This is a genomic window from Arenimonas alkanexedens, from assembly GCF_054781355.1.
In genome coordinates this window covers 366,629-592,133 of the sequence record NZ_BAAGUO010000001.1, presented here as the reverse complement: position 1 = coordinate 592,133, position 225,505 = coordinate 366,629, and the positions used below count along the sequence as shown (strand labels likewise).

Here is a 225,505-nt window from a genome sequence, read left to right as displayed (position 1 = left end):
CCGCGTCTTACCGACTACCTTCGCCCGGGCGCCTTGTCCGGCCCGGTGCGGCTGCAGCTGGTTGGCGCCCCGGACTTGGTGCTCGACCCCGGCACACAGACCTATCTGTCCGGGGCCGCCCTCAAGCCACTGCTGCCCTACTGCGCCGCCGTTATCCGCGACAGCGACCTGGTGCCGGTATCGGCCGCCGAACTGACGGCCCTGGCCGCTGGCCTCGGCGGCAGCCAGCCGTGGTCGCGCCTGGCCTGGCTGTCCGCCCTGAGCGGCGGCAACGGCGCCCTGGCCAACGGCTTTGGCTTGAACGACCGCTACAAGCTGCTGCGCTGGCCGCAGACCGAACGCGAGTTCCCGAAACATTTCCGCATCGCCACCGTGATGATGAAGGCGCCCGCCCTGCTGACCGACATCGCCGAGCAAAGCGGCGTATCGCTCACCGAGGTGATCGACTACGTCAACGCCTGCCTGGCCACCGGCGTGGCCGAGGCTGAAAATGCCCCGGCGCCTGCTCCCGACGCCGGCAAGGGCGGTCTGCTCGGGCGTTTCCGTCGCTAAGCCGGAACCGGTCGGGCGACCGGTTCCGCAGGCACCATACCCTCGGCGGCCGCCAGCCTGAACGCGCGCCCTGCGTTCACCTTGCTCCTCCGGGTCGGGTGCCGGACAATTTAGGCCTGTCTCCTCCCACGCCCGAGCCTTCATGGACTCCCAGCGCTATCCGCGCCTCTCGCAAATCACGCATCCGGCCGACCTGCGCCAGTTCCCCGAAGCCGAACTGAGCCAGATCGCCGACGAGCTGCGTGCTTTCCTGATCGAAACGGTGTCGCAGTCGGGCGGCCATTTCGGCGCCGGCCTCGGCGTGATCGAACTGACCGTCGCGCTGCACTACCTGTTCGAGACGCCGGTGGATCGCCTGGTCTGGGACGTGGGCCACCAGTGCTATCCGCACAAGATCCTGACCGGTCGCAGCGAAAGCATCCACACCGTCAAGCTCAAGGACGGCGTGGCGCCGTTCCCGCGCCGCGAGGAAAGTGAGTACGACACGTTCGGCGTCGGCCACAGCTCGACCTCGATCTCCGCGGCGCTGGGTATGGCGATCGCGCTGCAGGCCAAGGGTGACGAGCGAAAGGTCGTGGCCGTGATCGGCGACGGCGCGATGACCGCCGGCATGGCGTTCGAAGCGCTCAACCACGGCGGCGGCATGGATCCCGAGCCGAACCTGCTGGTCGTCCTGAACGACAACCGCATGTCGATCTCGGAGAACGTCGGCGGGCTCACCCGCATGCTCGGCCGTCTATCGGGAAGCCGCACGCTCAATGCCCTGCGCGAAAGCGGCAAGAAGCTGCTGGGCGACAAGCGTCGTCCCGCCGCGCGCTTCATGCGCCGCTGGGAAGAACACTGGAAGGGCATGTTCGTGCCGTCCACCCTGTTTGAGGAAATGGGCTTCCACTACACCGGCCCTATCGACGGCCACGACGTGCCGGCGCTGCTGGCGACCCTCAAGACGCTGAAGGGACTCAAGGGCCCGCAGCTTCTGCATATCATCACCACCAAGGGCAAAGGCTACGAGCGCGCCGAAGGCGACCAGATCGAGTACCACGCCGTCGGTCCCTTCGATCCCACGATCGGCATCGTCAAGAAGCCGGCACCCAGCAAGCCCACCTACACCCAGGTGTTCAGCGACTGGCTTTGCGACATGGCCGCCGCCGACACGTCCCTGATGGGCATCACCCCGGCCATGCGTGAAGGCTCGGGCCTGGTGCGTTTCAGCAAGGAATACCCGGAGCGCTACTTCGACGTCGCCATCGCCGAGCAGCACGCGGTCACCCTGGCCGCCGGCATGGCCTGCGAAGGTGCCAAGCCGGTGGTCGCGATCTATTCCACCTTCCTGCAGCGCGGTTATGACCAGCTGGTGCACGACGTGGCGCTACAGGGCCTGGACGTTTTGTTCGCGATCGATCGCGGCGGCGTGGTTGGCCCCGATGGCGCCACCCATTCCGGGAGCTTCGACCTCAGCTTCCTGCGCTGCATCCCGAACATGGTGGTGATGGCGCCGGCCGATGAAAACGAGTGCCGGCAGATGCTCAGCACCGGCTTCCGCCATGCCGGTCCGGCGGCGGTGCGCTATCCGCGCGGCAGTGGTCCGGGCGTTGCGGTGCAGCCCTCGCTGGACGTACTGCCGATCGGCAAGGCCGAGCTGCGCCAGCGCGGCAGCCGCATCGCCCTGCTCGCCTTCGGCACCTTGGTGGCGCCGGCCGAGACGCTTGGCAAGGAGCTGGGTTTGAGCGTGGCCAATATGCGCTTCGTCAAACCGCTCGACCGCAGCCTGGTGCTGGAGCTGGCGCGCAGCCACGACGCCATCGTGACGCTCGAGGACAACGCCGTGATGGGTGGCGCCGGAAGCGGCGTCGCCGAGCTGCTGTCCGCCGAAGGCATCACCCTGCCGATGCTGCACCTGGGGCTTCCCGACCGCTACCAGGAACATGCCAGCCGGGAACAACTGCTGTCCGAGGCCGGCCTGGATGTGGACGGCATTCGCAGCTCGCTGCTTGCACGCTGGCCAGACCTTGCTGCGGCTGCGCCGCGGGTCCAGACCGGCTGATCAGCCGACGCTGCGGGGGTTGCGGCCCAAGGTAACGCGATCACGCTGCTCGAGGTCACGCTCGGTCGCAACCTGCTCCAATCCCGCCGCCACGAACAGCGCGCGCACCGCCTCGCCCTGCTCGAAGCCGTGTTCGACCAGCAGCCAGCCGCCGGGCGCCAGATGCGCCGGTGCCCCCGCGCTGAGGATGCGGATCGCATCGAGGCCATCGGGGCCGGAAGCCAGGGCCGAGCGCGGCTCGAAGCGCAAGTCGCCCTGCGCCAGGTGCGGGTCGGTGTCGGCGATATAGGGCGGATTGCTCAGCACCAGGTCGAAGTTTTCGCGCGGCACCGCGTGGTACCAGTCGCCCGGCATCAGTCGCAGCGGCAGCCCGGCGTCAATGGCGTTGCCGGAGGCGACGGCGAGTGCGGCGGCGCTGGCGTCAGTGGCGGTCACGTCGGCCAGCGGGCGCTCGCTGGCGATCGCGAGCGCGATCGCACCGCTGCCGGTGCCCAGGTCCAGTACCCGCAGCGGCTCAGTGCGCGGGATGCGGTCCAGGGCCAGCTCAACCAGCAGCTCGGTTTCGGGGCGGGGAATCAGGGTGTCGGCCGTGACCGCCAGGTCCAGGGACCAGAAGCCGCGGCGCCCGGTGATCTGTGCGACCGGCTCGCCGTGCAGGCGGCGTCGCAGCAGCGCCTCGAAGGCGTCGGCATCGGGCGTCGTCAGCACGTCGCTGGCGTGGGCATAGAACCAGCTGCGCGGGTGATCCATGGCGTGGGCAAGCAACAGCTCAGCCTCGAGCCGGGAAGCGTCTCCGGACAGGCGTGAGGCGGCGTCACGGATCGCGTTGGCGAGCGTGGTCACTTCAAGCCGCCAGCAGGCTGCCGACCTGGACCACGCAGGCCAGCAAGAAACCGGCAAGGAAGAAAATGTAGGACAGGCGCAGGTAGCGATACTTGTGGTGGGCCAGATACCAGCCAAGCGCGTAAGTGTCGCGCGCCATGGTCTCGTAAACCGATCCGTCCGACTTGAGTGCACCGGCGATCTCGACCAGGAAGCGCTCGCGCGGCAGCTCGGCGAAATGTCCAAAGAAGAGCAGGTTGAACTGCGCCGGCAGCTTGTCGTCCACAAGCTTCAAGGGGCGATACTTCGGCAGCACCGCCAACACGGCCAGCAGCAGGGCCAGCAGGGTGAAGACTGCGAGCGTTAGCGAGGCCGTGCGCAGCATCGGGTCGCTCAGGCGACCGAGCACCAGCGTCAGCACGATGGACGACATGGTGATGATGATGTTGGCCTTGGTGTCGGCCATCGCCGATAGCTGCACGTGGTGCATCTGCATCGTGCGCAGCATGGTGTCGCCGGTGTTGCGTTCCGGAATGGCGGCGAAAAGCTTCTCTAGCTCGGTCGTGCTGGGGATGTCAGCGGGGGGCATGGGGCGCGATCCTTTCGGGACCGCGCCATCATAGCCCGCTCGCTCGCCCCAGCGCGTCCCAGGTTCAGGCCACGGCCGAAAGCTTCTGGGTCTTGGCCACCAGCGGCGCGCGTATCAGGTGGTCGAACGCGCTGAGCGCGGCGGTCGAACCGGCACCCATGGCGACCACGATCTGCTTGAAAGGCTCCGTGGTGGCGTCACCTGCCGCGAACACGCCGGGCATCGAGGTTTGGCCACGCTCGTCGATGACAATCTCGCCGCGCGCGGAAAGCTCGATCGTTCCCTTGAGCCACTCCGTGTTCGGCAACAGACCGATCTGCACGAAGATACCCTCGAGCTCGATCCGGTGTTCGCTGTCCAGCACACGATCGCGATAGACCAGGCCGTTGACCCGCCCGCCGTCACCCAACACCTCGGTGCTCTGCGCGTTCACCAGCACGGTGACGTTGGCAAGGCTGCGCAGCTTGCGCTGAAGCACTTCGTCGGCGCGCAGTTTCGCGTCGAACTCGACCAGGGTGACGTGCGCGACGATGCCGGCAAGGTCGATCGCAGCTTCGACACCGGAATTGCCGCCGCCGATCACCGCCACCCGCTTGCCCTTGAACAGGGGACCATCGCAGTGCGGGCAGTAGGCCACGCCCTTGTTCCGATACTTTTCCTCGCCGGGGACACCCATCTGGCGCCAGCGCGCGCCGGTGCCCAGCACCACCGTGCGCGACTTGAGCACCGCGCCGCTGGCCATCTCGACCCGCAGCAGCCCGTCCGCGTCCGCCGGCAGCAGCTTCGCGGCGCGTTGGCCGTTCATCAGGTCCACCTCGTAGTGGCGAACGTTTTGTTCCAGCGCGGCGGCCAGCTTCGGGCCTTCGGTCTCGGCCACGGAAATCAGGTTTTCGATGCCCATCGTGTCGAGCACCTGGCCGCCGAAGCGTTCGGCCGCCACACCGGTGCGGATGCCCTTGCGCGCGGCGTAGATAGCCGCCGCGGCGCCGGCCGGGCCGCCGCCAACCACCAGCACTTCGAATGGGTCCTTGGCATCAAGCTGGCGCGCTTCGCGAACCGCGGCGCCGGTGTCGAGCTTGGACACGATCTCGGCAAGCGTCATCCGACCGGCCCCGAACATTTCGCCGTTGAGGTAGATCGCCGGGACTGCCATCACCTGCCGCGACTCGACTTCGGCCTGGAACAGCGCGCCGTCGATAGCGACGTGCCGGACGCCCGGGTTGAGCACGGCCATCAGGTTCAAGGCCTGGACCACGTCCGGGCAGTTCTGGCACGACAGCGAGAAATAGCTTTCGAAATTGAATTCGCCCTCGAGTGCCGCGATCTGCGCCAGCAGCTCCTGCGATTCGCGCGAAGGATGCCCGCCCACCTGCAGCAGGGCCAGCACCAGCGAGGTGAACTCATGGCCCATGGGGATGCCGGCGAAGCGGACCGCGGTGTCGGTGCCGACGCGCACGATCTCGAACGAAGGCCGGCGAGCGTCGTCGTCGGTGCGGGCGTAGCTGATCTTGTCCGACAGCGTGGCGATTTCTTCCAGCAGGGAGCTCAGCTCGCCCGAGGCCTCGCTGTCGTCTAGCGACGCGCGCAGCTGGATCGGCAGTTGCAGCTTCTCGAGATAGGTCGCGAGCTGTGCTTTCAGGTTTGCGTCGAGCATGGCGGTACTCCGGGAAGTGGGGGCTTTCGGATGCCGCCTGGCGGGGCCTGGCGACGCGCGAAAACAACCTCTGGGGGTAGCGACCCCCGGGATTTCCCGGGGGCCGCCGAACGGTGCGTGGTGCTTAGATCTTGCCGACCAGGTCCAGCGACGGCGCGAGCGTCTTCTGGCCTTCCTTCCACTTCGCCGGGCAGACCTGGCCCGGATTGGCGGCGATGAACTGGGCAGCCTTGAGCTTGCGCAGGGTCTCGGCGACGTCGCGGGCGATGGCGTTGTCGTGGATCTCGGCGGTCTTGATCACGCCGTCCGGATTGATGATGAAGGTGCCGCGCAGGGCCAGGCCTTCCTCTTCAATGTGGACGTCGAAGGCGCGGGTCAGCTGGTGGGTCGGGTCGCCGACCAGCGGGAACTTCGCCTTGCCCACGGCCGGCGAGGTCTCATGCCAGACCTTGTGCGAGAAATGGGTGTCGGTGGTGACGATGTAGACCTCGGCGCCGGCGGCCTGGAACTCGCCGTAGTTCTCGGCGGCGTCCTCGACTTCGGTCGGGCAGTTGAAGGTGAAGGCGGCCGGCATGAAGATCAGCACGGACCACTTGCCCTTGAGGCTGGCCTCGGTGACTTCGACGAACTTGCCGTTATGGAAGGCCTGGGCCTTGAAGGGCTGGACTTGGGTGTTGATCAGGGACATGGGCAGATACCTTTTTGGAGGGAGAGTGAATTGAATTCAGGAAGATCTTAGTTAAAACCTATCAATGTATAAAGTAGATTGATTCTATCATTACGATAGTCTTAGACTATTAACAGCTCGACAACCCCAATCCTGCGGCGCATTACTGGCGCCTACCCTCTAGGCCACGGCGACCCGAATGAATCTGCGCGACCTGCGTTACCTGGTGGCCCTGGCCGAGCTACGCCATTTCGGGCGCGCTGCCGATGCGTGTCACGTCAGTCAGCCCACACTGTCCACCCAGATCAAGAAGCTGGAGGAAGAGCTCGGGGTTTCGCTGGTCGAGCGCGCGCCGCGCCACGTCATGCTGACGCCCGCCGGCCACGACATCGCGGCCCGGGCGCGACGCGTACTGGCCGAAGTCGAGCAGATGCGGGAAACCGCGCGCCGCACCAGCGATCCGGAAGCAGGCAGCGTGCGTATCGGTTTCTTCCCGACGCTGGGCCCCTACTTGCTGCCGCACGTGGTGCCGCGCCTGCGCGCGCGCTTCCCGCGGCTGGAGCTTTTGCTGGTCGAGGAAAAAACCGAAGTCGTGCTGCACCTGCTGCGCGAGGGCAAGCTCGACGCGGCCGTACTGGCGCTGCCGCTGCACGAAGACTGGCTGGAAACCGAGTTCCTGTTCGAGGAGCCGTTCATGCTCGCCGTGCCCGAAGGCCACCCGTTGGCCAGCCACCGTGACCTGCGCCTGGCCGAACTCAGCGACCAGCATTTGCTGCTGCTCGAAGAAGGCCATTGCCTTCGCGACCAGGCGCTGGCCGTCTGCAGTCTTGCGGGCGCCGGCGAAAAAGAAGGGTTCCGCGCCACCAGCCTTGAAACCTTGCGCCAGATGGTGGCCGCGGGCGTCGGCGTGACCTTGCTGCCGATGCTGGCCGTAAAGCCACCGGTATCGCCATCGGAAAACATCCGGCTGCTGGAGTTCGGCAATCCCCCGCCGTCGCGCCGGCTCGCCATGGTCTGGCGAAAAAGCTCGGCGATGTCGGGCTTCCTGCATCAGGTCGCCGGGGTCCTGCGCGACCTGCCGTCCGGCCTGCTTGACCCGCCCAAGCAAACGGCGCCCGCCGCGCGGGCCAAACGACGCGCAGGGGCTTGAACCCTGCGCGTCCTCGGGCTACGGTAGCCAATCAAATCGTTAACCCTCCGGGCGGTGCGCCATGCGTGCCGCCCGTTTCCTTATAGAGAACGCCATGGAAACGCCCAAGACCCTGCCGCCGATCACCTTGGGCAGCCGCGACCTCGCCCGGCTCGAACAACTGCTGGATTCACCGGCCCTGCGCCGCCTGCCTGTTGCCCAGGCCCTGGGTGCCGAACTCGAGCGCGCCAATGTACTTGCGCCCGGCCAGGTGCCCGAGGACGTGGTGACGATGAACGCGACCGTCACCTGCGTGGACGAAGTCAGCGCGGAAGAGCACCAGTTCACCCTGGTCTATCCGCAGGATGCTGACGTCGCGACCGGCAAGGTGTCGGTGCTCGCGCCGGTCGGCAGCGCCCTGCTCGGCCTCTCGGTCGGCCAGGTAATTGACTGGCAGGCGCCAGGCGGCCGGGCACTGAAGCTGCGCGTGATCAATGTGGTGGCGCCCTCGGAGTCCGCGGGCGTCTTGCATCGCTGAGCGGGCGCGGCAATAGTCAGGCTCTCGAGCCGGGGCCGATCCGCCGCTGGCCAGACCCGGTGACACGATGACGCTCAAGGGCTCCAAGACCGAGAAGAACCTGAAGCTGGCCTTTTCCCGCGAGGCGGAGGCCAACCGTCGCTATCTCTTTTTCGCCCAGAAAGCAGACGTCGAGGGTTACACCGACGTGGCGTCGGTATTTCGTTCCACCGCCGAAGGTGAAACCGGCCACGCCCACGGTCATCTCGAATACCTGGAGTCCTGCGGCGACCCGGTCACCGGCCTGCCCTTCGGCAGCACGCTGGACAATCTTCGCTCGGCCGTCGCCGGCGAGACCCACGAGTTCACCGAGATGTACCCGACCATGGCCCGTACCGCGCGCGAAGAAGGCATGGATGAAATCGCCGACTGGTTTGAAACCCTGGCCAAGGCCGAGCGTTCGCACGCCAGCCGCCTCCAGAAATCCCTGGATGAACTGTCGGCGCAGGCGAACGACTGAGATGCCGGCCGGCGAATCCCGGCAGCGGGCGCTGGCGCGGAGCGTCGCCTGATGCCGCGCTGGCTGTGGATCCTGCTCGCCGCCGCCCTGGCCGCGTTACTTTGGGCCGCCAGCCGCGACACCTCGGTCCAGTTGCCCTCGCGCCCGGGTACGGGAGCCTCGGTCCAGTGCGTGCCTCCCCCCGGCACATTCAACATCCTTGCGCCGCTGCAGACACCGGTTTCGCCGGCGATGCAGCCGTTCCAACTGGGCGACTACCTGATCACACCGCTCGCCGGCTTCGGTATCGAGGCGAAGGTACTGGGCCGCGAGGACTATCGCTTCGATCCCGGCGCGGCGGTGTCGCCCACCGATCTGGCCTTGGGCTGGGGCAGGATGGCGCGCCAGGAGCACTACCAGCCGCTGTCGATCAGCCAATCCGGCCGCTGGTACCACTACCGCTGGGGTCGCGACGGCCCGCCGCTGCCGCTCGACGAGATCATCCGCAGCAGCGCCAACATGCACTTGATTCCTTCCGACGAACGCGTGGCCGCGGCGATGTCGAGGGTACGCGCCGGCCAGACCGTCCGCCTGCAGGGCTGGCTGGTGGAAGTGCGAGATGAGCAAGGCTGGACCTGGCGCAGTTCGCTCAGCCGCGAGGACAGCGGCGGCGGCGGCTGCGAATTGATCTACGTCTGCACGCTGACGTCCTGGTGATACCCGGGTCGGCTCAGGCCTCGTCCGCGCCGACGCGCTCGGTTTCGGCCAGACCGGCGGCTTCCCACTGCTTCATCGCGGGCAGGGTGAGCACGGCGTCCAGGTAGTCACGCGCGGTGTCGTCGCAGTCAACGCCGTAGCTGCGGAATCGGGCACAGACCGGCGCGAACATCGCATCCACGATACCGAAGCGCCCACACAGGAAGGGTCCGCTGCTACCAAAGCGGCTGCGCAGCTCCCGCCAGAGTCCCTGCACGCGGGCGATGTCATGGGCGGCATCGGCATCCCAGTGCTTTTCACGTGGCTGGCGACGCAGGTTCATCGGCAACTGTGCGCGCAGCGCAACGAAGCCCGAATGCATTTCCGCGGCGGCGCAGCGGGCGATTGCACGGGCCTCGGTGCCTGCCGGCCAGCCCTCGCCTGCCAGCCAGCGCTCGTTGGCGTACTCGCAGATCGCCAGCGAGTCCCAGACCGCGAGCGGTCCATCGTGCAGCACGGGCACGCGCCGGGTCGGCGACCAGCGCCCGACCTGCTCGCGGAACTCCGGGGTGTCGAGCGGCAGCCTGACCTCTTCGAATGACACGCCGAAATGGCGCAGAAGCAGCCAGGGCCGCAGCGACCAGGACGAGTAGTTCTTGTTGCCGATAACCAAGGTGGTGGTCATGGTTCGCCTCAGCTGAAAATCTGGTTGCCGCCGTTCTTGCCGGCGATCTGGGCGGCGCGCGAGGCCCGTTCAATGATGCCGGCCGGCTGGCGTTCGTCCGGCCCGGCCTGGGCCACGCCGATACTGACGCTCAAGCTGGTGGCGATACGCGGATCGATGCGCAGCCGGTTGACCGCCTCGCGCAGGCGCTCGGCGTACTCACGCGCCTGCAGCAGGCGTTTGCCTGATGCCGCCACCAGAAAACCATCCGGGCCGACGCGACCGAGCAGGTCACCGTACTCCATGGTTTCAAGCAGGCGTTCGGCCACCGGCCGCAGACCAGCGATGGCGCCAGCTTCGCCGCTGACCTCGCGCAGCGACGCGGCCTGATCCAGCTGGATGCAAAGCACGCTCAGCGGCGCCTGCTTCAAGCGCGCGGCCTCCATCTGCTTGTCGAGTCGGGCCAGGGTTGCCTCGACGCGGAAAACGCCGGTCGCAGGATCGGTCTCGGCATTCTTCTGCGCGTTGACCGCCCCTGCGGCCTCTTCACCCGCCATGATCGCCATTGCCGCGAACTCCGCGCACAGGGCCAGCTCGGAATCGCTATAGGTCACGTCAGCCTGGCGCTCCACCAGCAGCGCACCCCAGCCCGGCTTGGGAATGGGCAGCGGGATCACGGCCAGCTGCACCTGTTCGAGCGGCCCGGCGGGCCCGTCGAAATCAATGCCGATCTGCTGCGGCGCGCGCAGGCGGCTGAGGTTCTTGAGCAGCGTCGTGCGCTGCGCCAACAGCTCGCGGTAGCGTCCCTCGGCCTCGGGCGGCTCGACCTGTATCAGGTCCTCGCCGTGGAAATGCATGGCCACCACCGCGGCCGAGGTCTGGCTGAGTACAGGCCGGAGACCATCGAGCAGGCGCCGGAACGCAATCCACTTGAGGTCCGTGTCGGCCGCTGACTTCAGGCCCGCCTGCAGACTCTCGAGCAGGCGCTCGCGGGCCAGCTCGATCTTCTCCGCAGCGCTGGGCTCAGGCGGTGCAGCGCGCTTGCGCATGGCCCAACGCTGCATGCGCGCCCGGATCCAGGGAAGCGTCAGGTACAGGGCCACCGTGACGGCCAGCATGGGCTGCCAGCCGTAAAGATTGATCAAGGTCGGCGGCAGCACCTGGCGATCCGCCAGCACCCGCACCACCACCAACGCAGCGGCCGCCAGCAGCGTCAACAGCGGCGCCCAGCGATAGGTGCGCGAATCGATCAACAGCATCAGCAGACAGGCGATCAGCGCCAGGCCATTGCCCACCCAGGCCGTCCACTGCATCTGCAGCGGTGTCAGCGTGTTGCCGAACAAACCCCACAAGGCCATCAGCACCAGCCCCCAGCCCAGGCCGCGGGCCCAAGGCACCAGGGTCGGCGCCGCCTTGCCCAGGCCGCTGTAGTAACGCGTCGCCAGCACCAGCGGGCCGGCGCACAACAGCAGCAAGGCTTGCGGTACCGTCGCGCCGCGACCGGCCAGCAACGACATTTCCGGAAGGGAATACAGGTGCCCGTTGATGCCCAGGCAGGCCAGCCAGATACCCACCGCCGCGCCGCCAATGGCCGGTGCCCCCGCGCGGGCATCCTCGACATGGCGCACCAGGGACAGCGCCGCCACCAGCAACAGCAGGCCGTAGGTGAGGCGGAAGAAGCGGCGCGCCACGTCCTCCTCGGCGAGCGCCAAGGCCGGGTCCTGCAGACGCATATGCAGGCCGCCGTTCACCTTGCCCTGCAGGTGCAGGTAGATCTCGGTGCGGCCCGCGAGTTCGGCCGGCAACGGCAGGTGGAAATTTGCCGGCCAGGGGTTGTCGTCGCCGGAGGCGATGAAGAAGCTGTCTTCAGCCACCACGCGTGCATCCGGCAGCAGCTTGAGCTGGAGCCGGTCCAAGGGGGTGCGGACGATGGCCAACTGCCAGTTGGGTCCCGCCGCCTCGGGCAGCTCGGTGCGGATACGGACCCAAATATCGCGGCCGTCGCGGGCTGCGAAGGCAAAGCCAGGCGTGAGCACCGGTGTGAAACCGGGCTGGGCGCGACCGGTGAGGATGTCGTCGAGGGTGGTTCCGATCGGGGTTTCCATCACCGCCAGGTCGAGCGCGGGCGCGGGAACAGTGGCCCGCGCGGGGCTGGCCGGGATCGACCAGGCCAGCAGGCAGGCAATCAGGAACGCCAGCAGATAACGCAAGCTCAAACTCCCCTTCTCGACACGTAACGCCCCCCGGCACGCCCGATTCTATACTCGCCCCGGCCCTGGCGTTCAGCCCCGGGAACGCCAAGGCGTCCGAGCCGGTAAACTGGGCGACCCCAGCCAGACTAGCCCCGGACGAATGACCGCCACGCCCGCCCCCACCGACGCCACCGCGCCGGAAAAGAACGACTTCATTCGCCAGATCATCCGCGAGGACCTGGCCACGGGCAGGCATGCCGCCATCCGCACCCGTTTCCCGCCCGAGCCCAATGGCTACCTGCACATCGGTCACGCCAAGTCGATTTGCCTGAATTTCGGTATCGGCCGCGAGTTCGGTGGCCCCGTGGTCCTGCGTTTCGACGACACCAATCCCGCCAAGGAAGATCCCGAGTACGTCGAGGCCATCAAGGAAGACGTGCGTTGGCTGGGTTTCGAATGGGCTGAACTGCGTCACGCGTCGGACTACTTCGAGGTCTTCTACCGCAGCGCGATCAAGCTGGTGGAAGACGGCAAGGCCTACGTCTGCGACCTCGACGCCGAGCAGGTGCGCGAGTATCGCGGCACGCTCACCGAGCCGGGCCGCAACTCGCCCTTCCGCGACCGCAGCGTCGCGGAGAACCTGGACCTGTTCAAGCGCATGCGCGCTGGCGAGTTCCCGGACGGTGCCCGCACCCTGCGCGCGAAGATCGACATGGCCAGCGGCAACATCAACCTGCGCGACCCGGCGATCTACCGCATCAAGCACGTCGAGCACCAGAACACCGGCAAGGCCTGGCCGATCTACCCGATGTACGACTACGCGCACTGCCTCAGCGACGCGCTCGAAGGCATCACCCATTCGCTTTGCACGCTGGAATTCGAAGACCACCGCCCGCTGTACGACTGGTGTGTTGACCACGTGGACCTGGTGCGGAATCCGCAGCTCTACCAGCCGCTGGTGGACGCCGGCTTCAATGTGCCGGCCGCGAAGCCGCGCCAGATCGAGTTCTCGCGCCTGAACATCAATTACACCGTGATGAGCAAGCGCAAGCTGCTGGCGCTGGTGAACGAAGGCCTGGTGGGCGGCTGGGACGACCCGCGCATGCCGACGCTGCAGGGCCTGCGCCGCCGCGGCTGCCCGCCCGCGGCGCTGCGTTTGATGGCCGACCGGGTCGGCATCAGCAAGCAGAATTCCTTGATTGATTTCTCGGTGCTCGAGGGCTGCATCCGCGAAGTGCTGGATGCGGCGTCGCCGCGCCGCATGGCGGTCGTGGATCCGGTGAAGCTGGTGATCACCAATTTGCCCGAAGGCCACGCCGAATCGCTGCGATTCTCCAATCACCCCAAGGACCGGTCCTTCGGCGAGCGTGAGGTGCCGTTCTCGCGCGAGGTCTGGATCGAGCGCGAGGACTTCATGGAAGTTCCGCCCAAGGGTTTCCATCGCTTGATTCCGGGCGGCGAAGTGCGCCTGCGCGGCGTCGGCATCATCCGCTGCAACGAGGTGATGAAAGACGGCGACACGGTCGCGGCGCTGCACTGCACGCTAGACCTGGATTCGCGCGCGGGTTTGCCGGGCGCCGACCGCAAGGTCAAGGGCACCATCCACTGGGTCGCCGCCGCCACCGCGATCGAGGCCGAAGTGCGCCTGTACGACCGCCTGTTCAGCGTGCCCGACCCCGACAAGGACGAGGCTGGAAAAACCTATCGCGACTACCTCAACCCGGCATCGGTGCGGGTGGTGCGCGGCTATGTCGAGCCCGCCGCGGCAACGTTGGCGGCCGAGGCCGGGGTGCAGTTCGAGCGGCTGGGCTTCTTCACCGCCGACCGCCGCGACCATGCCCCGGGGCGACCGGTTTTCAACCGCACCGTCACCCTGCGCGACACCTGGGCAACGAAGGCGGGAGGCTGAAATGCTCTACGCGCAGCTGCACCTCACCCTGCCGGCCTGGGTCCACGAAGAAGTGGACGCGCAGCGCCTCTATCCCGATGCCGAAAGCAAGATCGCGCTGGCGATCAGGCTCTCGCGCTTGAACGTCGACCATCGCAGCGGCGGCCCCTTCGGCGCGGCGGTGTTCCAGGACGACGGCCGGCTGGTCGGCATCGGCGTGAACCGGGTGGTGCCGCACAACTGTTCGGCGGCCCACGCCGAAGTGATGGCCTTGACCACCAGCCAGCAGCGCATGCAGAGCTACCGCCTGAACCAGGGCGGCGGCCGCATCACCTTGGCCACGTCGGGCCAGCCCTGCAGCATGTGCTACGGGGCGCTGATCTGGGCCGGCATTGACGAGCTGCTGATCGCGGCACGCGCCGAAGACGTGCAGACGCTTGCCGGCTTCGACGAAGGCCCGCTGCCTGCCGACTGGAAAGGCGAACTCGAGAAGCGCGGTATCACCGTGCAAACCGATCTGATGCGCGACCATGCGCGCGACGTGCTGCGCGACTACGGGGAATCCGGACTTGTCTACTGACGGCCTGTTGGCCTACTGCCGCCCGGGCTTTGAGCCCGAACTGGCCGCTGAACTGAGCGAACGTGCCGCCATCGCCGGCTTCCCGGGCTATGCCCGCACCGAGCGCAACGCCGGCTTCGTCGAGTTCCTGGGCATCGAGGACGGCGCCGCGCTGTCGCAGGCACTGCCCTGGTCGACGCTTATTTTCGCGCGCCAGAAGATGCGCCTGCTGGCCGACCTGCCCGGCCTGGACCCGAAGGACCGCATCACGCCGATCATGGATGCGCTTGGCGGCCGCGGCCGCTACGGTGACCTCTGGGTCGAGCATCCCGATTCGGATGAAGGCAAGCAGTTGGCCGGCCTGGCCCGCTCCTTCGGCAACGCGCTGCGGCCGGCCCTGCGTCAGCGCGGCCTGCTCACCGACAAGCACGACCCGCGCCTGCCGCGCCTGCACGTGCTGATGCTGGCGGGCAACCACGCCATGCTCGGCAGCGCCGACACCAAGGACTCCTCGCCCTGGCCGCTGGGCGTGCCGCGCCTGCGCGCGCATGCCGATGCGCCAAGCCGCTCCGCGCTCAAGCTCGAAGAAGCGCTGATGATGCTGATGACCGAGAAAGAGCGCGCCGAGTTCATCCAGCCCGGCATGTTTGCGGCCGACCTCGGCGCCGCGCCGGGCGGCTGGAGCTGGGTGCTGGCGCGCCAGCACATCCGCGTGATGGCGGTCGACAACGGCCCGATGGCGCAGAGCGCGATGGACATGCCGATCATCGAACACATCCGCGCCGACGGCTTCCGCTGGCAGCCGCCCAAGCCCCTGGACTGGATGGTCTGCGACATGGTCGAGTCGCCGCGCAAGGTCGCCCACCGTATGGGCACCTGGTTCCGTGAAGGCTGGTGCCAGCACGCCATTTTCAACCTAAAGCTGCCGATGAAAAAGCGCTGGGACGAAACCCGGGACTGCCTGCAGCACTTCGTTGACCACGCGGGCAAGCCGCTGACGGTGCGTGCCAAGCAGCTCTACCACGACCGCGAAGAAATCACGGTTTATGCGGGCTAGCCTCGCGCTGCTCTGGCTTTTGGTGGCTGCACCGGTTGCGGCCCAGGACGACTATTTCTCGCGCGTGGACCTTGATGGCGACGGCCGCGTGTCGCTGCCGGAATTCCTGGAGCGCATGAGCTTCGCGTTCCGGCAGATGGACACCAATCTCAACGAGGTGCTCGAGCCGGGCGAGCAGCACATCCCGAACGCGCCGACGATTACGATCGCCGAACACCACGCGCGCTTCACTGCCCAGTTCCGCCGGCAGGATGGCAATGGCGACGGCCATCTCAGCCGCGAAGAACTGTTGGCCCCACCGCGCCGCTGAATCACCTGTAGGAGGGCCTTCAGGCCCGAAGCTTTTCGGCGAAAAGCTTCGGGCCTGAAGGCCCTCCTACAAGGGGTGCTTAGTTGGCGGCTAGCAGGGGCTGGAGGTAGCCGACGACGGCGAATACGGCCATCGTGATCATCAGCAGCAGCGTCAGCAGGGTGCCGACGAAACGGCCCACGCTGGATCCGTCGCTGCGACTCAGGCCCCAGGCATGCATCAGGCGCGACACCAGCAGGGTCGCACCGAAGCCGTGGATTACGGCGTCCGGGTAGCCGTTGAGCTCCATTCCGCCCAGCAGCAGCAGGGCCAGCGGCAGATACTCAACCGCATTGGCATGGCTACGCACTCGGAGGCTGAGTTCGCCATGGCCACCATCCCCCAAACCCACCTTGTGCCTGAGCCGATAGGCGATCACACGCCCAGAAAGCAGCAATACCAGCAGCGTGCACAGTCCGGCATAGAGCATCGTGACCATCAGTCAAGGATCTCGATAGCGGTAGCGACGATGCGCAGCTCGCGCTCGGCCGGCGGCGCCGCGCCATCGTCTTCGACCAGGTGGCGCGCGTGCTCTTCAGTGATGGGCTCCAGCTCCATCTGGCCGAACGCGATGGCGCGGCCGCTGGCGTCCTTGGGCACTTCGAAGCCGTGGTCCTTGGCCATCACGCGAGCGCTGCTGCCTTCATCCTCGAGCACGACCCAACAGCCCTTCTTCTGGCAGACCTGGGTAATGCGCCCGCTGAACTTTGCCGGGGCATTGGCATGTGCGGCGGGATCGGCGGCGGCCGCGGCGATGGATACCGCTTCGCCGACCGGCATCCGCTCGCCGTAGTTGGCGGCCATCGCGACCGGGGCAGCGCACATCATCAGCAAGCCAAGCATCGTCTTCATCATCATGTCCTCAGGCAGTCAGGGATCGCGCCGAAAGTTCGGCGACTTCGTGGGTGGTGCCGTAGCGGCCCTTTTCGTTCTTCGTGACCTGGGCCAGGGCGCACTCATGGTCATGGGTGAAGTACAGGTGCACGTTGCGCTGAAGCTTGTCTTCCAGGAATACCCGCTTCTCGTCGATCACCATCTCGGGGAAGCGGTCGTAGCCCATCGTGATCGGCACGTGCACCCAGTGCCGACCCGGGATCAGGTCGGCGCAGAACACCAGGCCGCCGTGCGGTCGGCCGCTGGCGTCAGGCGCACCGACAATCTCGGCCAACAACAGGCCCGGCGTATGTCCCTGGCTGACGTGGAAGCGCACGCTTTCGCCGAGCGCACGGCAATGCGGGCCGTCCACCAGTTCCAGCCGGCCGCTGGCCTCGAGCAAGGGCGCGAGTTCCGGAATGAAGCTGGCCCGGTCGCGCGAATGCGGGTCCACGGCGCGCTGCCAGTGCTCGGCGCCGACCACGAAGGTCGCGTTCGGGAACAGCAGCGACGGGGCCTCGCCCTCCTTCCACGCCGCCAACAGGCCGCCCGCGTGGTCGAAGTGCAGGTGGCTGAGCACGACCACGTCGATGTCCTCGTGCTTGAAGCCGGCCTCGGCCAGCGATTCCAGCAGCACGTGCTGCGACTCGACGACGCCGTAGCGCTCGCGCATCTTCGGTTCGAAGAACGCGCCGATGCCGGTCTCGAACAGCACGGTCTTGCCGTTGAGCGGGCTGGCCAGCAGCGCGCGGCAGGCCAGCGGAATGCGGTTTTCCTCATCCGGCGCCACCCACTTGGCCCACATCGCCCGCGGCGCATTGCCGAACATCGCGCCGCCGTCGAGGCGCTGCGAATTACCCATGATCGACCAAAGCTTCATAGCAGTACTCCTTGCCGCATCCCTGTAGGAGGGCCTTCAGGCCCGAAGCCCTTTGCCGGAAAGCTTCGGGCCTGAAGGCCCTCCTACAAGGGTTTAGCGGTAGATGGCGGACTCGTCGGAAGACGATCCCTTGCCCACGCCTTCCCAGCGCGAGTCGGTGCCGGCTTCTACCGCGCCGGTGTCGCGGCGCCACAGCACCACCTGCATATTGCCCCAGCTGCGATCACCAATCCGCAGATCGTGGCCGCGCGCCTTCAGCGCCTCTACTTCCTCGGCGGTAAAGGCTTCCGGCTCGGCCGACAGTTGGTCCGGCAGGTACTGGTGATGGAAGCGCGGCGCATCCGCCGTGGCCTGCGCACCCTCGCCGTCCAGCAGCTCAAACAGCCCCAGCAACACCATCGTCACGATGCGGCTGCCGCCGGGGGTGCCGAGCACGGCAACGCGGTCCTTTCCGATCAGGAAGGTCGGCGTCATCGACGACAGCGGGCGCTTGCCCGGCGCGATCGCATTGGCGTCCTCGCCGACCAGGCCGAAGGCATTGGGCACGCCCGGCTTGACCGAGAAGTCGTCCATTTCATTGTTCAGCAGAAAGCCCGTGCCGGGCACCACCAGCGCATTGCCGTAGGGCAGGTTCACGGTCTGGGTGACGGCGGCCAGGTTGCCCTGCGCGTCAATGATCGAGAAGTGCGTGGTGTCCGGACGCGACGGCGTCACGGTAACGCCGGGAAGCATGTCGCTGGGCGTCGCACGCTCGGTATTGATGCCCGCGCGCAGCCCGGCGGCATAGTCTTTCCCGACCAGCAGCGGCACCGGCACTTTCACGAAGTCCGGGTCGCCCAGGTAGATCGCGCGGTCGCGATAGGCGCGGCGCATGGCTTCGACCACCAGATGGGTGCGCGGCACCTTGGCCATTGCCGGATAGTCGTAGCCGTCGAGGATATTGAAAATGGTGGCGATGGCGACGCCGCCCGAGGACGGCGGTGGCGCCGTCACGATCTCGACGCCGCGATGACGGATGCGGATCGGCTCGCGCTCCACCACGCGATAGTCCTCGAGGTCACGCGCGGTCCACAGCCCGCCCGCCTTGCGCACGCCGGCCACCAGGCGGCGGCCGTTGGCGCCGCGGTAGAAGCCATCGGCGCCGTCGCGGGCGATCGCCTCGAGCACGCGCGCATAGTCTTCGTTGCGCATCAGCGTGCCCTGCGCCGGCACCTCGCCGTTGCGAAGGAAAAGTTTCGCGGCACCGGGATTGGCGGCCAGCGCATCGCGGCGATAGCCGATCATCGCCGCGTTCTTGGGACCAAAGACCCAACCCTCGCGCGCCAGCCGGATCGCCGGCGCCAGTGATTCCGACAGCGGCAGTTGGCCGTAGTGCTTGGCCAGGTGTTCAAGCCCGGCGGGCAGGCCCGGAATGCCGGCCGCCAGCGCGCCATCCACCGACAGGCGCCGGTTGGCGTTGCCATCGGCGTCCAGGAACATGTCGCGAGTAGCCGCGAACGGCGCGCGCTCGCGCGCATCCACGAACACGTCGCGCCCGTCCTTGGCCACGTGCAGCAGCATGAATCCGCCGCCGCCCAAGCCCGAGCTTTCCGGCTCGACCAGGCCAAGCGTCGCACTCACGGCAACCGCGGCATCGAAGGCATTGCCGCCCTTGGCCAGCACTTCCATACCGGCGTCGGTGGCGTAGGCGTTGGCGCTGGCGATGGCCGCCTGGCGCGGCTGGGTGGCGGAGCCGTCGGCCAGCACCAGGGCCGGGACCAGCAGCAGACCAAGAATAAAGGCTCGGATCACGCGGCGGACTCCTGCTGCAGGTTCAGCAATTTGGCGAGCAGCTGCTCGTTGGTTTCGGGATGGCCCGGGTCGGGGTCGATGCATTCGACCGGGCAGACGACGACGCACTGCGGCTCGTCGTGGTGACCGACGCACTCGGTGCAGCGGCGCGGGTCGATCACGTAGATCGTTTCGCCCTGGCTGATGGCATCGTTCGGGCAAGCCGGGGCGCAGACATCGCAGTTGATGCAAAGCTGGTTGATCAGCAGGGACATTGGCGGTCACGCGCGCCCCGGCCAAGGCCGGGGCGCGCGCCTTGGCTCACTTGGCTTCGACGAAGACGTAGGTGGCGCCCGCGGCTTCGACCACAGGCTTCACGCGCTCGCTGTCGGCCGGGGTGCCGATGAACAGCACGATCGAACCCTTCAGCGCCGTCGGCTCGGCGTCGGCAAAAGCGGTGAGCAGCAGGTCGGCCATCTTGGCGCTGTCAGGCGAACCAAAAGCCAGCATGTTGCCCGGCAGCACGGTGCGCAGCACCACGGCGGTGACGTTCTCGAGCTGACGCGAGTACTGGGTGCGGCCGTCCTGGTCGTCCTCGGTCAGGGTGTCGCTGTTGGCCGGCAGGTAGTACGGGAAGATGCGGTCCGTAACGCCGGCCTGGTTCTGGGCGACCACCTTGCCCAGGTATTCCTTCCAGGCCATGTCGTCGCCGTCGGAAGGTGCTACCAGCGCGGCCGGAGCGGGCGCGGCCTCTTCTTCCTTCGCGCAGCCGGCGACAAGGGTGAGCGAAAGCAGCAGGGCAAGCGGAGCAAGGATACGGTTCATGGTGATACCTCTTTTGTAATGGGTCTCAGGGACGCTTCCAACGGGCCGAGAGGGCCTTGGCCACGGCCGGAGGCACAAACCCGGACACGTCGCCGCCCAGGCGCGCAACTTCACGCACCAGGCTGGATGAAATGAAACTGTGTTGCTCGGCCGGCGTCAGGAATAAGGTCTCGACGTCGGGGATCAGGTGCCGGTTCATGCTGGCGAGCTGGAATTCGTACTCGAAGTCCGAAACCGCGCGCAGGCCTCGCAAAAGCACGCCAGCGCCGACTTCGTGGACGAAGTGGGCCAGCAGCGAGTTGAAGCCGACGACCTCGATGTTGGTGAATTGGGCCAAGGCCAGGCGCGCCAGTTCGACCCGTTCGGCAAGCGGCAGCGCCGGCCCTTTGCCTGGGCTTTCGGCGACACCCACGATGACCCTGTCGAACAGGGACGAGGCACGTGCGACCAGGTCTATGTGGCCGTTGGTGATCGGATCGAAGGTGCCGGGGTACAGCGCGACACGGGTTCGGGCCAGGCTCATTCCGGGGGTTTGCCCTGCGGATTGGAATCGTCTTCAAGTGTAGCAGCGGATGCTCCGCCCCGGCCGCCCGAGGCCTGGAACAGTGCGAAGCGCACGTCGCGGGTCTGGCCTTCCCGATGCAGGCGCCAGCCGTCGGGCGTGGCTGGCTGCGTCCTGACCGGGCTTTCGAGGTAAATCCAGGCCCCCGGTGCCAGCCAGGGCCCGAGCCGGGCCAAGGCGGGTTCCCAGAGATCGGCGTCGAAAGGCGGGTCCAGGAGAACCAGGTCGAAGGCTTCGGTTGCCGGGCGCTGCAGCCAGGCCAGTGCGTCCGCGACCTCCACCTGCACCTGCGCGACCTTCAGGCGCCCGGCGTTGGCGCGCAGGGCCTCGGCCAGGGCCGGGTCGCGCTCGACCATCAGCACCCGCGCTGCCCCGCGCGAGACCGCCTCGAAGCCCAGGGCCCCGGTGCCGGCGAACAGGTCCAACGCCCGCGCCCCCGGCGTGGCGGTCTGCAGCCAGTTGAACAGGGTCTCGCGGACGCGGTCGCTGCTGGGCCGCAGGCCGGACCGATCGGGCACGGCCAGCTTCGAGCCGCGCAGGTGGCCGGCGATGATGCGGACGGATCCGGGCGAGCGCTGGTTCATCAGGGAGTCCGGGGGCCGGGTGGTAACATCCGTCCATTGTCCGCGAAAGCAGCGCGATGTTCGATTTCCTGAAGAAAAAACCCGAGAAACCCGAGCCGGCCAAGCCTGCCGAGGCGCCCGCGCGCTCCGGCTTCAGCCCCGACGACCTGGCACGCGCATTCACCGTGCATCAGGAAGAGAAGGCCGCCCGGCTTGAGCTTGAGCGCGCCGAAGGCCGTGAAGCGATGCGCGGCACCCTGGGCGGCACGCTGTTCGCGCGCAGCCTGGGCGGCCTGTTCTCGCGCAACCCGAAGCTGGACGAAGACCTGCTCGACGAAATCGAGACCGCGCTGATCACCGCCGACGTCGGCGTCACCGCCACCCGCGAGATCGTCGAGCGCATGCGCAAGCGCATGAAGGCCCGCGACTTCGCCGACGCCCAGGCGCTGCTGACCGCGCTGCGCAACGACCTGCTGGCGATGCTCAAGCCGGTGGCCAAGCCGCTTGAGATTGATCCGGTCGCCAAACCCTTCGTGATCCTGACCATCGGCGTCAACGGCGTCGGCAAGACCACCACCATCGGCAAGCTGGCGCGCCGCTTCCAGCTCGATGGCCACAGCCTGATGCTGGCCGCGGGCGACACCTTCCGCGCCGCCGCCGTCGAACAGCTCAAGATCTGGGGCGAGCGCAACAACGTCACCGTGGTCGCCCAGGGCCAGAATGCCGACGCCGCCTCGGTCGCCTTCGACGGCATGCAGGCCGCCAAGGCGCGCGGCGTGGACATACTGATTGCCGATACCGCGGGCCGCCTGCATACCCAGCAAGGCCTGATGGCGGAGCTGGGCAAGATCCGCCGCGTCATCGCCAAGGTGGACGAACGCGCGCCGCATGAAGTGCTGCTGGTGATCGACGGCACCACCGGCCAGAACGCGCTCAACCAGCTGCGCCAGTTCCACGCCGCGGTCACCGTGACCGGCCTGGTGGTAACCAAGCTCGACGGCACCGCCAAGGGTGGCGTCGTGTTCGCGCTGGCGCGCGAGTTCGGCATTCCTATCCGTTTCATCGGCCTGGGCGAGAAGCCCGAGGACCTGCGCGTGTTCGATCCCGAGGGCTTCGTGGACGCGTTGCTGCCCGGCACGCTCGGGGCCTGAGTGGCGGACGCCAGGCGCAAGCGTCGCTGGCCTTGGATCCTGGCGGTATCCGTCATTGTGGTCAGCGTGGCGGCGCTATGGGTTGATCGTCAGCTGGAGCCGACCCGGCTCACCGCTACCGTACTGGCACGCGCCGGCGAGGCCTTGGGTCTTGAATTCAGCATTGACGGCACACCCGAGTACGCCCTGCGGCCCGAGCCGCGGCTGGTGCTTCCTGGCCTGAAGGTCCGCCAGCCCGGCGCCGAAGCGCCCTGGCTGCTGCGCGCGGAGCGGGCCGAAGTGTCGCTGCCCTGGGACACGCTTACCGGCGGCGATTCGCTGGTGATAACGCGTCTGGCGCTGGCGCGACCGGAGCTTGATTTGGCGGCCTTTTCGGCCTGGCAGGCAACCCGGCCGCCATCCGGACCGTTCGAACTTCCCACCTTTACCAATGGCCTGGAAATCAAGGACGGCCGCGTGTTCGCGCCGGACTGGGCGCTGGAATCGATCGCGCTGTCCTTGCCGACCCTGGCGCCCGGCTCGCCGGCCGCCGCCGACCTGTCCGGGCGCTTCGTGCAGGCCGCAATCGAAGTGAGCTTCGAGGGCGCGCTGGACGCGGAGCGCGCCGGGCTCGATACCCCGCTGGAACTCAACGCCAACGGTCGCCTGCGCACCGAAAGTCTGGACGCACCCTGGTCGCTGGCTTTGGCGGGCAGGCTCGATGCACGCACCGACACGACGACGCTCGACATCAGCACGCTGGATTGGCGCTCTGAATCGCCCCTGCCCGACCTCAGCGCCAGCGGCAAAGTCAGCTCAGGGGAAGCGCTTGCACTGCAGCTGCAAGGCGAACTGCCGCGCTGGCCCAGCGGCTGGCCGACGCTGCCCGAGCCGATGGCCTCGGCCACCTCGCCGCTCGCGTTCGAGCTGGTCTATGACGGTCCAACTGATCTGGTCGCACCGCTGGAACTGCAGCTGCGCCGCGACGACACCCTGCTCGACACCCAGCTGGTGCTCCCCGAAGTGCTGGCTTGGCTCGACGCGGACAGCGCAAACCCGCTGCCGCCGCTCACCGGCGTGCTGTCGACGCCGCGCCTGGTGATCGGCGGCGCCACCCTCGAGGGCCTGCGCATCACCCTGGACGACGCCCCCGCCCCCCCTGTGGGAGGGACTTCAGTCCCGATAGCCGAGAGCATCGGGACTGAAGTCCCTCCCACAGGGGGTGACGGCGATGAGTGAGTTCGCGCACCGCCTGCTGCACTGGTTCGATCGCGACGGCCGCCACGACCTGCCCTGGCAGCACCCGCGCACGCCCTACCGCGTCTGGCTGTCGGAAATCATGCTGCAGCAGACCCAGGTGCAAACGGTGATCCCGTACTACCTGCGCTTCCTGGACCAGTTGCCCACCCTGCCCGACCTCGCCGCCGCCGACGGCGACCGCGTGCTGGCGCTGTGGGCGGGCCTGGGCTACTACGCCCGCGCCCGCAACCTGCACAAGGCCGCACGCGTCTGCGTGGATCAGCACGGCGGCGACCTGCCGCGCGACTTCGAGGCGATGGCCGCCCTGCCCGGCATCGGCCGCAGCACCGCCGGCGCGATCCTGGCCCAGGCCCACGGCGACCGCCACCCCATCCTGGACGGCAACGTGAAGCGCACGCTGGCGCGCTTCCACGGCATCGCCGGCTGGCCCGGCAGCGGCCCGGTGGAAAAGAAGATGTGGGCGCTGGCGGAAACCCATCTGCCCGACGCGCGCCTGGCCGACTACACCCAGGCGATCATGGATTTCGGCGCCACCCTGTGCACCCGCCACGACCCGGCCTGCATGCTGTGCCCACTGCAGGACGACTGCGTGGCGCGGCGCGAGGGTCGCGTTGACCAACTGCCCGAAGCCAAGCCCGGCAAGCCCCTGCCCGAACGCCGCACCCTGATGCTGCTGCTGCGCGACGCGCGCGGTCAGGTACTGCTGGCGCGTCGCCCTGAGACCGGCGTCTGGTCGGGCATGTGGTCGCTACCGGAGGCCGGCAGCCATGACGAGGCGCGCGATTTCCTGCGCCCGCACGCGCTGGACCTCGACGACGCCGAAGCCCTGCCCCGGATCGAACACACTTTCAGCCACTACCGCCTGCACATCGAACCGATGAGCTGGCGCGTGGCCGACCCGTCGCCCGAGATCGGCGACAATGCCGGCCTGCGCTGGCAGCCCGTCGACCGCCTGTCCGAGGTCGGCCTGCCCGCCCCCGTCAAGAAACTACTGGGAAGCCTGACGCCATGACACGTACCGTTTTCTGCGAAAAACTCCAGCGCGACAGCGAGGGCCTTGGCTTCGCACCCTGGCCCGGCGCGCTGGGCAAGCGCGTGTTCGAACACATCGGCCGCGAGGCCTGGCAGCAGTGGCTGGTGCACCAGACCATGCTGATCAACGAAAACCGCCTCTCACCCATGGACCCCAAGCACCGGGCCTTCCTGGAAGTGGAAATGGAGAAGTTCCTGTTCGACGGCGGCGCCGACAAGCCGGCCGGCTACGTCGCGCCCGAGGCCTGACCCGCCCGCCCGCCGGTCCGCCCGGCACGAGCTTGGGCACCGGCCCCGACCGCACGGCTTGCCTCGCCCGCCCGGCTTCCGATAGAATCTCGCGCTCGCTCCGGCCCCGCCGGACGTGCGTGAAAGCCAGCACCCTGGCCGAGTAGCTCAGTTGGTAGAGCAGGGGATTGAAAATCCCCGTGTCGGCGGTTCAATTCCGTCCTCGGCCACCATATTTGACGTTCGTCTCATGTCGAGAAATCAAGGGCCGCGAGCAATCTCGGCCCTTTTTCTTGGCTGGCGTTAGCGCACCCTCTTCTGTTCCATATCCTTCCCATATCCCCGCACAGAGGACCCCACGCGGCCCCTGAACGCGCTTCGGCACGCATTAGCCCTCACCAGACGGGAACGATCCCGAGGACCGCTTAAAAGGGGTTCTGAGACACAAAGTCCCCGCCGGGACTGGTTCACGACAAGAAAGGCATCCAGCAACGGGGGGGGCAAACCCGAGTGCCTGCCCTCTTCTAGGGCCGCCCTCAGGGAAGAAAGCCTAAGGAATGTTCGCGTTGCTATGCCCTTCTACCTGGGGTCATGATCGGGCGGGCGCACATGCCGGACTCTCGGGTCTCAGCGGGCGCGATCAGGGGAGCGCAGAATGACTGAAATGGCACACGCGAAATTCAACTTGGTATATGACGGTCCTGCGCTGCGAGAGCATCGCATGGAAGTCCGTGACCTTGCGCCCGCGCTCCTGGCTATGGGCGAACTGGTGGAACGTGCCAACGAAATTTTGAACGGCAACCAAGCGAAGGTTTGCGTCAATGTACACGCCTCTTTCAAACAGGGCTCGTTCGGAATCGATCTCGATTTGGCGCAGACCCTATGGCAGCGGGTTCTGGATATTGCCAACAGCGAGTCAGTGACAAACATCAAGCAGGTGGTAGAGCTGCTTGGACTGGTCACCGGCACGTACTATCTCGGCCACAAGAGCACCCAAGGGCTAATTCAGGTAGTCCGCTGGCTCCGTGGCCGCAGCATCCAAAAGATCGAGCCTATCGGCGATGGCAACGTTCGACTTTGGGTGAGCGACGAGCACCTGGATATCGAAGAGAAGGTGCTTCGGTTGCTTGAGGACTATCGTATACGCCGCGAACTTGAGAACCTCATCGCTAGACCCCTTGCCCGAGAGGGCATCGAGTCCTTTGCAACTGTGGACAAGGAAGCGAAGATCGTGTTCGCACATGTGGACGGCCGGGAATCCCACTATTTCTTCGCCCCGCCCGTCCGAGAGGAAACTCTTCAAGAAGATACTTACACCGCCAACCTCCAAGTCCTGAATCTCGCCTTTAAGGGCGACAATAAATGGCGCTTCACGGAGGGAGGGTCAGCGTTCTATGCCAATGTATTAGACAATGATTTCTTAACACGCGTTGCAACTAATCAGGAACAGTTTGCAAAAGACGATTTACTGCGAGCCAAGGTGCGAAGAACGCAACGCATGACTACGAGTGGACTCGTCTCTGAGTACGAAATCATTCAAGTTTTGGAGCACCGAAGCGCATCGCCAAAAGTGCAGCTAAACCTAGACCTTCCCAACACGCCACCGAAAGACGGGCGCGACTAGCAGCCAACCACTTTCTAGCAACAGGACGACCATGGACGAGCAGGAACTAATTGCAGCTGGTCGCGGCAAGTGGTCAAAAGCTGGAGTGCCCCACAAGGGCTGGCAATGCGTTGAGATCGAAGACTTAGGCGCACCCGATCAAACCTGTGAAATGTGCGAGGCGCGCGCCATCCGCTACGTGCATTACATGGCGCACCCGAAGTTTAATGAGGTGCTCGCCGTTGGTTGCGTTTGTGCCGGACACATGGAAGGTGATCTACCCGCCGCCAGAATCCGCGAAGCATCCATGCTCAGTCGTGCCGGCAAGCGAAAGCGGTGGACGACGAGAAAATGGAAGGTCTCTCAAAAGGGGAATCCGACCATTACGGCTGATGGATTTCGGGTCACCATCTACAAGAAGGGGATTGGCTTCGGCGCGACGGTTGCTCCAGTTCAAGGCGAAGACGTTTATCACCTGCGGCGCGTCCATCGCACGGCCAACATGGCGAAACTTGCAGGCTTTGATTTCGTTACTCGTCTTCTCCAAAGCGACTAAGCCATGCGCCTCGCATACATCGATGAAAACAAGTTCAGCCCCGACGCCCCCCAGTTTTGAGTAGCAATACGCATTGAAATGCAGTCAGGGGTGGCTGGCGATACTTGAATTGAGGGCAATTCCCGCACGTGGGTATTGATACAAGGCTTACGGTCGACTTCAACACCCCATGTCTGCGGTTCAATTCGGTCCTTGGCCACCATACAAAAAAAGCGCTTGCCAGAAATAGCAGACTCTTTTGGTATGAGTCTCTGCCTGACGCCACTCGCGCGCCGTAATGCGAAATTTTCTCGCCAAAACTCGCACCAGTCTCAACCCATAAGAGGACGCCTACCCACTATCGCGCCTTCGGTTACCGGGAGTTGGCGATGTCGGGTTGCAGCGAAGAAGTCTTGCGTGATCGTCTGGCCGGCGGGCTGCTTGGCCTGCTGGTGGGCGATGCCCTTGGCGTTCCCTACGAGTTCCACCCGCCGGGTGCGCTGCCGCCGGGCGACAAGATCGAGTTCACGCCGCCGGCCGGCTTCCAGCGCTCGCACGTCGGGGTGCCGCCCGGTACCTGGAGCGATGACGGGGCCCAAGCGCTGGTTTTGCTCGACAGCCTGCTGGCCAACGATGGACTCGATTTGCGGCACTTTGGCGAAGGTATCCGGCGCTGGCTGCAGGAGGGCCGCTATGCGGTCGGCGGCATGGTGTTCGATATCGGCAGCCAGACCAGTTCGGCCATCAACAATCTGGTGAAGGGGGTGCCGGCCGAGCGGTCCGGGCCTTCGGAGGAAAGTCGCAATGGCAACGGCAGCCTGATGCGCGTGCTTCCCTTGGTGCTTTGGCATCGAGGCGATGAAGCGGAGTTGATCCAGCTTGCGTCGCGCCAGTCGCTGCCCACCCATGGGCACGCGCGCTCGCGGGTGGCCTGCGCCGTCTACTGCCTGTGGGCGCGGGCCATGATCAACGACGTCGCCGAGCCATGGGCGCTGGCCGTGCATCAACTTCGAACGCTGTCGCCACCCGACCTGTTTTCCGCGCAGGAGCTCGAGCTGGTGCTTGATCCCGCGAACGCCAACGCAGCCAAGGGCAGTGGCTATGTCGTCGACTGCCTCTGGTCGGCCAAACAGGCCGTCGAGGAAACCACGAGCTACGAAGCCTGCGTGAAGCGCGCGATCGCGTTCGGCCACGACACCGACACCACGGCAGCGGTCGCAGGCGGTATCGCCGGGTTGCGTTACGGTCTGTCGGGGATCCCGGAGCGCTGGCGCGATGCGCTGCGCGGCGAGAATCTTTACCGCCCGCTGCTGGAGCAGCTGCTCGCGCATCGCCTATCGCTCTAGGCGGCGCTTGCGGCCTCGACGCAAGGCGGGCTACTCGCGATGGTCGGCAACGACCGGCGGTTCACTCTTCGCCTCGACCGGCGCAGCGGCGTCTTCGACCACCGCATCATCGCCCCGCTCGGGCAGCATCGAATCGAGCACCTCATCGCGCCGCACGAAGCCGTGGTAAAGCCCGGCACCGGCGTGCATCAACACCATCGCGAACAATGCGTAGGCCAGCAAGGCGTGGGCATTGCGCAGCAGGCCATAGGTCGCAAGGTCCGGCGCCAGCAGCGCCGGCAACACCCAGCCGCCGGGCAACACCACCGGCGTTCCGGCGGCGCCCTGCATCGCCCAGCCCACCAGCGGCAGCGCGAACAGCAGCGCATACAGTCCAAGGTGCGCGCCGCGTGCGGCCAGCGCCTGCATTTTCGGCAGGTCGTCGGGCAACGGCGGCGGCGGATGGCGCAGGCGATTGATCAGCCGCCACGCGGCCAGCGCCAGCACCAGCAGGCCGCCAATTTTGTGCCAGCGCACCGCGTCGTTCTGCCAGAGCGCCACGCTGTCCACCATCGTGGCGCCCACGAACACCATGCCGATGATCAGCACCGCCATCAGCCAGTGCAGCCAGCGCGCGGTGGCGCCGTAGCGCGAGGAAGAACTCATGGTGTGGCCTCCTGGCGATGTTCGCTGGCACGACGACGCAGCGACTCCGCGTAGGCGGCCGAGCGGGCGACAAGGATGGGGTCGTCGGAGGCTTCGATGCCCGTCGGCAGCACCAGCGGGTCGAAGTTGATGCCGTCGCAAGCACCGCCCTGCTGGGCGCTGGCTTCAGTAATTTCGACTACGCCGCCAATGATGCGCTGGCGATCCTCGGGCCAGGCCCGGGTGGCGTCGTCGGTGGCGTCGTCGGGCGCGGCCAGGGTGAATTCCATCGCCCAACGCACCGGCGCCTGCGCTACGCGCGCGCTGAACTCCTGCTGCAAGTGGTCGGCCTCATGCGGGCCTTCGGTCAGCGGCTGCGCGTCCGCCTCGGGCACCATGGCCCAGCGCACGGGCTGGCGCTTGCCGTCGGCATCCACCAGTACGAAAGCATTGATCGAGTGATAGCGGGTGGAGGCAAAGCTGCCCGTCGCCACGTAGGTCGACTGCCAGGCGCGAAGCTCGGCGCTTTCGGGATGCGCGGCGAAAAAGGCGCCCAGGCGCGCCGGGTCAGGCTTGCCGGTGGCGGGGTCCGGCGACAGGGCCTCGAGCATGCCCAGGAACTTCTCGGGCGTACCCACCGGCAGCACCGGCGGCGTGTTCATGGCGGTGCGCCACTGCTGGCCGTTCGGCAGCTCGAACTGTAGGGCAAGGCTGCGTACGCCGGCCGCCACATCCGGTGCGGTCGGGTTACCGCCACCAATGGACAGACGGCCCACGACCGGCACGCTGCCCGGTTCAAACAGACCGGCGTTCGAATAGGCCGACAGCGCGCCGTCCGATGTGAAGGTGCCAGCCACGCACAGCCCCTTGGCATGCGCACGCCGGAAACCCGGGTGGATGCCGCCACGCTCCTGGGTTTCTACAAATGCCTTGGGCGACAAGCCGCGGGAGCCGACCCAGCCGGCGCTCCAGGCCAGGGCGCCGGCGGCACCGAGCAGGGCCAGCGCGATGGCGGACAGCCGCAGGGCTTTCGCGCCTGATGTCAGGGGTGGCTTGGAATTCATGGCTATTCCGGCGCTTGGCGGTGCGGCGCACCTGAAACCAGCGGGCGCAGACTAACTGGGCAAGTGTAAAATCCACGTCTCGGCCAACGCGGGCACCCCGCCGCGCCGCCTGCCCGCCTCCTCCCGGACTCCAAGATGCCCAAGCCGACTCGCCCACGCCCCGGGCCTAGCGCCACTATTCCTGCGGAAAAGCTCGGCGAACCCCACGCCCAGCTCCGCGACAGCGCCGGCAAGCTGCTGGGCGGGATTGTCCGCAAGGACGGCGAATGGGTGCTGGGCCTGGATGGGAAGATCGCCGGAACCTCGGACAGCGCCGCCCAAGTGCTGGCCATTCTCAAGCGCGCGGCGGCCCTGCTGCGGGCCGAGGGCAAACAGGTTGACCTGGTCTTCTCGGCGCCGCTGCGTGAAGCCGCGCACGCCGAGGCCGCGGCCGAGGGCCTTGATTTCGACGCGTTCCAGGCGCGGCTGGCGCAGGAAATGAACGCCGCCAAAAAACCCGGCTGAACCGATTCACGACCTATCCATCCTTCCGGGCGCTACCCTAAGCCTCCCGGTTGCGTGGAGCCCCCCATGAAAACCCTGCCCGCCCTCGCCCTGCTGATGGCGCTTTCCGCCCCCGCCGCGGCCGAACCCGCGCAGCCGCTGCAGGCCGTGCCCGAGCTTGATCTGCAGCGCTATTCCGGCACCTGGTATGAAATAGCGCGGCTGCCGATGTACTTCGAGCGCCGCTGCGTCAGCGACGTCACCGCGACCTACGTGCCGCTCGAAAGCGGTCGGGTGGAGGTGCGAAACGCTTGCCTGCGCGACGATGGCGTGCGCATGCAGTCCAAGGGCATGGCCCGCCTGTCCGGCACCGAACCGGCCAAGCTCGAAGTGCGCTTCGCACCGTCGTGGCTGTCCTTCCTGCCGATGGTCTGGTCTGACTACTGGGTGATCGCACTCGATGAGGACTACCAATGGGCACTGGTGGGTGAACCGGACCGGAAGTACCTGTGGATACTGTCCCGTGACTCCGAACTCGACGCGGCCACCTTCGACATGCTCAAAGCCAAGGCCCGCGAACTGGGCTATTCGCTTGACGAGCTCATCGTGGTGGTTCCGCCCCGCGCCGACTGACCGGCCAACGTACGGGCTGGTATCCTCGACCGGTTCCCCACGCTTCCGGTGACCTTGATGCGAAACGTGAAATTCCTGGCTTTGCTGCTGCTGGCCGCCCTGCTGACGGCCTGTGCCGGCGGCGGTCCGCCCAAGCGTATCTTCCCGCCCCAGGCCAGCCTGCAGGAGCTGCGCGTGCAGCCCGACGGGCGTTGGTCCGCCAGCATCCGGATCCAGAACTTCAGCACGGTGCCGATGCGCTTCTCGCGCCTGGACGCCAGTCTGATGATCGCCGGCGGCGAAGCGGCCCGCTTCAGCCTCGATCCCGGCTTCAGCGTCGGTCCGGGCTCGAATGAACTGCTGACCCATGTCTTCCAGCCTTCCGATGCCGCCCGCGCCGCGGTTGATGCAGCCATCGCCAAGCGGGAAACCGTTCGCTACGTGCTCTCGGGCCGCATCGCCACCAGCGAACCAGAAACCGACAACCCCTTCGACTACCAGAGCCGCCTGAGCCCGATCCCGGGTCTCGATGGCGTACTGCGCTGAACACACAGGAACCGAACCAATGAATCGCTATACCGCTCCCGTGCGCGACATGAAGTTCGCGCTTTACGATGTCATCGGTGCCGACAAGCTTTACGCCCAGCTTGGCATTGAACACGCCCAGCGCGACCTGCTTGATGCCGTCATGGACGAGGCCGCCAAGTTCACCCAGACCGTACTGGCGCCGCTGAACAGCGTCGGCGACGAACACGGCTGCGTGCACGACAAGGCCACCGGCGCGGTCACCACGCCGCCGGGCTTCAAGGAGGCCTACGCGCAGTTCGTCGACGGCGGCTGGGCCGGCATCACCGCGCCCGAGGCCATGGGCGGCCAGGATTTGCCGGAAAGCTTCGGCGCTGCACTGAAAGAAATGATCGACGCCGCGAATCTGAGCTGGGGCAATTACCCCCTGCTCTCGCATGGCGCCACCGAAGCGCTCAAGCACCACGGTGAGGACTGGCAGAAGGAAGTCTTCCTCAAGAAGATCATCGCCGGCGAATGGACCGGCACCATGTGCCTGACCGAACCGCACTGTGGCTCCGACCTCGGCCTGCTCAAGACCAAGGCCGAACCGCAGTCCGACGGCAGCTACAAGGTCAGCGGCACCAAGATCTTCATCACCGGCGGCGAGCACGACTTCACCGACAACATCATCCACCTGGTGCTGGCGCGCCTGCCGGATGCGCCCGCGGGCGTGAAGGGCATCTCGCTGTTCATCGTGCCCAAGGTCAAGGTGGCCCGCGACGGCAGCGTCGGCGAGCGCAACGCGGTCTGGTGCGGCTCGATCGAACACAAGATGGGCATCCACGGTTCGGTCACGTGCGTGATGAACTTCGACGGCGCCGAGGGTTACCTGATCGGGCAGCCGAACAAGGGCCTCAATGCAATGTTCACCATGATGAACACGGCGCGCCTGGCCGTCGGCCTGCAGGGCCTGGCCCTGATTGATCGTGCGTTCCAGAACGCGCTGGACTACTCGCGTGACCGCCTGCAGGGCCGTTCGCTGTCGGGCGCGAAATTCCCGGACAAGCCGGCCGATCCGCTGATCGTACATCCCGACATCCGCCGCATGCTGCTTACCTGCAAGTCGCTGGCCGAAGGCGGTCGCATGCTGGCCCTGCACGCGGCCACGCTGGTGGACGTGCTCGAGCGCTCGAACGACGAGAACGAGCGCAAGGAAGCCGACGTGCTGCTGGGCTTCCTGACGCCGATCGTGAAAGGCCTGCTGACCGAGTGGGGCAACGAGTGCACCTACCACGCGCTGCAGTGCTTCGGCGGCCATGGCTATGTGCGCGAGTGGGGCATGGAACAGCTGGCGCGCGACGCCCGCATCACCACCATCTACGAAGGCACCACCGGCATCCAGGCGCTGGACCTGCTGGGTCGCAAGACCATGCAGCTCCAGGGCGCCGGCCTGCAGCAGTTCCTCAAAATGATCCAGGCCTTCTGCACCGAGCACGCCACCGACACCTCGATGACCGAGTTCGTGCTGCCGCTGGCCGAGATCGCCAAGCAGTGGGGCGAGCTGACGATGGAAGTCGGCAAGAAGGCGATGGCCAATACCGAAGAAGTCGGTGCGGCCTCGGTCGACTACCTGTTCTATTCGGGCTACGTCGCGCTGGCGTTCTGGTGGGCAAAGGCCGTCGCCGCCGCCGAGAGCGGTGCGCACCACTCCGCTGACTTCAAGACCATGAAGCGGGAAACCGCGCGCTTCTACTTCGCCCGCATCCTGCCGCGCACGCAGTCGCATGCGGCGGCCATGCGCAGCGGCAGCGCCAATCTGCTGGGGCTCGATGCCGCGCTGTTCGACAGCTAAGCAGGCGTTCGGCTGGCGACGTGCGATCGCCGGCGGGAACGTTCTGGTCATGTGAGGGAACTTTGAACGGCGGCGAATTTATTTCGCCGCCGTTCTATTTTTCGCGTTTACACTCGGCCCATGCCCCGATCGTCCCTGCCATCTCCCGATGAAATGAGCCCGCGCCAGCGCCGCGCGTGGATCCTTTTCGCCCTGCTGATGTTGCTGCTTATCCTGCTGTTCGACTGGAACTGGTACAAGCGGCCGGTACAGCTGGCGGTGGAGTCCGCGACGGGCCGCAGCTTCCGCATCGAAGGCGATCTCGACGTGAACCTGGCGCTGTTCCGGCCGACGGTCGTCGCGAACGGCGTAGTACTCGGCAACACCGAGTGGTCGGAACAAGACGAGATGCTGCGGGTTGAACGCGCCGAAATCCAATGGGCGTTCTGGCACCTTTTCACCGGCCGCGTGTACCTGCCGCAGGTGCGACTGACGGGTGCGGCGCTCCATCTCGAACGCGATCAGGATCGGCGGGCGAACTGGCGTTTCAGCGATGAGCCCAAGGACGATTCGATTCCGGCCTACTCGCCCGATATCGGCCAACTGTGGTTAACCGACAGCCGCCTTCGGCTGGTGGAGAAACCCTTCCGCACCGACCTGGCGGTCGAGCTGAGCAGCGGCCGCCCGGCGGACGGGGAATACTTCCCGCCGCTTCTGCTGAGCGGCACGGGAACACTTCGCGACAATGACTTCCAACTCCAGGGCCGCATCGATTCCCCGACGCAGCTGGCAGAGTCCGACGAGCCCTTCCGCATCGACTTGGAAGCCCGCGCCGGCGCCACGCGGGCGCGCGCCACCGGTTCGCTGGTCACCCCACTGCAGTTGGAAGACTTCGATCTGGGTTTCGAAATCAGCGGGGATGACATGGCACAGCTCTATCCCTTGCTGGGTCTCGCCATTCCCACCACGTCCGCCTACCAACTTGAAGGACGCCTGGCCCGCGTGGCCGAGGTCTGGAGCTACCGCGACATGCAGGGCGTGATGGGTGATTCCGACCTCGCCGGCGAGGTGATTATTGACGCCACCGGCGAACGAACCCTGCTGCGCGCCGACCTGCAGTCCGAACGCCTGGACTTCGATGACCTTGCCGGCTTCGTGGGTGGCCAGCCGCGCGTCGGCGAGGGCGCGCAGCCGGTGCAGGCGACGCCCGGGGCGCGCCTGTTCCCGGACAAGGCCTATGAAGTGGACAAGCTGCGAGCGATGGATGCCGACGTCAGGCTGCGCGCGCGTCGGGTAACGTCGCCCGCACTTCCGCTCGAATCCATGGATGGCCACCTGCTGCTTGAAGACGGCCTGCTGCGGCTGGACCCGCTTTCGATGGGCATCGGCGGGGGCCAGGTGGACGCCGTGATCGAGCTCGATGCACGGCAATCCCCGTTGGCGGCCAACGTCCAATTGACCGCTCGCCGACTGGAGCTTCCCAAGCTAGTTCCAGATTCGGCGCCGGAGAGTACCGGTCGCATCGGCGCGCAGATCGCGCTGCGCGGGCGCGGTGACTCCGTGGCCGACTTCATGGCGTCTGCCAACGGCGACCTCGACCTGGCAATGGGTCCTGGTCGGATTAGCAACCTGACGCTCGAGTTGGCGGGGCTGGATTTCGCCGAAGCGCTGCGCTTCATGCTTGGCAAAGACCAAGTGGTGCCGGTGCGATGCGGCTTCGCCGATTTCACGGTCGCGGAAGGCACCATGACGCTCGATAACTTCGCCTTCGATACCACCGACACCCTGCTGCTTGCCGAAGGCAGCGTGGACCTGGGCGAAGAATCCCTAGACCTGGTGCTTAGGCCGCGGCCCAAGGACGCCAGCCCGTTCACGTTGCGCTCGCCGCTGCGGGTGGGCGGCACCTTCAAGTCGCCGACTATCCGGCCGCAGGGCGGGCCCCTGCTGCTGCGCACCGCTGCGGCCGCCGCGCTTTACGCGCTGGCGCCACCCGCTGCCCTGCTGGCCCTGGTCGAAACGGGACCGGGCGAGAACGCCGACTGTCTGGCTCGCACCGTGCCGGAGTCCTGAAACGACGAAACCCGCCAATCGGCGGGTTTCCTCTTTCGCCTTGCCCCGGGGTATGGGCCAGGCTGACACGATTGGTCGGGACGGTGAGATTCGAACTCACGACCCCTAGCACCCCATGCTAGTGCGCTACCAGGCTGCGCTACGCCCCGATCGTTTGTGTTTCCCAAGCCGAAGCCGGGCTGGCGATTATACGGAATTTATTGCTCAGCGGCGCAGGAGCTGGAGGACTTCTTCAAGCTCCATGCGTACCTGCTTGACGATCTGGGCCGACATGCTGGTCTCGACCCGGCCGACTTCGCCTTCCAGGCGCTGGCGGGCGCCGGAGATGGTGTAGCCCTGTTCGTACAGCAGGCCGCGGATCTGGCGGATCATCAGCACGTCGTGGCGCTGGTAATACCGGCGATTACCGCGGCGCTTCACCGGCTTGAGGCTGGTGAACTCAGTTTCCCAGTAGCGCAGCACGTGCGGCTTGACGTCGCACAGCTCGCTGACCTCACCAATGGTGAAGTAGCGCTTGGCCGGGATCGGCGGAAGCTCTCGGTTACTGCCCGGATCCAGCATAAGCCTCCACACGCTCCTTCAACTTCTGTCCGGGACGGAAGGTGACGACGGTGCGGGCGGAAATGGGAATCTCCTCGCCGGTCTTGGGGTTGCGGCCGGGCCGCTGGTTCTTCTGACGAAGGTCGAAGTTACCGAAGCCCGACAGCTTGACCTGCTGCCCACGCTCCAGCGCTTCCCTCAACGCATCGAAGAAGGAGTCGACGAATTCCTTGGCCTCGCGTTTGTTCAAGCCAACCTGCTCGAACAGCCGCTCTGCCATCTCGGCCTTTGTCAGTGCCATAACATCCCCTGTACCCCGCCGTTGCCGGCGGCCATCATGACCTCAGCCGCGCACCGCAGTCCTTGGCCAACGCCTCGAGGGCGGTGGCGACGGCCTGATCGGCGTCGCGGTCAGTTAGGGTGCGTGAAACGTCCTGCAAAATCAAGCCCATAGCCAGACTCTTTGAGCCGCTCTCTAGGCCGGGACCGACGTAGCGATCGAACAGCCGGACCTCGCGCAGCAGGCCGCCAAGCGCGCTTCGCAGGCTGGCGTCGAGCGCCGCCCAGGGGGTCGCCTCCGGCACGACCAGCGCGATGTCCCGGCGGACGGACGGGAACCTGGACAGCTCGCCGGCCCGCGGCACGGCCCGGCTGGCCACGGCGGCCAGATCGAGCTCGAAGCCCAGCACCTCACCGTCCAGGTCCAGCGCCTTCACCAGGCCCGGATGCAGGTGCCCGACCCAACCGATCTCGATCCCGTCGCGCCAGACCGAGGCGCTGCGGCCGGGATGCCCGTGCGGGCGGTCGTCGGGCCGGAACTCGGCGCGGGCGCCGGCCAGGGCCAGCAAGCCTTCCACCTGGGCCTTGAGATCGTAGAAGTCGACGTCCCGCTCGGCCGAAGACCACTGTTCGGCCTCGGCCGGCCCGCAGGCCACCGCGGCGATGCGCGGGGTTTCCTGCGGCGCCGCTTCGGCCTGGTGGAAAACGCGCCCCAGTTCGAACAGGCGCACGCGACCCTGCTGGCGGGCCCGGTTGCGCGCCAATGCCGAGACCAGGCCCGGCAGCAGCGAGGTGCGCATCACGCCCAGCTCGGCGGTCAGCGGATTGGCCAGCGCGACGGCGCCGGCCTGCAGCTGCCAGGTGGCCAGCGTGTCGGCGTCAATGAAGGCGTAGTTGATCGCTTCCAGATAATCCTGGGCCACCAGCTGGCGTCGCAGTACGCCGTCGGCGACGCGGGCCTCACTGGGCGACACCAGGCGCACCTCGCCGGTGGGCGTGGTGGTGGGGATGGCGTCATAGCCGTGGATCCGGGCGATTTCCTCGATCAGGTCCTCTTCGATCGCGATGTCGAAGCGGCGGGTCGGCGGCAGCACGGTCCAGCCCTCGGCCGCGGCGGCGACCTGCATGCCCAGCGCGCGAAGGATGCGCTCGACCTCGGCGTCAGGCACCGACATGCCCAGCACGCGCACCAGGCGCGCGCGACGCAGCACCACCGGCGACGGCTGCGGCAGGTGCTCGGGCAGCGTGGCTTCGGTGATGGCGCCGGCGCGGCCGCCCATGATCTGAAGCACCAGGGCGGTAGCGCGCTCCAGCGCATAGCGCGGCAGCTGCGGATCCACGCCGCGCTCGAAGCGATGCGAAGCATCCGTGTGCAGGCCGATACGGCGCGCGCGACCGATGATGGCGGCCGGCGCGAAGTGCGCGCTTTCGAGGAAAACGCGCGTGGTGGCGTCAGTGACGCGGCTGTCCCAGCCACCCATCACGCCGGCCAGCGCCACGGCGCGATCGGCATCGGTGATGACCAGGAAACCGTCGTCGAGCCCGACCTCGCGCTCGTCGAGCAGCTTCAGCGTTTCGCCACCGCGGGCGCGACGCACGCCGACCGGACCGCTCAGCCGGTCGGCATCGAAGGCGTGCATCGGCTGACCCAGCTCGAGCATCACGTAGTTGCTGATGTCCACCAGCGGACTGATCGGCCGCAGGCCGGCGCGCCGAAGCCGCTCGGCCAGCCACAGCGGCGTACGCGCGGCCGGGTCCAGGCCTTCGACCACGCGACCGCAGTAGCGCGGGCAGTCAGCGCCGGCATTGAGCTCGACCGGCAGCGTGGCGTCGGCGTCGAGCCTGGCCTCGGGGATTTCCAGCGCGTTCACCTGCGCGCCCAGCGCGGCTGCTACGTCGAAGGCCACGCCACGGACGCTGAAGCAATCGGCGCGATTGGGCGTGAGCTTGAGTTCGAAGCAGGCGTCGGGCAGACCCAGGTATTCAGCGATGCCCTGCCCCACCGGCGCATCTGCCGGCAGTTCGAGCAGGCCGGAGGCATCCGCATCCACGCCCAGTTCCTTGGCCGAGCAGAGCATGCCCTGCGAGTCGACGCCGCGCAGCTTGGCCGCCTTGATCGCGATGCCACCGGGCAGCGTGGCGCCGACCGTCGCCAGCGGGGCCTTCAGGCCCGGACGCGCATTGGGCGCGCCGCAGACAATCTGCACCGTGCCGGCGCCGGTGGCGACCTGGCAAACCTGCAGGCGATCGGCTTCCGGATGTTTCTCGCAAGAAATGATCTCGGCGACGACGACGCCGTCCAGGCCTTCACCCAGCACCTGCGCGTCTTCGACCTCGAGGCCGATGGCGGTCAGGCGCGCGGACAGTTCGTCGCGCGTGGCGGCGACGGTGACGTGCTCCCTGAGCCAGCTTTCCGGAAATTTCATGATTCAACATCCATCTAGTTTTTTGTAGGAGGGCCTTCAGGCCCGAAGCTTTTCGGCGAAGGGCTTCGGGCCTGAAGGCCCTCCTACACAGGGGATCAGGCGAACTGCTTGAGGAAGCGGGTGTCGTTCTCGAAGAAGCTGCGCAGGTCATTCACCCCGTAGCGCAGCATGGCGAAGCGCTCGACGCCGAGGCCGAAGGCAAAGCCGGTGTATTTCTCCGGGTCGATGCCGCTGGCGCGCAGCACGTTCGGGTGGACCATGCCGCAGCCCAGCACTTCCAGCCAGCGCGTGCTGCCGTCGGGCTGCTGCCACGCGATGTCCACTTCCGCCGAAGGCTCGGTGAAGGGGAAATAGCTCGGGCGGAAGCGCATCTCGAAATCGCGTTCGAAGAAAGCGCGCACGAACTCGGCCAGCGTGCCCTTGAGGTCGGCGAAGCTGGAGGTCTCGTCGATCAGCAAGCCCTCGACCTGGTGGAACATCGGCGTGTGGGTCTGGTCGGAATCGCTGCGGTAGACCTTGCCGGCGGCGATCATACGCAGCGGCGGTCCGCTCCCATCGGCGACGGCTGCCCCCATGAAGCGCACCTGCACGCCGCTGGTATGCGTGCGCAGCAGGCGACCGTCCGGGAAGTAGAAGGTGTCATGCATCGCGCGCGCCGGATGGTGCGGCGGGAAGTTCAGGGCTTCGAAGTTGTGGTGGTCGTCCTCGATCTCCGGACCGTCGGCCAGTTGGTAGCCCAGTCGCGCGAAGATGTCGGTGATGCGCTCGAGCGTGCGCGACACCGGATGCAGGTTGCCCGCCTGGCCTCCGCGGCCCGGCAGGGTCACGTCGATTCGCTCCGAGGCCAGCCGCTGCGCCAGTGCGGCCTGCTCCAGCGCGGCCTTGCGGCCGGCAATGGCCTCGGCGACGGCATCCTTGGCGCGGTTCACCGCCTCGCCCGCCAGCTTGCGCTGCTCGGGCGCCATCGCACCCAGCTGCTTGAGCTGGCCGGTGATGCTGCCGGACTTGCCCAGCAACGAGACGCGCAGGGCGTCGAGCGCGTCCAGGCCGGCGGCGGCTTCAATCTCGGCCAGGGCCGAGCGGGTCAGGTTCTCGAGGTCGGTCATTCCAACATCCAAGTTTTTTTTCAGTGCGCTAAAACGAAAATGGGGAAGGACTCTCGCCCTTCCCCACTTCCTTCATGCCCGCATGCGGCTGGCCGCCGCGGGCAATGGCCTTACGCCGCGAGAGCGCGCTTGGCCTGCTCGGCGATCGCGCCAAAGGCGACGGGATCGTGGATGGCGATGTCGGCCAAGGCCTTGCGGTCCAGGGTGACGTTCGCCTTCAGCAGGCCATTCATGAAGCGGCTGTAGCTCAGGCCGTGCAGGCGGGCCGCCGCATTGATGCGGACGATCCACAGGCTACGGAACTGACGCTTCTTCTGCTTACGGCCGATGTACGCGTACTGCTGGGCCTTGGTGACGGCCTGCTTGGCAACGCGGAAGACCTTGCGACGGGCGTTGTAATAGCCCTTCGCGAGCTTGATGATTTTCTTGTGCCGGCGGCGCGCCGTTACACCACGCTTAACTCGTGCCATGGTTCATTCTCCTCAGAGGTAGGGCAGCTGGCGCATCAGACGACCGGCGTCCTCGGCCCGGACGTGATTCGTCTGGCGGAGGTTGCGCTTACGCTTGGTGGCCTTCTTGGTGAGGATGTGGCTACGGTTCGCGTGGCCTGCCTTGAACTTGCCGGAAGCAGTTTTCCGGAAGCGCTTGGCGGCGGCCCGATTGGTCTTGATCTTGATCTTCGCCATGGGTGTCCCTTCTTGGGTTCGTTGTTTACTGACCTGGGCGGTGGCTTGCGCCACACTTTCCGTCCTGCCCTTGTCGGCTTATAAGTCTCTGATTTCCATGAGGAAATCAGGACAGGTCCATGACGGCTTCGCCCGATGAACCGGGCCCGGATGCCGCACCGGGTGCCCGCCGGAGACCGGCGAGCCGCGAATTATGCAACAAAACCAAGGCTTTGTGTAGGAGGGCCTTCAGGCCCGAAGCTTCTCGGCAAAGAGCTTCGGGCCTGAAGGCCCTCCTACATTGCTTATTTCTTCTTGGGGGCGACCATCATGATCATCTGGCGGCCCTCAAGACGCGGGCGCTGCTCGATGACCACTTCGTCGGCCAGGTCGGCCTCGATGCGCTTGGCCATTTCCATACCCAGCTCCTGGTGGGCCATCTCGCGGCCCTTGAAGCGGATGTTGACCTTGACCTTGTCGCCTTCCTCGAGGAAACGGCGCAGGTTGCGCAGCTTGATCGTGTAGTCGCCGTCGTCGGTGGTCGGGCGGAACTTGAGTTCCTTGATCTCGACGATCTTCTGTTTCTTCTTGGCCGCGTTCGCCTTCTTCTGCAGGTCGAACTTGTACTTGCCGTAATCCATGATCCGGCACACCGGCGGATCCGCCGTAGGCTGGATTTCCACCAGATCCACGCCCGATTCCTCGGCCAGCGCGATTGCTTCGTCGCGCGTCAGCACGCCCACCATTTCGCCGTCGAGGCCGATCACGCGAACGCGCGGGACCCGGATGTCGAGGTTCTTGCGGTTGCCTTTGTCTGAAGATGAAGTATTGATTCGATTGATCCTATTGAGTGAAACCCGATCCGATCGCCTGACTCAGGCGACCGGGCCATTCTCCGCGTGCAGCTTGTCCAGGAAGTCTTCCAGCGACATCGTCCCCAGGTCCTCCCCGGACCGCGTACGCACTGCAATCATCCCATTTTCCTTCTCGCGGTCGCCAACAACCAGCAAGTAAGGGACTTTCTGCAGCGTGTGCTCGCGAATCTTATAGCCGATCTTCTCGTTCCGCAAATCGGCCTGGACCCGGAAGCCTTGATTCACAAGGGTTTTCCGAACCGAGTCGACCCAGTCGGCCTGGGCGTCGGTGATGTTCATCACCACCGCCTGCACCGGGGCCAGCCAGGCCGGGAAGGCGCCGGAGTGGTTTTCGATCAGGATGCCGATGAAACGCTCCATCGAACCGACGATGGCGCGGTGCAGCATGACCGGGTGCCGCTTGGTCGAGCTTTCGTCCACGTATTCGGCGCCCAGGCGGGCCGGCATCATGAAATCGACCTGCATGGTGCCCAGCTGCCAGGTGCGGCCGATGGCGTCCTTGAGGTGGTATTCGATCTTGGGGCCGTAGAAGGCGCCCTCGCCCGGCAGTTCCTCCCAGGCCACGCCGCAGGCCGACAGGGCGGCGCGCAGGGCGGCCTCGGCCCGGTCCCAGGTGGCGTCGTCTCCCAGGCGCGATTCCGGGCGCAGGGCGATCTTGATCTGCACGTTCTGGAAGCCGAAGTCCTCGTAGACCTTCAGGGCCTGGCGATGGAAGGCGGTGACCTCGGCCTCGACCTGGTCCGGGGTGCAGAAAACGTGGCCGTCGTCCTGGGTGAAGCCACGCACGCGCAGGATGCCGTGCAGCGCGCCCGAGGGCTCGTTGCGGTGGCAGGCACCGAACTCGCCGTAGCGGATCGGCAGGTCGCGATAGCTATGCAGGCCCTGGTTGAACACCTGCACGTGACCCGGGCAGTTCATCGGCTTGAGCGCGTAGGTGCGCTTCTCGGACTCGGTGAAGAACATGTTCTCCTTGTAGTTGTCCCAGTGGCCGGATTTCTTCCACAGGGAAACATCAAGGATCTGCGGGCAGCGCACTTCCTGGTAGCCCGACGCGCGGTAAACCTTGCGCATGTACTGCTCGACCACCTGCCAGAGCTGCCAGCCCTTGGGGTGCCAGAACACCAGGCCGGGCGCTTCTTCCTGGAGATGGAAGAGCTCGAGCTGCTTGGCGATCTTGCGGTGGTCGCGCTTCTCGGCTTCCTCAAGCTGGTGCAGATAGGCCTTGAGGTCCTTGTCGTTCAACCAGGCGGTGCCGTAGATGCGGCTCAGCATCTGGTTGTTGTGGTCGCCGCGCCAGTAGGCGCCGGCCACCTTCATCAGCTTGAAGGCGCGCAGCTTGTCGGTGCCCGGCACGTGCGGGCCACGGCACAGGTCGGTGAACTCGCCCTGGGTATACAAAGACAGGTCTTCGTTGGCCGGAATCGACTCGATGATCTCGGCCTTGAAGTGCTCGCCCATGCCCTTGAAGAAGGCCACGGCTTCGTCGCGCGTCTTGACGCTGCGGGTGACGGGCAAGGCCTCTTTGACGATCTTCTGCATCTCGGCTTCGATCGCCGGCAGGTCTTCCTGCGTGAACGGGCGCTCGTGCGCGAAGTCGTAGTAGAAGCCATTGTCGATGACCGGGCCGATGGTGACCTGGGTGCCCGGGAACAGCCGCTGCACGGCCTGGGCCAGCAGGTGGGCCGTGGAGTGGCGCAGCACTTCCAGGGCATCGGCGTGCTTCTCGGTGACGATCTCGAGCGAGGCGTCGTGCTCGATGCGGTAGCTGGCGTCCACCAGCTTGCCGTCGACCTTGCCGCCCAGCGCGGCCTTGGCCAGGCCGGCGCCAATGGAGGCGGCGACTTCGGCCACGGTGACGGGGTGTTCGAACGGGCGCTGGCTGCCGTCGGGTAGGGTGATATTGATCATGGGTGTTCCGGCAAGAAAAAAGGGCGCCAGGCGCCCTTCGCGGTCGCGAGGCCTGGCTGCACGTCTAAGGAGGGGAAGTAGTGCTCATGTCGCACGCTCGGCGCCGGTTTCCCGGGGCCACCTTGTCCAGCCACTAACTCGTTAAAGGTAGGCCCGGAGGGCCTGGGAGTCAATGAATACGGGCGTTTGCGCTGCCTTTGCTCCCGCCCGTAAAGCAGGAAAGCCAGGCATCGGCCTGGCTTTCTTGGTCCAACGCCACCTTCCTTTCCGGAAGATGGTGGGCGATACAGGGTTCGAACCTGTGACCCCTACCATGTCAAGGTAATGCTCTACCGCTGAGCTAATCGCCCCCGTGGGGGCCGGAAGTATAACGCGCCCATCCGGACAGGCCAAGCCCCGATCGCGCCGGCTGGCTACCGGCACTCGCGCTCGCGGTCGGCGGCCTTGTGCAGGTCGCGGCGGGTGGCGGCGACGCTGATAAGACAGGCGCGGCGTACGACGCGGTGCAGCAGCCCGTCGGTGTCCTGCGAAACGGCGGGTTCGAACAGGGCTTCATCGCCGGCCGGCTGCACAGCCATGCCGGTCAGCAGCCCGCTTGAAGCGATGAATACCGCGGCCAACAGCCCGCGCGTTCCGATGGTTCCCATGGCATCTCCCCTGCCTTGGGCGTCCGACCGCTGGGCACTCCGGTCCGGGTCAGGACGCTGCGATGACGGGTCCCCACCCGCCTGTGTCCTTTTGTAGACCCCTGCCGGAAGTAATGCAAGCCAGCAGGCTCAGGTCATCAGGCCTTGCGTGCGCAATCGGTGTATCTCGTCGCGGACGCGGGCCGCGTCCTCGAACTCCAGGTCCTGGGCGTGCCGGTGCATCCGCGCTTCGAGCTGCTTGAGCCGTGAGGCCAACTGGGCCGGGTCGAGCAACGAGTAATCGGTGCCCTCTTCCGCCACCTTGCGGCCCTTGCCGCGGCCCTTGGCGTCCTCGGGTTCGCTGCGGGCGCCTTCCATCACGTCTATCACGGCGCGCTTGATGCTGGTCGGGGTAATGCCGTGCTCGAGGTTGTATTCGACCTGGCGCTGGCGGCGGCGGTCGGTCTCGTCAATGGCCGCCTTCATCGAATTGGTGATGCGGTCCGCGTACAGAATGGCCTTGCCGCGCACGTTGCGGGCGGCACGGCCGATGGTCTGGATCAGCGAGCCGGTGGAGCGCAGGAAGCCCTCCTTGTCCGCGTCCAGGATCGCCACCAGCGACACCTCGGGCATGTCGAGGCCCTCGCGCAGCAGGTTGATGCCGACCAGCACGTCGAACACGCCCAGACGCAGGTCGCGGATGATCTCGACGCGCTCCACCGTGTCCACGTCGCTGTGCAGATAGCGCACGCGGACGTCGTGCTCGGCCAGGTAGTCGGTCAGGTTCTCCGCCATTTTCTTGGTGAGCGTGGTGATCAGGACGCGGTCGCCCTCCTTCACCCGCAGGTGGATCTCGGACAACACGTCGTCCACCTGGGTGCCCACCGGGCGGATCTCGACCTCGGGGTCGATCAGACCGGTCGGCCGCACCAGCAGTTCAACGATGTTGTCGCCGCACTTCTCGAGTTCGTACTTGCCCGGCGTGGCCGAGACGTAGATGCTGCGCGGCGCGCGGCGCTCCCACTCCTCGAACTTCAGCGGCCGGTTGTCCAGCGCCGACGGCAGCCGGAACCCGAACTCGACCAGCGTTTCCTTGCGCGAGCGGTCGCCCTTGTACATGGCGCCCAGCTGCGGAATGGTCACGTGTGATTCGTCCACCACCAGCAGCGCGTCCGGCGGCAGGTAGTCGAACAGACAGGGCGGCGGCTCGCCCGGCATCTGGCCGGTGAGATGACGGCTGTAGTTCTCGATGCCGGAACAGAAGCCCACCTCGGCCATCATCTCGATGTCGTACATGGTCCGCTGCTGCAGGCGCTGGGCTTCGAGCAGCTTGTTGGCCTTGTACAGCTCCTCCATCCGCGCCGTGAACTCGACCTTGATGGTCTCGATGGCGTCCAGCACCGTGCGCCGCGTGGTGACGTAGTGCGACTTGGGATAAAGGGTGTAGCGCTGCAGCTTGCGAATGAGGTGGCCGGTGAGCGGATCGAACAGGGCAACCCCTTCGATCTCGCCGTCGAACAGCTGGATGCGCAGGGCCTCAATCTCCGACTCGGCCGGATGCACGTCAATGGTTTCGCCGCGAACGCGGAAGGCGCCGCGCACCAGTTCGGTGTCGTTGCGCTTGTACTGCATCTCGGTGAGCCGGCGGATCAGCTCGCGCTGGTCAATGCGATCGCCCTTGACCAGATGCAGCACCATCCGGAAGTACTCGTTCGGGTCGCCCAAGCCGTAGATGGCCGAAACGCTGGCCACCACGATCGCATCACGCCGCTCCAGCAAGGCCTTGGTCGCCGACAGGCGCATCTGCTCGATGTGCTCGTTGATGTTGCTGTCCTTCTCGATGAAGGTGTCGGTGGACGGGATGTAGGCCTCGGGCTGGTAGTAGTCGTAATAGCTGACGAAGTACTCGACGGCATTGTTCGGGAAGAAGGATTTGAACTCGCCGTAGAGCTGGGCGGCCAGCGTCTTGTTCGGCGCCAGCACCAGGGTCGGCTTTTGCACCGCCTCAATCACGTTGGCCACGGTGTAGGTCTTGCCCGAGCCAGTGACGCCCAACAGGGTCTGCTGCGCCAGGCCGGCCTCGAAACCCTCGATCAGGCGCGCGATGGCCTGCGGCTGTTCGCCGGCGGGCTGGTAAGGCGCGATCAGTTCGAAGCGGTCGGACACGGAAACTCCCTTCGTGGGCAAGCTCGCAAGTATAGCGGGCGGCTGACATTCGGCCGGGATCCAGGCGCAGGCCGCAGCGTGCCAAAGGCGGACAGAACAATTCACGTGCCGCCAACACAATCAGCTCTGGCCGAGCTGGAGCAACTCGCATGCGAATCCGTCGAAACGGCTTCTCGCTGACCGAGCTGACGGTGACTGTGGCCGTGCTTGCGCTGGTAATGGCCGCGGCCATGCCCTCGTTCCGGGCGATACGGGAGCGCCACGCCGCCCTCGGCACCTCGCATAGCCTCACCGTGGCGCTGATGAGCGCGCGCATGGCGGCCATACAGCGCGGCCGGCCCGTCACGGTCTGCCCCAGCCAAAATGGACGGGAGTGTCGCCAGGACCTGATCTGGGACGACGGCTGGCTGGTGTATGCCGACCCCGGAAGGACAGCCCAGCCTGCCGATGCCACGGCCATTCTCTGGGTCGAGCAACGCGCACGTGGCCACGTTGCAGTCCGGGGCACCACGGGCCGGCACCGGGTGCGCTACCAGCCCACGGGCTTCGCCGGCGGCAACAACGCCAGCCTGCGCCTGTGCACCCGCGACGGAAGACACCTGGCTACGGTGGTGGTCAATGTCGGCGGAAGAGCCCGCAGCGAGTGGGTTTCGAGCGATCCACCCAGCCCCTGCCCCTACCTGCCCTGATTCAAAGCACTTGACCGGGGGAGCTTCTAGTTTAAAATGCCGGTCCCCGCCCGAATAGCTCAGCTGGTTAGAGCACTTGACTGTTAATCAGGGGGTCGTTGGTTCGAGTCCAACTTCGGGCGCCATATGTTTCATGCACTTAGGCCGCGAGCGATCGCGGCCTTTGTTGTTTCTGCGCTAAGCCAAACACGATTTGGTCACGAAAGCGCCCGAGTGCGCCTGAAGCCCGGCAATTGGCAAACGCTGCAGGCCCGAGGAATACATCCTCTTTCGGTTTCGACCACTCGACGACAGCTTGGCCAATGCGTCTTTAGATGATGGCTTCGGCGCATTCCCGAATCGCGCCAACCGATGCCAACTGCAAGCCTCGTTGCGACCACGAAAAATTTCCATGTCGCGAGATAAGCCCCGATTCCAACGTGACGAGTGTGGGCCACCTCTTCAGTCGGTTGAGGCGTCTGACGGTGAATGACCATGGGCGACAGGACGCGCGATTCGACACGGAATAGCAGGGTTGAGGCCGAAACGCGGCCGCAAATACGACTTGCTCGCCCTGGTCTTCGCTGCCAATCGACAGCCCGTTAGTACAAAGCCTACGCAAGTCAGTCGTCTCTACGCACGGCAATAGAAGCAAAGCCCGTCTCACCCCCTGAGCCGGCTCCAGGAGACCATCTCAGCAAGGGAGCTGACAAGTAGGGTTTGACTGCGTACAGTTGGATACACGCTGTGTATCCAGGATGTATCCATGAATGACTCTAGCGGGCTGCGAATACGAGTCGACTTGCGGCTGCGGCAAGAATTTCTTGAGGCGTGCCGAAGCCAAGATCGGTCCGCCGCTCAAGTTCTCCGCGACTACATGCGGGCGTTCATCGCGAACCATGAAGGCAATGCCCAAGCAAATCTTTTTGATGAAACGACGCATAGAAAGGACGTTGGTAAATGAAAAGCTTAGAAGCCACCAAAGCACCGCTCCTTCCTTCTGGAAAACGCTCTGGCTCGCTGGCGCACGAGCCAAGGAAGGTCCAAGTAGTCTCTTTGTTCTCGGGATGCGGCGGAATGGATCTTGGGTTCAAGGGAGGCTTTGAACTTCTGGGAAAGAAATACAAAAAGCATTCTTTTGACATCGTCTGGGCCAACGACTTCAACAGACATGCTTGCGAGACCTACGCGGAGAACGTTGGAAAACATATTCACTGTGGCGATATTTGGGAACTCCTTGGCTCAGTACCAGAGACTGCTGACGTGCTCATCGGCGGATTTCCGTGCCAAGACATATCTGTGAACGGAAAAGGGGCTGGAGTCGATGGCCGCCGAAGCGGGCTCTACCGCGCCATGGTCGAGGCGGTTGCAAAAACAAAGCCAAAGATCTTTGTGGCCGAGAACGTCAAGGGCCTACTGATGAAGCACAACGCAACTTCATTGGACAGAGTGCTGCGCGACTTTAAGGCTCTAGGCTACAACGTGACTTACCAGCTATACCACACCGCAGACTACGGGGTGCCCCAGAGCAGAGAAAGGGTTTTCATTGTCGGAACCGCGCCGGGAGTCCGGGAATTCGTGCCGCCTAAGGCCACTCACAGTAAGCAGGAACACATTACAGCGAGTGACGCCATTGGGGATCTCGCTCAACTTGATGAAGACGCCAAGTTCAGTCATATCTGGAGTCGAGCAAATAAGAGTGGTGAGCAAGGCAACAGGCGACTACTCGCTGACCGCCCGGGATACACCATTCGTGCCGAGTGCCACGGCAACATTCAGTACCATTACCAGCTACCTCGCCGGATCTCAATGCGGGAGGCAGCCAGGATCCAATCGTTCCCAGACTCATTTGCCTTTCAGTCAAAACTTCGGGAAACGGAGCGGCAAATTGGTAACGCCGTGCCGCCTGTGATGGCCTGGCACATCGCTGGCGCCGTCCTACGCTGCCTAGACAGCTAGTGTCGCTGGCTGGGAACCTAGTGACCTAGACCGCGACAGCCCATAGCAGTACCCTCGGGCAGCAATCACTGCTGCTCGGGGGGACTCGTGACAAAGCAAGAATTCGAAGCACTTCTGGAAAAGGTAGCAACCAAGCTTACGGACGAAGCCCAGCAAAAGCTGTTCGACTCTTCCAAGGCTTTCGAGTCGAGGGTCCGAAAACTAATGGCTGAGCTGGGGCAGGTCGAAATTAACTTTGATCCCCACCCATATGCGTTCCCGGACATTTCGGTCGGGGAGTTTGGGGTGGAGGTCAAATTCACCGTAAACGATACTTGGCGATGCGTTGCAAACAGTGTCCTGGAGACTGTCCGGGATCATGAAGTCAAGCACGTGTATGTGCTTCTTGGGAAAATGGGAAACACGCCTGAGGTCAGGTGGGCGGATTACGAAAAAAGCGTCATTCACGTGAGGACGTCACATGTCCCACGCTTTGAAGTTGAGCTTCTTGGCGACGAGGCCGGACAATCTCTCTTCGAAAAAATGGGCGTAAAGTACTCCGCCTTTTCACACATGCCCATGGAAGAGAAGATGGGCCATATTCGTGCTTACGCGCGTTCACGATTAAAGCCGGGTGAACGGTTCTGGTGGCTGGAAGACCGACCTGAGCAAGAGCACACCCTGAGCCTGCAAGTGAAGCTCTATATGAATCTTTCGCAGGAAGAGAAACGCAAGCTACGGGCAGAAGCAGCCCTTCTGTGCCCACAAATCGTAAAAGCATCCCGTGCGAAGAACAAGTATAACGATGCGGTCATGTATATCCTGACTTACCACGGCGTGCTATGCCCCCAGGCCAGAGACTTGTTCTCAGCCGGAAGTGTAGCTCTGCGTGCGGATTCTGAGCGAGGGGGCAATTACGTCGAGCGCGCCCTTCGGGATATCGAGGAGGAAATGCTGGATGCAGCAAAGTACTTGGAAGACGCCTTGTTTGTGGAGTATTGGGGCAAGGCGGTCAAACCTAAGGAGCGCATCAAGTATTGGCTAAAGCAGGCCGACTCAATGGCTCGCGACTGGACTCCCTCTGACAGCCTATTCCAATAGCAATCCTCGGCGGCATTTTTCAAAGCCTTTCTGTCGAACCTGATCAGCACTAGAGACAAAGTCACATGCCAAAGCTCAGATCAGTAACGATACGGCGTTTTAAGCGGCTGGCTGACATAGAAGTCGAAATCAATGACGTGACCCTTCTAATCGGCGCAAACAACGCGGGCAAGAGCAGTGTCCTCCAAGCTATTCACTTAGCAGTTTCAATTGCTCAGTCCGCTCGTTTAATTGGCGAGGGAGTTACTTGGCGACAGGATGCTTTCGAGCTCTCCCTGAACCCTGCGCAGCTCCTTTATTCCCCTGTTTCAGACGTTTTGTCGTTGGCGACTGGCGGTGTGTTACTGGAGGCAAGGCCGAGTCAGATCGAAATAGAGTTCCTAGATGACGCCGGCGATCGCTGCACCGTAAGTCTTCGACGCGGCAGGAACAGAAACATTGCTGTGTCGATTCTTGGACGAACCATCGGCGAGAGGCTCATGAGCCTCACTGAACCCTACACAGTCTATGCGCCAGGGTTGGCAGGAATTCCGAAAGAAGAACGCTACCTCTCGCCTGGCGTTGTGCGCCGCATTGTAGCTAGAGGCGACGCCAATCTCACGCTTCGAAATGTTCTTCGCATGCTGCACGAGAATGAGGAGGCTTGGGACGCATTCGTGCAGGACATGCAGTCTTTGTTCCCCGACATTTACATTGAGGTCGATTTCGACGCAGATACCGACGAAGCGATAGAGGTATTTATACAGTTTCCGAATGGACCAAAGCTTCCGATTGACGCAGTGGGCACTTCGGTTCTTCAAGCGTCGCAGATTCTCGCCTACGTATCGCTTTTCAAGCCGCAGATATTGATCCTCGACGAGCCTGATTCGCATCTCCATCCCGACAACCAGCGTGCGCTTTGCGAACTTATATTCCGGACAGCGAAAGCACGGGGCTTCCAAGCCATTATCAGCACGCACTCTCGCCACGTACTCAATTCGCTGAGCGGTAAGGCGGGCGTTGTCTGGCTGAGCAGAGGAGTAAAGATGGATGAGTCGGACCAAAACACTACGGCAGTCCTTCTTGATCTCGGTGCGCTCGATTCGGTTGACTACTTCGCAGACGGCCATACCAGGTGCGTCGTTGCTACCGAGGACGCCGATAAAGATGCGTTGAAAGCGGTCTTGTGGAGCAATGGTTTTGTGGAGGGGGATACCGAGGTAGCGTCTTACACAGGATGCTCCAAGATTGACGCAGCCTTGGTGCTGGGCAATTTTCTGTCGGACAAGGCCCCGCACGTTACGCTCGCCATACATAGAGACCGTGACTACATGAGCGACCCTGAGGCCACTCGCTTTGAGAACCGTCTTCAGGGTCAAGCCATTAGTTCGCTTCTGACCACCAACAGTGACATTGAAGGCTACTTCCTGAATGCAGAACACCTATCTTTCCTTAACCCTCCCCTGACTCCACAACGCGCTCAGGAGCTTATCGACTTGGCGACTCAGCAAACCAGCAATACGTCAATCGAAGCAATAGTCAATCAGCGGTCTCAAGAGGCGTATCGCAACCGCGCAAACGGAGGCGGAGCCCCAAATCAAGGTCAGATCGCTACCCAAGCATTCGCTGACTACAGTGCGAATCCCGCTCAGTACCGAAGGGCGAAGGTTGTACTAGGTCGGCTGACATCTTTAATACAACAGGAAATTGGCGCGAATCCGCGGGTTTATTTGCCATCGGAACACCTTCGTGCGCCATCATTTTCGGCTGTTGCAGCGGCTATCTGGCCGGCGGTACCGGCGCTAGGTGCAGCCGGTTGATTCTCATCATGCAACACCAGATCAGCTGCTTGGGCCTTGCAAGCCCCTGAACTGAAAGGGGCTGCTTATAGGCAGCCCCTTCGCCAACACGGCCTGGCAACTCCCAATGGCTAGTGCTTGGCCCACTGCCCTCCCCAGATGCCTGTTTGAGGGAATGTGACGCTGTTCACCAGGTCCAGGGTCACCTTGCTCACATAGCAGTCCCCCGCCCGGAAGTAGTGGTAGTCCAGCAGTCGAGCGCATTCGTCGAGTCGATCTGGGGGTACTTCGAAGGAGTGGCAGGCCGCCTCCAGACGCTCAAACTTCCTGACGGCTGTTCCCAGCTCAGGGCCGTCATGGGCCGTCCCCACCAGCGCGGCGAGTGCCGCCCAGAGCATCCGCTCGCGCAGAGGCAGCTCCAAGAACTCACGCGGCATCATCGGCGACCTCCATCGAGTCCAGAAGCTTCTTGTCCAGAGTCCTGGCCAGGAGGCTCAAGCTGACGGTATCCATGGGATTGGCCTTCGCCGCTTTCCAGGCACGAATGGCGATGACCACGCCTTGGAAGCGCGCCGCGATGATCTTCAAGGCCTCGACTGCCTTGTTGTGCTCGTCGAGGCGCATTGCTTCCGCCAGGCCGACGCCATTGAATGGCCTGGACGCAGCAGGCATGGCATCGACCCTGGTAACCAATGCTGCTGCCAGGGGCAGGTTCGAGGTGGACACAGCCCATTGGCCAAGGTGGGATGCCTCGGCTGGGCCGATTGCCGCCACCTGTTCCTGGTATGCCGAACGACGCAGGTCCCCAAGGGTCAGGCGATTGAGGGTCAGGACAGGAGAGGCATAGAACGGCTTCTGGCCGGTCGCCTTCGCGTGCGTCGCACCTGCATCCTTGAGCAAGCCGTCGAGCTCGCGCTCGGCGTTCTGCCGAATGGTCAGCGTGGCGACTCGAATCTCTTCGGCCTCAATGCGACGGCGGTCATTCGACGAGATGGACGCCGTCTTCCAGCGGTTGCTGATCTCGGCCTTGCGTGTGGCGACGTCGCGTTCCAGGCGCTCGATGGCCTTGATCGTGCGCGAGTGGATGGCATCAATGGCAGATGCAGCTTCGAGAAGTTCCTTGGCGCCCAGGAAGGGGCGGTCGGGATGGAGGGTGTTGAACATGGCGTGCTCCTGAGGGGTCATGGATCGATCCCTGGTCGCGCTACCCGTTGCAGGTAGCCAGCACGCCCTCACCCGAGGACAGGTCGACGCGCCATTGGCCGACCAGGTACGTCTATTCGGTCGCCTTGACGACTGTTTGTAACCCCACGTTTGCCATGCCGTGTTTAGGCAGGGGGCAAGGGGCGCACGGTGCTAGAGCGCCATGCCCCGAATCCCTTCCGCTACCCGACTACCCATTAGATGGGCAGGAATCGACCTGGGGTGCTGGCAAGCCACTGGGCCTCAGCGTGCTCCCTGGCTGCCGCCTCCCAGGCCTGGACCGTTAACCTGGGGATCGGCCCCACGCAGGTGTTCTGGCAGAGTGCCGCCAGGGCCTTCGGGCCGCCCAGGGCAGCGAACGTAAGCGGTGCGGTGGCCACCATGGCCGCGATGGTCTTATCGATCAGCTCGATCTTGGCCAGGGCCTCGGCGGCCGTCAGGGACTTCCTGGGAGCCTCGGGGGCACTACGCCTGGCCATTGTCATGCTCCAGGACGCGATGCTCAGCCTGGGCATACCTGACCAGGAGCTGCTGGAGGACCTGCCGATCCTCTGGGGCCATTGCAAGGAGGGCATCTGGATCCAGGCCAGTCTCGCGTTCCACCTTGACCGCAAGCCTGTCAGCCATCTGGTCGCCATAGCGGAACTTGAGCAGGACCTCCAGGAGGCGATCCGACTTCTCGATCGTGGCCCTGCGGTGGGCCTCGCCCAAGAGGTCATCCAGGGCACGCTCGACAGCGCTGTCCCAGTCCTTGGCGAACTCCAGGTCCTGCTTGCGATGGATGTAGGCCAGGTTCCTGCTGATGCCACAGGCCTCAGCCGAATGCTTCACCGAGCAAGTCTCCTCCAGGACCTCAAGGAAACGCGCTTTCACGCCAGGGGTGAACTTGGTCAGGGGAGACAGGGCATTCATGGCTACAGTTGGTCTCAGGCTTGCACGACTGTTATTTAGCCGTGTTCTGCCTGATACGCATGCCCGCGAACTGCATCCGAATCATGGCCTTGGTGCCCTTGGCAGCCCGATCAATGATTGGAGAGGCAGAGATAGGCAGCCAGGCCTCGCGCGCGAGTGCCAGGGAACGCTCAGTTTGACGTGCTCGACCAGGGTGAAAGTACGAGTTAATGGAAGCACGAACTTGGTTGCAGGTTGCGGTCTTATAGACAGACCGCAACCGCAGCAACCAGAGTGTCGAGCGGTTGCGATGCTTCGCAACCACTTGGCCGAATGGAGCCTAAGTCCTTGATCCGGCTTGGTTGCGGACACCGCAACTAGGCGCCGCAACTGCACAGAATCCTTAGCAACAAATATCTGCCACCAGGCCTAGCTCGTTTCATCTACAGCCATATGGACGGCAAAGGATCCTTTGGGGTTCGCCGCATCGCGCTCCAACCAGATGCGACTGCCGTTCGAACTCACACTGGCATTCTCGAAGCCTTGGCCAATCAGCTTCATAAGGTGATGGCGTGAAGTACGCGCAACGGTGCCAGTGCGAGCCACACGTTCGCTCAGCAAATCCATGAACGAAACGCTACTCCTATCTCCCAGCCACTCGACAATCCAATCGAGAACCAGCCTTCCCTGAAGGAACACTTTGTCGGACGTTGCCCTAGCGCGGGAGGATGGGACAAGCACCAATGACGACGTTGAGGTCCCGCTGCGCACAACGAACTCTCGCCGCACCATCTCCAGCTCGGTAATTTGCCCTTGCTCGTCGTTCTTCTGCTTCACAGCGTAGAGCGATACGAAGCTCCGACCTTCCACGTCTTCCTTCTTGGCTTGAATGGACGTATCAACGTTGCCCCTGATAGCGAAGGCGCCTCGCTCTCCCTTCCCTGGGTCCTTGCCTGTGTGGTGAACAACGAGCACCGTTGCCCCAGTACGATTGACCAGCGCTTGGGCACGCTTGAAGTACTTCGCCATATCCGTGTTGCTGTTCTCATCAAAGCCCGTCGACGTCTGCGACAAAGTGTCGATCACAATCAACTGAGGCGCGGCGACCATTGCTCTATCGGCGATAAAATCCTCGAAATCAGCACTCATCGTCCCGTCTGCCAGCGTGATCTCGTGCGTGAAAAGCTGGAATGAATTTGGCGGAGAGGAAAGCTGGTGTTCTTGCAGCCATGCCTGTACGCGCACGCCAAGTCCTGCAGCGCCCTCTGCGGCAACAAAGAGAACATTGCCAGGGATGACAGCTTTCCCATGCCAAGAAATTCCCGAAGCCATAGACAAGGCAATATCCAAAGCAGCGAAACTCTTTCCTGCTCCCGGCGCTCCAAACAGCACTGCGACAGAATGCTCTTGCAAAGCTCCTTCGACAATCCACCTCGGAGGAGGCATGTTCAGGAGATCTTCGATCGTCAGCACTCGCCAGTCGCGCCGGTGCTTTTTCGATTCAGCACAGATGCCTGCAGGCGGAATTTCGACGACTTCGAAATCATCCTCCGGCTCTTGCTTGTCGTGAACAACCAAGCCCCTGTCCAGCAGTTGCCGGAAGAGATACTTCACAGTCACGCCGCCATCGCCAGCTGTCAGGCCACTCCACTTGTAGGCGATGACCTCGGCCGAGTCTGCGTAGTCAGGCGCAGACGTTGACCACTCGGTGAACTCGCCAAGTCCCTCCCCGTTGGTGGCGTGATGACAAGCCATCATCATGTTCATCCACTCAGAGTACTCATTCCACTCTGACGCATCGAGCTGCACCAGATTGGCCGCCAGCATCCTTGGGGTGAGTTCGCCCCCACGGTCACTCTGACCGCTCTTCGCCTGCTTGCGCTCCAAAAGAGACAGAAGCGCGGCGGGTGCGTCAGGCGCGAGTTCAGGCTCGTACGCGTAGTAGTTCGATTCGTAAAACTTTCCATTGGGATGAATCGAGCCGGGAGCAACAACCTGGCCAGCCGACTTGAAATCGATGCCGGGATACTCCCGAAGGTTCGTCAGCAATGGCATCCCTTCAGGCCTACGCAGGAAGTAGTGCGCGCCACCCGATCCAGTTACGGTTCGCGGGCACCTCGAAAAATCCAAGTCGAGGTCGATGAGAAGCTTCGCAAAGGAACTCTCGCCCCCGTTTTTCGGATCCACGTCTACGATGAGGTCTTTCGGACCGAGCCTAACACCAGCATTCGCACCTCCCTCTACCGCCCGAAGAACCGCTTCATTGTCAGTGGGGGCATCTGACCATCCCAGCCGCACCGGAGCCTTGCTGCGCGGCCGGAGTTCGACCAACGAGTAGCCCGCCGCGACCAAGGCGAGAAGGTCTCGATTCGAGGGGTTACGCGGTTTCTCGATTGCTGCATCATCGATAGCGAAGTCCGTGTCCATGGCCTTCTCTCCCGCCCACCTTGGCCGCTCACCAAGGTGGGCTTCTCCTTTTTGGATATCCATTAGCGACTCCCCTTCAACGCCGAGTAGGCACGCAGGTCGCTCATTTTGTAGCGCACCGTCTTGGAGCCGAGCCGCACGAAGACTGGGCCACAGCCTGGTCGACTGACGCCGTAGTGACAAAGAGTGCTGTACGTAAGACCCAAGAACAGCGCCGCCTCCCGGCGGTTGACCAGGGTGTCTGGATGGAGCCTCTGCAACTCTTCGAGCGCCATTCGCTCGGGAAAAGTCTGGTTCTGCATGGGATTGGCCTCTAGGCTTCGCATGCGGCTTTGTCCGCGCCTCCCTCCCACGCCGCAAAAAGGGTGGGGAGGCGAGACATTTCCCAGCCCTGGGGAAATTCGCTGGCCAGTCTTCCGCTCGTCTGTGCGATGTGCGCGGGGGCCGAAGTCTAGAGAAGTCTTGGGGCGCGGCAGACGCTTTTGTCTGCCGGTGCGTGCAGCTTACCGCGACATGCTGAGAAAATAAACTATCAAACTAGGCTTGCCGTTCCATGCGACCCAGGCCATTCGATGACCTAGGCCCCAAGACTGCTTCGCCATCGCCGTCGATCATTGACTGAGCGTGCTTGGTTCGTCCTCGGCGAGCCTCGGAGGCCACTGGCCAGGCGTGTGGTCGAGGCCAAGGCGCTTGAGGATGTACGCCGACGCACGCGTTTGGTGAACCCGCAGGTGCTCCACGCTCGGCGCGAGATACCCCATCGTCACCGAGTCGGCAGCGTGATTCAGCAGAAACTTGAGTTCAGCCACCGGGACCCCCGATTCCAGTGCAAGGGTGGCGTACACATGGCGGAGCGCGTGACCTGTCAGTCCCTCCAGCTCGGACTGCTGAACTTCCGCCACTCGCCCCGTCTTGCCGCTAGATGGGAAAAGCCACGGCGACGTGCGATGCGCTAGCAGGCTCTCCTCCATTCGGGTTGCGACGAGGTCGCAGAGAGGTTTGGAGAGAGCGAGGTCGAATGCTCTCGACGTGCCTCCTTTGGGGTTGGGCACGTGGAGCGTCCCGTCAAACCCATCCACGTCGTCCAGCCTGGCTTCGCATGCGGCTGTCCTGCGCATTCCCGTCAGGATAAAGAAGAGATGGAGGTCGCGGCGGACGGGATTGTCGAGTGCCAACACTGCTCGGCCCCATCGCTTCAGCTTATCTGGCGCAGCTTCGACCTTCCGCCGTTTCTGCCCATGATAGTCCACGTTGGCCGCGGGATTTGCAGGAAGGTCCGGGTGCTCGCGGAGCCCCCGGTTGTAAATGGCGCGGAAGACGCGGAATGTGGAGTCTGCCGTCGTAGCCCCATTTTGCCTTGTAATTTTCGCGTGCCGCTCCCGAACTGCGGCGCGGTCGGTGCCAAGCTCAACCAGGGGACGATCCATCCAGTCAGCGAGGTACTGCCCACAGTTGTAGCGGTAGCCCTCGACAGTCTTAGGCGACAGCGTCTTGGCAGCGAGGTGAAGTTCGAGCGCTTGGCGGACTGTGATTCCTTTCGCCCTAGCCTTCCGCCGCTCCTCGTTCGGATTGGCACCTGACCGCATGGAGACCAGCGTCTTTCTGGCGAGGTCGCGTGCGTCTTTGGCCGAGATGGCGGGATGGTCTCCGATCTTGGCCCTGACCTGCTTGCCGTTCACCAGTGATTGAACGTAGTAACTGCGCTTGGTCGGGGAGACGATGAGATAGAACCCCCTAAGCTCAGTGTCCGCGTGCAGGTCGGTCTTACCCTTCTGCGGGGTTGGAGCCTTTTCTGCCAGGCTCTGTGTAATCTTCGATTTCATGCGCTTCGCTCCAGGTTGGCGGTCAAGCCCGGAACACGCTTTCGGTGCACAACACACCGCAACGTTCCGGGCCAAACCATCTGACTCGAAGCTATTAAGTCGCGTTTTTTAAGCCCTGTAAGCCCGTGTTTGCACTGCTTCGCGAATCATGGCGCAGCTACGATCCGCAGACTGTTAATCAGGGGGTCGTTGGTTCGAGTCCAACTTCGGGCGCCAGATAAAATGAAAAAGGCTCGCATTGCTGCGAGCCTTTTTTATTGCGCGGAATCAGACCCGACTCCCGTTACCAGCATTCCGCCGGAGAAGCCGAGCCGGACACCGTCTGGGCGCCCGCCTGGCTGAGGCTCAGCGTGGCGCACTTGGTGTCCTTCGACGCCTGCTGGCCCTGCGGCACCGCGCGGAGGCTATAGGCCCCGGCGGTGGGTGCCGCGGTGAAACCGAACGTGTAGAAGACCGCCAGGTCACCCTGACAGGACGTGTTCGGAATTACCGCACCCGCATAGGACATTTCCGTCGTGTAGTAGCGCTCCATGAACTGCGCCATCTCGGTCAGGCAGGCGGTGGCCGCCGCACGCCGGGTATTGACGGTGTAGTTGATGTAGGACGGATAGGCAATGGCCGCCAGGATCGCGATGATCGCCACGGCGATCATCAGCTCGATCAGGGTGAAACCTCTCGCTTTACGCTGCTTCATGGATCAGTCCTCTCCGATGACTTCACGCCACTGCAGGCGGCGGGCATCAATATCGCCAGCCTGCGGCGAGGCGGGCACCGTGGTGCACTGGCCGTTGGAACCGCAGACCAGGATCAGGTCGTCGATCTGGGCGGACTCGGTCGGCATACCGATGCCGGGATCAATGGAACCGATCGGCAGGCCGCCGTCGGTCACGGTGTCGTTGGTACCGTCGCCGTCGCCGTCGAGGTCGAAGAACGAGCTGGAGCCGGTACCCCCGCCGTTCGCGGGACTGGTGCCCGTGAACACGTCGATGGCGTTCAGGAAGCCCGAACCGCCGGCCTCGCAGCCGTTGCCTTCCGACGGGATGATGCTCGAGACATACACCGCGCGTCCGTTGATGCGCGGGCCACTGACGATGCGCTCGCCAGCGGTCGGCTCATCCAGATCCACCACCCAGCCCCTCACGCCTGAGGGCAGGCTGGCACTGGCCTGGAAGGCCCTAACCACGCGACCGTCTGCCAGCGCGCCGACCTGGGCGATCTCGCGAACCACCAGGTCATCGCGACCATCGACGACCGGGGTGCTGTCATCAATCACGCCATACCAGGACTGGATCGCGGTGGACGAGAGATCGCCAAACGAAATCAGCTTGCCGGTACCGAAGGTCAGCCAGATGCGGCCGTAGCCCGCCTCGCGAGCAAGGGCAAGACCACCGGTGATGGGCTGGCGGTTGCCGCCGGCGTCCGTCGCGACAAACAGCGGGGCACCGGAGAAGGCAACGGCCCAATCGGTCGGCACGGCCGACGACAGGTCGAACTTCCAGACGTTGCCCAGCAGGTCGCCGGCGTAGACGTAGTCGACCTTGCCATCGCCGTTGAGGTCGGCGGCGCGCGGCGAGGAAAGACCATTGCCTGAGGCAGTGGACGCCGTGATCTTTGCCAGCTGCACGCCCGTGGTCAGGTTGTAGACGTAGAGCACGGCTCTGCCGCTGGTGCTGTCGATACCGTTCGGGACGATGGCGATGAGCGCATCGTTGTTGGCCCGGACAATCAAGGGCAGACCGAGCACGTGACCCATATCGTTGTCGGCATCGCCGGTCTTGTCCCACATCACGTCCGCATTGACCATGCCGTCCGGATCGCTCACGTCCAGGGCAAACACGCCCTTGCCGCCGCGACCCAGCGAGCCCACCAGATAGTTGGTACTGGCCTGCAGGCGGTTGGTGGACAGCGCAACCGGCCCGTCCACGAAGAAGCCGTGGGTGTAGGCGGGGTCACTGATGGAGTTGAGCTTGGCCCAGTTGATGCCCTTGGGAACGTAAGAGAACACCACGTTGCCGGTCAGTGCATCAATGCCGTGCAGCATGCCGTCGTTGGCGCCGACATAGAGCATTTCAGTGTCGCGGGTGTAGACCGGCGACGAGTTGATGATGTCGCCGAACACCGAAGAGCGGTTTCGCAGCACACCACCCGTCGACAGCTCCGCGCTCTGGTTGCCCTTGACGTAGGCGGCATTGTTCAAGCCCGTCACCGGGGCAGCACCCGTGGCGCGCGTGAGCAGCAAGGCCTGAGCCGCCGTCGGGAAGGCAGCACCCTTGGGCGAACCACCCCAGGTGAGCACGGTCCGATTGCGGTGGTCGTTGGCCGTGCCGGCATCGGCATAGCTTGCGGCGATCCGGGCGCTGACGCGCCAGGCCTCGCTGGCCGAGATGCCGCCAGCAGCGGTCACGTCACGCGCCACCAGGTCACCGGTCCAGACGCCCGAACGATAGGTCGCCTGATAGGCACGGGTGTCGGACTGGAAGGTGGAACTGTTGGTCGCCACGTTCGAGCCGGACGCCAAGCGCGCCTGAATCAGGCCCAGCACGCTGGTGATGGCCTCGCGGAACTTGTCGGCGCTGGTCGCGGCGATGAAATCACCGCGTCCATTCACGGCCGCATGCAGCAGGTCGTCGATGCGCCTGGCGTTGTCAGCGTCGGGGTTGGGCCAGTCCACTGCAACGCCATTGATGCGCGGTCGGCCGTCGCGAAGCACCTGCGCCACCGAGGTCTGGTCGACTGTGCCCTTGAGACCGATGGAAATGCCGAAGGTGACCATGTGCTGCCAGAAAGCCGGATTCTCGGCGCTGGTCGGGATGATGTTGTCCTGGTCCGGCCGCAGGTCGGTCTTCCAGTACTTCATGGCGACGTCGGCCAACGTGTCGGTCCGGTTTGTCCCCGAGTTGGTGTCGCGGAACGGATGCACCCTGGTGTAGCGCACGACGTTCGAATTGTCGGCCGGGTTGAGGATGGCGTCGCCGGACTGACCGTCCTGGTCGCCGATGGTTCGGGTATCGATACTGCCGTTCCAGAAACCGTCGGTGGTCAGAATGGCGAAGTTCTGGCGGCATTCAAGCTGGTCGGACGCCGCCGCCGGGCCATACGGGCCAGAGGCCGCCGTGCTCGTGAAGTATTCACCGGTGTCATACAGCGCAGCGCGGAGCGGCGTGCCGCTCCGGCCCCTGGCGCCAAACAGGCTGCTGAACCAGGTTTCGCGGGACGTGCCCTCGAACTTGCCGTCGTTGCCATCCTGAACCGGGATGTTGAAGTTGCTGCGGTTCCAGATGCTGCGGTAGCCGACGCGGACGTTGTTGCCCAGCTGGTTGAAGGCCTCGCTGGCACCGGCCTTGGCGATCTTCATGCGGGTGCGGTGGTAGGAGAACCAGGTGGCGTAGTTCTGCAGCTCGGCCGCCATATTGCGGCCGGCCACGGGCTGGGCCAGGGTGCAATTGCCCCAGTTAATGCCACTGTTGGTGCCGCAGCCGATAACGTCCTGCTCGGTGTAGGTGACGCGCAAGTCGACATTGTCGTAATCGCGGGACATGCGAACGCGCCACTGCCCGGCCTGCGCGTTGGTTATCGAGCAGAGCTGATTAGTCGTATTGGTGTCTCTGTCGCAGACCTCGTCGCCAGAGGGGTTATAGACGCGCAGCCGCACTCTGCCGGAACCGCCGGACGTTCGCGCGGCGAAGGTGGCTCCGGCAGTGAGGTCAAAGTAGTAGTTGGATGTGTCGTCATCATCAAGATCGTCACGGGTGAACACGACATTGCGTGGACCGCCCGCCGCCACGCCGGGACCACCGTTGCTCGTCAGCTCGCTCCGAACGATGTAAGGCGTGCCGCTGAGATGGTGGACTTCGTAACGGTAGTAGTTCTGCGTGGCGCGCAGGTAGTTGGTGGTGGTGTTGGTGGGGTCCTTGGGGACGTAGTACACCTGAATGCCACCGCAGACCGCCGTGCTGCTGCCGTTATAATCGTAATTGTCGCAATCGCCATTGACGGTGAGGTCCACCGTGTCGTACTCACCACCGGCGCCTGGGCCGGCAAAGTTGAACGAACCGAATACTTCGTTCATGCTGGTGCCGCCGGTCATCAGCGACCCGTTGGCGCTCTGCCAGGGCCGGTACTCAGTGGCCGGATTGTAAAAGACCGTATTGCCGACATAGGCGCCGTCGGTGATGTTGAAGCTACCGGTACAGCTGCCGTTATTGGCGCGCAGACAAATCGTCGGAATGTCCGGATTGGGCATTTCGTTGAACGCCATGGAACCCGAGTCATCCAGGATGAACATCAGGTTCGGCTCAACGTTGCCGGCACCCGTCTGCAGCGGGTAATCCGGGAAACTCTGCGCGAACGTGGCGCTGACCGGAGCCGCAAGCAAGGTGGCGAAGAAGGCCGCCAGGATGGTCTTGGACGTACCGGCGGAATTCATAGACTTATTGGCATTCATATCGATCACCCGCCCGTAGGAGCCTGGTATGTGGACTGGAGCATCACTTCGGTACCGTTATCCATGCGGCTCAGTACCGTGATGCGGAAGTAGCGACCGACCGCGGTGCTGTTGCAGTCGCTGACGGAAAGGTCGATGTCGCTGGTGCAGGTGCCGGTCAGGGTGCCGGCCTCGCCCATGTCCTCGATGACATAGCGAAGCAGGTCAACCTGGCTGCCGACGGCGCCTTCGATATTGGACGTGCGATAACCAGCGCCTGTCGTCCAGAAGGTGTCCGCCTCCCAGGGGGCGGCTGCGTTGTTGGGCGGCGTCGCGCAAAGGCCGCCGGTGCAACCGGCGGTCGGCAGATCGGGGCGGCCCGCGTCGGCAGCATAGGACTCGGCTTCGCGAAGCCCTGCCTCGGCCGACTGGAAGGCGATCGCACGTGCCGCGGCGTTGGCGCTCATGCGCTCCTGCATCACCGTGCCGCGCATCGCAGCCAAGCCCAGCAACGTAACGATGACAAGTAGCAACAGGACGATCACGAGCGTGACACCACGCTGGCCGGACCGTGCCTGGAAGTTAGTGCGATTCACAGCGTGCTCTCCCGGTTACGAAGCGCCACGACATGGGTAATGGTGCGGCTGATGGCCTGCCCGTCGGTGCCTTGGACTTCACGATTGCTCAGCGCGCCCTGCGCGCCTTCGAGCTCGATGGTGAGGCGGGCGGCAATCACCCGACTCCAGTCAGCCACGGCACCTGCATCAACGTAGTCGGCGCCGCCGGCTTCCAGATAGGTCGCCTGCAGGTCTTCAACGCCTTCGATGACTTCAATGCGCGAGAGCTCGGTATCCACCGTGTTGGTGTTGGAGCGATTGGCCATCACCAGGCGGTAGAGCGACTGGCCGTTGCGTGCGTTGTTGCCGACGAACCAGCGGATCGAGGTGGCGCGGGCGACGAAGGCCGGTACGTTGCTGTCTTCGCCGCAGGTGCCGGCGCCAGCCGCCGGGGTGAAGCAGTAGCTGTTGGCATTGTTGTTCGGGTTGTCGCAGCCGTACTCGTCTTCGGGATCTGCCGGAACCGGCAGGGTGAAGCGCGCGCTGCAGTTGTCGCCGCCGCCGGAGTTGTGACCGATCTTGGTGCCGGCACCCGGCAGGCTGGTGACTTCGAAGATGAAGGAGCGGCCGATATTGCAGACCAGCAGCACGTCACCCACCGCGAGCCCGGCGCTGCTGCTGACGTCTAGCTCGGCGCTGGGGTTGGGATGGCCGGTGACGCGGATGCCGCCACCGGTCGCCGAATGAATTTCGATGACGTCGGTTCCGGCGACCCGTTGGCCAACACCGGTGCCAGTGGCCAGACCGGGCGCCGCGCCCTCATAGCCGCCCAAGCCGTCGTTGTAAGACGACCAGTAGCCATTGTTGCCTTGGGTCATCATGTTGATCGGCCGGATAGCCGAGCCGCAGGGATTGCCGCCGGCCTCGCGGACGTCGCGCGACATCAGCTCGAAGGCGACGCGGCCGTTTTCCTGAATGCGGCCCAGGGTTTCAGCCGCGTTGTAGACGCGCTTGTTGGAGATGAAGACGCCGCCGGCCGCCGCAACCACCAGCAGGCCGAGGATCATGGCGATCATCAGCTCGATAAGCGAAAAGCCGGCCTGGCCGCGCTGCGGGCGATGAACGATGTGGGAGATGCTGGGCATGGTCAAAGCCTGGTGTCCGTTTGGATTTCCTGGGTGGCAGCGGCATCGCCTTCGGCGGCGGTACCGCGATCGGTCCAGCGCACGCCAATGCTGCAGTTCACGGCCCCGCAGTCGATCTGGCCGCAGGCCGAGTCGCCGAGGCTTTCCTTGAGCTGGCCGATCCAGCGCGACATGTCGCCTGCGACGCGCGATGCGGCCGGATCATCAGGAGCGGCGCACTGCCAGCCGGTGTCGTAGCGACGGGCGATGGCCTCGTTGCGGTTGGCGCGCATCATGTCGAGCATCGCGTAGCTCTGGATGACGGCGGCGCTACGCTCGGACGAACCCTGGGTGTTCTTGAGCGTCAGGGACTGCAGCGCGGCGATGCCCAGCAGGCCGATCGCAAGGATCAGTACAGCGATCAGCACCTCAAGCAGGCTGGCGCCCACCTGGCTGCGTCGCGAATTCGGGATGGCTCGGTTTCGCATGGGTCGTCTCTCAAGCATTGGCGGGCTGGCCGCAGGCGGCGGAGCCAGCGGTCGTGACGCTGACCCGGCTGACGGCGACCTGCAGATCGCGGGCATTTTCGGCGGCATTGAGGGCCGTGGTGCAGATACGGAGCGTGCCCGTGGTGTTGGCGGCGTTGGTGCCGGCGCGAGCGAAGCCGCTGGCGTTGAATGAAACCTGGTTGCCAACGGCAATGCTGGGGCTGCCCTGGATGGAAAGGCCGCGACCGTTGAACTGGAACTCGCGGATGACGTCGCCGCCAACAGCGATTTCGCGTACGACGACGCGCATCCAGTTGCCGCCACTACAGGTGCTGCCGTTGGTGGTGGGGCAGACGACGACGCGCTCGTTGCGGCGGATGGCCTCCATGCGCGCCAGCTGCGAGGCAGCCAGCAGCTCATTGGTGACCGCGGTCAGGCGATTGCGGTTGGTGATGCCCTGGAAGCTGGGGATGGCAACGGCCAGCGCGATGGCCAGCACGGCGACGGTAATCACCAGCTCCAGCAGGGTGAACCCCGCCTGCGGCGGCTGCTCGCGGCTGTGGGTCAAAGACGGTTGTTTGGCGTACGGGGCCATTTCTTATCCTTTACAGGCTTACGGGGCTAACTTAGCCCCCCGGTGCGGGGGCTTGCCAATGATGCCCGACGAACGGGCCGCCGGTGCGGGCGGACGGCGGCGATGCCACCCGGCCAGGGTTTGGAGGCATCATGGACCGATGCCCCGCCCTGCTCTGCCGCTCAACCATCCCCTGGACGCACTTTGGCAGGCCAATGCCATCGTGTGGCTGATCGTGGCTGGCGAGGGTCTTGCGGCGGTGCTGGCGCTGGCCCCGGGCCTGGCCACCGACCGTCTTGTCTATTTCGGCCTGGCCTCGCTCTGGATCCAATGGGCGGCGCTGCTGACCCTGGCCGCGCTATACCTTACCCGACGATGGCTAAAGCGGCTGCCGCCGCCCCAGGTCGCGGCGGTCGCGCTGGCGGTGGGCCTGGCGATGTGCTGGCTGCTTACCTATGTCATTCGCGCCTATCTCGAGCCCGGCCAGGGCCCGCAGCGGGTCGACTGGCTGGCGCTCGCCCTGCAGGTGTCGCTGATTACCCTGACGTTCGGGCTGCTGGGCCTGGCGGCGTTCCAGAACTACTGGAAAGGTCGCCTGGCCATTGTGCAGGCCAAGCAGGCCGAGCTTGAGGCGCTGCAGGCCCGCATTCGGCCCCACTTCCTTTTCAACACCCTCAATACCGGCATCGCCCTGGTGCATGCCAACCCCGGCGAGGCGGAACGGCTGCTGCTGGACCTTTCCGACCTGTTCCGGGCCGCGCTGTCGGGCGACGGTGAAATCTCGCTCGCCGACGAACTGGCCCTGGCCAGGCGCTATCTGGAGATCGAGGGTCTTCGCTTCGGGTCGCGCCTCAGGCTTGGCTGGGAACTGCCTGATCCCGTGCCCGATATCCGGGTACCCACCCTGTCGATCCAGCCGCTGGTGGAAAACGCGATCCGCCACGGCGTGGAGCCGGCGGCTGACGGCGGCGCCGTTGACCTGCGGGTGGAGTCGGATGCGCACCAGGTAAGAGTGATCGTCGCCAACGACTTGCCCCGGGCGGGTGCTCGCGTCGGTCCGGCGCACGCTGGCCACCAAGTGGGCCTGGCCTCGGTCCGGAGCCGGATCGAAGCGCTCACCGAGGGCCGCGGCAAACTGGAGGCCGGCGTCGTGGACGGCCGTTACGTTGCCATCCTGACGCTGCCCCGCCTGTAGGAGGGCCTTCAGGCCCGAAGCTTCTGGGCGAAAAGCTTCGGGCCTGAAGGCCCTCCTACAGGGTTGGGTTAGCTGCCGGCTACCTGGTAGCAGGGGCGGTAGCTGCCGCTGATCTTCATTCGGCGCTGGGACACGAAGGCCTTCAGCAGGCCGTCCAGGGCCCGCATGATCTCCTTGTCGCCATCAATGATGTAGGGGCCGTGGCGCTCGATCTCGCGCATGCCCTCTTCCTTGACGTTGCCGGCGACGATGCCCGAGAAGGCACGGCGCAAGTCGGCCGCCAGCAGGTGCGGCGGCTGGTCGCGATGCAGCTTGAGCCCGGCCATGGCCTCATGGGTCGGCGGGAACGGGCGCTGGAATTCTTCGGGCAGGTGCAGCGACCAGTTGAAGAAGAACGCGTCCTGCTCCTTGAGCCGGTGCTCGCGCACCTTGCGGATGCCCTGGCGCATCACCTGCGCGACCTCGGCCGCATCGTCCACGATGATGCGATACCGCGAGGTCGCCGCCTCGCCCAGGGTTAGGCGCAGGAACTGGTCGATCTGCTCGAAGTAGGCGGCGGACTCGGCCGGGCCGGTGAAGATCAGCGGGAACGGCAGGTCGGCGTTGGCCGGGTGCAGCAGCAGGCCGAGCAGATAAAGAATTTCCTCGGCGGTGCCGACGCCACCCGGGAACACGATGATGCCGTGGCCCAGGCGCACGAAGGCTTCAAGCCGCTTCTCGATGTCCGGCATGATCACCAGATGGTTGACGATCGGGTTCGGCGACTCGGCCGCGATGATGCCGGGCTCGGTGATGCCGATGTAGCGCGGTCGGCTCTGGCGCTGCTTGGCGTGGGCGATGGTGGCGCCCTTCATCGGGCCCTTCATGGCGCCCGGGCCGCAGCCGGTGCAGATGTCCAGGCCGCGCAGGCCCAACTGGTAGCCGACCTTCTTGGTGTACAGGTACTCATCGCGACCGATCGAGTGGCCGCCCCAGCACACCACCAGGCTCGGGTTCTGGTACGAGCGCATCACCCGGGCGTTGCGCAGGATCTCGAACACGGCACTGGTCATGCCGGCGCCGGTGTCGAGGTCGAACTTGTTGCTGCCGTGTACCTCGATCGCGTTGTAAGCGATGTCACGCACGACTGCGAACAGGTTCTCGGCGATGCCGCGGATGATCTCGCCGTCTACGAAAGCGGTCGCGGGCGCTGACTTTAGCTCGATCTTGATGCCGCGATCCTGCTGCTGCACCTCGATGTCGAAATCGGGGTAGCGCAGCGAGGCCGCGCGCGGGTCATCGGAGTCACTGTCGGTGGTCAGCACCGCCAGCGCGCAGCGGCGCAGCAGTTCGCGCAGGCCGCCGGTGGAGGCGTCCGCCAGGCGGGCGACTTCGTCGCGGGAAAGGATGTCCAGGCCACCGCGCGGGGAAATGCGGGTGTTGACGGTGGCGGGAAGGTCTTGTTGCTCGGTCATGGGACTGGCTTTTGTCTGTCTGTCGTATTGGACCGCAGACTCTACCACCGCACCGCCAAAAACCATGTAGGAGCGCCTTCAGGCCCGAAGCTCTTGGCGAAGAGCTTCGGGCCTGAAGGCCCTCCTACAGGGTAAAAAAAACGGCCGGCGGTTTCCCGTCGGCCGTTCGTTTCACGCCGGGTGGCGTGGGTGTGGCTTAGAACTTGTAGCGGAAGCCCACCTGCACCGACCAGCGGGAGATGCCGCGGTCGTCGTAAAGACGGGCGGTGTCCGGGTCGTTGAAGCGGTAGACGTACTTGCCGGTGGCCGCGTCAATGCCGCCGTACTCAACCACGCCGCGGCTGCCCGGGAAGCCGACTTCCTCGATCTGTCCCCAATCCTTGTTGATCAGGTTGCCGACGTTGAGCACGTCGAGCCAGATCTCGGAACGGTGGTCCTTGAAGAAGCCCGGCAGTTCCTGGGTGATGCGCAGGTCGATCTGGTTGACCCAGGGGTTGTTGGCGTCGTTACGACCCACCACGCGACCGCGGTTGGCATTGAGGTAGCCGTCGGTGGCGACGAAGGCCCAGAACGCAGCTTCCTCAGCGGCGGAACCGAACAGGACGTCGCCCGGACCGGTCGGCACGTACAGCAGGTCGTTACCGAAGCGGCCGTCGCCGTTGGCGTCATTGTCGAACACGTAGCTGAACGGACGACCCGAACGGCTCTCGGCGAACATGGACACGCGGGTGTCGTAGTCGGCGAAGAACGCCTTCTCCCAAGTGACGCTGGCCGAGAAGCGGTCTTTGATCTCGTAGGACGAGGTCGCCGAAATTTCTTCGTTCGGATTGAAGGTGTTGATGTTGCCCCACTGCGAACCTGAGGTGGAGCTGGTCAGCGGGCTGACTTCGTCGGCCTGGGTGAAGGTGTAGGCCGCGGTCCAGGAGAAGCCCCACTCGCCGCGCGGCTTGCTGAAGGACAGGCTCAGCTGCTCGGACTCACCCTTCGAGGTCGGGCGGGCGATGATCGCGTCGGTGAACGCGCCATTGGCGTTGCTGCGCGAACGGGTACCCGAAGCCGAACCGAACTGATTCCAGCGCGCCGGATCAAGGCCCGCCGCGTTCCAGTAGATCAGGCGGCCGTCCTGGCCCACCGCGGTCGGAGCACCGAGGTTGAGCTGCTCGTAGTAAATCGCTTCCTTGACGTTGGCCAGCACGACTTCAGCCGACATCACGATGTTCTGCCACGGCAGCTCGTGATCGAAGGCCAGGTTGGCCTTCCAGACCGACGGCTGGCCCAGCGACGGATCGACAAAGTCGACCGACTGGGTGCCCTGGCGGGCGCCGGCCGGCACCAGCACGAGCTGGCCGTCCGGATCGGCGCTGAAGCAACGACCGTCGCCCGTGGCGCAGGGCAGGGTCAGGCCACCGGTGAAGCTGTAGTCGATATAGCCGAAGCCGGTGTTGGTGAACGGGTTGGACAGCCACACGTTCGCGGCCGAGCCCTGGAACAGGCCGAAACCACCGCGCAGCTGGGTCGGACGATCGGCGTCGAAGGTGTAGTTGAAGCCGAAGCGCGGCTGGAACAGGCCGTTGCCGTCGATGGTGGAGCTGTTGTCGAAGCCGAAGGCGGCCTGGGCAGCGGCATTGTAGGTCGGGCTCTCGTCAACGATCGGCTCGTCGTAGCGCAGGCCGAAGGTCAGGGTCAGGTTGTAGTTGACCGCCCAGGTGTCCTGCACGAACAGGCCGACGTTCTCGATGCCCCAGATGGCCGCCGTGTTGTCACGATTGCCGCCCGCCGGATGGTAGTAACGGAAGAAGCTAGGCCGGCCGGCCTGGTAGTCGGCGATGCTGTTGAAGGTGTACACGCCATTGCTGCGGCGGCCGAACAGGTTGTAGATGTCGTTGTTCTCGTAGTCCACGCCGAACTTGAAGGCGTGGTCGCCGATGAACAGGTTGCCCGCGAGGTAGGCGTTCCAGGTCTCGGTCTCGAGGATGTTCGCGTGCGTGTTCTCTTCGGTGCCGAGGTTCACGGTGGCGCTGCCGATGCGCACGGCCACGGCCGGGAGGTTGACCGACGGGCTGCGGATGGCCGAGTAGTCGCGGTAGGAAACCTTGGCCTCGGTGGAGAAGCTGTCGGTCCAGTCGCTGAACAGCTGCGCCGCATAGGTGTCGAACACGAAGTCACGCTGATACGCGTAGCTGTTCAGCGCGATGGCTCTGCTGCCGAAGCCCGGGAAGTTGGCGACGCTCTGGTCCGAGGTGCCGACGCGGAAGTTCGCGCGGTGTTTGTCACTGATGTTCCAGTCGATCTTCAGGCCGAACTCTTCGCCCGTGGTGTCGGCACCGCCGACGCCATAGCCGCCCGGATCAAAGCCGTAGCCCTGGGAAATCTGGCGGATCAGCGTGATGTCGCCATCCGTGACGTTGACGATGTTCGAGGCGCTAGAACCCACCGGCCCGAAGATCGGACCCGGCGCACCCTGCTCGTACTTCTCGTAGTTCAGGAAGAAGAACAGACGATCCTTGATCAGCGGACCACCGAAGGTCATGCCGTAGGTGGACTCGTCCTCAAAGCCATTGAAATCGCTGCCATCCGGATTCTCGCGAACCATCGAATTGTCGCGGTACAGGCCATAGACGGTGCCGGCGAAGTCGTTGGTGCCCGACTTGGTCACGGCGTTGATCACGCCGCCGGTGCCGCCGGAGATGGTGACGTCGTAGTTGGCGACCGCGACCGCGATCTCGTCAATGACGTCCATCGAGAACGGCTGCTTCGGGGTCGGCAGGCTGTTCGACTCCAGGCCGAAGCTGTCGTTGGTGCTGATGCCGTCGATGCGGATGACGTTGTAGCGCGGGTTCTGGCCGCCGACGGAGATCTCGTTGCGGGACTTGTCGGTCTGCACAACGCGCGGATCGATGCGGGCGTAGTCCTGCAGGTTGCGCTCGATCGAGGGCAGGGCCTCGAGCTGGTCGCGGTTGACGTTGGTGCCGGTGCCCATCTTCTCGGAGCTGAAGATTTCGGCGGTCACGGCGGTGCCGGTGACTTCAACGGTGGCGAGCGTCGCGGCGCCCTGGCCCAGGGTCGCATCCACCGAGGTGGTGTCGGCCAGCTGCAGGTAGACGCCCTCGCGGACCTCGCTCACGCCATCCTTGACGATGGTGATGGTGTACGGACCACCGACGCGCAGGCCGCGCGCGGCGTAACGACCGTCGGTCGTCGTGGTCGCGGTGCTGGTGGTGCCCGAGGGCACGTGCAGGATGGTCACCTGGGCGCCGGACACCGGCTGCGAGTCGGCGGCGACGATGCGGCCACCGACAGCGGCCGTGGTGTTCTGGGCGAAGGCCGGCGCGGCAGCAAGCGCGATGGCGAGGCCGAGGGAGAGCTGCGACAGCCGAACCCGGTTGCGATTGGTCATGGTTTTGAACCCTGCGTTTATGTGGTTGCTAAGAGGGAGTTGCGGCATCCGGCCGCGGCACCTGACGGGCCAGGTGCATGTATTCCTTGAAATCGCTTGCCAGGTTGACGCCCCTGCGGACCTGAGCAATAACAAGAGTTTAACACGGTACCCCGCTCACATGTCATTCATACGACAGTTCCGGGGCGGGTTTTTCAGGCCCCGGCGGCACGCCAGTAGGTAGCCACGCCGTCGAGCAGCATCTGCACGGAAAGCGCCACCAGCAGCATGCCCATCAGGCGCTCCACCGCCATCAGGACCCGCATGCCCAGCACCTTGTAGAGGGTGGTGGCCGACATCAGGATGACCGCCGTCCCCAGCCAGGCCAGGACCAGGGCCAGGCTCCAGTCGGTCATGCGGGTGGGTTCCTGGGCCGCCAGCAGCATCACCGCCGCCATGCCCGAAGGGCCGGCGACCAGCGGAATGGCCATGGGCACGATGAAGGGCTCCCCGTCCGGGACTTCGCCGAACATGCCCTCGCCGCTGGGGAAGATCATTTTCAGGCCGATCAGGAACAGGACGATGCCGCCGGCGATCGAGACCGATTCCTGGCGCAGGTGCATCAGCTCAAGCAGGTATTGGCCGCCCCAAAGGAAAATGAAGAGCACGGCCAGGGCGATCAGCAGCTCCCGGGCCAGGACCCGCCTCCGGCGGTGGTCCGGCAGCGGCTTGAGCAGGCCCAGGAACACCGGGATGTTGCCCAGCGGATCCAGGATCAGGAACAAAAGCAGGGCCGCCGAGAGGGTGGTCATCCGGGCGCCCGGGGCGCAAACACATGGCCCCGCAGGGCGACGCCGGCGGGCGACAGCAGGTGTACGCAGGCCGGCGCATAGGCGGCCGGGGACGGCACCCGCAGCTGGGCCTCGTCGGCGTAGGCGCGGGCGCGCAGGTCGGTCCGCATCGGACCGGGCTCCAGCGCGCTGACCCGGACCGCGGTGGCATCGGTCTCGGCGCTGAGCTGGCGGACCAGGGCCACCAGGCCCTGTTTGGCCAGGCCGTAGGCGCCCCAGTAGGCCTTGCCGACCCGGGCCGGGTCGTCGGTAACGAAGACCACGGCACTGTCGCCCGCCTGCCGCAGCCAGGGCAGGCAGGCCTGGGTCAGTAGCCAGGGCGCGGTCAGGTTCACGTGCAGGCTGCGCACGAAGTCTTCCGGCGGCATCGCCTCCAGGGGCGTCAGGCCGCTGAACTCCGCCGCGCAGTGCAGCAGCCCGTGCAGCCCGCCGAGCTCGCCGGCGATACGGGCGGCGAGTTCGGCGTAGTCGGCGGGATCGGCGCCGGCCATATCCACCGGGTACAGGGCCGGCTCGGGGCCGACGGCCTTCACGGCGTCATAGACCCGGTTGAGCTTGGGCACCTTCCGCCCCAGCAGCACCACCGTCGCACCGGCGCGGGCGCAGGCCTTGGCGGCCTCGGCGCCCAGGCCACCGTGGGCACCGGTCACCAGCACCGTGCGGCCGGCCAGGGCGTCGTCGGCCACGGCCGGGATCGGCGGCGCGGCGGGGTTCATGCCGGCTTCTGGGCCTCGGACACCATGCGCGCCAGCTCGCCGCTTTCCAGCAGCTCGACGGTGATGTCGCAGCCGCCCAGCAGTTCGCCGTTGATGAAGAGCTGCGGGAAGGTCGGCCAGTCCGAATAGCGCGGCAGGCTGGCGCGGATTTCCGGATCCTCCAGCACGTTGATGCTGTGGAAAGCCGGGGCGCCGGCATTCTTCAGGGCCTGCACCGAACGGCTGGAAAAGCCGCACATCGGAAACTGGGGCGTGCCTTTCATGAAGAGCACGATCGGGTGGCCTTCGACCTCGGCCTTGATACGGTCCATGACGTTCATGTGAAGCTCCGTTCCATCTGCGGGCCCGGGATGGGCGCGCGAAGGGCTAGAATTATAGAGCCAACGCGCCGCCTGCCGGCGCCCCGCCCACAAAAACGGAGATCCCCCATGGCCATTGAACTTCCCGCCCTGCCCTACGACCGCACCGCCCTCGAGCCGCACATCTCGGGTGAGACGATCGACTTCCACTACGGCAAGCATCACCAGACCTACGTCACCAACCTCAACAAGCAGATCGAAGGCACCGAGTTCGCGGATATGGCGCTCGAGGCCATCGTGCGCAAGGCCCAGGGCGGCATGTTCAACAACGCCGCCCAGGTCTGGAACCACACCTTCTACTGGAACTGCCTCAAGCCCAACGGCGGCGGCGAGCCGACCGGCAAGCTGGCCGAAGCCATCAACAAGGCCTTTGGTTCGTTCTCGGCGTTCAAGGAGCAGTTCACCCAGACCGCGCTGACCACCTTCGGCTCCGGCTGGGCCTGGCTGGTGCAGCGTCCGGACGGCTCGCTGGCCCTGGTCAGCACGCCCAACGCCGCCACGCCGCTGACCGGCAGCGACACCGCCCTGCTGACCTGCGACGTCTGGGAGCACGCCTACTACGTCGACTACCGCAACGCCCGCCCGAAGTACGTCGAGGCGTTCTGGAACCTGGTCAACTGGGACTTCGTCGCCGGCAATATGGCCTGATGCCGGACACGCCCCTGCTCGCGATCGACGGGCTGTCCTGCAGTCATGCGGGTCAGCCAGCCGTGCGCGGGCTGGGGCTGTCGCTGCAGCGCGGTGAACTGGGCTGCCTGTTGGGGCCCAGTGGCTGCGGAAAGACCACGCTGTTGCGCGCGATCGCCGGCTTCCACGCACCGGACGCGGGCAAGCTGTTTTTACGCGGAAGAGATGCGCTGTCCTTGCCGCCCGAGCAGCGCGGCCTCGGCTTCGTGTTCCAGGACCTTGCGCTTTTCCCCCACCTTACCGTGGCCAGGAACGTCAGCTTCGGCCTGCAGGCCCTGGCGCGCGATGCGCGGGAATCGCGGGTGCTGGAAACCTTGTCGCTGATTGGCCTGGACGGCCTCGCGGATCGCTATCCGCACGAACTTTCCGGCGGCCAACAGCAGCGCGTCGCACTGGCACGCTCGCTGGCGCCGCGGCCGGACCTACTTTTGCTTGACGAACCTTTCTCCAGCCTCGACGCCGACCTGCGCGGCCGCCTGCGCGATGACCTGCGCGCCGTGCTCAAGCGCCTGGGCATCGCCGCGCTGCTGGTCACCCACGACCAGGAAGAGGCGTTCGCATTCGCCGACACCGTGGGCGTGATGAATGCCGGCGTGCTGCTGCAGTGGGCGCCCGGATTCGAGCTCTACCATCGCCCCGCTACGCCCTTCGTCGCCTCGTTCGTGGGCGAGGGTCGTTTCCTGGAAGCGCGCGTGCTCGAGGGCAACCGCATCGCCACCGCACTCGGTGACCTCGCGCTCGAACATCCGTTGCCCTACGCGCCAGGCAGCCGCGTGCGGGTGCTGCTGCGGCCCGACGACCTGATGCCCAGCGACGACGAGGGCATTGAATGCATCGTCCGCGCCGTCGCCTTCCGCGGCGCCGACTCCCTGCACACGCTGGTACTGGCCGACGGCACCGCACTGATGGCGCTGTTCCCAAGCCACCAGCAGCGCGAGCCCGGCGACCGGGTGCGGGTGAAGCCCGACCTGGCGCACGTCGTCGTCTTCCCCGCCGCAGACTAACGCGCGCCCTGTAGGAGGGCCTTCAGGCCCGAAGCCTTTCGCCGAAAAGCTTCGGGCCTGAAGGCCCTGCTACAAAGTTTCGGCGAGTCTTGCCAGCACCGGCGCCGTCTGCGCCTCGCGGCCCAGGGCACGGCCAACGCGCTCCAGCGTCGCCGCCAGTTCGTCGGTGCTATCGGCGCGCAGCGTGGCGTGGCCGACCTTGCGGCCTTCGCGCGAGGATTTTCCGTAGTCGTGCCAGTGGCCGCCCGGCTCGGACAGCACCGGCAGCGCGGCGGGCATGGCGCCGATCCAGTTGAGCATCACGCTATGGCCGACGGCCCGCGTGCTGCCCAGCGGCAGGCCCAGGACCGCACGCAGATGATTCTCGAACTGCGAGGTCTCGGCGCCTTCGATCGTCCAGTGACCGGAGTTGTGCACGCGCGGCGCCATCTCGTTGGCCAGCAGCACGCCATCGCACAGGAACAGTTCAAGGGCGAACACGCCGACGTAATCCAGGGCTTCGGCCACTTTTCGCGCGGCCGCCAGCGCCTGCGCCTGCAGCGCCGGGTCAACCGTCGCCGGCGCCAGGCTGGCAGAAAGAATGCCCGAGTCGTGCCAGTTCTCGGTCAGCGGCCAGGCCCGGAGCTCGCCGTCGCGTCCGCGAACGGCCACCACCGACAGCTCGCGCTGAAACGCCACGAAGGCCTCGAGGATCAGGCCGACGCTGCTGGCCTGAGCACCCAGCGCCGCCCAGGCGGCGTCGGCGTCGGCCGGCGTTTTGATCCGGAACTGGCCCTTGCCGTCGTAGCCCAGGCGCCGGGTCTTGAGGATGCAGGGCGTTCCGACCTGCGCCAGCGCCGCATCGAGCCCTTCGCGCGAGTCCACGGCGGAGAACTCGGGCACCGGGATGCCCAGGCCAAGGAACAGGGACTTCTCCGCCATCCGGTCCTGGGCAACGGCCAGCGCGCCCGGATTCGGGAACACCGACACCCGCGCCGCCAGCCACTCGGCGCTGTCGGCCGGCACGTTCTCGAAATCGAAGGTGGCGACGTCAACCTGTTCGGCGAACTTCGCCAGCGCAGCCTGGTCGCGATAGTCGGCCTGCAGCATGGGGACGAACTGCGCGGCGCAGGCGTCGGGCGCGGAATCGAGCACCAGGAAACGCAGCCCCAGGGGCGCACCCGCCAGCGCCAGCATGCGGGCCAGCTGCCCGCCACCGAGGATGCCGACCGTGGTCACGGCTGCCGCGGGTCCGGATGCGCGAGCACGTCGCCGGTCTGCTTGCTGCGGAAGGCGTCCAGGGCCTCGCGCACCGCGGTGTCGCCCGGCGCGATCATCGCGGCCGCGAACAGGCCGGCGTTGGCCGCGCCCGCCGCGCCAATCGCGAAGGTGGCCACCGGCACGCCGGCCGGCATCTGCACGATCGACAGCAGCGAATCGAGCCCGTTGAGCGCCTTGCTTTGCACCGGCACGCCCAGCACCGGCACCGGCGTCATGGCCGCCAGCATGCCGGGCAGGTGGGCGGCGCCGCCGGCACCCGCGATGATCGCGCGCAGACCGCGCGCGGTCGCCGACTTGGCGTATTCGACCAGCAGGTCCGGCGTGCGGTGGGCGGACACCACGCGCACCTCGTGCGGCACGCCCAGCTGTTCCAGTCGCGCGACGGCGTGCTGCATGGTGTCCCAGTCCGAACGGGAGCCCATGACGACCCCGACCAGCGGGGCAAGGCTTGTTGGGTTCATGGCAGGCGGCTTCGGCAAAACGCTATTCTAGACACAAGCCCCCGCCGGACACAGCCGCCCATGGACCGCAAGCTTCTCGACATCCTCTGCTGCCCCACCAGCAAGCAGCCGCTGGCGCCGCTCGGCAGCACCGAGCTGACCGCACTCAATGCCGGTATCACCGCCGGCGGCGTCAGCCGTGCCGACGGCGCCGCGCAGACCGCCGTCCTGCAGGAGGGCCTGATCACCCGGGACAGAAAGCTCGTCTATCGGGTCGAGGACGGCATTCCGGTGCTGCTGGCGGACGAGGCCCTGGCCACCGCCCAAATCGCCGACTTCCCGCGCTGATGGCGCCGACACCGCCGCCGGCCGACGCTGTCGCGGCCGACGTGGCGCGCGCCCTGGCCGAAGACATCGGCCCGGGCGACGCCACCGCGGACCTGCTTCCCGACGTGCCGACCACGGCCTACGTGGTTGCCAAGGAGCGGGGCGTCATCGCCGGACGGCCCTGGTTCGACGCCTGTTTCCTCGCGCTCGATCCGGAGGCGGCGTTGGACTGGCACGTGGCCGAAGGCGACGCCGTAGCCGCCGGTACCGTCATCGTGCGCATCCATGCCCGCACCCGGGCCGTGGTCAGCGCCGAGCGCCCGGCGCTCAACTTCCTGCAGACGCTCAGCGCCACCGCGACCGTGACCGCGCGCTACGTCGCCGAAGTTGCCGGCACCCGGACCCGTATTCTCGACACCCGCAAGACCTTGCCGGGCCTTCGCCTGGCGCAGAAATACGCCGTGCGGGCAGGCGGCGGCAACAACCATCGCATCGGCCTGTACGACGCGGTGATGCTGAAGGAAAACCACATCCACGCCGCCGGCTCCATCGCCGCCGCCGCCACGGCCGCGCGCACGCGGCATCCGTCGCTGCCCTTGATCATCGAGGTCGAGACCCTGGCCGAACTCGACCAGGCTCTGGAAACGGGCTGCGACCGCATCCTGGTCGACGATTTCAGCGACGCCGACCTGCGCGAAGCGGTAACCCGCGCCGCGGGGCGTATCCCGCTGGAAGTTTCAGGCGGCGTGACCGGCGAGCGCTTGCGCGCGATTGCCGCGACCGGGGTGGACTACATATCGGTCGGCGCGCTGACCAAGCACGTGCAGGCGCTGGACCTGTCCCTGCGCCTGGGCGAACCGCCGGCCTGAGGCCGACGCCCCGGCTCAGCCGCGGCCCAGAACCAGCGCAACGATTACCAGCACCGCCGCCGCAGTGAGCATGATCGGCACCCACTTGCTGACCGCGCTGGGCGTCGCCCGCGGCGGCACCGGATCGGTGCTCTGCATGCGGCTGGTCTGCTGGGCCATTTCCATGCCCGGCGCGACCACGATGAACCGGACCGCGTCGAGCCGCAGTTCGTCGCCGGGATACAGGAATCCCTGCTGCACGCGCTTGGCATTGATGTAGGTGCCGTTCGACGAACCCAGGTCTTCGACCGAAAGCCCGTCACCCGAGGGCTTGACCAAGGCGTGGCGGCGCGAGATCTCCTCGGCCTGCACGGAAATATCGCACTCCGGTGCGCGGCCGATGACGACCGGGCCAGCCACCGGGAAAACCTTGCCGAACACCGCCCCCGACACGCCGCGCAGTACGAACTTGGGCACCGCCATGCGGACACGGGTGGCGCCGGTGTCTTCGTCGGAGCCTTGGACGACGCCGGGCGAAGGCGCGCTGCGCGCCGGCTCCACCAGGGCGAACTTCACCACGATTTCGCCAATCCCGATCTGGTCGCCACCGCGCAGCGCCATGATGTCGGCCACCGGCTTGCCGTTCACCGACACCGGGCCGCCGCCCTGGGGAACCTGCAGGTTCGCGCCCGTGCCGGTGACGTGGATCTCGCAGTGGCGGGCCTGGACGCCTTCCTCGGTCAGGACCACGGCACCTTCGGGCGCCGAGCCAATCCGATTGACCCCCGCGCTGAGCAGCACTTGGCCATGTTCGCCATTGGGAAATACCAGCTTCATGTTCGCTCTCCTGCGAAACGGCGATGGCCCGGGGGGCCGACATCCGGGCCTATCTTAGCCATGCGCGAGCCAAGACGGCAGGGGGTGTGCTTGCGGCCGGGCCCCGGCGTCCCCACACTCTGTCCATGCTTGGCACTCTGATAATGATGCTTCTCGCGATAGCGCTGCTTGCCTTCTGGTTCGCGGGGCGCGCCGCCGCTGAAACCGCCACCCACTACGGCCGTCAGGCCTGCCGCAATGCGGGCGTGGTGTGGCTGGACCAAAGCGTGCACCTGGTGACGATGCGGCCCCGCCGCGGCAGCGACGGCTGGATCGGCCTGGAGCGCCACTACGGGTTCGAGTATTCGCTCAATGGCGACGATCGCCACGGCGGGCGCATCGTGTTGCACGGCCGGCGGCTGCGCTCGCTGGTGGGCCCGATGCCGGCGCAGGACGCGCTGCCCTGAGGCAGTCCCTTACTTGACCACCCGCAGGTGGCTGCGGCGCGGTGCATCACCACCCGCATCCGGTCCGGACGGTGGCTCGGGAGACTCGTCGGGCATCAGCGCACCGTCTTCGGGCAGCATCATGCCCTGCCCGGTTTCCTGGGCGTAGATCGCCAGCACCGCCGTCACGGGCACCACCACCGACTGGCTGACGCCGCCGAAGCGCGCCATGAAGCGCACCTCGCGGTTGTCGACGACCAGGTGCGCCACCGCGCGCGGGGCGATGTTGAGGACAACGCGGCCGTCCTTGACCACCGACGCCGGCACCTGCACGCCCTCGCGCACGGCATCGACCAGCAGGTGCGGCGTCATGCCGTTGTCGCAGATCCACTCGTTCAACGCCCGCAGCAGGTAGGGGCGATTGGAACCCATCGGCTTGACCTCATCGGTCATTGAGGCAGCTCACGCAGGGCTTTTTCCTCGGGGGTCAGGCTGCGAAGGTAGGCCGGGTTGCGGAAGATCCGCATACCGTAGTCCTCAATCAGCTTGGCTTCCTTGGGCAGCACCACGCCCAGCGAGGGCAGCCGCCAGATGATGGGCGCGATGGCGCAGTCGGCCAGGCTCATCTCCGGGTTGAGGAAGAACTTGGAGGCCTTGAACAAGGGCAGCGCCGCCAGCAGCAGCTCCTTCAGGCGCTTCCGGCCGGCGTCGGCCTGGGCCTTGTTGCCATTCTGGATCGCCTGCACATGCGGCACCCAGTCATGCTCGAGGCGCAGCATGGCCAGGCGCAGGCGGGCCCGCGACAGCGGGTCCACCGGCATCAGCGGCGGATGCGGATAGCGCTCGTCCAGGTATTCCGACACCACCGAGGCGGCGTACAGCACCAGGTCCCGATCCACCAGGGTCGGGACGGAATGGTAGGGATTGAGGTCCACCAGGTCTTCGGGCGGGTTGCCCGGGTCGACCGGCACCAACTCGTAAGTGACGCCTTTGGCTGCCAGCACCAGTCGGACGCGGTGGCAAACCACGCAGTCACGGGCTGAAAACAGCGTCAGGGCGTTGCGGATGCGCGGACTGGCAGCCATCGATTTCCCCTCTCACGTTGCCACCGGCCCCTGCCAGCGGTCATCGGAAGCCCTAACCCTGCCCGAAACGGGCCGCCCGCCGCAAGCCGTGCGGCCCCGGCGGGCGCGTCGCAGGCCCTTGAACGGCGAAAGGCCGCCCTTCGGCGGCCTTTCAGACGAGCCGGGAACCGGCCTTGGTCAGTGCACGTCGCGCCAGTACTCAACCTTGAGCAGGTAGGCGATGAAGGTGAAGAAGGCCAGGAACAGGATCACCCACACGCCAACCGACTCGCGCTTGAGCGCCGCCGGCTCGGCCACGTACTGCAGGAAGGCGCTGATGTCGCGCGCCACCTGGTCGTAGGCCTTGGCGTCCAGGCGACCCGGCTGGGCCAGCTCGAGACCGGTCACGTGCGGCATGCCGTCCGCGCCCTGCTCATAGACCGGACGCTGAATGCCCTGCATTTCCCAGAGCACGTGCGGCATCGAGGCGCCCGGGAACACGGTGTTGTTCCAGCCCAGCGGGCGCGCCTCGTCGACGTAGAAGCCCTTGAGATAGCTGTAGATCCAGTCCGGACCGCTCGCGCGGGCGCGGGCGGCCAGGCTCAGGTCGGGCGGGGCCTTGCCGAACCAGGCGTCACCATCACCGGCGCTGATGCCGGTATTGATGTTCTCGCCGATCTTGGCGTGCGACGGCATCAGGTTCTGTTCCACCAGCTCCGGGCTCAGGCCCAGGTCGTCCGCGATCCGCTGGTAGCGGTGCATGGACAGGGCATGGCAGCCGGCGCAGTAGTTCATGTAAAGACCGGCGCCGCGCTGGAGCGAGGCGCGATCGCTGAGATCGGTGCCCGACGATTCCAGCGGCCCGGCGCTGGCGGCGAAGCCCAGCGAGGGCGCGAAGGCCAGCAGGAGGGCGAAGAGACGAAGCTTAGTCATGCTCGGGCACCCGCTCGGGAACGGCCTTGGTCTGGCCCATCGCGGACCAGATCGGCATCAGGATGAAGAAGGCGAAGTAGTAGCCGGTGAGGATCTGGGCGACCAGCTTCTGGGTATCGGAACCGGTCTGCGCACCCAGCCAGCCCAGCACCACGAAGCTCACCACGAAGATGGCGACAAGGATCTTGTGCAGCATGGGGCGGTAGCGGATGGACTTTACCTTGCAGCGGTCGAGCCAGGGCAACGCGAACAGGATCATGGTGGCACCGCCCATCACGATCACGCCGAACAGCTTGTCGGGGATCGCGCGCAACATCGCGTAGAACGGGGTGAAGTACCACACCGGCTTGATGTGCGCCGGGGTCACCAGCGGGTCGGCCTCGATGAAGTTGTCCCACTCGAGGAACCAGCCGCCCATGGTCGGGGCGAAGAAGATGATGAAGGCGAACAGGATCAGGAAGAAGCCGGCGCCGAACAGATCTTTCACCGTGTAGTACGGGTGGAAGGGGATGCCATCCTTGGGAATGCCGGTGGTCTTGTCCTTGACCTTCTTGATGTCGACGCCTTCGGGGTTGTTCGAACCCACCTCATGCAGCGCACCCAGGTGCAGAACGACCAGAAGCAGCAGTACCAGCGGGACCGCGATCACATGCAGGGCGAAGAAGCGGTTGAGGGTGGCGTCGGCGACCAGATAGTCACCGCGGATCCATTCCGTCAGGCCGTTGCCGACCACCGGTATCGCGCCGAACAGGTTGATGATCACCTGCGCGCCCCAGTAGGACATCTGGCCCCAGGGCAGCACGTAGCCCATGAAGGCTTCGGCCATCAGCACCAGGAAGATCATCACGCCCAGCACCCAGACCAGCTCACGCGGCTTCTGATAGGAACCGTAGACCAGGCCGCGGAACATGTGCAGGTAGACCACCACGAAGAACAGCGAGGCGCCGGTGCTGTGCATGTAGCGGATCAGCCAGCCCCACTCGACGTCGCGCATGATGTACTCGACCGAAGCGAAGGCCTCGGCCGCGGACGGCTTGTAGTGCATCGTCAGGAAGATACCGGTGACGATCTGGTTGACCAGCACCAGCATGGCCAGCGAGCCAAAGTAGTACCAGAGGTTGAAGTTCTTCGGAGCGTAGTACTCCGACATGTGCTTCTTGTACGCCGGGATCAGGCCCGGGGTGCGGTCATTGAACCAGCCGGTGACCGACTCGACCGTGCGGTTGATTACGTTGGCCATCACGCAGCTCCTTCGGGGGCGACGCCTACGATGACGCGGTTGTCGTCAACGAAGTGATAAGGCGGAACCTCGAGGTTGGACGGCGCCGGCACACCCTGGTACACCCGGCCCGCCAGGTCGAAGCGCGAGTTGTGGCAAGGGCAGTAGAAACCGCCCTGCCACTCGCTGTCGAAGGCCTGCGGCTGCAGCTCGGGCACGTAGGTCGGCGAGCAGCCCAGATGGGTGCAGATGCCGACGATGACCGCGAGCTCGGGCTTGATCGAGCGGGCGATGTTCTTGGCGAAGGCCGGCGTCTGGTCGAGGTTCTCCGACTCCGGATCGCGCAGGCGGTCGTTTATGGTCGGCAGTGCGGCCAGCTGCTGCGGCGTGCGCTTGAATATCCACACCGGCTTGCCGCGCCACTGCACGATCATGCGCATGCCCGGCTCGCCATCGATCTTGCTGATGTCGACTTCGACCGGTGCGCCGGACACTTTGGCCCGTGCGCTCGGCTTCCAGGAACTGATGAACGGCACCGCGACACCTGCCACGCCCACCGCGCCAACAACGGCGGTGGTGGCGGTCAGGAAGCGGCGACGGCCTGTATTGACCCCTTCGTTAGCCATCCGGCTCTCCGAAAATCTTGCTAAGTGGCTGGAAACAGAAATGCGGGGCGATCCAGCCCCCGCAAAGACGCGCAATTGTAGCGGACCGGGCGTGGCAGCCACAACGCCGCCGATATCCGGCTCAGCGGCTGGCCAGGGCGCCCCGGTAGCGTTCGGCCAGCGTGCCCACGCGCACGACGTAGCGCTGGGTCTCGGCATAGGGCGGCACGCCGCCATGGCGGTCCACCGCGCCTTCACCGGCGTTGTAGCCTGCGGCAGCCAGGGTCAGGTTGCCTTCGTAGCGCTTCAGCAGCCAGGCCAGGTATTGCACCCCGCCGCGGATGTTCTGGCTGGGGTCAAACACGTCCGCGACCCCGAAACGGCTGGCCGTGGCGGGAATCAGCTGCATCAGGCCCTGGGCCCCGGCATGGGACACGGCGTTGGGCCGGAAGGCCGATTCGGCGTGGATGATGGCGCGGACCACGGCCTCGTCCACCCCGAACTCGGCGGCGGCGGCGCGGACCTCGGCGGCATAGGCGTCGGTATTGAGCCGCACAGTGCCGAAGTCGACCCCCGCCAGCACCCCGCAGGCGTAGCAGGCCTCGACGTAGCTGAACAACAGGCGGGCGCCGGTGTCGCCGGCCGGCCGGACATTGGTGTAATGGGTCACGCCGTCGCGCTCGTAGCGATACATCGCGCCCCGGGTGACGCGGGCGCCGCTGGCCTTGGGCGCAGCCTGCAGCGACTGGCCGGGGGCGGCGGTGCGGAATTCGACCCGGGCCGCCGACGTGGCCCGGGGCTGGCTGGACGCCCCCGCCACGGCAGCCGCCGGGGCGGCCGGCGCCGGACCCTTGGGTCGCGCGTCGGCCGATGTGTAGTTGGAGATGACCGCGCAGCTGGCGCCCGCCACCCGCTTGCCGGTGTAATTGGGAATGCCGTCGGCGCCGGTGCACTTATATAGCGTCCCGGCCCAGGCCGGAGGAGCCAGGATCAGGCAAGCCACTGCTAGGGAGCGAAACAGGGTCATGGCGCGTATGTACTCCAACCCGACCCGAAAGCCAAGCTTCCTGGCCCTGTGAGAGGGGTAAACTGGCGCCCCACACGGAACGGATTAACCGCCGCCATGCCCGTGAACTCGCCCGCCCGGGGCAAGCTCCACATCAAGACCCACGGCTGTCAGATGAACGAATACGACTCGGCCAAGATGGCCGACGTACTCGCCGCCGAACACGGCCTGGAGCTGACCGACGACGAGGCCGAGGCCGACGTCATCCTGGTCAACACCTGCTCGATCCGTGAAAAGGCCGAGGACAAGGTGTTCTCGCTGATCGGCAAGTGGAAGCATTTGAAGAACGCCAAGCCGGTGATCATCGGCGTCGGCGGCTGCGTGGCCAGCCAGGAAGGCGAAGCCATCCTGCGACGGGCGCCTTATGTGGACCTGGTGTTCGGGCCGCAGACCCTGCATCGCCTGCCGCAGATGATCGAGGCGCGCCGCGCCACGGGCCGGGCGCAGGTAGACATCAGCTTCCCCGAGGTGGAAAAGTTCGACCGCCTGCCCGAACCGCGCGCCCAGGGCGCTAGCGCCTACGTATCGGTGATCGAAGGCTGCAGCAAGTACTGCTCCTTCTGCGTGGTGCCCTACACCCGCGGCGAAGAGGTTTCGCGACCGTTCGACGACGTCCTGCTCGAATGCGCCCAGCTGACGGCACAGGGCGTGCGCGAGATCCATCTGCTGGGACAGAACGTCAACGCCTACCGCGGTCCGATCGGGAGCGAGGGCGACACCGCCGACCTGGCCACCCTGGTGCGCGCCATCGCCACCCTCGATGGCGTCGGCCGCATCCGCTACACCACCTCGCATCCGGTCGAGTTCTCGGACGCGCTGATCGAAGCGCATCGCGACGTGCCACAGCTCGCCAGCTATCTGCACCTGCCGGTGCAGTCGGGTTCGGATCGGATATTGGCGGCGATGAAGCGCGGCCACACGGTGCTGGAGTACAAAGCGCGCATTCGTCGCCTGCGCGAGGCCAAGCCCGGCATCGTCATCGCTTCGGACTTCATCGTCGGTTTCCCGGGCGAGACCGATCGCGATTTCGAAGCGACCCTGAAGCTGGTCGAAGAGATCGGCTTCGACCAGAGCTATTGCTTCGCCTATTCGCGCCGCCCGGGCACGCCGGCCGCCAACCTGCACGACGAGGTACTGCCGGCGGTGGCCAGCGAGCGCCTGCACCGGCTGCAGGCGGCGATCAATGCCAGCGCGCGGCGGATATCCGAGGCCATGGTCGGCGGCATCGAACGCATCCTGGTCGAAGGACCCAGCGCCCGCGACCCGGGCGAGCTGACCGGCAAGACCGAGAACATGCGCAACGTGAACTTCCCGGGCCATCCGCGCCTGGTCGGCCAGTTCGTCGACCTGCGCATCACCGAGGCACGCACCAACTCCCTGCGCGGCGAGATCGTCGCGGTGGCCGGGGACAACCCAACGAGGCTTTCGTGAGCAAAGACGCCGTACACCGCGATTTCGTACTCGAACCCGAGGACAACGAGAGGCTGGCCAACCTTGCCGGACCCTTCGACGAGCACCTTCGGCAGATGGAGCTTCGGCTGGGCGTCGAGATCGCCAACCGTGGCCATGTTTTCCGGGTCAGCGGCGAGGCCAAGGCCGCGGCGGCGGCGGAAAAGTTGCTGCGCAAGCTCTACCAGGACGCCGCCGAAGAAGTGCTCGATCCGCAGCGGATCCACAGCCAGCTCGGCAGTGCCCATCTGGAACGCATCACCGGCGAGGATGGCTTCGAGCCGCAGGAAGTGGCGATCAAGGTCAAGCGCGGCACCGTGCGCGGTCGCGGCGTTAATCAGGCCAAATACCTGCAGGCGATCACCGCCCACGACATCAACTTCGGCATCGGCCCAGCCGGCACCGGCAAGACTTTCCTGGCGGTGGCCAGCGCGGTCGAGGCGCTCAACGAGAGCCGCGTGCAGCGGCTGCTGCTGGTGCGGCCGGCGGTGGAGGCCGGCGAGAAGCTTGGCTTCCTGCCCGGCGACCTGAGCCAGAAAGTCGACCCTTACCTGCGGCCGCTGTATGACGCGCTGTACGAAATGCTGGGCGTCGAAAAGGTGGCCAAGCTGCTCGAGCGCAACGTCATCGAGATCGCGCCTTTGGCCTACATGCGCGGACGCACCCTCAACGATGCCTACGTAATCCTGGACGAAGCCCAGAACACCAGCATCGAGCAAATGAAGATGTTCCTGACCCGCATCGGCTTCGGCAGCACCGCGGTGATCACCGGCGACCTGAGCCAGATCGACCTGCCCAAGCACCAGAAGTCCGGCCTGCGCGACGCGATCGACGTATTGCGCGGCGTCGAGGGCATCAGCTTCACCTTCTTCACCGCCCACGACGTGGTGCGGCATCCACTGGTGGCACGCATCGTCCGCGCCTACGATGCCCGCGACGGGAAGGAATCGCAGGAATGACCAAGGGTCCGGTCCAACTCGACGTCAGCGTCAGCTATGGCCTGCCCCGCGCCGGCCTGCCCGCGGCCGTCAGTTTGCGCCGCTGGGCCGCCGCCGCGGCGCAGGGTCGTATCAAGCGCGCCGACCTGGCCATCCGGCTGGTGGACGCCAAGGAAGGCCGCGCCCTGAACCGGCACTACCGCGGCAAGGACTACGCCACCAACGTGCTGAGCTTTCCGGTGGAACTTCCGGAGGGCGTCAACCTGCCGCTGTTGGGCGACCTGGTGATCTGCGCCCCGGTGGTCGCCAAAGAAGCGCTGGAACAGGGCAAGCCGCTGTCCGCTCATTACGCCCACCTGACCATCCACGGTGTCCTGCACCTGCTGGGCCTGGACCACGAGGACGAGCGCGAGGCCGAAGCGATGGAGCAGATGGAGCGCGAGATCCTGGCCAGCCTGGGCCTTCCCGACCCTTACTGAGGCCTAGGTTCGGCGGTTCGGCGAATCATGCGCGGGCGATCGCGCCCTCGCGCGCGCCGCTGCGATCCGTCGCTTTCGAATCAATGACGCAGCGCGGCGCCCGCCCGAGCAGTTCCGGGAGCGCGTTGCGGGCGGGAACGTTGTCTCGCCGCAGCAATTCCCAGTGTCCGAAGGAGAATGGTGTCAGGTGCAGCAGGTCGCAGACGTGACTGCCCAACCGGGCCAGCAGGCCGGGCACCGGGATGCGCCAGGCGGGACGCGGCGAGTGCAGCCGCCGCAGGGCGGCGAGGTAGTCGACCAGCGTGAAGGCTTGCTCGCCACCCAATTCGAATTCGGCGGGACCGTCGTCACCGGCCAGACGCGGGCGCTTGGCCAGGATCGTCAGGGCCTCACCCAGGTCGCGCACATCGAGCGCGGCAATCCGCCCGCTGGCGTCCGCCGGCAGGGCGTGGATCGGCCAGCGCGCAACGCGCCGGATCCAGGCGGCGCCGTAGCCACCCGTTTCGGCATCCAGCAGGGAGGGCCGGACGATGCAGCAGTCCGCCCCGCTGCGACGCAGGGCGGCCTCACCGTCGGCCTTCGAGCGCAGGAAACCGCTGCACATCGGTGCCTGCAGGCCCAGGGCCGAGACATGCACCAGTCGCCGACCGCGGCGGCGGCAGGCTTCGGCCAGTGCCGCTGGCGCCAGGTGGTGAACCCGCTGATAGGTTTCGCGGCCGCGTGAGCGCAGGATGCCGACGCAGTTCAGCACGACGTCGGCCTCGTCCAGCAGCGGCAGCCAGTCTTGTGCTGCCAGCAGGCGCTCGAAGCGCACCTGGTGGCGGACGCAGGCCTGGGCCGCTTCGGGCAATCGCCGATCCAGGCGTCCCGGGTGCCGGCTGCCGATCGCCACCGTCACGCCGGCCTCCAGCAGGGACGCCACGGCATACCGGCCGATGAACCCGCCGCCGCCGAGCACCAGGACGCGGAGAGGGGGCGGTTCTTGCTTGCGAGGATCGCGCATGAGCTGGTCTCAGTTTTGTCAGTCTTTTCTGTCTTGACAGAAATATATGCCGAGACTAGCCTGACCGCAAGCCACCCTGCCCGCCGCGGATTTCCGCCATGACCGAAGCCCCTGCCGACTATCTCCAGGACCCGCTGAGCCCGATCAGCCGGCGCTTCGTCCTGCACTGGGGCGAGATGGGTTCGCGCTGGGGCGTGAACCGCACCGTGGCCCAGGTACATGCCCTGCTGTTCCTGGCCGGCCGGCCGATGGACGCCGAAACCATCGCCTCGGTGCTGCGGGTGGCGCGCTCGAACGTCAGCAACAGCCTGCGCGAGCTGATGAACCTCAAGCTGGTCAGGGTGTCGCACCTGGTCGGCGAACGCCGAGATCATTTCGAGACTTCACGCGACGTGTGGGAGCTGTTCCGTACCGTGGTCATGGAACGCAAGGCACGCGAGTTCGACCCAACCGTGAACCTGCTGCAGGAACTCACCAGCGACCCCGGCTTCCCGGGCGAGGACGCCGGTGCCCGCCAGCGCATGCAGGACACCCTGGCCCTGATGTTGGCCCTGTCGTCCTGGGGCGAGGAAATGCTCAGGCTCGAGCCCGCGACCTTGATGAAAGTGATGAAGCTGGGAAGCCGCATCCAGAAACTGATCCGCGAGGGAAACAAGTCATGACCACCGCCACCTGGCCGCTGTTGATCTACTACGACGCGTCCTGCCCGCTCTGCCGCGAGGAAATGCACGCCCTCAAAGCCTATGACGCGTCCGCCCACCTGACCCTGGTGGACGCCTCCGCACCGGGCTTCACCGATGCCGAGCTCAACGCGGCCGGTATTCCCCAGGCCGAGCTGATGCGGCTGATCCACGCCCGCGACGCCGCCGGCAGGTGGTTCATCGGCGTCGAAGTGTTCGAACTGGCCTACACCGCCGCCGGCCTGCCCGGCATGGCGGCACTCTGGGGTAATCCCCGACTGCGGCCGTTTTGGAACCGGGTCTACCCCTGGATCGCGCGTTTGCGTCAGCCGCTGTCCTGGCTCGGCCTGAATCGCGCCTATGGCTGGCTGGTCCGGCGCGCCGCGGCCCGCGCCCAGGCCCGCGCCGGCGCCTGCAGCACCGGCCGCTGCGAGCTGCCCCCGAACTGATCCGCCCAGCCCCGGCCCGGCCCCGCCCGGTTCACGCGCCGGAAATGAACGCTCCGGCATCTGCGGTTACACTTGCCGCACCGCCCCCTGGCGCCTGCCTTGCCGAGATGTCCGAAGATTCCCCTAGTAGCCCGCCGGAACGCCGCTCCTGGCTTGAACGCCTGAGCCTGGCCTTTTCCGGCGAACCCCAGACCCTCGACGATATCGTCGAGATCCTTCGCGATGCCCAGGTCAATGGCCTGCTTGGCGCCGATACGCTGAAGATGCTCGAGGGCGCCCTGTCGGTGTCCGAGCAGCAGGTCGGCGACATCATGCTGCCGCGCTCGCAAATGGTGTCCCTGCCGCTCGACGCCAACTTCCTGGACCTGACCAAGATGGTGGTCGAATCGGGGCACTCCCGGTTCCCGGTCCACGGCGAAGACCGCGATGAAATCCTTGGCATCCTGCTGGCCAAAGACCTGCTGCGCGGCATGGTTGCCGACGGCGGCCCGTCCAGCGTTCGCGAACTGCTGCGGCCGGCGGTGCTTATCCCCGAGTCGAAGCGACTGAACGTACTGCTCAAGGAGTTCCGGCTGTCGCGCAACCACATGGCCATCGTGGTGGATGAGTACGGCGGCGTCGCCGGCCTGGTCACCATCGAGGACGTGCTGGAGCAGATCGTCGGCGAGATTGACGACGAGCACGATGACGCCGACGAGGCCAAGCTGATCGCGGCGCAGGCCGACGGCCAGTTCCTGGTCGATGCCCTGACCCCGATCTCGGACTTCAACGAGCAGTTCCGTGCCGACTTCGACGACGACGAATACGACACCATAGGCGGACTGGTCACCTCGGCCATCGGCCACCTGCCCGAAGCGGGCGAAGAGCTGTCGCTGGGCCGCTTCCACTTCCGCGTCGGCCGCGCCGACCAGCGCCGCGTGCACACCTTCGTGCTGAGCGTCCATGGCCCGGAGTAATTGGCGCCTGGCCCTGGCGCTCGCGTTCTGGCTGGCCACCACCCTGCTGAGCCCGGCGATGGCGCAGGACGCGCCGCGCATCGGCGTGGTGACGATGGAACCGGGCGAGATTTTCTTCGAGCGCTTCGGCCACAACGCGATCGTCGTTGACGACCCGGCCACCGGCCAACAGACCTCGTACAACTTCGGCTTTTTCGATATGGACGAGCCGAATTTCTTCGGCGACTTCATCAGCGGCGAGATGCGCTATTGGCTGGTGGCGCTGCCGCTGGAGCAGGACATGGCCCGCTATCGCCAGCTGGGCCGCGGCGCCAGCCTGCAGTGGCTTGACCTAGAAGACGAACAGGCGCGCGCCCTGGCCGAATCCCTGCGGGTCCGCGCCAGCGGCGACGAGGCCCGCTACCGCTACGACTACTTCACCAGCAATTGCTCCACCCAGGTCCGGGACGCCTTGGACCAGGCCCTGGGCGGCACGCTGAAGACCCAGCTCACCGGCCGCTCGCAGGGCAACACCTACCGCAGCGAGTCGGTCCGCCTGGCAACGCCTGCCGCGTGGATGGCGATCGGCTTCCATCTCGGCCTGGCCGACTACGCCGACCGGCCGCTGTCGCGCTGGGAAGAGTCCTTTATCCCCATGCGCCTGCGCGATGCCCTGCGCGAAGTGCGCCTGGCCGACGGCCGGCCCTTGGTGATATCCGAGGAAATCCTGCACGCGCACCGCATCGGCCAGCCGCCATCCGAAGCCCCGCGACTGCGGATACCGGCGCTGGTGGCCGGCATCGTGCTGGCGCTGGGCGTGCTGTGGCTGGGCCGGCGCGCACCGCGCGTGCTGGCCGGTGCCGCCATCGGCTTCTGGACCGTCGCAGGCCTGGCCGGCGTGACCATGCTCCTGATCTGGTTCGGCAGCGCCCACGTCGCCGGGCACGGCAACGAGAACCTGCTGCTGCTCAGCCCGCTGTGCCTGCTGCTGATCCCCGGCGGCTGGGCCCGCCTGCGCGGCCGCGAACCTTCGGCGCGCTTCCGTTGGCTGCTGTGGATCGTGGTAGCCGGCGCGGCCCTGGCGGGTTTCCTGAAGTTCATGCCGTTCCGGCCGCAGGAAAACGTCGAATGGGTCTTGCTGCTGCTGCCGCTGCACTGGGCCCTGCTGCGCCGCCTCGACCCCGGTCGCTGACGGCTTGCCGGCACCGGCCCCGCGGCCGATGATGCCGGCATGGAAAACCCAAGCACCCCAGCGCCCAACGCCATCGTAAACTGTGTCCGCTACGGCCGGGACGGCAGTCGCCGCGACCTGCCCCTGCAGGAGATCAGCGACGTGCTGGCGATCGACGACGGCAGCTTCATCTGGGTGGGGCTGTACGAGCCGGAGGAGTCGCTGCTGGACTCGCTGCAGGAGGAGTTCGACCTGCACGACCTGGCCGTGGAGGACGCCCACCACGCCCACCAGCGGCCGAAGATCGAGGCCTACGGCAACTCGCTGTTCATCGCCGCACACACCGCCCAGGCGATTGACGGCCAGGTCTCGTTCGGCGAAACCCATGTCTTCGTCGGCCTGCGTTACCTGATCACGGTGCGCCACGGCAACTCGCTGTCCTACAGTTCGGTGCGCACCCGCTGCGAGCGGGAGCCGGAACTGCTGGCGCTGGGGCCGACCTACGGCCTGTACGCCGTGCTCGACTTCATCGTCGACAACTACCTGCCGATCGTCGACGAATTCCAGGGAAAGCTGGACGCACTCGAGAAGGACATCTTCGCCGAGAACTTCTCGCGCGAAACGGTGCGGAAGCTGTACGAGCTCAAGCGCGAGCTGACCACGCTGCGGCTGGCGGTAGCACCGATGCAGGACATCACCGGACAGCTCACGCGCGTCCACACACAGCTGGTGGGCGAAGAAATGCGCCTGTACTTCCGCGACGTGTTCGACCACACCCAGCGGGTCAATGACGCCACTGACACCCTGCGCGAAATGCTGACCGCCGCGATGTCGGTCAACCTGGCCCTGGTCACGGTGGCCCAGGGCGAGGTGGTCAAACGTCTGGCCGGCTGGGCCGGCCTGCTGGCCGCACCCACCCTGATCGCCAGCTGGTACGGCATGAACTTCGAAAACATGCCCGAGATGCAGGGCCGCTATAGCTACGGCGTCATGGTTGCCATCACCGCGGGCATCGTCGGCGGACTATTTATCCTGCTGCGTCGCGCCCGCTGGATCTGAGCCCGCGCTCCCGTCGCTGAAAACCTTCAGGCGCTGCGCGCCTGCATCATCGCGTCCGCGAATTCGAAGGCTTGGCGCGCCAGAGCATCCCGTTCCAGCCGCGGCACGCCCGCCTGCTTGGGCGCCTGGATCAAGGCCGCGGCGATATGGGCGGCGAACAGGTCGCGGGGGCTGGGGTTGGCGTCCGCTGTGGACGACGGTTTGCTGCCAGTAGGGCTCATTGCAATTCCTTGGATCGGGGGGACAGCTGCGCAGCTTGCCCCGCCCGGCCGAAGGCTGGCGTGACGGGCGCCGGCTTGACGTCGGTCAAGGCGGGGAGGGCCGACGCTCCCTAACCTGCATGCCATGACCACGATCCCTCCCTTCGACGCCGAGCTGCTGCGCCGCTACGACAAGCCGGGGCCGCGCTATACCTCCTATCCGACCGCGCCCCAGTTCAAGACCGGGTTTGGCGACGCCGAATTCCGGCGCGCCGCGCAGAAGACCAACGAGGACCCGATTCCGCGCCGCCTGTCGCTCTACGTGCACGTGCCGTTCTGCTTCAGCCCCTGCTTCTACTGCGGCTGCAACCGCATCATCACCCGCGACTTTGGCCGCGCCGAGCCCTACCTGGCGCGCCTGGTCCGCGAGGCTTCGCTGCTGGGACCGCTGTTCGACCGCGACCGCGACGTCATGCAGCTGCACCTGGGCGGCGGCACCCCGAACTTCCTGACCCCGCACCAGATCGGCGAACTGCTCGACACCCTGGGCCGGCACTTCCACTTCAGCCAAAGCCCGGCGCGCGACTTCTCGATCGAGATTGACCCGCGGGTGATCAAGCCCGGCGACATCGAGGCCCTGGCCGAGCTGGGCTTCAACCGCGCCAGCCTGGGCGTGCAGGACTTTGATCCGGCCGTGCAGGCGGCGGTGAACCGCATCCAGTCGGTGGACGAGACCAATGCCGTGATCCGCAATTGTCGCCGCAGCGGTTTCCGCTCGGTGAACGTGGACCTGATCTACGGCCTGCCGCTGCAGACCCGCGAGGGCTTCGAGCGCACGCTCGAGACCGTCATCGCCACCCGCCCGGACCGCCTGGCGGTCTACAGCTATGCGCACATGCCGCAGCTTTTCCGCCCACAGCAGCGCATTGACGAAAGCCAGCTGCCCAGCGCCGAAGAGAAGCTCGGCCTCCTGCAGCTGTCAATCCAGATGCTGTCGGCCGCCGGCTACCGCTATATCGGCATGGACCACTTCGCCCTGCCCAGCGACGACCTCAGCCAGGCCCAGGCCCAGGGCAAGCTGCACCGTAACTTCATGGGCTACACCACCCACGCCGACTGCGATTTGATCGGCCTGGGCGTGAGCGCGATCAGCCACGTCGGTGACACCTACAGCCAGAGCCCCCGGGACCTGCCGTCCTGGGAAATCGCCCTGGACGAAGGCCGCCTGCCAACCTGGCGCGGCATGGCCCTGGACGCCGACGACGTGCTCCGGGCCGACCTGATCCAGCAGCTGATGTGCCACGGCTCAGTCGACTTCGCGCCGCTTGAGCTGCGCCACGAGATCGACTTCCAGGAATACTTTGCCGAGGACCTGGCCCGGCTGGCCCCGCTGGTCGCCGACGGCCTGGTGGTGATCGAGGCCGACCGCATCCGCGCCACCGAGCGCGGACGCCTGCTGGTGCGTATCATTGCGGCATGTTTCGACCGCTATCTACACCAGGCCCAGGCCGAACCCGCACGCTTCTCGAAAGCGATCTGACCGTCTCCGTCGCCCGGAGCCGGCCATGAGCCCGACCGCCCGCCGGCGCGCCCTGCCTTCGCCCGCCGCCGCCGACGACGGCGACGAGCTGCATTTTTGCAGCACCTGCGCGTTCTCGGATGCCTGCCTGTCCCAGGGTTTCGGCAAGTCCGACCTGATGGACCTGCACGTGCTGGTCGAGCACATCGGCCCCTTCCGCGAAGGCGAGCACATCTTCCGGGAGGGCGAGGAGTTCAATGCCATCGCCGCCGTGCGCGCGGGAACCGTCAAGACCTACGTGCTCGACGCCTCGGGTCATGAACAGGTGCTGGGCTTCCACCTGCCCGGCGAGATCATCGGCCTTAGCGCCATCAGCCAGTCCCGCTACCCCTGTAACGCGGTAGCGCTGGACACGGTGATGCTGTGCCGTTTCTCGTTCCCGAAGATGGCCGTGCTGGCCACGCGCATGCCGGGCCTGCAGGCGCAGCTGTTCAAGCTGCTGAGCGAGGACATCGGCAAGGCCTCACTGCTGGCCGGCGACTTCAGCGCGGACGAGCGCATGGCCGCCTTCCTGGTGGCGCTGTCGCGCCGCTACGCGCGCCGTGGTTTCTCGCCCACGCGCCTGCACCTGACCATGACCCGCACCGACATCGCCAACTATCTGCGGCTGGCGCCGGAAACGGTGAGCCGCGTGCTCAAGCGGCTGCAGGACGAGAAGCTGGTGCTGGTCGAGCGTCGCGAGCTCGAAATCCTTGACCCCGCCCGTCTCGAAGCCCTCGCGCTCCACGTCCTTCGCCACTAATCGCCGCCCGCCCTGTGGGAGGGAATTGATTCCCGATGCGCCGCACGCGCCCAGCTTGCGCTCCCGACTGCCGGGAGCTTGATCTGGGTCAGGGACGCTAAGGCGGCGGAAGCTGAACATTGCGACATCCTGAACCGGAGAGTCGTCATGAGCAGTACCCGCAAGCTATGGATCGCACTCGCGATCCTGCTCGCTGTCTCTTTCACCGTCCTGCTATGGGTCGGTGGCGAGATCCATCGAGAGATGCCACCCGTACCCGAACAAGTCGTCACACAAAGTGGCGAAGTGGTCTTCACCCGTTCCGACATCGAAGTGGGACGCCAGGTCTGGCAGACCACCGGCGGCCAGCAGTTGGGCTCGGTGTGGGGCCACGGCAGCTACGTTGCCCCCGACTGGACCGCCGACTGGCTGCACCGCGAAGCCATCGACATCCTCGACCAGTGGGCGCGTCGCGACTACTCGGTGGCCGGTTTCGAGGCCCTGGGCAAGGCAGAGCAGGCGGCATTGACCGTCCGTCTCTCCGAAATGATGCGCGCCAACACCTATGACGCGGACACGAAGTCGGTAGTGATCGACGACGACCGCGCCCTGGCCATCAGCAATGTCTCCGCGCACTACCAGAGCCTGTTCGGCAACGATCCGGCCACGGCGGTGCTGCGCGAGAACTATGCGATGAAGAACAACACCGTCGCCGATGCCGAACACCGGCGCGCGATGACGGCGTTCTACTGGTGGACCGCCTGGTCGGCCGTCACCCAGCGGCCGGGCAAGGAAATCACCTACACCAACAACTGGCCGCATGAACCGTTGGTGGGCAACGTTCCGCCGTCGAACCTGTTCATGTGGACCGTGTTCAGCGTCCTGTTCCTGCTGGCGGGCATCGCCCTGCTGGGCTGGCACTACGCCGTCACCCACGGCAAGGAAGAGGAGCCGCTGAAGCTGCCGGACACCGATCCGCTGGCGAAGGTCGTGGTCACGCCCTCGATGAAGGCGACGGCCAAGTATTTCTGGATCGTGATCGCGCTGTTCCTGGTGCAGATCCTGCTGGGCGCCATCACCGCGCACTACCAGGTGGAAGGCCAGGAAGCCTACGGCTTCGCGCTGGCCGAATACCTGCCGTATTCACTAACCCGCAGCTGGCACACGCAGCTGGCGGTGCTATGGATTGCCACCGCCTGGCTGGGCATGGGCCTGTACATCGGACCGGCCATTTCCGGGCATGAGCCGAAATTCCAGGCGTTGGGGGTCCACATACTTTGGGTCTGCCTGATCATCATCGTGGTCGGCGCCTTCGTAGGCCAGTGGTTCGCGGTGATGCAGAAGCTGGGCCTGGCCCACAACTTCTGGTTCGGCCACCAGGGCTGGGAATACGTCGACATTGGTCGCTTCTGGCAGTGGTTCCTGTTCATCGGCCTGGGCCTGTGGCTGACGCTGGTGGGCCGCTGCCTGGTCCCCGCGATCCGCGCGGGCGGCGAGTCCAAGTCCATCACCAGCCTGCTCTTCCTCTCCACCGTCGCGATTGGCGTGTTCTACGGCGCCGGCCTGATGTGGGGCGAGCACACGCACCTTTCGATGGTCGAATACTGGCGCTGGTGGGTCGTGCATCTGTGGGTCGAGGGCTTCTTCGAAGTGTTCGCCACCGCAGTCATCGCCTTCCTGTTCACCAAGCTGGGCCTGATCAAGAACAGCACGGCCACCGTGGCGGTCCTGTTCGCGACCATCGTGTTCATGGCTGGCGGCGTGCTCGGCACCCTGCACCACCTGTACTTCACCGGCACGCCGGTGGCGGTGATCGCGCTGGGTGCTTCGTTCTCCGCGCTGGAAGTGGTGCCGCTGGCCTACATCGGCTTCGAGGCTTACCACACCTTCAAGCTTGGCCATGCCACGCCCTGGATGCAGCGCTACAAGTGGCCGATCCTGTTCTTCGTGGCGGTCGCCTTCTGGAACCTGGTGGGTGCCGGCCTGTTCGGCTTCCTGATCAATCCGCCGCTGCCGCTGTACTACATGCAGGGCCTGAACCTGACCCCGCTGCACGGTCACACGGCGCTGTTCGGTGTGTACGGCATGCTGGGCATTGGTCTGATGCTGTTCTGCCTGCGCGGTCTGAAGCCGGACGCGATCTGGCCGGAAGCCCCGCTGCGCACTAGCTTCTGGGCTTTGAACATCGGCCTGGTCGGGATGGCGGTATTCACTCTGCTGCCGATCGGCATCCTGCAGCTCAACGCAGCGATCGAACACGGGTACTGGTACGCGCGTTCGGCCGATTTCATGCAGCAGCCGCTGATTGAAATGCTGGTGTGGATGCGGGTGCCGGGCGATACGATCTTCAGTGTCGGTGCGGTGGCGCTGGCCTGGTTCGTGGCGCGGCTCTGGATCGCGCCCAAGCGTGCTCCGGTGGCTGAGGTCGCTACCGAAACCGCTGGCTGATCGTTATCACGTTTGTCCAAGGGCGGGGCCGAGCAATCGGCCCCGCCTTTTTCTTTTCGGGTGACTTGGGTCAAGGCGACCCGGGCGGTGGCTTGTCAGCATGGCGACATGGACAACACGCGCCCCAAAACTCTCGACTTGACCGTTCTCGCGGCTGCACCGCATCGGCTCCTGTTCTTCATCGGCGCGGCCAATGTGCTCGCGGCGATGGCCTGGTGGACCGGCTGGCTGGGAGGCTGGCTACCGACACCGAGCGTCCCGGCGGGCTGGATGCATGCTTTCATCATGCAATATCAGGTGCTGCCGGCCTTTATCTTTGGCTTCCTGCTGACCGTCTTCCCACGCTGGATGGCGCAGACCGACGCCAGTCGCTGGCACTACCTGCCGGTGGGCCTTGGCCTGGTTGCGGGTCAGGTGCTGGTGCTGGTCGGACTGGTCACGGGCTCGGCGATGCTGGTGCACCTGGGCGTCATCAACACCATCGCAGGCTGGGTGACGGCGATGGCCGTGCTGGCCGGCTGGCTCGCGCGCGACCGCAGCGGGAACTGGCACGCGATGTCCTGCTTCGGCGGGCTGTTGATGGGCTTGGCGGGGCTGCTCGCCTTCGCCGCCTACCTGCATCTGCCGGGCGAACCGCGGCTGGCCTTCGCCATGCTCAAGATCGGCACCTTCGGCCTGCTGGTCCCCGTGTATTCGACGGTCGCGCACCGGATGTTCCCCTTCTTCGCCAGCAACGTGGTTGCCGGCTACCGTCCGTGGCGGCCCATGTGGCTGCTGGCGATCAGCTGGCCGCTGTGGCTGGGCCATGTCGCGCTGGAGCTGGCGCACCTGTACCAGTGGCTGTGGCTGGTGGACCTGCCGCTGCTAGCGCTGGGGATCGTGACCCTGTGGCGTTGGTGGCCGCGGGGCAAGGCGCCCGCCCTGCTGCGGGTGCTGTTCATCGGCTATTCCTGGCTGCCGATCGCGCTGGCGCTGTATGCCGCCCAAAGCCTGTGGTTCCTGGGTACCGGTGAATTCACGCTGGGGCGTGCACCGGTACACGCGGTGTCGGTTGGTTTCTTCGGCAGTCTGCTGGTCGCCATGGTGACCCGCGTCACCCAGGGACATTCTGGGCGGCCGCTGGTGCTGGGTCGCATTCCCGCCATCGCCTTTATCGGCATGCAGATCGTGTCGCTGATGCGGGTGGGCGCGGAACTGGCGGCGAATCCGGCGCCCTGGTTCCTGGCGGCCAGCATCGGCTGGCTGGTGGTTTTCCTGCCCTGGGTTCTTCGCTCGCTGTGGATCTATGCCTCGCCGCGCATCGATGGCCGGCCGGGCTGAGGGCGCGAAATGATCGTCTTCTATCTGCAGATCAAGCTCGTTCACATCGCCGCGGTGCTCGCCAGCGGCGGCCTGTTCGCATTGCGCGGCGCACTGGTGTTGGGCGGCGTTCGCTGGGCGATGGCGGCACCGATCCGCTACCTCAGCTACACCATTGACACGACGCTGCTGACCGCGGCCTTGATGCTGCTGACCGCACTCAAGCTCAACCCGTTCGTAGTGCCCTGGCTGTCGGTGAAACTGGCCCTGCTGGTGGTCTACGTGGTGCTGGGCAGCCTGGCGCTCAAGCGCGCCCGCAGTCAGCGCGCACGCGCGCTCTATTACGTCGCGGCGCTGGCGACGTTCGGCTTCATGTACTACGTGGCCAGGGCGCATCATCCGCTGGGCATCCTGCAGGGCATCGCCGCGTGACCTCGGCGGCCATCCATCCCTGCTTCCTTGGCCCCTACGGCGAGAATGATGCCCTGATGGAAAAACTCGTGGTCGAGTTCCTTCGCGACCACGTGTATTGGCGCCGCAACTTCCATCCCGAGGATCCGCCGGCGATCCCGACCGATGCGGCCAGCGAGCCGGCGTTCCGCGACTTCGAAGCGCGCATGCGCCGCGAGCTGCATTCCCTGTCGGCCTCGCTCAAGCGCTCGGTGCCCTTCCACAGCCCGCGCTACATCGGCCACATGGTGTCGGACCTGTTGCTGCCGGGCATGCTGGCGCAGTTCCTCACCCTGCCCTACAACCCCAACAACGTCAGCCTGGACGCCGCGCCGGTCACCATCGACCTGGAGCTCAAGGCCGGGCTGCAGCTGGCCAGGATGCTGGGCTACGTGGACGACCCGACGCGCCCGGACTGCGCTTTCGGCCACCTGACCTCGGGTGGCACCTTGGCCAACTTCCAGTCCTTGCGCCTGGCGCTGGCGCTGAAGTCATTCCCGGTGGCGATGCGGGCGGTTTCGCCACCCGGGCTGGATGTTCCGGAAGATGACTGGACCGCGTTCAACCTTTCCCCCGCGGCCAGCGTGGACCTGCTGGAACGCTGGACCGCCTGGCTGGCCCACTGCCCGGCACCCCAGCGCAAGCAGTGGCGGCTGCGGCTGGTAGCCGAACGCATGGAAACACTGGGTATCGCCGATTTCCTGGCGCGCCATCCGCAGCTGCGGTCACCGCGGGTGCTGGCGCCGGTAACCGCGCACTACTCCTGGTCCAAGGGCATGAAACTGATGGGCCTGGGCCGCGCCCAGCTGGAACTGCTGCCCGAGCGCGGCATGCGTACCGATGTCGACGCGCTGGAGGACGCGCTGGCGCGATGCGAGCGCGAGCGCCAGCCGGTGCTGATGGTGGTGGGCGTACTGGGCAGCACCGAATTCGGCACCATCGACCCGATCCATGAACTCGTTGCGGCGCGCGATCGCTGGGCGGCGCGCGGACTCGGCTTCAGCATGCATGTGGATGCGGCCTGGGGCGGCTACCTGGCGACCCTGTTCCGCGAGCCCGATGGCCGGCTGCGCCCCTTGGCCGACATGCGCGAGGAGTACCGTGACTTCCCGGCACCCGAGGTGCATGCCGCGGTCGGGGCGCTGGGACAGGCCGACTCGATCACGGTCGACCCGCACAAGCTTGGCTACATTCCCTACGGAGCCGGCGCCTTCCTGTGCCGTGACCAGCGGGCCATGGCCTTGCTGGCCGAAGACGCGGACTACGTTTTCACGCCGGGCCAGGACGGCGACTACTTCCAGCGTTTCCGCCAGCTTGGCCGCTACATTCCCGAGGGTTCGAAACCTGGCGCCGCGGCGGCGGCGGTTTACGTCACCCACCGCGTGCTGCCGCTGGACCACGAGAACTTCGGCCAGCTGCCGCGCGAATCCATCCTGGCCACCGAAGCCTTCCGCACGGCCGCGACCCGCTTCGCGGCGCGGCTGCAGGACCGCGTGACCTGCCGCGTTCCGTTCGAACCCGACAGCAACCTGATCTGCCTGGCGCTCAACCCCGTTGGCAACCGCGACGTCGCCACCATGAACCGGTTCGTGCGCAGCCTGCACCAGGACCTGTGCTACGACCCGCGCCAGCCGCTGCAGTCGCGCGAGTTCTTTGGCTCGATGACCACGCTGCGCCCGGAGGTTCTGGGCGAGGAAGAAACCCGGCAGATACTGGATTCGCTCGAGCTGGACCCCGGCACGCTGGATGTCGGCGGCGACGACGACGACCGCCTGGTGATCCTGCGCCATACCCTGATGAATCCCTTCCTGCTCGACACCGGCAACGGCATCAGCTACCTGGAAATGTATTTCGAGCATCTCGAGCGCCGTGCCATGACGCTGCTGGCGGCGGCATGAACAGCGCACCGGGGCGTCGTTGGCTGCACGCCGCGCTGGCCGAACTGGCCCAGGAAAGCGCGGACGCGGTAGACACCCACCTGCTGCGGATCGACCTGCCCGAATTTCCCGACATCCGCTTCTACTTCAAGGACGAAGCGGCCCACGCCACCGGCAGCCTCAAGCACCGTTTGGCGCGCTCGCTCTATCTGTACGCCCTGTGCAATGGCCGACTAAACGAGGGCCAGGGCGCGATCGACGCATCGTCCGGCAGCACTGCGATTTCCGAGGCCTGGTTTGCACGCCTGCTGGGCCTTCGCTTCATCGCCGTGATGCCCGGCTGCACAGCGCCGGGAAAAGTCCGCCTGATCCGCTCGCTCGGCGCCGACTGCGTGCTGGTGCCGCACGGCGTAGACGCCAGCCTCATCGCCCAAGAGCGCGCCGAGCGCGAAGGCCTGTGCTACCTCGACCAGTTCGGACTGGCCGAACGCGCGACCGACTGGCGCGGCAACAACAACATCGCCGAATCCATCCTCGACCAGATGGCCGCCAACCAGGACCCGGCGCCGACCTGGATCGTGTGTGGTGCCGGCACCGGCGGCACCTCGGCCACGGTGGGCCGCTACCTGCGCTATCGCCGGCTGGACACCCGGGTTTGCGTGGCGGAGCCGAGCGGCGGGGCATTTGCGACCGGTTGGCACAGTCGTGACTCCAAGGCCACGGCACGGATGCCGACGAAGATCGAAGGCATCGGCCGGCCGCGGGTTGAGCCAGGCTTCCTGTTCGACGTCGTTGATCGGGTCGAGGAGATTGATGACGCCGAATCCATCGCCGCGGCCTGGCGCCTCGAGTCGCTGATCGGCCAGCGCTACGGCGGCAGCTCGGGCACCAATCTCGTGGCCTGCCTGCGGCTGGCGCGCGAACTGCGCGCGGCCGGCGAGGCTGGCAGCATCGTCAGCCTGCTGTGCGACCGCGGCGACCGCTACGACGAAACCCTGTTCGACCGCCGCTGGCTTGCCGACCACGGCATTGACCTGGACGCCGGCCTGGCGCGCATCACGGCACTGGAAGCGAGGTGAGCCACCACGACCTGCGGTCCTTCCTGGCTACGCTGTCGCGGCACGGACAGCTTCAACAGGTTGACGCACCGGTCAATCCGGACCTTGAGAGTACGGCCCTGTGCCGCCTGGCGCTTCGCAAGGCGGGCCCCGCCCTGCTCATGACCCAGCCGGTGGATTCCCGCCATGCGCTGCTGGGCAATTTGTTCGGCCATCGGAGCCGGATCGAGCTCGCGCTGGGCGGCCGCCCGCTGGCCTCCCTGCGCGAGCTTGGCGAACTGCTGGCCTCGGTGAAGGAGCCACGCTGGCCATCGAACCTTCGTCAGGCCCTGTCGAGCTGGCCGGAGCTTGCGCAGCTGGCGCACGTGGCGCCAAAACAGGTGCATGACGCGGCGTTCGACGACGTGGTGCTGGAGGGCGACGATATCGATCTTGGCGCGCTGCCCATCCAGCGCTGCTGGCCGGATGATGTTGGCCGGCTGATAACGTTCGGACTCGTGGTCACGCGCGGCACCCGCCAACCCCGCCAAAACGTCGCCATCTACCGGCAGCAGCTGATTGGACGCAATCGCGTGATCATGCGCTGGCTGCCGCACCGCGGCGGCGCGCTCGATTTCGCCGACTTCCAGGCCGCCCATCCGGGCAAACCCTTCCCCGTGCTGGTGGCGATCGGTGCCGACCCGGCCACCATGCTGGCTGCGGTGGCGCCGGTTCCCGACACCCTGTCCGAATACGAGTTCGCCGGTCTGCTGCGCGGCGCCCGCACCCGAATTTGGCGCAGCGCGCTGACCGGACTGGACGCACCCGCCGGCAGTGAAATCCTGATGGAAGGATTCATCGAGCCGGGCGACCAGGCCCTCGAGGGTCCGTTCGGCGACCACACCGGCTACTACAACGCCCAGGGCCAGTTCCCGGTGCTGACGGTGAAGCGGCTGCGCATGCGCCGCGACGCGATCTACCACGGCAGCTACATGGGCCGGGCACCCGAGGACGAACCTTCGGTGCTGTCGTCGGCGCTGAACGAGATCTTCGTGCCGATCCTGCGAAAGGTATTTCCCGAAGTCGTCGACTTCTACCTGCCGCCCGAGGCTTGTTCCTACCGCATCGCCGTCGTCAGCATCCGCAAGCAATACCCGGGGCACGCTCGCCGCATGATGATGGGCGTGTGGTCCTATCTGCGACAGTTCACCTATACCAAGTTCGTGATCGTCACCGACGAGGATATCGACGTGCGCGACTGGTCGCAGGTGCTGTGGGCGCTGTCGACGCGCGTGGACCCGGCGCGCGACAGCCTGTTGGTGACCGACACGCCGATCGACTATCTCGATTTTTCCAGCCCGGTGCCCAACCTGGGATCAAAGTTGGGCTTGGATGCGACGCGCAAGTGGCCGGGGGAAACGAGCCGGCCCTGGAGTGCGCCGATCGTGCCCGACCCGGCCGCCGAGCGTCAGGCGGAAGCGCTGTGGTCCTCGCTCCAGTCAGCGTCTTCAAATAGCGCGGGATAGCGGGTCAGCACCGCCTCCAGATCGGCCAGCGCCGCCGGGTCGAACTCACCGGCCGACAGTTTCTTGCTCGAGTCCAGCACGCGGGCCAGCAGCGGATGCAGCGCGGCATCGGGCTCGGGCGCCAGCTTGCAGCGCGCGAACATGTCCAGAACGGCGGCCTCTAGCTCGGCGGCGATGGCCTGGACTTGCCCGGAATCAAGATGGCCGTGGCCACCGTGCGCAAGCGACTGGGTGGCACGGCGCACGCGACGCATGCCTTCGCGCAGGGGCGCATCCGACGCCCAGCGAATCGCGGGCAGCGGGGCCGTGTCGTGTCCGTCCGGCAAGAGGTGGTCGGCGTGGGCATCCGGCGCGCCGTGTTCGGCGTGTTCGGCCTGGGCAGCGTGGTCCTGGACCGGTGGTTCAGCCCCGTCGGGGTTCGTGCCGGCCAGGGCCGGCGCGGCCAACAGCAAGGCGAACAGGGCATGAGGCAGATAGGCATTCATCGGATTCTCCTTTACAGCAGCGGCCCGCGGCCGTCGCAGGCACCATCTTGGACCGACACCGTCGCCGGGTAACTGACTCAGGTCAATGACGACCGCAACCGTGGTAGGCCAGCATGCCCCGTCCCCCGCCCATGGAGTGCGCGATGCAACTGGTATGTCCCGCCGGCAACCTGCCGGCCCTGCGCGCGGCGGTGGACGCCGGCGCCAACGCCGTCTACGCCGGATTCCGCGACCAGACCAATGCCCGCGCCTTTCCGGGCCTGAACTTCGACGAAGCCGAACTGCGCACCGGCATCGCCTACGCCCATGAACGCGGGTGCCAGGTCTACCTGGCCCTCAACACCTACCCGGAAACCGCGCGCCTGCGGGTCTGGCAGGCGGCCGTGGACCAGGCGGCGGAACTGGGTTGCGATGCCATCATCGCCGCCGAGATGGCGGTGCTCGAACACGCCATGCGCGAACATCCCAAGCTGGCGAGACACCTGTCCGTGCAGGGTTCAGCCACCACGGCGCCGGCGCTGCGCTACATGCATGAACGCTTCGGCATCAGCCGCGCGGTGCTGCCGCGGGTACTTTCGCTGCAGCAGGTCGAGCGGCTTTGCTCGGTCTCGCCGGTGCCTCTGGAAGTGTTCGCCTTCGGCAGTCTCTGCATCATGGTGGAAGGCCGCTGCCAGCTGTCGAGCTATGTCACCGGGGCCTCCCCGAACCGGCATGGCGTGTGTTCCCCGGCGCGTTTCGTGCGCTGGGAAGAGCACGCCGACGGCCAGCGCGGCGTGCGTCTCAACGGCATGCTGATGGACCGCTACCTCCCCGGCGAGCCAGCGGCCTACCCCACGGTCTGCAAGGGTCGCTTCGACGTGGGCGGCGAAATCTTCCATGCGCTCGAAGAGCCAACCAGCCTGAACACTCTGGCGCTGCTGCCGCAGCTGGCCCAGGCCGGCGTCGCAGCGCTCAAGATCGAAGGCCGCCAGCGCGGCGTCGCCTATGTCAACGCGGTCACGCGCACCTGGCGCGAGGCGATCGATCGCCATCGCGCCGATCCGGCCGCCTGGACGCCGCGACCGGACTGGCAGCGCGCGCTTTCCGCCCACGCCGAAGGACACCAGACCACTCTCGGCCCCTACCATCGTGCCTGGCATTGAACCCATGAAGATCAGTCTCGGACCGCTGCAGTATTTCTGGCCACGCGAGCGCACGCTCGCCTTCTATCGCGAAGCCGCCCACTGGCCGGTGGACGTGATCTATCTGGGCGAGACGGTCTGCAGCAAGCGGCGCGAACTCGGCACCCGCGACTGGATCGCGCTGGCCGAAGAACTGGCCGGCGAAGGCCGCGAGGTCGTGCTGTCTAGCCTGGCGCTGGTCGAAGCCGAATCCGAGCTCAACGCCGTGATGCGAATGCTCGACCACGGGCGCTTCCTGATAGAGGCCAACGACCTGACCACGGTGCAGCTGTGCCGCGAGCGCGGGCTTCCTTTCGTGGCCGGACCGACCCTGAACGTTTACAACCATCGGGCCTTGGCGATGCTGGCCGAGGACGGCATGACCCGATGGGTCCCCGGCGTGGAACAGGGCTGGCAACTGCTCGACGACCTGTTGACGGCCTGCCGGGCCGAAGGCGCCACGCCCCCGGAGCTGGAGGTGATCGCCTGGGGTCGGCTGCCGCTGTCGTACTCGGCGCGCTGTTTCACCGCGCGCGCCCTCGACGTCGCCAAGGACGCCTGCGGTTTCCGCTGTATCGAGCATCCCGACGGCCTGCCGCTGGCGACGCGCGAGGGCGAACCCTTCCTGCGAATCAACGGCGTCCAGATCCAGGGCGAAGAGATCACCGATCTCGGCCCTGAACTGCCCGCGCTGCGTGCGCTGGGCGTGGGCCTACTGCGGCTTTATCCGCAGGCCGAGGGCATGCGCGAGGTGGTCGAGCACTTCGATCGGGCGCGGCAATCGGCGCTGCCGCCCCCGCGCCTGGGCGCGGTGAACGGCTACTGGCTGGGCCATCCCGGCAAGCCGGGCCTGCCGACGGGCTAGTCCTCAGCCGCGGTAGCGGCCGAACACCAGGCTGGCATTGGTGCCGCCAAAGCCAAAGCTGTTCGACATCACGGTGTCGAGCACGGCGTCGCGGCTTTGGCGCACGATCGGGAAGCCTTCGGCCTGTGGGTCCAGGGTGTCGATGTTGGCCGAGCCGGCGATGAACCCGTCACGCATCATCAGCAGGCAGTAAATCGCCTCGTGCACGCTGGCGGCCCCCAGGGAATGTCCGGAAAGCGCCTTGGTAGAAGACAGCGGCGGCACCCTGTCGCCAAAGGCCGCGCGGATCGCGCCCAGCTCGACCAGGTCGCCGAGCGGTGTCGAGGTGCCGTGGGTGTTGAGGTAGTCAATCGGCGCATCCACGCCTTCCAGGGCCATGCGCATGCAGCGCACCGCGCCTTCGCCGGAGGGGGCGACCATGTCGGCGCCGTCGGAGCTGATGCCATAGCCTTCGAGCACCGCGTGGATCCTGGCGCCCCGGGCGCGCGCGTGCTCGTAGTCCTCGAGCACCAGCATGCCGCCGCCGCCAGCGATGACGAAGCCGTCGCGACCCGCGTCGTAAGGCCGCGAAGCCGCCGCCGGCGAATCGTTGTGGTGGGTGGACAGCGCGCCCATCGCGTCGAACTGCAGACTCATCGTCCAGTGCAGCTCTTCGCCGCCGCCGGCGAACATGATGTCCTGCCTTCCGGCGCGAATCAGGTCGGCGGCGGCGCCGATGCAGTGCGCCGACGTGGCGCAAGCCGCACTAATTGAATAGCTCGCGCCCTGGATGCCAAAGGCCGTGGCCAGGTTCGCCGACACGGTCGAGCACATCGTCCTGGGCACCATGTACGGACCGACCTTGCGCACGCCGCGCGCGCGCATCAGGTCAGCCGCCTCGACCTGCCACTGCGCCGAACCGCCGCCGGAGCCAGCGAACAGGCCCGTGCGCGGGCTGCGAACCTGCGCATCGTCGAGACCCGCGTCGGCGATGGCCGACTGCATCGCCACGTGCGCATAGGCGGCGGCGTCACCCATGAAGCGCAACACCTTGCGGTCGATGCGCGCTGCCAGGTCGATCTCGGGCGCGCCGCCGATCTGGCTGCGCATGCCGTGTTCGGCGGCGTCGGGCAGATGGCGGATGCCAGCGCGTCCTTCGCGCAGCGCCGATGACACCGTATCGAGCTCATTGCCCAGGCAGGACACGATGCCCATGCCGGTGATCGCTACCTTGCGCATGCTTACATTCCCTCGGTGGAAGTGAACAGACCCACGCGCAGTTCCTCGGCGGTGTAGATCTCGCGACCGTCAACCAGGGTGCGGCCGTCCGCGATCACCAGGCTCAGGCGACCGCGCACCACGCGACGGATATCGATTTCGTAGCTGACGAGCTTCGCCGTCGGCAGCACCTGCCCGGTGAACTTGACCTTGCCGACGCCCAAGGCGCGCCCGCGACCGGGCTCGCCCAGCCACGGCAGGTAGAAACCCGCGAGCTGCCACATCGCGTCCAGCCCGAGGCAGCCGGGCATCACCGGATCGTCGGTGAAATGGCAGGCAAAGAACCACAGGTCCGGACGGATATCGAGTTCAGCGCGGATGACGCCCTTGTCGTGGCGTCCACCCTCGCTGCTGATGTGCGTGATGCGGTCAAACATCAGCATGGGATCGCTGGGAAGTCGCGCGCCGTCGGCGCCGAACATCGCGCCGCTCGCACAGTCCAGCAACTGGCTTCGATCGAAGGAGTGGATGTTGGAAAGGGATGCGTTCATGACGTCCTTCCTGAAACGAAAGCAGGATTCTTTCATTAGTTGGCGACACTGTCGCTGACTAACAAGAGCATTTTTACCGTACGCCGGCGTAGCGATTCGCTACCGCATGGATTCAACGGCAAGCGTTCCATCCCGCTGGAAAACGCGCATGAGCGCGCCGCCAAGGCACGGCGATCACGAAGAAAAGAATCCTCAGGCCACGCCCGCACCCTGTTTCATCCCGGGTGCGCGTCCCGCGCCTCGCGCGCCAGCCGGGCGCCACGATTGAGCAGGATGCGTATGCCCAGCGGCACCGATTCCCAAGGCAGGCGATCGAGCATATTGCGCGCGGTCAGGCCCAACTCGGTGTCGCCTGTCAGCTCGAGCCGACGCTGGAAGAACAATGTGTCTGCGTCCTCAAGCCGGCTGGCCAACAGCATCAGATCGGTGGCACTGCCACGCACGGTGGCTTCGGCCGGCTCACGGGTGGCCCGCAGGCGACCGTCCTGCAGTTCCAGCACCCAGCCCACGCCGAGGTCATGGACCTCGATGCCCAATCGACGGCCCGCCATGAAGTCGAGCTGACCTTCGGCCAAAGGCGCCGCCAAAAGGTGGGCCACGGCGGGGGCCAGCCATTGGCCCGGCCAGGCCGGCGGCAGCCGGCGCAGCAGCATGGCCCAGCGGGACGGCGGCGGGATGGCGCGCAAGAGCAGCCGCGGAAGCAGGGGGGGACTGGATTCGGTGAAGGTCATGGCGGGCATCAGCTTGCCCGGCGCAGTGCCTTCAGCGCCTTGATCCCGGTCAGGTGCAAGCCCCTGCAGGCGACAGCCATCGGCGATCACCAGCGTCATTTGCGCCTGCGCCAGCGCCGGCGGCAATCCCAGTCGGCGCGCCAGCGACTGACTGCGCGCCAGTATCCGTTGCTCGCGGCCGGCGTCGCGCACCGGCAGGCCGCCGCGCTGCTTGGCGCGCGCGGCCGCGGCGACCAGGCGGCGCCGTCCCGCCAGGCACATCAGAAGAGCGTCATCGAAAGCGTCAATACCGAGACGAAGCCGCGCCAGCCAACGAGTGTCCTGTTCCATGCCTGTCTCCGGATGGCCGCGTCAGCGCGGCGCGAGCCTGATGGCGTAGGCCCGCACACTGCGGGCCAGTTCAAACTGGGTTCGGGCCAGGGCCAGGTAGGCGGCCAGCAACATCAGTCCCGCCAGCGCACCCCAGGCGGGCACGGTTCGCAGGAAGCGGCCGGGATGGGCGGCGGCCGGCGCGTGTTCAAGCGCAAGCTGGACCATCTTCGCTCCACACAAGGACGGCGCAGCCGCCGTCTTCATGGTCAGAGACGGAATAGCCCAGGCGCCGGGCCTTGAGTATCTCCAGCAGCGGCAGCGGTCGCATCGGGGTCAGCAAGCGCAGCACCGCGCCGGCCGCCAAGGCTTCGATCAGTGGCTCAGGGGCGGGAAGCCCGCGCAGGTCCAGGAGGTTCGCAGCATGCTCGTCCATGCCGCCATTTCACCGCCTGGCCAGCGGCTGCGCCCTGATCCCGATCAACCCGACTCAGAATTCCAGCCGCAGCCCCAGGCTCGCACCCCGGCCCGGGCGGCTGTAGAAATCGATGTCGTCGGCACCGGCGGCAAGGCCGCGCAGCGTGGACCAGTCCCAATAGCGCCGGTCGGCCAGGTTGTGCAGGCTCAGGTTCAGCCGCAGTTGGTCGCCGATGGCGAGCCAGGCGTTGGCATCCCAGCTCGAATAGCCCGGCGGCAGGTACAGGGCGCCGGCCGTCTGGTCGGCGCGATCAACGCCGCGCACGCCGGTCAGGCGCAGTTCGCTGCCCCAGCGGCCGTCCGGTGCATCGTAGCCGGCGGCCAGGCTGGCCCGGCCCGGTGGCACCGAGTTCAAGGGCTGGTCGCGCGCCGTGTCGTCGCCGCGCGACCAGGCGGCGGAAAGATCCACGTACCAGCCCGGCGCCGACGGCAGCCAGCCGTCGAGGTACCAGCGCGCCTCGAGCTCGGCGCCGCGGATGCGGGCGCGGTCGCGGTTGATGGACTGGAACACCAGCTGGCCCGCGTCGTTGCGGCCCAGGTTGGCGCGCGATTCGATCAGGTCCTCGAAGCGATTCTCGTACACCGCCACGCTGGCCTGCAGCACGTCGCCGGCCCAACGCAGGCCCAGCTCGTAGCCGTCGCTGGTCTCCGGGCGCAGCGCGGGATTGGGCAGCGCGATGTAGTTGAACGCCGGCAGGTTCAGGCCGATGTTGACGTCGCCAAAGGGCGGTGCCCGGTAGCCGCGCGCGTACTGGGCGTAAACGCCAAGCCGTTCGCCGCTCCAGCGCAGGCCCAGCTTGGGCGTTACCCGACTCGAATCCAGCGACACCGGCACGACTGCGGGGTTGTCTTCGCGCCAGATGGGGTCGGGGCGCGCGTCGAGCTGGTAGTGCTCCCAGCGCAGGCCGGGCACCAGGGCCCAGGCGCCGGCGAAGCGGATCTCGTCCTGCCAGAACAGGCCCAGCTCGGTCGCGCGCGTGTTCGGGAAATCGCGCAGCGGGAACACTTCGCCAATAATCACCGGCGTGCTGGCGCCGGTCGCCAGGTTAGTTTCGAGGCCATCACGCAGGCCTTCGAACTCGTGGCGGGCGATGTCCACGCCGAATACCTGCCAGTGCTCGAAACCGCCGGCTTCACCCCGCCACTGCGCCGTGAGCTCGAGCCCGGTGCTTACCTGCTCAAAGATGAAGCCGCGCTCGCGGCGGGACGCAAACGGGGTGGCGCGATCGGCCAGCCGGAACTGGTCGCTCCACTGCTCACTGCGGCTGGACTGCCGGTAAACCAGCGCCCGCACCGGGCCCAGCGGACCCACCGCATCCCACTCACTGGCCAGGCTGATCCGGTCGCGCCGGTAGCGATCGTCCGCCAGCAGCGCATAGGTGGTGGCGAAACGCCCAGGCCCGAACAGCTGGGACTGCACGTCGGTCTGGCGCTCGCCCCGGCCCTGTTCCAGGGTCGCGGTCCAGCGCCCGGCTTCGCCGGCGTCGAAGCCGAACTTTGCCAGCGCGGTTTCACTGCTGAAATCAGCCGGGTTGGCGGCATCTTCGGCGGTGCGCGCATTGTTCTGTGTTTCCTGTCCCTGACGACGGCCAAGCGCGAGCAGCGCGGTGACACGCGCGTCCCCGCTGCGCGCTACCGCCCGCGCCGACAGCCAGCGCGAATCATCGCGGCTGGCGGCCCCGGTCCGCAGCGACCACAGCAGGCGCTGGTCATCGCTGCGCCAGTTTGCATCGGCCGCGTCGGGCGTCCAGAACGCCACCACGCCCGCCAGCGCCTTGCTGCCGTACAGCGTGGAGGCAGGCCCCCGCAGCACCTCGACCCGGTCCACGACCCCCAACTCAACCAGATCCCGCCCCGCCAACGCGAACTGCCCTACTCCGAAACCGTCGGCCAAGGGGATGCCGTCGAGCTCGACGCTCACCCGGTTGCCATCCAGGCCGCGCAGATTGAAACCCAGGGCACCAAACCGATTCGGATCCGAGGCCACCTCCATGCCGGGCACCAGGCGCGCGAGGTCATCAAGTGTCTGAACGCCGCGCTGCTCGATCTGCTCGCGGTCCACCCGGGTGATCGTGCCCACCACCTGGCGGATCGGCTCGGCGGTGCGGCTGCCGACTACCACCACGGCGTCCAACACCTTCACAGGGGCCGGATCGGGCTCGGGCCCCGGCGACAGCGCGACCGCGAGCGCCAGGGAAATCGGGGTGAAGATCATCGTGCACTCCAAAAGACTCATGGCCACGGTACGCCAGGCAGGCCAGGCCGGGGATTGACGCTAGTCAAAGCCCGGCGCGCCGAAGGGCGAGAACCTAGCCCGGCTTGATTCATGTCAGGGGAATGACCAGGCGGGCAGCTCAAGCTGACGCCCAACGTGGCGTAGCCACCCTCCACCAGCCAACCACGAAGGGGATATATCCGATGAAACGATCCGTGCTCAGTACCTCCATGGCCGTCGCGCTGGCGCTCGTCGCCGGTGGACTTGCCGCCTACGCCTACGCCGCCGAGCCCGGCGGAGACCAGGTCAACGAACGCCCGGTCAAGTCCGAAGCCGAGGCCGGCGAAGCCGGCTATCTGGCCAACTGCGCCGCCTGCCATCAGGCCAACGGCCAGGGCCTGGCCGGCGCTTTCCCGCCGCTCAAGGACTCGGACTGGATCGAGAAGGACCCGAACGCGGCGCTCAACGCCGTGCTCGCTGGCCTAAACGGCAAGATCACCGTCAATGGCCAGGAATACAACTCGGTCATGCCGGCGATGAGTCACCTCGGTGACGCCGATATCGCCGCCATCCTCAACCACGTGATGGACGAGCTCAACGATTCCGACGTGCGCTTCAGCGCGACCCAGGTCGCCACCGCCCGCAAGGGCGTCGCCGGTGCGACCGATCCGGCCCAGGGCCAGGCCCATCCGGGCACCTCGCAGGCCGATGCCGCCTACCAGGGCGCGCCGTCCACGCTGGCTGCCGCCGACATGAAGATGGTGCGCAGCCCCGGCGCCCCGGACATGACCGAGGAAGAGTTCGCGCAAGCGACCGACATCTTCTTCCAGCGCTGCGCGGGCTGCCACGGCGTGCTGCGCAAGGGTGCCACCGGCAAGCCGCTGACCCCGGACCTGACCCAGGCCCGAGGCACCGACTACCTCAAGGCCCTGATCAACTTCGGCTCGCCGGGCGGCATGCCCAACTTCGGCACCGGCGGCGAGCTCTCGGCCGACCAGGTCGACCTGATGGCGCGCTTCCTGCAGCACAGCCCGCCCAGCCCGCCGGAATGGGGCATGGCCGATATGCGCAACAGCTGGAAGATGATCGTGCCGGTGGAAGATCGCCCGACCCGGCAGATGAACAACTACGACCTCGGCAACGTCTTCTCGGTCACCCTGCGTGACTCGGGCGAGATCGCACTGATCGACGGCAGCTCGAAAGAAATCATCAACATCATCAAAACCGGCTACGCGGTCCACATCTCGCGTGTCTCGCACTCCGGCCGCTACATCTACACCATCGGTCGCGACGGCAAGATCGACCTGATCGACATGTGGATGCCGGTGCCGGGCCGCGTTGCCGAAATCAAGATCGGCCTCGAGGCGCGTTCGGTCGAGACCTCCAAGTACAAGGGCTACGAGGACAAGCTGGCGATCGCCGGCGCCTACTGGCCGCCGCAGTTCGTGATCATGGACGGCCCGACCCTGGAGCCGCTGAAGATCGTCTCGACCCGCGGCATGACCGTGGACACGCAGGAATACCATCCGGAGCCGCGCGTGGCCGCCATCGTCGGCAGCCATGAGCACCCGGAGTTCATCGTCAACGTCAAGGAAACCGGCCGCATCCTGCTGGTCAACTACAGCGACATCGACAACCTGCGCATCACCACCCTCGACGCCGCGCGCTTCCTGCACGACGGCGGCTGGGACGTAACCAAGCGCTACTTCCTCACCGCGGCCAACCAGAGCGACAAGATCGCGGTGGTGGATTCGCGGGAGCAGCGCATGGTCGGGCTGATCGACGTCGACAAGATCCCGCATCCGGGTCGCGGCGCGAACTTCGTGCATCCCACCTACGGTCCGGTCTGGGGCACCTCGGCACTGGGCAACGCCAACATCACCCTGATCGGCACCGATCCGGACAAGCATCCGGACAGCGCCTGGAAGGTGGTCGAAGTGCTTGAAGGCCAGGGCGGCGGCTCGCTCTTCATCAAGACCCATCCGAAGTCGCGCAATCTTTGGGTAGACACGCCGCTCAACCCCGATGCGGCGGTGTCGCAGAGCGTGGCGGTGTTCAATCTCGACGATCTCGATGCGGGCTTCGAGGTCTTGCCGATCGCGGAGTGGGCGAACCTGGGCGAAGGTCCCAAGCGCGTCGTGCAGCCGGAGTACAACGCGGCGGGCGACGAGGTCTGGTTCTCGGTCTGGAACGGCAAGGACCAGCGTTCGGCGATCGTGGTGGTGGACGACCGCACGCGCAAGCTCAAGGCGGTGCTGGACGATCCGCGCCTGATCACGCCGACGGGCAAGTTCAATGTCAACAACACGGTGAACGACGTCTACTGATCCGGCATGGGATCGTGTGACGTGAAAGGGCCCCGCACTGCGGGGCCCTTTTTTCTTGCCTCAATTCAGAGGCGTTCGTTTGCCCCTCTGCCGTCCGGGATTTAGGGCGCGTGGCGTCTGGAGCCCGTTGCATCTGGTGCCGTCGTCACCGCGGAAGCGAGGGTCACTTCCCACTCAGTGAAGCCTTTTATTTCGCGGGAAGTGACCCTCGCTTCCACGGCGCCGCCGGATCGTGGAGTTATGGTTTGCTGATCGGCGAGACGGTGAGATGTCCGCGCTTTGCTTGCGCCTGCGGCGGCACGCTCTCTCCCGCGGCAATTTTCTGCAAATCCGGCTTGGTTAACTCGTCACATGCGGTGATGTCGTGTGCCGCCTAGCGCGGCGCGTCCCTTCGGACACTTTTAGGTAAGGCCGGCGCAAGCGCGAGTGTGCGGACCAGTCCTACCTTTTCGGCCCTTCCGTGCCGGAAAAGCGTCTGCCTGGGGCAGATCCCCAGGATGGTCGGTGTTCGCAGGCCGGCAACAATCTTCCCAGGATCCGCTTTTCGAACCGGTGTACGGCTGCAGGCCGGGGCGACGGCACCCACACAGGATGCATCGCTGAAGTGGAGGGCAGGACGCCCGGAACGGCCGGCGTTTGCTGCCAGGGATGGCGCGAGCAAGACGCCGGGCAGCGATGCGTCCTGTGTGGGGGACGGCGCTGCGACACAGTTCCAGTGTGCGCAGCCGGCGCTGCGACACAGTGCCAGTGTGAGGCGGCGCTGCGACACCGTGTCAGTGTGCGCAGCCGCCGGTGATGCTTATTGCGGCCAGGCCCATTCAAGCTGCAGCCAAATCTTGCGGGTATCCCGCGCGTGGCCGTCGCTGCGGTAGTCGGCGAACTTGACCAGGCCGGTGATCCGGGCCGGCAGCGGGAAGGCCAGCGACGCGTTCCACTCCCGACCGTAGTCGAAGCTGCCCTTGGCCGACCGATAGTCGTGATAAGCGATCGTCCAACCGAGCTTGTCTTCCAGCCGACCGGTGCCGAACTTGCCGGCAACCGACAACTGCCGATCTTCCAGACCGTTGCCGGGCGTGACCAGGAACTTGTCGGCCCAGCCATTGAAGGCATGCAGCGTGGCCAACGGCGTCTGGAAAGCACGGGCGCCGTCGCCGCCGAGCTGCTCCCAGCCCAGCTTCCAGGTCAGCCCGGCCGCGACCAGCGAAGGTTCGATAAGGAAGTAGTCCACGTCGATGGCATTGGGATTGCTTGCGTGGTCACGCTGGTTGGCGGCTTCCAGCGCCCAACCAAACTTCATCGTCCCCGCGGGCCGCTGCCCCGTCCAACGCAGGCCGAGCGTGCGCGTCGAAGCCGCGGCAACATCTTCGTCCTCGTACCAATAGCCATAGCCCACCAGACTGCCGGCCGCGCCCTGCCAGGCCAGGTTGAGCAGGTGGCTGTCCAGCCGGCGTTCGCGCGCGAGTGGATCACGGGCTTCGTCGCCGAATACGCGATGCACGCGATCTAGCCAGCCGTAGCGAAGGACCAGTCCGTCGCGCAGGGTGGCGTCGGCAGCGAAGCCGTCGAAGGTCTGTTCGTTCTGGCGCCAGCCGACGTTGCCGACGAAGCGCTGGTTGTCCAGGACGATGCGCTGGCGACCGAGGGTGCCGCCACCACGCTCACCGCGCCAGCGAAGCCAGGCCTGGTTCACTTCCAGGGCGCGGGCGTCGGGCACCACCGGATACAGGGTCCTGCCGTTTGCGGTGGAGTTGAAGTCATCGCCGATCTCGGCGACGCCTTCGAGCTCGACGCCGGTTGAGAACCCGTGCGCGAGCCCATGGCTCCAGCCAAGCCGCAGGCGCAGCGTGTCCGCGGCGGCGTCGCGAGAGAAAGCGGCGTCGTCAACGGTTTCATGGCGATAGCGAAGGTTGGCGGTCAGGCCGTCTGCGGCGACCGGCAGGGCGACCTGCAGCGCGAGCAGGCCAAGGGCGAGGCGGATGCAGCGTTGAAGTTTCATGGCACGGTCCGTAACTGGCCCGGGTCGGGTCTTCACAATGCTGACAGTCATGCGGGCCCGCGCCCCTGAGGCAGATCAAGAAATGTGAAGGGAACGGGCGCTCTTCTCGGTTCACATCACTGTCACGGGAGTGCACAATGCCCCGACTTCGGGCCGCTTGACGTGCGTCAGTGAGATGGAATTGAAACCTGCAGACACTGCCTCCCGAATCGAACACATCAATATCTGACTGGAGTTACTCAATGAAGCGCCACCTGATCACCCTTGCGATTGCAGCGATGCTGCTGCTTCCGGGCTGCCGCGACAATCCCAACGCCGGGCTCGATGCCCGCGGCAAGCCCACGGCCACCGCCGATGTCGCCGATACGGGCGGCTCGCGCAAGGGCGACTTCGGCCCGCCCCAGGGCGAGCCGATCGAGGCCGTGCTGACCAGCCCGCCGCTGGTTCCGCCCGCGACGGGCCGCGACTACCCGGCCAAGGTGGTGGTGAACCTGGAAGTGCGCGAAGTCGACATGGAGATCTCGGAAGGCGTCACCTATACCTTCTGGACCTTCGGCGGCACCGTGCCCGGCAGCTTCATCCGCGTGCGCCAGGGCGACACGGTGGAGTTCCACCTCAACAACCACCCCGATTCGAAGATGCCGCACAACATCGACCTGCACGGCGTGACCGGACCGGGCGGCGGCGCCTCGTCCACCTTCACGGCGCCGGGCCACAGCTCGCAGTTCACCTTCAAGGCGCTCAATGCCGGCCTGTACGTCTACCACTGCGCCACTGCGCCGGTGGGCATGCACGTGGCCAACGGCATGTACGGCCTGATCCTGGTCGAGCCGCCGGAAGGCCTGCCGGCGGTGGACAAGGAGTTCTACGTCATGCAGGGCGACTTCTACACCACCACCAAGTACCGCGAGAAAGGCCATGCGCCCTTCGACATGCAGCGCGCGATCGACGAGAACGCCACCTACGTGCTGTTCAACGGCTCGGAAAGTGCGCTCACGGGCGACAACGCCCTGAAGGCGAACGTCGGTGAAAGCGTCCGCATGTACGTCGGCAACGGCGGCCCGAACCTGATCTCGAGCTTCCACGTGATCGGCGAGATCTTCGACAAGGTCTGGTTCGAAGGCGGCACGCGCTACCAGGAAAACGTGCAGACCACGCTGATCCCGGCCGGCGGCGCCGCCATGGCCGACTTCCACCTCGAAGTGCCGGGCAGCTACGTGCTGGTTGACCACTCGCTGTTCCGCGCTTTCAACAAGGGCGCCCTGGCGATCCTTAAGGTGGACGGCCCGGAAAACCCCGACATCTATTCCGGCAAGGAAGTCGACGAAACCTATCTCGGCGACAAGGCCGCCAGCATGGCGCCCGTGGCTGCTGCCGCGGCCTCCAACGAGGCCGGTACCCTGACCCTGGACGAGCAGGTCAAGGCGGGCGGCGCGCTGTTCGCGGGCACCTGCTCCACCTGCCACCAGCCGGACGGCAAGGGCCTGGCCGGCGTGTTCCCGCCGCTCGCCCAGTCCGACTATCTGGCCAAGGGCAATGCGGCGCTGATCGAGGTCGTGCTCAACGGCCTTAGCGGCCCGGTGACCGTCAACGGCCAGGACTACAACTCGGTGATGCCGCCGATGAGCCAGCTGACCGACGACGAGGTCGCCAACATCCTGACCTACACGCTCAACAGCTGGGGCAACACCGGCGGCCGCGTGAGCAAGGAAGAGGTCGCCACGGTTCGCGCCGGCACCGAGCGTTCGGAAGGCGCGGCGCACTGACATGCGCCCTGGCCTGCTCATCGCGGCCTTGATCGGCATCGGCGCTTGCGCCGGTGCCGTCGCCGTCGGCGGCGACAACCCCTGGCGAACCCTGCCGAGCGGTGAATTTGCCTCGGTACTCCGCTACGAGGACACCGGCGGCAAGGTGTCGATGCCCGGCTTCGCGCTGCAGCAGCGGCCGGTAAGCAACGCCGACTTCCTGGCCTTCGTGACCCGGGAGCCGCGCTGGCAGCGTGGCAAGGCGCCGGTGGTATTCGCCGAAGCCCGTTACCTGGAGCACTGGGCCGGCCCGACGACGCTTGGCGACACGGCTTTGCCGGACCAGCCGGTGGTGATGGTCAGCTGGTTCGCCGCCCAGGCCTACTGCGAGTCCATCAACGCCCGCCTGCCCACCTGGTCGGAGTGGGAGTACGCGGCCGCGGCCGACGAAACCCGCGCCGACGCCCGCAGCGACCCGGCCTGGCGCGAGCGCATCCTGGCCTGGTATTCGGTGCCTTCGGGCCGACCGCTGCCGGCCGTCGGCCAGTCCACTCCCGACATACACGGCCTGCAGGATCTCCATGGCCTGGTCTGGGAGTGGGTGGAGGACTACTCGGCCATGCTGGTTTCGGCCGACAACCGCGACCAGGGTGACCCGGACGCGATGCGCTTCTGTGGCGCCGGGGCCCTGTCCATGGACGACCGCGAAAACTACGCCGTACTGATGCGGGTGGCCATGCTGTCGGCGCTGGAAGGCGATGACACCACCAAGAACCTGGGCTTCCGATGCGCCCGCGACCTGGCAAGAGGCCAATAATGACGCGTTTGTCCGGATTCCTGCTGTTGGCCTGCCTGCTGCTTCCCGCTGCCGTGTTGGGCCAGCCAGCCGCGCTGCCCGATGATTCGCTCTACCTGCTAGAAGACCGTTTCAGCGACCAGTCCGGCGACGCCTTCGTATTGGCCGACCGCCGCGGCGAGCCGCAGCTTGTGGCAATGTTTTACACCTCCTGCCGATATATCTGCCCCTTGATCGTGGACAGCGCCAAAGGCGTCGAACACGGCTTGACGCCCGAGCAGCGCGCGCGCCTTGGCATCCTGCTGGTCAGCCTGGACCCGGCCCGCGACGACACCGAAGCCCTGGCCGCGATCGCCCAAAAGCGCAAGCTCGACCCGGCCCGCTGGACCCTGGCCCGCACCGAAACCAGCGGCGTCCGCCGCATCGCTGCCCTGCTGGGCATCCGCTACCGCGCTCTGGCCGACGGCGAGTTCAACCACTCCAGCGCCCTGGTGCTGCTCGACGCCGAGGGGCGCGTGCTGGCCCGCACTGAAAAGCTGGGCTCGGTGCCGGATCCGACCTTCCTGGCGGCGGTCCGGGCCGCCCTGGCGAGTCCGCCTCAGCCCTGAATCCGCGGGCTCCGCGCGTCGCCACGCCGTGTGAATTGACCTTCGTCAAGCAGGAGGCGCAACGTAGTGACCATAATTGCGCAACGAACCCGGGGATGATCCGATGACGCTGGACAACAAGGCGGAAACCTATAACGACAAAGTCGTCATGCAGTTTGCAGTGATGACGGTCGTCTGGGGCTTGGTGGGCATGACGGTGGGCGTTTTGATCGCCGCCCAGCTCTACTGGCCCTCGCTGAACTTCGATACCGCCTGGCTGAGCTTCGGCCGCCTGCGCCCGCTGCATACCAATGCCGTGATCTTCGCCTTCGGCGGCTGCGCCCTGATTTCCACCAGCCTGTACGTGGTCCAGCGCACCTGCCACGTCCGCCTGATCTCCGACAAACTGGCCGCCTTCGTATTCTGGGGCTGGCAAGCGGTGATCGTGGCCGCGGCGATCTCCCTGCCCCTCGGCTACAGCCAGGGCAAGGAATACGCCGAGCTGGCCTGGCCGATCGACGTACTGATCACCCTGGTCTGGGTCGCCTACGGCATCGTCTTCTTCGGCACCATCGTCAAGCGCCGGATCCGCCACATCTTCGTGGCGAACTGGTTCTATGGCTCGTTCATCATCGCGGTGGCCCTGCTGCACATCGTCAACTCGCTGGCCATTCCCGCCGGCCTGATGCACAGCTACCCGATCTATTCGGGCGCCGTGGATGCGATGGTGCAGTGGTGGTACGGCCACAACGCGGTGGGATTCTTCCTGACCGCCGGCTTCCTGGGCATGATGTATTACTTCGTGCCGCGCCGGGCCAACCGCCCGATCTACTCCTACCGCCTGTCGATCGTCCATTTCTGGGCGCTGATCGCCATCTACATGTGGGCCGGTCCGCACCATCTCCACTACACCGCCCTGCCCGACTGGGTGCAGAGCGTGGGCATGGTGTTCTCGCTGATCCTGCTGGCGCCCAGCTGGGGCGGTGCCATCAACGGCGTCATGACCCTGTCCGGCGCCTGGCATCTGCTGCGCACCGATCCGATCATCAAGTTCCTGATCGTCGCCATCTCGTTCTACATGATGAGCACCTTCGAGGGGCCGATGATGTCGATCAAGACCGTCAACGCGCTTAGCCACTACACCGACTGGACGATCGGCCACGTGCACTCCGGCGCGCTCGGCTGGGTGGCCATGATTTCCATCGGCTCGATCTACATGGTGATACCGCGCTGCCTGGGCCTGAAGGAAATGGCCTCGCTCAAGCTCATTGACCTGCACTTCTGGATCCACACCATCGGCGTGGTGCTGTACGCCGCCTCGATGTGGGTCGCCGGCATCGGCCAGGGCCTGATGGCCCGCGCCTCCAACGCCGACGGCACGCTGACCTATGCCTTCGTCGAGATCGTCAAGTTCAACTATCCCTACTACCTGATCCGCTTCCTGGGCGGCGTCTTGGTGCTGGTGGGCATGCTGCTGATGGTGGTGAACATGTGGCGCACGTTCCAGCAGGCCAAGGGCGTGGTGGATGCCCCGGTGCTGCCCGTCGCCCCCGAAGCCAGCCACGCCTGAGGACCCGGACATGAGCCACGAGAAACTCGAAACCAATATCGGCTGGATGGCGATCCTGATCGCCGTCGTCATCTCCTTCGGCGGCCTGGCCGAAATCGTTCCGCTGATGTACCAGGCCGAGACGGTGAAGCCGCTGCCGGGCGTAAAGCCGTATCCGCCGCTGGAGCTGGCTGGCCGGGACATCTATGTCCGCGAGGGTTGCTACAACTGCCACTCGCAGATGGTCCGCACCCTGCGTCACGAAACCGAACGCTATGGCCACTACTCGCTGGCCGGCGAATCGGTCTATGACCGTCCGTTCCAGTGGGGCAGCAAGCGCACCGGTCCGGACCTGGCCCGCATCGGCGGCCGCTATTCCGACGATTGGCACCGCGTGCACCTGATCAACCCGCGCGACGTGGTGCCGGTATCGAACATGCCAGGTTATCCGTGGCTGGCCGAGACCCCGGTGAACCCGGGTGTGGTGGCGCGCAACATGCGTGCGCTGCAGACCATCGGCGACCCGTACACCGACGAAGAAATCGAGGGCGCCGCCGCCGCGGTGGCCGGTAAGACTGAAATCGACGCGCTCATCGCCTACCTCCAGGGCTTGGGCAAGCACGCACCCAAGGGGTGACCGAGATGATGTCCGGAATCCTTACGCTTATTGCCTTGATCGCATTCGTCGGCGGTGCCGCCTGGGTCTACAGCGCCAAGCGCAATCCCGAGTTCGACGCTGCCTCCCGCATTCCCCTTGACGAAGACCAGAGCGAGAACACCCCATGACGACCGGCTGGTCCCTCTACGTCATTTTCCTGGTGGCGCTCAACATCGTCGCCACTACCTGGCTGCTGTGGTGGACTTCGCGCAAGCCCAAGTCGGGCGGGAAGAAGGAATCCGAAACCACCGGCCACGTGTGGGATGGTGATCTCACCGAGTACAACAAGCCGCTGCCGAAGTGGTGGATCAACCTGTTCTACCTGACCATCATTTACTCGGTGGGCTATCTGGTGTGGTACCCCGGCATGGGCAACTTCGCCGGCACGTCGGGCTGGACCTCGGCCGGTGAGCACGATGCCGACAAGGCCGAAGCCGATGCCAAGCTGGCAGAAGCCTTCGGTCGCTTCGACGGCATGGCGATCGACGAGATAGCCAAGGATCCCGCCGCGCTGGTATTTGGCGCCAGTCTTTATGCAAATAATTGCGCCATGTGCCACGGTTCGGATGCGCGCGGCGCCAAGGGCTTCCCCAACCTCACCGACGCCGACTGGCAGTGGGGCGGCACGCCCGACGACATCCTCACCACGATCCTGCACGGTCGCCAGGCGGCGATGCCGGCACTGGCTCCGGCCGTCGGTGGCGACGTTGGCGTGACCGAAGTGGCGGCCTACGTCCAAAGCCTGTCCGGCATCAAGGCCGACCCGGCACTGGCCGCGGCAGGCAAGGCCAAGTTCGCCGTCTGCAGCGCCTGCCACGGCGTCGAAGGCAAGGGCAATCCCGCACTGGGCGCCCCCAACCTCACCGACGACGTCTGGGTCTACGGCAGCGATTTCAATTCCATCCGCGAGGCAATCACGCTGGGCCGCAACGGCATGATGCCGGCGCACTTGCCCATCATCGGCGAAACCCGCACCCGCCTGGCGGCCGCCTACGTCTGGTCGCTCTCGCATGGCGGTAGCGCCCCCGCCGGCGCCGCGTCCAGCCCATGAGAGTCGAAGCGGAGCGCAGCTTCGACCACCCGCCCCGGCCGCTGGCACAGCGTCTTGGGGCGATCCTGTGGCCGAGCTTCTTTGCGGCGGGCGTCGCAACCATGGTGTTCTTCGCCGTCGTTGATCCGCTGCAGCTGCGCGACCTGACCTTCCCGCATCTCGAAATCAGCCGCGGCGTTGGCTACACCCTGGGCTTCTTCACTTTCTGGGCGTGCACAGCCAGCTCGAGCCTGTTCACCTGGATACTGCTCAGGCCGGCGAGCCGCTTCAACCGCCCGCTGCCGAGGGATTGACCGATGGCAGGCAAGATCCCGGTTGAACTGGTGGATGAGGTCGGTCTCTACGTTTCCGAGCGCAAGGTCTATCCACGGGAACAGGGCGGCTTCTTCCAGACGCTGCGCAAGGCCGCCGTCATCTGGCTGCTGGGCATGTACTACGGCTTCGCCTGGCTGCAGTGGGACGACCGCCAAGCGGTACTGTTCGACCTGCCGGCCCGAAAATTCTACGTCTTCGGCCTGAGCTTCTGGCCGCAGGACTTCATCTACCTCGCCCTGCTGCTGATCATGGCGGGGCTGACCCTGTTCTTCTTCACCGCGCTTGCCGGCCGGCTGTGGTGCGGCTATGCCTGCCCGCAAACGGTGTGGACCGAAGTTTTCATCTGGATGGAGCGCTGGACCGAGGGCGACCGCAACAAGCGGATGAAGCTCGACGCTGCGCCCTGGAGCCGCGAAAAATTCCTGCGAAAAGGCAGCAAGCACGTGCTTTGGCTGGTGTTCGCGCTGTGGACGGGCTTCACCTTCGTAGGTTATTTCACGCCAATCCGCGATCTTGCCGCCCGCCTCTCCCCTTTCGAATGGGGCGGCTGGGAAATCTTCTGGGTGCTGTTCTACTCGCTGGCGACCTGGGGCAATGCCGGCGTGCTGCGCGAACAGGTGTGCAAGTACATGTGTCCCTATGCGCGCTTCCAAAGCGCCATGTTCGATCGCAACACCCTGATCATCGCCTACGACCCGATGCGCGGCGAACCACGCGGTCCGCGCAAGAAGAACCTTCTCGCGAGCGTGCTGCAGCGCGCGCGCGGGCTGCTGCCCATGGACGTCGCCGACAGCGCCGTGGTGCACGCGGCCCACCACCGCAGCGCCGCCGATATTCGTGCCGGCGCACGCGCCACCACCGGCCTGGTGGTGGATGCGCAGAGCGGTCTGCCGCCGCCGCCCGAGGTGAATTCGCCCGAGGACCTGGGCGACTGCATCGACTGCACTATCTGCGTACAGGTTTGCCCGACCGGCATCGATATCCGCAACGGCCTGCAGTACGAATGCATCGCCTGCGGCGCATGCGTGGATGCCTGCGATTCGGTGATGGACAAGATGGGCTACCCGCGCGGCCTCATCCGGAACACCACCCAGAACGCCCTCGAGGGCAAGCCGTCGCGCATTCTTCGGCCACGCGTATTCGTCTACGGCAGCCTGCTGCTCGCGCTGCTGATCGGCTCCGCGGTGAGCATCGCCACCCGCACACCGATGCTGCTCGACGTCATCCGCGACCGCAACGCGCTCTATCGCGTGGCCGCCGACGGCAGCATCGAAAACGCTTACCTGCTTCGCATTGTCAACAAGGAAGACCGGCCGCACGTGTTCACCGTGCGCATCGAGGGTGCGCCCGAGATCATCCTGGTGGAGGCCGGCGCCACCCATCCCGCGGCGCCCGAAGAAGTGCTGACCGTGCCGGTGACCCTGCGTGCGGCAGCCGGCACCACGGCGGGGCGCGTGGACCTGCGGATCGTGGTCGACAGTGACGCCGAGGGCGTACAGGCTGTCGAGGAAACCCGCTTCTTCGGTCCGACGCCATGACCGAGCCCACAACCCGCCAATGGCGCCGCAATCCGGTGGCCTGGCTGATGATCGCCATTCCCGCGGCAACCGTGGTGGCCGGCTTCTGGACACTGTGGCTCGCCGCCAGCGAAAGCGGCGTGGACACCAACCCCGACAAAGTGCGCCGCACCGCCCAGGTGCAAGTCACCTCCATCGAGCCTGACCAGACCGCCGCGCGGCTGGGCCTGTCGGCAGCGATCAGCCTGGACGGTGACGGGTTACTGGTGCAGGTGCTGCCGGCATCAGGGCCCCTCGCCCCGCGTCTGCAGCTCGTGCATCCGATCGAATCGAGCCTGGACCGGGAACTGGCGCTGGCGCCGGATCCGCGCGGCTGGCGTTCGCGCGAATCGATGGTCGGCAAAGAGGCCTGGCATCTTCGATTGGTCGCCGCTGACGGTAGTTGGCGCCTGGTCGGCCGCTACCGGCCGGGTGACACCACGCTTCGGCTGGAGCCCGCGGTCGCCCCGCAATGAGCTCCGCGCCCGACGCCGCCTGCTTCCACTGCGGCGAGCGTCTCCCTCCTGACCCGCCCTTGGCTACCGTGGCTGGCGTATCGCACGCCGTCTGCTGCCAAGGCTGCGCCGCCGCCGCCCGATGGATCGCCGACGCCGGACTGGACGACTACTACCGCCTGCGCAGCGAGGACGGGGTCCGCGTCGACGAGGACGCCCCAGACTTCGGCAGCTGGGATCGCGCCGACGTACAGGCCGGCCACGTCGTCAGCACCGCGGAAGGACAGCAGATCACCGTCGTGGTCGAAGGCATGCGCTGTGCCGCCTGTGCCTGGCTGATCGACCGCGCGCTGGTGCGCGAGCCGGGCGTGCTTGATGTCGGCGCCAACGCCATCACCGGCCGGGTGCGCATCGGCTGGGACCCGGCACGAACGCCGCTGTCGCGGCTGCTTTCGCGCCTCGCCTCGCTGGGCTATCGCCCGCACCTGGCCCAGGGCGAAGCCGCCGAACGTGAGCGTCGGCGCGAACGCAACCAGCTGATCGCGCGCTTGGGCGTGGCCGTGCTCGGCGCCACCCAGGCCATGATGTTCGCCGAGGCGCTGTACCTGGACACGGCGAACGAGATGGCACCGGCGACGCGCGATTTTTTCCGCTGGATCACCTTCCTGGTCTCCACGCCAGTGGTGTTCTTCTCCGGCTGGCCCTTCCTGGCCGGCATGTGGGTGGAGCTTCGCCATCGCCGGCCCGGCATGGACACACTGGTGGCCACCTCGGTGCTGCTGGCTTATTTCGCCAGTCTGGTGGAAACGCTGCGCGGGGGCCGCCATGTCTGGTTCGACGCGGCGGTGATGTTCGTGCTGTTCCTGCTCGCCGCGCGCTTCCTGGAACTGATGGCGCGGCGCCAGGCCAGCGCCCGACTCGACACCCTGGCCCGTGCCCAGCCGGCACTGGCCTGGCGGCGGCTCGACGAAGGCCGTGAACAGGTGCCGGTGGCTGCGCTGTCGGCCGGTGACGTCGTGCTGGTCGGTGTGGGCGATGCCGTGCCCGCCGATGGCGAACTACTCGAGGCAGCGGCATCGTTCGATGAGTCCCTGCTCACCGGTGAGTCCGTGCCGGTGGCGCGCCTTCCCGGCGATGCGCTGTATGCCGGCAGCGTCTGCCGCGAACAGGCCGCGGCGATGCGGGTACAACGCACCGGCAGCGACACCCGACTGTCCCAGCTCACCCGGGCGGTGGAACAGGCGCAGTCACAGCGGCCGCGGGTCGCGCGGCTGGCGGACGCGGTGGCAACACGCTTCGTGCTGGGATTGTTCGTCATCGCCCTGCTGGTGTTCTTCGCCTGGTGGCAGTTCGCCCCGGAGCGCGCGTTCGAGGTCGCACTAGCGGTGCTGGTAGTCAGCTGCCCCTGCGCGTTGTCCCTGGCCGTGCCTGCGGCCTTGGCCACGGCGCACGGCACCCTGGCGCGGATGGGCGTGCTGGCGCTGGGGGCCGACGCGCTGGAGTCACTGGCACGCGCCGACACCGTGGTGATGGACAAGACCGGCACGCTCACGACCGGGCGACCGACGCTGGCCAGCGCGGAATCGTTCGAAGGCGAGGACGCCGGCCCCTGGCTGCGCATCGCCGCATCGCTCGAACAGGACGCCGGCCACCCGCTCGCCGCTGCATTCGCCCGACGCGACGTGGTGGCGGCGGTCGGCGTGCGCGCACATCCGGGCCTTGGCGTCGAGGGTGAGGTGGGCGGCTGCCGCTATCGCCTGGGCCGGGCTGATTTCGCGGCCGCGCGCAGTGACGACGGCGCGCTCTGGCTTGGCGATGGCCAACGAAGTCTCGCGCGGTTTACCGTCGCCGACCCGCTGCGTGTCGACGCCGCGGCCGCCATCGCGGCCCTGCGCGCACTAGGCCTCGCGCCGCGCATCCTCAGCGGTGACGGCGCCGAAGCGGTGGCCAGCGTGGCGCACACGCTGGGCATCGAGACGCAGGCTGCGCGTCAGTCGCCGGAGCAGAAACTGGCGGCCGTGCGCGCGCTGCAGGCCGATGGGCGCGTGGTGCTGATGCTGGGTGACGGCATCAACGATGCACCGGTGCTGGCCGGCGCCGACGTGTCCATGGCGATGGCCGACGGCGCCCCGCTCGCACATCGCGCGGCCGACCTGGTGCTGACCGGTTCGTCGCTGGTGCGCGTTCCGCAGGCGGTGGCGCTGGCGCGCCGCAGCCATCGCGTGATCCGCCAGAACCTGGGCTGGGCCTTGGCCTACAATCTGGTCGCCCTGCCCTTTGCGGCCCTGGGTATGGTGACGCCGGGACTCGCCGCGTTGGGCATGGCGGCGTCGTCGCTGGTGGTCACCGCCAACGCACTGCGGCTGGGCCGCATCGAACCGGGAACCCCATGAATATCCTGCTGGCCCTGATCCCCATCTCACTGTTGCTGCTGCTTGTCGCGATCGTGGCCTTCCTGTGGGCGGTGCGACGTGGCCAGTTCGACGACCTGGACACGCCCTCGCTGGACATCCTCGGCGACGACGAGCGTCCGGCGCCGCGACGCGACGACGACTGATGCCCATTGACCTGACCGTGCTCGCGGCCGCCCTGCTGACCGGCCTGCTCGGCGGACTGCACTGCGCCGCCATGTGTGGCGGCATTGCCACCGGGCTCGCCGCCTCGCTGCCCAAGCCGGGCCTCGGGCCCGCGTTCGCACTGAACGCAGGACGCCTGCTGGGTTACACCCTGGCCGGCGCCATCGTTGGCGGCGTCGGCGGCGGCCTGCTGACGCTGGCACGCTCGGACGGACTGGCCACCAGCCTGCGGGTGGCGATGGGCGCCGTGCTCCTGCTGGCGGCGCTACGTTTGCTGTGGCCGGCACGACTGGGCTTCCTGGTGCGCGGCGGCCAGTGGTTCTGGCAACGCCTGCGGCCGCTGCAGGCACGCGTGGTGCCCGCCGCGGGACCGCTGCGGCCCTGGGTGCTGGGGCTGTTCTGGGGCTGGCTGCCCTGCGGGCTGTCCACCACCCTGCTCGCTGCGGCCTGGCTGGAAGCGAGCGCGCTGCACGGCGCACTGCTGATGCTGGCCTTCGGCCTGGGCACGCTGGCCACCATGCTGCCGATCACCTGGAGCGGCGCGCGCCTGGGCGGTCTGCTCCAGCGCCGCGGCTGGCGCGTCGCGGGCGCAGCCGTAATCGCCCTGGCCGGCGTGGTGACGATGGCGGGACCCTGGCTGGCATCACAGCCCGCCATCCACGAGGTCCTCGTGGCCCTGGGCTGCCGTTCGCTCTGAGCCCCGCCCTGCGCTTCTGAGGCTCAGCGGTGCGCGCGTTGCGCTGGCTTCACCGGACCGTGGACGATGGCGTCGAGGCGGTCGAGGTCAAGGATGCGTACCTGGCGGCCGCGCACCGTGATCACGCCATCTTCCTGCATCTTGGTGAGCGTGCGGCTCACGGTTTCGATCACCATTCCCAGGTAGCTGGCGATATCTTCGCGGCCCATCGGCAGCATGAACTGGTCACCCGGCCGACCCAACTGCCGATAGCGCTCCGACAGACCGTGCAGGAACAGCGCCAGCCGCTCGGGTGCCTGTCGGCGGCCGAGCATTTCCATATGAGACTGGTCGCGATTGATGCCCTGTCCGATGATGCGCAGCAGCTGATGCTGCAAGCCGGGCACCTTCGCCGAAACCTGCTCGAGCTGGTCGAGCGGGATCTCGCACACGGTGGCGCGGGTCAGGGCCACCGCTTCGCAGGCGTGGTGGCCGCTGCCCAGCGCGTCGAGACCCATCAGCTCACCCGGCAGATGGAAGCCGATTACCTGGGCGTCGCCGTCCTGGTTGGTGGCCACGGTCTTGAACGCGCCTTCGCGCGCCACGAACAGCGAACCCAAGGCCTGGCCGGCACGGAACAGCGTGTCGCCCGCCTCCAGCGGCCGATTGTTGCGCACGATATCGTCGAGCTGCTGCAGCTCGTCCCCGCCGATGCCGGCCGGCAGGCACAGCACGTGCAGCGAACACTGCGCGCAGCTTTGCCTGAGCCGATCGAGATCGAACACCTGGGCTGACATGGCCTGCTTACTCCGCCGTCCAGCGCTTGAGCCAGGCGTTGACCACGTCATGCCACTGCACGCTGTTGTGCGGCTTGAGGATCCAGTGGTTCTCGTCCGGGAAGTACAGCAGCTGGCTCTCCACGCCGTTGCGCTGGGCGGCGCCGAAGGCCGCCAGGCCCTGCTCGACCAGCACGCGGTAGTCCTTCTGGCCGTGGATCACCAACATCGGCGACTGCCACTTGCCGACGTGATTGATCGGATTGAACTGCTCGTAGTTGCGCGGCACCTGCACCGGCGTGCCGCCGTTCTCCCACTCGGTGAACCACAGTTCTTCAGTGTTGAAGCCCATGATGCGCGTGTCCACCACGCCAGCGTGGTTGACCAGGCACTTGAAGCCGTCCGGCCAGTTGCCGGCGATCCAGGCCACCATATAGCCGCCGTAGCTGCCGCCGAGTGCGCAGGCGCGCTCACCGTCCAGGAACGAATACTTTTCCTGCGCGAAGGCCCAGCCCTTCTGCAGGTCCTCGAGCGGCTTGCCGCCCCAGTCCTGCGAGATCGAATCGGTGAAAGCCTGGCCATAGCCGGTGGAACCGTGGAAGTCGATCATCACCACCGCGAAGCCCTGGCCGGCATAGGTCTGCGCGTTCCACCGGAAGTGGAAGTTGTCGCCGAAGCTGCCCTGCGGGCCACCGTGGATAAGGAAAGCCACCGGATACTGCTTGCCTTCCTCGTAGCCCACCGGCTTGACCACGTAGCCGTAGACGGTTTCGTCGTTCCAGCCCTTGAAGCTGAACTGCTCGAACTCGCCGAAGGCGATTTCCGCCAGCGCTTCCTCATTGGCGCGCGTGACCTGGCGCGCCGCGCTGCCGTCGGCGCGGGCCACGAAGGCCTGCCCCGGCGTGTCGAGATCGCTCAGAACGTAGGCCAGCGTGTCGCCGGCCAGGTCGAAGCCCGCAAGCGTGCCGCCTTCCACCACCTTGGTGGCGCGGCCGGTGGCGATGTCCACGCGGAACAGTGGATACGTGCCCAGATCCTGGGTGGTGGTGTAGATGTGCTTGCCGTCAGCCGACAGCGTGATCGTGCTGGCCGAACGATCCCAATCCGGCGCGATCTCGCGGGTCTTGCCGCTGTCCAGGTCCATGGCCATCAGCGCGAGGCGGTCGGCCTCGAAGCCCGGACGCGCCATGGCGCGGTAGTAGAGCGTCTTGCCGTCGGCGCTGAACACCGGGCCAGTATCCGTGGCCGGGTTCGATGCGGTGAGATTCTGCGGCGCACGACGCGCGCGCACCCATGCCCGATGCAGGTCGAAGTTGGTGGACCAGGCTTCGCCGCGGTCGGCTGCGCGCACGCTGTAGACAATGGACTGGCCGTCGGGCGCCCAGGTGTACTCGCTGGCGTCACCAAATGGCTTGGACGGAATATCGCCCAACACCTGACCGCCCAGGCGGACCGGCTCGCCGGCCGCCTTGCCGTCGGTGCCGAAGCTGGCGACGAACAGCTGGTTCAAACGACCGTCCTGCCAGGTGTCCCAATGCCGCACGAAGAGTTTGTCGTAGACCACGCCGGTGGTCTTGCCCGCGGCGCGTTCGTCCAGCCGCTGCTGGGTGCAGGCCAGGTCAGCGCAGTCGGGGAAAACCTCCAGGCTCACCGCGACCGATTTGCCGTCGGGCGATAGCTTGTAGCTGCCAATGTCGAGCGGGAAGTCAGTGACCTGCACCGCCTCGCCGCCGGCCACGGCCTGCTTCCACAGCTGCTGCGAGCCGGACGCTGCGCTGAGGAAATAAACCTCGGCACCGTCAGGCGAGAAGCCGGGGCTGTTGACGCTCATACCCTCGGCCGTGAAGCGCTCGGGCGGCGCGGCGTCGCGAGCCAGCAGGTCCTCGATCCATAGACCGGTACTGGACTTGTTGGCGTCGAAATCAACTTCTCGCAAGGCCACCACCAGTTTGCGGCCGTCGGGCGACAGGGTCGGCGAAGACACGCGGTCGAGGGTGACCATGTCGCGAGCATCGAAGGGACGGGCGGCCTGGCCGACCGCGGGCAGCAGGGCCGGCAGCAGCAGGGCGATCAGGGCGGGACGCAGGGTCATTGGGACGGCCTCCGGTGGCGAGTCCCCCATGGTAGGCAGGCGACGCGGGGTAAGCAAAGCTGTCGTGGCCGGCGGGATGGCTATACTCGGCCCTCACATGCCCATCACGCCCCGGAGTCCGCCTTGAGCGCAGCCCTTTCGCCAGCCACCGACTTCCTGGGTCACCCCAAAGGCCTGTTCGTCTGCTTCTTCACCGAGATGTGGGAGCGCTTTTCCTTTTACGGGATGAAAGCGCTGCTGCTGCTCTACATCCTGAAGTACCACCTGTTCGCCGACGACGCCGGCTACGACTTGCTGGGCGCCTACGGTGGCCTGGTTTACGCCGTTCCGGTTATCGGCGGCCTGTTGGCCGACCGCTACCTGGGCATGCGCAAAGCCGTGGTACTCGGCGGCGTGCTGCTGGTCATGGGTCATATCGGCATGGCCTTCGAGGGCGAACAGGCGCGCCTGGTGGACGGCGTGGTGGTGCGGGACGAAGCCGCACTGCAGGTGTTCTACCTGTCGCTGGCGCTGATCATCATGGGTGTGGGCTTCCTGAAGCCGAATATCTCGACCATCGTCGGCCGCCTGTATGCCAAGAATGATCCGCGCCTGGACTCGGGCTTTACCCTTTTCTACGCCGGCATCAACGTCGGCGCGATGTTCGCCAGCCTGGTCTGTGCCTTCCTGGGTGAAACCTATGGCTGGAAGTACGGCTTCGGCGCCGCCGGCATCGGCATGATCGCCGGCCTGGTGATGTTCCTGTGGGGCCAGAAGTACCTGCTCGGCCACGCCGAACCGAACAACCCCGCGCTGCTGCGCGAGAAGGTCGGGCCGCTGTCGCGGGAATGGCTGATCTACCTGGGCAGCCTGGGCGGCGTGCTGGTGGTGTGGCAGCTGATCCAGCGCACCTGGACCGTGCACGGCGCCATGCACCTGATCGCGATCGCATTCACGGCCTGGTTTATCTGGTTCCTGGCCAAGAAGTGCAGCAAGGTCGAGCGCGAACAGATGATCGCGCTGGTGCTGCTGATCTTTGGCGTGCTGGTGTTCTTCACCCTGTACGAGCAGACCTACGGCTCCTGGGTCACCTTCACCGACCGCATGCTTACCAAGGACCTGTTCGGCATGGTGGCCGGCGACTACGTGCCGAGCGTGCCCTGGGCGATCTATTCGCTGGGCCTGAGCCCGGTACTTATGATCGCGGCGCTGATGGCCAGCGACAAAGGCCGCGATGGCCTCGCCAAGGCGCTGGTCGGGCTGCTGGTGCTGGGCCTGGCGGTGGCGATTACCCATGACGTGGTGCTGGTGCCGCAAACCGCCGGCTCGCTGACCTTCCTCGGTGCGTTCTTCATCGTATTGCTGTCGCCAATCTTCGCGTGGCTTTGGCCCTGGCTGGAGAAGCGCGGCATGAACCCGAGCAAGCCGGTCAAGATGGCCATCGGGCTGGTCGCCGCCGGCCTGGCCTTCCTGCCGATGATGGCGGCGGCCGACGCCGCGTCCAGCGGCGTGATGGCCAGCGTCTGGTGGCTGGTGCTGGCCTATTTCATCCTCGAAATTGGCGAGATGTGCCTGTCCCCGATCGGCCTGTCCGCGGTGACCCAGCTGTCCGTGGCGCGCGTGGTTGGGCTGATGATGGGCGCGTTCTGGTTGGCGACCGCCTACTCGGAAGTGCTGGCAGCCCAGTTCGGCAAACTCGCCTCGATTGAACGGGTCGAGGGCCAGGCGATCGACATGGCCGAAGCCGGAGCCACCTACGGCAGCCTGTTCGAGATCATGCTTTGGATCGGCGTCGGCTCGGGCCTGCTGTTCCTGGTCCTGTCCCCTTGGGTCAAGCGCTGGATGCACGGCATCAAGTAAGTCCCAGCGAAAAGAAAAACGGCGCCCTGGGGCGCCGTTTTTCGTTGACCGGAATGCGAGGTTCAGTTCGCAGTGCTGGCCTGGCGCTCGGCCTCGACATCGCCGACTTCAACCGACCCACCGATGTGGCGACCGAAGAAGGCCAGCATCTTGGTGTAGAGGTCGACCCGGTTCTCGAGGTCGTAGAAGCCGTGGCCTTCGCCCGAAGCGATGATCATGCCCTCGGGCTTGTTGCCGGCCTTCTCCAGCGCGTCGAACATCGCCTCGGTGTGCTCCGGCGGGCAGCGGGCGTCACGGGCGCCTGCGGCCAGCATCACCGGCAGCTTGATGCGGTCGGCGTAGGTGATCGGCGACATCTCGTCCTGCTCGGCACGGCTCGAGCCGAAGGCGCGCGACAGGTAGCGCTGGCCACCCGAGCTCTTGCTGGTATCGCTGAGCTTCATCTGGATCTGCGCGTCATACATGCCCACGTAGCCAAAGGCGCACTTGAACATGTCCGGCTGGCGGGCCGGCGCCATGAGCGAGGCATAGCCACCGAAGCTGCCGCCGAAGATGCAGATGCGCTCGGCGTCAGCCACGCCATCCTGGATGGCCCAATTGGTGCCGTCGATGATGTCGTTCATGATGCCGGTGCGCCACTGGCCATAGGCCATGTCTTCAAAGGCCTTGCCAAAACCACCGGAGCCGCGGAAGTTGACCTGCAGCACGGCATAGCCGCGGCTGGCGAAGAGCTGGGTCTCGGGGTTGTAGCCCCAGTCGTCGCGCGGACCCATCGGGCCGCCGTGCGGCATCACGATCATCGGCAGGTTCTTGCCCGACGAACCGTTCGGCAAGGTGAGGTAGCCGTAGATGGTCAGGCCGTCGCGCGACTTGAACGAGAACGGACGGATGCTGGCCGACTGTTCCGCATCAACCCACTGACGGCTCTTCATCAGGAAGCGGGCCTTGCCCGTGCCTCGGTCGTAGATGTAGAGCTCACCCGGATTGCGGTCACTGTAGACCGACACCACGATCAGGTTGCCGTCGCGGGTGGCGCTGGAGAAGTTGACCATCTGGCCCGGGAAGGCGCCCGCCAACGAAGCGTAGAGCTGCGCGTCGGCGTGCTGGTCGTTGACGAGGGTGACGCGCGGAGCGCCCGCCTCGGTAATCACGGCAAGCACGCTCTCGTCGGTGGGTGACGTCACCGAGCCGGACACTTGCGACACCGGGTCCTTGAACATCTGCTGGAACGCACCGGTGGCCTTGTCGATGGTGCCGAAGGCGGGCGGCGTCTTGCCGTCGTCCTTGAGCGCGTAGATGGTGCCGTTCCGGTCGGTGCGCAGCACCCGCACCTGCTCGCCGGTGGACTCGCCGTTGCTGACCAGGTTCCACTTGCCGCTGGCGTCACGCGAGTACAGCTCGGACGACGGGTCGTAACGACCGGAATCGTCGGTCTCGTCATAGCAGACCGCGTAGCTCGGCTCTTTGTTCTCGTCCAGGGCGATGCCGCAGTTCTCGCGCGGTGCACGGCCCAGCGACTTGCGCGAGCCGGAAACGGTGTCAACGATCATCACTTCAGTACCCGCACCGTCGGTGCTGAGCGGGTAGTTGACCTCCATGATCACGTTCCTGGGGTCGTCGATCAGCGGGTCAAGCAGGCTGTAGCGCTCGTTGCCCACCGTCTTGCTTCGCTGGGTGGCGTCGCGGGTCCCGTAGAAAATGACCGGACGCGCCTGGCTGCCGTCGGCGTTCACGGCATACCACTCGCCGGTGCCGAAAGGCGCGGCGTAACCGCCGATCTTGCGCACGGCCGTGAACATCAGGCGGTCGTCGCCGACCCAGCGAACGCCGGCGGCGGACTTCTTGTCCGGCAGCTGATTCACTTTCATCAAACTCATGTCGGACAGGCGCATCACGGTGACCACGTCCTGGTCGCCGCGGTCCACCAGAAGCGCCAGATACTCGCCACCCGGCGAAATGCTGGCGCTGGAGTACGTAGCCTGGCGGACAAAGTCCTCGACCGGCCGAAGCTCGGCGGCCTGGCTGCTCATGGCCAACAGGCCCAGCATCGCGATTGCGGTTTTCATGGTTCTCCCTGGGTAAGTGTTGCCGCCGTCGTGGCCGCGGGGCGGCGGTGGACGGCTGGCGTTGGCGACGCATGGATTGCAGCTGCCGACCGGTCAAGGTTAGGTCGGCACCTCCTCCCCTGCAAGTTGATCGAGCACCTCGTCAAGCCCGCGGTGCCAGTCATCAATGTGAAACCCGAAGTCCCGCGTGAAGGCCGAGCTGTCCAGACGGGAGTCGGCGGGACGCCGGGCACGCGTCGGATACTCATGGCTGGCGATCGGTGAAAGCACCGGAGCGGCAGGCAGCAAGCCACGAGCGACGGCGCCCTCGAAGATGGCGGCGGCGAAGTCATGCCAGCTGGCCCGGCCGCTGGCCGTCAGGTGCCAGGTGCCGCTGGCCACCGGCGGCCGAGCCAGGGCGTGGGCCAGCGCGTGGGCGATGCAGTGGGCGGCGGTCGGCGCGCCGATCTGGTCGTCCACTACCCCGAGCTGCCCACGTTCACGCGCCAGCCGGAGCATGGTCAGCAGAAAATTTCCGCCGCGTGCCGCGTATACCCAGCTCAGTCGGAAAATCAGGTGCCGGGCATTGCTGGCGCGCACGGCCTGTTCGCCCTGCCATTTCGATTCGCCATACACCCCGAGCGGGGACGCCGGGTCGGATTCAAGATAGGGACGGCCGGCGGTTCCGTCGAAGACGTAGTCCGTGGACAGATGCACCAGCCCGCTGCCGGCGGCGGCACAGGCGCGAGCCAGCAAGCCCGGTGCCTCGGCGTTGATGCGGTGTGCCAGGGCCGGCTCATCCTCGGCGCGATCGACCGCGGTGTAGGCGGCGGCGTTCACTACCCAGTCCGGCGCCAGGGCCTGGACCAGATCCGCCAGAGCCTCCGGCGCCTCCAGGTCGGCCGTGAGGCAAGGCGAACCATCGCCCAGACGGCCGCTGCGGGTGGCGACCAGCAGCTCGGCCTGGGCCGACAGTGGGGCCCGCAGGGCATGACCGACCTGCCCGTTGGCACCCAGCAGCAGGATCTTCAAGCGGCGAAGTCCGGCAGGCGCTCGGCCGCGACATCCGCCAGGTAGGGCGCCGCGGCGTCCTTGGGCGAGAGCAGCGGCGCCGACACCGGCCAATCGATGGCCAGGCTGGCGTCATCCCAGCGCAGGTTGGCGTCGGCCGCGCGGTCGTAGGGCGCCGTGACCAGATAGTGGAACGTGGCGCGTTCCGACAGCACCACGAAGCCGTGCGCGAAGCCTTCCGGCACCCAGAACTGGCGCTTGTTCTCGGCCGAGAGGATGACCGCGGCCGAGCGGCCGAAGGTGGGCGAGCCGCGACGGATATCCACCGCGACGTCATAGACCTCGCCCTCGAGCACGCTGACAAACTTGGCCTGCGGATTCGGCCACTGGTAGTGCAGGCCGCGCAGAACGCCGCGCACCGAGGACGACACATTCCCCTGCACGAAGGCCGGCGCCAGTCCCTGCTCGGCAAAGGCGGCGCGATTCCAGCTTTCGTAGAAGAAGCCGCGCTCGTCGCCAAACACCTTGGGTTCGAACACCAGGCAGCCCGGCAGCGCGGTTTCGACGACCTTCACTTCACGACCCCGCGTCCCACCAGCGACAGCAGGTATTCGCCGTAGCCGTTCTTGGCCAGCGGCTTGGCCAGGGCCTGAAGCTGGCCATCGTCGATCCAGCCGTTGCCCCAGGCGATTTCCTCCGGGCAGCACACGCGCAGCCCCTGCCGCGACTCGATGGTCTCGATGAAGTTCGAGGCCTCCAGCAGCGACTGGTGGGTGCCGGTGTCGAGCCAGGCGTAGCCGCGGCCGAGCTGTTCGAGCTGCAGCGCGCCTTCTTCGAGGTAGCAGCGGTTGAGATCGGTGATCTCGAGCTCGCCGCGCGGCGAAGGCTTCAGTGCCGCCGCGAAGTCAGGCGCGCGTCCATCGTAGAAGTACAGGCCGGTGACGGCATAGCTGGACTTGGGCTTGGACGGCTTCTCCTCCAGCCCGATCACCTTGCCGGTGGCGTCGAACTCGGCCACGCCGTAGCGCTCCGGGTCGCGCACGAAGTAGCCAAACACCGTGGCGCCGTGCTCGCGCGCATCGGCCCGCTTGAGCAGCTCGGTCAGGCCGGTGCCGTGGAAGATGTTGTCGCCCAGCACCAGGCAGCTCGGCTGCCCGGCCAGGAACTCGCGGCCGATCAGGAAGGCCTGCGCCAGCCCGTCGGGGCTGGGCTGCGCGGCGTACTCGATCTTCATGCCCCACTGGCTGCCGTCGCCGAGCAGGCGCTTGAACAGCTCCTGCTCGTGCGGGGTGTTGATGATCAGCACCTCGCGGATGCCCGCCAGCATCAGCACGCTGAGCGGGTAATAGATCATCGGCTTGTCATAGACCGGCAGCAGCTGCTTGCTGATCGACTGCGTGATTGGATACAGCCGGGTGCCGGAGCCGCCGGCGAGGATGATTCCCTTGCGTGCCATGTCAGGCCTCCGTGCCGATGCGTTCAAGGCGGTAGCTACCGTCGAGGACGCGCTTAACCCAGGCCTCGTTGGCCAGGTACCAGTCCACTGTCGCGGCCATGCCCTGCTCGAAGCTCACCGTCGGCGCCCAGCCCAGCTCGCCCTGGATCTTCGAGGCGTCAATGGCGTAGCGGCGGTCGTGGCCCGGCCGATCCTTGACGTAGGTGATTTGCTTCTCGCGCGGCTGGCCATCGGGGCGCGGACGGCGTTCGTCCAGCAGTGCGCATAGCGTGCGCACGACATGGATATTCTCGCGCTCGGCATCGCCGCCGACGTTGTAGGTTTCACCGACCCGGCCCGCCTCAAGCACGCGGACGATGGCGCTGCAGTGATCCTTCACGAACAGCCAGTCGCGGACGTTGCGACCATCGCCATAGACCGGTAGCGGCTCGCCGGCCAGCGCCTTGAGGATGATCAGCGGAATGAGTTTTTCCGGGAACTGGTACGGACCGTAGTTGTTCGAGCAGTTGGTGGTCAGCACCGGCAGCCCGTAGGTGTGGTGGAAGGCCCGTACCAGGTGGTCCGAGGCCGCCTTCGATGCCGAATAGGGTGAATTGGGCGCGAAAGGCGTGGTTTCGGTGAACTTGCCCTCATCGCCCAGCGAGCCGTAGACCTCGTCGGTGGACACGTGCAGGAAGCGGAAGTCGTCCTTCGCCGCGCCCTCGAGCGCCTTCCAGTAGTCGCGTGCCGCCTCCAGCAGGGCCAGCGTGCCGACCACATTGGTCTGCACGAACGCGGCCGGGCCGTCGATCGAGCGATCCACGTGGCTCTCGGCGGCGAAATTCACTATGGCCTGCGGCCGGTACTCGGCCAGCAGCTTCGCGACCAGGGCGCCGTCGCCGATGTCGCCCTGTACGAAGACGTGGCCCGGATTCCCGTCCAGTGAGGACAGGGTGTCGAGGTTGCCGGCGTAGGTCAGGGCATCGAGGTTGATGACGCGGATACCCGACGCGACCGCGTCGAGCACGAAGTTGCCGCCGATAAAGCCGGCACCGCCGGTGACGAACCAGGTTTGCATTGCTACTCCTGCACGAAAGCGTCCGGCCGGAGCCGGCGGGGGGGAACGCGTCGCGAGCCCGGATCAGAACGGGATGTCGTCGTCCGGGAACGGGTCGTCGTTGCGCGAGGGCGGTGCCGAGCTTCCGCCCGAACGCGAGCCATAGTTGTCGCCACCACCGCCACCACCGCCACCACCGCCACCGGCTGAGCCGCCGCGCGGACCGCCGCTGGCCGGACGGGCCGGGCGCTCGCTGCGCTCACCGCCGCCGCCGCGCTGGCCACCGCCACCGCCACTGCCGCCCTCACCGACGCCGCCGAGCATCTGCATCTCGTTGGCGATGATGTCGGTGGCGTACTTCTCTACGCCGGCCTTGTCGGTGTACTTCTCGGTGCGAAGGCTGCCCTCGATATAGACCTGGCGGCCCTTCTTGAGGTACTCGCCCATGATTTCCGCGAGGCGGCCGAAGGCTTTCACCCGATGCCACTCGGTGCGCTCCTGCTGCTCGCCGTTCTTGTCCTTCCAGCTCTCGGAGGTGGCGACGGAGATCGTGGTGATGGCCGAGCCGCTCTGGCTGTAGCGAACTTCAGGGTCGTTGCCGAGATTACCGACCAGGATGACTTTATTGATGCCGCGCGCCATGGCTTTTCCGCCTTCTGAGATGGATTTCTGTGCCGGCGGCCATTATGCCAGCCTTGGCCGATGGGCGGCGTAGGCCGCGGCCGGCCGGGCGGGTAAGCCATTGCCGGCCTTCCTCCTTGCCGCCTCCCCACGCACTAAGCCCTATAATTGGGCCATGTCAGCCCGCGCCCCCGACCACGCCCCCACCCTGCCCGGCATCGCCGATATCCAGCAACTCGCTGCCGGCGAGATGGAGGCCGTCAATCGGCTCATCCGCGACCGGCTGGCCTCGGACGTGATGCTTATCAACCAGATTTCCGAGCACATTATCGCCGCCGGCGGCAAACGCCTGCGGCCGATGCTGGTGGTACTGGCCGCCCGCTCACTGGGCCACACCGGGTCCGAACCGCACCAGCTGGCGGCCATCGTGGAATTCATTCATACCTCGACGCTGCTGCACGACGATGTCGTGGACGAGTCGGACCTGCGCCGCGGCCGCAAGACGGCCAATGCGCTCTGGGGCAATGCGCCCAGCGTGCTGGTCGGCGATTTCCTGTACTCGCGCAGCTTCCAGCTGATGGTCGAGCTCGACTCCATGCCGATCATGCAGGTGCTGGCGGACACCACCAACCAGATCGCCGAGGGCGAGGTGCTGCAGCTGCTGCACGTGCACAACCCCGACACCGACGAGGCCACCTACTTGAAGGTGATCGAGCGCAAGACGGCCGTTCTGTTCGCCGCGGCCACCCGGCTCGGTGCGCTGCAGGCGGGGGCTGACGCCGCCACCCAGCAGCACCTGCACGACTTCGGCATGAACCTGGGGCTGGCCTTCCAGATCGCCGACGATGTGCTCGACTACACGGCCGACGCCGCCACGCTGGGCAAGAACCTCGGCGACGACCTTTCGGAAGGCAAAGCCACCCTGCCGCTGATCCACGCCATGGCCCACGCCGACCAAGCGACCCGAACACGCCTGCGCGGCATCGTCGAGGCCGGCGACGCGTCGGCCATGCCCGAGGTTCTCGCGGCCATCGCCGCCACCGGCGGCATCGAATACAGCCGCGAGCGCGCCGAACACTACGCCGCACTCGCCGCCCGCGCGCTAGACGGCCTGCCCGCCAGCCCCTGGCGCGAGGCGATGTACGGCCTGGCCCACTACGCCATCGCCCGAAACCACTAGCCCAGTGACCAACCCCGTGTAGGAGGGTCTTCAGGCCCGAAGCTTTTGGCGAAGGGCTTCGGGCCTGAAGGCCCTCCTACATGCGGCGGGTGGTAGGCGATTTCGGGTGTGGCCCGCATAATGGCGCGGCCTTCCCGGGAGTTACCTGATGGCTGAAGCCGTCCGCCACGACAAGACCGCGCGACAGCTACGCCTCCTCTCGGACGCGCTCGACACCGGCCGCCTGGGTCCGGTGCGGCGGCTGGTGAACTCGCTCTCGCCGGCTGAAATCGGCAACTTGCTCGAGTCCTTGCCGGCCACCAAGCGCGGCATCGTTTGGGGGCTGGTCGATCCCGAGGACGACGGCGAGGTACTGGTGCACGTCGGCGACGACGTCCGCGAATTCCTGCTCGCCGAGATGGATCCGGACGAAATCGTCGCCGCGGTCGAAGACCTCGACATCGACGACCTGGCTGAGCTTGCCGAAGATCTTCCCGACACCGTCATCGACGAAGTCCTCAAGTCGATGGACCGCGAAAACCGCGAGCGGCTCGAGCAGGTGCTCGGCTACGGCGAGGACACCGCCGGACGCCTGATGAATCCGGACGTGATCACGGTGCGCACCGACGTCACCGTGGACGTGGTGCTGCGCTACCTGCGCCTGCGCGGCGAGATCCCCGAACACACCGACCACCTGTTCGTAGTCAGCCGCCGGCACCAGTACCTGGGCCGCATCGCGATCTCGTCCCTGCTGATCCACGCGGCCACGACCCCGATCAACGAACTCATAGACGACGAACAGCCAGCCATCCCGGTCGAGACGCTGTCGCACGAAGTCGCCAGCCAGTTTTCCGACCACGACTGGATCTCGGCGCCGGTGGTGGATGAAAACAATATCCTGCTCGGCCGCATCACCATCGATGACGTCGTCGATATCATCCGTGACCATGCCGCGCACCAGGCGCTCAGTGCCGCCGGCCTGGGCGAAGACGAGGACCTGTTCAGCCCGGTCCCGCGCGCCGCGCGCCGGCGGGCGATCTGGCTGGGTCTCAACCTGGCCACGGCCTTCCTGGCCTCGTGGGTGATCGGACGTTTCGCCGCCACGCTCGAGCAGTTGGTTGCGCTGGCCGTGCTGATGCCGATCGTGGCGAGCATGGGCGGCGTGGCCGGCACCCAGACCCTGACGCTGATGGTCCGCGGCATGGCCTTGGGACAGGTCGGCAGCGGCAACCTGCGCGCGCTCTTCAGCAAGGAAGTGATGGTCGGCCTCCTCAACGGCCTGGCCTGGGCGCTGGTGGTGGGAACGGTAGCGGGGCTGTGGTTCAGCGACGCGATGCTGGGCGTGGTGATCGGTGCGGCGATGATGATCAGCCTGGTCACCGCTGCGCTGGCCGGCGTTGCGGTGCCGCTGCTGTTGCGCCGGCTGAACATGGATCCGGCCCTGGCGGGTGGCGTGGTCCTGACCACGGTTACCGACGTGATGGGCTTCTTCTCGTTCCTGGGCCTGGCCACCCTGGTCCTGCTGAAATAGAGCCCCCTGTAGGAGGGCCTTCAGGCCCGAAGCTCTTCGCCGAAAAGCTTCGGGCCTGAAGGCCCTCCTACAGGGTCGGCTGCGGCTTGCCCTGCTCGACCAGCGTCAGCGCCACCTTGTCGCGCAGGTAGGCGGGCTCCAGTGCGTCGGGGGCGATGGCTTCGCCGCGGGTGAAGGCGCGGGCGGCCAGCCGGGCCAGGTCGGCGGCGCGAGGCAGCGCCGCGGCGTCAAAGCCACGAAGCGAAGCGCCAAGCCGCGCCGCCAAGGCACCCTGCTCCGCGCTGAACCCCGTGCCGACGCCGTACACGCTGCCCGACGGTGCATTCGCCTGCGCCGGCGGCACGATCACCTCGTCGCCGACCGCTGTCACCAGGCCGTCGGCCTCGCGCCGGAAGGCGCCGAGATAGACCTCGCCCATGCGCGCGTCGATCGCCGCAAGGATGTCCTCGCCCTGCCCCTGCATCGCCAGCACCGCGAGCGTGGAGATCGGCAGCACCGGGCGATCGAGCGCCAGCGCCAGCCCCTGCACGATGGCGATACCCAGGCGCACGCCGGTGAATGCGCCCGGGCCACGCCCGACGGCGATCGCGTCGAGCTGGGATTTGCGCAGGCCAGCCGCGGCCAACAGCTCATCGGCCCAGGGCAGTACCCGCTGGGTGTGCAGGCGCGGCGCAAGCTCGTGACGCGCGTGCACCTCGCCGTCCACGTAGATGGCGACCGAACAGGCCTCGGTGCTGGTTTCGATGGCAAGCAGCTTCAAGGCAGGGCCTCGTCGGTTTCGATATCGGCCGATTGTGCCGCGAAAAATTCCTGCACATCGGCCAGCACGCGGGTGCGCGGGAACGGCGGCAGGCTGTCGAGGAACAGGCGGCCGTAGGATTTACTGACCAGGCGCGGATCGCAGAGCATCAGCACGCCGCGGTCGAGGTCGCTGCGAATCAGTCGGCCAACGCCCTGCTTGAGCGCGATGACCGCCTGCGGCAGCTGCTCGTCGCGGAACGGATTGCCGCCGGTGCGGCGCACAGCCTCGAGCCTGGCCTCCAACACCGGATCGTCGGGCGCCGCGAACGGAATGCGATCAATTACGACCACGCTCAGGGCTTCACCGGCCACGTCCACGCCTTCCCAGAAACTGGCGGCACCCAGCAGCACGCCGTTGCCCGAGGCCCGGAACTGCTCGAGCAGCGTATTGCGCGGCGCGGTGCCCTGCACGAACAGCGGCCACGGCCCTTCGCGCAGCTGTTCAGCGGCCTCGCGCAGCGCGCGGTGCGAGGTGAACAGCAGGAAGGCGCGGCCCTTCGACGCTTCCAGCACCGGCCAGACCTCGTCGAGCATGGCGTTGAGAAACTCGCGGCTGTTGGGCTCGGGGAGGTTGCGAGGCAGATAGCACAGCGCCTGGTTCGGCCAATCGAAAGGACTGGGCTGGAGCAGCTCGCGCGGCGCATCCAGGCCCAGGCGCTTGCCGATGTGGCGGAAGTCGCCGGCAACCGCCATCGTCGCCGAGGTGAAAATCCAGGCGGCGCGACTCTGCTCGCGATACTTCCGCAGCGGCCCGGACACGTCCAGCGGCGTGCGCTGCAGGGTGAAACCACGCGGCGTCAGCTCGTACCACCGCACCGAATACGCGTCGGCGTCGCCGGTGGCGGCGGTCGGCGCATCGGCGTCGTCACTCTCGCCTGCATCTTCCGGTATCGGCGCGTTGCGCCAGGCGTGGAGTCGACGCTGCAGTTCCGCGGCACGATCGGCGCAGGCAGCGAAGCCCGGCGATGCGTCGGACAGGGGCGCCAGGGCACGCGCCAGTTCCGTCAGGGCGTGCTCCAGCATGTCCATCGCGGCCGGCAGCTTGGGCTGCGAAACGAGCCGCGCCATCGGACCGCGCTGCGGCAGGCCCTCCATCACCAGCCGCGCCTCGCGCATTGCGTGCTCGAGACTGCGTGCCGGCGCCAGCAGGGTCGCAAGCGAAGCAGTGACGTTCTTGCATTCCGCCAGCGCGTCACGCGACAGGTCCACCAGTTGCCGCGCGCTCAGGCCTTCGCCGAAAAACTGCGCGGCGAGCTCGGGCAACTGGTGTGCTTCATCGAGCACGAAGGCGGCGGCGCCGGGCAGGATTTCGCCGAAGCCCTCCTGCTTGATCGCCAGGTCGGCCAGCAGCAGATGGTGGTTGACCACCACCACGTCCGCCGCCTGCGCCTGCTGGCGTGCCTTGGCTACGAAGCACTCACTCCAGAACGGACAGTCGCCGCCCAGGCAGTTGTCGGCGGTGGAGGTGACCTGCGGCCACAGCGGTGAATCCTCGGCGATATCCGTCAGTTCCGACAGGTCGCCGCGCAGCGTGCGGCCCGCCCAGGCCACGACTCGCTGGAACTGGGCCGCGACTTCGCGGGATGTAAATTTCTCGCCCTTGGCCTGCTCCAGACGGTACTGGCACACGTAGTTCGCGCGACCCTTGAGCAGCGCCGTCTTGAGACTCGCGCCCAGCGCTTCGCGAACGCGCGGCAGGTCGCGGTGGTACAGCTGGTCCTGCAGTGCGCGGGTACCGGTGGAAATGATGGTGCGCTGGCCCGACAGCAGCGCCGGCACCAGGTAGGCGTAGGTCTTGCCGGTGCCCGTGCCCGCCTCGGCGATCAGGGTCTCGCGCCCGTCCATGGCCTGCGCGACCGCTTCGGCCAGCTGCGCCTGCGCCGGGCGCGGCGAATAACCGGCCAAACCTCGCGCCAGCGGCCCGCCATCAGCCAGGGCCGCGCGGGTGCGTTCAGCCAGGTCGTCCACCTACATGCGGACCGGCGGCGCCACCGTGCAGGCATCCACCTGGCGGCGCGCAACTTCGGACCCGTCGGCGTCGCCACCCAGGCGGCGCGCGTGCTGGATCGTGGTCCAGTTGCGGCGGCACAGCCCGCCCAGGCGGGGGCCGCTTTCATAGGACTGGTTGGCCAGGCGCTCGGCCTCGACCCAGGCGCGGCGCAGCAGCGCCAGCTCAGCCTTCCACTGCAGCAGATCCGGATCACCGGGCACCAGGGCAAGCGCCTGGTCCAGCGTTGCCACCGCATCGGTCAGGTCGCCTGCCGCCTCTTGCGTTTCGGCCTGTTGCCGCAGGTCGTCGACCTGTGGGTCCCGCAGCGGCTGCACTTCCAGTTCCACGCCCTGGACGCCGACCTCGCGCACGCTGGCTACCAGCGCGACGAGGTCGAGCTTGGCTTTCGCGCGCGACGGCGCGGTGGTCGCCGCGTTGCCGCCGCTATTGCCACAGCCAGCGAGGAAAAGCGCCAGCACCATCAAACCCGCGAACTTCATCTCATCCATCCTCGCGGCGACCGTCGCGCCGCTGATCGCGGTCCTGGTCGCTTTCGTCTTTATCGCCGCCGAAGCGGAACCAGTCCAGCCAGCCGCGTTTGACGCAGCTCACGTGCTCGGGCGGCAAATAGCCCGCCACGAACGCATAGCGGCGCGCGCCCTCGCATTCTTCCTCGGTGGTGGCGAACTCCGCCGCATTCACCCAACCCCACTCCAGGCCACCCATGCCGACGTCCAGCGGTGAACTGGGCAACTGGGTGAAGAGCGCCGACCAGACCCGCATCGCGCCGGTGGCGCCGTACAGGCCCGTGGGTTCGTTCTGGTCGTTGCCAACCCAGACGACGGCCAGATGGTCGCCGGTATAGCCCGCAAACCAGCTGTCGCGGCTGTCGTTGCTGGTGCCGGTCTTGCCGGCCACGCGAAGGTGGCCCAGGCCATCCGACAGCAGGCTGCGGCCGGTGCCGTTGGCCACGGCATCCTGCAGCGCCAGCGTCACCAGGCGCGCGGCGATGGCGTCGCCTTCCTTGGCCGGCGCGGCGTCGAAGTCGTAGCGGTTGATCGCACTGCCGCGCGGATCCACCACGCCACGCACGGCGCGCAGGGGCTGGATTTCACCGCCTGAGGCGAGGAACTGGTAGACCTGCGCCATCGCGAAGGGGCTTAGGTCAACCGAGCCCAGGATCAGGGAAGGATTGGCCGGCGCCCGCAGGCCGGCCAGCACCTTGAGCAGCTCGGCCAAACGCTCCGGGCCGACATCCATGCCGACGCGGACGGTGGCCTGGTTATAGGACTTCGACAGCGCGTCGAGCAGGCTGACCCGGCCGTGGCTTTGGCCGTCGGAGTTGCCGGGGTTCCAGGACTGGCCATTGGGCAGGGTGATGGTCACCGGCGCATCGTCCACCGGCGTCGCCAGCGACCAGCGGTCGGGCTGGGCCAGGGCCAGCAGGTAGACCAGGGGTTTGAGCAGCGACCCCACCGGCCGCTGCGCTTCCAGTGCCCGGTTGAAGCCCGGCTGCGCCACCGCACGATTGCCCACCATGGCCAGCACTTCGCCGTTGGCGGTGTCGCTGACGACCAGGCCGCCCTGCAGCGCGGGGCCATCTTTTTTCTGAACTTTGGCGAGCGTTTCGCTGACCGCTTGCTCCGACAGCTGCTGGGCCGAAGGCGAGAGCGTGGTGAGCACGTTCAGGCCGGCACCACGAAGCGCGTCGGCCGGGTAGTCGCGCGCCAGCTGGCGGCGCACCAAATCCATGAAGGCTGGATAGCGATTGCTGGCCACGCCAGGGCGACTGCTGACGCCCAGCGGTGCCTCGCGGGCGCGGCGCGCCTGATCGGCGTCGATCAGCCCAAGCTCATGCCACACCGACAGCACGATGTCGCGGCGGGTCTTGGCGGCTTCGGGGTGACGCCGCGGGTCGTAGACCGACGGCCCCTTGATCATGGCCACCATCATGGCCATTTCCTCGGTGCGAAGGCTGCCCAGTTCGCGTCCGAACCAGAACTCTGCCGCGGCCGCGACGCCGTGGATCGACTGGTTGCCCTGCTGGCCCATGTAGACCTGGTTGAGATAGGCCTCCAGGATGCGCTGCTTGTCGTAGCGCGCCTCGATGATCAGCGAATAGGCGATCTCGCGGAATTTTCGGCTCCAGCGCTTCTCCCGCGTCAGGAACAGGCTGCGCACCAGCTGCTGGGTCAGGGTGCTGGCGCCTTGCTCGAGCTCGCCTTCGCGCACGTTCACCCACATCGCGCGCACCATGCCCCAGGGGTCAATGCCGTGGTGATGCTTGAAATTTCGATCTTCGACCGCCTGCAGGCCGGTCACCAGCAGCGGCGGCACGTCGGTGAGCTGCACCAGGCGACGTTCGACCTGCAGGCTGCCGCCGTAGAGCGTCGCGATACGGACCGGGTCCAGGCGCGCGGCGGCCAGCGCCTTGTCCGAGCCGCGCTCGGTGACGCTGGCAATCCGTCCTCGCGCCAGCACCAGGTCCAGTTTTTGGGCCGGCACCGGGCCGTCGAGGTCGATGAAGCCGCGGGTGGCGATCCGGAACAGCCCCTCCTCGCGCTGGAAGGTGCCCGGCAGGTCGCCACCGGCGTTCTTGCGGTAGCCCGAGGCGGCCAGCTCCAGCTCCAGCGTGGCGATATCCAGGCGTTGACCGGGCGCCAGCGACAGCGGCCGGGCATAGACGCGGGTCGGTTCCTGCCAGGTCAACTGCTCGAATTCGGCGCGAACCTGCTTGTCGAGCAGCCAAAACACCGGCACGCCGATGCCCACGGCCAAGCCCAGCGCCAGCAGGGCACCGCGCAATAGCCACGTGCGCCAGCGTGGGCGGGCGTTGTCAGGGCTGGATTTCTTGGGGGAAGCGTTACGAGGCACGGACATGGATAATCCGGAGGTGCGGCGAGTCTAACAGGCTGCCACACCCACCCCCCTACCGAGACTGAACGCAACGCATGGATGCCTCTTCCCTTCCGGTCATCAGCGCCTGGGCCGACGCCCCGGCTTCGGCCGGCGCGGGCGACTGGCCGGCGTGGTCGCGCGTGGATGGCGTGGCGGCAACGGCCGAGCAGGCGCTGGTGAACGCGCGCCGGCAGTACCCAGGACGCGACGTGCTGCTGGTGCACGCCGACGCTTGGCTGCCTGCCGACGCCGGCGCCCGGCTACAGGCCGCGCTCGCAGGCGGCGACTGGGACCTGGTGTCAGCGATAGACGAAGGCTGGAACCTGTTCGACCCGGCGCTGGCGCCGGCGCGACGTGACGCGCTCGCCTGGAGCCTGGGCGAGCACGCGTCTTTCGCCTGGCAGGGATGGTCGAGCGTGTGCTCGCTTTGGCGCGGCGGCGCCCCGGCGGCCGATGCAGACATCAAGGCAGACACGCTGCGTCCGGCGCTGTTGCCCTGCCTGTATGCCGGTGGCCGCGCGACGCCGCACGGCGGCACCGAGCCCGAGCCGATCCTGGCGCTGCGCGAGCGCCTGCGCGCCGGCGCCACGGCCGAAGGCGTCGTCTCGGCGCGACCGGTGCTGCTGCATGCCCTGCACAACTGGGGCGGCGGCGTGGAGCGCTTCGCCCGCGACCTGGCCAGCGGCGACTACGCGCGCCAGCACTTGCTGCTGGTCGCGCGCGGCGACAACGACCTGCCGCCCTTCGGCCGGCGCCTCTGCCTGCACCTGGACCTGGATGCCGCACCCTTGCGCACCTGGACCCTGTCGCAGCCGATCGAGGATTGCAGCCTCCACTCACCCGAACTGTGTCAGGTACTGGACGAGATCATCCGGGAATGGGGCGTCGGTGCCGTGTTGGTGTCCTCACTGATTGGGCTGAGCCTGGACGTACTGCGTACCGGCCTGCCGACGGCAATCTGCACGCACGACGCGTTCCCGCTTTGGCCCCTGCTGCACGACATCCGCGACCCCCGGACCGAGGCCTTCGACCGCGGCGCACTCGAGCAGGGACTGGCCGACGCCGACGAGTCATTTCCCTTCCGCGGCCGCGAGGCCGGTCCGTGGATGACGCTCCGCGCCGGCTTCATCGGCACGGTGATGACGCAGGGCGTGACGCTGGTCGCGCCGAGCGAGTTTGCCCGCGACCGCTTTCTGGCGATCGCTCCGGCCTTGGCCGACGCGCCCTGGGACATCCTGCCGCACGGCGTGATGCGGCTGCCGCGGCTCGCGCCCCCGGCGCCGCGACCGGGCGGAAGGCTGCGGGTGCTGGTCCCCGGCCGCATCCACGGCGAGAAAGGCGAGCGCTTGCTGCAGGCCATGCTGGACACCCTGCCCGCCGACGTCGAACTGGTGCTGCTGGGCAGCGGCTACCGAGGCGGCGCCTTCTGGGGTCGCGACGACATCGAGGTCATCCTCGACTACGCACACGAGGAACTCGCCACGGAGGTCGAGCGCATTGCGCCCGACCTGGCGCTGCTGCCGTCCACCGTCCCCGAGACGTTCAGCTACATGCTGTCCGAGGTGCTGGCACTGGGCCTGCCGGTGCTGTGCGCGGCACCGGGTGCGCCGGCGGCGCGACTGGCCGCACTGGGCCGCGGCTGGGTGCTGCCGCCCGAGGCCGCGCTGGTGAATGCGAAGCTGGCTGCGCTGGCCGCTGACCGCCGCCAGGTTGATCGCGAGCGCGCCTTGCCCCCGCCGCCGCAACCCGATCTGGCGGCGATGGCAAACGCATGGCGGCAGTGCCTGCCGGGCAATCCGGCGCCCCTGCAGCTGCTGCCGGCAACCCCCGACACACTGCGTCGCATCACCGCCGAGCACGTGGCACGCGCCCTGGCAGGCCAGCTTTCGCATGCCGAGCATGCACTGGCGGCCGCACGGCTTGAGATAAGCCTGCGCGCCGAAGCGGCGCATGCGTCGCAGCGCGAGATCGAGGCACTGACGGCTAGAAATCAAGGCTTGACCGAGGCACACGCCGCTGACCGCAGCGCCGCCGAAGCCCGCGCCAGCGCACAGGCCGCGGCACAGGCCGAACAGATCGCAGCGCGCGAGCGGGCACTGGCCGTGCTGGGCGAGCAGATCGCGATCCAGGACCAGACCATCGAGAGCCAGTCCGCGGCTATCGCGATCATGGAGGCTTCGAACGCGCACTATGCCGGGCGAATCAGCGAACGGGGCGCGGAGCTCGATGCGCTGCGTTCCGCGCTCGTCGAATCCGAGGAAGTCCTCGCCGCATCGCGCGACGAACTCCAGCGCGAGCGCATGGACCTGATTCGTCAGCGCGACGTCGCCCTGTCGCAGCGCGATGAAGCGCATGCCCATCTGCAGCAGGTTTTCACCGGCCGGACCTGGCGCGCCACGGCCCTGCCGCGCGCGCTGGCGGGATGGCTCGGCAACCAGCGGCTGGCGCTGGCCTATCGGGTCCGCCACCTGCGCATGGTGTCCGGACGCGTACTGGCCAGCCTGCGCACGCGCGGGCTCGCCGGCACCTGGCAGCGCGTCCGCGAGCGTCGGGCCGCACGCGGCGCCAGCCCCGCCGTGTTCCAGGCCCCCGCCGCTGATATGCGCGATCGGCCGCTGCGCCTGATCCATCCCGACGCGCCGCGCGCCAGCATCATCATTCCAGCCTACAACCAGCTCGACTACACCCTGGCCTGCCTGCACTCGCTGGCTGTCTGCGGTGACCACACGGCCTTCGAAGTCATCGTCGTGGACGACGCCTCCGCTGACACCACGCCCGAGCGGCTGCCCGCCGTTCCCGGGCTGCGCTACGTGCGCAATGCCGTCAACCTGGGCTTTATTGGCGCCTGCAATGCCGGCGCCGCCGAGGCCCGCGGCGAGTTCCTGGTGTTCCTCAACAACGACACTACGGTACGGCCAGGCTGGCTGGACGCCCTGCTGGACACCTTCAAGCGCTATCCGGACACGGGACTGGCGGGAAGCCAGCTGGTCTATCCCGACGGCCGGCTGCAGGAAGCGGGCGGCATCGTGTTTGCCGATGGCTCGGGCTGGAACTACGGACGCTTCGACGATCCCGCGCATCCGCGCTACGGCTTCGTGCGCGAGGTGGACTACTGCTCCGGCGCCTCGATCGCGGTGCCGCGCGCGCTGTTCACCGAACTCGGCGGCTTCGACCTTCACTACGCCCCGGCCTATTACGAAGACACCGACCTGGCCATGCGCGTACGCGCCGCCGGCTTGAAGGTGCGCTACCAGCCGGCTTCAGTCGTGGTCCACCACGAAGGCGTCAGTTCGGGCACCGACCTGGCGCAGGGCGTGAAGCAGCACCAGGTCATCAACCAGGCGCGGTTCCTCGAACGCTGGCGTGAGGTTTTGGCCGCCACGCACGCGGCGCCGGGCACCGATCCGGTGCTGGCCAGCGAGCGCGGCCGTCGTCACCGCGTGCTGGTATTGGACGCCTGCACGCCGCATCCCGACCGCGACTCCGGTTCGGTGCGCATGCTGGCGCTGCTGCGCCTGCTGCGCGAGGCCGGCTGCGCCGTCAGCTTCTTCAACGAGGACCGCAGCCACGACGACGACTACACCCGTGCGCTGCAGCAGCTGGGCGTGGAGGTCTGGTGGACGCCGCACCTGGCCGACGTGCCCCGCTGGTTGAAAGCCGAGGGCGGCCGCTTCGACCTGGTCATCGCCAGCCGCCACTATGTGCTGTCGCCGTTGCTGCCGCTGTTGCGGCGGCATGCGCCGGCCGCACGCATCGTATTCGACACGGTGGACCTGCATTATTTGCGCGAAGCGCGCGAAGCCGAAGTGGGCAATGATGAAACTCTACGCCGTGCCGCCGAACGCACCCGGCGAACCGAACTGGCGCTGATCGCCGCCGCGGACGCCACCTGGGTCGTCAGCGCCGCGGAAAAAACCATACTCGAAGCCGCGGTCCCCGGCGCGCGCATCGATGTCGTTTCCAATATCCACGAGGTCGCTGAGCGCGGTCTTCCGCACGACCAGCGTCAGGGACTGCTGTTCGTAGGCAGCTACCGGCACCCGCCGAACGTAGACGCGGCCCACTGGCTTGCCGACGAGATCTTCCCGCGCATTCGCGAAGCGCTGCCGGACATGACGCTGCATCTGGTCGGTGGCGACGCATCACCCGAGGTCGCGGCGCTGGGCGAGCGCGCGGGCATTCATTTCCACGGGCACGTCCCCGACCTGGGGCCGCTGCTGGCGTCGTCGCGGATTTCTTTAGCTCCGCTGCGCTACGGCGCGGGGGTCAAGGGCAAGGTGAACCAGGCACTGGCCCACGGCCTGCCGGTAGTGGCGACGTCCTGCGCAACCGAAGGCATGTTCCTCACCGACGGCGTGGATGTGCTGGTGGCAGACGACGCCGAAGGTTTCGCTGCGGCGGTGCAGCGGCTCTGCGAAGACGCATCGCTATGGCAGGCGCTGGCGCTCGGAGGCCAGGAAAACACCCGTCGGCACTTCTCCAGCGAGGCCGTGCGCGGAACCCTGGACGCGCTGCTGGCCCAGCTGCCGCCGCGCTAGCCGCCGGCTCGCGCCAGGCGCTCGGACAGCGGCGCCAGGCCCGGATGCGCCGGGTCGATTGTTCGCACCGACTGCAGGGCGCGACGCGCCAGGGCCAGCTCATTGGCGCCGAGGCGCTCTTCGGCGAAGGCAAGCCAGCGATCCGCCAGGCGGCGACGGTCAGCGGCCAATTCGTCGACGCCGCGCTCGCGAACGGCCCGCGCGTCCAGGCAGGCTTGGGCGGCGGAAAGACGGTTGCTGGCCAGCTCGTCTTCGAAGCAGGCACGGGCGCGACGGTCGTACTCGGACTGGGCGTCGCGCAAGTCGGCGCTGCCAGGGTCAAGTGCAGCCGCCTGGCGCAGGAAGTCCCAGGCGGCCTCGCCAGGTGGATCGATCAAGTCACCGCGGCGCATCGCAGCGCGCGCGCGCTCAAGCAGGGCCAGAAGCCGGCCCGGGTCCGATTCGGAGGCTGGCGGCAGCGCCGCGCGCGCCTCGCGCGCTTCGTTGACCCGGCGCGCCGCCGCGGCAACATCCGGGGAGTCCGGCGCCCATTCGCGGGCCTGGGCCAGCGACGTTTCAGCGGCCGCGAAGTCGAAGTCGGCGGCTTCGCGCCGGGCCCGCGCGGCAAGCGCCGCGGCCACATCCTGCAAACCCTGGCGTGCCTCGACCGCATCAGGCTCTACCGCCTGCAGCTTCAGGAACCCCGCCGCCGCCGCCTCCAGCCGGCCGGCACGCAGTGCTGCCGACGCTTCGGCAAGAATGGCCTCGCGCTCACGCTGCCGCCCTTGCTGCACTTCACCCAGCCGGGCCTGCAGCGCCGGCAGTCCCAAGTGGCTGGGATCGGCCTCGACCACGCGCGCGACCAAGGCCAGGGCGACATCGGTTTCGCCGCGCGCCAGCGCCGCATCGGCCTGACGCAGCAGGCCGGCAAGGATTTCACGGCGGCCGTCGAGCGCGATGGCGTTGTCCGGCTGGCGCAGCAGCACGTCCGAATAAAGCGCCAACGCGCCATTGGGCACTTGCTCGAGGTGGCCGGCCGCATGCGCTTCCCGGGCCCGGCCCAGAAGATCGGCAACGTCGGCGCCGGTGTCCTCTAGCCGCTGCCGCTGCAGCTCGAGCAGCGACAGGTCGGCGGCGGGTGCCGCCATCGCACGGGCCAGGGCCAGGTGCTGGGCGGCGGTTTCCGCGTCGCCAGCGGCGAGTGCCTGGCGAGCCTGCGCCACGGCGGCATCGCGCACGGCATTCATGCCGGCGCGGGCCGCGAGATGGTCGGGATCGCGGGCCAACACGGCCTGGAACTGTTCGCGAGCGCCGGTGCCGTCCGCGCGCGTCAGCTCGCCGCGAGCCAGCGCCTGCTGGGCCTGTTCGATCTGGCGGTTGATGGCTGATTCGGGCACCAACTGGCGGCCGATCTGTTCGCGCCATTGGCCCAGCACCAGCGCCAGCACCACCGCCAGTCCGGCGACGAGGGCCAGCACCCAGGGCCAGACGCGGCGCGCCCGGGCGACCGGCGGCGCCGGGGGCTGGCGATCCGAGGGACGGGCCAGATCAAGCTGGTCCAGCGCGCCCAGGGCGGGCGTCTGGCCGGGATCGGCGCGGCGGTCGCTCATGGCGTCGGGGTCTGGGTCATGGCGGCAGGATAGCAGCGACCCCTGAACGGGAACCGCAGCGGTTCAGCCGACGCGGCGCGCATCCTGGACGCCCGGCACGGCGCTCAACCGCCCCAGCAGTTCGCTGAGCTGGCCGAAATCACCCACCCGCACCGCCAGCCGAAGTTCGGCCAGACCCTGCGCCTCGTCCACGTGGGTCTGCAAGCCCAGGATATTCACGCCGATCTGGGCGATGACGTTGGTGATGTCCTTGAGCAGCCATTTGCGATCGAAGGCCTGCACCACCACGTCCACTTCATAGCTGGACGCACGCGTGCCGCCCCACTCCACCGGCAGCAGCCGGTCCGGCTCGCGCGCCAGCAGCCGCTGCACCGCCGGACAGCCGGCGCGGTGCAGGCTGACGCCCCGGCCGCGCGTCAGGTAGCCCACGATCGGGTCGCCCGGCACTGGCTGGCAGCAGCGCGCGATCTGGCTGAGCAGGTTGCCCACGCCTTCGACGGTGAACGGGGTCTTGGCAAGGGCTGGCGCCGGTCGACGCGACACCAGCGAGACCGGCTCGGACGGCGCGTTCTGAGCCTGTGCGTGATCGTGCAGCGCGCGACTGACCTGGCTGGGACCCAGATCGGCCAGGGCCAGGGCCACGTAGAGCTCGTCCGCGCTGTCGAGCCGGAACTTGGCCAGCACCGGCGACAGATCGGCATGGGTCATGGCCACGCGTCGCAGCTCCTTGTCCAACAGGTCCTTGCCGGCCTGCAGGTTTCTGCTGCGATCGATGCGATGGAACCACGCGCGCACCTTGTCGCGGGCGCGGCTGGTGGCGAGGAAGGCATTGCTGGCCATCAGCCAGTCACGGCGCGGCTCGCCGGTTTTGGCCGTGAGGATCTCGATGCGATCGCCAGTGATCGGCTTATGGTCGAGCGGGACAATGCGGCCGTTGACCTTGGCGCCCCGGCAGCGATGCCCGACCTCGGTATGCACCGCGTAGGCGAAGTCGAGCACGGTGGCGTCGCGCGGAAGGTCGATCACCTCGCCGCGTGGTGTCAGCACGTAGACACGATCCTCCACCAGCTCGGTGGAGAATCCGGCCATCAGCGCGTCCTCGCCTTCGTCGCGGGCTTCGAGTAGCTGGCGCATCCAGGCGACCTTGCGCTCGAAGCTGGCGTCGGCGCCGCCGCCTTCCTTGTAGCGCCAGTGCGCAGCGACGCCCAGTTCGGCGTGCTCGTGCATCTGGTGGGTGCGGACCTGGACCTCCAGGGTGCGCCCGCCCGGCCCGACTACTGCCGTGTGCAGCGAACGGTAGTCATTGCCCTTGGGATGGGCGATGTAGTCGTCGAACTCGGACGGTATGGACGGCCACAGCTGGTGAACCAGGCCCAGGGTCGCGTAGCAGTCCGGAATGTCGTCCACCAGCACCCGCACCGCGCGGATGTCGTAGAGCTCGCTGAAGGGCACGCCCTTGCGCTGCATCTTCTTCCAGATGCTGTAGATGTGCTTGGGACGGCCGGCGACGTCGGCCGCGATCCCGGCCTCCGCCAGCGCCACGCGAATGCGGGCCATCGCATCTTCGATGAAACGTTCGCGATCGCTGCGCTTCTCGTCCAGCAAGCGGGCGATGCGCTGGTAGGTTTCAGGCTGCAGCCAGCGGAACGCCAGGTCTTCGAGCTCCCACTTGAGCTGCCAGATGCCCAGGCGATTGGCCAGCGGTGCGTAGATGTCGGAGGTGAGTTCAGCCAGGTCGTGACGCGCCTCGTGTTCAAGTGCGCCGGCCTCGCGCAGGCGAACCAGCTGGATCGCCAGCAGCACCAGCACGGCGCGCAGGTCGCGCACCAGGGCCAGCAGCAGGCGGCGAAGCCCTTCGGCGCTGCCCTTGCCCTGACGCTGGTGGTGCAGCGCGCGCACCTGGTCGGCGGCCGCCAGGCCTTCGAGCAGGGGCGGCAGCCGGCTGCCCAGGTTTTCCTCGCCCAGCCCGGCGCGCAGGGCCGGCCACAGATGCAGCGCCGCGGCGGCCAATACCTCGGGATCGACGCGCAGCGGCTGCAGTACGGCCAGCACGCGTACCGCCAGGCTTTCCTCGGGCGCATGCGGTAGCGCATGCGCGGCCGCGCCCAGCGCCGACAGCAGTGGCGTCGCCGGACCGTGTTCGGCCAGCCAGGTGTGCAGCCGCGGCGGATGATGGCGGGGCGGAATCACGTAGACGTTTCTGCGCGCGAAAGTGGGGTCGCGCCTGCAGGCAGTCTAACCAGATCGAGAGCCTGGGCTCAGGCCAGGGCCTGCAGCTGGCGTGCGAGTCGCTTGGCCGAGACCTGGCGGCGCGTGCCGAGCTCCTGCGCGAATACCGAGACGCGAAGCTCCTCAAGGTCCCAGCGCAGCGCCTGCCAGGCGGGTTCGCGCTCGCGCCCGCTGCGGCGGGCGGCCACCAGCGCATCGTGGAAGGGCTTGAGCTCAAGCATGCGCGCCTGGTCGCGCTGGGGGTCGCGCAGCGCACGCTCGGCCCGCAGCGACAGCGCCTTGAGATAGCGCGGGTATTCGGCCAGCAGCCCGGCCGGGGAATCGCGCAGGAAGCCCGGCGGCACCAGGCCGGCGAGCTGGGCCTTGAGGTCGTCGAGGTTGCCGCTGGCCCAGCCCAACAGCGGCGACTCCAGCCGCGGCTTGATCTCGGCCACCAGGCCCAGGATCGACTCGGCCAGCTGCAGCCGCGACATCGCTTCGGCGAACAGACGCTTGCCGGCGCCGTCGAGCAGGCGGCGGAAGGCATCGGCATCGCGCACGTCGGTGAAATCACCTTCGAGCACGGCGTTGAGTGCGGCCTGGGCCAGATCGGTGCGCAGATGCTCGTGCGCGGGTGCCTGACCCGGCGCCTGCGCAAAGCCTTCGATAGCCGCGTACAGCAGCGCCAGCTTCGGCGACACCGGCAGCTGCTTGCGGGCTTGGCGCAGCTTGTCAGCCAGCGCCAGCGTCGCCAGGCGCCGAACGCCGGCATCGTGTTCGCGGGCGGCTTCGTCGGCGTCGGCGAAAACGCTCAGCGCGACGGTGTCGCCCTGGTCCACCAGCGCCGGCCAGGCCGGCACGCCGGCGGCGCCCGGCACCTGGCGCGGCACCGGCGTATCGGGGAAGGCAGTGAGTCCGTCGCGGGCGAGGTCTTCGCCGGCGCGCTCGGCGAACGCGCGCTCGGCGCGGTCGCTCCAGCGCGCGCGGAGTTCAGCCAGCTCACGCGACTGCGCCAGTACCTGGCCATCGCGCTCGGCCAGACGCAGGTTCATGCGCAGGTGGGCGTCGAGCGCACCGTGGTCGAAATCCAGCGCCGCCACCGGTGCGCCGGTGGCGCGGGTCAGGAATCGGGCCAGGCTGCCGGGCAGGCTGTCGGCCTCGGGCTGGGGATAGGCTTGGGCGAAGGCACGGGCGAAATCCGGCGCCGGTACGTAGTTGCGGCGGAGCGTCTTGGGGAGGCCGCGGATCAGCGCGGTGGCCTTTTCTTCCACCAGCCCGGGCACCAGCCAGCCGATGCGACTGGCGTCGAGCGCCATCAGCAGATGCAGCGGCAAATCCAGGGTGACGCCGTCTTCGGCATGGCCGGGCTCGAAGCGATAGTGGAGCGCGAGCCGTGCATCGCCGAGCGCGAAATACTTCGGGAAACGCTCGGCCTCGCTGCCCTCGCCGGGCAGCAGGTCGGCCAGGGACCATTCCAGCGCCTTTTTCTGCTCGGGCGGCAGCTTGCCGTACCAACTGTCGAGCCCGGCCACGGAATTGAGATCGGGCGGCAGCCGATCGAGGTACCAGCGCGCCTGCCAATCCTCATCGGCCACCAGGCCAGCGCGTCGCAGCTTGGCTTCCTCTTCGCCAGCCTGCGCCAGGGTGGCCAGGTTCCGCTTCAGGAACGGGCTGCGGGTGTCCACTTCACCCGGCACCAAGCCCTGGCGCACGAAGATTTCACGCGCTTCGGCCGGATACAGGCCGCCGTAGTGCACGGGCTTCTTTGGCGCCAGCACCAGGCCGAACAGCGAGATCTGCTCGCTGCCAACCACCCGCCCCTGGCGCCGCGACCAGTGCGGATCGAAATGCTTGCGCGCCAACAGGTGCGGCAGCTCGGCGATGATCCAGTCGGGCTCGATGCGCGCGGCCGTCATGCCCCACACCTTCTGGGTGTCGAGCAGGGTGGCCACCAGCACCCAGGCCGGCAGCCCGTCCCGGCCGCCGGCGGCCTTGGACGCCGCCGTGGGCGCGGGTTTGCTCAGGGATGAGCCGGGGAAAAGCTGGAACTTGCGCTGCCGCGGCGCATCGTAAAACCCTTTTTCGCTGCGGTGGCCGACCTGGGCCGGCAGGCCCGCGATCAGGGCCCGATGCAGGGCCACGCCAGCTTGTACCCCGGGGTCGGCCGCGGGCTTGCGTGCCGGTCGCGACGGCGCGGTCGCGCCAGCGGCGGGCGCGGCCGACGGGCCGCGGTTGGCATGGCTGGTCCAGAGCTCGTCGCAGGCCAACAGCAGCTGCCGATGCAGCTCGCGCCACTCGCGCATGCGCAGGAAGGCGAGGTAGCGGCGCTCGCACCAGTCGCGCAGCTTGGACTGGGTAAGCTCCTCGTGCGCCTGGTGGTGCGCGTCCCAGAGTTTGAGGATGCCGAGGAATTCCGAGTTCGGATCGGCGAATTCGGCGTGGGCGTTGTCCGCCTTCTCGCGAGCATCGGCCGGACGCTCGCGCGGATCCTGGATGCCCAGGAAGGACGTGATCACGGTCATGTCGGCCAGACAGCCCAGGGCTTCGGCCGCCACCAGCATGCGGGCCAGCTTCACGTCCACCGGCAGCCGCGACATCTGGCGGCCGATGGCGGTGAGCTGGCGCTGTTCGTCCACCGCGCCCAGCTCGCCCAAGGTCTGCCAGCCGTCGGCGATCGCACGAGGATCCGGCGGGTCGATGAAGGGGAAGTCCTCCACCTGGCCCAGGCCCAGCGTCAGCATGCGCAGGATCACGCCGGCCAGTGAGGCGCGCAGGATCTCGGGGTCGGTGTAGCGCGGACGGCTTTCGAAATCGGCCTGCGAATACAGTCGGTAGCAGATGCCGGCGGCGATGCGGCCGCAGCGGCCTTTGCGCTGGTCGGCGCTGGCCTGGCTGACCGGCTCGATGTGTAGCCGGTCGAGCTTTCCGCGCGGGCTGTAGCGCTTGACGCGAGCCACGCCGGGGTCGATCACGTAGCGGATGCGCGGCACCGTCAGCGAGGTTTCCGCGACATTGGTGGCCAGCACGATGCGCCTGCCCGGCCCGGGGTTGAACACCTTGTCCTGGTCCTTGGCCGACAGCCGCGCGTACAGCGGGATGACTTCGGTGCTGCGATATTTGCGCCGGTTCAGGGCGGCATGCGCATCGCGGATCTCACGCTCGCCCGGCAGGAACACCAGCACGTCGCCCAGCGGGTCTTCGCGGGTGATCTCATCGGCGGCCGCCACGATCGCCTCGGCCAGTGGCCGGTCGCGCGGCTCGGGCGCGCGCGCGGGTGGGCGCCGCGGTGCCGCGGCCGCGGGCTCGGCGGCCGCGTCTTCGTCATCGCCCGGCCGGTAGCGCACTTCGACCGGAAAGCTGCGGCCCTCGACGCTGACGATGGGCGCGCCGTCGAAATGCCGGGCGAAGCGCTCGGTGTCGATGGTGGCCGAGGTGATAACCAGCTTAAGGTCGGGCCGTTTGCGCACCAGCTGCTTGAGATAGCCCAGCAGGAAATCGATGTTGAGGCTGCGCTCGTGGGCTTCGTCAACGATGATGGTGTCGTACTTCGACAGCCAGCGATCGGACTGGATCTCGGCCAGCAGGATGCCGTCGGTCATGAACTTGATGTAGGTGCCTTCACCGACGTTCTCGGTGAACCGGACCTGGTAGCCGACCGCGCCGCCCAAGGGCGACTGCAGTTCTTCGGCGACACGCCGTGCCACCGCGCGCGCGGCGATACGGCGCGGCTGGGTGCAGCCGATCATTCCGGCGCTGCCGCGGCCTGCCGCCAGGCATATCTTCGGCAACTGGGTCGTCTTGCCGGAGCCGGTTTCGCCCGCCACCACGACCACCGGATGCCTGCGGATGAGTTCGACCAGCGCTTCCGCCTCGCGGGCCACCGGCAGCGCCTCGTCGAAGGATGGCGTGGGCGCCTGACCGGTACGGCGCGCCTTTTCTGCCACCGAATTGGCCAAGGCCTGCTCGTAGGCGGCACGGCGCGCAGCATCGTCGGGTGCCTTGCGGACTTGGCCAAGCAACCGAAGCAGCCGGCCGCGGTCGCGGGTGAGCGCTGCGTGGTCGGGGAAGGCAGGCGGCGGCGGCAGGGAGGACGGCGGCATGACCGGCATTGTAACGAGCGAGGCGGCTTCATCCTCGCTAAACCTTCACGGGAGTAGTATGGAAAGGTCATCAAGCAAGGAGGAAACACATGGCTTCCAAGAAGACCCATAGCACCCCCGCTGGCGCGCCGAAGATAGACATCGGCATCGATGAAAAAGACCGCAAGAAGGTCGCCCACGAACTGTCCCGCTTCCTGGCCGACAGCTACACGCTCTACCTCAAGACCCATAATTTCCACTGGAACGTGACGGGGTCGATGTTCAATACCCTGCACACCATGTTCATGACCCAGTACACCGAGGAATGGACCGCGCTGGACGAAATCGCCGAACGCATCCGCGCCCTGGGCTACATGGCGCCGGGCTCCTACGCCGAATTCGTGAAGCTCTCGAGCATCAAGGAAGAGCAGGCCCCCGGCGGCCTGGACTGGCGTGAAATGGTCCGCCAGCTGGTGGTCGGCAACGAAGCCGTCTGCCGCACCGCGCGCAAGGTCATCAAGACCGCCGACAACGCCGGCGACGATCCGTCGGCGGATCTGGCCACCCAGCGCCTGCAGGTGCACGAGAAGAACGCCTGGATGCTGCGTTCGCTGCTCGAGTAAGCCAAGGGCCCACCGGGTGGTTTTCCGAGGCGGCGACGGGGAAACCCGTCGCCGTTTCCGCGACCGGGGCCGGTAAACTGTCACCATGACGTCCCCCGCCCGAGAATTGCTCCGCCGTGTCTTCGGCTATGCCGACTTCCGCGGCGAACAGGCCGCCGTGGTCGACCACCTGGTCGCCGGCAACGACTGCCTGGTGCTGATGCCGACCGGCGCCGGCAAATCCCTGTGCTACCAGGTGCCTGCGCTGCTGCGCGAAGGCACCGGCATCATCGTCTCACCGCTGATCGCGCTGATGCAGGACCAGGTCGAAGCGCTCGAGCAGTTGGGCGTGCGCGCCGCCTTCCTCAACTCCTCGCTGTCGGGCGAGGCCGCCGCCGCGGTCGAGGCGCGGCTGTTGGCCGGCGACCTGGACCTGCTCTACGTGGCGCCCGAGCGCCTGCTCACCGATCGTTTCCTGCGCCTGCTCGAGCGCAGCCATATCGCGCTGTTCGCCATTGATGAAGCGCACTGCGTTTCCCAGTGGGGCCACGACTTCCGGCCCGAATACCGCGAACTCAACCTGCTCCACGAACGCTGGCCGCAGGTGCCGCGCATCGCCCTCACCGCTACGGCGGACGCGCCAACCCGGCGCGAAATCGCCGAGCGCCTGGGCCTGGACGAAGCGCGCCAGTTCATCACCTCCTTCGACCGGCCCAATATCCGCTACCGGGTACTGCTCAAGGACAATGCACGGCGCCAGCTGCTCGACTTCCTGGGCGCGCACCGGGGCGACGCCGGCATCGTCTACTGCCTGTCGCGCCGCAAGGTCGAGGAAACCGCCCAGTACCTCGCCTCGCAGGGCATCACCGCCCTGCCCTACCACGCCGGCCTCGATGCCGGCATCCGCGCCGCCAACCAGCGCCGCTTCCTGCGCGAAGACGGCGTGGTGATGTGCGCAACCATCGCCTTTGGCATGGGCATCGACAAGCCCGACGTGCGCTTCGTGGCGCATCTGGACCTGCCCAAGTCACTGGAGGGCTACTACCAGGAAACCGGCCGCGCCGGTCGCGACGGCGAGCCCGCCGAAGCCTGGCTTTGCTACGGCCTGGGCGACATGGTGATGCTGCGCCAGATGATCGAGAACTCCGAGGCTGGCGAAGAACGCCGCTGGCTCGAGCGCCGCAAGCTCGACGTCCTGCTCGGCTACTGCGAATCCACCCGCTGCCGGCGACAGACCTTGCTCGCCGCCTTCGGCGAAGACTATCCCCATGCCTGCGGCAACTGCGACAACTGCCTGGAGCCGCCGCGCACCTGGGACGCCACCGTGGCGGCGCAAAAAGCCATGTCCTGCGTTTACCGCACCGGCCAGCGCTTTGGTGTCACCCATCTGGTGGACGTACTGAGCGGCGCCGACAACGAACGCATCCGCCAGCTCGGCCACGACCAGCTCAGCACCTACGGCATCGGGCGCGACCTCGACGCGCGCCAATGGAAGGGCGTGTTCCGGCAGCTCATAGCGATGGGCCTGCTGGAAGTGGACGTCGAAGGCCACGGCAGCCTGCGCCTCACCGACGCCAGCCGCCCGGTGCTCAAGGGCGGCCAGACGGTCCACCTGCGCGAAGAGTCGGTGCGCAAACGCGAGCGCGGAACCCGTGCCGTCGGCAGTCCCGCACCGGTGGCGCTCGATGCCGCCGACCAACCGGTATTCGAGGCCTTGCGCCGGCTGCGCGCCGAACTGGCCAAGGAGCAGTCGGTGCCCGCCTATGTGATCTTCCACGACGCCACCCTGCGCGCCATCGCCGAGCGCCGTCCCGGCAGCCTCGATGCCCTGGGTCAGGTCAGCGGCGTCGGCGCGGCCAAGCTCGAACGCTACGGCGAGCAGGTGCTGGCGGCCCTGCGCGAGGTAGAAGCCGCCTGAGCCCGGCTGGCCGCGTTCACGCGCCAGCCATCGCAGACGCGGCGCTGGCCGTTACCATGACGTCTCCCTTCAAAGCCCGAGCGTCATGACTGTCCGCATCCCGGCCCTGGCCACCGCCCTTCTGCTGATCTTCCCCGCCCTCGCCCAGGCGGCATGCGCCGCGCCCGACACCGCGGGCGAGGATCGCGCGACCTGGCTGCTGCGTTCGGACAACGACCTCTACGGGCGCGAGCGTCAGGACCAGGGCTATACCAATGGCTTCCTGGTCGCCTACGTCTCACCCAACGTCGACCGCTACGACGCCGACTGCCTTCCGGCCCCGGCTCGCATCGCCGGCCGCCTGCTGGGCTGGCTGTTGCCGGAAGGCGAACAGAACAACCTGGTGCTCGATTTCCACCATGGCACCTACACGCCCACGGACGGCACGCGCGCCGACCTGATCCTGGACGACCGCCCCTACGCCGGCGTGGCCACCCTCGGGCTGGCGCTGAACGCGCGTACCGGCAACCGTCTGGGCACCACCCAGCTGCGGCTGGGCATGGCCGGCCCGTCGGCACAGGCGGAGATGGGCCAGGACGCGCTGCACCAGTGGTTCGGCCGCCCGCGCTTCAAGGGCTGGGACAACCAGGTGCGTGATGAGGTGGTGGTACAGCTGGCACATCAGCAGCTGTGGCGCCGCGACTTCGCCGTCACCGACGGCGGCTGGCGCTGGGATGCGATCGGCCACGTCGGCGCTGCCCTTGGCAACCTGACGTCCTACGTCAACGGAGGCGCGGAACTGCGCTTCGGCAAGCACTTGCCCGACGACTTCGGCTCCAATCCGCTGCGTTTGGCCGGCGACAACGCCGCGCCCGGCGCGCGCGACGAGAACGTGCAGGCGATTCGCTGGCATGGCTTCATCGCGCTGGACGCGCGTTGGGTCGGCAATGACATCACGCTCGACGGCAACACCTGGAAAGACAGCCATTCGGTCGAGCGCAAGAACGCCGTCGCCGACCTGGTGCTGGGCGTCGCCGTTACCCGGGGCCCGTGGAAGTTCACCGCCACCCACGTCCGCCGCACGCGCGAATTCGAAGGCCAGCCCGAACTCCCCACCTTCGGCACCCTAACCTTCTCCCGCGCCTTCTGAAAAAAGGGGTCAGTGTCCTTTTCTGTTTGAAACAGAAAAGGACACTGACCCCTTTTTCTGAAAGTCACGCTGCCCCAATCTTTAGCTCCAAAGCGAGAAGGCACGGGCTACGGAGCCCCCTTGGCAAGGGGGCGCGCCGACAGGCGCGGGGATCGGAAGCGAGCACCGGGGCCCACGATACGAGCGCGCGCAGCGCGTGAGGATCATGGGATTCTTCAAACGCGAGAGCGGTTGAAGAATGTGGGCCGTGATGGATTCGAACCATCGACCAAAAGATTAAAAGTCTTCTGCTCTACCAACTGAGCTAACGGCCCAACGAAACCTGCGCGCGACTTGCCGGCGGGCAGGGCGACAATTCTAACCCATCAGGCGCGCGAGGCGTAGCGCGTGGGATCGGGCAGACCGGCGGCGGCGAATCCCTCGGCCCGGAGCCGGCAGGCATCGCAGCGTCCGCAGGCGTCGCCCCGGGCGTCGGCCTGGTAGCAGGACACCGTGCGAGAGAAGTCAACGCCGAGCCGCGCGCCTTCGCGCGCGATATCGGCCTTGGACATCCGCATCAGCGGCGCGTGCACGCGCAGGGCATGGCCTTCAACGCCCGCCTTGGTGGCGAGGTTGGCCAGGCGCTCGAAGGACGCGATGAACTCGGGCCGGCAGTCCGGGTAGCCCGAATAGTCGACCGCGTTGACGCCGCAGAACAGGTCGTCCGCGCCCAGCACTTCGGCCCAGCCCAGCGCGATCGACAGCATGATGGTGTTGCGTGCCGGCACGTAGGTGACGGGAATACCGTCGGCGGCGGCCTCGGGTACATCGATGTCGGCGGTGAGCGCGGACCCGCCGATGCTGCGCAGGTCCACGGTCACCACCTTGTGCACGGCGCCGTGCAGCGCGGCCAGCTCTGCCGCCGCCGCCAACTCGGAAGTATGGCGCTGCCCGTAGGAGACGCTAAGCGCGTGGCATTCAAAGCCCTGCTCGCGCGCCATCGCCAAAACCACCGCCGAGTCCATACCGCCGGACACCAGCACCACTGCCTTTCGTTTTTGAGTCGTCATGCAATCACCAAGAGCGTGTTCCGCCGCGGATGGCCGCGGGCAAGCAGACTACCTGCCGGGCGTATCGCCCCAGAGCACCTTGTGCAGCTGAAGCTGGAAACGGACCGGCAGGCGGTCGGCGATGATCCAGTCGGCGAGTTCGCGCGGGGCAAGCTCCGCCTGGCTGGGCGAAAAAAGTACGTCGCAGCGGCTATCGAGGGCATGTTCGGCGACCATGTCGCGGGCCCATTCGTAGTCGGCGCGATCGCAGATCACGAATTTGACCTGGTCGTGCGCGGTCAGAAGCGGCAGGTTCGCCAGCAGGTTGCGATGCATTTCCTTCGAACCGGGGGTCTTGAGGTCGACCACGCGGCTAACGCGCGGGTCGACGCCGGCGATATCAATCGCGCCCGAGGTTTCCAAGGACACTTCGTAGCCAGCTTCGCAGAGCGCATGGAGCAGGGTCAGGCAGCGCTTCTGGGACAGCGGCTCGCCCCCGGTGACGCAGACGTGGCGGACGCCGTGGCGCGCAACTTCGGCCAGGATGGTGTCGATTTCCCACCACTCACCGCCGTGGAAGGCATAGGCGGTGTCGCAGTACTGGCAGCGCAGCGGGCAGCCGGTCAGTCGCACGAACACCGTGGGCCAGCCGACCGCGCGGGCCTCGCCCTGCACGGACAGGAAAATTTCGGTCAGGCGCAGGCGCTCGGCGGCCGTCGTTTCCATAGCGGGCGCCGGCGCGGAGCCGGGATCAGCGGTTTTCGAGGGCGAGCGTGCGCAGGCGGCTTTCGGCCTTGCCCGCGGCATCGGTGCCGGCGAAGCGATCGGATACCTGGCGCAGCGAGGCTTCGCCTGCAGCGCGCTGACCCATGGCGACCTGGCAGTAGGCCAGCTTGAGCAGCGCGTCGGCTTCCTTGCGCGAGCCGGCATGCTGGGTAAGCAGGGTCTGGAAGGCTTCGAGCGCGAGATCGTAGTTTTGGGTGACGTAGTAGCTTTCGCCCAGCCAGTAATAGGCGTTGGGCACCAGCGCACTGGTCGGATAGTCGCGCAGGAAGGCCAGGAACAGGCGTGCGGACTCGCCGGCCTCGAAACGTTCGACCAACGCGTCGAGGGCGGCCTGGTAGGCAGCTTCCTCGGCGGCCGGATCAAGGGCCGGGGCGGCATCGACGGACGGCGGCGACGTGGAGGCCACGGCAGCCGGCGCGTCGACGGAATTCTGGGGGGGTGCTGAGCTTGCCGCCGCAGGCGAACCTTCCAGGCGGCCAAGGCGGCCGTCAAGGTCAAGGTACTGCTGGCGATTGGTTTGCTTGAGCTGTTCGATTTCGTTCTGCAGTTTCTCGACCACGTTGCGCAGCGACTGCACTTCGGTCTGGAGCTGCACGATGCGGTTCTGGGCCTCGATGTTGCCCTGTACCGCCGCCTGATTCTCGACGTTCGCCTTGTTCTCGAGCAGGGTCACGCGCTCGCCAAGACTCAGTCGCTGGGCAGCGGCCGGAGTGGCGGCCACAAGGGCCGCCACCACGGTCACAACGCAAAGGATGCGCTGAAGTCCCATCGCTTACTTCGCGGTGTAGACGATTTCGACGCGGCGATTCTGCTGCCAGCAGGTCTCGCTGGTGTCGTTGCAGGTCGGACGCTCTTCACCGTAGGAAACGACGGTGAGCTGGCCGGCCGAACCACCCGCACCCTGCAGGGCGCCGGAAACGGCGTTGCCGCGGCGCTCGCCGAGACCCAGGTTGTACTCACGGGTACCACGCTCGTCGGCATTGCCTTCGAGGGTGATGCGCGACTCCTGGCGATCATTCAGGTACTTGGCGTGGCAGGCCATGATGGCCTGGAACTCCGGACGCAGGGTGTCCTGGTCGAAGTCGAAGTACACGGTGCGCTGGCGCAGGCAGGAATCGGTGTCGAGGTCGGACGGAGAGTAACGGCCATCGGACACCGGCTGAGTCACAGTCGGGGTCTGGGTGACGGTGTCTTCGACGACGTCGGTCTTCTTGGTGCAAGCGGCGAGGGCGACGGTGATCGAAGCGGCGAGCAGCACGCGGGTGGTCATGTTCATTTGGGAAGCCTCTTATTATTTGGATTACAGGGGTAATAGCTTGCTACGTCTGGGCCCGTCCTACCTTATCTCTGCCTGAACGGTGACCAGGCGGGCTCCCGGACGTCACCATCGGCCAACACCAAACGCTGTCGCACACTGCCGTCCGCGGACACTGCGAACAGCACTCCGCGCCTACCTTCCTTGGTCGCATAGAGCAGCATGCTGGCGTTCGGGGCAAAACTGGGCGACTCGTCGAGGTTACCCGGCGACAGCGTCTGCCAACGCCCTGCCCCGCCAAAACTGCGGTCTAGAACGGCAATACGATAAACGTTTCCACTGCCCTGCGCCATAGCTATCTTCTTGCCGTCAAAGGAAATACTGGCCTTGGCGTTGGAATCCCCCTGGAAGCTGAGCCGGGTCGCGTCGCCGCCGGCCGCGGGCACCTGATAGAGCTGCGGCTTGCCGGCCCGGTCCGAAGTGAAGACCAGATTCTGGCCGTCGGCGGTCCACACCGCCTCGGTGTCGATGCCGTAGTGGCGGGTGATCTGGGTCAGCTGCTTGCTGGCCAGGTCCATGACGTAGATCTCGGGGTTGCCGCTGCGGGAAAGGGTCAGGGCCAGGCGGCGGCCGTCCGGCGAGAACGAGGGCGCGCCGTTGATGCCCTTGAAGCTCGCCAGCACCTCGCGCGCACCGGTGGTGATTTCCTGCACGTAGATGGTCGAGTTGCCGCGCTCGAAGCTGACGTAGGCCAGCTTGCGGCCATCCGGGCTCCAGGACGGCGACAGCAGGGGCTCGCGCGACTTCACCACCGTCTGCGGGTTGAAGCCGTCGGAATCCGCGACCATCAGTGCGTACTGGGTGTTGCCGCCCAGGCCGTTGGCGGTCACATAGGCGATGCGGGTCCAGAATGCGCCGCGGACCCCGAGGATCTTCTCGTACACCTGGTCGGCGATCTGGTGCGACACATCGCGCATGCCGCGGGCACGACCACCGACGGCCAGGCCGAGCATGCGCTCCTGCTTGGCGACGTCGTAAAGCTCGTATTCGACCCGGTAGCCGCCGTCAGTGTTGTCCAGCACCCGGCCGACGACGATGAAATCCTGCTTGAGCACACGCCAGGTCGGGAACTTGATCTCAGCGCCGCGGATCGGCTTTTCAATCACGTCCTGTTCGCTCAGGGCATTGAACTGGCCAGAGCGATTGAGGTCGGCGCGGATGACCGCGGCGATGTCGGTGTCGGGCGCCACGCTGGTGCCCAGATAGGGCATGGGCACCACGGTGATGGGCAGGGCGCCGTCGCGGCCCTGCACCATGCCGATGTCCAGGCCTTGGGCCTGGGCGAGTCCGACGGGCAACAGCAGCGCGAGCGCCAGGAAGGAAAGGAAGCGTCTCATCGTGGGCAGGCCTCTTGGGGGTAGCAGAAAGTCAGGTCGATCTGGCGCTTGAAGACCGGCTCGAAGCCGGCGTAGGGCATGGGCGAACGACGCAGGGCGCGTTCGACCGATTCCCGGGCCTGGGCGTCGAAGCCGCAGGACAGGAAGCTGACGTCAATGATCTCGCCGCCCGGGATCTGGGTGAAGCGGACCTTGCAGGGCGTGCGCTCCGGGGCCAGGGAACGGTTCCAGTTCATCTCGGCGGTCTGGAGCATGGCCAGGGCGTACTTCGCGGCCAGGTCGGTATCCACGCCGTTATTGCCGCCGGCAGGCTGGGCCGGCGCCGGGGCCGGCCGTTCGGCCGGGGCGGCATCGCGGTCGGCCAACTGCTGCAGGCGCTGCTCTTCCATCTTGGTGCGGCGCTCGGCGTCCTCGCGCTGCTTGCGGATCTCGGCCAGCTGGGCCAGCTGCTGTTCGCGCAGGCGCTGGCGGCGCTCGACTTCTTCCTGGCGCTGACGCTCCGTCAGGTCGACCTGTTCCTGGCGGCGCTTGGCTTCCTGCTCCTCGCGCTCGCGGGCCTGTTCCTGCTCAAGCGCCAGGCGCGCGACGGCGTCCTGGTCGATCGGCGACGGTTCCTGGATTCGCTCCTGCGGCGCCTGCTGGATCTCCTCGGGCGCGTCCTGCGGCTGCGGGGCCGGCAGCGGCTGCGGCGGTGGCGCGGCTTCCACCGGCGCGGGCGGCGTCGGCTTGGGCGCGTCGGCGGCCGCTTTCTCGGCGGCGACGACGTCGGACGGCGACACCACCAGCGAGGCCTGGACCACCGGGCCGGCGACGGAAATCACCTGCGGCGCCGGCTGCCACCAGCCTGCGACCAGCAGCAACAGCGCCAGGGCCACGTGCATGGCAATCGCCATGCCGACGGGCACCAGGGTGTCGTCGTAGTCCTGGTTGAGGCGGAGGGTGTCAGCGTGCATTTTCCGGCGGCTGTCCCATCAGGCCCACACGCGGCACGCCGGCCTGCTGCAGCAGCACCATCGTGTCGAAAACAGTGGAGTAGTCGGCATCGCGCGCACCGGCAACGAACACCGGCACATCGGGATTGGCGCGCACGAAGGCAGAGACCTTGGCCTGCAGCGTGGTGGCGTCAATCGGTTCGTTGGCGCCACCCTCGAGCTTGAGCGTATAGGCGCCGTCGGCCGTCACGGAGACGATCACGGGCTCCTTCTGCTGCTCGATCGGCTTGGCGCGCGCCTGCGGCAGCTCCACGTCAACGCCCAGGCTAAGCAGCGGCGCGGTGACCATGAAGATGATCAGCAGCACCAGCATCACGTCGATGTAAGGCACGACGTTGATGTCGGCCTTGAGCTTGCGGCGCTTGCGGTGGCGGGTGATGGTGGCGGACATGGCGTCAGCTCTCAACGTATGGTCGAAGGAAACGGGGCTAGCCGCTTATTCTTCGACGTGGGACTGGCGCTGCAGGATCGAGGAAAACTCCTCGGCGAAGGATTCATAGCGCACCGACAGGCGCTCGACCTTGGTGGCGAAGCGGTTGTAGGCCCAGACCGCCGGGATCGCCACGAACAGGCCGATGGCGGTGGCGAACAGTGCCTCGGAAATGCCCGGCGCGACCGCTGCGATCGAGGCGCTCTGCTGCGTGGACAGGCCGTGCATGGTCACCATGATGCCGAACACGGTGCCGACCAGGCCCACGTAGGGCGCGGTGGAGCCGATGTTGGCGAGCAGTTCGAGGTTGTGTTCGAGGCGATCGACTTCGCGCGCATAGGTCGCGCGCATGGCGCGCTGGGCGCCTTCGAGCTGGGTGCGCGAGTCCAGGCCTTTCTTCTGGCGCAGGCGCGCGTACTCACGGAAACCGGCCTCGAAGATCGCCTCCAGTCCGGCGACGATGCGGTTGCGGTCGGTGGCCGAACGATAGAGCTGGGTCAGGTCGACGCCGGACCAGAAGCGGGTCTCGAACTCGTCGGCGTCGTCAGCGGCGCGGCCGTAGATGCGGTTCTTGCGGAAAATGATCACCCAGCTCAGCACCGAGCCCAGCAGCAGCAACAGTACGATCAGCTGCACCGGCCAGCTGGCGTGCAGCATCAGCTGGAGGTAATTGATGCCTCCGCTCGCCGCGGCCGCGTCCACCGCGGCGGGCAACGCCTCGGTCGGGAGCTCGGTCACCGGGGCGGCGGCGAGGATCAGGGCGTTCGGGTACGACATCGGTTGAGCTCCGGGCTACGTGGAATCCACGGCCAGCCATTCGGGCAAGGCGCGTGGGCGGAAACTGGAGGCCACCAGGCAGGCCACGCGCACGTTCGCGCGGACCAGGGTCTGGCTGCCCCGGGAAATCACCTGCTCGATCAGCAGGCTGGCATTTCGCCGCTCGGTAACGACGACGCTGGCGAGCAGTTCGTCATCGAGCCGGGCGGGTTTGTGGAAATCGAGGTCCATCGCGCGGACCACGAGCACCAGGTCCTGGCTTTCGCGCAGATCCTGCTGCCCGATTCCCTTCGCCCGGAGCCATTCGGTCCGGGCGCGTTCGAGGAACCGCACGTAGCTGGCGTGATAAACGACCCCACCGGCATCGGTATCCTCCCAGTAAACCCTTATCGGGAAGCTGAACGGATTGCCGGTCATGGCTCGAAGAGGTCGGGCGGCACCGGTTTTCGGGGCGGCTTGAGGCCCAGATGGGTGTAGGCCTTGTGCGTGACCATGCGGCCCCGGGCACTGCGGACCAGGTAGCCCTGCTGGATCAGGTAGGGTTCGATGACGTCCTCGAGGGTGCCGCGCTCCTCGCTCAGCGCGGCGGCCAGCGACTCGACGCCGACCGGGCCGCCGTCGAAGTTCTCAATGATCATCGACAGCATCCGGCGGTCGAGGGTGTCGAAGCCCTCGGCGTCCACCTGGAGCATGGCCAGGGCCTCGTCGGCCACCGGGCGGGTGATGATGCCGCTGGCCCGGACCTGGGCGAAGTCACGCACGCGGCGCAGCAGGCGGTTGGCGATGCGCGGCGTGCCGCGGGCGCGGCGGGCGATCTCGGCGGCGCCATCGGCGGCGCACTCGATGCCCAGGATCGTCGCAGAGCGACGGACGATCCGGGTCAGCTCTTCGGCGCTGTAGAACTCGAGCCGCTGGACGATGCCGAAGCGATCGCGCAGCGGCGCGGTCAGCAGCCCGGCGCGGGTGGTGGCGCCGATCAGGGTAAAAGGCGGCAGATCAAGCTTGATCGAGCGGGCCGCGGGCCCTTCGCCGATCATGATGTCGATCTGGTAGTCCTCCATCGCCGGATACAGCACTTCCTCGACGATCGGCGACAGGCGATGGATCTCGTCCACGAACAGCACGTCGTGCGGCTGCAGGTTGGTCAGCAGCGCCGCGAGATCGCCGGCGCGCTCGATCACCGGACCGGAGGTGGTGCGCAGGTTCACGCCAAGCTCGTTGGCGATGACGTGGCTGAGCGTGGTCTTGCCCAGGCCGGGCGGCCCGAAGATGAGCACGTGATCCATGGCCTCGCCGCGGCCCTTGGCGGCCTCGATGGCGATCTTGAGCTGCTCGCGGACGGGCTGCTGGCCCAGGTAGTCGTCCAGCCGCTTGGGCCGGATGCTGGCCTCGGCCAGGTCGTCTTCGCGGGTGGCGGCGGGGGCGATGACGCGCGTGTCTTCCATGGCCACCGATTATGTCAGGGAAACGCTGTAGGAGGGCCTTCAGGCCCGAAGCCCTTCGCCCAAAAGCTTCGGGCCTGAAGGCCCTCCTACACCAGACCAGGGGTCAGCCGCGCAGGACGGAGCGCAGGGCTTTGCGGATGATGCCTTCGGCGCTGTCGCCGGGCTCGGCCTGCTTGAGCATGCGCTGGACTTCGGCCGGCTTGTAGCCGAGCTGGGTGAGCGCAACGCTTGCCTCGGCCACCGGATCAGCCGGCACCGCGCCGCCCCTGCCGGTGACGACGGCGATGCCGCCGCCTGCGAAATCAGCGGCGCGGTCGCGTAGCTCGACCACCATGCGCTCGGCGGTCTTCTTGCCGATACCGGGAATGCGGCACAGCGCGGTGATATCGCCGGACTGCACCAATCGCGCGAAATCGTCGACGCTGGCGCCCGACAGCACCGCCAGCGCGATCTTGGCGCCGACGCCGGTGACCTTCTGCACCTCGCGGAACAGCCGGCGTTCGGATTCGGTCAGGAAGCCAAACAGCGCCACGCCGTCCTCCTTCACCGCGTAGTGGGTGAACAGCGTCACCTCACGCCCCACTTCGGGCAGGTCGTAGAAGGTGCTCATCGGCGCCGACAGCTCGTAGCCGACGCCGCCCACATCCACCATCAGCGCCGGCGGCGCCTTGTAGACAAGTATTCCTTTCAGGCGGCCGATCATCGACGTCTCCGAAGCAAGGCGCTGGACAGACCGGTGCGGCCGGCGGTTGCGCTGGTGTGGGCGTGGGTGAGTGCGACCGCCAGGGCATCGGCGGCATCGGCCTGGAGCTTCGTGTCGCCCAGCGCCAGCAGCAGGCGCACCATGTGCTGGACCTGGGTCTTGTCCGCCGCGCCGCTGCCGACCAGGGATTGCTTGATCAGCCGGGGCGCGTATTCGCTTACCTTCAGCCCGCGGCGCACCACGGTGGCGATGGCGGCACCGCGCGCATGCCCCAGCTTGAGCGCCGAGGTGGCCGATTTGTCCATGAATACCGACTCGATCGCGACCACCGTTGGCTGCCAGGTTTCCAGCACGGCCTCCAGCTCGAACACCAGCTTGCCCAGACGCGCCGGGAAGTCTTCGGTGTCCACCAGCAGGTTCAGGGCCTGGCAGTGCACATAGCTGCACTTGCCCGCGGCGTCCACGTCGACCAGACCGATGCCGGTGCGCTGCGAACCCGGGTCAATGCCAAGAATGCGGATCACGAGTAGGCGACGTCGCCCAGGTCGGCGTTGGAGTGGACACTCTGCACGTCGTCGAGGTCCTCGAGCATGTCGAGCATCTTCTTCACCTGCAGGGCGACCTCGCCTTCGACGTGGATGTCGTTGTCGGCGCGCATCGTCACTTCGGCCTCGATCGGCGTGAAGCCGGCGGCGACCATGGCGGACTTCACCGTCTCGAACGACTCGGCCGCGCACAGCACTTCCACCAGGCCTTCGTCGGGATAGGCGGCGACGTCGTCGGCGCCGGCCTCGATCGCGGCCTCGGTGATCGCGTCCTCACTGCTGCCGGGACCGAAGCTGAGCACGCCAAGCTTCTTGAACATGAAGGCGACCGAGCCGTCGGTACCGAGATTGCCGCCGCACTTGTTGAAGGCGTGCCGCACGTCAGCGACGGTGCGCACCTTGTTGTCGGTCAGGCAGTCGACGATGACCGCGACGCCGCCGGGGGCGTAGCCCTCGTAGCGGATTTCCTCGTAGCTGACGCCCTCGAGTTCGCCGGTGGCCTTCTTGATAGCGCGCTCGAGCACGTCGCGAGACATGTTCACCGACAGACCCTTGTCGACGGCGGCGCGCAGGCGCGGGTTGCCCTTGGGATCGCCGCCACCGAGCCGCGCGGCGGTGGAAATCTCGCGGATGATCTTGGTGAAGACCTTGCCGCGCTTGGCGTCCTGGGCGTTCTTGCGCCCTTCGATGGCCATCAGTCTGCCCATGGAACCCAACCTCTTGATGCGATGCGGTGATTATACGGCCGGCGCGGCACCGCCACGCCGGCGTCAGGAAGGAAAGCGCCCGTCGGCCAGGAAGCTGGCCACCAGCGCCGCCACGGCGGTCGAGAAAATCATCCCGGTGTGGCTGACCGGAAGCACGCGATGGTCGGTCAATCCCGGCAGCCGGGTCTCCCAGACGGCCACGGTGCCGTCGTTGGGTCCTTCGAAGCGGCCGAACAGCTTGCCCATGCCCGAGGCCCGCGAGCCCGCGATCACGCCGACCTCTCGGTCCTGCGGCAGTTGGTAGAGGCCACTTTTGAGCAGCCGCGCGCTGCGCCCCAGCAGGCCGCCCAGATGGCTGCGCGCCATGCCGCGGGCGGCGCCGCTGCCCGCCAGCGGCGAGCCCAGGCAGACGATCCGGCCGGGCGGCAGGCCATGCCAGCTCGATGCGGTCTCCAGCGCCACCAGGCCGCCGAGACTGTGGCCCACCAGATGCACCGGCCCTCCGGGCCGCGCCAACAATCGTGCGGCCAAGCGATCCACCGACGGCGCGGGACCGTGCAGCAGGCTGGCGTAGTCGAAGATTTCCGTGCTGAAGCCGCGCGCCCGCAGGCGGCGCGCCAGCGGCAGCATCGTCAGCCCGCGCATCCACACGCCGTGGAGCAGGACGACGTGGCCGCTGGCGTCGGCCTGGTTCAGGCGGCCGGCGCTTTGGGCACGGCGCGCACGTGCACTTCCGCCAGCTGCACCTCGGGCACCGCCGACGGCGCGCCGGTCATCAGGCACTGCGCGGTGGTCGTCTTCGGGAAGGCGATCACGTCACGGATGGACTCGGTGCCGGCCATCAGCGCCGCGATGCGGTCGATGCCGAAGGCGATGCCGCCGTGCGGCGGTGCGCCGAAACGCAGCGCGTCGAGCAGGAAGCCGAACTTGGCCTCGGCCTCTTCGGCCTCGATCCCCAGCAGGTCGAACACCGCGCTCTGCATGTCGGGGCGGTGGATACGGATCGAACCGCCGCCGATCTCGTTGCCGTTAAGCACCATGTCGTAGCCGCGCGACACCGCGATGCGCGCGTTGGCCTTGAGCTCGGCGATATCGTCGATGGCCGGCGCGGTGAACGGATGGTGCAGCGCCACGTAACGCTCGGCCTCCGGGTCCCATTCGAACATCGGGAAGTCGGTAACCCAAAGCGGCTTCCACTCATTGGACACCAGCTTGAAGTCCTTGCCGGCCTTCAGGCGCACCGCGCCCATGAAGTCGCTGACCTTGCCCCAGGCGCCGGCGCCGAAGAAGACGATGTCGCCCTTCTGCGCGCCGGTGGCCGCCAGCAGCGCCGCGAAGGCGTCTTCGGCGAAGAACTTGGCGACCGGCGAATTGACCGCGCCGGCCTCATCGAGCTTGGCATAGGCCAGGCCCTTGGCGCCGTACTTGGCGGCGTGGGCGGCGTACTCGTCTATCTGCTTGCGGCTGAGCGCCGCGCCGCCGGGGATGCGCAGCGCGGCGACGCGGCCGTCGGGATCGTGGGCGGCGTCGGTGAATACCTTGAACTCGCAGGCCTTCACGAGCTCGGCCACGTCGACCAGCTCCAGCGGATTGCGCAGGTCAGGCTTGTCGGAGCCGAAGCGGCGCATGGCCTCGGCCCAGGTCAGGCGCGGGAAGCTGGCGTCGAGCTCGACGTCGATCACTTCCTTGAACACCTCGCGGATCATGCCTTCCACCGCGTCCTGCACGTCGGCCTCGCGAACCCAGGCGAACTCCATGTCCAGCTGGGTGAACTCGAGCTGGCGGTCGGCGCGCAGGGCTTCGTCGCGGAAGCAGCGCGCAATCTGGTAGTAGCGATCGAAGCCGGCCACCATCAGGATCTGCTTGAACAGCTGCGGCGACTGCGGCAGCGCGTAGAACTCGCCCGGATGCAGGCGCGCCGGCACCAGGAAGTCGCGTGCACCCTCGGGCGTGGCCTTGGTCAGGATCGGCGTCTCGATGTCCTGGAAATCGCGCGCGTCGAGCCAGCGGCGCAGCGCCTGCACGAGCTTGGTGCGCGTGCGCATCATCTTCTGCATTTCGGGACGGCGCAGGTCGAGGTAGCGGTACTTCAGGCGCACGTCCTCGCCCGCATTCTCGTGGGCGTGGAAGGGCAGCGGCTCGGCTTTGTTGAGCAGTTCGATCTGCGTCGCAAGCACTTCGACCCGACCCGTGCGGACCTTGTCGTTGACGGCGTGGCGAGCGCGCACGACCCCGGTGATGCGCAGGCAGTCCTCGTAGCCGACCTTGGCGGCGGCCGCCACCACGGCGGCATTGCCGGCGTCTTCCGATGGCTCGGCCACGACCTGGACGATGCCTTCGTGGTCGCGCAGGTCAATAAAGCACAGGCCACCCAGGTCGCGGGCAACATCGGCCCAGCCGCAAAGGGTGACGGTCTGGCCGATCATGGACTCGTCCACGAGGCCGCAGAAATGGCTGCGCATGCTTGCTCCGAAGGGTGACGCCGGGCCCGGACGGGCGGCGCAAGACCCGGGATTTTAGGGCCGGGGGCCCTGCGCCGGCAAACGACCGGCGTTTCGGAGGCGGCGCGGGTTCAGTCTGCGGGCGTCTCGCTGCCCCAGGGCGCCGGCGGTACCGCGACCGGGCGGCTGAGGTCGAACTCGACCTGGAACAGGCGGCCGCCGGGGCGCGACAGCTCGTAAACGAAGATCTGGCCCGGCTCGATTTCCATCGCCCAGGTGTTGTTGAGCGAGGCGGTGAGGCCTTCGCGCTGGAAATTGGCGATCGATTCGGCGTCCACCGGGAAGCTCTGGCGACCCGCGGTGCCGGCCGCGGCGGTGTCGCCGCCGTACATGGTGACGGCGTCGGAGCTGCCGTCTTCGTGGCGGTGGTCGTGCTTGAGGCGCAGGCCGCTGGCGGTGCGGGTGAGCACCCAGGTGCGCGAGCGGTCCTCACCTACGTGGAAGGGAATGCGCAGCTCATCCGCGCCGCAGCCGCGCACATGCATCACCAGCTTCTTGCCGCTGAAGGCGTCGTCCGGGCTGGCCGGCGTGTCCACCCGGACGCGGCCTTCGAACGCCTGGCCGCAGTAGTCGCCGATGCGCGCCAGGAAGGCATCCACCGGTGCGACCTGCACGGCCGGGTCGGACATGGCCGGCGGCGGCAGCGGCTCGGCCAGGCCGAGCGCGGCACGGTCATTGGCGCGGGAGGCCTCCTGGCCGGCACAGGCGACCAGCAGGACGGCGGGAACGAGCAGGCTTACGAAACGGATGGGGGTCTTCATGCCCCGACCCTACCCCGACCGAGGCGCGGCCGGCAACGGACTCAGTCGGCGGCGGGCGTGGGTTTGCTGTCAGCCGGCTTGGCGGCCGGCTCGGTCTTGGCCGCCGGCTCGGGCTTGGCGCCGCCGTCGGCGAGGTTGCGCTTCTTGTCGCCGTCTTTCTTGAAATCGGTCTCGTACCAGCCCGCGCCGGCCAGGCGGAAGCTGGGCGCGGTCAGCTGGCGCCGCACCTGGGCCTGGCCGCATTCCGGGCAATCGGTCGGATCCGGGTCCGAGAGTTTTTGCAGTCGTTCGAAGGCGTGGCCGCAGTGGCCGCAGCCGAAGGCGTAGATAGGCATGTCGCGAAGGCTCGTGCGGCCGGGGGCCGAATGCGCGAATTAACGGGCATCGGCGCCGCCAGTTCAAGCCCGATCGCGGCCAAAGCGCCGCAAGTGACTGAAGCTTGGATATTTTTCCCATTCATATCAATATGTTACAATCTCCGGCTGATTTGAACCGGCGACCCCATGATCCGTACTGTCCTCCCCCTCTCCGCCCTGTTGGCGGGCGTAGCCCTGCTGCTGACCGGCAGCGGGCTGCTGGGCACGCTATTGGCGGTGCGCGGCGGGCTCGAGGGCTTCGACGAGCAAACCCTGGGCCTGGTGATGTCCGGATACTTCGCCGGTTTTCTGGGCGGCACCTTCCTGGCGCCGCCCCTGATCCGCCGCATCGGTCATGTCCGCACCTTCGCTTTCTGCACCGGCCTGGCCGCGATCGCAGTGCTGCTGCACCCGATGTGGCTGCATCCGGTGGCCTGGTTCGGCCTGCGGGTGATTACCGGCGTGGCATTGGTGACGCTGTATACGGTGATCGAGAGTTGGCTCAACACCCAGCCCAATCCGGCGATGCGGGGCCGCATATTCGCGCTCTACATGGCCGTGAACCTCGGCGCCCTGGCCCTGGGCCAGATGCTGCTGGGGCTGGGCGTGGACGGCGACTTCATGCTCTTCAGCCTGGTCGCCATCCTGATCTGCGCATCGGCGCTTCCGGTCACCCTGACCCGACTGGCGCAGCCGACCTTCCCGCCCAATGCCCGGCTGGGACTGCGCCGGCTGTATGCGGTGGCGCCGGCGGCCACCCTGTCGGCGGGCTTCTCAGGGTTGGCCATGGGCGCGTTCTGGGGCCTGGCCCCGGTCTACGCCGGGCAAATCGGCCTGGATCGCAGCGGGGTCTCGCACTTCATGGTGGCCACCATCCTCGGTGGCGCCCTGCTGCAGTGGCCGCTGGGCCGGCTGTCGGACCGCCTGGATCGCCGGATCGGTCTGGCGCTGGCCTGCGCCGCCGCGGCCGGCGTCGCGCTGCTGGCGCTGCCGGTCGCGGGATGGAGCGCGAGCTGGATCTACGCGCTGTTCTTCGCGTTCGGCGGGCTGGCGTTCTCGATCTACCCGATGAGCGTCGCGCATATGCTCGACACGCTGCCCAGCGAAGACCTGCTGTCGGGCTGCTCCAGCCTGCTGCTGGTCCACGGCATCGGCGCCATGCTCGGGCCGAGCATCGCCGGCGAGCTGATGGCGCGCTTCGGCGCCAGCGCCCTGCCCGCCTATTTCGCGGCGGTGCTGGCAACGCTGGCCCTGTTCCTGGTCGCCCGGCTCGCGCTCAACCGCCGCCCGCACCGCCACCCCACGCCCTTCCATCCCATGCTGCGTACCACGCCTGCCGCGCTGGAACTGCTGCCTGAAACCGAAACCCCTCCGATTCCCGCTACCCAGGAAAAACATTGAGCAATCAGAAAACAAAAAACGCCGCACCTCATCCCGAATCACCCCTGCTGGTCCTGGCGACCGATCTCGACGGCACCTTCCTCGCCGGCGAACCGGGCCACCGCCAGCGCCTGTACCAACTGGTGGACAGCCACCCGCACATCCGCCTGGTTTGGGTCACCGGCCGCAGCCTCGAAGCCGTGATCCCGCTGCTGTCCGACCCGTCGCTACCGCGTCCGGACTACCTGATCTGCGATGTCGGCGCGACCGTCGTGGACGGCCGCACGCTGCAGCCCCTGCAGCCGCTGCAGTCGGACATTGACGCCCGCTGGCCCGGCGAACACGCCGTCGCCAACGCCATGCGCGGCTTTACCGGCCTGCATCGCCAGGACGTGCCTCAGGAACGACGCTGCTCCTATTTCTGCGAGCCCGCGACGCTTGCCCCGCAGCGCGAGGCGATCGAAGACGCCGCGCGCGCGCTCGGCTGCGCGGTGCTGTATTCCGCTGATCGTTACCTCGACATCCTGCCGCCGCGCACCGACAAGGGCCGCACCCTGCAGGCCCTGGCCGCGCAGCTGGACCTGCCGCTGGATCGCATCCTGGTCGCCGGCGACACACTCAATGATCTTTCGATGTACGAAGCCGGCTTCAATGGCGTGTGCGTCGGGCTTTCCGAACCCGCACTGCTGGAAGCCACGCTGCGCTACGAACACGTCCTGCATGCCAGCGAGGCGGGCTGCGGCGGCATCCTCGAGGCCATCGAAACCTTCGACCTGCTGCACGCCAACGATCCCCACGTGGCGGTACCGGCACCCGGGCGCGCCGGCGAATCGGACCTGGTGATGGTCTACCACCGCATGCCGTTCGAGGAGTCATTCGAGGACGGCCGACTGGTGCGCCGCCGCCCGACATCGCCCAACGGCATCATCCCCAGCCTGCTGAGCTTCTTCGCCGGCGGCCAGGCCGGTTCGTGGGTGGCCTGGACCCTGGACGACGCCAAGCGTGAAGGCTTCGAGGCACGCACGCCGGTGGACGTGGATCGCTACCCGAACCTCACCGCCGCGCGGGTGCCGCTGTCGAAGGACGAGGTGGACGCCTTCTACAAGCGTTTCTCGAAAGAAGCCTTCTGGCCGATGCTGCACACGTTCTGGGAGCGCGCGCGCTTCTGCGAGGAAGACTGGAAGGTGTTCCTGAAGGTCAACCGCCGCTTCGCCGAAGCCGCCGCCGCCGAGGCGGCGCACGGCGCCACGGTCTGGCTGCACGACTACAACCTGTGGATGGTTCCGGCGCGACTGCGCGAACTGCGCCCGGACCTGAAGATCGCCTTCTTCCACCACACGTACTTCCCGTCGGCCGACATCTTCAACGTGGTGCCCTGGCGTCGCGAGATCCTGGGCAGCCTGCTCAGCTGCGATTACATCGGCTTCCACATCCCGCGCCAGGTCGAAAACTTTGTCGACGTGGTGCGCGGCGCCATGCCGACCGAGACGCTGGAGCGCCAGGGCTGCGCGCCACGCTTCCTGACCTACGGCTGCGCGGTCGGCTTGGACACCATGACCACGCGCCTGCGGGTCGGTGATCGCGAAGTCGGCCTGGGTGCCCACCCGGTCGGCACCGACCTGGGCCGGATCCGCGACGCACTGGCACAGCCCAGCGTCCGCAGCGGTGCGGAAAAACTCCGCCGCGAGATCAGCCCGCGCAAGCTCGTGCTGTCGATCGAACGCCTCGACTACACCAAGGGCACGCTGGAGAAGCTCGAGGCTTTCGATCGCCTGCTCGAAGCCCAGCCGCAGCTGCAGGGCAAGGTCACCCTGGTGATGGTCTGCGTGCCGGCCGCCAAGGAAATGACGATCTATCGCGAGCTGCAGACCCAGATCGAACAGGCCGTGGGCCGCATCAACGGTCGCTTCTCGCGCCTGGATTGGACGCCGGTGCGCTTCTTCGCGCGCCCGCTGCCGTTCGAAGAAGTGGTGGCGCACTATGCCGCCGCCGACGTGATGTGGATCACGCCGCTGCGTGACGGCCTGAACCTGGTGGCCAAGGAGTTTGTCGCCACCCAGGGCATCGAGGGCGGCAAGGGCGTGCTGGTGCTGTCGGAGTTCGCCGGCGCCGCGGCCGAGATGAAAGGCGCGGTGTTGACCAACCCGCATGATCCCGCCGACCTCACGGCCGCGCTTGGCCAGGCCCTGGCCATGGATCCCGACGAAGCCGAAGGTCGCCTGCGCCAGCTTTACGGCATCGTCGAGAACTATGACGTGGACCGCTGGGGCCGGGACTTCCTGGCCGCCGTGCGCGGCTCGGGACATCCGCCGAGCGCGAAAGCCAAGCTCAGCGTCGGCGCGAGCCTGGCCCAGGCCAGCGGCCGCAGCCAGCACGACGAGGGTGTCGCCCGGGCCTGATCCACCCCGCCTGCGCCCGCTGCGGGGGCGCATGGTCGGGCGCGGCGGCTGCAATCAACCGGCGGACTCAGTCCGCCAGTTCAAGCCATTCGGACTCGAGCAGATCTTTTTCCTTGGCCAGTTCGCCCTGCCGCTGGGCCAGCTGGGCGACCTCGATGCCGCCGTCGTTGCCGTAAATGGCGGGATCGGCCAGCTGCGCCTCGAGCGCATCAAGCTCGCCCTGAAGCGTGGCGATCCGCGCCTCCACCTGCTGCAGCCGCTTGGCCGCCGCGTCGGCCTCGTGCTTGCTGCGCACGGGCTTGGCGACCGGCGCCGGCTTGGCCACGGCCGCCGGCTTGGCGGTGCGCGGCTCGTTGTTGCGACTGCGCAGCCAGGCTGCGTATTCGTCCAGGTCACCGTTGAAGGCTTCGACCTTGCCATCGGCCACGCGCCAGAAGGTTTCGCAAACCAGGCCGATCAGGTGGCGATCGTGCGAGACCAGCACGATGGCGCCGGGGAAATCGCTGAGCGCTTCCGCCAGCGCCTCGCGCATGTCCAGATCGAGATGGTTGGTCGGTTCGTCGAGCAGCAGGACGTTGGGCTCGAGGTAGGCGATCAGGGCCAGCGCCAGACGTGCGCGCTCACCGCCCGAGAACCCGTCCACCGATTCGAACGCGCGATCACCGACAAAATTCCAGCGGCCCAGGAAGCTGCGCAGCACCTGCTCACCAGCATTGGGCGCCAGCTCCTTGAGGTGCCACAGCGGGCTTTGGCCCTCGTGCAGGCTCTCGACCGTGTGCTGGGCGAAGTAACCGATGCGCAAGTCCGGATGCGCGACCCGCTCGCCGGCCAGCAGCTGCAGTTCGCCCACCAGGGTCTTGACCAGGGTGGACTTGCCCGCGCCATTGGGGCCCAGCAGGCCAACGCGATCACCGGCCTCGAGGCCAAAGCCCACGTCGCCCAGGATCTTCACGACCTCTGTAGGAGGGCCTTCAGGCCCGAAGCTTTCGGCGAACGGCTTCGGGCCTGAAGGCCCTCCTACAGCGGCGTAGCCGGCGTCGACGTGGTTGAGGCGGATCAGCGAATGCGGCAGGCGCGCGGGGTCGGTGAACTGGATGCGGAAGCTGCGCTCGGCGCGCACGGCTTCGGTGCCGGCCATCTTGGCCAGGCGCTTCATGCGGCTCTGCGCCAGCCGGGCCTTGCTGGCCTGGGCCTTGAAGCGGTCGACGAAGCTCTGCAGATGGGCGCGTTCGGCCTGGGATTTCTCGTGGGCGATCTGCTGCTGGCGCAGGTGCTCGGCGCGCTGGCGCTCGAAGCTGGTGTAGTCGCCGACGTAGAGCTTTGCCCGACCGTCGTGCAGGTGCAGGGTGTGGGTGCTGACGCCGTCGAGGAACTCGCGGTCGTGCGAGATCATCAGCAGCGTGCCCGGGTACTTGAGCAGCCAGGCCTCAAGCCACAGCACGGCATCGAGGTCGAGATGGTTGGTCGGCTCATCGAGCAGCAGCAGGTCCGAAGGCATCATCAGCGCCTTGGCCAGGTTCAGGCGCACGCGCCAGCCGCCGGAGAACGAAGACACGGCGCGGCCGTGGGTATCGGCCGGGAAGCCAAGGCCGTGCAGGAGCTTGCCGGCACGCGCGGTGGCGTCATAGCCGTTGATCTCGGCCAGGCGCTGGTGGGCGTTGGCTACCGCGTCCCAGTCCTCGGCGGCCATGGCGGCGGCCTCGGCCTGCAGGATGGCGTGCACTTCGGTGTCGCCGGACAGCACGAAGTCGATGGCGGCGTCGGGCAGCGACGGGGTTTCCTGGGCCACGCTGGCGATGCGCACCTTGCCCGGCAGGTCGATGTCGCCCAGGTCGGCTTCTACCTCGCCCATGACCGCGGCGAACAGGCTGGACTTGCCGCAGCCGTTGCGGCCGATGACGCCAATCCGCCAGCCGGCGTGCAGGCTGAGATCAACTTGGGAGAGCAGGAGGCGTTCGCCTCGACGGAGGGCGAAATTGCGGAAGGCGATCATGACGTGGGCTGAAGCAAGGGTCGGGTAGTCTATCAGGCGGGTCCATGTGCCCCCGGGCCGTGGACGCCCCATCCAGAGGACTGCCGATGCCCCATGACACCCCCCTGATCGCCCTGCTTGCCGTCGGCCTGGTGCTGGCCTTCATTCTGGGGACCCTGGCGCACCGCATGCGCCTGTCGCCGATCGTGGGGTATCTGGTGGCCGGCATCCTGGTCGGACCCTTCACTCCGGGCTTCGTGGCTGATCCGGACCTGGCTCTGGAACTGTCCGAGATCGGCGTGATCTTGCTGATGTTCGGCGTAGGTCTGCACTTCTCGGTCGAGGACCTGCTGGATGTAAAGACGATCGCCATACCCGGCGCCGCGGTCCAGATCACGGTCGCGACGGTGCTGGGCTGGGGCCTGGCCTGGTTGATGGGCTGGCCGACGCTGCAGGGCGTGGTGTTCGGGCTGGCGCTGTCGGTAGCCAGCACCGTGGTGCTGCTGCGGGCGATGGAGGACCGGCGCCTGCTGGAAACCCGGCGCGGCCGCATCGCCGTGGGCTGGCTGATCGTCGAAGACCTGGTGATGGTGGTGGCACTGGTGCTGCTGCCGGCGCTGGCCGAATCGCTGGGCACCGGCGCCGAGGCCGGCGAATTGAGCCTGAGCGCCGTGCTGGGCTCGCTCGGCTGGACGCTGCTCAAAGTCGGCGCCTTTGTGGCGCTGATGCTGGTGGTGGGCAAGCGCGCGATTCCGTGGCTGCTCGAGCGGGTCGCCGGATTCGGTTCGCGCGAGCTGTTTACGCTCAGCGTGCTGGCGATCGCGCTGGGCGTGGCCTTCGGTTCGGCCAAGCTGTTCGGGGTCTCGTTTGCTTTGGGCGCGTTCTTCGCTGGCATGCTGCTCAACGGCGACCTGAGCCATAAAGCCGCCTCGGATTCGCTGCCGCTGCGCGATGCGTTCGCGGTGCTGTTCTTCGTTGCCGTCGGCATGCTGTTCGACCCGATGATCCTGGTCGAGCAGCCGCTACCAGTGCTCGCCACCTTCCTGATCATCACCGTGGGCAAGTCGCTGGCGGCCTATGTGATCGTGCGCGCGTTCGGACACCCCAGCAGCACGGCGCTGACCATCTCGGCCAGCCTGGCGCAAATTGGCGAGTTCTCTTTCATCCTGGCCAGCCTGGGCGTGTCGCTGGCAATCCTGCCCGAGGAAGGTCGCGACCTGGTGCTGGCGGGCGCACTGCTTTCGATCATCGCCAACCCGCTGATCTTCGCCGCGCTCGACCGCCTCGAGGCCAGGCGCGCGGCTCAAGCGGCTCCGGCACCGGCCGCACCCCCACGGCGGCCCGGACCTCCCCTGCCCACTGAAGGCCACGCCATCCTGGTCGGCTATGGCCGGGTCGGCAGCGAAATCGCCAAGCTGCTGCGCGAGCGCGCGGTACCGCTGGTGGTGATTGATGACGACGCCGACCTGGTGCACGCGGCGCGCGATGCAGGCTTCCCCGCCATTCGCGGCAACGCCGCCAGCCACCGAGTGCTGGACGAGGCGGCGCCCACAGGCGCACTGCTGGTAGTACTGGCGATTCCTCAGGCGCTGGAGGCCGGCGAAGTGGTGGCCAGGCTGCGCGCATTGAACGCGGGCCTGACCATCCTGGCGCGCGCCCACAGCGACGCCGAGGTCAAGCACCTGATCAAGCACGGTGCCGACGGCGCGGTACTGGCCGAGAAAGAGCTGGCCCACAGCATGGCCGAGATGGCGCTCTCGGCCCCGCCCTTCCGCCAACACCGCGCCTGACCCGCGCACTTCCTGCGCCCGACTCTCCCTGTAGGAGGGCCTTCAGGCCCGAAGCTCTTTGGGGAAAAGCTTCGGGCCTGAAGGCCCTCCTACATGGGCTGGCTAGAACAGGTCGCCCTGCTCGGCGGGCGCGGGTGGCGGGGAGCTTGTTTTTTGGCGTCCCCGTTGCGGCTGGCGCTTGCGGCTGCCGTGCTTTTCGAACACGCGCTGGCTTTCTTCGCGGGCCACGTAGGCGCGCTTCCATGCGGTCAGCCTGGCGCGCGCTTCGCGCGCCGCCTGTTCATGGTCGCGGATAGGATTCGGATAGGTTTCGCCCAGGCGCAGCCCCGCGGCACGCTGCTGGGCGGCGCCCATCTGCCAGGGCGTGTGGATCCAGGCGTCGGGTACGCTCACGAGTTCGGGTAGCCAGCGCCGGATAAACGCGCCCTGCGGATCCTGGTCCTGCGACTGCTTCACCGGGTTGTACATGCGCGGAATATTGATGCCGGTGACGCCGGCCTGCATTTGCACCTGCGGATAGTGGATGCCGGGCTCGTAGTCGGTGAACCAACGCGCCAGCTGGCGGGCGGGTTCGGGCCAATGCAGCCAGAGGTGATAGCTGCTGATCGACACCAGCATCGCCCGCATGCGGAAGTTCAGCCAGCCGGTTTGCTGCAGGGAGCGCAGGCAGGCGTCTACGAATGGCCAGCCGGTCTCGGCGCGCTGCCAGGCGCCGAACCACTCGCGGTTGAAGTCGTCTTCGCGCAGGCCATCGAAGCCTCGATGCACGTTGCGGAATTCGATCTCCGGCTCGCTTTCGAGCTTCTGGATGAAATGACAGTGCCAGTGCAGGCGTTTTTCCAGCGAGGCGAGGTCGCGAGCGGGGACGGGGCTGCCCTCGCCGCGCGCGGCGCGCACGCCATGCACCACCTCGCGCAGCGACAGCGCGCCGGTCGCCAAGGCCAGCGAGAAACGCGAGCAACGCGTTTCGGCCGTGGCCGGGCTGCTCATGCCGCGCATGTAGCCCGTGCCGCGACCCGCGAGGAAAGTCTGCAGCGCCCGCTCGCCGCGCCGACGGCCGCCGCGCTGACGGCCCGGACACGGGTCGGCCGCCAGGCCCAAGGCCTGCGCGTTCGGGATCTCGCCCAGGTCGGCCACGAGCGGCGCGAGCATGGGTTCGGCCATCGGTGCGGGGGCCATCCGGCGCTCCCATTCCGCCGCCCAGCCATTGCGATGCCGCAGTCGTCGCTGGACACCGCCGCTCGGGACCTCATGCCAGGGAATACCGCGCGCCCGAGCCCAGGCACCAACCCGGCGATCGCGCGCGTAGGTCCAGTCGTTGCCGGTTTCCTCGTGCGACCAGAGACCGGCGATTCCGTGCTCGCGATGGATGCGCTCGAATTGCTCAATCACGTCGCCGGTTCGAACGCACAGCGGCTGGCCCAGACGCCCGAGGTCATCGCGCAACTCCGCCAGTGCTTCGGCCGTCGCGGCCCATTGCCGGCCACTGGCGTCAGGCTGTAGCCAATAGCCGGGCTCCGCCACGTACAGCGGCAACACGGGGCCGCGCGCGGCTGCAGCGCACAGGGGTGCGTGGTCGTGGGTGCGTAAGTCGCGTTTGAACCAGACGAGGTGGACAGGCATCTAGGAAGCCTGCCCGAGCCGCCGTGAACCCCTTGTAGGAGGGCCTTCAGGCCCGAAGCTTTTTGGCGAAGGGCTTCGGGCCTGAAGGCCCTCCTACAGGGAGACAGAACTGGGGGGTCAGGTGCGGACGAAGGCCAGGCTGCTGCCGTCGACCGTCACCTTCACCGTGTCACCCTGGCCGAACTCGCCGCCGAGGATCTTCTGGGCCAGCGGGTTCTCAAGCTGCTGCTGGATCGCGCGCTTGAGCGGCCGCGCACCGTAGACCGGGTCGAAGCCGATATTGCCCAGCAGCGCCACCGCCGCATCATCGATCTCGAGCTTGATCTGCCGCTCGGCCAGGCGCTTGGACAGGTAGGCGGTCTGGATCCGGGCGATGGACTGGATCTGCTCACGCCCCAGCGGATGGAAGACCACGATCTCATCGAGCCGGTTGATGAACTCCGGCCGGAAATGCGCCTGCACCGCACCCATCACCTCCGCTTTCATCTGCACATAGGCGGCATCGCCCTCGCCGCTTAGCTCCTGGATGTGCTGGCTGCCGAGGTTGGAAGTCATCACGATCACGGTGTTGCGGAAATCCACCGTGCGGCCCTGACCATCCGTCAGACGACCATCGTCGAGCACCTGCAGCAGGATGTTGAACACATCCGGATGCGCTTTCTCGACCTCGTCGAGCAACAGCACGCTGTAGGGCCGGCGGCGCACGGCCTCGGTGAGGTAGCCACCTTCCTCGTAACCCACGTAGCCCGGCGGCGCGCCGATCAGGCGGGCCACGGAGTGCTTCTCCATGAACTCGCTCATGTCGATGCGCACCATGGCGTCCTCAGTGTCGAACAGGAAGCCAGCCAGCGCCTTGCACAGCTCGGTCTTGCCGACGCCGGTCGGGCCCAGGAACAGGAAGCTGCCGTTGGGGCGGTCCGGATCGGACAGGCCGGCGCGGCTGCGGCGAATCGCGTCGGAAACGGCTTTCACCGCCTCATGCTGGCCGATCACGCGCTGGTGCAGCGCATCCTCCATCTTGAGCAGCTTCTCGCGCTCGCCCTCGAGCATCTTGCTGACCGGAATGCCGGTCCAGCGCGCAACCACCTCGGCGATTTCCTCGGCTGTCACCTTGTCCTGCAGCAGCTGGAAGCCCTGGGTCTCGACCGCCTGGGCCGAGGCCAGCTGCTTCTCCAGCTCGGGGATACGGCCGTACTGAAGCTCGCTGGCCTTGGCGAAATCCTGCTGGCGGTGCGCGGCATCCAGCGCCAGTCGCGCCTGCTCGAGCTGTTCCTTGACGCGGGTGGCGGCGGTCAGCGTGGCCTTCTCGGCCTTCCAGATTTCCTCGAGGTCGTTGAACTCACGCTCCAGCGTACTGATCTCCGCCTCGAGATCGGCCAGGCGCTGCTTCGACTCGCTGTCCTTTTCCTTCTTGAGCGCCTCGCGCTGGATCTTGAGCTGGATCAGGCGGCGCTCCTTGCGATCCATCTCCTCGGGCTTGGAGTCGATTTCCATGCGGATACGCGAAGCCGCCTCGTCCATCAGATCGATGGCCTTGTCGGGCAGTTGCCGGTCGGCGATGTAGCGATGCGACAGGGTGGCCGCGGCGACGATAGCCGGGTCGGTGATCTCGACGCCGTGGTGCACCGCGTAGCGCTCCTTGAGGCCGCGCAGGATGGCGATGGTGTCCTCCACCGAAGGCTCGCCCACGAACACCTTCTGGAAACGTCGCTCGAGCGCGGCATCCTTCTCGACGTACTTGCGGTACTCATCCAGCGTGGTGGCGCCGATGCAGTGCAGCTCGCCGCGGGCCAGCGCGGGCTTGAGCATGTTGCCGGCATCCATCGAGCCCTCGGCCTTGCCGGCGCCGACCATGGTGTGCAGCTCGTCAATGAACAATATGACGGTGCCTTCCTGCTTCGACAGATCGCTGAGCACGGCCTTGAGCCGCTCCTCGAACTCACCGCGGAATTTCGCACCGGCGATCAGCGCGCCCATGTCCAGCGACAGCACGCGACGATTGCGCAGCCCCTCGGGCACTTCGCCATGGATGATGCGCTGGGCCAGGCCCTCGACGATCGCAGTCTTGCCGACGCCGGGCTCGCCGATCAGCACAGGGTTGTTCTTGGTGCGCCGCTGCAGCACCTGGATCGTGCGGCGGATTTCCTCATCGCGACCGATCACCGGATCAAGCTTGCCGGCCTCGGCCCGGGCGGTGAGATCAATGCAGTACTTCTCCAGCGCCTGGCGGTTTTCCTCGGCGTTGGCGTCGTCAACCTTCTCGCCGCCGCGCAGCGCCTCGATCGCCGTCTCCAGCGTGGCTTTCTGCGCCCCGCTGGCCTTGAGCGCCTGGCCCAGCGCGCCCTTGTCATCGAGTGCCGCCAGCACGAACAGTTCGCTGGCGATGAAACCATCGCCGCGCTGCTGGGCCAGCTTGTCGCAGACGTTCAGCAGGCGCCCCAGGTCGTTGCCCAGCGAGACCTCGCCGGCTTGTCCGCTGACCTTGGGCAACTTGTCCAAGCCCTCGCCGAGGCGCTGGCGCAGGGCCGCGGCATTCACGCCGGCCCGGGCCAGCAGAGGTCGGGTGCTGCCGCCCTGCTGGTCGAGCAGGGCGATCATCAGGTGCAGCGGTTCGATCAGATTGTGGTCGCGGCCCACGGCCAACGACTGTGCGTCGCTCAGCGCCTGCTGGAAACGCGAGGTGAGTTTGTCCATTCGCATCGGGGAGCCCCTTGGGATTCCGGGGCAGCGGATTGCCGCCCGTATGACACCCAAATGGCGTCCCGGCATGGCCGTTTCAAGCGAAGCGCGGCGCCGCGGCATTTCCCGGCACCCGGGCCGGTGCCCGGACCCGGCCACGTCGCCGCCGGGAAGTGCATCCGGCGGGGCAAGGAATGGCTGCCGTTCAGTCCGCCAGCCAGGCCAGGGTCGCCATCCGGCCGCTGCGGCCGTCGCGACGATGCGAGAAGTAGTTCGCCGGATCGCTGAGGGTGCATTCGCCGCCGCCATGCACCTCGCGCAAGCCCACGGCTGCGAGCCGCCGCCGGGCCAGCGCATACAGGTCGACCCGCCAATGACCGGGCCGGGTAGGCACGAAGGCGATCGCAGCGGCTGGATCCTGGGCCAGGGACGCCTCGCGCACCTCGGGGCCGACTTCATAGGCCAGCGGACCGGCCCCCGGGCCCAGCCAGGCTACGAGCTCGGTGGCGGGCGTGGTCATCGCGGCGACGGTGGCTTCCAGCACACCGCCCGCCAGGCCACGCCAGCCGGCGTGGGCGGCGCCGATCTCAGTGCCGTTTCGAGCGGCGAACAGGACCGGCAAGCAGTCGGCGGTCAGGATCGCCAGCACCACGCCGGGCGTGGCGGTGATTGCGGCGTCTGCCACCGGTTCGGCCTCCTCGGCCAGTGCCGGCGGCGCTTCGCAGCGGAATACGGCGCTGCCGTGGACCTGGTCCAGCCAGTGCGGGGCCGAGGGCAGCTGCAGCCATTGCGCCAGTCGCGCGCGATTGGCACGCGCCAGGGCGGGGTCATCCCCGCAGCGCAGTCCCAGGTTAAGCCGATCGAAAGGCGGCGGCGACAGGCCGTCGCCACCGCGCAGGCTGGTGCCACCACGCACCCGGGCCGGTACCGGCCAGGTGGCTTCGCGCCAGGCCGAGGCCGGGACCATGCTTATTTCTTGGCGGCGGCGGTGTCGACGCGCAGGTCGAGCACCAGGCCCTGCATGTCGTCGGGCATCGGCGCCTCGGTGGTCAGCATCTCGCCGCTGGCCGGATGCCGGAAACTCAGCTTCTCGGCGTGCAGGGCCTGACGACGGAAACCGTGCAGGCGCGCCACCAGCTCTTCGGTGGCGGCCTTGGGCAGCCGGAACGAGCCGCCGTAGAGTGGATCACCCACAATCTGGTGCCGGACATGGGCCATGTGCACGCGGATCTGGTGGGTGCGGCCGGTTTCCAAACGGCATTCCACCAGCGTGTGGGACCGGAATTTCTCACGGACCCGATAGTGGGTGATGGCGTCACGCCCCGGCGCACCTTCCTTGACCACGGCCATGCGGACGCGATCGGTGGGGTGGCGGCCAATGGAGGCGTTGATGGTGGTGCCCGCCACCAGGGTGCCCTGCACCACCGCCAGGTACTGTCGGTGCACTTCGCGACCCGAAAGCTGCTCCACGAGCGAGGTATGGGCGCGCAGCGTCCGCGCCACGACCATCAGGCCCGAGGTGTCCTTGTCCAGGCGGTGGACGATGCCGGCGCGCGGCAGGCCGGACAGGCGCGCGTCGAAATGCAGCAGGGCGTTGACCAGGGTGCCGCGCGGATTGCCGGCACCAGGGTGGACGACCAGGCCGGCGGGCTTGTTCACCACCAGCACGTCTTCGTCCTCGTAGAGGATGTCGAGCGGGATGTCCTCGGGCAGGGCCTCGCCGGTCTCGACTTCGATCCGGACCGAAAGCGCGACCGGCTCACCGCCGCGCACGGATTCCTTGGGTTTCACCAGGCGGCCGTCGAGCAGGGCGTCGCCGGACTTGATCCACTCGGTGAGGCGGGAGCGGGAAAAATCGGGGAACAGCTCGGCCAGGACCTGGTCGAACCGGCGGCCCGCGGAAGTCAGCGGGATGCTGGACTCGAGCAGTTCACGCTCGTTGTCGTCGTTTTCTGGCGGATTGGGCTGGGACATGGGGATCTCGTGAGGCCGGGGCGGGCCCGGGGTCGCATTCATGGAGGCGACAGCGGGCTTTCCGGTATTATCCCTGAACTAGCTGCCTTCAGCGCCCTGACCTGCCGAACCTGATGACCCGACTGCCCGGAATGACGCGTTTTCTCATGATCCTGATGCTGGCCGTGGGCCTGACGAGCTGCTCGACCGTCGGCGGCTGGTTTGGCGACAAGGACCCCGAAACCGAGACACTGCCGGTCGAGGCCCTGTACGCGAGCGCCAAGGACGCGCTGGACGGGCGCAACTATGCCCGCGCCGGCCGCTACTACCAGCGCCTGGTGGCCCGCTTCCCGTTTGGTGAATACAGCGAGCAGGCCCAGATTGAGCTGGCCTATGTGCAGTACAAGCTGGCGATGACCGAGGAGGCGACCTCCACGATCACCCGCTTCATCCGCACCTACCCGACCCATCCGCACATTGACTACGCCTATTACCTGAAGGCGCTGATCAACTTCGACCGCAGTTCCAGCGCGATCCTGCGCCTTGTGCGCCAGGACCTGGCCACCCGCGACCTGGGCGCGCCGACGCAGAGCCTGAACGACTTCGCCGACGTCGTGCGCCGCTATCCGAACAGCCGCTACGCTCCGGACGCGCGTCAGCGCATGGTGTTCCTGCGCAATCTGCTGGCTCGCCACGAAGTGGGCGTGGGCCAGTACTACCTGCGCCGTGGCGCCTACGTGGCCGCCGCCAACCGCGGCAAGTATCTGCTGCAGACCTATCCGCAGAGCGAGCACGACGGCGATGCGCTGGCTCTGATGGCGGCGTCCTACGTCGCCTTGGGCCAGGCCGAACTGGCCGCGGACGCCCGCAAGGTGCTGGAGACGAACTACCCCAAGCATCCCTACCTGTCCCAGGGTAAGAACTGGCCGAGCGGCACCGGCATCATCAGCCGCATCAACCCCTTCGACTGAAAAAAACGCCTGTAGGAGGGCCTTCAGGCCCGAAGCTCTTCGCCAAGAGCTTCGGGCCTGAAGGCCCTCCTACATTGCTTTTAGTCGCGCCAGCCCGAGGTGATGGGGTAGCGGCGTTCGCGGCCAAAGGCACGCTTCGACACCTTCGGCCCCGGCGCGGATTGACGGCGCTTCCACTCATTGATGCGAACCAGCTGCAGCACGTGCTCCACCGTGTAGTGGTCATAGCCATCGGCCACGATCTCGGCCAGCGACATGTCCTGGTCCACATGGCGGTAAAGGATGGCGTCGAGGATGTCGTAGGGCGGCAGTGAGTCCTGGTCGGTCTGGTTGTCGCGCAGCTCCGCCGAAGGTGCCCGGGTGATCACCTGCTCGGGAATCGCCGGTGAGCGCGCATTGCGCCAGCGGCACAGGGCCTGCACTTCGGTCTTGTACAGGTCCTTGATGGGGCCGAAACCGCCGCACATGTCGCCATAGATGGTGGCGTAGCCCACGGCGTATTCGCTCTTGTTGCCGGTGGTAAGCAGCATCCCGCCGAACTTGTTCGACAGCGCCATCATCAGTGCGCCGCGGCAGCGCGACTGCAGGTTTTCCTCGGCGATGCCCGGCTCCATACCGCTGAACAGCGGCTCCAATGCGGCGAGAAAGCCGTTGAACGGCGCTTCGATGGCGAGCGTTTCCAGACGCACGCCCAACAGCCGCGCCTGCTCATCGGCCAAGTCGTTGCTCAGGTCGGTGGTGTAGCGCGAGGGCAGGCGCACGGCCGCCACGTTGCGGGCGCCCAGCGCGTCCACGGCCAGCGCCAGCACCAGCCCCGAATCGATGCCGCCGGAAAGGCCCAGCCAGACCCGGTCGAAGCCGTTCTTGCCGCAGTAGTCGCGGATGCCGCGCACGATGGCGCGATAGGCCAGCGATTCCCGGGTTTCGTCGTCTTCTTCCGGCCAGATAACCAAGGTGAAACGCCGGCTGTCTGCGTCGAAATCGGCCACCAGCCAGTGGTCTTCAAAGGCGCGCGCGGCGGCGTGCAGCTCGCCGTCGCCGTCGGCAAGCACCGAGGCACCGTCGAACACCAGTTCGTCCTGACCGCCCACCAGGTTCAGATAGGCCAGGCCAACGCCGGACTCCAGCACGCGCTGGGCCAGCAAGGCATCGCGCTGGGCGGTCTTGTCGCTTTCAAAGGGCGAGGCGTTCGGCACCAGCACCAGCTCAGCACCCAGCGCGGCGGTCTCGGCCATGGGCTCGGCGAACCACAGGTCTTCGCAGACCACCAGGCCCACTTTCACGCCCTTGACCTCGAAGCTGCAGGCCGCGCCGTCCGGATCGACCGCGAAATGACGGCGCTCGTCGAATACCGCGTAATTGGGCAGCTCGCGCTTGCGGTAGGTCAGGTCGATGCGCCCATCACGCAGCACGCTGGCCGCGTTGTAAACCACCGAACCGGCCGACTGCGGCCAACCCACCACCGCGACGATGCCGCGGCAGGCGGTGGCGATTTCCTGCATCGCCTGCTCGCAGGCCGCCAGGAAGGACGGCCGCATCAGCAGGTCCTCCGGCGGATAGCCCGACACCGCAAGCTCCGGGAACAGCACGACATCGGCGCCATGCACGTCGCGCGCTTCGGCCAGCATCGCCTTGATGCGCTGGGCGTTCGACGCAACGGCGCCCACCGGGAAATCGAACTGGGCCAGGGCGATGCGTAGCGTTCGGGGCATGAGGTTCAATCCGATGGTGGGGTCCTGGAACGACGAAGGGCCGCACGCGGCGGCCCTTCGGGTCGATCGATGTCGCGAGTTTACTTCTTCAGGCGAGCCGCGATAGCCGCGCCCAGATCGCCAGGCGACTTGACCGTGGTGACGCCAGCCTTCTCGAGCGCGGCGAACTTGCCGGCCGCGGTGCCCTGGCCGCCAGAGGCGATGGCACCGGCGTGGCCCATGCGCTTGCCTTCCGGAGCCGAGGCGCCGGCGATGAAGCCGACCACCGGCTTGGTGACGTACTCGGCGATGAACTCGGCCGCTTCTTCTTCGGCGCTGCCGCCGATCTCGCCGACCAGGATGATGCCTTCGGTCTGCGGGTCTTCCTGGAAGAGCTTGAGCGCGTCGATGAAGTTGGTGCCGTTGATCGGGTCGCCGCCGATGCCGATGCAGGTTGACTGGCCGAGGCCGGCGTCGGTGGTCTGCTTCACGGCTTCATAGGTCAGCGTGCCCGAGCGCGAGACGATGCCGATCTTGCCCGGCATGTGGATGTGGCCCGGCATGATGCCGATCTTGCACTCGCCCGGGGTGATCACGCCGGGGCAGTTCGGGCCGATCAGCACGACGTCGTCGTAGCCCATCAGGGTGTTCTTGACCCGCAGCATGTCCAGCACCGGAATGCCCTCGGTGATGCAGACGATGACCCGGATGCCGGCGTCGGCCGCTTCCAGGATGGCGTCGGCCGCGAACGGCGGCGGCACGTAGATGACCGACGCGTCGGCACCGGTGTCTTCCACGGCTTCGCGCACGGTGTTGAAGACCGGCAGGCCGATGTGGGTGCTGCCGCCCTTGCCCGGGGTGACGCCGCCGACGACCTTGGTGCCGTATTCAAGCATCTGCTCGGCGTGGAAAGTGCCCTGCTGGCCGGTGAAGCCCTGGACGATCACTTTGGTGTTCTTGTTGACGAGAACGCTCATTTCGAATCCCTGTGTTTTTTGTAGGAGGGCCTTCAGGCCCGAAGCTTTTCGGCGAAAGGCTTCGGGCCTGAAGGCCCTCCTACAGGAGTCTGTGGCTCAGGCTGCGGCGGCGACGGCGAGCTTGGCGCCGTCGTTGATGTCGTTGGCGGCCTGGATGGCCAGGCCGGAGTTCTTGAGGATCTCCTTGCCCTTCTCGACGTTGGTGCCCTCGAGGCGCACGATCACCGGCACCTTGACGTCCACTTCCTTCACCGCGGCAATGATGCCCTCGGCGATCATGTCGCAGCGGACGATGCCGCCGAAGATGTTGACGAAGATGGCCTTGACCTTGTCGGACGACAGGATGAGCTTGAAGGCCTCGGTGACGCGCTCCTTGGTGGCGCCGCCGCCGACGTCGAGGAAATTGGCCGGCGAACCGCCGTTGAGGGCAATCACGTCCATGGTGGCCATGGCCAGGCCGGCGCCGTTGACCATGCAGCCGATGTTGCCGTCCATGGTCACGTAGTTGAGGTCATGCTGGCTGGCCAGCACCTCGGTCTCGTCTTCCTGGCGGATGTCGCGCATCGCGGCCAGCTCGGCGTGGCGGAAGGTGGCGTTGTCGTCGGAGTTGATCTTGCCGTCGAGCACGGCCAGGTCGCCATTGGTGAGGATGGCCAGCGGGTTGAGTTCAACCAGGGCCAGGTCCTTCTCGTTGAACAGCTTGTACAGGCCCATCATGATCTTGGTGAGCTGGTTGACCTGCTTGGCGGTGAGGCCGAGATCGAAGCCCATCTCACGACACTGGTAGGGCTGCAGGCCCTGCACGAAGTTGACGTTGAGGGTCTTGATCGCGTCCGGGTTCTCGGCGGCGACCTGTTCGATTTCCATGCCGCCTTCGGCCGAGGCGATGAAGGTGATCGAGCGGGTACCGCGATCCACCAGCACCGACAGGTAGAGTTCCTTGGCGATGTCGGTGGCCTGGGTCACCAGCACCGTGTCGACCGGCAGCGCGATGCCCGCGGTCTGGTAGGTCACCATCTTGGTGCCGAGCATGCCCTTGGCGTACTCGCGGACCTGGTCCAGGGTCTTGGCCAGCTTGACGCCACCGGCCTTGCCGCGACCGCCGGCATGGATCTGGGCCTTGACCACCCAGAAGTCGCCGCCGATGGCCTTGGCCGCATCCACGGCTTCTTCAGGGGTGCGGGCGACGCGACCGGCCGGGACGGCGATGCCGTAGTCGGCGAACAGTTGCTTGGCCTGGTATTCGTGGAAGTTCATGCGGCTACCTGTGCTGGGGGAGGACTCGCGAGCGAGGGGCGGTATTGTCGCCGACCCCCCCGGCAAAGGCAAAAGGCAGCGCCGGCCCGGTCCGGACGGCCGTCCGGGGTGGCCGCGGCGCGAACCCGGCATAATCGCGCCATGGCGACCCCTGCCCCCCGACAGTCCCAACTCGCCTCCCCCCAGCGGCGCGAACTCTACTTCTTCACGCTCTACCGCGTGCTGGAGGCGGCGCTGCTGGCCTTGGTGGCCTTCAGCCCCGTCGGCGAGTTCATGCTGGAGATCCGCGAGCCGACGATCCTGCGAAGCATCGTGGTGGTCTATTTCGCGGTCGCGCTGGCCATGGTCTACGCCAGCTACCGCAGCGGCTGGACGCCCCGGCGCCAGGCCGCGCTGGGGCTGAGCGTGGACCTGCTGGTCGCGGCCGGCGTGCTGGCGACCACCAGCGGCAGCCAGGGCGGCATCGCCCTGCTGATGCTGTTCAACGTCGGTGCCGGCGCCCTGATCCTGACCCAGCGCGCGGGCCTGGGCTTCGCCATGGCCGCTGCGGCGCTGGTGCTGACCGACAGCCTGCTCAATCGCGCCTTCGACCCGCTCAACGCCCGGCCCCTGGCCGAATCGGTGATGTTCAGCGTCACCTACCTGGCCACGGCGGTGCTGTGCGAACTGCTCAGCCGCCAGGTTTCGGAATCCCACGCCCTGGCCGAAAAGCGCGGCGAGGAGCTGGCCAACCAGGCCGAAATCAACGAGTTGGTGATTCGCCGCATGCGCACCGGCATCCTGGTGGTGGACGGCGACCACCGGGTGAAGGTGTGCAACGAAGCCGCCTGGGGCCTGCTGGGCAAGCCTTCGCCGGACCGGCAGCAGTTGGCCGACGTGGCCATGGAACTGCACCGCGCCCTGCTGCTTTGGCGGCAGGGCCGGGGCGATATCCCGCGCGCCATGACCCTGGGCGAAGGCGCCCCCGAGGTGCTGCCGCGCTTCGTGTCGCTGAGCCTGACCGACAATCTGTTCCTGATCTTCCTCGACGACAGCCGGATCTATTCCGACCGCGCCGAGGAGCTGACCCTGGCCACCCTGGGCCGGCTTTCGGCCAGCATCGCCCACGAAATCCGCAACCCACTGGCCGCCATCAACTATTCCGTGCAGTTGCTGGAGGAAACCACCGAGCTGCCCGAGGCCGACCGCCGCCTGCTGGAGATCATCCACACCCAGTGCCAGCGCATGAACGGCATCGTCCAGGACATCCTGGGCCTGGCGCGACGCGAGCGCTCGCAGCCCGAAACCGTGGACATCAGCCAGTTCGCCCGCCGTTTCGTCGACGAGTACCGCGCCAGCCATCCGCTGGAAACCGACATCCTGCAGGCGGTCAGCGAACGCAGCACCCTGGCCATGGCGGATCCGCGGCACCTGCACCAGGTGCTGACCATCCTGGTCCAGAACGCCCTGACCTACGGCCGGATGCCCGGCGAGCCGGCGAAGGTGACCGTTGCGGTGCGCAGCACGACGCTGGGCGCCCCGCCGGAACTGAACGTGGTGGATCGCGGCCCCGGCATCCCCAGCGCGGTGGCCGAGCAGATTTTCACGCCTTTCTATACGACCAGCGAGCATGGCACCGGCCTGGGCCTGTATATCGCCCAGCAACTATGCGAGGCCAACCAGTGCACCCTGAGCTACCAGCGGGTGCCGGGCGGTGGCAGCTGCTTCCGCATCATCCTGCCGCCGGGAATGACCCTGATGCAGGACGAAGGCGCCCCGGCCCGGCTGGATCTGGCCTGAAACCCGCCGGTTCGGCTAATGTGTAGGGGTTCCTACCCCCCTTCCGGAAACCCATGACGACCCCCCGCAGCGCCCTCGTGGTCGATGATGAACGCGATATCCGGGAGCTGCTGGTCCTGACGCTGGGCCGAATGGGCCTGCGGGTGGACACGGCGGCCGACCTCTCCAGCGCCCGGGCCCAGCTCGCCCAGGCCGAATACGACCTGTGCCTGACCGACATGCGCCTGCCCGACGGCTCGGGCCAGGACCTGATCAAGCACATCGCCCAGCGCTACCCCGACACGCCGGTGGCCATGATCACCGCCTTCGGCAACGTCGAAGCCGCGGTGCAGGCGCTCAAGGCCGGGGCCTTCGATTTCGTGACCAAGCCCGTGGACCTGTCGGTGCTGCGCCGGCTGGTGCAGCACGCGCTCGACCTCAACGAACAGCGCCGCACCGCCACCCCCGCCAGCAATCGCCTGATTGGCGAGTCCCCGCGCATGCAGCAGCTGCGGCAGACCATCGGCCGCGTGGCACGCAGCCAGGCGCCGGTCTACATCAGCGGCGAATCCGGCGTGGGCAAGGAACTGGTAGCCCGGCTGATCCACGAACAAGGCTCGCGCGCCGGCGGCACCTTCGTGCCGGTGAACTGCGGCGCGATCCCGTCGGAACTGATGGAAAGCGAGCTGTTCGGACACAAGAAGGGCAGCTTCACCGGCGCCCACGTAGACAAGGAAGGCCTGTTCCAGGCGGCCAACGGCGGCACCCTGTTCCTGGACGAAGTGGCGGAACTGCCGCTGCACATGCAGGTAAAGCTGCTGCGCGTGATCCAGGAGAAGTCGGTGCGGCCCGTGGGCGCCCCCGCCGAACTGCCGGTTGACGTGCGCATCCTCTCGGCCACGCACAAGAACCTGGGGCGCCTGGTCGAAGAGGGCAAGTTCCGCCAGGACCTTTACTACCGCATCAACGTCATCGAACTGGCCGTGCCGCCGCTGCGCCAACGCCGCGAGGACATCGGCGTGATCTCGAGCGCGATCCTGACGCGACTGGCCGGCGAGCAGGCCGAGGCCCTGCCCGCTCTTTCCGAAGAAGCCGAGGCCGCGCTGGCGGCCTACCCGTTCCCGGGCAATGTGCGCGAGCTCGAAAACATCCTCGAGCGCGCAGTGGCGCTATGCGAAGGCCATCGCATCGAAGTCGCCGACCTCTACCTGCCCGAGGTGGACAGCCTGATCGGCTTGGAAACCGACGCGCCGCTGCGACCGGGCACGCCGCCTTCGCCCTCCGCCCTCGACCCCGACGGCACGCCCTTGCCGGACGCCATCGAACAGATGGAGCGCGACACCATCCAGAAGGCGCTGGAAGCCAACCGCTACAACAAGACCAAGACGGCGGTCCAACTGGGCATCACCTTCCGGGCGCTGCGGTACAAGCTCAAGAAGCTGGGGATGGAGTAATCGCGGCGTCGCAGGCCTGAAGTGTGATGGGCCGCACACTGTGACCTCGTCATCTACTGCCCCCCAGCGTCACTTTGTGACCCTGAGAAAAAAAACCACCGTCGTGTCCCTGATTAGGCTGGCCTTGCGTTCAACACTATGCCTATATTCCGGCCTGTGCCGGCCAACCACCGGTTGGCACAGAAGATGCATCACCGATACAGCACGTGCCTTGGCACGGCTACCCACGGACGGGCCTACCGTTCCAACACGTGACAATCACAATCCACCCTAGGGGATTTACCCATGAAGAATATCCAGAAAGGTTTCACCCTGATTGAGCTCATGATCGTGGTCGCGATCATCGCCATCCTGGCCGCGATTGCGCTGCCGGCGTATCAGGACTACATCGCCCGTTCGCAGGTCACTGCTGGTCTGGCTGACATTCGTGGCGGCGTGACCGCGTACGAAGAGCTGATCAATCGCGGCACCGGCATCGTCAACAATGGCAACATCGGCCTGGCTGCCGCCACTACCCGTTGCGCGCCGCTGGACGTCGCCGGCACCGCGACTACCGGTCCGTGGACCCTGACCTGCAACCTCGAAGGCAATCCGAAGGTCAGCAGCGGCACGGTCGTCCTTACCCGCAACAACTCGGGCGCGTGGAACTGCTCCACTACCGCCGTCGAGGCCAAGTATCGTCCGGGCGGCTGCAGCTGATATAGGTTTCAATGTTTGAATAAGGAAGGGGCGGTTCGCCGCCCCTTCCCTCCAGTCCCGCCCCGACTAACGCCCCCGCGACCGAAGCAGCGCCCGGCTGCCTCACCCGGCTGTGCAACCTGAATCAGGATAAGTTGGATATGCGCAAGGTCACTGGATTTACACTCATCGAGCTAATGGTGGTCGTCGCGATCATCGCCATTTTGGCCGCCATCGCCATTCCGACCTACCAAGATTACGTCATCCGGTCGCAGGTCACTGCCGGTCTTGCGGAAATCGCTCCCGCCAAATCCACCTTCGAATCCAAGCTCCTGGCCGAGGGCTTGAGCAGTTTCGATGTCGCCTTGCTGGGCCTACACAATCCCACTCCGCGCTGCGACATCAGCATGGCTCCCGGCGAAAACGGTTTCGTGCGTTGCACGATCAAAGGCAATAACGTCGTCAATGCCCAGACCATCACCCTGCAGCGCAACTCCAGCGGCGAGTGGCAGTGCCAGACGAGCGCCGGCATCGCCCAACGTTACCGTCCTGCTGGCTGCAACTGACCGACGCGAAACGGATGCAACATCGGCTTTGGCGAGTGCCGCTAGCGGCTACGGGATTAGCGGTTAGACTGCAGCCGGACTCCTATCACGACACCGGCAAATGCTCCTCAATCGCGGCCAACTCCTCCCTTTGCTTGTCCTGCTCGCCCTGACCGCAGCTATTTTCTGGCCCGGTCTCTCGGGCGACTTCGTATTCGATGACTACCCGAACATCGTTACCAACCCTGCGGTGCACCTGGAGTCGCTGGACCGGGAGAGCCTAGCGGGCGCCGCACGCGGCTACGAGCACGGCCCCTTCGGGCGTCCGATTGCCACGCTGACCTTTGGCCTGAACCACTATCTGGGCGGCAACGACGCCTGGGGCTTCAAGTTCTTCAACTTGATACTGCATCTGCTCAACGTCGGGCTGGTACTGATGCTGGGCCAACGCCTGCTTAAGCTGGCCGGCGTGGATGCTTCTAGCTCGGCCAATGCATCGCTAGCGATCGCCGCGATATGGGCTCTGCATCCACTGCAGGTATCCACGGTGATGTACGTGGTCCAGCGCATGGAAATGATGTCGTTGACCTTCACTTTGCTGGCCCTTATCGCCTACCTGCGCGGCCGCGAAGCGCAACTTGTGGGACGGGCTGGCTGGCCTTGGTTGCTGGCCTGCTTACCGCTGATGCTGCTGTCGCTGCTGTGCAAGGAAACAGGGGTGCTGCTGCCGGTGTACACACTGGCGATCGAATTGACCGTGCTGCAGTTCGCGGCGGACCGGACCGGCCTTTCAGCGCGTCTGAAGGTCGTCTATGCGCTCTCTTTCGTCATCGCCATGAGCTACGTGCTGTTCTGGGTGCTGCCGGCCTACCTGGATCCGGCCATATACGAGTTCCGCGGCTTCACTCTGATGGACCGTCTACTGACCCAGCCCCGGGTGCTGGTGATGTACTTGGCGCAAATGATGTTCCCGGCACCGGGCCTCATGACGTTTTACTACGATACCTTCGACGCCTCTCGCGGCCTGCTGTCGCCGCCCACGACGCTACTTTGCATCCTGCTTCTGGCGGCTCTGGCCGCCGCAGGCATCTGGCTTCGGCGGCGCGCGCCATTGTTCGCGCTTGGCGTGTTCCTATTCTTCGGCAGCCACCTGCTGACCAGTAGCTTCTTCCCGCTTGAGCTGGCGTTCGAACATCGAAACTACTTCAGCCTGTTCGCCATGCTGCTTTCCGCCACCGATCTCGTGCTCCGGATGCCGCACGGCGAAATCCCGCGCATGCGCATCTACACCATTGGCATTGTGGTCGCCGGACTTTGCTTGCTCACGCTATTGCGCGCGGCCACATGGGGCAACCCGACCAACCTGGCGATGGACCTCGCGGCGAAGAACCCAAACTCGTCGCGGGCCAGCGTCGATCTCGGCGAACAGTTCATGAAGCTCGCCAACGCCGACGCCACATCGCCGTTCTACCTGCGCGCCGAGCGTGAGTTCGAGCGCGGCGCGGCCATGGCGAACTCCTCGCCACTACCCGAACAAGCGCTGATCCTGCTGGCCTCCAGCGCCCAAATACCCGCCAAAGATGCATGGTGGCAGAGCTTCATCCAGAAGATCGCTACCCGACCGATCGGGCCACAGGAGCTGATGTCGGTTACCGGCATGTTGCAGCAACGCGACAAGCTCAATCAGTTCAATGACGCCCGCTTCCGTGAGCTGATGGACACGCTAGTGGCGCGTGAGCCGCTGCCCCCATACATGCTCGCAACCTATGGCGACTACCTGCTGGTCCACCATGACAATGACGCGGCTGCGCGCACTCAGTTCATGGCGGCATTGGCCGCCGGCAACGATGACGAGGAGCACCGGGCCTTAGTGGTGCGCATGGTGACCAATCTGTTTTCTGAGGGCCACGTCGACCTGGCCCGGGACCTGCTCACCCGCGCAGGTGAACTCGGTATCCAGACGCCCCTCGGCATCATGATCAGCGCCCCGGCCCCGACCGATCAACCCGATGAGGCGCATTGAGGGAATGAAGCCGCGAATGCTCGCCACCTGTTTTCTGGCCTATGACGACGAATGGCGCGGCATCTTCATCCGGCAAATGGCGTTCGCGTTGGCGCGTCGGCCGGGCATGCGGCGCGAAGCAGTTGCCCCGCCCGAGGACACTCCCCGGAGCGACCTCAACCAACCGGCCCGCGAAAGCACGCTGGCTCGAAAAGCAGATGCAGCCTGACAGAATGCCAAACTGATGCGCACGGGCGGCCTGCGTAGGCTGTTGGCGCCGGCACGCTCATGCGCCTGCTGGCGGAAGGCTATCGGCGTTCCATCGGCAACTATGCTCTCTTGGTCAACTGGCTGCAATTTGCGATCCCGCCATCCCGCGACGGCAAGCTGGTGACGGTAATCGGCCTGCTGCTCGCCTCGCTCCTGGCTGGCGCGATCGCGTCCGGTACGCGGCTGCCGTTGTTCACCCTCGGCATTCTCTGGTTCCTAGCGACCCATATTCGGACAAGCAACGCAGTGCCGTTCCAACCTAGGTTCGAGCGCCGCAACTATTTCGCGACCTTCGCACACCTTGGCATCGCGGCCCTTGTAGATGACAATCGTACCGTCCTGGCTTCGACGGCGATGGCGCGGGCCATCGAGTTGGGCCTGATCGAGGAATCCACTGCAAGGGCCGACACGCGTCCCGAGGATGGCGACCATGACGGCGGCACACACTGACTGGCGGGGTCCATGCAATGACGCGTGATCTCGCCGAGGGCGCCACGCAGTCGGGCGGACATCGCCTGCTGATTGTCAGCACGTCCTATCCGCGCGATGCCGCGGACTGGCGAGGCATGTTCATCCGCCACTTGGCCTTCGCGATGGCGAGGCAACCGGGGTTTGATCTCGCACTCTGGTCGCCGCCGGGAGAAATGCCGGACAACGCGCGCTATGTCCCCACGGCCGACGACGCCCGCTGGCTGGACGAACTCATGGAAGCCGGCGGCATCTCCCACCTCATGCGCAGCGGCAGCATTCGCGCCCTTTGGGCTCCGGCAACCTTGCTGCGCAAGCTCTATAGCGCCTACCGCCGCCCATCTCCGGTCGACCTCTATCACGTCAATTGGTTGCAGTGCGCCATCCCCCTGCCAGCGGATGGAAAGCCACTGCTGCTGACCGTGCTGGGCAACGACCTGCGCCTGCTGCGATTGCCACTGGTCACCCGCTTGGTGCGCCGAGCACTTCGGGACCGGAACGTCGTTATCTGCCCCAACGCGGAGTGGATGCAGGCGCCCTTGCAGGACGCCTTCGGCGACCTCGCCGACATCCGTCCGGTGGCCTTCGGAATCGACCCTGTCTGGTACGACATCCAACGGCGGGCCGACGACGGCCCGTCGCGCTGGCTGGCGGTCACCCGACTGACGCGCGACAAGCTGGGACCGCTGTTCGAATGGTCCGAGCCGCTGTTCAGAGGCCGTCAGCGCGAACTGCACCTGTTCGGCCCAATGCAGGAGCCAATAGACGTTCCGGAATGGGTGCATTACCACGGCCCGGCCACGGCAGCCCAACTGTCGGAAGATTGGTTCCCGCGCGCCCACGGCGTGATCACGCTGAGCCGGCACGCCGAGGGCCGCCCGCAGCTAATGCTCGAAGCGATGGCCGCCGGGCTGCCCATCATTGCCACTCGTACACCGGCGCACGCCAGCCTGGTCCAGCCGGGCCAGACCGGCGCCCTCTGCGATACGCCCGGCGATTACGCACAGGCGCTCGACCAGCTGGAGCAGGCGGACACCAACCACCGGATGGGCGAGGCCGCGCGCGAGTGGATTCGCGCCGAGGTCGGCACCTGGGACGACTGTGCCGGTCGCTACGTCGGGCACTACCAACGATTGCTCGGCGAGCCGCGGCATGACTGAATCGGGCGCCTACGCCTGTCTCGCCGGCGCGAATCGGCCGCTTCGCCCGGTCGTTTCGGTTTGCATCGCCAACTATCAGGGCGAACAGCTGCTGCACGACTGTCTCGCGTCGGTCATGTCGCAGTCGATCGATGGCGACATCGAGATCCTGGTGCATGACGACGCATCCCCCGATGGCTCGGTGGCCCTGATGCGCGCCGAGTTCCCCGAGGTGACGGTGCTGGCGGCCAGTGAGAACGCCGGGTTCACGGTCGCCAACAACCGCATGGTCGACCAGGCACGCGGAACGCACGTGCTGCTTCTCAACAACGACGCCGCCCTGCTCCCCGGGGCTGTCCAGGCGTTGCTTGCGCTAGTCTCCGCCGACGGCGGCATCGCCACCCTGCCGCAGTACGACTGGACGACGAACGAGCTGGTGGACCGCGGTTGCCTGCTTGATCCTTTCTGCAATCCGGTGCCCAACCTCGATCCCGACCAGAGCGACGTCGCGATGGGCATCGGCGCCTGCCTGTGCCTGCCTCGCGCCCTGTGGCACGAGCTGGGCGGCCTGCCCGAATGGATGGGCTCACTGGCCGAGGATGTCTTCATCTGCGGGCTGGCGCGTCTGCACGGGCATCCGGTCCGGGTAACGCAAGCGAGCGGATACCGGCACCGGCAGGGCCACAGCTTCGGTGGCAACCGCGCACAGAGTGGTCGGCTCAACACCACCCTCCGGCGCCGGGCACTAAGTGAACGGAACAAGACCTCAGCCCTGGTGGTCCTCACGCCGGGCCTCGCGCTAGGACCGCTGCTGCTCCTGCATTGGCTGCTGCTATTGGCCGAAGGCATGGCGCTGACGCTGCTGCTGCGTTCAGTCGCGCCTTGGCGGGACGTCTATGCGCCGGCACTGACCTCGGTCTTCCGCCAGCACAGGCTGCTCTGCGACCAGCGTCGGCGCGCACAGTCTGGGCGACGGGTGTCGCTCGGCCGCTATTTCGCGACCACGCGCTGGTGGCCGCGCAAGCTATCGCTGCTCGGACGATACGGCCTGCCGGTCATCCGTTGATTCACCCCGCGCCGGCGCGGGCTCAGGATGGCAAGGAATCCCGTCGTACGACCTCGAGCGTCGGCAGCGGGAATACCAGCGTGCGCCCGGCAAACCGGGGGCTGGCCATGAAGAACCCGCGGAAGTGCCACGGCAATACCAGCAGGTAATCCGGTGAGCCGGCCAGGACCTCGTCTTCGGGAAGGATGGGGATCCAGGTGCCCGGCGTCCGCCGGCCAAACTTCTCCGGATTGACCTCGGCCACGGCCGAAATGGCCTCCGGGCCCAGGCCGCAGTACTGAAGCAGTACGTTGCCCTTGGTCGATGCGCCCAGCGCCGCGATCGTCTTGCCCTCGGCGGCGGCTCGCGCACAGAAATCGCGCAACTGCTCACGCAGCCGCGCTACGCGGTCGGCAAATCGCGCATAGGGCTCGAGCGTATCCAGGCCGCGCCGGACCTCGTCAGCCAGCACCTCGTCTACCCGCGCTGAGCGTTCGCCGTGCCCGGCCTTTCCGGCCGTCACCGAAAAGCTGCCGCCATTGACGTCATTGAACTCGACGTCGATCACAACGAACCCGACGCGATCAGCCATCCAGGCCACCTGCCGCAGCGCGTAGTACTCAAGGTGCTCGTGACAAGCCGTGTCGTAGGAGTTCATTTCCAACATTGTCGGCATGTAGCTCTGTTCGAACACCCAGATGCCGTCGTCCGCCAGCACCGAATACACCTCGCGCATGAAGTCCAGCGGCGCCTCCAGGTCGTAGAACATGGAGAAGGAGGTAACGACGCGCGCCTTGCCCGCGACACCATGGGCGGCCAGGACGGCGCCGGAGAAGAAGTCGGGGATGATCTCACTGCCTTCCGGGTAGTGATGAGCGAACTTTGTCGCGGTCGGGTCGATGCCTATGCGGCGAATACCCTGGGACGGATAGGCGGCAAGCGTGGTGCCGTCATTGCTACCGATATCCACCACCACGTCACCCTCCCGCAGGGGCACGCGAGCGAGGATACGTGCGACCTTGGCGCGGAGGTGGGCCACCATCGACGGATTGAGCCCCGAACGATAGCCATAGTTGTCCCCGTACATCTCGCCGAGGCTGTACGAGTGTTCCAGCTGCAGCAGGCCGCAGGCGTCCTCACCATGGCACTTGACCAGCCGCAGCGGGCCAACCGTCACGGCCTCGTCGGGCGAGGTCGGGAACACGCCCGTAAGCATCTGCTCGCCCAGGTCGAGCACCGGAACCAGGTGTTCGTTTTCGCAAATTCGGCAGCGAGTGATCTTCTCGTACATTGCTTCGACTCCAGGCCGGGCTAGGGGTTGCATTGAAGTCGCGCCAGGTCGGCATCCACCATGCGTCGGACCAACTCATCAAACGCCACTTCCGGCGCCCAGCACAAGTCCGCCCTGGCGCGACCGGCGTCGCCGATCAGAGGGACGCGTTCTGCGGGACGGAAATTCTCCGGCTGCTCGCGCACGAAGTCGCGGTAGTCCAACCCGACATGATCGAACGCAAGGGCGCAGAACTCTCTCACGGTGCGGCCGACGCCAGTGGCAAGCACGAAGTCAGCCGGAGCCGGCTGCTCCAGCATCAAGGCCATCGCCCGCACGTAGTCCGGGGCATACCCCCAGTCGCGGACAGCGGAAAGATTGCCCAACGGCAACTCATTCGCCAGGCCGAGCTTGATGCGGGCGGCACTATCGCTGATCTTCCGCGTTACGAACTCAAGGCCGCGGCGCGGGCTCTCGTGATTGAAGAGAATCGCAGAGCAGGCGAACAGACCCTGTCGCTCCCGGGCATTGGCCACCGCGACATGTGCGAACAGCTTCGCGGCGCCATAGGGGCTGCGCGGGCGGAACGGACTGCTCTCGCGCTGTGGCGAAGCCTCGGCATGGCCGAACATCTCGCTGCTTGCTGCCAGGCAGAAACGCGTGCCAGGGCTGACGCGCGCAACCGCATCGAGCATTCGTGCCACGGCGACGCCGTTGCGGTCGCCGACCAGGGCCGGCTGGTCGAACATGCCGGCACCGCTCGACAGGGCGGCGAAATGGAAGATCGCCGCAGGCCGCACTTCGGCGAGAATACCCGCCATGCCTTCAGGATCGGCCAGGTCCCATTCCCTCAGCGCCACACGCCCTTGGATCGACGGAGGCAAGTCCGCGACGGACTGGCCCGGCCGTACTGTTCCCAACACGCTGCGCCCATGCGTAAGCAGGTGCTCGGCGAGATAAGACCCATCCTGGCCGGCGATGCCGGTGATGAGGTAGCTGCCCATGCGCGCCTAGACCGCCATCAACCGAGCGACCAGGCGCGTCACCAGGGTGGCGTGCGGACCGCGGGAAAGATCGTAAAGATTGAGCCTGGATTTACGCGGCATCGTCAGGCAGGCCAGTCCCGCCAGGCTGTTGGCCAACCCCGCCGGCAACCGCGCAATAGACCACGCAATCAGTCTGGCGTGCGCAGGCCTGGCCTGCGCGAGCAGCCGCCGATACTCCGTGATCGAGTAAGCCCCAAGGCCACGGTGTGCGCCCAGCTTGGAAAGTTGCCTCCATGGCTGGCGTGCCGACACCCTCGCCTTGCTCGCATCGCCATAGCCATCGAATGACCAGACCAGGCCAGGCCACTTGAACATCCATATCTCGAAGCCGCGGGGCGTCCACATCGCATTCCCGTACCGGATGACGATCAGCGGATCGGCGATCACCCGCACCGCGGCCAGCGGTGGCGACTGGAAGATGACGCCGACATGCACGAACAGGGTGCCGTAGTACGGCTCTCGTTTCCGCGCCAGCCATGCCGCGCGACGAATCACGACCGCACCGATGAACTTCAGGTACGGCGCCACCTGTTCGAAGAACGCCACGTGCTCGCCGGCAGCGTAGTTTCGATCTTCTTCGAAATCCAACAGTCGCGTCTGCAGCACGCGGCCGAAATCCACGGTGCGGACCTCTGAATTCACAACCACCAGGTCCACCTGGCCGTCCAGCGCTGCCAGCACCCTCGCCACGGCGCCTGGCCGCAGCAGGTCATCATCGGTCATCAGCCAGCAGTACTCACCGCGCGCCGCGGCGACCGCCTTGTCGTAGTCCTGGTCGACGCCGGAATTGGTCGACTCGCGCACATAGCGAAGCGATGGGTTTGCATCGGCAACCGACTTCACGACCTCGGCCGTGCGGTCGGGTGAAGCGCCATCCAACACCAGGACCTCGACGGCGTCAACGAGCTGTGGCAGCAGCGAGGCCAGCGTCTCGCCGATGAAGTCGCAGCGGTTGTAGGTGGCTATGCAGATCGAGAGCTTGGGTACGCTCATGGCGCGGGCCGCTCCTGCTCAGGTCCCGGCATGTACGGTCGCCATCGGCTGGTCGGCGATCAGCGCGAACTGCCCGTCGCTGGACATACCGAACTTGCGTTGCTGGAAGAGATTCTCGGCGAACGGCAGGCCGGCGACGCGGTCGAGAAAACCCGCATCAAACCAGTCAGGGTCCACGAAGAAGGCGTTGACGCCGCTCCGCTCAACGGTGACGAAGCGGTAGCCGCGGGCCTCCAGGAACGTCCTCCAGCCAACCGCGGAAACCCCATAGTGAAGCTGGCTGGGGTGCGAACGCGACAGCGCGAAGTCAGGCTGGTAGGGAATGGTGACGCTGCGCTCGGCGCCGAAGGCGGCGTTGTACTCGACCACTATGATCCGTGGCCGGAGGCCGGCGTCGAGCGCTGCGCGCATGACATAGAGGTCGTTGCCGTCGATGTCGAGTGAGAACACGTCTGGATCGGCATTTGCCAGCATCGCCCGGATGCAAGGGAGGCTCTCGACGGTGACGAACATGTTTCGGCATTCTGCGCCGATGCTGTGGCCCTGCACATTGCGCTGGGCGCGTGCGGACAACCAACGATCACCCTCAATCATCAATCCACCGTATTTCTCCGCCACCAGAAGCCAGGCGGTGTTGTTCTCCACCCCGTCGCTTGCACCGATCTCGAGGAAGGTCCGGTTGCCCTCGCGCAGCTGCGAACGAAGCACGTCGAGGACTCCGTCCTCGCCATTCTGGCTGAAGCCGGAAAATTCCCAGCTGGCTGGATGGCGCAGGTCGACCTGCCGGGCCTGGCGCATCGCACCGCCGCGCGCCAATGCGATGGCGATGCGCTGGCGATCCCGGGAGTCCTCCAGGTGATGAAACATCTTCTTGAGGACGTTGAGCTTGTTCAATCATCGACTCCGATAGTCCGGCCGAACCCGGCCAATTCCCGGGCGGATGCCCGCAGCGCGGGCGATCCCAGCACGCACGCACCCGCCGCCAACGCCCACATCGCCAGCGCCCAGGCCGGCCAGGCGGCGTCTGCCTGCAACCCCGCCGACCACCCCAGGATGGCCACGGCCACCGAGATGGCCAAGGGTAACCCAAGGTCACGCGTCAGCCATCCCCGTGCGGCGCCGCGCAGCAACCGCCGATGCGTCACCCAGGTCCCGAAGAACAGGTAGAACACGTGCAGGCAAAGCCAGGCAGCGGCGGCACCGAGTCCGGCGAACACGAGGGTCAAGGCGATCGTCAGCGGCACCAGCAGCACGATCATCACCAAGTTCACCAAAAGTGACAGGCGCGGCAGCCCGGACGCCAGCTGCAGCGCGTAGGGGAAGAACATCATCGTGTGCAGCGCCGTACCCGCGGCCAGCAACGACACCATGGGCGCGACCGCCTTCGCCAGCCCCGCGTCTCGGGTCCAGGTCGCCACCACCGGCTCGGCGAAAACGACCAGCACCAACGCCACCGGGAACACCAGGGTGGCGAGGAATCGGGTGCCCAGCCGGTACAGCCCCAGCAGCCGCGCCTCGTCCCCCGAAGCCACCAGCCCCGAGAAGCGCGGGTAGATCGCATTGAAGACTGGCGTCACCAGAAGGTAGAGGCTGCCAGCCACCATGGACGCGATCATGTAGCGCCCGAACTCGTCGAGCCCGAGCATGCGGCTGAGCAGAGTCTTGTCGAGCTGGGTCAGCAGCACCGACGTGACCGCGATCAAGCCCATCACGGCCGAGAATCGCCAAACCCGGATGACGTCGCCGGGACTGAACTTCGCCCCGTCGCGCCCGCGTAGCGCTGACCATGCGCCCTGCTGCATTGCCAGCGTGTAGGCCAGGGCCGCCAGCGCCTGCCAAGCGAAGTAGACCTCGAGGGTGGCCTCGTGGAACGTCAACAGCAAGACCCCCCCCACGGCCGAGACCGTGGCGTAGGTAGCCGCTATCGTGCTGGTGAGCACCAGTCGCTGGGCGCCGTTAGCGGCCGCCATGTACAGGCCGGCCGGCCAGCGCGCGGCGATCGCAAGCCCCATCAGAACCAGGGGCGTTTGCAGCTTCTCCGGGGGGATGGACTGGGCACGCAGCCAATGCTCGGCGAGCCAGGGCGCCGACAAGGCGACGGCCGCGGCGATGCCGATGGCGACCAGCCAATATAGGATGCCGAGCGAGTGCAACAGGCGCCGCGGCCTGGCGGCATTATTCTCGGCGAGGCCCCGGGCGACATCCCGGTTCATGGTGGGCGACAGGCCCAAATCCAGCAGGCTCATGAGCGCCTGAAGGGTCATAAAGAACCCGACCAGGCCGTAGGCTTCCAGGCCCAGCAGCGCCAGGTAGAAGGGTGTCGCGGCCAGGCCGACGATCGCTATCCAGGCCGATCCCGCCAGCCCGGCGACCAGGTTGCGGGCCAACCGCATGCGGGGCTACTCGTGGAACTCGTTTGTCGAGAAGCCGTGGCGACGACTGAGTTGGTCGCGCTCGGCGGCCCGCAGGTCAGCTCGCACCATTTCACGCACCAGCTCGGCGAATCCGATCTTCGGTTGCCAGCCAAGCTTGGCCCGGGCCAGGCTGGCATCGCCAACCAGCGACTCCACCTCGGCGGGCCGGAAATAGCGCGCGTCCACCGAGATAATGCAGCGACCCTTGGCATCGTAGCCGCGCTCGTCCACGCCCTCGCCCTGCCAGGTGATGGCGATGCCCAACTCGGTGGCCGCCTCTTCGATGAACTCGCGCACGCTGTGCTGGACGCCAGTAGCAATGACGAAGTCCTCGGGCTGCTCCTGCTGGAGCATCAGCCACTGCATCTCCACGTAGTCCCGGGCATGCCCCCAGTCTCGGCGGGCATCGAGATTCCCCAGGTACAGGCAGTCCTGCAGACCCAGGCTGATCCGGGCCAAGGCGCGGGTGATCTTGCGGGTGACGAAATTCTCGCCACGGATCGGCGACTCGTGGTTGAAAAGAATTCCGTTGCAGGCGTAGAGGCCGTAGGCCTCGCGATAGTTGACGGTGGTCCAGTACGCGTAGAGCTTGGCGATCGCATACGGAGATCGCGGGTAGAAGGGCGTGGACTCGGTCTGCGGCACCTGCTGTACCAGCCCATACAGCTCGGACGTCGATGCCTGGTAGAAACGGGTCGTCCGCTCCATGCCAAGGATTCGAATCGCCTCCAGCAGCCGCAGGGTGCCGAGCGCGTTGGTATCCGCGGTGTACTCGGGTTCCTCGAAGGACACCGCCACGTGGCTCTGCGCGCCGAGGTTGTAGATCTCGTCCGGCCGGGTCTGCTGGATGATTCGGGTGAGATTCGAGGAGTCGGTGAGGTCGCCGTGATGCAGGAACAGGCGTACGTCGGCTTCGTGCGGATCGCGGTAGAGGTGGTCAATGCGGCTGGTGTTGAACATCGAGGCCCGGCGCTTGATGCCGTGGACTTCGTAGCCCTTCTCGATCAGCAACTCCGCCAGGTAGGCGCCGTCCTGGCCGGTTATGCCCGTGATCAGTGCCCGCTTGCGGCCGCTGCCGGTCATTCCTTCACCTTCAGGTAGGTCAGCGAGGTGATCTGCTCCGACACGAGTCCGATCAGGAATACGATGACCGCGGCCGACATCAGCAGCGCACTCATATTGGTGAACCGACCTTCGGTGATGAAGGTGTAGGCGTAGTAGCTGCAGCCCACCATAAAGAAACCGGCGCCGGCGGGCGCGAACAGCTTCAGTGGCGAATAGAGCGTGGCGATCTTGAAGATGATCAGCAGGAAGCGCAGCCCGTCCTTGATCGGCCGGATATGGCTCGCTGTACCAATCCGGGCACCGACCCGGAGTGGCACGTAGGCCACCGGATAGGCGCTGCGGAAGAAGGCCATGGTGCTGGTGGTCGGGTAGCTGAACCCGTTGGGCAGGAGGTGCAGGAACTCCCGGAACTTGTCCGCACGTACCGCCCGGAAGCCCGAGGTCAGGTCCTTCACGTCGTGGCCTGTCATCCAACTGGCCAGGCGGTTGTAGAGCCCGTTGGCGAGGCTGCGGCCAAGGCTGGCCTGACCCTTTCCGTCCCGGGCCCCCACGACCAGGTCGTATCCCGCCGCCAGCGGGGCCAGCAGTTCGGGGATATGGGCCGGGTCATGCTGGCCATCGGCGTCCATGAACACGATGATCTCGCCAGTGGCTGCCCGGGCCCCGCGCTTGATGGCCGCGCCGTTGCCCATGGCATAGGGCGCCGACAGCACCCGGGCCCCGAAACCGGTCGCTACGGCGGCGGTCTCGTCCGTGGAGCCATCGTCCACCACGATGACCTCGGCATCGGGCATCGCGGCCGCGAGCGCAGGAAGTGTCCGCCGCAACCCCTCCGCCTCGTTCTTGGCAGGCAACACCACACTGACCTTCATGGCCACCCCCGAATGAATCCAAGCCCAAGCTTACTTGATCCCACCCCCCTCCTGACTATAAGAAGGTGTTGCAAGAGGCTGGCCTGCGGTCATTTTTCGGGTACAGTTGGGGCATCCGTGCGTCTCTGGGGAGCAGAGTGAACGCCAACGCTACCGCCAACCTGGTGGGCATCACCGGCATTGCCCGGCGTCTCGTGCTGGACGGCGTCCTGGGCGAGGCCGACGCGCGCAAGGCCCTGGACGAGGCCAGCAAGCAAAAACGGCCGATCCATCTCTACCTGCTTGAGAAGAAGCTGGTGACCAGCGCCCATATCGCCGGCGCCAACGCGGTCGAGTTCGGCATGCCGCTGTTCGACAGCACGGCGCTGGACCTGAACCAGGCCGCGACCAAGCTCGTCAGCGAGGAATTGATCACCAAGCACCAGGCCCTGCCGCTGTTCAAGCGCGGCAACCGGCTGTTCGTGGGCATCGCCGACCCGACCAATACCCGGGCCCTGGACGAAATCAAGTTTGCCGCCAACCTCACCGTCGAGCCCATCCTGGTCGACGAGGACAAGCTGCGCCGCACCATTGAACTGGCCCTGACCGCCAGCGACAGCATGGGCGACAGCATGGGCGACGACGAGGGCCTCGAGAACCTCGAGTCCACCGGCGGCGACGATGACGCCAACGACAATATCGCCGACACCAAGGGCGGCGATGACACCCCGGTCGTGCGCTTCGTGAACAAAGTGCTGCTGGACGCCATCAAGCGCGGGGCCTCCGACATCCACTTCGAGCCCTATGAGACCGAATTCCGGGTCCGGCTGCGCATGGACGGCATCCTGCGCGGCGTGGCCAAGGCGCCGGTCAAGCTGCATCCGCGCATCACCGCGCGCCTGAAGGTCATGGCCCAGCTCGACATCGCCGAGCGTCGCGTGCCGCAGGACGGCCGTATCAAGCTCAACATCTCCAAGACCAAGCAGATGGACTTCCGCGTCTCCACCTGCCCCACCCTGTTCGGTGAGAAGGTGGTGTTGCGACTGCTGGACGGCAGCGCCGCCAAGCTCGGTATCGACAAGCTGGGCTACGAAGAAGACCAGAAGCAGCTGTACCTCGACGCCCTGGCCAAGCCCTACGGCATGATCCTGGTCACCGGCCCCACCGGCTCGGGCAAGACCGTTTCGCTCTACACCGGCCTGAACATCCTCAACACCGAGGAGCGCAACATCTCCACCGCCGAGGACCCGGTCGAAATCCGCGTCCCGGGCATCAACCAGGTGCAGATGAACGTCAAGAAGGGCATGACCTTCGCCGCCGCCCTGCGCAGCTTCCTGCGACAGGATCCGGACGTGATCATGGTCGGCGAAATCCGTGACCTTGAAACCGCCGAAATCGCGATCAAGGCCGCCCAGACCGGCCACCTGGTGCTGTCCACCCTGCACACCAACGATGCCCCGCAGACGGTGTCCCGCCTGATGAACATGGGTATCGCGCCCTACAACATCACCTCCTCGGTCACCATCATCATCGCCCAGCGCCTGGCGCGGCGGCTCCATGACGCCTGCAAGAAGTCCATCACCCTGCCGGAAAACGCACTGTTGGCCGAAGGCTTCACCGCCGAGGACATCAAGGCGGGCATGAACCTCTATGAGCCGGTGGGCTGCGACGACTGCAACGATGGTTACAAAGGCCGCCTCGGTATTTACCAGGTGATGCCGATGGCCGAGAACATCCAGGCCATCATCCTCGAGGGTGGCAATGCCCTGCAGATCGCCCAGGCCGCGCAAGATGCCGGCGTCCGCGACCTGCGGCAGTCCGCGCTCTTCAAGGCCCGCCAAGGCATCACCAGCCTGGCCGAAATCAACCGTGTGACGAAGGATTAAGCCATGGCGACGACCGCTGCCAAACAGCCCGCACAGCGCACTAACGCGATGGAGAACTTCATCTGGGAGGGCACCGACAAGCGCGGCGTCAAGATGAAGGGCGAGACCACCTCGAAGAATGCCAACCTGCTTCGCGCCGAGCTGCGAAAGCAGGGCATCAACCCGACCGTGGTCCGGACCAAGTCCAAGCCGCTGTTCGGCAATGCCGGCAAGACTATCTCCGCACAGGACATCTCGGTATTCAGCCGCCAGATCGCGACGATGTTGCAGGCGGGCGTGCCGATGGTGCAGAGCTTCGAGATCCTGGCCGGCGGCCAGAACAACCCACGCATGCGCGACATGCTGACTGACATCCGCGACTCCATTGCCGGCGGCAGTTCGCTCAGCGAAGCGATGGCGCGCCATCCGGTGCAGTTTGACGCTCTCTACCGCAACCTTACCCGCGCCGGTGAAGGTGCCGGCGTTTTGGACACCGTTCTCGACACGGTAGCGACCTACAAGGAGCGCACCGAGGCCCTGAAGGGAAAAATCAAGAAGGCCCTGTTCTATCCGGCCGCTGTGATCGCGGTGGCGATCCTGGTCAGCGCCGTGCTGCTGATCTACGTGGTGCCGCAGTTCGAGGACGTGTTCAAGGGGTTCGGTGCCGAACTTCCCGCATTTACTCAGATGATCGTCAACGCATCGCGTTTCCTGACGTCCTGGTGGTGGGCCGTGCTGGCCATTGCAGCAGGCATCGTGTTCGGCTTTCTGTTCGCCTACAAGCGTTCGGTCGCGCTCGAGCGCAACGTGGATCGCCTGTTGCTCAAGCTCCCGGTGATCGGCCAAATCCTCCACCAGTCCGCCATCGCCCGCTTCGCCCGCACCCTGGCCCTGACCTTCAAGGCCGGCGTGCCGCTGGTCGAAGCGCTCGAGACGGTCGCAGGCGCCACCGGCTCGATCGTCTACAACGAAGCCGTCATGCGCATCCGCGACGACGTCTCGGTGGGCTACCAGCTCAACGTGGCCATGAAGCAGGTCAATATCTTCCCGCACATGGTCGTGCAGATGACGGCCATCGGTGAAGAAGCCGGCGCACTCGACACCATGCTGCTCAAGGTGGCCGAGTTCTACGAGCAGGAAGTGAACAATTCCGTGGACGCCCTGGCCAGCCTGATCGAACCCTTCATCATGGTGGTGATCGGCATTCTGGTTGGCGGCATGGTGATTGGCATGTATCTGCCGATCTTCAAGCTGGCTGCGACCGTCGGCTGATCCCGCATGCTGGAGCTGATCCAGGCCACGCCGGGCCTTGCGCTCGGCCTGGCCCTTGTATTCGGTCTGCTGGTCGGCAGCTTCCTCAACGTCGTAATCCTGCGCTTGCCGCCTTGGCTGGAGTGGGAGTGGCGCAAGTCCAGCCGCGAGATGCTGGAGCTGCCCGAGCCCTACGAGCCCGCGCCTCCGGGCGTGGTAGTGCAGGGTTCGGCCTGCCCGAAGTGCGGCCACAAGCTCGCCCCCTGGGAAAACATCCCGGTCCTGAGCTGGGTGATTCTGCGCGGCCGCTGCCGGGGCTGTGGCGGTGCGATCTCGGCCCAGTACCCACTGGTGGAGCTGATCACCGGCCTGATGTTCGCCGCCTGCGTGTGGCGCTTTGGCGCCGGCCCCGAGGCGCTGGCGGCCATGGGGTTCACCGGCTTCCTGGTTGCCCTGGCGGGCATCGACCTGCGCACTACGCTGCTGCCGGACCAGCTCACGCTGAGCCTGCTCTGGATCGGCCTGGGCTTGTCCACCATCACCCTGTTCACCTCGCCGAGCCAGGCCATCTTCGGCGCCATGGCCGGCTATCTCAGCCTCTGGACGGTCTACAAGCTGTTCAAGTGGCTGACCGGCAAGGAAGGCATGGGCTACGGCGACTTCAAGCTGCTCGCCGCCCTGGGCGCCTGGTGCGGCGCCAGTGCGATCCTGCCGATCGTGCTGATCTCGTCGGTCATTGGCGCGGTGGTCGGCACGATCTGGATTTCCTGGCGCGGCGCCGACCGCGCCACGCCGATCCCCTTCGGGCCCTACCTGGCCGTCGCCGGCTGGGTGCAGTTGCTCTGGGGTCCGCAGCTGATCCAGGCCTACCGCAGCTTCTCCGGCCTGACCTGAGGCCATGGCCGCGACCTTGGTCGCCGTCACGGGAGGCGTTGCGTCCGGCAAGTCGGCGGTGACCTCCGCCTTCGAGGCGCTGGGGCTGGCTGTCGTGGATGCCGACGTCGCGGCGCGCGAAGTGGTGGCGCCCGGCCAGCCGGCCCTGGACGAGATCGTCGCCCGCTTCGGCGCCGACAGCCTGCTGCCCGACGGCCAGCTGGACCGCGCGGCAATGCGTCGGCGGATATTCGCCGATCCTGGCGCGAAGACTGACCTCGAAGCCCTGCTGCATCCGCGTATCCGCACCTGGCTGGCCGACGCCTGTGCGGCGGCGCCCGGACCCTATGCGGTGGTGGCCATCCCGCTGCTGGCCGAGGGCGGTGGCCGGGCGCGCTATCCGTGGCTTGATCGGATCCTGGTGGTCGACGTGCCCCGCTCTGTGCAGCAGGCCCGGCTGATGGCTCGAGATGGCATGGACGCGGACCTGGCCGGCCGCATGGTGGCGGCGCAGGCGAGCCGCGGGGAGCGGCTGGCGGTCGCGGACGATGTGATCGTGAATGACGGGACGCTGGGGGATTTGGTGGCGGCTGTGGGGCGGCTGCATCTGCGGTATCTGGCGCTGGCGGAAAGCGATCGGGACTGAAGTCCCTCCCACAGAGGTCAAAGCTTCGGGCCTGAAGGCCCTCCTACAGGGTCACATGTAGGAGGGCCTTCAGGCCCGAAGCTCTTCCGGGAGAGCCATAAAACCCAGGCAATGGCAGGAGGGCCTTCAGGCCCGAAGCTTCAGCGCGGCCAAAGGCCACGAATACCCGCAACACCCTGGCCACCATGCCGGCGCGCCACCACCACGTCCGCCGGCTTCATGCCGCCCAGGGCGTAAATCGGCAGTGACACCGCCTCGCGCAGGGCCGCGAAGCGGTCCCAGCCCAGCGGCGTGGCATCGGGGTGTGACTCGGTGGCCTGCACGGGCCCGAGCACCACGAAGTCCAGCCCCAGCCGCTCGGCCTGGGCCAGCTCGTCCGCATCGTGACAGGAGGCCGCAACCGGCTGGCCTTTCGCCAGCAAGGGTCGCTCCGACAGTGCCATGAGCTGACTGGCGCGAAGATGCAGACCCAGCCCCAGGTCGGCCGCCAGCGCCGGCTCGCCGTTGAGCAGGAGCTGCGCACCCTTGGCGCGGCAGCGTATCTGGGCATCGCGGGCCAGGATGGCCAGCTCCGCGGTCGCCATCGACCGCGCCCTCAGCTGGATGCGACGGGCACCGGCGGCCAGGGCCTTGTCCAGGCGCGACAGAAAACCGACCCGGTCGCCGGGCTCGGGCGTGATCAGGTAGCGGTCGGGCGTCGTGAGTGCGGCCACCACCGGACGGTCCGCGGGCGGCATCGGGTAGCTCGCCAACTTTTCCATCGGCGCCCAGGCCAGGGCCTGCCGCTCGAGACCGTGGGCAGTGCCTTCGAACTGGGTGACGTCATAGACGTCGAGCACGATGCGCTTGGTCGGATAAGCCTGGGGCACCGACACCAGCGGCTGGGCCGAGACGACCCGGATACCGAGCTCCTCGTGCAGCTCGCGGTCCAGGGCCTGCAGCGCGGTCTCGCCAGGCTCGACCTTGCCGCCGGGGAATTCCCAGGCGCCGGCCAGATCGCGGCCAGCCGTGCGCCGGGCCAGCAGTATCCGGCCGCGGGCGTCCCGGAGGACGGCCGCGACCACGTGAACCGGGGGTTTAGGTCGGTCGCCGGGCATCCGCCAGATTCAGTCCAGCCGTCCGTGGCACTGCTTGTACTTCTTGCCGCTGCCGCAGGGGCAGGGATCGTTGCGGCCGACCTTGGGCTCCTCACGGACCATCGGCGTAGCCAGCACGCCCTCGCCCCGGGCGAGTTGGGCCTGGGCTTCGGCAGCCTCCTCGTCGGCGCCGTAGCCACCGGTCTCGGGATGCTGGAACTGCATCTGCTGCGACTTCGCAGCCAGGCGCTGGCGTTCGGCCGCTTCCATCGCCGCCACTTCTTCCTCGTTGCGGATGCGGACGCGGGCCAGCAGCGACACCACTTCCATCTTCACCTTCGACAGCATGTCGCCGAACAGTTCGAAGCTCTCGCGCTTGTACTCCTGCTTGGGCTGCTTCTGGGCGAAGCCACGCAGATGGATGCCCTGGCGCAGGTAGTCCATCCGCGCCAAGTGCTCCTTCCAGTTCTGGTCGAGCACGTTGAGCATCAGGTGCTTTTCCAGGGTGCGCATCATCTCGGGGCCCATCTGGGCCTGCTTGGCGTCGAACAGGCGCGTCGCCGCGTCCTGGGCCAGCTCGTGGATGCGCTCATCGTCGATCGCTTCTTCGCTGGCGGCCGGTCCCTGCAGGTCCACCTCAAGGCCGAACTCCTCGGCCAGGGCGCGCTCCAGACCGGGAAGGTCCCACTGCTCGTCGATGGATTCGATCGGCACGTGGCGGCGGACGATCTCGGTGACCACGTCTTCGCGGATGGCCAGGATTGCTTCTTCGACCGAGTCGGACTCGAGCAGCTCGTTGCGCTGCTGGTAGATCACCTTGCGCTGATCGTTGGCGACATCGTCGAAGTCGAGCAGGTTCTTTCGGATGTCGAAGTTGTGGGCCTCAACCTTGCGCTGGGCGTTCTGGATCTGTTTGGACACCATGCCCGACTCGATGACGTCGTTTTCCTTCATGCCCATGCCGCGCATGGCGCGCTGCACCCAGTCGGCGGCGAAGATGCGCATCAGGTTGTCTTCCAGCGACAGGTAGAAACGGGACGAGCCCGGATCGCCCTGGCGGCCGGCGCGGCCCCGCAGCTGGTTGTCGATGCGGCGGCTTTCGTGGCGCTCGGTGCCGATGATGTGCAGGCCGCCGAGGGCCTTCACTTCGTCATGGCGCAGCTGCCACTCCGCCTTGGCGCGGGCCTTGTCGGCATCGCTGGCGTCCTCGCCGAAGCCATGCAGCTCGGACTCCAGCGAACCGCCCAGCACGATATCGGTACCGCGGCCGGCCATGTTGGTGGCGATGGTCACGGCCTTGGGCTTGCCGGCGTCGGCGACGATCTGCGCTTCGCGTTCGTGCTGCTTGGCGTTGAGCACTTCGTGCGGGATGTCCGCCGCCTTGAGCTGGGTGGACAGCAGCTCGGAGGTCTCGATGGACGTGGTGCCCACCAGGACCGGCTGGCCGCGGCTGTAGCAATCCTTGATGTCCTCGACCACGGCGTCGTACTTCGCCGGACGGGCCAGGTAGACCTGGTCGGCATGGTCCTTGCGCACCATCGGACGGTGGGTCGGGATCACCGCCACCTCCAGGCCATAGATGGTCTGGAATTCGTAGGCCTCGGTGTCGGCCGTGCCGGTCATGCCACCCAGCTTGTCGTACATGCGGAAATAGTTCTGGAAGGTGATCGAGGCCAGCGTCTGGTTTTCGCGCTGGATCGGCACGCCTTCTTTCGCCTCGATCGCCTGGTGCAGGCCGTCGGACCAGCGACGCCCGGCCAGCGTGCGGCCGGTGAATTCGTCGACGATGATGACCTCGCCGTCGCGCACGATGTAGTCCACGTCGCGCTGGAACAGCGCGTGCGCCCGGAGCGCGGCGTTGAGATGGTGCACCACCGCCAGATTGTTGCCCGAGTACAGCGTGTCGTCCTCGCCAATGATGGCGGCCTTACGCAGCAGTTCTTCGGCATGGATCATGCCCTGCTCGGACAGGTGGGCCTGCTTGCCCTTCTCGTCGACGAAATAATCGCCCTCGCCGTCTTCCTTTTCCTGGCGAACCAGGTTCGGAACGATGCGGTTGGTCTTGATGTACAGGTCCGGGGAGTCGTCGGCCGGCCCGGAGATGATCAGCGGCGTGCGCGCTTCGTCGATCAGGATCGAGTCGACCTCGTCAACGATGGCGAAGAACTGGCCGCGCTGGAAGCGGTCGTCCTTGGCCAGCGCCATGTTGTCGCGCAGGTAGTCGAAACCGTATTCGTTGTTGGTGCCGTAGGTGATGTCGGCGGCGTAGGCGCCCTTCTTGTCCGAATGCGGCATGCCCGGATAGACCACACCGACGCTCAGGCCCAGGAAGCTATAGAGCTTGCCCATCCAGGCCGAGTCACGCTTGGCCAGGTAGTCGTTGACCGTGACCACGTGCACGCCCTTCCCGGCCAGTGCATTGAGATAGACCGCCAGCGTGGCGACCAGGGTCTTGCCCTCGCCGGTGCGCATCTCGGCGATGCGGCCCGAGTGCAGCACCATGCCGCCGATCATCTGCACGTCGTAGTGGCGCAGGCCGAGTGCACGGCGGGAGGCTTCGCGACAGACCGCGAAGGCCTCGACCAGCAGGGAGTCCAGGCCGGCGCCGTTGGTAACGCGCTCGCGGAACTCCTCGGTCTTGCGCTTGAGGGCGGCGTCGTTGAGACGCTCCAGCTCGGGCTCCAGGGCGTTGATCGCGGCGACGTTCTTCTGGAACTGGCGCAGCAAACGATCGTTGCGGCTGCCGAAGATGCGGGTGAGCAAGCTGTTGAGCATGGGGAAAACCGGTAAGGGAAGGGGCCGCGCAAGGCGCGAAATGAAACGGCCGCGGCAGCCCTCTGGGGGCGTCGCGGCCGTCTAGTCTAACTTGGGGACGGGGTCGGGACTATCAAGCCCCGTCCGGAGGGCTCAGCCGCGGACCTTTCCCAGGTACTGGCGCGGGTTTACCTGGTTGCCGTTGAGCAGCACCTCGAAGTGCAGGTGCGAACCGGTGGAGCGACCGGTCGAGCCGACCCGGGCGATGCGCTGGCCGGAACGCACGACGTCACCGACCTTCACCAGGTTGGCGGAATTGTGCGCGTACAGGGTCTTGTAGCCGTTGCCGTGGTCGATCTCGACCACATTGCCGTAGCCGCCGCGAATCCCGGAGAAGCTGACCACGCCCTCGGCCGCCGCCGTCACCGGATCGCCGGTGTTGGCGTCAATGTCGATGCCCTGGTGGTGTGAGCGACCGCGACCGAAGGGATCGTTGCGGCCGCCGTAGCGCGAAGAGATATAGCCCGGAGCCGGCATACCGGCCGGGGTGCTGTTGTTGTCGAGCGTCTGGTCGAACAGCAGCGCCTCGAGCACGTTGAGCTGGCGCCCGGAGCTGTCGAACTGCGACTGCAGCTGGTCCAGGCTCGAGAGCAGGTCGCCGGAGGCCACGTCGCCGGCGGATTCGCCGCCGCCCTGGCCGGGCAATTCACCAAAGTTGAACTCGCCGTCCTTGAGCTTGCCGACGCGGGTCAGGCGATCGCCGAGGGCGTTGAGGCGGTTGGCCTGGGCCTGAAGCTCGCCTACGCGGGCTGCGATGGCGTTGACCTCGCGCTGGGCTTCTTCGCGCGCCTGCACCAGGTCCTGGGCCTGCGCGTCGAGCTGGGCCTGCATCCGGGCGATTTCCTCGAGGGCCGCGCCGTTCGCGCCGCGCGTGAGGTAACCCGCTCCGAAGGCCGTCGCCAGCACCAGAAAGATGGCGCCGAGAGCGATACCCGCCACTTTCGGTTGATCGAACGCCAATTTTTTTGGCGTCCGAAGGAAATTTGCTGCGATGATGACATTCATCATGTCTGAACCACCTAAAACCCGCGTCCGCGGCACAACAACGTCCTCTGCCCTGCCCCCGCTGGCGCTTGATGCGCTGGCTGGTTCCGGGCTGTCGAACGTGATCGCGCGTGCCAAATGGCTGGCCACGCTTGATCCCTTGCTGCGCCAGAGTCTCCCCGCCACCTTGGCAGACCAATGCAAACTGGCCAACGTGGATGACAAGCACTTGGTATTTCTGGTGAGCGCACCGGTCTGGAAAGCCAAGCTGCGGCTGCATGCCGACGCCCTGTTGGACGCGGCGGCCGCGGCCGGCCTGACGGCCCGGACGCTCGTGGTGAAAGTTTCCTCTCCGGTGACACCCGCCCCCACGGGGACCGGTCCAGCCAGGACGCTTTCCGAGGCAGTCCGCGATTCACTGCGAGCCACCGCCCAATCGGTCTCGGATCCGGAACTTCGGGCACAGCTTCTGCGGCTGGCCTCGTCGTCCCGGTCGGGTACCGACGGGGCATGATGCCCCGGCTGTCCGGGCCAAGTCGTTAACGGTTCGTTAAACAGAGGTCAGTAACCGTGACCGGTGTCTCATTCCGCTATCGCGAAATGCGAGGCCCTTCTCACACCGCTTGGGCGGGATGGGCGTAGGAAATCGGCGCGAGGGCCGGATCCTCGAAGGTGACCTCTTCCCAGGCCGAGGTGTCGGCCAGAAGGGTCCGAAGCAGCTGGTTGTTGAGCGCGTGACCGGATTTGTAGCCGTAAAAGGCTCCGATCAGGCTGTGGCCCAACAGGTAGAGATCGCCGATCGCATCGAGGATCTTGTGCTTCACGAACTCGTCCTCGTAGCGCAGGCCGTCTTCGTTGAGCACCCGGTAGTCGTCGAGCACGATGGCGTTGTCCATCGAACCACCCAGCGCCAGGTTGCGCTCGCGCAGGAACTCGATGTCCTTCATGAAGCCGAAGGTGCGCGCCCGGCTAACTTCTTTGACGAAGGAAGTGGTCGAGAAATCGATCTCGGTGCTGGACGTGGACTTGTTGAAGATCGGGTGCTGGAAATCAATGGTGAAGCCCACCTTGAAGCCTTCGAACGGCTCGAAGCGGGCCCACTTGTCGCCGTCCTCGACCTTGATCGGCTTGAGGATGCGGATGAAACGCTTGGCCTTGGCCTGTTCTTCGATGCCCGCGGACTGCAGCAGGAACACGAAAGGACCGGCGGAGCCGTCCATGATCGGCACTTCCGCGGTGGACAGGTCCACGTAGGCATTATCGATACCCAGCCCGGCCATGGCCGACAGCAGGTGCTCGATGGTCATTACCCGGGTGCTGCCTTCGACCAGCGCCGTGCACAGGCTGGTGTCGCCGACCTTTTCGGCCTTGGCGTGGATCTCCACCGGGATATCGAAGTCAACGCGCCGGAAAACGATGCCGGTATCGGGCGCAGCCGGACGCAAGGTCATGTAGACCTTCTCGCCGCTGTGCAGGCCGACGCCGGTGGCGCGGATGACGTTCTTTAGGGTTCTTTGTCTAATCATTTTTGTAGCGGTCTCCGGAAGGAGCGCGCAAAACCGACCGAACAATAACATAGGGCGCAATGAACGAAAACCTAACAATCGCCTGATCGTTCCGTCCGGGCAACGAATGCCATACGAATCAATAATTTAATCTCACAGCAACCACAGCAGCTGATCGGGAAAAGGACCCGCCGGCAGAACCGGCGGGCCAAGGTTTCCTGACCCCCTGGGGACAGCAGGCCCAACCCCCGAAAGGCGGATTGGACCCTGACCGGACGCGGCCCTCCTGGCCGGCCGGCTGCGACCCGCACCGCGGCACCTGGTCGGGTGCCCGCCGCCGGGTCACCACACGAACTCAGTCGGCCTGGCGACGCAGGAAGGCCGGGATGTCGAGGTAGCTATGGTCGTTCGGCATTTCGGACAGGGCGCTGCTCGCACCCGCGGCCGGTTCACTCGAACGGCTGGCGCGCAGGCCCATGTGGGCGCCGGCCTGCACCGGAGCCGCTTTGACATTGGCCATCGCGTCGTAGTCCACCTGGCCGGTGCTGGCGTTGCGCACCAGCTTGACCGGGGCACGGTAGACCTCTTTCTCCGGCGTGCGCGGCGCAGCCTGGCGCACGGCGCCCCGGTTGAGACCGGTGGCCACGACGGTGACCCGCACCTCGTCCTTCATGTCCGGATCAAGCGAGGTGCCGATGACGACCGTGGCATCCTCGGACGCGAAGTCTTCGATGGTCCGGCCGATCTCGTCGAACTCGGCCATGGTGAAGTCCGGACCGGCCGTGATGTTGACCAGCACGCCGTTGGCACCCGACAGGTTGACCTCGTCCAGCAGCGGATTGGAGATCGCAGCCTCGGCGGCAGCCTGGGCGCGGTCGTCGCCGCGGGCGACGCCGGTGCCCATCATCGCCAGGCCCATTTCGGACATGACGGTACGGACGTCGGCGAAGTCAACGTTGATCAGGCCCGGGCTGACGATCAGGTCGGCGATGCCCTTCACGGCGCCCAGCAGCACGTCGTTGGCGGCGCGGAAGGCCTGCACCATGGTGGCCTGGCGGCCAAGCACGGTGATCAGCTTTTCGTTGGGGATGGTGATCAGCGAGTCACAGTGGTGGCTCAGCTCTTCGATACCCTTGAGCGCGACCTGCATGCGGCGGCGGCCTTCAAATGGGAAGGGCTTGGTGATGACGGCGACCGTCAGGATGCCCATCTCCTTGGCCAACTGCGCCACGACCGGGGCGGCGCCCGTGCCGGTGCCGCCACCCATGCCGGCGGTGATGAAGACCATGTCCGCGCCTTCCAGCGCTTCGACGATGCGCTCGCGGTCCTCGAGCGCGGCCTGGCGGCCGACCTCGGGGTTGGCGCCGGCGCCCAGGCCTTTGGTCACGTTGCCGCCGAGCTGCAGCTGAATTTTCGCGCCGCACTGTTTGATGGCCTGCGAATCGGTGTTGGCGGTGATGAACTCAACGCCCTCCACGCCCGCATTCACCATGTGCGCCACGGCGTTACCGCCGCCGCCGCCCACGCCAATGACCTTGATTACTGCATTGGGTGCCAACTTTTCGATCAATTCAAAATGTGCCATGTCCGCGTCCTCCGTGATTCGAATCCAGGGGTTGTGTTTTCTTGTTCGCTGCTTGTTGTTGCGCTACTTCACCGACGTTGTTCAGAACTCACCTCGATACCAGTTCTTGAACTTCGTCCAAATCGTTCCCGCCTTGCCCGCCGACAGCGTCGGGCGACGCGGGTGTTCCAACTGGCTGCCCCAGAGCAGCAGCCCCACGCCGGTGGCGTGCACCGGGTTGCCTACCACTTCGCCCAAGCCGGAGACGTGCTGGGGGATACCCACCCGCACCGGCATGTGCAGCATTTCTTCGGCCAGCTCGACCACGCCTTCCATCCGCGAGGCACCGCCGGTGAGCACCAGGCCGGCGCGCACCAGCTCTTCGAAGCCGGAGCGACGCAGTTCGGCCTGCACCATCTCGAAGATTTCCTCGTAGCGGTTCTGCACCGCCTCGGCCAGGGCCTGCCGCGCCAGCCGCCGCGGAGGACGGTCGCCCACGCTCGGCACCTGGATCGATTCCTCGGCCGTTGCCAGCTGGGCCAGGGCGCAGGCGTAGCGCACCTTGATCTGCTCGGCTTCCGGCGTCGGGGTGCGCAGCAGGTGCGCGATGTCGTTGGTGACCTGGTCGCCAGCAATCGGCAGCGAGGCCGAATGCCTGATCGCGCCCTGCACGAACACCGCGATGTCGGTGGTGCCGGCGCCGATATCCACCAGCACCACGCCCAATTCCT

The 225,505-nt window shown here is 66.6% G+C and carries 204 protein-coding genes, 5 tRNA genes and 4 pseudogenes (2 of these 213 cut by a window edge); 92 read left to right on the top strand and 121 right to left on the bottom strand.

What is annotated here, in order from left to right; genetic code table 11:
• On the top strand, positions 1-552 hold the 3' portion of the coding sequence (locus ACYVGY_RS02755) for a serine/threonine-protein kinase (protein WP_460455949.1). 486 nt of this gene lie to the left of the window's left edge; 552 of the gene's 1,038 nt are visible here — the last part of the coding sequence; its start codon lies beyond the left edge, outside the window; its stop codon occupies positions 550-552.
• 142 nt (positions 553-694) lie between these two features.
• Positions 695-2,596 carry a 1-deoxy-D-xylulose-5-phosphate synthase gene (dxs, locus tag ACYVGY_RS02750; protein WP_460455948.1) on the top strand — a complete coding sequence of 634 codons (1,902 nt, stop codon included), beginning with the start codon at positions 695-697 and terminating at the stop codon, positions 2,594-2,596.
• On the opposite strand, the gene prmC is transcribed toward dxs, so the two are convergent.
• The 4 genes from prmC to ahpC all read right to left on the bottom strand — a co-directional run bounded on the left by prmC (position 2,597) and on the right by ahpC (position 6,349).
• Positions 2,597-3,439 carry a peptide chain release factor N(5)-glutamine methyltransferase gene (gene prmC, locus ACYVGY_RS02745; protein ID WP_460455947.1) on the bottom strand — a complete coding sequence of 281 codons (843 nt, stop codon included), beginning with the start codon at positions 3,437-3,439 and terminating at the stop codon, positions 2,597-2,599.
• 1 nt (position 3,440) lies between these two features.
• Positions 3,441-4,007: a Pycsar system effector family protein gene (locus ACYVGY_RS02740; protein WP_460455946.1), complete on the bottom strand. Its 567-nt coding sequence runs from the start codon at positions 4,005-4,007 to the stop codon at positions 3,441-3,443.
• A gap of 64 nt (positions 4,008-4,071) precedes the next feature.
• On the bottom strand, positions 4,072-5,661 hold the full coding sequence (gene ahpF / locus ACYVGY_RS02735; protein ID WP_460455945.1) for an alkyl hydroperoxide reductase subunit F: 1,590 nt from the start codon (positions 5,659-5,661) through the stop codon (positions 4,072-4,074).
• A 124-nt stretch (positions 5,662-5,785) separates the two neighbouring features.
• Positions 5,786-6,349 (bottom strand): alkyl hydroperoxide reductase subunit C, encoded by a 564-nt coding sequence (gene ahpC / locus ACYVGY_RS02730; protein WP_460455944.1) that lies wholly within the window; start codon positions 6,347-6,349, stop codon positions 5,786-5,788.
• 178 nt (positions 6,350-6,527) lie between these two features.
• Between ahpC and oxyR the strand changes: the two genes are divergently transcribed.
• The 4 genes from oxyR (at position 6,528) to ACYVGY_RS02710 (ending at position 9,190) form a co-directional block, all read left to right on the top strand.
• Entirely contained in the window at positions 6,528-7,478 is a 951-nt protein-coding gene (oxyR, locus tag ACYVGY_RS02725) for a DNA-binding transcriptional regulator OxyR (protein WP_460455943.1), read from the top strand.
• A gap of 94 nt (positions 7,479-7,572) precedes the next feature.
• Positions 7,573-7,995: a nucleoside diphosphate kinase regulator gene (rnk, locus tag ACYVGY_RS02720; protein ID WP_460455942.1), complete on the top strand. Its 423-nt coding sequence runs from the start codon at positions 7,573-7,575 to the stop codon at positions 7,993-7,995.
• 67 nt (positions 7,996-8,062) lie between these two features.
• Positions 8,063-8,494, top strand: coding sequence for a rubrerythrin family protein (locus tag ACYVGY_RS02715; RefSeq protein WP_460455941.1), 432 nt, complete (start codon positions 8,063-8,065; stop codon positions 8,492-8,494).
• A gap of 51 nt (positions 8,495-8,545) precedes the next feature.
• Positions 8,546-9,190, top strand: coding sequence for a hypothetical protein (locus ACYVGY_RS02710; protein ID WP_460455940.1), 645 nt, complete (start codon positions 8,546-8,548; stop codon positions 9,188-9,190).
• Positions 9,191-9,203: 13 nt separating this feature from the next.
• On the opposite strand, the gene ACYVGY_RS02705 is transcribed toward ACYVGY_RS02710, so the two are convergent.
• The gene (locus ACYVGY_RS02705) at positions 9,204-9,854 is read right to left on the bottom strand and encodes a glutathione S-transferase family protein (protein WP_460455939.1); all 651 of its coding nucleotides are present in this window, start codon (positions 9,852-9,854) and stop codon (positions 9,204-9,206) included.
• Positions 9,855-9,862: 8 nt separating this feature from the next.
• Positions 9,863-12,043, bottom strand: coding sequence for a diguanylate cyclase (locus ACYVGY_RS02700; protein WP_460455938.1), 2,181 nt, complete (start codon positions 12,041-12,043; stop codon positions 9,863-9,865).
• 142 nt (positions 12,044-12,185) lie between these two features.
• Here ACYVGY_RS02700 and ACYVGY_RS02695 point away from each other — a divergent pair, with 142 nt between their 5' ends.
• The 4 genes from ACYVGY_RS02695 to ACYVGY_RS02680 are packed head-to-tail and all read left to right on the top strand — an operon-like array spanning position 12,186 to position 15,839.
• The gene (locus ACYVGY_RS02695) at positions 12,186-13,934 is read left to right on the top strand and encodes a glutamine--tRNA ligase/YqeY domain fusion protein (protein ID WP_460455937.1); all 1,749 of its coding nucleotides are present in this window, start codon (positions 12,186-12,188) and stop codon (positions 13,932-13,934) included.
• A gap of 1 nt (position 13,935) precedes the next feature.
• Positions 13,936-14,493 (top strand): nucleoside deaminase, encoded by a 558-nt coding sequence (locus tag ACYVGY_RS02690; RefSeq protein ID WP_460455936.1) that lies wholly within the window; start codon positions 13,936-13,938, stop codon positions 14,491-14,493.
• Positions 14,444-15,529: a 23S rRNA (cytidine(2498)-2'-O)-methyltransferase RlmM gene (gene rlmM / locus ACYVGY_RS02685; protein ID WP_460455935.1), complete on the top strand. Its 1,086-nt coding sequence runs from the start codon at positions 14,444-14,446 to the stop codon at positions 15,527-15,529. The genes ACYVGY_RS02690 and rlmM overlap by 50 nt, the downstream gene beginning before the upstream one ends.
• Entirely contained in the window at positions 15,519-15,839 is a 321-nt protein-coding gene (locus ACYVGY_RS02680; RefSeq protein WP_460455934.1) for an EF-hand domain-containing protein, read from the top strand. Before rlmM ends, ACYVGY_RS02680 begins: the two co-directional genes overlap by 11 nt.
• Positions 15,840-15,918: 79 nt before the next feature.
• On the opposite strand, the gene ACYVGY_RS02675 is transcribed toward ACYVGY_RS02680, so the two are convergent.
• The 8 genes from ACYVGY_RS02675 to rsmD form a co-directional block, all read right to left on the bottom strand.
• Entirely contained in the window at positions 15,919-16,317 is a 399-nt protein-coding gene (locus ACYVGY_RS02675) for an MAPEG family protein (protein ID WP_460455933.1), read from the bottom strand.
• Positions 16,317-16,730 (bottom strand): DUF4920 domain-containing protein, encoded by a 414-nt coding sequence (locus ACYVGY_RS02670; RefSeq protein ID WP_460455932.1) that lies wholly within the window; start codon positions 16,728-16,730, stop codon positions 16,317-16,319. Before ACYVGY_RS02670 ends, ACYVGY_RS02675 begins: the two co-directional genes overlap by 1 nt.
• A 10-nt stretch (positions 16,731-16,740) precedes the next feature.
• Positions 16,741-17,631, bottom strand: a complete 891-nt coding sequence (locus tag ACYVGY_RS02665) for an MBL fold metallo-hydrolase (RefSeq protein WP_460455931.1) — start codon at positions 17,629-17,631, stop codon at positions 16,741-16,743.
• A gap of 93 nt (positions 17,632-17,724) precedes the next feature.
• Positions 17,725-19,422: a gamma-glutamyltransferase gene (gene ggt, locus ACYVGY_RS02660; RefSeq protein WP_460455930.1), complete on the bottom strand. Its 1,698-nt coding sequence runs from the start codon at positions 19,420-19,422 to the stop codon at positions 17,725-17,727.
• Entirely contained in the window at positions 19,419-19,676 is a 258-nt protein-coding gene (locus ACYVGY_RS02655; RefSeq protein ID WP_460455929.1) for a YfhL family 4Fe-4S dicluster ferredoxin, read from the bottom strand. The genes ggt and ACYVGY_RS02655 overlap by 4 nt, the downstream gene beginning before the upstream one ends.
• Before the next feature lie 46 nt (positions 19,677-19,722).
• A complete protein-coding gene (locus ACYVGY_RS02650) occupies positions 19,723-20,226 on the bottom strand; it encodes a hypothetical protein (RefSeq protein ID WP_460455928.1) in 504 nt (167 codons plus the stop codon).
• Between the two features lie 25 nt (positions 20,227-20,251).
• On the bottom strand, positions 20,252-20,749 hold the full coding sequence (gene coaD, locus ACYVGY_RS02645; protein ID WP_460455927.1) for a pantetheine-phosphate adenylyltransferase: 498 nt from the start codon (positions 20,747-20,749) through the stop codon (positions 20,252-20,254).
• Positions 20,746-21,372 (bottom strand): 16S rRNA (guanine(966)-N(2))-methyltransferase RsmD, encoded by a 627-nt coding sequence (gene rsmD, locus ACYVGY_RS02640; protein WP_460455926.1) that lies wholly within the window; start codon positions 21,370-21,372, stop codon positions 20,746-20,748. The genes coaD and rsmD overlap by 4 nt, the downstream gene beginning before the upstream one ends.
• Before the next feature lie 56 nt (positions 21,373-21,428).
• Between rsmD and ftsY the strand changes: the two genes are divergently transcribed.
• The 8 genes from ftsY (at position 21,429) to ACYVGY_RS02600 (ending at position 28,485) form a co-directional block, all read left to right on the top strand.
• Positions 21,429-22,502, top strand: coding sequence for a signal recognition particle-docking protein FtsY (gene ftsY, locus ACYVGY_RS02635; RefSeq protein WP_460455925.1), 1,074 nt, complete (start codon positions 21,429-21,431; stop codon positions 22,500-22,502).
• Complete coding sequence (locus ACYVGY_RS02630; RefSeq protein ID WP_460455924.1) at positions 22,503-23,720, top strand: AsmA family protein; 1,218 nt, start codon at positions 22,503-22,505, stop codon at positions 23,718-23,720.
• Positions 23,713-24,753 carry an A/G-specific adenine glycosylase gene (gene mutY / locus ACYVGY_RS02625; protein ID WP_460455923.1) on the top strand — a complete coding sequence of 347 codons (1,041 nt, stop codon included), beginning with the start codon at positions 23,713-23,715 and terminating at the stop codon, positions 24,751-24,753. The genes ACYVGY_RS02630 and mutY overlap by 8 nt, the downstream gene beginning before the upstream one ends.
• The gene (locus tag ACYVGY_RS02620) at positions 24,750-25,022 is read left to right on the top strand and encodes an oxidative damage protection protein (protein WP_460455922.1); all 273 of its coding nucleotides are present in this window, start codon (positions 24,750-24,752) and stop codon (positions 25,020-25,022) included. The genes mutY and ACYVGY_RS02620 overlap by 4 nt, the downstream gene beginning before the upstream one ends.
• A gap of 136 nt (positions 25,023-25,158) precedes the next feature.
• Positions 25,159-25,234, top strand: a tRNA-Phe gene (locus tag ACYVGY_RS02615).
• Positions 25,235-25,656: 422 nt separating this feature from the next.
• On the top strand, positions 25,657-26,625 hold the full coding sequence (locus ACYVGY_RS02610; RefSeq protein ID WP_460455921.1) for a hypothetical protein: 969 nt from the start codon (positions 25,657-25,659) through the stop codon (positions 26,623-26,625).
• 31 nt (positions 26,626-26,656) lie between these two features.
• Complete coding sequence (locus ACYVGY_RS02605) at positions 26,657-27,160, top strand: hypothetical protein (RefSeq protein ID WP_460455920.1); 504 nt, start codon at positions 26,657-26,659, stop codon at positions 27,158-27,160.
• A 368-nt stretch (positions 27,161-27,528) separates the two neighbouring features.
• Positions 27,529-28,485 carry an ADP-ribosylglycohydrolase family protein gene (locus ACYVGY_RS02600; protein WP_460455919.1) on the top strand — a complete coding sequence of 319 codons (957 nt, stop codon included), beginning with the start codon at positions 27,529-27,531 and terminating at the stop codon, positions 28,483-28,485.
• 30 nt (positions 28,486-28,515) lie between these two features.
• On the opposite strand, the gene ACYVGY_RS02595 is transcribed toward ACYVGY_RS02600, so the two are convergent.
• Both ACYVGY_RS02595 and ACYVGY_RS02590 read right to left on the bottom strand, forming a co-directional pair.
• Positions 28,516-29,130 carry a cytochrome b gene (locus tag ACYVGY_RS02595; RefSeq protein WP_460455918.1) on the bottom strand — a complete coding sequence of 205 codons (615 nt, stop codon included), beginning with the start codon at positions 29,128-29,130 and terminating at the stop codon, positions 28,516-28,518.
• Positions 29,127-30,173, bottom strand: a complete 1,047-nt coding sequence (locus ACYVGY_RS02590) for a catalase family peroxidase (protein ID WP_460455917.1) — start codon at positions 30,171-30,173, stop codon at positions 29,127-29,129. Before ACYVGY_RS02590 ends, ACYVGY_RS02595 begins: the two co-directional genes overlap by 4 nt.
• A gap of 135 nt (positions 30,174-30,308) precedes the next feature.
• Between ACYVGY_RS02590 and ACYVGY_RS02585 the strand changes: the two genes are divergently transcribed.
• From ACYVGY_RS02585 to ACYVGY_RS02565, 5 genes are all read left to right on the top strand, one after another.
• Positions 30,309-30,677 (top strand): hypothetical protein, encoded by a 369-nt coding sequence (locus tag ACYVGY_RS02585; protein ID WP_460455916.1) that lies wholly within the window; start codon positions 30,309-30,311, stop codon positions 30,675-30,677.
• Between the two features lie 66 nt (positions 30,678-30,743).
• Positions 30,744-31,289: a lipocalin family protein gene (locus ACYVGY_RS02580; protein WP_460455915.1), complete on the top strand. Its 546-nt coding sequence runs from the start codon at positions 30,744-30,746 to the stop codon at positions 31,287-31,289.
• A 57-nt stretch (positions 31,290-31,346) separates the two neighbouring features.
• Positions 31,347-31,814 carry a hypothetical protein gene (locus tag ACYVGY_RS02575; RefSeq protein ID WP_460455914.1) on the top strand — a complete coding sequence of 156 codons (468 nt, stop codon included), beginning with the start codon at positions 31,347-31,349 and terminating at the stop codon, positions 31,812-31,814.
• A 19-nt stretch (positions 31,815-31,833) separates the two neighbouring features.
• Positions 31,834-33,627: an acyl-CoA dehydrogenase C-terminal domain-containing protein gene (locus ACYVGY_RS02570; protein WP_460455913.1), complete on the top strand. Its 1,794-nt coding sequence runs from the start codon at positions 31,834-31,836 to the stop codon at positions 33,625-33,627.
• A 120-nt stretch (positions 33,628-33,747) separates the two neighbouring features.
• On the top strand, positions 33,748-35,676 hold the full coding sequence (locus tag ACYVGY_RS02565) for an AsmA family protein (RefSeq protein ID WP_460455912.1): 1,929 nt from the start codon (positions 33,748-33,750) through the stop codon (positions 35,674-35,676).
• Positions 35,677-35,748: 72 nt separating this feature from the next.
• Here ACYVGY_RS02565 and ACYVGY_RS02560 read toward each other — a convergent pair.
• The 12 genes from ACYVGY_RS02560 to uvrB form a co-directional block, all read right to left on the bottom strand.
• Positions 35,749-35,825, bottom strand: a tRNA-Pro gene (locus ACYVGY_RS02560).
• Positions 35,826-35,880: 55 nt separating this feature from the next.
• Positions 35,881-36,237, bottom strand: a complete 357-nt coding sequence (locus ACYVGY_RS02555) for a MerR family transcriptional regulator (protein ID WP_290884961.1) — start codon at positions 36,235-36,237, stop codon at positions 35,881-35,883.
• Positions 36,218-36,517 carry an integration host factor subunit alpha gene (locus ACYVGY_RS02550; RefSeq protein ID WP_034210352.1) on the bottom strand — a complete coding sequence of 100 codons (300 nt, stop codon included), beginning with the start codon at positions 36,515-36,517 and terminating at the stop codon, positions 36,218-36,220. Before ACYVGY_RS02550 ends, ACYVGY_RS02555 begins: the two co-directional genes overlap by 20 nt.
• Positions 36,518-36,551: 34 nt before the next feature.
• Positions 36,552-38,921, bottom strand: coding sequence for a phenylalanine--tRNA ligase subunit beta (gene pheT, locus ACYVGY_RS02545; RefSeq protein ID WP_460455911.1), 2,370 nt, complete (start codon positions 38,919-38,921; stop codon positions 36,552-36,554).
• A 95-nt stretch (positions 38,922-39,016) separates the two neighbouring features.
• On the bottom strand, positions 39,017-40,027 hold the full coding sequence (gene pheS, locus ACYVGY_RS02540) for a phenylalanine--tRNA ligase subunit alpha (RefSeq protein ID WP_460455910.1): 1,011 nt from the start codon (positions 40,025-40,027) through the stop codon (positions 39,017-39,019).
• A gap of 110 nt (positions 40,028-40,137) precedes the next feature.
• Positions 40,138-40,497, bottom strand: coding sequence for a 50S ribosomal protein L20 (gene rplT / locus ACYVGY_RS02535; protein ID WP_374604434.1), 360 nt, complete (start codon positions 40,495-40,497; stop codon positions 40,138-40,140).
• 12 nt (positions 40,498-40,509) lie between these two features.
• Positions 40,510-40,713, bottom strand: a complete 204-nt coding sequence (gene rpmI / locus ACYVGY_RS02530; RefSeq protein ID WP_421383555.1) for a 50S ribosomal protein L35 — start codon at positions 40,711-40,713, stop codon at positions 40,510-40,512.
• A 284-nt stretch (positions 40,714-40,997) separates the two neighbouring features.
• Positions 40,998-41,525 carry a translation initiation factor IF-3 gene (gene infC, locus ACYVGY_RS02525; protein ID WP_460456248.1) on the bottom strand — a complete coding sequence of 176 codons (528 nt, stop codon included), beginning with the start codon at positions 41,523-41,525 and terminating at the stop codon, positions 40,998-41,000.
• Positions 41,526-41,567: 42 nt separating this feature from the next.
• On the bottom strand, positions 41,568-43,475 hold the full coding sequence (gene thrS, locus ACYVGY_RS02520) for a threonine--tRNA ligase (RefSeq protein WP_460455909.1): 1,908 nt from the start codon (positions 43,473-43,475) through the stop codon (positions 41,568-41,570).
• 275 nt (positions 43,476-43,750) lie between these two features.
• Positions 43,751-43,825 (bottom strand) — tRNA-Val (locus ACYVGY_RS02515).
• Positions 43,826-43,888: 63 nt separating this feature from the next.
• Complete coding sequence (locus ACYVGY_RS02510; RefSeq protein ID WP_460455908.1) at positions 43,889-44,122, bottom strand: hypothetical protein; 234 nt, start codon at positions 44,120-44,122, stop codon at positions 43,889-43,891.
• A gap of 129 nt (positions 44,123-44,251) precedes the next feature.
• The gene (gene uvrB, locus ACYVGY_RS02505) at positions 44,252-46,267 is read right to left on the bottom strand and encodes an excinuclease ABC subunit UvrB (protein WP_460455907.1); all 2,016 of its coding nucleotides are present in this window, start codon (positions 46,265-46,267) and stop codon (positions 44,252-44,254) included.
• A gap of 149 nt (positions 46,268-46,416) precedes the next feature.
• On the opposite strand from uvrB, the gene ACYVGY_RS02500 reads away from it, so the two are divergent.
• From ACYVGY_RS02500 to ACYVGY_RS02475, 6 genes are all read left to right on the top strand, one after another.
• Positions 46,417-46,956: a GspH/FimT family pseudopilin gene (locus ACYVGY_RS02500; RefSeq protein WP_460455906.1), complete on the top strand. Its 540-nt coding sequence runs from the start codon at positions 46,417-46,419 to the stop codon at positions 46,954-46,956.
• A gap of 48 nt (positions 46,957-47,004) precedes the next feature.
• Positions 47,005-47,081, top strand: a tRNA-Asn gene (locus ACYVGY_RS02495).
• 620 nt (positions 47,082-47,701) lie between these two features.
• Positions 47,702-47,899: a hypothetical protein gene (locus tag ACYVGY_RS02490; protein WP_460455905.1), complete on the top strand. Its 198-nt coding sequence runs from the start codon at positions 47,702-47,704 to the stop codon at positions 47,897-47,899.
• Complete coding sequence (locus tag ACYVGY_RS02485) at positions 47,896-48,894, top strand: DNA cytosine methyltransferase (protein ID WP_460455904.1); 999 nt, start codon at positions 47,896-47,898, stop codon at positions 48,892-48,894. The genes ACYVGY_RS02490 and ACYVGY_RS02485 overlap by 4 nt, the downstream gene beginning before the upstream one ends.
• Before the next feature lie 87 nt (positions 48,895-48,981).
• Positions 48,982-49,974 (top strand): hypothetical protein, encoded by a 993-nt coding sequence (locus ACYVGY_RS02480; RefSeq protein ID WP_460455903.1) that lies wholly within the window; start codon positions 48,982-48,984, stop codon positions 49,972-49,974.
• Positions 49,975-50,039: 65 nt separating this feature from the next.
• The gene (locus ACYVGY_RS02475; RefSeq protein ID WP_460455902.1) at positions 50,040-51,773 is read left to right on the top strand and encodes an AAA family ATPase; all 1,734 of its coding nucleotides are present in this window, start codon (positions 50,040-50,042) and stop codon (positions 51,771-51,773) included.
• 110 nt (positions 51,774-51,883) lie between these two features.
• Here the strand turns inward: ACYVGY_RS02475 and ACYVGY_RS02470 are convergent, their stop codons facing one another.
• The 13 genes from ACYVGY_RS02470 to ACYVGY_RS02410 form a co-directional block, all read right to left on the bottom strand.
• Complete coding sequence (locus tag ACYVGY_RS02470) at positions 51,884-52,192, bottom strand: hypothetical protein (RefSeq protein ID WP_460455901.1); 309 nt, start codon at positions 52,190-52,192, stop codon at positions 51,884-51,886.
• Positions 52,179-52,916 (bottom strand): hypothetical protein, encoded by a 738-nt coding sequence (locus ACYVGY_RS02465; RefSeq protein WP_460455900.1) that lies wholly within the window; start codon positions 52,914-52,916, stop codon positions 52,179-52,181. Before ACYVGY_RS02465 ends, ACYVGY_RS02470 begins: the two co-directional genes overlap by 14 nt.
• A gap of 236 nt (positions 52,917-53,152) precedes the next feature.
• Positions 53,153-53,434, bottom strand: a complete 282-nt coding sequence (locus tag ACYVGY_RS02460; protein ID WP_460455899.1) for a hypothetical protein — start codon at positions 53,432-53,434, stop codon at positions 53,153-53,155.
• Positions 53,421-53,867: a hypothetical protein gene (locus ACYVGY_RS02455; RefSeq protein WP_460455898.1), complete on the bottom strand. Its 447-nt coding sequence runs from the start codon at positions 53,865-53,867 to the stop codon at positions 53,421-53,423. The genes ACYVGY_RS02460 and ACYVGY_RS02455 overlap by 14 nt, the downstream gene beginning before the upstream one ends.
• Before the next feature lie 408 nt (positions 53,868-54,275).
• Positions 54,276-56,336, bottom strand: a complete 2,061-nt coding sequence (locus ACYVGY_RS02450) for an AAA family ATPase (protein ID WP_460455897.1) — start codon at positions 56,334-56,336, stop codon at positions 54,276-54,278.
• Positions 56,336-56,575: a helix-turn-helix transcriptional regulator gene (locus tag ACYVGY_RS02445; RefSeq protein ID WP_460455896.1), complete on the bottom strand. Its 240-nt coding sequence runs from the start codon at positions 56,573-56,575 to the stop codon at positions 56,336-56,338. The genes ACYVGY_RS02450 and ACYVGY_RS02445 overlap by 1 nt, the downstream gene beginning before the upstream one ends.
• A gap of 309 nt (positions 56,576-56,884) precedes the next feature.
• A complete protein-coding gene (locus tag ACYVGY_RS02440; RefSeq protein ID WP_460455895.1) occupies positions 56,885-58,096 on the bottom strand; it encodes a tyrosine-type recombinase/integrase in 1,212 nt (403 codons plus the stop codon).
• 283 nt (positions 58,097-58,379) lie between these two features.
• Entirely contained in the window at positions 58,380-58,790 is a 411-nt protein-coding gene (locus ACYVGY_RS02435; RefSeq protein ID WP_460455894.1) for a type IV pilin protein, read from the bottom strand.
• 3 nt (positions 58,791-58,793) lie between these two features.
• The gene (locus ACYVGY_RS02430) at positions 58,794-62,540 is read right to left on the bottom strand and encodes a PilC/PilY family type IV pilus protein (RefSeq protein ID WP_460455893.1); all 3,747 of its coding nucleotides are present in this window, start codon (positions 62,538-62,540) and stop codon (positions 58,794-58,796) included.
• A 5-nt stretch (positions 62,541-62,545) separates the two neighbouring features.
• Positions 62,546-63,115, bottom strand: a complete 570-nt coding sequence (locus tag ACYVGY_RS02425) for a pilus assembly PilX family protein (RefSeq protein ID WP_460455892.1) — start codon at positions 63,113-63,115, stop codon at positions 62,546-62,548.
• Complete coding sequence (locus ACYVGY_RS02420) at positions 63,112-64,221, bottom strand: prepilin-type N-terminal cleavage/methylation domain-containing protein (RefSeq protein WP_460455891.1); 1,110 nt, start codon at positions 64,219-64,221, stop codon at positions 63,112-63,114. Before ACYVGY_RS02420 ends, ACYVGY_RS02425 begins: the two co-directional genes overlap by 4 nt.
• A gap of 2 nt (positions 64,222-64,223) precedes the next feature.
• Complete coding sequence (gene pilV, locus ACYVGY_RS02415; protein ID WP_460455890.1) at positions 64,224-64,688, bottom strand: type IV pilus modification protein PilV; 465 nt, start codon at positions 64,686-64,688, stop codon at positions 64,224-64,226.
• Positions 64,689-64,698: 10 nt separating this feature from the next.
• Positions 64,699-65,283: a GspH/FimT family pseudopilin gene (locus ACYVGY_RS02410; protein WP_460455889.1), complete on the bottom strand. Its 585-nt coding sequence runs from the start codon at positions 65,281-65,283 to the stop codon at positions 64,699-64,701.
• 139 nt (positions 65,284-65,422) lie between these two features.
• Here ACYVGY_RS02410 and ACYVGY_RS02405 point away from each other — a divergent pair, with 139 nt between their 5' ends.
• Complete coding sequence (locus ACYVGY_RS02405) at positions 65,423-66,457, top strand: sensor histidine kinase (RefSeq protein WP_460455888.1); 1,035 nt, start codon at positions 65,423-65,425, stop codon at positions 66,455-66,457.
• 68 nt (positions 66,458-66,525) lie between these two features.
• Here ACYVGY_RS02405 and ppnN read toward each other — a convergent pair whose 3' ends face one another.
• From ppnN to grxD, 5 genes are all read right to left on the bottom strand, one after another.
• Positions 66,526-67,911: a nucleotide 5'-monophosphate nucleosidase PpnN gene (gene ppnN, locus ACYVGY_RS02400; protein ID WP_460455887.1), complete on the bottom strand. Its 1,386-nt coding sequence runs from the start codon at positions 67,909-67,911 to the stop codon at positions 66,526-66,528.
• Positions 67,912-68,107: 196 nt separating this feature from the next.
• Positions 68,108-71,308 (bottom strand): TonB-dependent receptor, encoded by a 3,201-nt coding sequence (locus ACYVGY_RS02395; protein WP_460455886.1) that lies wholly within the window; start codon positions 71,306-71,308, stop codon positions 68,108-68,110.
• Positions 71,309-71,502: 194 nt separating this feature from the next.
• Positions 71,503-72,099, bottom strand: a complete 597-nt coding sequence (locus ACYVGY_RS02390) for a YhgN family NAAT transporter (RefSeq protein WP_460455885.1) — start codon at positions 72,097-72,099, stop codon at positions 71,503-71,505.
• Positions 72,096-72,854, bottom strand: coding sequence for an SDR family NAD(P)-dependent oxidoreductase (locus ACYVGY_RS02385; protein WP_460455884.1), 759 nt, complete (start codon positions 72,852-72,854; stop codon positions 72,096-72,098). The genes ACYVGY_RS02390 and ACYVGY_RS02385 overlap by 4 nt, the downstream gene beginning before the upstream one ends.
• A complete protein-coding gene (grxD, locus tag ACYVGY_RS02380) occupies positions 72,851-73,174 on the bottom strand; it encodes a Grx4 family monothiol glutaredoxin (protein ID WP_460455883.1) in 324 nt (107 codons plus the stop codon). The genes ACYVGY_RS02385 and grxD overlap by 4 nt, the downstream gene beginning before the upstream one ends.
• Before the next feature lie 108 nt (positions 73,175-73,282).
• On the opposite strand from grxD, the gene ACYVGY_RS02375 reads away from it, so the two are divergent.
• Positions 73,283-73,861: a superoxide dismutase gene (locus tag ACYVGY_RS02375; RefSeq protein ID WP_460455882.1), complete on the top strand. Its 579-nt coding sequence runs from the start codon at positions 73,283-73,285 to the stop codon at positions 73,859-73,861.
• Positions 73,861-74,904: an ABC transporter ATP-binding protein gene (locus ACYVGY_RS02370; RefSeq protein ID WP_460455881.1), complete on the top strand. Its 1,044-nt coding sequence runs from the start codon at positions 73,861-73,863 to the stop codon at positions 74,902-74,904. Before ACYVGY_RS02375 ends, ACYVGY_RS02370 begins: the two co-directional genes overlap by 1 nt.
• A 69-nt stretch (positions 74,905-74,973) precedes the next feature.
• Here ACYVGY_RS02370 and ACYVGY_RS02365 read toward each other — a convergent pair whose 3' ends face one another.
• Together ACYVGY_RS02365 and purE are read right to left on the bottom strand one after the other, a co-directional pair.
• A complete protein-coding gene (locus ACYVGY_RS02365; RefSeq protein ID WP_460455880.1) occupies positions 74,974-76,122 on the bottom strand; it encodes a 5-(carboxyamino)imidazole ribonucleotide synthase in 1,149 nt (382 codons plus the stop codon).
• Entirely contained in the window at positions 76,119-76,625 is a 507-nt protein-coding gene (gene purE, locus ACYVGY_RS02360) for a 5-(carboxyamino)imidazole ribonucleotide mutase (RefSeq protein WP_460455879.1), read from the bottom strand. Before purE ends, ACYVGY_RS02365 begins: the two co-directional genes overlap by 4 nt.
• A 60-nt stretch (positions 76,626-76,685) precedes the next feature.
• Between purE and ACYVGY_RS02355 the strand changes: the two genes are divergently transcribed.
• Positions 76,686-76,952: a Trm112 family protein gene (locus ACYVGY_RS02355; RefSeq protein WP_460455878.1), complete on the top strand. Its 267-nt coding sequence runs from the start codon at positions 76,686-76,688 to the stop codon at positions 76,950-76,952.
• Positions 76,952-77,800, top strand: a complete 849-nt coding sequence (nadC, locus tag ACYVGY_RS02350; protein WP_460455877.1) for a carboxylating nicotinate-nucleotide diphosphorylase — start codon at positions 76,952-76,954, stop codon at positions 77,798-77,800. Before ACYVGY_RS02355 ends, nadC begins: the two co-directional genes overlap by 1 nt.
• Before the next feature lie 15 nt (positions 77,801-77,815).
• Here nadC and ACYVGY_RS02345 read toward each other — a convergent pair whose 3' ends face one another.
• Positions 77,816-78,616, bottom strand: coding sequence for an FHA domain-containing protein (locus ACYVGY_RS02345; protein ID WP_460455876.1), 801 nt, complete (start codon positions 78,614-78,616; stop codon positions 77,816-77,818).
• Positions 78,617-78,762: 146 nt separating this feature from the next.
• Between ACYVGY_RS02345 and ACYVGY_RS02340 the strand changes: the two genes are divergently transcribed.
• The gene (locus ACYVGY_RS02340) at positions 78,763-79,062 is read left to right on the top strand and encodes a DUF3301 domain-containing protein (RefSeq protein WP_460455875.1); all 300 of its coding nucleotides are present in this window, start codon (positions 78,763-78,765) and stop codon (positions 79,060-79,062) included.
• 9 nt (positions 79,063-79,071) lie between these two features.
• Here ACYVGY_RS02340 and ACYVGY_RS02335 read toward each other — a convergent pair whose 3' ends face one another.
• The 6 genes from ACYVGY_RS02335 to ACYVGY_RS02310 all read right to left on the bottom strand — a co-directional run bounded on the left by ACYVGY_RS02335 (position 79,072) and on the right by ACYVGY_RS02310 (position 83,889).
• Positions 79,072-79,494, bottom strand: coding sequence for a ClpXP protease specificity-enhancing factor (locus tag ACYVGY_RS02335; protein ID WP_460455874.1), 423 nt, complete (start codon positions 79,492-79,494; stop codon positions 79,072-79,074).
• Positions 79,491-80,126 carry a glutathione S-transferase N-terminal domain-containing protein gene (locus ACYVGY_RS02330; RefSeq protein ID WP_460455873.1) on the bottom strand — a complete coding sequence of 212 codons (636 nt, stop codon included), beginning with the start codon at positions 80,124-80,126 and terminating at the stop codon, positions 79,491-79,493. Before ACYVGY_RS02330 ends, ACYVGY_RS02335 begins: the two co-directional genes overlap by 4 nt.
• 177 nt (positions 80,127-80,303) lie before the next feature.
• On the bottom strand, positions 80,304-81,038 hold the full coding sequence (locus ACYVGY_RS02325) for a cytochrome c1 (RefSeq protein WP_460455872.1): 735 nt from the start codon (positions 81,036-81,038) through the stop codon (positions 80,304-80,306).
• Entirely contained in the window at positions 81,031-82,278 is a 1,248-nt protein-coding gene (locus ACYVGY_RS02320) for a cytochrome b (RefSeq protein WP_460455871.1), read from the bottom strand. Before ACYVGY_RS02320 ends, ACYVGY_RS02325 begins: the two co-directional genes overlap by 8 nt.
• Positions 82,278-82,883 carry a ubiquinol-cytochrome c reductase iron-sulfur subunit gene (petA, locus tag ACYVGY_RS02315; protein WP_460455870.1) on the bottom strand — a complete coding sequence of 202 codons (606 nt, stop codon included), beginning with the start codon at positions 82,881-82,883 and terminating at the stop codon, positions 82,278-82,280. The genes ACYVGY_RS02320 and petA overlap by 1 nt, the downstream gene beginning before the upstream one ends.
• A 121-nt stretch (positions 82,884-83,004) precedes the next feature.
• The gene (locus ACYVGY_RS02310; protein ID WP_460455869.1) at positions 83,005-83,889 is read right to left on the bottom strand and encodes a lytic transglycosylase domain-containing protein; all 885 of its coding nucleotides are present in this window, start codon (positions 83,887-83,889) and stop codon (positions 83,005-83,007) included.
• Positions 83,890-83,985: 96 nt separating this feature from the next.
• Here ACYVGY_RS02310 and miaB point away from each other — a divergent pair, with 96 nt between their 5' ends.
• The 3 genes from miaB to ybeY are packed head-to-tail and all read left to right on the top strand — an operon-like array spanning position 83,986 to position 86,794.
• On the top strand, positions 83,986-85,359 hold the full coding sequence (miaB, locus tag ACYVGY_RS02305) for a tRNA (N6-isopentenyl adenosine(37)-C2)-methylthiotransferase MiaB (protein WP_460455868.1): 1,374 nt from the start codon (positions 83,986-83,988) through the stop codon (positions 85,357-85,359).
• Complete coding sequence (locus tag ACYVGY_RS02300) at positions 85,356-86,336, top strand: PhoH family protein (protein WP_460455867.1); 981 nt, start codon at positions 85,356-85,358, stop codon at positions 86,334-86,336. The genes miaB and ACYVGY_RS02300 overlap by 4 nt, the downstream gene beginning before the upstream one ends.
• Positions 86,333-86,794: an rRNA maturation RNase YbeY gene (gene ybeY / locus ACYVGY_RS02295; protein WP_460455866.1), complete on the top strand. Its 462-nt coding sequence runs from the start codon at positions 86,333-86,335 to the stop codon at positions 86,792-86,794. Before ACYVGY_RS02300 ends, ybeY begins: the two co-directional genes overlap by 4 nt.
• Before the next feature lie 25 nt (positions 86,795-86,819).
• Here ybeY and ACYVGY_RS02290 read toward each other — a convergent pair whose 3' ends face one another.
• The gene (locus ACYVGY_RS02290) at positions 86,820-87,797 is read right to left on the bottom strand and encodes an NAD(P)H-binding protein (protein WP_460455865.1); all 978 of its coding nucleotides are present in this window, start codon (positions 87,795-87,797) and stop codon (positions 86,820-86,822) included.
• A 98-nt stretch (positions 87,798-87,895) separates the two neighbouring features.
• Here ACYVGY_RS02290 and ACYVGY_RS02285 point away from each other — a divergent pair, with 98 nt between their 5' ends.
• The 5 genes from ACYVGY_RS02285 (at position 87,896) to ACYVGY_RS02265 (ending at position 92,091) form a co-directional block, all read left to right on the top strand.
• The gene (locus tag ACYVGY_RS02285) at positions 87,896-88,459 is read left to right on the top strand and encodes a GbsR/MarR family transcriptional regulator (RefSeq protein WP_460455864.1); all 564 of its coding nucleotides are present in this window, start codon (positions 87,896-87,898) and stop codon (positions 88,457-88,459) included.
• Positions 88,456-88,926 (top strand): thiol-disulfide oxidoreductase DCC family protein, encoded by a 471-nt coding sequence (locus tag ACYVGY_RS02280; RefSeq protein ID WP_460455863.1) that lies wholly within the window; start codon positions 88,456-88,458, stop codon positions 88,924-88,926. Before ACYVGY_RS02285 ends, ACYVGY_RS02280 begins: the two co-directional genes overlap by 4 nt.
• Positions 88,927-89,033: 107 nt before the next feature.
• Positions 89,034-89,882, top strand: a complete 849-nt coding sequence (locus ACYVGY_RS02275; RefSeq protein WP_460455862.1) for an HlyC/CorC family transporter — start codon at positions 89,034-89,036, stop codon at positions 89,880-89,882.
• Positions 89,869-91,053 carry a lipoprotein N-acyltransferase Lnb domain-containing protein gene (locus ACYVGY_RS02270; RefSeq protein ID WP_460455861.1) on the top strand — a complete coding sequence of 395 codons (1,185 nt, stop codon included), beginning with the start codon at positions 89,869-89,871 and terminating at the stop codon, positions 91,051-91,053. Before ACYVGY_RS02275 ends, ACYVGY_RS02270 begins: the two co-directional genes overlap by 14 nt.
• 39 nt (positions 91,054-91,092) lie before the next feature.
• A complete protein-coding gene (locus tag ACYVGY_RS02265; protein WP_460455860.1) occupies positions 91,093-92,091 on the top strand; it encodes a magnesium and cobalt transport protein CorA in 999 nt (332 codons plus the stop codon).
• 26 nt (positions 92,092-92,117) lie between these two features.
• On the opposite strand, the gene ACYVGY_RS02260 is transcribed toward ACYVGY_RS02265, so the two are convergent.
• Positions 92,118-92,312, bottom strand: a complete 195-nt coding sequence (locus tag ACYVGY_RS02260) for a hypothetical protein (protein WP_460455859.1) — start codon at positions 92,310-92,312, stop codon at positions 92,118-92,120.
• Between the two features lie 124 nt (positions 92,313-92,436).
• On the opposite strand from ACYVGY_RS02260, the gene hemN reads away from it, so the two are divergent.
• The 8 genes from hemN to ACYVGY_RS02220 all read left to right on the top strand — a co-directional run bounded on the left by hemN (position 92,437) and on the right by ACYVGY_RS02220 (position 103,228).
• Positions 92,437-93,831, top strand: a complete 1,395-nt coding sequence (hemN, locus tag ACYVGY_RS02255) for an oxygen-independent coproporphyrinogen III oxidase (protein ID WP_460455858.1) — start codon at positions 92,437-92,439, stop codon at positions 93,829-93,831.
• Between the two features lie 25 nt (positions 93,832-93,856).
• Positions 93,857-94,612: a helix-turn-helix domain-containing protein gene (locus tag ACYVGY_RS02250; RefSeq protein ID WP_460455857.1), complete on the top strand. Its 756-nt coding sequence runs from the start codon at positions 93,857-93,859 to the stop codon at positions 94,610-94,612.
• A 147-nt stretch (positions 94,613-94,759) separates the two neighbouring features.
• Complete coding sequence (locus ACYVGY_RS02245) at positions 94,760-97,039, top strand: nitric-oxide reductase large subunit (protein WP_460455856.1); 2,280 nt, start codon at positions 94,760-94,762, stop codon at positions 97,037-97,039.
• Positions 97,040-97,147: 108 nt separating this feature from the next.
• Positions 97,148-98,359 carry an NnrS family protein gene (locus tag ACYVGY_RS02240; RefSeq protein ID WP_460455855.1) on the top strand — a complete coding sequence of 404 codons (1,212 nt, stop codon included), beginning with the start codon at positions 97,148-97,150 and terminating at the stop codon, positions 98,357-98,359.
• 9 nt (positions 98,360-98,368) lie between these two features.
• Positions 98,369-98,770: a SirB2 family protein gene (locus ACYVGY_RS02235; RefSeq protein WP_460455854.1), complete on the top strand. Its 402-nt coding sequence runs from the start codon at positions 98,369-98,371 to the stop codon at positions 98,768-98,770.
• Entirely contained in the window at positions 98,767-100,686 is a 1,920-nt protein-coding gene (locus ACYVGY_RS02230) for a pyridoxal phosphate-dependent decarboxylase family protein (protein WP_460455853.1), read from the top strand. The genes ACYVGY_RS02235 and ACYVGY_RS02230 overlap by 4 nt, the downstream gene beginning before the upstream one ends.
• The gene (locus ACYVGY_RS02225; RefSeq protein WP_460455852.1) at positions 100,683-101,744 is read left to right on the top strand and encodes a PLP-dependent cysteine synthase family protein; all 1,062 of its coding nucleotides are present in this window, start codon (positions 100,683-100,685) and stop codon (positions 101,742-101,744) included. Before ACYVGY_RS02230 ends, ACYVGY_RS02225 begins: the two co-directional genes overlap by 4 nt.
• Entirely contained in the window at positions 101,741-103,228 is a 1,488-nt protein-coding gene (locus tag ACYVGY_RS02220) for a UbiD family decarboxylase (RefSeq protein ID WP_460455851.1), read from the top strand. The genes ACYVGY_RS02225 and ACYVGY_RS02220 overlap by 4 nt, the downstream gene beginning before the upstream one ends.
• Here the strand turns inward: ACYVGY_RS02220 and ACYVGY_RS02215 are convergent.
• Positions 103,171-103,713: a DnrO protein gene (locus tag ACYVGY_RS02215; RefSeq protein ID WP_460455850.1), complete on the bottom strand. Its 543-nt coding sequence runs from the start codon at positions 103,711-103,713 to the stop codon at positions 103,171-103,173. The two genes, ACYVGY_RS02220 and ACYVGY_RS02215, sit on opposite strands and share 58 nt — an antisense overlap.
• Before the next feature lie 143 nt (positions 103,714-103,856).
• On the opposite strand from ACYVGY_RS02215, the gene ubiU reads away from it, so the two are divergent.
• Positions 103,857-104,855, top strand: coding sequence for a ubiquinone anaerobic biosynthesis protein UbiU (ubiU, locus tag ACYVGY_RS02210; RefSeq protein ID WP_460455849.1), 999 nt, complete (start codon positions 103,857-103,859; stop codon positions 104,853-104,855).
• 4 nt (positions 104,856-104,859) lie between these two features.
• Positions 104,860-105,738: a U32 family peptidase gene (locus ACYVGY_RS02205; RefSeq protein ID WP_460455848.1), complete on the top strand. Its 879-nt coding sequence runs from the start codon at positions 104,860-104,862 to the stop codon at positions 105,736-105,738.
• A 3-nt stretch (positions 105,739-105,741) separates the two neighbouring features.
• Here ACYVGY_RS02205 and fabB read toward each other — a convergent pair whose 3' ends face one another.
• The 6 genes from fabB to ACYVGY_RS02175 all read right to left on the bottom strand — a co-directional run bounded on the left by fabB (position 105,742) and on the right by ACYVGY_RS02175 (position 111,218).
• Positions 105,742-106,956: a beta-ketoacyl-ACP synthase I gene (gene fabB / locus ACYVGY_RS02200; RefSeq protein ID WP_460455847.1), complete on the bottom strand. Its 1,215-nt coding sequence runs from the start codon at positions 106,954-106,956 to the stop codon at positions 105,742-105,744.
• Between the two features lie 2 nt (positions 106,957-106,958).
• On the bottom strand, positions 106,959-107,486 hold the full coding sequence (gene fabA, locus ACYVGY_RS02195; protein WP_460455846.1) for a 3-hydroxyacyl-[acyl-carrier-protein] dehydratase FabA: 528 nt from the start codon (positions 107,484-107,486) through the stop codon (positions 106,959-106,961).
• Positions 107,487-107,701: 215 nt separating this feature from the next.
• Positions 107,702-108,547 carry a ubiquinone anaerobic biosynthesis accessory factor UbiT gene (ubiT, locus tag ACYVGY_RS02190; RefSeq protein WP_460455845.1) on the bottom strand — a complete coding sequence of 282 codons (846 nt, stop codon included), beginning with the start codon at positions 108,545-108,547 and terminating at the stop codon, positions 107,702-107,704.
• A 21-nt stretch (positions 108,548-108,568) separates the two neighbouring features.
• Positions 108,569-108,754, bottom strand: coding sequence for a hypothetical protein (locus ACYVGY_RS02185; RefSeq protein ID WP_460455844.1), 186 nt, complete (start codon positions 108,752-108,754; stop codon positions 108,569-108,571).
• On the bottom strand, positions 108,735-108,962 hold the full coding sequence (locus ACYVGY_RS02180) for a DUF2249 domain-containing protein (RefSeq protein ID WP_460455843.1): 228 nt from the start codon (positions 108,960-108,962) through the stop codon (positions 108,735-108,737). Before ACYVGY_RS02180 ends, ACYVGY_RS02185 begins: the two co-directional genes overlap by 20 nt.
• A 54-nt stretch (positions 108,963-109,016) precedes the next feature.
• Positions 109,017-111,218, bottom strand: a complete 2,202-nt coding sequence (locus ACYVGY_RS02175; RefSeq protein WP_460455842.1) for a TonB-dependent receptor domain-containing protein — start codon at positions 111,216-111,218, stop codon at positions 109,017-109,019.
• A gap of 203 nt (positions 111,219-111,421) precedes the next feature.
• Here ACYVGY_RS02175 and ACYVGY_RS02170 point away from each other — a divergent pair, with 203 nt between their 5' ends.
• The gene (locus tag ACYVGY_RS02170; protein WP_460455841.1) at positions 111,422-113,545 is read left to right on the top strand and encodes a cytochrome D1 domain-containing protein; all 2,124 of its coding nucleotides are present in this window, start codon (positions 111,422-111,424) and stop codon (positions 113,543-113,545) included.
• Between the two features lie 799 nt (positions 113,546-114,344).
• On the opposite strand, the gene ACYVGY_RS02165 is transcribed toward ACYVGY_RS02170, so the two are convergent.
• Positions 114,345-115,541 carry an alginate export family protein gene (locus ACYVGY_RS02165; protein ID WP_460455840.1) on the bottom strand — a complete coding sequence of 399 codons (1,197 nt, stop codon included), beginning with the start codon at positions 115,539-115,541 and terminating at the stop codon, positions 114,345-114,347.
• A gap of 242 nt (positions 115,542-115,783) precedes the next feature.
• On the opposite strand from ACYVGY_RS02165, the gene nirK reads away from it, so the two are divergent.
• The 13 genes from nirK (at position 115,784) to ACYVGY_RS02100 (ending at position 127,526) form a co-directional block, all read left to right on the top strand.
• Complete coding sequence (gene nirK, locus ACYVGY_RS02160; RefSeq protein ID WP_460455839.1) at positions 115,784-117,307, top strand: copper-containing nitrite reductase; 1,524 nt, start codon at positions 115,784-115,786, stop codon at positions 117,305-117,307.
• A 1-nt stretch (position 117,308) separates the two neighbouring features.
• Entirely contained in the window at positions 117,309-118,103 is a 795-nt protein-coding gene (locus ACYVGY_RS02155) for a formylglycine-generating enzyme family protein (RefSeq protein WP_460455838.1), read from the top strand.
• Complete coding sequence (locus ACYVGY_RS02150; protein ID WP_460455837.1) at positions 118,103-118,690, top strand: SCO family protein; 588 nt, start codon at positions 118,103-118,105, stop codon at positions 118,688-118,690. Before ACYVGY_RS02155 ends, ACYVGY_RS02150 begins: the two co-directional genes overlap by 1 nt.
• Before the next feature lie 103 nt (positions 118,691-118,793).
• Positions 118,794-120,239, top strand: coding sequence for a cytochrome-c oxidase, cbb3-type subunit I (gene ccoN, locus ACYVGY_RS02145; RefSeq protein WP_460455836.1), 1,446 nt, complete (start codon positions 118,794-118,796; stop codon positions 120,237-120,239).
• A 10-nt stretch (positions 120,240-120,249) separates the two neighbouring features.
• Positions 120,250-120,855, top strand: coding sequence for a cytochrome-c oxidase, cbb3-type subunit II (gene ccoO / locus ACYVGY_RS02140; RefSeq protein ID WP_460455835.1), 606 nt, complete (start codon positions 120,250-120,252; stop codon positions 120,853-120,855).
• Between the two features lie 8 nt (positions 120,856-120,863).
• Positions 120,864-121,004: a cbb3-type cytochrome oxidase subunit 3 gene (locus tag ACYVGY_RS02135; RefSeq protein WP_460455834.1), complete on the top strand. Its 141-nt coding sequence runs from the start codon at positions 120,864-120,866 to the stop codon at positions 121,002-121,004.
• Positions 121,001-121,927, top strand: coding sequence for a cytochrome-c oxidase, cbb3-type subunit III (gene ccoP / locus ACYVGY_RS02130; protein WP_460455833.1), 927 nt, complete (start codon positions 121,001-121,003; stop codon positions 121,925-121,927). The genes ACYVGY_RS02135 and ccoP overlap by 4 nt, the downstream gene beginning before the upstream one ends.
• A complete protein-coding gene (locus ACYVGY_RS02125; RefSeq protein WP_460455832.1) occupies positions 121,924-122,220 on the top strand; it encodes a hypothetical protein in 297 nt (98 codons plus the stop codon). Before ccoP ends, ACYVGY_RS02125 begins: the two co-directional genes overlap by 4 nt.
• A 3-nt stretch (positions 122,221-122,223) precedes the next feature.
• Positions 122,224-123,780, top strand: coding sequence for an RdxA/RdxB/FixG family protein (locus tag ACYVGY_RS02120; RefSeq protein ID WP_460455831.1), 1,557 nt, complete (start codon positions 122,224-122,226; stop codon positions 123,778-123,780).
• The gene (locus tag ACYVGY_RS02115) at positions 123,777-124,274 is read left to right on the top strand and encodes a FixH family protein (protein WP_460455830.1); all 498 of its coding nucleotides are present in this window, start codon (positions 123,777-123,779) and stop codon (positions 124,272-124,274) included. The genes ACYVGY_RS02120 and ACYVGY_RS02115 overlap by 4 nt, the downstream gene beginning before the upstream one ends.
• The gene (locus ACYVGY_RS02110; protein ID WP_460455829.1) at positions 124,271-126,646 is read left to right on the top strand and encodes a heavy metal translocating P-type ATPase; all 2,376 of its coding nucleotides are present in this window, start codon (positions 124,271-124,273) and stop codon (positions 126,644-126,646) included. The genes ACYVGY_RS02115 and ACYVGY_RS02110 overlap by 4 nt, the downstream gene beginning before the upstream one ends.
• Positions 126,643-126,810, top strand: coding sequence for a cbb3-type cytochrome oxidase assembly protein CcoS (ccoS, locus tag ACYVGY_RS02105; protein ID WP_460455828.1), 168 nt, complete (start codon positions 126,643-126,645; stop codon positions 126,808-126,810). The genes ACYVGY_RS02110 and ccoS overlap by 4 nt, the downstream gene beginning before the upstream one ends.
• Positions 126,810-127,526, top strand: coding sequence for a sulfite exporter TauE/SafE family protein (locus tag ACYVGY_RS02100; protein WP_460455827.1), 717 nt, complete (start codon positions 126,810-126,812; stop codon positions 127,524-127,526). Before ccoS ends, ACYVGY_RS02100 begins: the two co-directional genes overlap by 1 nt.
• A gap of 23 nt (positions 127,527-127,549) precedes the next feature.
• On the opposite strand, the gene ACYVGY_RS02095 is transcribed toward ACYVGY_RS02100, so the two are convergent.
• Together ACYVGY_RS02095 and ACYVGY_RS02090 are read right to left on the bottom strand one after the other, a co-directional pair.
• Positions 127,550-128,302, bottom strand: coding sequence for a helix-turn-helix domain-containing protein (locus ACYVGY_RS02095; protein ID WP_460455826.1), 753 nt, complete (start codon positions 128,300-128,302; stop codon positions 127,550-127,552).
• Between the two features lie 7 nt (positions 128,303-128,309).
• Positions 128,310-130,373: a S9 family peptidase gene (locus tag ACYVGY_RS02090; protein ID WP_460455825.1), complete on the bottom strand. Its 2,064-nt coding sequence runs from the start codon at positions 130,371-130,373 to the stop codon at positions 128,310-128,312.
• 123 nt (positions 130,374-130,496) lie between these two features.
• Here ACYVGY_RS02090 and ACYVGY_RS02085 point away from each other — a divergent pair, with 123 nt between their 5' ends.
• A complete protein-coding gene (locus tag ACYVGY_RS02085) occupies positions 130,497-132,212 on the top strand; it encodes a peptide MFS transporter (protein WP_460455824.1) in 1,716 nt (571 codons plus the stop codon).
• Positions 132,213-132,274: 62 nt separating this feature from the next.
• Here the strand turns inward: ACYVGY_RS02085 and ACYVGY_RS02080 are convergent, their stop codons facing one another.
• From ACYVGY_RS02080 to ssb, 6 genes are all read right to left on the bottom strand, one after another.
• Positions 132,275-134,278, bottom strand: coding sequence for an alpha/beta hydrolase family protein (locus tag ACYVGY_RS02080; RefSeq protein ID WP_460455823.1), 2,004 nt, complete (start codon positions 134,276-134,278; stop codon positions 132,275-132,277).
• Positions 134,279-134,377: 99 nt separating this feature from the next.
• The gene (rfbD, locus tag ACYVGY_RS02075; protein WP_460455822.1) at positions 134,378-135,289 is read right to left on the bottom strand and encodes a dTDP-4-dehydrorhamnose reductase; all 912 of its coding nucleotides are present in this window, start codon (positions 135,287-135,289) and stop codon (positions 134,378-134,380) included.
• Positions 135,286-135,843 carry a dTDP-4-dehydrorhamnose 3,5-epimerase gene (gene rfbC, locus ACYVGY_RS02070; RefSeq protein ID WP_460455821.1) on the bottom strand — a complete coding sequence of 186 codons (558 nt, stop codon included), beginning with the start codon at positions 135,841-135,843 and terminating at the stop codon, positions 135,286-135,288. Before rfbC ends, rfbD begins: the two co-directional genes overlap by 4 nt.
• Positions 135,840-136,724, bottom strand: coding sequence for a glucose-1-phosphate thymidylyltransferase RfbA (gene rfbA, locus ACYVGY_RS02065; protein WP_460455820.1), 885 nt, complete (start codon positions 136,722-136,724; stop codon positions 135,840-135,842). Before rfbA ends, rfbC begins: the two co-directional genes overlap by 4 nt.
• A gap of 1 nt (position 136,725) precedes the next feature.
• Positions 136,726-137,781 carry a dTDP-glucose 4,6-dehydratase gene (rfbB, locus tag ACYVGY_RS02060; RefSeq protein WP_460455819.1) on the bottom strand — a complete coding sequence of 352 codons (1,056 nt, stop codon included), beginning with the start codon at positions 137,779-137,781 and terminating at the stop codon, positions 136,726-136,728.
• A gap of 63 nt (positions 137,782-137,844) precedes the next feature.
• A complete protein-coding gene (gene ssb / locus ACYVGY_RS02055) occupies positions 137,845-138,402 on the bottom strand; it encodes a single-stranded DNA-binding protein (RefSeq protein WP_460455818.1) in 558 nt (185 codons plus the stop codon).
• Positions 138,403-138,556: 154 nt separating this feature from the next.
• On the opposite strand from ssb, the gene ACYVGY_RS02050 reads away from it, so the two are divergent.
• Both ACYVGY_RS02050 and mgtE read left to right on the top strand, forming a co-directional pair.
• Positions 138,557-139,561: a polyprenyl synthetase family protein gene (locus ACYVGY_RS02050; protein WP_460455817.1), complete on the top strand. Its 1,005-nt coding sequence runs from the start codon at positions 138,557-138,559 to the stop codon at positions 139,559-139,561.
• 148 nt (positions 139,562-139,709) lie between these two features.
• The gene (gene mgtE, locus ACYVGY_RS02045) at positions 139,710-141,071 is read left to right on the top strand and encodes a magnesium transporter (RefSeq protein ID WP_460455816.1); all 1,362 of its coding nucleotides are present in this window, start codon (positions 139,710-139,712) and stop codon (positions 141,069-141,071) included.
• A 67-nt stretch (positions 141,072-141,138) separates the two neighbouring features.
• On the opposite strand, the gene tsaB is transcribed toward mgtE, so the two are convergent.
• Genes tsaB through mrcB form a run of 4 tightly spaced genes read right to left on the bottom strand, consistent with a single transcriptional unit; the run spans position 141,139 to position 146,742 of the window.
• The gene (gene tsaB / locus ACYVGY_RS02040; RefSeq protein ID WP_460455815.1) at positions 141,139-141,831 is read right to left on the bottom strand and encodes a tRNA (adenosine(37)-N6)-threonylcarbamoyltransferase complex dimerization subunit type 1 TsaB; all 693 of its coding nucleotides are present in this window, start codon (positions 141,829-141,831) and stop codon (positions 141,139-141,141) included.
• On the bottom strand, positions 141,828-143,840 hold the full coding sequence (locus tag ACYVGY_RS02035; protein WP_460455814.1) for an ATP-dependent DNA helicase: 2,013 nt from the start codon (positions 143,838-143,840) through the stop codon (positions 141,828-141,830). Before ACYVGY_RS02035 ends, tsaB begins: the two co-directional genes overlap by 4 nt.
• Positions 143,841-144,362 (bottom strand): tetratricopeptide repeat protein, encoded by a 522-nt coding sequence (locus ACYVGY_RS02030; protein ID WP_460455813.1) that lies wholly within the window; start codon positions 144,360-144,362, stop codon positions 143,841-143,843.
• Between the two features lies 1 nt (position 144,363).
• Positions 144,364-146,742, bottom strand: a complete 2,379-nt coding sequence (mrcB, locus tag ACYVGY_RS02025; protein ID WP_460455812.1) for a penicillin-binding protein 1B — start codon at positions 146,740-146,742, stop codon at positions 144,364-144,366.
• A 2,492-nt stretch (positions 146,743-149,234) separates the two neighbouring features.
• On the opposite strand from mrcB, the gene ACYVGY_RS02020 reads away from it, so the two are divergent.
• A complete protein-coding gene (locus ACYVGY_RS02020; protein ID WP_460456247.1) occupies positions 149,235-151,298 on the top strand; it encodes a glycosyltransferase in 2,064 nt (687 codons plus the stop codon).
• On the opposite strand, the gene ACYVGY_RS02015 is transcribed toward ACYVGY_RS02020, so the two are convergent.
• The 3 genes from ACYVGY_RS02015 to hrpA form a co-directional block, all read right to left on the bottom strand.
• Complete coding sequence (locus ACYVGY_RS02015; protein ID WP_460455811.1) at positions 151,295-152,887, bottom strand: hypothetical protein; 1,593 nt, start codon at positions 152,885-152,887, stop codon at positions 151,295-151,297. The two genes, ACYVGY_RS02020 and ACYVGY_RS02015, sit on opposite strands and share 4 nt — an antisense overlap.
• 63 nt (positions 152,888-152,950) lie before the next feature.
• Positions 152,951-155,074 carry a RelA/SpoT family protein gene (locus tag ACYVGY_RS02010; RefSeq protein ID WP_460456246.1) on the bottom strand — a complete coding sequence of 708 codons (2,124 nt, stop codon included), beginning with the start codon at positions 155,072-155,074 and terminating at the stop codon, positions 152,951-152,953.
• A gap of 71 nt (positions 155,075-155,145) precedes the next feature.
• Positions 155,146-159,195, bottom strand: a complete 4,050-nt coding sequence (gene hrpA / locus ACYVGY_RS02005) for an ATP-dependent RNA helicase HrpA (protein WP_460455810.1) — start codon at positions 159,193-159,195, stop codon at positions 155,146-155,148.
• An 89-nt stretch (positions 159,196-159,284) separates the two neighbouring features.
• Here hrpA and ACYVGY_RS02000 point away from each other — a divergent pair, with 89 nt between their 5' ends.
• The 3 genes from ACYVGY_RS02000 to ACYVGY_RS01990 all read left to right on the top strand — a co-directional run bounded on the left by ACYVGY_RS02000 (position 159,285) and on the right by ACYVGY_RS01990 (position 162,823).
• Positions 159,285-159,797, top strand: a complete 513-nt coding sequence (locus ACYVGY_RS02000; RefSeq protein WP_460455809.1) for a Dps family protein — start codon at positions 159,285-159,287, stop codon at positions 159,795-159,797.
• An 85-nt stretch (positions 159,798-159,882) separates the two neighbouring features.
• Positions 159,883-161,694, top strand: a complete 1,812-nt coding sequence (gene recQ / locus ACYVGY_RS01995; RefSeq protein ID WP_460455808.1) for a DNA helicase RecQ — start codon at positions 159,883-159,885, stop codon at positions 161,692-161,694.
• Between the two features lie 85 nt (positions 161,695-161,779).
• Positions 161,780-162,823 (top strand): lipid A deacylase LpxR family protein, encoded by a 1,044-nt coding sequence (locus ACYVGY_RS01990; protein WP_460455807.1) that lies wholly within the window; start codon positions 161,780-161,782, stop codon positions 162,821-162,823.
• A gap of 241 nt (positions 162,824-163,064) precedes the next feature.
• Here the strand turns inward: ACYVGY_RS01990 and ACYVGY_RS01985 are convergent.
• The 18 genes and pseudogenes from ACYVGY_RS01985 to ACYVGY_RS01900 form a co-directional block, all read right to left on the bottom strand.
• Positions 163,065-163,137, bottom strand: a tRNA-Lys gene (locus ACYVGY_RS01985).
• Positions 163,138-163,188: 51 nt separating this feature from the next.
• A pseudogene (gene queC / locus ACYVGY_RS01980) lies at positions 163,189-163,878 on the bottom strand (7-cyano-7-deazaguanine synthase QueC); the annotation flags it as partial.
• Positions 163,879-163,920: 42 nt separating this feature from the next.
• Positions 163,921-164,577 (bottom strand): 7-carboxy-7-deazaguanine synthase QueE, encoded by a 657-nt coding sequence (gene queE, locus ACYVGY_RS01975; protein ID WP_460455806.1) that lies wholly within the window; start codon positions 164,575-164,577, stop codon positions 163,921-163,923.
• Positions 164,578-164,602: 25 nt separating this feature from the next.
• Complete coding sequence (gene ybgF / locus ACYVGY_RS01970; protein ID WP_460455805.1) at positions 164,603-165,406, bottom strand: tol-pal system protein YbgF; 804 nt, start codon at positions 165,404-165,406, stop codon at positions 164,603-164,605.
• A gap of 3 nt (positions 165,407-165,409) precedes the next feature.
• Complete coding sequence (gene pal / locus ACYVGY_RS01965) at positions 165,410-165,913, bottom strand: peptidoglycan-associated lipoprotein Pal (protein WP_460455804.1); 504 nt, start codon at positions 165,911-165,913, stop codon at positions 165,410-165,412.
• Between the two features lie 65 nt (positions 165,914-165,978).
• Complete coding sequence (tolB, locus tag ACYVGY_RS01960; protein WP_460455803.1) at positions 165,979-167,289, bottom strand: Tol-Pal system beta propeller repeat protein TolB; 1,311 nt, start codon at positions 167,287-167,289, stop codon at positions 165,979-165,981.
• Positions 167,286-168,242, bottom strand: a complete 957-nt coding sequence (locus tag ACYVGY_RS01955; protein ID WP_460455802.1) for a cell envelope integrity protein TolA — start codon at positions 168,240-168,242, stop codon at positions 167,286-167,288. The genes tolB and ACYVGY_RS01955 overlap by 4 nt, the downstream gene beginning before the upstream one ends.
• The gene (tolR, locus tag ACYVGY_RS01950; RefSeq protein ID WP_460455801.1) at positions 168,232-168,672 is read right to left on the bottom strand and encodes a protein TolR; all 441 of its coding nucleotides are present in this window, start codon (positions 168,670-168,672) and stop codon (positions 168,232-168,234) included. Before tolR ends, ACYVGY_RS01955 begins: the two co-directional genes overlap by 11 nt.
• A gap of 45 nt (positions 168,673-168,717) precedes the next feature.
• Positions 168,718-169,488 carry a protein TolQ gene (tolQ, locus tag ACYVGY_RS01945; RefSeq protein ID WP_460455800.1) on the bottom strand — a complete coding sequence of 257 codons (771 nt, stop codon included), beginning with the start codon at positions 169,486-169,488 and terminating at the stop codon, positions 168,718-168,720.
• A 15-nt stretch (positions 169,489-169,503) separates the two neighbouring features.
• A complete protein-coding gene (ybgC, locus tag ACYVGY_RS01940; RefSeq protein ID WP_460455799.1) occupies positions 169,504-169,905 on the bottom strand; it encodes a tol-pal system-associated acyl-CoA thioesterase in 402 nt (133 codons plus the stop codon).
• Complete coding sequence (ruvB, locus tag ACYVGY_RS01935) at positions 169,902-170,933, bottom strand: Holliday junction branch migration DNA helicase RuvB (RefSeq protein ID WP_460455798.1); 1,032 nt, start codon at positions 170,931-170,933, stop codon at positions 169,902-169,904. Before ruvB ends, ybgC begins: the two co-directional genes overlap by 4 nt.
• Positions 170,934-171,036: 103 nt before the next feature.
• A complete protein-coding gene (ruvA, locus tag ACYVGY_RS01930) occupies positions 171,037-171,636 on the bottom strand; it encodes a Holliday junction branch migration protein RuvA (protein ID WP_460455797.1) in 600 nt (199 codons plus the stop codon).
• Positions 171,633-172,160 carry a crossover junction endodeoxyribonuclease RuvC gene (gene ruvC / locus ACYVGY_RS01925; protein WP_460455796.1) on the bottom strand — a complete coding sequence of 176 codons (528 nt, stop codon included), beginning with the start codon at positions 172,158-172,160 and terminating at the stop codon, positions 171,633-171,635. Before ruvC ends, ruvA begins: the two co-directional genes overlap by 4 nt.
• On the bottom strand, positions 172,157-172,888 hold the full coding sequence (locus ACYVGY_RS01920; RefSeq protein ID WP_460455795.1) for a YebC/PmpR family DNA-binding transcriptional regulator: 732 nt from the start codon (positions 172,886-172,888) through the stop codon (positions 172,157-172,159). Before ACYVGY_RS01920 ends, ruvC begins: the two co-directional genes overlap by 4 nt.
• 63 nt (positions 172,889-172,951) lie before the next feature.
• Positions 172,952-173,551: a lipase family alpha/beta hydrolase gene (locus ACYVGY_RS01915; protein WP_460456245.1), complete on the bottom strand. Its 600-nt coding sequence runs from the start codon at positions 173,549-173,551 to the stop codon at positions 172,952-172,954.
• Between the two features lie 29 nt (positions 173,552-173,580).
• Positions 173,581-175,350: an aspartate--tRNA ligase gene (gene aspS / locus ACYVGY_RS01910; RefSeq protein WP_460455794.1), complete on the bottom strand. Its 1,770-nt coding sequence runs from the start codon at positions 175,348-175,350 to the stop codon at positions 173,581-173,583.
• Between the two features lie 110 nt (positions 175,351-175,460).
• Positions 175,461-176,018 (bottom strand): hypothetical protein, encoded by a 558-nt coding sequence (locus ACYVGY_RS01905; RefSeq protein WP_460456244.1) that lies wholly within the window; start codon positions 176,016-176,018, stop codon positions 175,461-175,463.
• Between the two features lie 173 nt (positions 176,019-176,191).
• Positions 176,192-176,485 carry an FmdB family zinc ribbon protein gene (locus ACYVGY_RS01900; protein WP_460455793.1) on the bottom strand — a complete coding sequence of 98 codons (294 nt, stop codon included), beginning with the start codon at positions 176,483-176,485 and terminating at the stop codon, positions 176,192-176,194.
• Positions 176,486-176,653: 168 nt separating this feature from the next.
• Between ACYVGY_RS01900 and ACYVGY_RS01895 the strand changes: the two genes are divergently transcribed.
• Positions 176,654-177,907 carry an MFS transporter gene (locus ACYVGY_RS01895; RefSeq protein WP_460455792.1) on the top strand — a complete coding sequence of 418 codons (1,254 nt, stop codon included), beginning with the start codon at positions 176,654-176,656 and terminating at the stop codon, positions 177,905-177,907.
• Complete coding sequence (gene ggpS, locus ACYVGY_RS01890) at positions 177,904-180,285, top strand: glucosylglycerol-phosphate synthase (protein ID WP_460455791.1); 2,382 nt, start codon at positions 177,904-177,906, stop codon at positions 180,283-180,285. Before ACYVGY_RS01895 ends, ggpS begins: the two co-directional genes overlap by 4 nt.
• Positions 180,286-180,352: 67 nt before the next feature.
• Here ggpS and ACYVGY_RS01885 read toward each other — a convergent pair.
• The 3 pseudogenes from ACYVGY_RS01885 to ACYVGY_RS01875 all read right to left on the bottom strand — a co-directional run.
• A pseudogene (locus ACYVGY_RS01885) lies at positions 180,353-180,535 on the bottom strand (ABC transporter C-terminal domain-containing protein); the annotation flags it as partial.
• Positions 180,536-180,597: 62 nt separating this feature from the next.
• A pseudogene (locus tag ACYVGY_RS01880) lies at positions 180,598-181,231 on the bottom strand (ATP-binding cassette domain-containing protein); the annotation flags it as partial.
• A 75-nt stretch (positions 181,232-181,306) separates the two neighbouring features.
• Positions 181,307-182,278 (bottom strand): annotated as a pseudogene (locus tag ACYVGY_RS01875) (ABC-F family ATP-binding cassette domain-containing protein); the annotation flags it as partial.
• Between the two features lie 86 nt (positions 182,279-182,364).
• On the opposite strand from ACYVGY_RS01875, the gene ybaL reads away from it, so the two are divergent.
• Positions 182,365-184,047: a YbaL family putative K(+) efflux transporter gene (ybaL, locus tag ACYVGY_RS01870; protein ID WP_460455790.1), complete on the top strand. Its 1,683-nt coding sequence runs from the start codon at positions 182,365-182,367 to the stop codon at positions 184,045-184,047.
• Positions 184,048-184,149: 102 nt separating this feature from the next.
• Here ybaL and ACYVGY_RS01865 read toward each other — a convergent pair whose 3' ends face one another.
• The 4 genes from ACYVGY_RS01865 to rluD form a co-directional block, all read right to left on the bottom strand.
• Positions 184,150-185,670, bottom strand: coding sequence for a cryptochrome/deoxyribodipyrimidine photo-lyase family protein (locus ACYVGY_RS01865; protein ID WP_460455789.1), 1,521 nt, complete (start codon positions 185,668-185,670; stop codon positions 184,150-184,152).
• A gap of 117 nt (positions 185,671-185,787) precedes the next feature.
• The gene (clpB, locus tag ACYVGY_RS01860) at positions 185,788-188,370 is read right to left on the bottom strand and encodes an ATP-dependent chaperone ClpB (RefSeq protein WP_460455788.1); all 2,583 of its coding nucleotides are present in this window, start codon (positions 188,368-188,370) and stop codon (positions 185,788-185,790) included.
• A gap of 184 nt (positions 188,371-188,554) precedes the next feature.
• Positions 188,555-189,316 carry a peptidoglycan editing factor PgeF gene (gene pgeF / locus ACYVGY_RS01855; RefSeq protein WP_460455787.1) on the bottom strand — a complete coding sequence of 254 codons (762 nt, stop codon included), beginning with the start codon at positions 189,314-189,316 and terminating at the stop codon, positions 188,555-188,557.
• 2 nt (positions 189,317-189,318) lie between these two features.
• Complete coding sequence (rluD, locus tag ACYVGY_RS01850) at positions 189,319-190,323, bottom strand: 23S rRNA pseudouridine(1911/1915/1917) synthase RluD (protein ID WP_460455786.1); 1,005 nt, start codon at positions 190,321-190,323, stop codon at positions 189,319-189,321.
• A gap of 131 nt (positions 190,324-190,454) precedes the next feature.
• On the opposite strand from rluD, the gene ACYVGY_RS01845 reads away from it, so the two are divergent.
• Positions 190,455-191,273: an outer membrane protein assembly factor BamD gene (locus ACYVGY_RS01845; RefSeq protein WP_460455785.1), complete on the top strand. Its 819-nt coding sequence runs from the start codon at positions 190,455-190,457 to the stop codon at positions 191,271-191,273.
• An 80-nt stretch (positions 191,274-191,353) separates the two neighbouring features.
• Here ACYVGY_RS01845 and ACYVGY_RS01840 read toward each other — a convergent pair whose 3' ends face one another.
• From ACYVGY_RS01840 to sucC, 3 genes are all read right to left on the bottom strand, one after another.
• Complete coding sequence (locus ACYVGY_RS01840) at positions 191,354-192,985, bottom strand: NAD+ synthase (protein WP_460455784.1); 1,632 nt, start codon at positions 192,983-192,985, stop codon at positions 191,354-191,356.
• Between the two features lie 80 nt (positions 192,986-193,065).
• Positions 193,066-193,941 (bottom strand): succinate--CoA ligase subunit alpha, encoded by an 876-nt coding sequence (gene sucD, locus ACYVGY_RS01835; protein ID WP_460455783.1) that lies wholly within the window; start codon positions 193,939-193,941, stop codon positions 193,066-193,068.
• Positions 193,942-194,037: 96 nt separating this feature from the next.
• Positions 194,038-195,198, bottom strand: a complete 1,161-nt coding sequence (sucC, locus tag ACYVGY_RS01830; protein ID WP_460455782.1) for an ADP-forming succinate--CoA ligase subunit beta — start codon at positions 195,196-195,198, stop codon at positions 194,038-194,040.
• 141 nt (positions 195,199-195,339) lie between these two features.
• Here sucC and ACYVGY_RS01825 point away from each other — a divergent pair, with 141 nt between their 5' ends.
• The 9 genes from ACYVGY_RS01825 to ACYVGY_RS01785 all read left to right on the top strand — a co-directional run bounded on the left by ACYVGY_RS01825 (position 195,340) and on the right by ACYVGY_RS01785 (position 204,578).
• Complete coding sequence (locus ACYVGY_RS01825) at positions 195,340-196,977, top strand: sensor histidine kinase (protein ID WP_460455781.1); 1,638 nt, start codon at positions 195,340-195,342, stop codon at positions 196,975-196,977.
• Between the two features lie 53 nt (positions 196,978-197,030).
• A complete protein-coding gene (locus ACYVGY_RS01820) occupies positions 197,031-198,410 on the top strand; it encodes a sigma-54-dependent transcriptional regulator (protein ID WP_460455780.1) in 1,380 nt (459 codons plus the stop codon).
• 285 nt (positions 198,411-198,695) lie between these two features.
• On the top strand, positions 198,696-199,109 hold the full coding sequence (locus ACYVGY_RS01815) for a pilin (protein WP_460455779.1): 414 nt from the start codon (positions 198,696-198,698) through the stop codon (positions 199,107-199,109).
• A 140-nt stretch (positions 199,110-199,249) separates the two neighbouring features.
• Complete coding sequence (locus tag ACYVGY_RS01810) at positions 199,250-199,654, top strand: pilin (RefSeq protein WP_460455778.1); 405 nt, start codon at positions 199,250-199,252, stop codon at positions 199,652-199,654.
• 100 nt (positions 199,655-199,754) lie between these two features.
• Positions 199,755-201,656 carry a hypothetical protein gene (locus tag ACYVGY_RS01805; RefSeq protein WP_460455777.1) on the top strand — a complete coding sequence of 634 codons (1,902 nt, stop codon included), beginning with the start codon at positions 199,755-199,757 and terminating at the stop codon, positions 201,654-201,656.
• A 16-nt stretch (positions 201,657-201,672) separates the two neighbouring features.
• Positions 201,673-201,864 (top strand): hypothetical protein, encoded by a 192-nt coding sequence (locus ACYVGY_RS01800; protein ID WP_460455776.1) that lies wholly within the window; start codon positions 201,673-201,675, stop codon positions 201,862-201,864.
• A gap of 59 nt (positions 201,865-201,923) precedes the next feature.
• Positions 201,924-202,355 (top strand): hypothetical protein, encoded by a 432-nt coding sequence (locus ACYVGY_RS01795; RefSeq protein ID WP_460455775.1) that lies wholly within the window; start codon positions 201,924-201,926, stop codon positions 202,353-202,355.
• Positions 202,356-202,372: 17 nt separating this feature from the next.
• The gene (locus ACYVGY_RS01790) at positions 202,373-203,533 is read left to right on the top strand and encodes a glycosyltransferase family 4 protein (RefSeq protein WP_460455774.1); all 1,161 of its coding nucleotides are present in this window, start codon (positions 202,373-202,375) and stop codon (positions 203,531-203,533) included.
• Complete coding sequence (locus ACYVGY_RS01785; RefSeq protein ID WP_460455773.1) at positions 203,526-204,578, top strand: glycosyltransferase family 2 protein; 1,053 nt, start codon at positions 203,526-203,528, stop codon at positions 204,576-204,578. The genes ACYVGY_RS01790 and ACYVGY_RS01785 overlap by 8 nt, the downstream gene beginning before the upstream one ends.
• A gap of 22 nt (positions 204,579-204,600) precedes the next feature.
• Here ACYVGY_RS01785 and ACYVGY_RS01780 read toward each other — a convergent pair whose 3' ends face one another.
• Genes ACYVGY_RS01780 through ACYVGY_RS01750 form a run of 7 tightly spaced genes read right to left on the bottom strand, consistent with a single transcriptional unit; the run spans position 204,601 to position 212,217 of the window.
• Positions 204,601-205,848, bottom strand: coding sequence for a class I SAM-dependent methyltransferase (locus ACYVGY_RS01780; protein ID WP_460455772.1), 1,248 nt, complete (start codon positions 205,846-205,848; stop codon positions 204,601-204,603).
• Positions 205,849-205,868: 20 nt separating this feature from the next.
• Positions 205,869-206,831, bottom strand: a complete 963-nt coding sequence (locus ACYVGY_RS01775) for a GDP-mannose 4,6-dehydratase (protein ID WP_460455771.1) — start codon at positions 206,829-206,831, stop codon at positions 205,869-205,871.
• 6 nt (positions 206,832-206,837) lie between these two features.
• Entirely contained in the window at positions 206,838-207,866 is a 1,029-nt protein-coding gene (locus ACYVGY_RS01770) for a glycosyltransferase family 2 protein (protein ID WP_460455770.1), read from the bottom strand.
• Positions 207,867-207,884: 18 nt separating this feature from the next.
• Positions 207,885-208,760 (bottom strand): hypothetical protein, encoded by an 876-nt coding sequence (locus ACYVGY_RS01765; protein WP_460455769.1) that lies wholly within the window; start codon positions 208,758-208,760, stop codon positions 207,885-207,887.
• Entirely contained in the window at positions 208,757-210,259 is a 1,503-nt protein-coding gene (locus tag ACYVGY_RS01760) for a lipopolysaccharide biosynthesis protein (protein ID WP_460455768.1), read from the bottom strand. The genes ACYVGY_RS01765 and ACYVGY_RS01760 overlap by 4 nt, the downstream gene beginning before the upstream one ends.
• A 6-nt stretch (positions 210,260-210,265) precedes the next feature.
• Positions 210,266-211,363 carry a GDP-mannose 4,6-dehydratase gene (gene gmd, locus ACYVGY_RS01755; RefSeq protein ID WP_460455767.1) on the bottom strand — a complete coding sequence of 366 codons (1,098 nt, stop codon included), beginning with the start codon at positions 211,361-211,363 and terminating at the stop codon, positions 210,266-210,268.
• Positions 211,360-212,217, bottom strand: coding sequence for a glycosyltransferase family 2 protein (locus ACYVGY_RS01750; protein ID WP_460456243.1), 858 nt, complete (start codon positions 212,215-212,217; stop codon positions 211,360-211,362). The genes gmd and ACYVGY_RS01750 overlap by 4 nt, the downstream gene beginning before the upstream one ends.
• A 137-nt stretch (positions 212,218-212,354) precedes the next feature.
• Here ACYVGY_RS01750 and pilB point away from each other — a divergent pair, with 137 nt between their 5' ends.
• Genes pilB through coaE form a run of 4 tightly spaced genes read left to right on the top strand, consistent with a single transcriptional unit; the run spans position 212,355 to position 216,831 of the window.
• A complete protein-coding gene (gene pilB / locus ACYVGY_RS01745; protein ID WP_460455766.1) occupies positions 212,355-214,082 on the top strand; it encodes a type IV-A pilus assembly ATPase PilB in 1,728 nt (575 codons plus the stop codon).
• Positions 214,083-214,085: 3 nt separating this feature from the next.
• Complete coding sequence (locus ACYVGY_RS01740; RefSeq protein WP_460455765.1) at positions 214,086-215,333, top strand: type II secretion system F family protein; 1,248 nt, start codon at positions 214,086-214,088, stop codon at positions 215,331-215,333.
• A gap of 9 nt (positions 215,334-215,342) precedes the next feature.
• Positions 215,343-216,206 (top strand): prepilin peptidase, encoded by an 864-nt coding sequence (locus tag ACYVGY_RS01735; protein WP_460456242.1) that lies wholly within the window; start codon positions 215,343-215,345, stop codon positions 216,204-216,206.
• Positions 216,207-216,210: 4 nt separating this feature from the next.
• Positions 216,211-216,831, top strand: coding sequence for a dephospho-CoA kinase (gene coaE / locus ACYVGY_RS01730; protein WP_460455764.1), 621 nt, complete (start codon positions 216,211-216,213; stop codon positions 216,829-216,831).
• Between the two features lie 140 nt (positions 216,832-216,971).
• Here the strand turns inward: coaE and ACYVGY_RS01725 are convergent, their stop codons facing one another.
• The 3 genes from ACYVGY_RS01725 to ACYVGY_RS01715 all read right to left on the bottom strand — a co-directional run bounded on the left by ACYVGY_RS01725 (position 216,972) and on the right by ACYVGY_RS01715 (position 221,729).
• Positions 216,972-217,928 carry a Nudix family hydrolase gene (locus ACYVGY_RS01725; RefSeq protein ID WP_460455763.1) on the bottom strand — a complete coding sequence of 319 codons (957 nt, stop codon included), beginning with the start codon at positions 217,926-217,928 and terminating at the stop codon, positions 216,972-216,974.
• Positions 217,929-217,937: 9 nt separating this feature from the next.
• Positions 217,938-220,682 (bottom strand): preprotein translocase subunit SecA, encoded by a 2,745-nt coding sequence (gene secA / locus ACYVGY_RS01720; protein WP_460455762.1) that lies wholly within the window; start codon positions 220,680-220,682, stop codon positions 217,938-217,940.
• Between the two features lie 132 nt (positions 220,683-220,814).
• A complete protein-coding gene (locus tag ACYVGY_RS01715; protein ID WP_460455761.1) occupies positions 220,815-221,729 on the bottom strand; it encodes a M23 family metallopeptidase in 915 nt (304 codons plus the stop codon).
• Here ACYVGY_RS01715 and ACYVGY_RS01710 point away from each other — a divergent pair.
• Positions 221,713-222,219, top strand: coding sequence for a DciA family protein (locus tag ACYVGY_RS01710; RefSeq protein ID WP_460455760.1), 507 nt, complete (start codon positions 221,713-221,715; stop codon positions 222,217-222,219). The two genes, ACYVGY_RS01715 and ACYVGY_RS01710, sit on opposite strands and share 17 nt — an antisense overlap.
• 100 nt (positions 222,220-222,319) lie before the next feature.
• Here ACYVGY_RS01710 and lpxC read toward each other — a convergent pair whose 3' ends face one another.
• The 3 genes from lpxC to ftsA all read right to left on the bottom strand — a co-directional run.
• The gene (lpxC, locus tag ACYVGY_RS01705) at positions 222,320-223,231 is read right to left on the bottom strand and encodes a UDP-3-O-acyl-N-acetylglucosamine deacetylase (protein WP_460455759.1); all 912 of its coding nucleotides are present in this window, start codon (positions 223,229-223,231) and stop codon (positions 222,320-222,322) included.
• Positions 223,232-223,565: 334 nt separating this feature from the next.
• Positions 223,566-224,795, bottom strand: a complete 1,230-nt coding sequence (gene ftsZ, locus ACYVGY_RS01700; RefSeq protein WP_460455758.1) for a cell division protein FtsZ — start codon at positions 224,793-224,795, stop codon at positions 223,566-223,568.
• Between the two features lie 81 nt (positions 224,796-224,876).
• Positions 224,877-225,505: the 3' portion of a cell division protein FtsA gene (gene ftsA / locus ACYVGY_RS01695; RefSeq protein WP_325132082.1), read on the bottom strand. Its footprint extends 607 nt past the window's final position; 629 of the gene's 1,236 nt are visible here — the last part of the coding sequence; the start codon falls outside the window, past its right edge — the gene reads right to left on this strand; the stop codon is at positions 224,877-224,879.

What these genes read in the sequence shown, in the direction of transcription:
- ACYVGY_RS01990 (WP_460455807.1), top strand. Translation starts at nt 161,780, where the DNA reads ATGACTGTCCGCATCCCGGCCCTGGCCACCGCCCTTCTGCTGATCTTC.
- ahpF (WP_460455945.1), bottom strand. Translation starts at nt 5,661, where the DNA reads ATGCTCGACGCAAACCTGAAAGCACAGCTCGCGACCTATCTCGAGAAG.
- ACYVGY_RS02565 (WP_460455912.1), top strand. Translation starts at nt 33,748, where the DNA reads ATGCCCCGATCGTCCCTGCCATCTCCCGATGAAATGAGCCCGCGCCAG.
- miaB (WP_460455868.1), top strand. Translation starts at nt 83,986, where the DNA reads ATGCCCGTGAACTCGCCCGCCCGGGGCAAGCTCCACATCAAGACCCAC.
- ACYVGY_RS01820 (WP_460455780.1), top strand. Translation starts at nt 197,031, where the DNA reads ATGACGACCCCCCGCAGCGCCCTCGTGGTCGATGATGAACGCGATATC.
- ACYVGY_RS01710 (WP_460455760.1), top strand. Translation starts at nt 221,713, where the DNA reads ATGATGACATTCATCATGTCTGAACCACCTAAAACCCGCGTCCGCGGC.
- clpB (WP_460455788.1), bottom strand. Translation starts at nt 188,370, where the DNA reads ATGCGAATGGACAAACTCACCTCGCGTTTCCAGCAGGCGCTGAGCGAC.
- ACYVGY_RS01740 (WP_460455765.1), top strand. Translation starts at nt 214,086, where the DNA reads ATGGCGACGACCGCTGCCAAACAGCCCGCACAGCGCACTAACGCGATG.
- secA (WP_460455762.1), bottom strand. Translation starts at nt 220,682, where the DNA reads ATGCTCAACAGCTTGCTCACCCGCATCTTCGGCAGCCGCAACGATCGT.
- ACYVGY_RS02050 (WP_460455817.1), top strand. Translation starts at nt 138,557, where the DNA reads ATGTCAGCCCGCGCCCCCGACCACGCCCCCACCCTGCCCGGCATCGCC.
- ACYVGY_RS01810 (WP_460455778.1), top strand. Translation starts at nt 199,250, where the DNA reads ATGCGCAAGGTCACTGGATTTACACTCATCGAGCTAATGGTGGTCGTC.
- rplT (WP_374604434.1), bottom strand. Translation starts at nt 40,497, where the DNA reads ATGGCACGAGTTAAGCGTGGTGTAACGGCGCGCCGCCGGCACAAGAAA.
- coaD (WP_460455927.1), bottom strand. Translation starts at nt 20,749, where the DNA reads ATGAGCCTGGCCCGAACCCGTGTCGCGCTGTACCCCGGCACCTTCGAT.
- ACYVGY_RS01795 (WP_460455775.1), top strand. Translation starts at nt 201,924, where the DNA reads ATGCGCCTGCTGGCGGAAGGCTATCGGCGTTCCATCGGCAACTATGCT.
- ACYVGY_RS02500 (WP_460455906.1), top strand. Translation starts at nt 46,417, where the DNA reads ATGCGAATCCGTCGAAACGGCTTCTCGCTGACCGAGCTGACGGTGACT.
- ACYVGY_RS02125 (WP_460455832.1), top strand. Translation starts at nt 121,924, where the DNA reads ATGAGAGTCGAAGCGGAGCGCAGCTTCGACCACCCGCCCCGGCCGCTG.
- ACYVGY_RS02275 (WP_460455862.1), top strand. Translation starts at nt 89,034, where the DNA reads ATGTCCGAAGATTCCCCTAGTAGCCCGCCGGAACGCCGCTCCTGGCTT.
- ACYVGY_RS02555 (WP_290884961.1), bottom strand. Translation starts at nt 36,237, where the DNA reads ATGCTGGATCCGGGCAGTAACCGAGAGCTTCCGCCGATCCCGGCCAAG.
- ACYVGY_RS02675 (WP_460455933.1), bottom strand. Translation starts at nt 16,317, where the DNA reads ATGGTCACGATGCTCTATGCCGGACTGTGCACGCTGCTGGTATTGCTG.
- ybaL (WP_460455790.1), top strand. Translation starts at nt 182,365, where the DNA reads ATGCCCCATGACACCCCCCTGATCGCCCTGCTTGCCGTCGGCCTGGTG.
- ACYVGY_RS02170 (WP_460455841.1), top strand. Translation starts at nt 111,422, where the DNA reads ATGAAACGATCCGTGCTCAGTACCTCCATGGCCGTCGCGCTGGCGCTC.
- ACYVGY_RS02165 (WP_460455840.1), bottom strand. Translation starts at nt 115,541, where the DNA reads ATGAAACTTCAACGCTGCATCCGCCTCGCCCTTGGCCTGCTCGCGCTG.
- ACYVGY_RS02205 (WP_460455848.1), top strand. Translation starts at nt 104,860, where the DNA reads ATGAAGATCAGTCTCGGACCGCTGCAGTATTTCTGGCCACGCGAGCGC.
- purE (WP_460455879.1), bottom strand. Translation starts at nt 76,625, where the DNA reads ATGAACCCAACAAGCCTTGCCCCGCTGGTCGGGGTCGTCATGGGCTCC.
- coaE (WP_460455764.1), top strand. Translation starts at nt 216,211, where the DNA reads ATGGCCGCGACCTTGGTCGCCGTCACGGGAGGCGTTGCGTCCGGCAAG.
- ACYVGY_RS02585 (WP_460455916.1), top strand. Translation starts at nt 30,309, where the DNA reads ATGCCCAAGCCGACTCGCCCACGCCCCGGGCCTAGCGCCACTATTCCT.
- ACYVGY_RS02655 (WP_460455929.1), bottom strand. Translation starts at nt 19,676, where the DNA reads ATGTCCCTGCTGATCAACCAGCTTTGCATCAACTGCGATGTCTGCGCC.
- ACYVGY_RS02135 (WP_460455834.1), top strand. Translation starts at nt 120,864, where the DNA reads ATGTCCGGAATCCTTACGCTTATTGCCTTGATCGCATTCGTCGGCGGT.
- tolR (WP_460455801.1), bottom strand. Translation starts at nt 168,672, where the DNA reads ATGTCCGCCACCATCACCCGCCACCGCAAGCGCCGCAAGCTCAAGGCC.
- ACYVGY_RS02695 (WP_460455937.1), top strand. Translation starts at nt 12,186, where the DNA reads ATGACCGCCACGCCCGCCCCCACCGACGCCACCGCGCCGGAAAAGAAC.
- aspS (WP_460455794.1), bottom strand. Translation starts at nt 175,350, where the DNA reads ATGCGCAGCCATTTCTGCGGCCTCGTGGACGAGTCCATGATCGGCCAG.
- ACYVGY_RS02710 (WP_460455940.1), top strand. Translation starts at nt 8,546, where the DNA reads ATGCCGCGCTGGCTGTGGATCCTGCTCGCCGCCGCCCTGGCCGCGTTA.
- ACYVGY_RS02265 (WP_460455860.1), top strand. Translation starts at nt 91,093, where the DNA reads ATGGAAAACCCAAGCACCCCAGCGCCCAACGCCATCGTAAACTGTGTC.
- ACYVGY_RS02115 (WP_460455830.1), top strand. Translation starts at nt 123,777, where the DNA reads ATGACCGAGCCCACAACCCGCCAATGGCGCCGCAATCCGGTGGCCTGG.
- fabB (WP_460455847.1), bottom strand. Translation starts at nt 106,956, where the DNA reads ATGCGCAAGGTAGCGATCACCGGCATGGGCATCGTGTCCTGCCTGGGC.
- queE (WP_460455806.1), bottom strand. Translation starts at nt 164,577, where the DNA reads ATGGAAACGACGGCCGCCGAGCGCCTGCGCCTGACCGAAATTTTCCTG.
- ACYVGY_RS02450 (WP_460455897.1), bottom strand. Translation starts at nt 56,336, where the DNA reads ATGGATATCCAAAAAGGAGAAGCCCACCTTGGTGAGCGGCCAAGGTGG.
- ubiU (WP_460455849.1), top strand. Translation starts at nt 103,857, where the DNA reads ATGCAACTGGTATGTCCCGCCGGCAACCTGCCGGCCCTGCGCGCGGCG.
- ACYVGY_RS01815 (WP_460455779.1), top strand. Translation starts at nt 198,696, where the DNA reads ATGAAGAATATCCAGAAAGGTTTCACCCTGATTGAGCTCATGATCGTG.
- ftsZ (WP_460455758.1), bottom strand. Translation starts at nt 224,795, where the DNA reads ATGGCACATTTTGAATTGATCGAAAAGTTGGCACCCAATGCAGTAATC.
- ftsY (WP_460455925.1), top strand. Translation starts at nt 21,429, where the DNA reads ATGTTCGATTTCCTGAAGAAAAAACCCGAGAAACCCGAGCCGGCCAAG.
- rfbB (WP_460455819.1), bottom strand. Translation starts at nt 137,781, where the DNA reads ATGCAAACCTGGTTCGTCACCGGCGGTGCCGGCTTTATCGGCGGCAAC.
- ACYVGY_RS02390 (WP_460455885.1), bottom strand. Translation starts at nt 72,099, where the DNA reads ATGACCACCCTCTCGGCGGCCCTGCTTTTGTTCCTGATCCTGGATCCG.
- tolB (WP_460455803.1), bottom strand. Translation starts at nt 167,289, where the DNA reads ATGAGACGCTTCCTTTCCTTCCTGGCGCTCGCGCTGCTGTTGCCCGTC.
- ACYVGY_RS02575 (WP_460455914.1), top strand. Translation starts at nt 31,347, where the DNA reads ATGCGAAACGTGAAATTCCTGGCTTTGCTGCTGCTGGCCGCCCTGCTG.
- ACYVGY_RS02410 (WP_460455889.1), bottom strand. Translation starts at nt 65,283, where the DNA reads ATGGCCCCGTACGCCAAACAACCGTCTTTGACCCACAGCCGCGAGCAG.
- thrS (WP_460455909.1), bottom strand. Translation starts at nt 43,475, where the DNA reads ATGATCAATATCACCCTACCCGACGGCAGCCAGCGCCCGTTCGAACAC.
- ACYVGY_RS01725 (WP_460455763.1), bottom strand. Translation starts at nt 217,928, where the DNA reads ATGCCCGGCGACCGACCTAAACCCCCGGTTCACGTGGTCGCGGCCGTC.
- ACYVGY_RS01750 (WP_460456243.1), bottom strand. Translation starts at nt 212,217, where the DNA reads ATGAAGGTCAGTGTGGTGTTGCCTGCCAAGAACGAGGCGGAGGGGTTG.
- rsmD (WP_460455926.1), bottom strand. Translation starts at nt 21,372, where the DNA reads ATGAACCAGCGCTCGCCCGGATCCGTCCGCATCATCGCCGGCCACCTG.
- ACYVGY_RS02000 (WP_460455809.1), top strand. Translation starts at nt 159,285, where the DNA reads ATGGCTTCCAAGAAGACCCATAGCACCCCCGCTGGCGCGCCGAAGATA.
- lpxC (WP_460455759.1), bottom strand. Translation starts at nt 223,231, where the DNA reads ATGATTAGACAAAGAACCCTAAAGAACGTCATCCGCGCCACCGGCGTC.
- ruvA (WP_460455797.1), bottom strand. Translation starts at nt 171,636, where the DNA reads ATGATCGGCCGCCTGAAAGGAATACTTGTCTACAAGGCGCCGCCGGCG.
- ACYVGY_RS02605 (WP_460455920.1), top strand. Translation starts at nt 26,657, where the DNA reads ATGGACGAGCAGGAACTAATTGCAGCTGGTCGCGGCAAGTGGTCAAAA.
- ACYVGY_RS02245 (WP_460455856.1), top strand. Translation starts at nt 94,760, where the DNA reads ATGAGCAGTACCCGCAAGCTATGGATCGCACTCGCGATCCTGCTCGCT.
- gmd (WP_460455767.1), bottom strand. Translation starts at nt 211,363, where the DNA reads ATGACCGGCAGCGGCCGCAAGCGGGCACTGATCACGGGCATAACCGGC.
- ACYVGY_RS01900 (WP_460455793.1), bottom strand. Translation starts at nt 176,485, where the DNA reads ATGCCTATCTACGCCTTCGGCTGCGGCCACTGCGGCCACGCCTTCGAA.
- ACYVGY_RS02440 (WP_460455895.1), bottom strand. Translation starts at nt 58,096, where the DNA reads ATGAAATCGAAGATTACACAGAGCCTGGCAGAAAAGGCTCCAACCCCG.
- ACYVGY_RS02600 (WP_460455919.1), top strand. Translation starts at nt 27,529, where the DNA reads ATGTCGGGTTGCAGCGAAGAAGTCTTGCGTGATCGTCTGGCCGGCGGG.
- ACYVGY_RS02180 (WP_460455843.1), bottom strand. Translation starts at nt 108,962, where the DNA reads ATGGACGAGCATGCTGCGAACCTCCTGGACCTGCGCGGGCTTCCCGCC.
- pilV (WP_460455890.1), bottom strand. Translation starts at nt 64,688, where the DNA reads ATGCGAAACCGAGCCATCCCGAATTCGCGACGCAGCCAGGTGGGCGCC.
- ybeY (WP_460455866.1), top strand. Translation starts at nt 86,333, where the DNA reads ATGACCAAGGGTCCGGTCCAACTCGACGTCAGCGTCAGCTATGGCCTG.
- ACYVGY_RS01785 (WP_460455773.1), top strand. Translation starts at nt 203,526, where the DNA reads ATGACTGAATCGGGCGCCTACGCCTGTCTCGCCGGCGCGAATCGGCCG.
- ACYVGY_RS02690 (WP_460455936.1), top strand. Translation starts at nt 13,936, where the DNA reads ATGCTCTACGCGCAGCTGCACCTCACCCTGCCGGCCTGGGTCCACGAA.
- ACYVGY_RS02470 (WP_460455901.1), bottom strand. Translation starts at nt 52,192, where the DNA reads ATGATGCCGCGTGAGTTCTTGGAGCTGCCTCTGCGCGAGCGGATGCTC.
- ACYVGY_RS02250 (WP_460455857.1), top strand. Translation starts at nt 93,857, where the DNA reads ATGAGCCCGACCGCCCGCCGGCGCGCCCTGCCTTCGCCCGCCGCCGCC.
- dxs (WP_460455948.1), top strand. Translation starts at nt 695, where the DNA reads ATGGACTCCCAGCGCTATCCGCGCCTCTCGCAAATCACGCATCCGGCC.
- ACYVGY_RS02310 (WP_460455869.1), bottom strand. Translation starts at nt 83,889, where the DNA reads ATGACCCTGTTTCGCTCCCTAGCAGTGGCTTGCCTGATCCTGGCTCCT.
- ACYVGY_RS02610 (WP_460455921.1), top strand. Translation starts at nt 25,657, where the DNA reads ATGACTGAAATGGCACACGCGAAATTCAACTTGGTATATGACGGTCCT.
- ACYVGY_RS02330 (WP_460455873.1), bottom strand. Translation starts at nt 80,126, where the DNA reads ATGGCTGCCAGTCCGCGCATCCGCAACGCCCTGACGCTGTTTTCAGCC.
- ybgC (WP_460455799.1), bottom strand. Translation starts at nt 169,905, where the DNA reads ATGACCGGCAATCCGTTCAGCTTCCCGATAAGGGTTTACTGGGAGGAT.
- ACYVGY_RS02445 (WP_460455896.1), bottom strand. Translation starts at nt 56,575, where the DNA reads ATGCAGAACCAGACTTTTCCCGAGCGAATGGCGCTCGAAGAGTTGCAG.
- rfbA (WP_460455820.1), bottom strand. Translation starts at nt 136,724, where the DNA reads ATGGCACGCAAGGGAATCATCCTCGCCGGCGGCTCCGGCACCCGGCTG.
- ruvB (WP_460455798.1), bottom strand. Translation starts at nt 170,933, where the DNA reads ATGGAAGACACGCGCGTCATCGCCCCCGCCGCCACCCGCGAAGACGAC.
- hemN (WP_460455858.1), top strand. Translation starts at nt 92,437, where the DNA reads ATGACCACGATCCCTCCCTTCGACGCCGAGCTGCTGCGCCGCTACGAC.
- pheS (WP_460455910.1), bottom strand. Translation starts at nt 40,027, where the DNA reads ATGACCGACCTCGAGAACCTGACCCGCTCGGCCCTGGCCGAGATTGAA.
- pgeF (WP_460455787.1), bottom strand. Translation starts at nt 189,316, where the DNA reads ATGGTCCCGGCCTCGGCCTGGCGCGAAGCCACCTGGCCGGTACCGGCC.
- rlmM (WP_460455935.1), top strand. Translation starts at nt 14,444, where the DNA reads ATGCGCGCGACGTGCTGCGCGACTACGGGGAATCCGGACTTGTCTACT.
- ccoN (WP_460455836.1), top strand. Translation starts at nt 118,794, where the DNA reads ATGACGCTGGACAACAAGGCGGAAACCTATAACGACAAAGTCGTCATG.
- petA (WP_460455870.1), bottom strand. Translation starts at nt 82,883, where the DNA reads ATGGCTAACGAAGGGGTCAATACAGGCCGTCGCCGCTTCCTGACCGCC.
- ACYVGY_RS01955 (WP_460455802.1), bottom strand. Translation starts at nt 168,242, where the DNA reads ATGCACGCTGACACCCTCCGCCTCAACCAGGACTACGACGACACCCTG.
- ACYVGY_RS02080 (WP_460455823.1), bottom strand. Translation starts at nt 134,278, where the DNA reads ATGAAAACCGCAATCGCGATGCTGGGCCTGTTGGCCATGAGCAGCCAG.
- ACYVGY_RS02455 (WP_460455898.1), bottom strand. Translation starts at nt 53,867, where the DNA reads ATGAATGCCCTGTCTCCCCTGACCAAGTTCACCCCTGGCGTGAAAGCG.
- ACYVGY_RS02510 (WP_460455908.1), bottom strand. Translation starts at nt 44,122, where the DNA reads ATGGGAACCATCGGAACGCGCGGGCTGTTGGCCGCGGTATTCATCGCT.
- rluD (WP_460455786.1), bottom strand. Translation starts at nt 190,323, where the DNA reads ATGTCCCAGCCCAATCCGCCAGAAAACGACGACAACGAGCGTGAACTG.
- ACYVGY_RS01905 (WP_460456244.1), bottom strand. Translation starts at nt 176,018, where the DNA reads ATGTCCGACCCGGCCGTGCAGGTCGCACCGGTGGATGCCTTCCTGGCG.
- ACYVGY_RS02260 (WP_460455859.1), bottom strand. Translation starts at nt 92,312, where the DNA reads ATGAGCCCTACTGGCAGCAAACCGTCGTCCACAGCGGACGCCAACCCC.
- ACYVGY_RS02465 (WP_460455900.1), bottom strand. Translation starts at nt 52,916, where the DNA reads ATGTTCAACACCCTCCATCCCGACCGCCCCTTCCTGGGCGCCAAGGAA.
- ACYVGY_RS02705 (WP_460455939.1), bottom strand. Translation starts at nt 9,854, where the DNA reads ATGACCACCACCTTGGTTATCGGCAACAAGAACTACTCGTCCTGGTCG.
- ACYVGY_RS02485 (WP_460455904.1), top strand. Translation starts at nt 47,896, where the DNA reads ATGAAAAGCTTAGAAGCCACCAAAGCACCGCTCCTTCCTTCTGGAAAA.
- ACYVGY_RS01920 (WP_460455795.1), bottom strand. Translation starts at nt 172,888, where the DNA reads ATGGGCAGACTGATGGCCATCGAAGGGCGCAAGAACGCCCAGGACGCC.
- oxyR (WP_460455943.1), top strand. Translation starts at nt 6,528, where the DNA reads ATGAATCTGCGCGACCTGCGTTACCTGGTGGCCCTGGCCGAGCTACGC.
- ACYVGY_RS02665 (WP_460455931.1), bottom strand. Translation starts at nt 17,631, where the DNA reads ATGAAGCTTTGGTCGATCATGGGTAATTCGCAGCGCCTCGACGGCGGC.
- ACYVGY_RS02490 (WP_460455905.1), top strand. Translation starts at nt 47,702, where the DNA reads ATGAATGACTCTAGCGGGCTGCGAATACGAGTCGACTTGCGGCTGCGG.
- ACYVGY_RS02110 (WP_460455829.1), top strand. Translation starts at nt 124,271, where the DNA reads ATGAGCTCCGCGCCCGACGCCGCCTGCTTCCACTGCGGCGAGCGTCTC.
- sucD (WP_460455783.1), bottom strand. Translation starts at nt 193,941, where the DNA reads ATGAGCGTTCTCGTCAACAAGAACACCAAAGTGATCGTCCAGGGCTTC.
- ACYVGY_RS02580 (WP_460455915.1), top strand. Translation starts at nt 30,744, where the DNA reads ATGAAAACCCTGCCCGCCCTCGCCCTGCTGATGGCGCTTTCCGCCCCC.
- ACYVGY_RS02015 (WP_460455811.1), bottom strand. Translation starts at nt 152,887, where the DNA reads ATGAGCGACCGCCGCGCCGATCCCGGCCAGACGCCCGCCCTGGGCGCG.
- ubiT (WP_460455845.1), bottom strand. Translation starts at nt 108,547, where the DNA reads ATGGAACAGGACACTCGTTGGCTGGCGCGGCTTCGTCTCGGTATTGAC.
- ACYVGY_RS02320 (WP_460455871.1), bottom strand. Translation starts at nt 82,278, where the DNA reads ATGGCCAACGTAATCAACCGCACGGTCGAGTCGGTCACCGGCTGGTTC.
- ACYVGY_RS02375 (WP_460455882.1), top strand. Translation starts at nt 73,283, where the DNA reads ATGGCCATTGAACTTCCCGCCCTGCCCTACGACCGCACCGCCCTCGAG.
- ACYVGY_RS02370 (WP_460455881.1), top strand. Translation starts at nt 73,861, where the DNA reads ATGCCGGACACGCCCCTGCTCGCGATCGACGGGCTGTCCTGCAGTCAT.
- ACYVGY_RS02280 (WP_460455863.1), top strand. Translation starts at nt 88,456, where the DNA reads ATGACCACCGCCACCTGGCCGCTGTTGATCTACTACGACGCGTCCTGC.
- ACYVGY_RS02215 (WP_460455850.1), bottom strand. Translation starts at nt 103,713, where the DNA reads ATGAATGCCTATCTGCCTCATGCCCTGTTCGCCTTGCTGTTGGCCGCG.
- ACYVGY_RS02225 (WP_460455852.1), top strand. Translation starts at nt 100,683, where the DNA reads ATGAACAGCGCACCGGGGCGTCGTTGGCTGCACGCCGCGCTGGCCGAA.
- ACYVGY_RS02715 (WP_460455941.1), top strand. Translation starts at nt 8,063, where the DNA reads ATGACGCTCAAGGGCTCCAAGACCGAGAAGAACCTGAAGCTGGCCTTT.
- ssb (WP_460455818.1), bottom strand. Translation starts at nt 138,402, where the DNA reads ATGGCGCGCGGCATCAATAAAGTCATCCTGGTCGGTAATCTCGGCAAC.
- ybgF (WP_460455805.1), bottom strand. Translation starts at nt 165,406, where the DNA reads ATGGGACTTCAGCGCATCCTTTGCGTTGTGACCGTGGTGGCGGCCCTT.
- ACYVGY_RS02175 (WP_460455842.1), bottom strand. Translation starts at nt 111,218, where the DNA reads ATGATCTTCACCCCGATTTCCCTGGCGCTCGCGGTCGCGCTGTCGCCG.
- ACYVGY_RS02150 (WP_460455837.1), top strand. Translation starts at nt 118,103, where the DNA reads ATGACGCGTTTGTCCGGATTCCTGCTGTTGGCCTGCCTGCTGCTTCCC.
- grxD (WP_460455883.1), bottom strand. Translation starts at nt 73,174, where the DNA reads ATGAACGTCATGGACCGTATCAAGGCCGAGGTCGAAGGCCACCCGATC.
- pal (WP_460455804.1), bottom strand. Translation starts at nt 165,913, where the DNA reads ATGAACATGACCACCCGCGTGCTGCTCGCCGCTTCGATCACCGTCGCC.
- ACYVGY_RS02185 (WP_460455844.1), bottom strand. Translation starts at nt 108,754, where the DNA reads ATGGTCCAGCTTGCGCTTGAACACGCGCCGGCCGCCGCCCATCCCGGC.
- ACYVGY_RS02345 (WP_460455876.1), bottom strand. Translation starts at nt 78,616, where the DNA reads ATGAAGCTGGTATTTCCCAATGGCGAACATGGCCAAGTGCTGCTCAGC.
- hrpA (WP_460455810.1), bottom strand. Translation starts at nt 159,195, where the DNA reads ATGCCGCCGTCCTCCCTGCCGCCGCCGCCTGCCTTCCCCGACCACGCA.
- ACYVGY_RS01825 (WP_460455781.1), top strand. Translation starts at nt 195,340, where the DNA reads ATGGCGACCCCTGCCCCCCGACAGTCCCAACTCGCCTCCCCCCAGCGG.
- mutY (WP_460455923.1), top strand. Translation starts at nt 23,713, where the DNA reads ATGAGTGAGTTCGCGCACCGCCTGCTGCACTGGTTCGATCGCGACGGC.
- mrcB (WP_460455812.1), bottom strand. Translation starts at nt 146,742, where the DNA reads ATGTCCGTGCCTCGTAACGCTTCCCCCAAGAAATCCAGCCCTGACAAC.
- ACYVGY_RS02155 (WP_460455838.1), top strand. Translation starts at nt 117,309, where the DNA reads ATGCGCCCTGGCCTGCTCATCGCGGCCTTGATCGGCATCGGCGCTTGC.
- ACYVGY_RS01800 (WP_460455776.1), top strand. Translation starts at nt 201,673, where the DNA reads ATGCTCGCCACCTGTTTTCTGGCCTATGACGACGAATGGCGCGGCATC.
- ACYVGY_RS02650 (WP_460455928.1), bottom strand. Translation starts at nt 20,226, where the DNA reads ATGAACCGTATCCTTGCTCCGCTTGCCCTGCTGCTTTCGCTCACCCTT.
- ACYVGY_RS02475 (WP_460455902.1), top strand. Translation starts at nt 50,040, where the DNA reads ATGCCAAAGCTCAGATCAGTAACGATACGGCGTTTTAAGCGGCTGGCT.
- ACYVGY_RS02340 (WP_460455875.1), top strand. Translation starts at nt 78,763, where the DNA reads ATGCTTCTCGCGATAGCGCTGCTTGCCTTCTGGTTCGCGGGGCGCGCC.
- ACYVGY_RS02420 (WP_460455891.1), bottom strand. Translation starts at nt 64,221, where the DNA reads ATGCCCAGCATCTCCCACATCGTTCATCGCCCGCAGCGCGGCCAGGCC.
- ACYVGY_RS02595 (WP_460455918.1), bottom strand. Translation starts at nt 29,130, where the DNA reads ATGAGTTCTTCCTCGCGCTACGGCGCCACCGCGCGCTGGCTGCACTGG.
- ACYVGY_RS02090 (WP_460455825.1), bottom strand. Translation starts at nt 130,373, where the DNA reads ATGACCCTGCGTCCCGCCCTGATCGCCCTGCTGCTGCCGGCCCTGCTG.
- ccoP (WP_460455833.1), top strand. Translation starts at nt 121,001, where the DNA reads ATGACGACCGGCTGGTCCCTCTACGTCATTTTCCTGGTGGCGCTCAAC.
- ACYVGY_RS01780 (WP_460455772.1), bottom strand. Translation starts at nt 205,848, where the DNA reads ATGTACGAGAAGATCACTCGCTGCCGAATTTGCGAAAACGAACACCTG.
- ACYVGY_RS02325 (WP_460455872.1), bottom strand. Translation starts at nt 81,038, where the DNA reads ATGACTAAGCTTCGTCTCTTCGCCCTCCTGCTGGCCTTCGCGCCCTCG.
- ACYVGY_RS02435 (WP_460455894.1), bottom strand. Translation starts at nt 58,790, where the DNA reads ATGAAGCAGCGTAAAGCGAGAGGTTTCACCCTGATCGAGCTGATGATC.
- ACYVGY_RS01805 (WP_460455777.1), top strand. Translation starts at nt 199,755, where the DNA reads ATGCTCCTCAATCGCGGCCAACTCCTCCCTTTGCTTGTCCTGCTCGCC.
- ACYVGY_RS02740 (WP_460455946.1), bottom strand. Translation starts at nt 4,007, where the DNA reads ATGCCCCCCGCTGACATCCCCAGCACGACCGAGCTAGAGAAGCTTTTC.
- ACYVGY_RS02285 (WP_460455864.1), top strand. Translation starts at nt 87,896, where the DNA reads ATGACCGAAGCCCCTGCCGACTATCTCCAGGACCCGCTGAGCCCGATC.
- ACYVGY_RS02405 (WP_460455888.1), top strand. Translation starts at nt 65,423, where the DNA reads ATGCCCCGCCCTGCTCTGCCGCTCAACCATCCCCTGGACGCACTTTGG.
- ACYVGY_RS02395 (WP_460455886.1), bottom strand. Translation starts at nt 71,308, where the DNA reads ATGACCAATCGCAACCGGGTTCGGCTGTCGCAGCTCTCCCTCGGCCTC.
- ACYVGY_RS02335 (WP_460455874.1), bottom strand. Translation starts at nt 79,494, where the DNA reads ATGACCGATGAGGTCAAGCCGATGGGTTCCAATCGCCCCTACCTGCTG.
- nirK (WP_460455839.1), top strand. Translation starts at nt 115,784, where the DNA reads ATGAAGCGCCACCTGATCACCCTTGCGATTGCAGCGATGCTGCTGCTT.
- ACYVGY_RS01770 (WP_460455770.1), bottom strand. Translation starts at nt 207,866, where the DNA reads ATGAGCGTACCCAAGCTCTCGATCTGCATAGCCACCTACAACCGCTGC.
- ACYVGY_RS02120 (WP_460455831.1), top strand. Translation starts at nt 122,224, where the DNA reads ATGGCAGGCAAGATCCCGGTTGAACTGGTGGATGAGGTCGGTCTCTAC.
- ACYVGY_RS02570 (WP_460455913.1), top strand. Translation starts at nt 31,834, where the DNA reads ATGAATCGCTATACCGCTCCCGTGCGCGACATGAAGTTCGCGCTTTAC.
- mgtE (WP_460455816.1), top strand. Translation starts at nt 139,710, where the DNA reads ATGGCTGAAGCCGTCCGCCACGACAAGACCGCGCGACAGCTACGCCTC.
- ACYVGY_RS02590 (WP_460455917.1), bottom strand. Translation starts at nt 30,173, where the DNA reads ATGAATTCCAAGCCACCCCTGACATCAGGCGCGAAAGCCCTGCGGCTG.
- nadC (WP_460455877.1), top strand. Translation starts at nt 76,952, where the DNA reads ATGGCGCCGACACCGCCGCCGGCCGACGCTGTCGCGGCCGACGTGGCG.
- ACYVGY_RS01895 (WP_460455792.1), top strand. Translation starts at nt 176,654, where the DNA reads ATGATCCGTACTGTCCTCCCCCTCTCCGCCCTGTTGGCGGGCGTAGCC.
- tolQ (WP_460455800.1), bottom strand. Translation starts at nt 169,488, where the DNA reads ATGTCGTACCCGAACGCCCTGATCCTCGCCGCCGCCCCGGTGACCGAG.
- ACYVGY_RS01865 (WP_460455789.1), bottom strand. Translation starts at nt 185,670, where the DNA reads ATGCCTGTCCACCTCGTCTGGTTCAAACGCGACTTACGCACCCACGAC.
- ACYVGY_RS02355 (WP_460455878.1), top strand. Translation starts at nt 76,686, where the DNA reads ATGGACCGCAAGCTTCTCGACATCCTCTGCTGCCCCACCAGCAAGCAG.
- ACYVGY_RS02030 (WP_460455813.1), bottom strand. Translation starts at nt 144,362, where the DNA reads ATGAAGTTCGCGGGTTTGATGGTGCTGGCGCTTTTCCTCGCTGGCTGT.
- ppnN (WP_460455887.1), bottom strand. Translation starts at nt 67,911, where the DNA reads ATGACCGAGCAACAAGACCTTCCCGCCACCGTCAACACCCGCATTTCC.
- ACYVGY_RS02385 (WP_460455884.1), bottom strand. Translation starts at nt 72,854, where the DNA reads ATGAACCCCGCCGCGCCGCCGATCCCGGCCGTGGCCGACGACGCCCTG.
- recQ (WP_460455808.1), top strand. Translation starts at nt 159,883, where the DNA reads ATGACGTCCCCCGCCCGAGAATTGCTCCGCCGTGTCTTCGGCTATGCC.
- ACYVGY_RS02270 (WP_460455861.1), top strand. Translation starts at nt 89,869, where the DNA reads ATGGCCCGGAGTAATTGGCGCCTGGCCCTGGCGCTCGCGTTCTGGCTG.
- ACYVGY_RS02240 (WP_460455855.1), top strand. Translation starts at nt 97,148, where the DNA reads ATGGACAACACGCGCCCCAAAACTCTCGACTTGACCGTTCTCGCGGCT.
- ACYVGY_RS01775 (WP_460455771.1), bottom strand. Translation starts at nt 206,831, where the DNA reads ATGGGCAGCTACCTCATCACCGGCATCGCCGGCCAGGATGGGTCTTAT.
- ACYVGY_RS02095 (WP_460455826.1), bottom strand. Translation starts at nt 128,302, where the DNA reads ATGTCAGCCCAGGTGTTCGATCTCGATCGGCTCAGGCAAAGCTGCGCG.
- ACYVGY_RS02680 (WP_460455934.1), top strand. Translation starts at nt 15,519, where the DNA reads ATGCGGGCTAGCCTCGCGCTGCTCTGGCTTTTGGTGGCTGCACCGGTT.
- ACYVGY_RS02460 (WP_460455899.1), bottom strand. Translation starts at nt 53,434, where the DNA reads ATGGCCAGGCGTAGTGCCCCCGAGGCTCCCAGGAAGTCCCTGACGGCC.
- ccoS (WP_460455828.1), top strand. Translation starts at nt 126,643, where the DNA reads ATGAATATCCTGCTGGCCCTGATCCCCATCTCACTGTTGCTGCTGCTT.
- ACYVGY_RS02550 (WP_034210352.1), bottom strand. Translation starts at nt 36,517, where the DNA reads ATGGCACTGACAAAGGCCGAGATGGCAGAGCGGCTGTTCGAGCAGGTT.
- ccoO (WP_460455835.1), top strand. Translation starts at nt 120,250, where the DNA reads ATGAGCCACGAGAAACTCGAAACCAATATCGGCTGGATGGCGATCCTG.
- ACYVGY_RS02430 (WP_460455893.1), bottom strand. Translation starts at nt 62,540, where the DNA reads ATGAATGCCAATAAGTCTATGAATTCCGCCGGTACGTCCAAGACCATC.
- ACYVGY_RS01845 (WP_460455785.1), top strand. Translation starts at nt 190,455, where the DNA reads ATGACGCGTTTTCTCATGATCCTGATGCTGGCCGTGGGCCTGACGAGC.
- ACYVGY_RS02290 (WP_460455865.1), bottom strand. Translation starts at nt 87,797, where the DNA reads ATGCGCGATCCTCGCAAGCAAGAACCGCCCCCTCTCCGCGTCCTGGTG.
- sucC (WP_460455782.1), bottom strand. Translation starts at nt 195,198, where the DNA reads ATGAACTTCCACGAATACCAGGCCAAGCAACTGTTCGCCGACTACGGC.
- ACYVGY_RS02670 (WP_460455932.1), bottom strand. Translation starts at nt 16,730, where the DNA reads ATGAAGACGATGCTTGGCTTGCTGATGATGTGCGCTGCCCCGGTCGCG.
- ACYVGY_RS02620 (WP_460455922.1), top strand. Translation starts at nt 24,750, where the DNA reads ATGACACGTACCGTTTTCTGCGAAAAACTCCAGCGCGACAGCGAGGGC.
- rpmI (WP_421383555.1), bottom strand. Translation starts at nt 40,713, where the DNA reads ATGGCGAAGATCAAGATCAAGACCAATCGGGCCGCCGCCAAGCGCTTC.
- ACYVGY_RS02020 (WP_460456247.1), top strand. Translation starts at nt 149,235, where the DNA reads ATGGTGTCCGGACGCGTACTGGCCAGCCTGCGCACGCGCGGGCTCGCC.
- fabA (WP_460455846.1), bottom strand. Translation starts at nt 107,486, where the DNA reads ATGAACGCATCCCTTTCCAACATCCACTCCTTCGATCGAAGCCAGTTG.
- ACYVGY_RS02235 (WP_460455854.1), top strand. Translation starts at nt 98,369, where the DNA reads ATGATCGTCTTCTATCTGCAGATCAAGCTCGTTCACATCGCCGCGGTG.
- rnk (WP_460455942.1), top strand. Translation starts at nt 7,573, where the DNA reads ATGGAAACGCCCAAGACCCTGCCGCCGATCACCTTGGGCAGCCGCGAC.
- ACYVGY_RS01790 (WP_460455774.1), top strand. Translation starts at nt 202,373, where the DNA reads ATGACGCGTGATCTCGCCGAGGGCGCCACGCAGTCGGGCGGACATCGC.
- ACYVGY_RS01715 (WP_460455761.1), bottom strand. Translation starts at nt 221,729, where the DNA reads ATGATGAATGTCATCATCGCAGCAAATTTCCTTCGGACGCCAAAAAAA.
- ACYVGY_RS02100 (WP_460455827.1), top strand. Translation starts at nt 126,810, where the DNA reads ATGCCCATTGACCTGACCGTGCTCGCGGCCGCCCTGCTGACCGGCCTG.
- ahpC (WP_460455944.1), bottom strand. Translation starts at nt 6,349, where the DNA reads ATGTCCCTGATCAACACCCAAGTCCAGCCCTTCAAGGCCCAGGCCTTC.
- ACYVGY_RS01760 (WP_460455768.1), bottom strand. Translation starts at nt 210,259, where the DNA reads ATGCGGTTGGCCCGCAACCTGGTCGCCGGGCTGGCGGGATCGGCCTGG.
- ACYVGY_RS01840 (WP_460455784.1), bottom strand. Translation starts at nt 192,985, where the DNA reads ATGCCCCGAACGCTACGCATCGCCCTGGCCCAGTTCGATTTCCCGGTG.
- pheT (WP_460455911.1), bottom strand. Translation starts at nt 38,921, where the DNA reads ATGAAATTTCCGGAAAGCTGGCTCAGGGAGCACGTCACCGTCGCCGCC.